The following is a 230,686-nucleotide window of genomic DNA, read 5'->3' as shown; positions in this document are numbered from 1 at the left end:
ACAGATTAACCCGCGAGCTTTATTGCAAGCTCAGCGACGTGCTTACCCTGGAAGCGCGCAATATCCAGTTCATTCTGTGACGGTTGTCGTTTTCCGTCGGCACCTGCCAGGGTGGTCGCGCCATAGGGCGTACCGCCGGTGATCTCGCTCATGTTGGTCAGTCCTGCACAGGAATAAGGCACACCCACGATGACCATCCCCTGATGCAGGAGTGTGCTGTGGAACGACGTAATAGTGGTTTCCTGACCACCATGTTGGGTTCCCGTCGAAGCAAAAACGCTGCCGATCTTCCCAACGAGAGCACCACTCATCCACAGTCCGCCGGTCTGGTCGAGAAACGTACGCATCTGTCCTGCCATATTGCCAAAGCGCGTCGGTGTGCCAAAGATGATGGCGTCGTAATTCGCCAGTTCGTCAGGTGTCGCGACCGGTGCCTTCTGGTCGAGTTTGACGCCGATGGCAGCTGCCTGTTCGGCCGGGATGGTTTCGGCGACACGCTTGAGCGTCACATCGGTGCCGGGTACGGATCGTGCGCCTTCGGCCACTGCGCCAGCCATCGTTTCGAGGTGACCGTACATTGAGTAATAGAGAACAAGTACCTTCGCCATGATTTTTTCCTCGGTTCAGAACCATTCGATCGGTTTGAAACACCTTGGATTACCCCGCCGCCGATGAACGACAGCGTAGGCATAGCGCCGGATGCCCCATGAGACTGCTGAGACTTTGACGGCGTGCTGACTAACACTAGCAGCTCAGTAGTTTGCCTGCCGTCAGACATGGCATGGCATGGCGCTTCTGAGCAGAATCGTAGCCATCGCCCTTTAAGCGTGATGTTCAATGCGATGCCATGTAACCGTCTGGCCTCCAATTGAGGCACCATGCCTTCGCTGACAACGCCTGTCTGGCACCTACATGGAAAACCTGCCCTGGCTGGACTGCGCTAAACGCTACGACCGCGCCCATACCTTTCACTATATGGACCCGCCGGCATCAACTACCCCCCGGACATCCGCCGGGTCTTTGAAGGCTTTGAGGAAGCGTGGGTCGCCGCTCCTCAAGAGTCTTGATTTAGGTTGACTGACTTCCTCAGGGCGTGAGGCGGCCCTCCGTGAGAGGCAGAAACCGGACTTTCTGTTTCCGCTCCTGTCACACCTTCGTCACACTCACTGTGCACAATGCGATCAGCCAAATGGATTTGGCCCATCTACAGAGAGCCCGGCCTGATGCCGGGCTTTTTCGTTTTCCAGCCCTACCGGCGCTTCTCATGGATGGCCTTGATATCCCCTCGTTCGTCCAGATACTGAATCGAACACCTGAACCTGCAGATACCTGACCGGATCCACCCGACATGTACGGGAAAGCGGCAAAAATGCTCCACAGCCGCAATATCGAGCCGACGTTTCGTCACCTGATCCAGGTTCTGCTCTTGGTTTGAGAGGCCGATCGGCTAATGCCAGTCAGTTAAGCAATTTCAGGCGCGACACCCTTTGTAGCAGCTGCCGAGCCCGCGAGGCTGCGTTCGGCTGCATAGCAGTCGTGAGTCCAGCTGACGCGGCCTGCCTGACGTACCGCAATGACTGATTTTACGACTGCTTCGCAGCCGAACGCAGCCTCGCGGGCTCGGCAGCTGCTACAGATCGCATTAGCGCTTAACTGATCGGCATTAGGCCGATCGGCCTCTTTTTTTCCTGCAGCAAGAGGTCGGGTCATGCGCCAAGGTATTCAGGAAGTGACCATGGGTGAGGTTTTACGCCAGGAACGGATGGTGTGAGTTGTTGCTGCTCAGTTTGCTGGAGCGGCATGCTTCACCGGTCAAATTCCCGAATCAGTAACTGCCCCGTCCGCGGATCGAACTGACGCACAAAGTGAACGTGCCTGGAACCGAAGGGCTGATTGCTGAACCCGGGCCCTCTTATCACCTCGAAGCTGTTCACCCGGTGGATCGGTATGAATTGCCGGTTGTGCATTGGTACGAAATGCCGGTTGTCCATTGGCACGAAGCGCTGGTTGAGTACTGGCACGAATTGCCGGGTTTGCATTGGTACGAAGTGCTGGTTGTGTATTGGCACGAAATGCCGGGTTTGCATTGGTACGAAGTGCTGGTTGTGTACTGACACGAAATGCCGGTTGTGCATTGGCACGAAATGCCGGTTTCCCGTATGAAACGAGCCCCTGTGGAAATTGTGGAATTGCCCGCATTGCTGTGGCTGCCCACTGACCAGAACGGCCGGATGAGGATTTAGACCGGGGCCGCCACTGCTGATTGCCTCCAGCGAGAGGTTGCTTGCCAGAAGCCCCGCGACCAAGAGCAGGAGTTGCTTGAAGATACGCATAGCGCCACCTCCGACGGTCCCCCCCACACTGAATTATAGTCGGCCATGGACCCCGGCCTGGCCTTGGCGCTGAAGTAGACATCTAGCCAAACGGCGGGTGAGCAGAAAGTAATAACCTTAAAAACCACCTTGATATTCATCGTGTTACAGAGCGAATGTCCTTATTTTTGGTTCTTCACGCAATCCCGGGAAACTGTAGGAGCCAGCCTGCTGGCGATGAACTCAAGTGCGCCGTGTTTATCCAGTTCACCCGCGTCATCGTTAACGAGCATCGCCAGCAAGCTGGCTCCTTGTATGTTGGGGCAACGCCTGCAGACCAGAACATGCAGAAGGTCCCGAACAACCACAGCCCCCTACTTCACCGCGGACGATGCGACCCTGGCTACAGGGGTGAAGGCGCATGTCCGGTTTGTGCTGAATTATCCAGGGCGGGGGGCGGAAAAATTGAGTCCGTCCGGCTGACCAGGGCCTGACCCGATAGCTCAGAGCCCCCCGGGCACCACCAGGGTCAACCAGGCAACACAGGGTCCCACCAGGGCAACCACCGCGCTGTAGATCAGCAGGCTGCGCAACACTTTTTCTCGCTCTTGCGGGGGGGTATTGGCAACCACCAGCGCACCATTAGTGGAGAACGGACTGGTGTCGACGATAGTGGTGGAAATGGCGATAGCCGCGACCACGCCGACCGCACTGATGTGGCCCTGGCTCAAGAATGGCACGGCCAGGGGAATGATCACCCCTAGCAATGCCGTGGACGAAGCGAAGGACGAGATAATTGCGGCAGTGAAGCACAGCAGCAAAGCGACCAGCAGCGGTTCACCCAAGCCGGAGATGCCATGGGCGACATAGTCGATGGTACCGATGGTCTGCATCACTCCGATGTAAGTGATGATCCCGGTGATCAGCAGAACAGTCGACCAGCTGACCTTGTCAATGGCCGCCTTCTGCGCCTTGGGCGCGAACATGGCCAGGACCACCGCGACCGTCATGGCCACCAACCCGATATTGAACTTGAACACTAATGCCGAGATCGCCAGGGCCAACAGCCCGACCAGCGTCGACAGCTTGGCCCCGTCCAGGCCGCTGAGGGCCTGTAGCGGCGCACCGGCACCCGTCAGGTCAGTACGATGATAAGCAGGGGACGCCGGCGTACCGCCGTGGCCAAGAATGGCCAGCGATGCACCAGCAGCATGCAACTCGGGACCGGGCAGGACCGCCACCAATGACAGGCGAGCGCTACGTAAACCACCGAAGACTACGAATACCACCATGGCAATCCCCAGGTTGAACAGCAGGCTGGCGATGAACAGAGTGAACGGTGCATAAGGCAGCCCGGAGGACGCAACGATCTGATTGGTTATGCCACCGAAAATACTCACAGGGGAGAAACTGCCGCCTTGAGCGCCGTGAATCACCATCAGTCCCATGAGCACCGGGTTGATGCGGTACTGCACGGCGAAGTTGAGAGCAATAGGCGCGAGGATCGCTGCCACCGCAGGGCTCAGCGCACCGAAACCGGTGAGCAGCGCCGCCACCACGAACATCACCCAGGGTATCCAGGCGACATGGCCACGCACCATCAACACTGCCCGTTCGATCAGCCAGTCGATGGTGCCGTTGTTCTGGGCGATGCCGAACAAATAGGTGACACCGACCAAAGTCAGGAACAGGTCACTGGGAAAGCCGGCGAAGATGGTCGCCGATGTCATGTCCATTATCACCGAACCGACGATAAAGGCCGCTGCGAACGCCAGCGCGCCCATGTTGATGGGCAACACGCTAGCGATGCCGAAAATGACCACCAGCACTAAAATTGACAGAATTTCATTATTCATTTCAATCTGACTCCCCGCATTCGGACGGTCCCGCAGGTACCGTCCTTGTTGTTATTTTTTCGGGATGTTTAGCAACCGACTCACGTCGGGCCGGGCGTGCGCCGAAACGAGGAAGCGTGCCTTGCCTGCGTAGCCGGTCGTACAAACACAGAAGCTTTCAATTCTGTCGTGCTAATTGCCATTGAATGCGGCTGGCCGGCGCTCGGCAAAGGCTGCCAGTCCTTCGCCAAAGTCAGCACTTTCGCAGGCTTGTCGGCGCAGTTCGGCAATCTGCTCCATCGCCTGCACCGGAATCGGTTGCAGGTCTTCGAGGATACGCAGCTGTTCCTTGACCGCCGCAACGGCCAGCGGTGCTTTGCTGGCGATGCCGTGTGCCAGTTCCAGCGCGGTCGCTTCCAGCACATCAGTGTCGACCAGTCGATTGACCAGACCAAACCGCTCTGCCCGCTGCGCATCGAGCTTCTGTGCAGTGAAAAACATCTCCTTCAACACATGAATCGGCAAGTTGTTGAAGAAGCGCAGCAATCCACTGGTGGTGTACGGCAATCCAATGTTCACTGGAGTCATGGCAAAGCTTGCGCTGCGGTCCGCGACGACCATGTCGCAGCTCATTACCAGATCCACCGCGCCGCCCCACACCGAGCCGGACACCAGGGCAATCACCACGCCGGGATAGGCGCGGATGCGGCGCAATACCTGTTCGAGCGGTTTGCCATAGGCAATCGGGTCGCGGTCGTGTTGCAGTTCGCGGATATCGTGGCCGGCACTCCACACGGATTGGCCGACTTCGCTGCCGAGGATCACCACCGGGATGCGTTGTGACGCCAGGGCGACGAGACTTTCGTCGAGCGCCGTCAGCAGCTGCGCGCTGAGTGCATTGCGCTGTGTGGGGTTGCTGAAGACCAGCCGCGCGATGCGTTCATCGACCCGGTTGACGGTCACGGTTATGGAAGAGGCTGGATTCATTGTGTAGCTCCTGTCGATTGCGCGCCGGTCATGTCATCGGAGTTCTGGAACACTATTTTCGCGGCGAGCAATGCGTTGATTGATGCAGTGTCGAAACCGGCTTCGCGCAATACTTCGACGGTGTGTTCGCCAAGCAGTGGCGGCGGGCGGCTGACAACGCTGTCAGTGTCGCAGAACACCGGGGTCACTACCTGACGCAGTGCACCAAGTGTCGGATGCGTGAGTGTCTCGGTCAGTTGGCTGTGCAGCACCTGCGGATCGTCGAAAACCTCATCGAGTGTGTTGATCGGGCCGGCGGGTAATCCTGCGTCGACGAACAGCGAGGTCCACTCGCGTTTGCTGCGGGTTTTCAAACGACTTTCCAGAATCTCTCTCAATTCATCACGACGTTCGACCCTCGCTTCATTGGTGGCGAAGCGCGGATCGTCCGGCAGCTCGGGCAAATCGAGCAGTGCGCACAAACGCCCCCACATGGGCGAGGTGATCGGCGCCAGATTGAGCGGGCCATCCTTTGTCTGGAATACGCCGTAAGGTGCAATCACCGAATGGGCGTTGCCGGTGCGGCGCGGCACATCCCCCAGGCTGAGGTAGCGTTGGCCGTGCACACTCAGCAACCCGACCAGACTGGCCAGCAGCGACGTGCTGACATGTTGGCCGCGCCCGGTGCGCTCACGCTCGAGCAGCGCGGCCAGCACCGCTGTCACCAACCACATGCCCGAAGTCAAATCGCCGATGGCGGTACCGGTGCGTGTCGGGTCGCCATCGACGAAACCGGTCAGGCTCATCAGCCCCGAGTAGCCTTGGGCGATCTGGTCGAAGCCCGGCCAACTGCTCATCGGCCCGTCGGCGCCAAAGGCGTTAATGCTGCCCATTACCAGTCGCGGATTGCGGGCGCTGAGCACCTCATAACCGAGGCCCATGCTTTCCAGCGTGCCAGGCTTGAAGTTCTCGATGACGACGTCGGCGTCATCGATCAGCTGCTGGATGGTGGTCAACCCTTCGGGATTGCGCAAGTCAATGCACACGCCGCGCTTGTTGCGGTTACACGATAAATAGTAGGTGCTCACGCCCCGGTCGAAAGGGCCCCAGGTGCGGCTCATATCGCCAGTCGGGCCGGGCTCGATCTTGATCACATCGGCACCGAGGTCTGCCAGCACCATGGTGCAGAACGGCCCCGACAGTGCGCGACTCAGGTCGACGATTTTCACGCCTTGCAAAGCTTGCATGGGATTCTCCATTGAAGGGTTGAATACGGGCCATTGCGCCAAGGCCTTTGAAGCGCTACTCGCCTTCGACGACCGTGAGCGCTTCGTGTTGTGAGACGAGTCTAGGCGCCGTATCTCATATCCTTCAAATATGATATTCCTCTAAACTCATCGGAAAATCATATGGCTTGGGAGGGTACACATGGACCTGCGCCAGTTGCGGTATTTCATCAAGGTGGTCGAGTGCGGGAACATCACCCGCGCCAGTGAAACGCTGCATATCGCGCAGCCAGCCATCAGCCAGCAGATGCGCAACCTGGAACAGGACATGGGCATGCAACTGCTCGAGCGCAGCGTGCATGGCGTTGTTCCCACGGCGGCCGGGCAAACGCTTTATCGGCATGCCATCGAACTGCTGCGCCAGGCCGACGGCACCCACGAACTGCTGCGCCAGGACGCCGAATTCCCGCAAGGCAAAGTCTCGGTCGGCATGCCGTCGAGTACGGCGCGTATGCTGGCAATTCCGCTCGCGCGCACGATTCGCAGCCGTTATCCGGGCATCAAGCTGGAATTGATCGATTCTCCGAGCGCCGAACTCGGACGTCTGATTACGGTAGGGCGAGTGGCACTGGCGGTGAATGTCGATGTGGTCGAAACCCGGGGCATGGCTTTCCGGCGGCTGTTAACCGAAACGCTGTACCTGGTGGCGTGGCCGGAATTTCCATTATCGGATGAACCGGTGTCGATTGAGGCATTGGCGAAGATGCCGCTGGTGCTGCCCTGTGCTCCGAACACCATTCGCAGTCGGGTCGAATTTGCACTGCAGGAATCCGGCCTGAAATGCGAGGTTGAATTCGAAGCCAATTCCACCGACCTGTTGTTCTCAGCCGTCAAGGCGCAGCTCGGTGTCACGATCCTGCCGTGGGCCGCGGCCCATGTTGAGCTTGTGCAACACAGGCTCAAGCTGGCCAGGATCGATCATCGACTGTTCAAGCGGGATCTTTCGCTGTGCTGGCATGACACGGTTGTAGAGAGCAATGCCGTGCAGAAGGTCAAGTCGACCATTTTCGAACTGTTCGAGGAATTCGAGCGGCAGCCGGGGTGGGCAGATGAACAGGTCAAAGAAAAGAACCTCCAAGACTACTGACGGGCTGCCTGGGTCGGTTGAAGCTCTTCGCGACAGGCAGTAATCGGCCACAAGCAGACACTTTTCAGCCCTGATGAAGTCGTTGACTCACAATACCCTGTGACTTGATGGAGCACAGATATTGCGCAAATTGTCTATCCTGAACTCGCACGCTGAACACTTGCATTGAAGAATATGAAATCCCCCTAGGCCGTAGCAATTAGCTTCCTTTAGCTCAACGTTAGGGTTCGGAGAGTCAGCAATGAGCAATCACAACATGCAAAATCAGACTACTCCAGAGAAACCTACCCACACACCCAATGACGGAAACGCAATTGTTTCTGAACCCGCTTACACCCCGAACGCAGTTCATTTAAAGGTCCGCTTACGAAATATTGCGTTGTCAGTCACCTTCCTAATCTATGGAACATTTGGAGTGGTCACCGACAATTTTATGATTCCCACCAAGCGTGGGGTATTAACACTGTATGGCTACCCAGCATGGATCATGTATGGAGCGCTGCTGTGTCTGGTGGCTAACCTGACTGCGGTGATCATTGATCATTACGACACGCGAAACAATGAAGGAAGATACAAGAAGCTTGAAGCGTTTGTGCGAAAATTTGGATGGACACTGTTTGGTCTTGCATTGATTCTACATCTCGTAAAACACGTCCAAGATTACGTATGTGAGGATAGAGTAATCCTACAAACGACCAGCGAAAAAGTTGGACTTACTGCAATCGCATACAATCGCTACTGCGCCTTGCATAACCCTCTCAATGACATCGAACCGCTACTACAAGTCTCTGTTATTCCTGCAGACTCTATTCTCCCGGTGAAGTTTAAAATTGCTGCAATAATGAATTTTACAGATATTGTTCGCATGTACTGGAATGGCAATAAGTTGACCCTTGAGTACCGCCCGCGTCTAGATAAAAAAGGCAAGAAAGCTCTTCCAGAAGTCTACAGTGACTCACCCGTTCCGGTTGAGCTTATTAACGTGAGCCCTAACCCGGTGGTGCAGGGGACGCGCCGCGATAAAGCTGCACAGAAACCCGGACCTTGAACGTTATTGAATGACCGCTTTTTTGCCGTTTTCTACCTGGTGCAACAGGCTTCTATGGGGCGCACGCTGCCCTTCGCGACAGGCACCGATCGGCCAGAAGCGGACTGAATGAGTTTCTCGATTCGCTCTGAAGGAAGAGCGCTCACTCATAAAACTTGCCAGCAAGCAAAATGGTTGCGCAACGCAGCCATACGTTTGATACCGGAGCGTTCGACAGAGAGCTGTTGCTACTGGCGGTCGCCCAAGCAGCAGTTGACTCAAGAAACGCATCTACAGTTCCATTTTCCCACCCCAAGGCGCCGGGTCCATAGGGGGGTGATGGCGTCGTCTCCTCTAACACACGCTCATTGGCAAAATCAGAACCAAGAGCCTCGATAAACCCAATGAACGATTGCTCATCGTTTACGCTTTCCAACAACTCATCAAGATCTACAGGCATAGGCATCCTTGCATCGGCGGATTGTCGAAAGAGTTCTGGCCGGCATGCTCCTATGCGGCTAGATGAACAGTCAACCTTTACTACCGCCAGCGTCCGCAATGGGTCGGATTCAGCCGGTCGTGGAAGGCAGAGATCGGCCAACTACAGTCTTTCCCGTTCTGTTTGCGCGAATCCTTGGAATTGGCCAACACGCCCTCATAACAATGGCTATACCCAACTCCTCCGAGAGGAACGACAGACCATGACCATTCAAACCGAAACTGCCATTCTCGCCGGAGGTTGCTTCTGGGGCATGCAGGATCTGCTGCGGCGCTATCCCGGTGTGCTGCACACGCGGGTCGGGTACACCGGCGGCGATGTGCCGAATGCCACCTACCGCAACCATGGCAACCACGCCGAAGCCATCGAGATCGTCTTCGACCCTGCCGTGATCAGCTACCGGCAGATCCTTGAGTTCTTCTTCCAGATACACGACCCCAGCACGCCCAACCGTCAGGGTAATGACCTGGGCCCCAGCTATCGTTCGGCGATCTACTACCTCAGCGAACAGCAACGCGACATTGCCGAGGACACCGCTGCCGATGTCGATGCTTCACACCTGTGGCCAGGACGGGTTGTCACCGAAATCGAACCGGCGGGACCTTTTTGGGAAGCGGAGCCGGAGCACCAGGATTACCTCGAGCGTATACCGAATGGCTACACATGCCACTTCATCCGCCCGAACTGGAAGCTCCCCAAACGCGCCTGAGAGTCGTGCTTGTGAAGCGCAGAGGTGACCACTTCTGGCCGGTTTCGGCCAGTCGTGGAAGGCAGAAATCGGCCACTAGCTGACAATCGCATTCACTTTTGTATCACCGCATGGACTGGCTGGGTGCTATCAGTGCAGTTACGGGTTGCGATATTTTCTCAGGCAGTCGCCGCAGCCCGGTTTGGTCGCCGGCCCCTCCCCCGGGCTTGCCGAGCCAGCCCGCCGGCCATACGATTCGACTATTCCTCAGGCGGATGAGTCATTGTGAAGCCGGTGATGCTCCTGACGCGCATCCTGGCGCCTGCCATCGCTCTGGCGCTGGCATCCCGCCGGCCTGCATGCCGACGACCCGTTCGCGCCGTTGCGCGACGCCATGGTGCGGGAGATCGCCAACATGTCGTCCGTCACCCGCGACGAAACCGGCAGGGTCGAGTTTGCCGCGCCGGTGATGGCCGCGATGGCCAAGGTGCCACGCCATAAGTTCGTCCCGCCCGACGAGGTGCCCTACGCCTACGAGAATCGCCCGCTGCCGATCGGCTACGGCCAGACCATCTCCCAGCCCTACATCGTCGCCCTGATGACCGACCTGACACAGGTCGGGCCCGGCGACGTGGTACTCGAGATCGGCACTGGCTCGGGTTACCAGGCGGCGATCCTCGCCGAGCTGGCGCAGGCGGTCTACACGATGGAGATCATCGAGCCGCTGGCGGTGCAGGCCGGGGAGCGCCTGGGCCGGCTGGGATATGCGAAGGTGCAGGCCCGGCTGGGCGATGGCTACCACGGCTGGCCAGAGCACGGGCCTTACGACGCCATCCTCGTCACCGCCGCCGCCAGCCATGTGCCGCCGCCACTGATCGCCCAGCTCAAGGCCGGCGGACGGATGGTAATCCCGGTTGGCGCGCCGTTCATGATCCAGTACCTGCTGCTGATCGAGAAGGCCGGCGATGGCAGTGTGTCCACCCGGCAGATGCTGCCTGTGCGCTTCGTGCCACTGGTCGGAGGCGGTTGAGCATGCATTCGCCGCCATTGCTCGCCCTGGCGCTGCTGTCTGCCTCCGCGCTCGGCTATGAGGTGCTGCTGCTGCGACTGCTTTCGATCATCCAGTGGCACCATTTCGCCTACATGATGATCAGCGTCGCGCTGCTCGGCTATGGCGCTGCCGGCACCGCCGTGGCGCTGGCGCGACCTGTGCTGGCGCCGCGCTTCCACAGCGTGTTCATCGGCGGCGCGGTGCTGTTCGGGCTGAGCGCCATCGCCTGCTTCAGCCTGGCCCAGCAGGTTCCGTTCAATCCCCTTGAGATCCTCTGGGACGCGCGGCAGTCGGCGCGCCTGCTGATGATCTACCTGCTGCTGTTCGTACCGTTCTTCTGCGCGGCGGTGTGCATCTGCCTGACCTTCACCTGCTTTCAGGAACAGATTCATCGGATCTACGCCTTCGACATTCTCGGCGCCGGCGTGGGCAGCCTGGCGATCGTCGCCGCGCTGTTCGCCCTGACGCCCGTCGATGCGCTGCGGCTGCTGGGCGGCACCGGCATCGCCGCCGGGGCGCTGGCCGGCATGGCTTGCACGGGGCATAGGCACTGGCTTGCGCCGTTGCTGCTGGCGGCGGCAGTCGCGGTCCCGGCCGGCGTGCCCGGGCGCTGGATCGCCCTGTCGCCCTCCGAGTACAAGGAACTGAGCCAGACGCTGCGTATAAAGGATGCGCGCGCAATCGCCCAGACCTGGAGTCCGCTGGGCCTGCTCACGGTCGTCGACAGCCCGACCATTCCCCTGCGCCACGCGCCGGGCCTGAGCCTCAACGCGACGCAGGAACCGCCCGCACAACTGGCCATCTTCACCGACGGCGACGGCCTTTCCGTGCTGAACCGCTATGACGGGCGCCGGGAGCCGCTCGCCTACCTGGACTACCTGACTTCAGCTCTGCCCTATCACCTGCTGCGGCAACCCCGCGTGCTGGTGCTGGGCAGCGGCGCCGGCGCCGATGTGCTGCAGGCGATCTACCACGGCGCCAGCGCGGTGGATGCCATCGAACTGAACCCGCAGGTGATCGATCTGGTCCAGCGCCGCTTCGCCGACTTCTCCGGCAAGCCGTACAGCGCGCCCAACGTCCGTGTGCTGATCGGCGAGGCGCGCGGCCTGGTGGCTTCGCGCAGCGAGCCTTACGACCTGATCCAGATCGCCCTGTTGGACTCCTTCGGCACCGCCTCGGGCGGCCTGCATGCACTGTCCGAGAACTACCTGTACACGGTGGATGCCTTCGCCGAATACCTGCGCCATCTCGCGCCCGGCGGCCTGTTGGCCATCACCCGCTGGGTCACCCTGCCGCCCCGCGATGTTCCCAGGCTACTGGCCACCGCAGCCGCGGCCATCGAGCGCGACGGACAGGCCAGCGCGGCGCGCCGCATCGTCATGATCCGCGGCTGGAAGACCGTGACGCTGCTGGTCAGCAACAGGGATTTCGACGACGCCGGCATTGCCGCGTTGCGGGAGTTCTGCCGGGCGCGCTCCTTCGACCTGGCCTACTACCCCGGGATGACCGTGGCCGAGGCGAACCGCTACAACCTGCTCGACCGGCCCTGGTTCTTCGAAGCGGCGCAGGCCCTGCTGTCCGGCGAACGCGCGGAGTTCCTGGCACGCTACAAGTTCGACGTGCGCCCGACCACGGATGACCGGCCGTATTTCTTCCACTTCTTCAAATGGAGCTCGCTGCCGGAACTGCTGGCGCTGAAGGAGCAGGGCGGCCTGTCAATGCTGGAGTGGGGCTATCCGGTGCTGATCGCCACACTGCTGCAGTCCAGCGTGGCCGCCGCGCTGCTGATCCTGGCGCCGCTATGGGTGGCGTGGCGGCGCCAGCGGCGCTCTCGGAGTGCGGCTTTGGTCAGGTTCGAACTTCGGGTCGTGTCCTACTTCGCCGCCATCGGCTTCGCCTTCATGTTCGTGGAAATCGCCTTCATCCAGAAGTTCACCCTTTTCCTCAGCCACCCGTTGTATTCGGTGGCGGTAACGCTCAGCGCGTTCCTGATCTTCGCTGGCCTCGGCAGCCGTTACTCCGGCCGGCGGCGGGGGGACATTGGAACGAGTGTGGGGCCCCGTCATCCGCTCGCGCGGCCAGTCCTGGCGATCTGCGCGATCGCCCTGCTCTACCTGATCGCCCTGCCCCCGTTGTTCCAGCTGCTGGCGCCGGTGCGGACCCTCGCCAGGTTCGGTATCTGCGCCGCGCTGGTAGCGCCGCTGGCGTTCGCCATGGGCATGCCGTTTCCGCTCGGACTCGGGCGCGTCTCCGCGCGCGCCGAAGCACTGGTGCCGATCGCCTGGGGCGTCAACGCCAGCGTATCGGTGGTAGCGGCCGTGCTGGCGACCCTGCTGGCGATCCACCTGGGCTTCACCGTGGTGTTGCTGCTGGCGTTGCTGCTGTATCTCGCGGCGGCGGTCGCATTTCCCTGATCGCGGCGGTTCGGAGCGAAACGTCAACAGACCCAGGTGAGACGAATGGCCTGTTGGAACGCCGCTTGCCGCAGTTCACACGTCTCGCCGTGTCGAGACGCGAGGGTGACGCCTTTCCTGCTTCGAAGCTAAACATTTGAAAATGTGGACGTGTGCGTCATGCCAAAGATGAGAGGTTCCGTGCCGCAAGCAATTGGTTTTGGCCGACGCAGTCGAGTCGTCAGAGGTGGCTTTCATCCCAAAGCTGCCGGTGGTGACCGGCAGAAACCGGCCAAAAACGGACGTTCAACCATAAGCGGCGATTTGAACTTGAAAGGTTTATGAAGAACTCGATCCACTGCTATTTAGCTCCATGTTGGCTCCCAAGTGCTATTCGACTTTCAAATCACCTGACCCTGGCAAGTGCGTCACCAGATCGGCACCCAACAACCGCGCAGGCGTGTAGGCCCCACCAGTCGGTCGCATCCATAACAGGTAGTCGACCACGGCCAACGCAGCGTCGACCGTCAAGCTGTAGACGTTTGCAGTGTGCACGCGCGCAACCTTGCGATCTCCACGAGCGTTACGGGCTTCGCCCCATACATAGGTGCCTTGATCTGCACGTTTTTCCTCATCCGGACCGACCACTGTCTTGCCGATGCGTGCCTTGAGCTGCCTCTGCACGAACGACAAACCCAGCAGCGGACGAATCAAATTGGCAAATCTGGCACCGCGAATCATGCCGGCAGAACCCGGTATGAACACTTCAATATTGACAATGCCGGTGGTGTGATAAGCCGTGGAAACGTCGCCCCAGGGAATGGTCATGGCCAGTTTCTCTCCGGCGCCGAAGTCGATACGACGGACCCGATATGCCAGCGGTACCGACACGATTTTCCCGTCGCGGCGTACCTTGCCGCCCTGCGCCATGCCTTCGATTGAAGTCTTGGCAGTGCCGGGCGAAAAGCTGGAGCGCGAATCAAACCCCAGCGCCAGATGCGTTGCATCCGGCAGCGCGTTTTTCAGTGCCGCGGCGACACAGTCAGTGGGGATCACATCAAAGCCGACGCCGGGGCAAATCACCACGCCCGCCGCACGCGCACGCTCATTCAGGGATTGGGCATGTTCGAATACGGCAATCTCGCCGGTGATGTCCAGATAGTGCGCATGGGCACGCAAGCAGGCCTCCATCATCGGTGCGGCGGTCGCTGAAAATGGTCCTGCGCAATGCAGGACCAAGCCATGCCCCTTGATCTGGGCAAGTAGCCGCGCCTCGTCATCCAGTCCGAACACCCGGGCTTCAAGGCCCAGTTCACGGGCCAGGACTTCGACCTTGTCGCGGCTGCGTCCTGCCAACACCGGTCTGAGTCCACGTTTGACGGCATCTCGAGCGATCAACTCGCCGGTATAACCGTTGGCGCCGTAAATCATCCATTTCATCTGCGTATCCGGGTTGTCTTGCTGACTCATGCGTTGCTCCTGACAGGATTGATGGCGAGCGTTGTTGCCTTGCTCAATCAGCGTCAGACGCTAGCGTTAAAGTCAGGTTGAGGGTCAAGCAAAAGTGTGCGAGTAGCCGCGGCATTTTTTTGCAGCAGCGGGGGTTGACCTTAAAGTGAGGTTTAAGGTCAGCATGCACGGACCCGCATGACTGTCGGACCCTGGATGATGTTGAAAACCTTTATTTCCTGTGCGTTGGTATTGATAGGCGGTGCATTCATGACTTTTGCAAATGCTGGGCCGGCCCCTTCCACGGTTGTTGCAAAAGATCGCCAGATACTGGTGATCATGACCAACCACGCCAGCTATCCCTCACGAACCGATAGCACGGGCTTGTGGCTGACCGAACTGACCCATTTCACCGATGTGGTGGAAGCGGCCGGCTACACGACGGTTTTTGCCAGCCCCAGGGGCGGCGCTGTGCCTCTGGACGAGCGTAGCCTCGGCTGGCTTTACATGGACAAGGCTGCCCGTGAGCATTTGCAGTCCCCTGCCTTTCGCGCTCGCCTGCAAAACACGATACCGATCGCCGAAGTCGATCCGTCCCGGTTCAGCGTCATCTACTTCACGGGAGGCCACGGTGTTATGTGGGATTTCCCCAATAACCCCGACCTGCGACGCATCGCCGAAACCATCTACAACCAGGGCGGCATTGTATCGGCCGTCTGCCATGGTGTAGCGGGACTCCTGGATCTGAAGGATGAACAAGGCCAGTTGATCATCAAGGGCAAAAACATCACCGGATTCTCTGACCGCGAAGAGCTGTTCTCGGGCATGAAGAGTCAGGTGCCCTTCTTCCTTGAGGACAGGTTGGTGAGCCAGGGTGCGCGTTACCGCAAGGGCTGGCTGCCGTTCACGTCATTTGCCATCACCGATGGGCGGCTGATGACCGGCCAGAACCCTCAATCACCCAAGGCCGTGGCTGAGGCCGTGATGGCCGTGCTCTCCGCCGGCAACGTAGCTCGCTGATCCATCAAGTACACCCATCACCTGGAGAAAGACCGATTGAAACTCGCAAGCGCCGTTTTAACAGGATTACTGTTCAACACTTTTGCCAACGCTGCGTTGGCGGGGACGCCTGAGATGCCCAGCCCGACCGACACAACCACAATCGATATCGCAGGCCACCAGGTGCCCGTCGTCAAGGGCGGCCTGTACGACCGTTTTCGCTCCAACCCTCCGTTGTCGGTGATTGCAGCAGAAGTACCGGGCGTTGATCTGAGCTGGTTCAAGGGATTGGAGAAGAATAAGGTCGACATTGGCTTTGAGTCGTACTCGCCAAACTTTTACTACCAGAACAGTCGCGTAACGGCTGTTTATACGGCGGATCTGGACCGGCTCCGGGCACTGATGCCACCCGAAGTACTGGCAACCGTGCAGCCGCTGCAAGTCTGGCCAGGTCGCGGCTTGATCGCGTTCACCGCGTACACCTATGAGCACTGCGATAACGACGCCTACAACGAGGTGGCCGTGTCGATCATCACCAACAAACCTGGCAAAGCCAATCTGGGTCCGTTCACGCTGATTGGCCAGTCGATGTCTGGAGATTTCTGGGGTTATGTGCTCAAGCTGCCGGTTAATACCGAGCTGGCGAGGGTGCGTGGTGTCGTCGGTTACAACCTGCCGAAATGGCTGACCGGCATTGACCGCAAAGAGGATGCACAATCGGTGGTGTATGACATTACCGACAGCCAGACCGGCAAACTGGACGTGTCCTTCATAGCGAAGAAGCTCGACGACCTGTCCCGCGATGTCGATATCGTCACCAGCAGTTTCACCAATCTCGATCACCAGGGCCAACTGGCCTATGGGTACGCTGTTTCCCGCCAGCTCAGCCATGGCTCCAGCCGGGACGCGGATTCGGCCACCCTCACGCTGGGCGACGGCAGTCTGTCGAACTACCTCCGCTCCCTGAAGCTGGGGAAAATGATGAAGTACGAATATGTGCCTGAGTTTCAGAGCGCGCTCTATGCGCCAAAACCACTTGCCACCCTGGTTGGCGAGCGCTGAAACCTGTTGCGCCTGTCAGGCCTCGGAAGCCTGACGGGCTGTTTTTTTCCTGGGAGACGCTGCATCACGGCGGCCTGAAGTGGATGTCACGCCCTCATCGCGCAGACGATGCAACAGCAATTGCGCATTGTCCGCACACGCCATGCCCTCGGGCTTACCCTCGATGCCCTTGATGACCAGCAGAAGTTGCACCTTGTTCTGGGCCAACCGCTGCTGCAGGACTTCGATTTCCTCAACCTTTTGCTTGAGGCCACTGAGCAACTCTTCGTGCTGCCAACCACTCGCATTCATCGGCATCAATTGGCGGATTTCTTCCAATGAAAAGCCCGCCGCCTGCGCGCCGGTGATGATCTCCAGAACCCACTGGGTGTCAGGCGCATAATCGCGATAACCATTGGCTTTACGCTCGACCGATTTGATCAGACCACTCGCCTCATAAAAGCGGATGCGTGACGGCGCCAACCCGCTGATTTTCGCCAGTTCGCCTATTCTCATATCCACCTCGATAAACCTATTGACCTTAAAGTTGACTTTAAACCTAAAGTCATCGGGCGACCAAGTAGCTCGGCTGCAATGGGTTGCTCAGCCGTCATGGAACTCAGGGGGCAAACGGAAACCAATCCAGAATCACGCCCTCTGAACCGCCTATTGGATGGGCTGCACTTTGTTCATTCAGGGCCTTGATCGAAACACGATTCGGTTTAGGCCTTCACTTCATTCAGGAGATGCGAACATGGGGTATGTCACTACGCGAGACGGTGTTGAGATCTTTTACAAAGACTGGGGGCCGCGCGATGCCCAGGTCATTTTTTTCCATCATGGATGGCCACTGAGCGCGGACGATTGGGACGCGCAAATGCTCTTTTTCCTGGCCAACGGCTACCGGGTTGTTGCACACGACCGACGTGGTCACGGGCGCTCCAGTCAGGTCTGGGACGGACACGACATGGATCACTATGCCGACGACGTCGCGGCCGTGGTTGATCACCTCGGTGTACAAGGCGCAGTCCATGTCGGCCACTCCACCGGCGGGGGTGAAGTCATTCATTACATTGCGCGCCACGGCGAAGACCGAGTGTCGAAGGCCGCCATCATCAGTGCCGTCCCACCGCTGATGGTCCAGACCCCGAGTAATCCTGGCGGCCTGCCCAAGTCAGTCTTCGACGACTTGCAGGCACAACTGAAGGCCAACCGCGCACAGTTCTACCACGACGTTCCAGCGGGGCCTTTTTACGGCTACAACCGCCCAGGTGCAAAATCGTCTGAGGGCATCATCTGGAACTGGTGGCGGCAAGGCATGATGGGTTGTGCAAAGGCACACTATGACGGGATCGTGGCTTTTTCTCAGACCGACTTCACCGAAGATTTGAAGAGCATCAAGATCCCCGTTCTGGTGATGCATGGTGATGATGACCAGATCGTGCCTTATGAAAATTCCGGGGTTCTGTCAGCCAAACTTCTGCAAAACAGTACGCTGAAAATTTACCCGGGCTTCCCGCATGGAATGCCTACAACCAACGCCGATACGATTAACGCCGATCTGCTGGCATTCGTGCGGAGCTAAACAATGGAGGGCGGGTAAACATCCCGCCCTTACCCTCTTCCAGGCCACTAGATCTACGCGTTCAGATTTAGCTGAATGCCCTCAAAACTGCGCTACCTGAATAACCGCTGTTGGCCGTTTTTGACTATCGCCACCGGCAGCAATGGGTCGGTTTCAGCCGGTCGTGGCAGGCAGAAATCGGCCAAAAGCAGACCATGGACACGCAGCTAATACTTCAGTAATGTGCAAAAAACATGCCGCTTCCCCCTTCTTGATGCTGCGTTTACAGACTCGATTTTTTGATTGCTCAAGGGATTACGCATGAAGATGGAAAGTTATGCGACATCGCATGTCGCAAAATTAATTGTCATGCCAAAAGCCGTACGGCACCTCAAAGTTGAATGATAGGAGCAATAAAGTGGAAATCAAGATTGATATATTGGATTCTCCAACGGAAAAGGATCAAGGAGTTCTGAATAATAGGTTTTCAGAATATCTTCGAATCCAATATCCAAATCTACCGCCAGAATCGGAAGATAAAACATTTATGGTGGTTGCACACGATGAAGTAGGCGACTACATCGGTGCAATAAGCTGTAATTGTTACTGGGATGGCTTAGAAATTGACACCTTTTGGGTTAAGGAATCTCATCGCGGTAAAAAAGTAGGCTCTATGCTATTGGAAAAAGCAGAAACGATTGGCGCCAACAATGGGGCAGTAGTTGCATTCTTAAAAACCGTTGATGCTAAACAGTTCTATGAGCGGCATGGGTATGAGATTTATGGTGTTCTTGAGGATCGACCAATCGGGACTAACCTGTATCATTTAAAGAAACGGCTAGTAAAACATGCATAACAACTGGTTCAAACCGTTCGCTTCGCTCACTGGCACGGGCTAAAGCCCGCCCCTTAACCAAATGCTGGTCAGCGTCCGCATTGGGTCGTTTGCCGTCACTCGGGTTCGACAACCATTCCGGATGGCTGCACTGTTTAGCCGACCCGATCTGATGTGACAAAACCTGTTCCAGCGCTGGGATTTTCTACTGTGTGCGGGGCTCGGATGGAATGAGGACGACCAGATCCGTATTACCTATGTCGACACCCGCTTGTGAAAATAAGGTAGTCACTTGCCCACGGTGATGCGTCTGGTGGTTGAAGAAATGCATGACCAAACCATAAAAGTTCTTGTCGGCGGGCACTCCCGTCATGCTTGTGTAATTGAGGGTGTGATCTAAATTCGCCTCTGTAATGGAGCAAGACCACTCGATAATGATCCTGTCGAGCCACACTCGATGTGCCGAAAGTTCTCGGATATTTGAGAATGTTAACTGGTCAAGGCTTTTGGGGGCAGGAAGCTGCCGAATCGGCTCCAGAGCCAAGTGGTTCGCCGGGTGCTCGGCAAATCGCTTGAGCCAGATAGTGTCCCCGGCCACTAAGTGGTTCAACGTCCCGAGAATAGAACCAAAGAATGCTTTTCTATTCACTGAAAGCTCTTCATCTGGCAGGCTTTTGGCTGCCTCATAAATCTTTGCGTTCATCCACTCGTTATAGGTCGCCATCAAGCAGATATGGCCGGTGCGGCTCATTGTGTTCATCCTTTTAGTGAATATTTGATCAGCGGTCCACGCTCATCTTGAAACCCCGTCTAGTACTGGGCTTCGTTGTGTTCAGTGTGGCGCAACAGAGTGGCCTCTCTTGCTTGGAGCATGCGTGTAGCCCGGCGAAAGGGGAATGGAAATGGTCGTGTCGAGTGGTGAGGGCATCAAAAAACTGCCTTAACTGCGTTATGGATTGATGAATAGTCTGTGGGTGTGCGTTGAATTGCGCTACCCCGATGTCCGCTTTTGGGCCGTTTTCTGCATGTCTCCACCGGCAGCTATGGGTCGATTTCCGTCAGTCGTGACAGGCAGAGATCGGCCAAAAGCAGCCGGTGGACGGAGCGATGGAAAAGAGTAGCTATGCTTGGTTTGCTGACGGAAATGATCGAGCCAAATGGGCTTCCGTTCTGTGAAGGCGTTATAACCTCACGTGAGGTGTCGAATATTTCTTGCGACTTTGGACCCAAGCCTTGCAGGAGTCCCCTCATTTCATGGCGAAGCTAATAGCCTTCACAGCGTTTCTACTGGTGGGGATTCCTCTCGAACAAGCCGCTGCCGGAAATGCAGCGCTGCGAATATTCTGGTCAGAAACCATTCCTGAAGGGAGAAACACGCAAGACGCTCTCGCTATTCGAGGAATCTCGCTCGACGCCAGCGGTTCAATAGTCGCGCTAGGAAATAAAGGGGTATCGCAATCGATTCTCTTGCGGCCCAGCGAAGCAGGTCCTGGATCTATCATTGAACTAGCAACTCAAGGGCAGGCCTTGCACATTGTGCAGGGCCCCGCTGAGACCCTTTGGCTTGCCGGTCTAACAAACAGGCGAATGTACGTCCCCGGCGGAACGATGGCAGATGCCTATCTCGGAAAGCTCGATCCACAGGGGCGAATCGTTGCGGAATACTCTTTTCACTCGTTCCGATTTCGCTTCATCAAGAGTGTGACCTCGCTCGATTCAGGCGAATTGGTCGTCGCGGGTAGTGACGGTGCTGAAAATTGGCTGGCGGCCGTATCGACTCAGGGCAGGCTGTTGTGGCAACGAAGGTTAGGACTCGGACAAGGGGTGGCGGTTTCAGCAGTAGGTGACCAAATCGTAGCGGCCACCATTGCGGGTAGGCGCGAGGACGACAACAAAAAATACTGGGACGATGTGAATGTCCTAAGTGTTGACCGCACGGGACACGTGATTGGCTGGCAAACGGTTAGAGCGAACATCAACAGCCATTTTGGATTACATTACGGAACGGTTGCGATGGTAAAGTCACGAACTGCGTTTTATGTACTATCGAGTTGGCACGATACTCAGAGCGTGAAGCCGCTGGAAATCACAAAACTCTCCCTCGACGGTTCTATCTCCTGGCGCAAGGAGCTTTCGCACTCAATATCGCAGGAGAGGAATAAAACCTGGAGATCCTGCGATCAAGGGCAGATGGCTCTTGAAAATGACGACCTCTTGGTCGTGTGTTCTATCGAAGCGCAGATTCTGGTTTTTCGGCTCGACGCAAAAAATGGTGATGTGACAGTTATGTCCGTACCATTACCCGAATGCCATGAAGGCCGGCCGGCTGCGCTCTTTCCGGTGCATAGACAGAATGGGGTGATCTGGATTTTTGGTTCCAGGCCGGACAGTAACGTCGGAAAAAGTTGCACGTGGCTTGGAGAGCTATCGCTTCCATGACGTTTATCTGCCTGGTTTTGTAGACACCTCGAAGCCTTAAAGTTAGGTCATCAGGAAGTTAACTGCCCCCCCGTCTCCCTGGACAAGGAGATGTCTGACGGGCAGCTATGGGTCGGTTTCAGCCGGTCGTGGAAGGCAGAACCGGCCACAAGCAATCGGCGGAAAGTGGCGAATAGGTGGTGTCCTGCTACCCTCTTTATCGTAGTCGGGCTTACGGTTATCCCTGTCAGATTACCCTCCGATAGATCTCGCGCTTACCGCGACAAGAAACGCGACATGGCATGTCGCCTAATAGAAGTTTGGTACCTATGAGCCAGAAATCAAAATTTAAATTTATCGATCTGGTTTATTTTACCGTCATGGTTTTTATACTCCTTGGCACATATATTTTTCTCCTAAAGTCTGGGTTTTCGGAAAGTGAATCTAAAAAGTATTCTCTTCTCATTCTAATTGCAGCATGCCTGCTGTATTTAGTGGCTCTGTATATAGCGATGAGAGTAAAAATCAAAATTGATGCGGTCAAATGGAGTAAGGAGTTTAATAATGCATCTGACGAAAGAAGAACGGAAATGTTAGAGCTTTCCGCCAATGAACTTGACAAAGAGTTTGATCGTGCTGTTAAGGCAGGCATTATTTCTGTTACTGAGTTGGAGGAAATTAAGAAAAAAGCGGAGGCAAGCCGTGGCGCGCCCTGAGCCTTCAAACTACGCGAGCTGGTACGCGATACTGAACCCCTCCTCCGGCGGCCTGAATCGCCCCTGATTAAATAGACTCTCGGGAGCGACCGCTTTTGGCCGGTTTCTGCCGGTTCCCACCGGCAGCTTCACGCCCTGAAAAAGTCGGTTTGCCCAAAACACTCGAATGTTGATGGGTGAAAACACCTCTTTTGCACGCTGCAACGCAAAATCCGAGCCCGGAATCCTCTGTTCAAAGTAAAGACTTCAATCTCAAGCGCATACTTTTCTGCCGTAGAAACCATGGCCGACTTTTTCAATAGAATCGGCCAGAAGTGGAAGCTCACAACTGCAAACAATAAGCCCACTCCTTACCAGATCACTGCCTGCTTTGCGTAGGGGCAGCGTTTGCAAGGAGCAAAAACGAGCCCAGCCAGTGGGCTCTTTTTTTTTGCAGGCAGTGTTTGAATTACCAACCCAGCTGCTTGTTGAACGACAGCGCATCATAGTAATCATGCTGTGTCGCGATCTTGCCGTCCTTCAACCGAATGAAACTGACGCCCTTGAAAGACAACGGCTTGTTGGTTGCTGGCGTTTCAGGTGCCCAGGCACCGGTATTGTTCCCATCGAACTGCCATTCAAAGGCAATGTTGTCGCCGTCGATGACCGGCTGGCCAACCATCTTCCACCTCAGATCGGGCACCGCATCGATAAAGAGTTTGATGACCTCGACCCTGGCCGTTTCCCTGCCGACTTTAGGAACCCCTACCGAGGCGTCCAGAAATTCCCCGTTCTCGGCAAAATATTGTGCCGCCGCGTCCGGGTCGTGTTTGTTCCACGCGCTCATGTAAGCGTTGATGACGTCTAGGGTGTTCTGTTTGTCCGCTGCAACCGAAAACTGGGCAAACAACAAAAAGGCAAGAATGCTGGCGATGCGTAGCGATATCCGATGCATGGTATTTCCTCTTCGATTATTGCTGTTGTGGGAGAGTCGGAAAACAGTTTTGCCCAGGCATGCAGCGACCTATCGCGGCACCGGCAGCTCAACCAGCGACCACTCGATCGACAGCGGTTTGAGCTTGTGTACTTTGGCGGCAGCAGAGCGGCTGGCCATGTTGCCGACGAACCAGTTCGCCGAATTGGCCTCGACCGAGGCTTCGCCCGTCAGCTTGGGGCGCGTGAACCAACGCATGCCCCGTAGTTGTAGAAGCTTTCGCTTTGCCGGTTGAAGTTCAGCATCATTGGGGCGACTTTTCCGCTCGAGGGGCGGTAGTACCACTCCAGGAACAGCTCTTGATCGGCGAGTTCCCCCCGGTTCCAGCACGACACCGGTCCCATTAATATAGTTGTTGTTTTCTGACAGGCGTTCTTCGATGGTCGGTTGTAAAAAAGCCAGGTCCTTCGACGTTGGTTTTTTGCCTTCGGCGCCAAGCGCGCTCCAGACCGTCACCACTTCTTCGGCCAGCGTATTGAGTTGCTCGATGGCCAGGCAAGCCCGCGAGGCGATGGCGTCAGATACGTTGTCGGTAGTGGCTGACCGAGGTTACTTCAAAAGCGAACAAATCCTGGCTTGTCACGATGCCGGCATCACCGTCTATGTGTCCAAGCCGATGACCTCTGGAGCCAAGGCTGACGGGCGTTTCAATAACGATGCCTTCATCTATGACGCGGCAAAAAACGAATACATTTGCCCCGCTGGCGAGGCGCTGATCTGGCACTACTCCTGCGTTGAAAAAGGCCTGAAGTTGCATCATTACTGGAGTTCGAACTGCCAGGGCTGCGCGTTGAAGTCGCAATGCACGCCGAGCACGGAACGACGAGTTCGACGCTGGGAACATGAAGACGTATTGGAGGATATGTCTACGATTCCTGGAAAACTCAGACTGACGCGGATGCAAGGCAATTCCGCCTGCCAACTTTCAACCTGATCGCCCCACCTGAGCGGGATCTTTATCAGATCTTTATTCCTCTGCCCCCAATCCTTTTAACAACTTTCCAAACGTCCGTTTAGGCTTTCCTCATAGCGGGAGGAAATGCCATGGACTTCATCTATCTGTTACTCGGTGCACTGTTCTTCATCAGCCTGGTCGGCCTGGCGCGCGGCTGTGCGGCGCTTAACAGGAGACGGTCATGACGGGCTTCTATCTGTTCGCCGGCATCATTGCGACCGGCTTGCTGGTTTACCTGATCGCGGCGCTGCTGTTTCCGGAGGACTTCCTATGACGACTCAAGCCTGGGTCCTCCTCGGGACCTTTCTGCTGGCGCTGGGTATTTTGGCCTGGCCCCTCGGGCATTGGTTGACCACCGTGATGGAGGGGCGGTTCACCCTCGGCTCGCGCATCGAGTCGCCGCTGTATCGCCTGGCCGGAGTGCAACCTGAAGCGCAAATGGGCTGGCTGCAATACGCCCTCGCCCTGATCCTTTTCAACGTGCTGGGGATGCTGGTGGTCTACGCGTTGCAACGGTTGCAAGGTGTTCTGCCGTTCAACCCACAGGGATTTGGCGCTGTGTCGCCCGACTCGTCGTTCAACACCGCCGCCAGTTTCGTCACCAATACCAACTGGCAAGCCTATAGCGGTGAGTCGACGATGAGCTACCTGACACAGATGCTCGCGCTGACGGTGCAGAATTTCTTGTCAGCCGCCACCGGCATTGTGGTGGCCGTCGCCCTGATCCGTGGGTTCGCCCGCCACAGTGCCACCAGCATCGGCAATGCCTGGACCGACCTCACCCGCATCACGTTGTGGGTGTTACTGCCGCTGTCATTGATCTTCGCGCTATTTCTCGTCAGCCAAGGTGCGATTCAGAATCTTGACCCCTACAAAGAAGTTACAACGATGGAGGTCATGCAGTACCAGGTCCCGGTACTCAATGACGCCGGACAGCCGACCCTCGATGCCCAAGGCAATCCGCTGACCAAGCCCGCCAGCACCGACAAACAGACCATCGCGATGGGACCCGTGGCCTCGCAAGAAGCGATCAAGATGCTGGGCACCAACGGTGGTGGATTCTTCAACGCCAACTCGGCACACCCCTTCGAGAATCCCACCGCCATCACCAATTTCTTGCAGATGCTTGCCATCTTCCTGATCCCGACCGCGCTGTGCTTCGTCTTCGGCCACATCGTTGGAGACATACGACAAGGTTGGGCCTTGCTGGCGACGATGACGATCATCTTCGTGATCGCGGTGGTGGCCGTCACTCATTACGAGCAACTGGGCAATCCACAGTTTTCAGCCCTGGGCATCGATACGGCGGCGGGCAACATGGAAGGCAAGGAACTGCGCTTCGGCATCAGCGCATCGAGCCTGTTTGCCGCAGTAACAACGGCGGCGTCCTGTGGCGCGGTGGTGGCGATGCACGATTCGTTTACGCCACTGGGCGGCGCGGTGCCACTGGTGCTGATGCAATTGGGCGAGGTGGTATTCGGCGGTACCGGTTCGGGTCTGTACGGCATGCTGGTATTCGCCATCCTGGCGGTATTTATCGCTGGGCTGATGATCGGCCGCACACCTGAATACCTGGGCAAGAAGATCGAAGCCTACGAGATGAAAATGGTCGCCATCGCGATCCTCGCGACACCGTTACTTGTGCTTTTCGGGACCGCCATTGCCGTCATGGCCGACGCCGGCCGGTTGGGAATTGCCAACCCTGGTGCCCATGGATTCTCGGAAATCCTCTACGCCTTCACCTCGGCGGCCAACAACAACGGCAGCGCATTTGCCGGCCTGTCGGCCAATACACCCTTCTACAACGTGATGCTGGCGATTGCCGCCTGGTTCGGCCGGTTCGGTGTGATTGTGCCGGTGCTCGCCGTGGCGGGCAGTCTCGCGGCGAAAAAACGCCTGGCCGTGACCGGCGGCACGATGCCCACCCACGGGGTGCTGTTCGTGGTGTTACTGATCGGCACGGTGTTGCTGGTCGGCTTGCTGAACTACGTACCGGCCCTGGCACTAGGTCCTGTCGTCGAACACTTCATATTGATCAAGTGAGACCACGAACATGACTCGCAAAGCGTTCTCCTTGTTCGATCCAAAACTGATAGGGCCGGCCATGGTCGAGTCTCTGCATAAGCTCAGCCCCAGGATCCAGTGGCGTAACCCGGTGATGTTCGTCGTCTACATCGGTGCGCTCATCACCACCGCCCTCTGGGTTCAGGCGCTGCGTGGCCAGGGCGAGGCCAGTGGCGGCTTTATCCTGGCCATTGCCTTATGGCTGTGGTTTACCGTGCTGTTCGCCAACTTCGCCGAAGCGTTGGCCGAAGGTCGCAGCAAGGCTCAGGCGGCGTCCCTGCGCTACCTGAAAAAGGAAACCTGGGCCAAGAAACTGCGCGAACCACACTACGGTGCCGAATGGCAATTGGCTCAGTCGAGTGATCTTCGTAAAGGCGATGTGGTGGTGGTTGAGTCCGGCGACCTCGCCGACTCGGTGATCCCCGCCGACGGCGAGGTAATCGAAGGCGCCGCCTCGGTGGACGAGTCCGCCATTACCGGCGAGTCGGCCCCGGTGATTCGCGAATGCGGTGGCGACTTCTCGGCCGTGACCGGCGGCACCCGGGTACTCTCGGACTGGATCGTCGTCCGCGTGACCGCCGACCCTGGCGAAACCTTCGTCGACCGCATGATCGCCATGGTCGAGAACGCCAAGCGGCAAAAGACTCCGAATGAAATCGCCTTGTCGATTTTGTTGGTCGCGCTGACGATTGTGTTCCTGGGAGTGACGGTAACGCTTCTGCCCTTCTCGCTGTTCGGGGTTGCGGTGGCCAAATCCGGGGCACCCGTCTCGATTACCGTCCTTATCTCGCTATTGGTCTGCCTGATTCCCACCACCATTGCCGGCCTGCTGTCGGCCGTGGGTGTGGCCGGCATGAGCCGCATGATGGAAGCCAACGTGATCGCCACCTCCGGGCGTGCTGTAGAAGCCGCCGGTGATGTGGATGTTCTGCTGCTCGACAAGACCGGCACCATCACCCTGGGCAACCGCCATGCTTCGGCGTTTTTACCGGCGCCGGGGATCAAGGAAGCGGAACTGGTCGACGTGGCGCAGCTCGCATCGCTGGCGGACGAAACACCCGAAGGCCGCAGCATTGTGGTGTTGGCCAAACAGCGGTTCAACCTGCGTGAACGGGACATTGCAGCGCTCGACGCGCATTTCGTGCACTTCTCGGCGCAAACCCGCATGAGCGGTGTCAACATGGGGGCCCGGCAACTGCGCAAGGGTGCAGGCGAAGCGATCCTGCGCCATGTCCAGAATTTGGGCGGGCACTTCCCGGATGCGGTGCAGACCATCGTCGACGACGTGTCTCGCCGAGGCAGCACTCCGTTGGTGGTGGCGGACAACGCCAGGGTATTGGGCGTTATTGAGCTCAAGGACATCGTCAAGGGCGGTATCAAGGAGCGCTTTGTCGAATTGCGCCGCATGGGCATCAAGACGGTGATGGTGACCGGCGACAACCGTGTCACCGCCGCCGCCATCGCGGCCGAAGCCGGTGTCGATGACTTTCTGGCCGAAGCCACCCCCGAACAAAAACTGGAGCTGATCCGCCGTTACCAGGCCGAAGGCCGACTGGTGGCCATGACCGGCGACGGCACCAATGACGCCCCGGCACTTGCCCAGGCGGATGTCGCCGTGGCCATGAATTCCGGCACTCAAGCCGCCAAGGAAGCCGGCAACATGGTGGACCTGGACAGCAACCCGACCAAGTTGATCGAGGTGGTGGAAACCGGCAAACAAATGCTGATGACCCGTGGCTCGCTGACCACCTTCTCGATTGCCAACGACATCGCCAAATACTTCGCCATCGTGCCGGCGGCGTTTGTCACCACCTACCCGCAGCTCGCGGCACTCAACATCATGGGCTTGAGCAGCCCGAACTCCGCGGTGCTGTCGGCCGTGATCTTCAACGCGTTGATCATCATTTTCCTGATTCCCCTGGCGCTCAAAGGCGTGAAATACCGCCCGGTCGGTGCAGCACTGTTATTGCGGCGCAACCTGTTGATCTATGGGCTGGGTGGGGTAATCGTTCCATTCATTGGCATCAAAATGATCGACATGGCGCTGGCCGCCGTCGGTCTGGTTTGAGGGAGCACTGTCATGGCAACTCTGCTGCGTCCGGCATTGACCCTGCTGATCGCCTTTTCACTGGTCACCGGCCTGGCCTATCCGCTGCTCACCACCGGTATCGCCAGGCTGGTTTTTCCTCAACAGGCCGCCGGCAGCCTGATCGAAAGAGATGGCAAAACCGTGGGCTCACTGTTGATCGGTCAGGGCTTCAGCGATCCGAAGTACTTCTGGAGCCGCCCTTCCGCTACCAGCCCCATGCCCTACAACCCGCTGGCCTCGGGTGGCTCTAACCAAGGGCCGCTGAACCCGGCGCTGATGGATGCGGTCAAGGGCAGGATCGAAGCCTTACGCGCGGCTGATCCCGGCAACACGGCCACGGTGCCCGCTGACCTGGTCTACAGTTCCGCCAGTGGTCTTGATCCGCATATCAGCATCGCGGCAGCGTTGTACCAGGCGGGCCGGATCTCTCGGGTGCGTAACCTGCCCATCGAGAAGGTTCAGCAGCTGATCAGCGAGTATTCTGAAGGCACGCTCCTGGGGTTTCTCGGCGAACCCCGGGTCAACGTCCTGGCCCTGAACCTGGCACTCGACGCCGCACATTGAGCGCTAACACACGGTGAGCCTGATGGCCGACCAACGTCCTGATCCGGACCAGCTACTGGCCCAGATTCGCGAAGAAGAAGCGCAGGCCAAACGCGGTCGGTTGAAGATTTTTTTCGGCGCCAGCGCCGGCGTCGGCAAGACCTACGCGATGCTGGCCGCTGCCCATACGGCAAAACTGCAAACCGCAAACGTACTGATCGGCGTGGTCGAGACCCACGGTCGTGCCGAAACCCTGGCGCTGACAGAGGGTCTTGAACAGCTGCCCCTCAAACAGGTCGTCGACAAAAACCGCACCGTGACCGAGTTCGACCTGGACGCCGCACTCGCGCACCACCCCGAATTGATCCTGATTGACGAACTGGCACACTCCAACGTGGTCGGCTCCCGACACCCCAAACGCTGGCAAGACGTGGAAGAGCTGCTCAGTGCCGGGATCGATGTCTGGTCAACCATGAACGTCCAGCACCTGGAAAGCCTGAACGACATTGTCGGCGGCATCACCGGCATTCGTGTCTGGGAGACCGTGCCCGACCATGTGTTCGACAACGCCGACGAGGTGGTCATCGTCGACCTGCCACCCGACGACCTGCTGCAGCGCTTGAAGGAAGGCAAGGTCTATCTGGCGCAACAGGCCGAACGCGCGGTGCAGAATTTCTTCCGCAAAGGCAACCTGATTGCCCTGCGGGAACTGGCGCTACGCCGTACCGCCGACCGTGTCGACAGCGACATGTTGCAGTACCGTCAAAGTAGCGCGGTCAAACCGGTCTGGGGCACCCGCGACTCGCTGCTCGCCTGTGTCGGCCCCCATGAGCAGGCTGAAAAGACCGTCCGTTCAACGGCTCGTTTGGCCGCTCAGCTCAATGTGCCCTGGCATGCCGTGTATGTCGAAACCCCGGCCTTGCAGCGCTTGCCCGACGCCAAGCGTCGTCGCGTGCTGGCGACCCTGAAACTGGCTCAGGAGATGGGCGCGCAGATCTCGACCCTGGCCGGCCAGGACATCGCTGAAGTACTGATCAAGTACGCTCGGCAGTACAACCTTTCAAAAGTCGTGCTGGGCCGGGACGAACGTCCACAGCGTCGATTCTGGCGGCGAGAACTGGCTGAGCGAATCGGCGAACTGGGCGCCGACCTTGACGTGATTCAAGTCTCGCTCCCGGCCAACCGACGCCCCCAGGCCGAAACGACGTCTGAAACCCGCGGTAGCCCAATAGCTTGGCGATCTTATGTCTGGAGCATGGCGGTCTGCGCGGTGACGACCCTGCTGGCCCTGCCCATGCTGCATGTGCTCGAACAGGCCAACATCGTCATGATCTTCCTGCTGGCCGTCGTCGCCGTGGCGGTTCGCTTTGGCCGCGGCCCGGCCATTCTGGCAGCCTTTGTCTGCGTGGCGTCTTTCGACTTTTTCTTTGTCGCGCCGCGTTTTTCGTTCGCCTTCGCCGATGTCCAGTACCTGGTGACCTTCAGCGTCATGCTCGTGGTCGCTCTGGTCATCGGGCAAATGACCGCCGGCCTGACTTATCAGGCACGGGTGGCACAACGGCGCGAAGACCGCATGCGAGCGCTGTACGACATGTCTCGCCTGTTGTCCGCCGCGCTGATGACCGAACAGGTCGCCGACATCAGCGCACGGTTTCTGTCTGCCGAATTTGGTGCCCGGTCTGCCTTGCTGGTCGCCGATGACAACAACAAGCTATTGCCTCCCATGGTCACAGGCGAGGCACCGCAGGTAGACGTTGCCATCGCCCAGTGGTCTTTCGACAAAACCGAACCGGCCGGCTACGGCACTGACACCCTGCCCGCCAGCTCCACGCTCTACTTGCCTTTGTCGGCACCCATGCGGGTACGCGGGGTGCTGGCGGTGCAACCAAGGGATACGACCCGGCTCGTGGTGCCGGAACAACGTCGCCTGCTCGACACCTGCGCATCATTGCTGGCTATTTCCCTCGAACGGATTCACTACATCAACGTGGCTCAGGATACGACGGTGCAAATGGAATCCGAGCGCTTGCGCAACTCGTTGCTTTCAGCAATCTCCCACGACCTGCGCACCCCACTCTCGGTGATGGTCGGGCTGGCTGAAGCGCTCAAACTGACCCGGCCGCCCCTGACCGGCGAAGCTGCCGAGATCGCCACAGCGGTGGGTGAGTCGGCGCTGCGCATGAATACCCTGGTCAACAACCTGCTGGACATGGCTCGCCTGGAATCGGGCAAAGTGGTGTTGAACCGTCAGTGGCAACCCATCGAAGAAGTGGTGGGCAGCGCCCTGCGGGCCATCCAGCCGATTCTGGGTCAGCGTTCGGTGCATGTGGCGCTGGACGATGACCTGCCCCCCGTACACATCGACGCGGTACTGATTGAACGTATCCTCATCAACTTGCTCGAAAACGCTGTTAAGTACACACCACAGAGCACCTCCATCGACCTGGGGGCCAGGGCCACACCGGACCAAATCGAGTTGTGGGTCGCCGATGAAGGCCCCGGGCTGCCCCATGGTCATGAAGATGACATCTTCAATAAATTCATGCGTGGCAAGAAGGAAAGCTCGATTCCGGGCGTGGGGTTGGGCCTGGCCATTTGCCGGGCCATTGCCCAGGTCCATGGAGGGACTATTCAGGGCGTCACGCGATCCACGGGTGGGGCTTGCTTCACGCTACGCCTGCCCCGTGAAGCCCCCCCAGACATCGAATCCTTTGCGCAGCAAGCTGACGAGGAGCAGCCATGACCGAATCAATGCCCCATGTTCTGATCATTGAAGACGAGAAGGAAATTCGCCGTTTCGTCCGCATGGCCTTGCAGGCTGAAGGCCTGGAAGTCATTGAAGCCGATACCTTTCACCGGGGCCTCATCGACGCGGGTACCCGCCGGCCTGACCTGATCGTGCTCGACCTGGGGCTTCCCGACGGAGACGGCATCGACCTGATCCGGGACGTACGGAGCTGGTCACCGGTGCCTATCATTGTGTTGTCTGCCCGTGGTGCGGAGTCTGACAAAATCCTGGCCCTGGACACGGGTGCCGACGATTATCTGGTGAAACCGTTTGGCACCGGAGAACTGCTGGCTCGCGTCCGCGCAATGCTACGCAGACACGTAAAGGATACCGAGAACCATACGGTCCTGGCCTTTGGCGACGTCCAGATTGATATGGAACGGCGTGTCGTGGAACGCTCCGGCGCCCCTCTGCATTTGACACCGCTGGAGTACCGCCTGCTGGTCCATCTTTGCTCACATCCGAACCGTGTCCTGACGCATCAGCAACTGCTCAAGGCGGTGTGGGGGCCATCGCACACAACCGATACGCCTTACCTTCGAGTCTTCATGGGGGGCCTGCGTAAAAAAGTCGAGGCAGACCCTTCCCAGCCGCGACATCTCATCACCGAAACCGGGGTTGGATATCGCTTCATTCCTTAAGCAAAGATTTACGAGGGTAAAGTCTTTAAAGTCACGATTTATGAGGCCCCATTAACACAATGCTTCTGTGCTGGAGGCAGCTGCACTCCGTTGCTGGACTGCTCGCGTGCGTAAAGCGTCACTGAGGCGCGCAGCTTATTGCCGCCGAAAGCACACATTTTATCGAACGCCTTGTGACTGACGGGAAGATGCTGGCAGTCGAGTGCCTGACGGTGCTGACTGTGATCGATGTCCGGGTCATGCAGGTAGACGAAGTCTTCATCGTATTCAGTGACAATGACCCAGTGCGGGGCTTTGGAGCGAGTCAGACGGTAGCTGCTGATCAACACCAAGGGCTGACCGCCGGCCTTCAGCGTGAGCGCCAGATCCAGCTGGTTGCTGTTGACATGCTCCACATCACTCTGCCGAAGTTCCGTGCAAAACTCTTCGTGTACCAGGCGAATCACCTCCTTTTTATGTTCGTCGCGCACCCCGTCGAGAAATAGCGGACCGGCGATACTCACTTGCAGGCGTACTCGAAACCCTCGTCGCCAGGCCGCCAATGCCAATCCTTGGGGACTGCACCCGCCGTGCCCCGAAGTCATGAACACCGTCGTGGCTTCACGCCAGATTTGCAGTTCGTCCCGGCGCTCGATCAGGCGATCGGGTTGCAATGCCCTCATGGCCATCAAGAGGCAAGCCGGGCCGCAGGTGAACTCAGTGGTTTGTTGGTAGTAAGGCACCTGGAATTCACGGCTTTCCCGATGTTGCAGAATGCGCTTCTCCAAACGCAACGCATGCGCATGGTCTTCGTAGTAGTTGTGAACCACAGCGAAGCGTCGGTAACCGTTACGCTCATAAAGACTGATAGCGACGGGATTATCCGGCCGCACTTCCAGTCGCAGGTAGGCGCAGTCGTGAGCGCGAGCGCTATCCTCCGCCTGATCCAATAGCTGTTTTCCAAGACCGAGGCCGCGACTGTGGGTGGCGATAGCGATTGAATACAGACGCGCCAGAGAGGTGCCACGGTGAAACAGGACCAGACAGTAGCCCATCAGTTGCCCCCCGTCTTGCGCAACGATCAGGCTGGCATGGGCTCGGCTGATCATCCACTGAAAACTGCGCAGAGTCAGTCGATCAGAGGTAAAGCATTGGTTCTCCAGCTCCAGCAGAGACTTCAGATCATCGTGTGTAGCATTGCGAAATAACAGACTCATAGCCCCACCGTAAAAGTTGCGTAACGAAACGAGACTTTTTAAAAGTATCGTGCTTAATAGATAAGGACTTGTTCTCCAACGGACCTTTTCATATGTCAGCGGTACAGGGTGGCTTGCGTGAAGTATCAGAGCAAAATCGATTAGCGGCAATATCAAACCTGACTTATTTACCGGAGGCATCAAGAAGATCCAGCCAGGTGATTATTATTGTTGAGCGAAAAGAAGACTGGACCTCTTACTTTCCCTCGGAGGATGTGATGAGTGCGCAGGAGTACCTGGAACAGCCTCTTGAGATCGAAGCGGGCAAGCGCGTTCAGGTTATTAATCTATGCCGAAGCTACAAGTATCTGGGGCACGGATACTACTGTTCACTACTGGCAGAAGCACGCGGCCATAAAGTTATTCCGTCCGTGCGCACTATCAGCGAACTTACCAAAAAATCGCTGTATGGCCTGGCGCTGGATGATCTGGGTAAAACCCTGGACAAAGCATTGAACAATCACATTTACAGTAATACCGAAGGATTCACGCTCACCCTGTACTTCGGTAAAACCAATCTTGAACCGCTACAGGACTTGGCACGGCAAATTTTTGAAATCTTCCCTTGCCCGATCCTCCTGGTAGAGTTCCGTAAAAGTAATAGTTGGCGCATCGATGGAATAAAGTCCGGTGTCTTGCAAAAGTTACGCGAAGATCAGGAAGATCAGTTTGCCAACTCGCTGGACAGCTTCAGCCGCAAGGTATGGCGAATGCCACGTTCACCACGCGTTGCCCGCTACGACCTGGCCATTTTGCATGACTCGCAAGAAGCGCTGCCGCCCTCCAATGCCAAGGCACTGGAGAATTTTATCCGGGTCGGCAAAGGCTTGGGTATTGATGTCGATCTGATCGAAAAGAAAGACTATTCACGAATCGCCGAGTATGACGCCCTGTTGATTCGCGAAACCACCAGCGTGGATAACCACACCTATCGCTTCGCCAAGAAGGCGGAAAGCGAAGGTCTGGTGGTGATGGACGATCCTGCTTCAATCCTGCGCTGTACCAACAAGGTGTACCTGACTGATCTACTGAAAAGCCATCAATTGGGTATGCCGGCAACCGAGATTCTCTACAAGGAAAGACCGGAAGACTTCGAGCGAGTGGGTGAACGCCTGGGCTTTCCGTTAGTGCTGAAAATTCCCGATGGCTGCTTTTCCCGGGGCGTAATCAAGGTTGAAAGCCAACAGGCACTGCTGGAAGCCACCTCTGAGCTATTCGAACACTCGGTGCTGTTGCTGGCTCAGGAGTTCTTTTACACCGAGTACGACTGGCGCATCGGCGTGCTCAACCGCAAGCCGATTTTCGCCTGCCAGTACTTCATGTCCAAAGGTCACTGGCAGATTTACAACCACAAAGCCAAGGGCCAGGACATTAATGGGGAATGCCGGACCCTGGCGGTCCACGAGGCACCACGAGCGGTGGTCGAACTCGCGGTGAAGACCGCCAACCTCATTGGTGATGGTTTGTACGGAGTCGACTTGAAGCAGTCCGGCGACAAGGTGGTGGTGATCGAGGTCAACGACAATCCGAACATGGATGCCGGCATCGAAGACGCTTACTTGCAGGACGATTTGTATTCACTTGTGCTGGAAGAATTCGTCCGGCGCCTGGAACTCAAACGTCGCGGCCAGGCGTGGTGAATGCTTGATCCGACACGCATCCCGCAAGACATGGGCTTGCTCAGTCGATAACGCCAGAGGTCAGATGTGATCAAGAGTTTTCAACTCGCCAATGGGGCACTGGTATCGGTTGAACACCTCGATGCCGATGTGATGTTGTTCAGCAATCCCGATATCGCAGAACGGGATCTACTGCGCAGCGATTTCAAACTGGACGATCACGCGTTGGCTTCGGCACTGGATCCTGACGAAGTCTCACGCATCGAATTCCACCCGGATAATCTGTTCTTGATCTGGAAGCGTCCGGAAAGTTACTCGGGCGGAGAAAGCCTGGCCTTCGAGGTCTCGTCGTTCGGCTTGCTGTTCTCTCAATCACGCTTGCTGGTAATCGCGACTGACGATTCCCAATTGAGTGGCCTGGGGGAGCGGCACCCCTTGCACACGCCGCAGGATGTGCTGCTGGACATACTGTTCAACAACCTCCACCACTACCTGGGTCACCTCAAGGTGATCAAGATGGTGGCTCGCGAGTTGCAGCAGAAGTTCAACGCCTCGATGGAGAATCGGCATCTGATCCAGATGTTTAATCTCAGCGAAAGCCTGATCTATTACATCAACGCAATTCACAGCAATGGCGCTGTCCTGACCCGGCTGCGCAATCATGCAGAAAAAGAGCACTTCAGCGTCGAGGCGATCGCGCTAATCGACGATTTGATCATCGAGAACACCCAGTGCAACAAACAGGCGGAAATCTACTCTCGGGTGTTTGCCGGCTTGATCGATGCACGGGGCAATTTGATGAACAACACCATGAACAACCTGCTACGCAAACTGACGCTGATCAATGTGGTCTTCCTGCCTCTCAACCTGATCGCCAGCATTGGTGGCATGTCCGAGTTCAGCATGATGACCTCGGCCGTCCCCTGGTGGGTTGCCTATCCGCTTTTTCTCACAGGAATGCTGGTTGCCGGGGGCCTGATGGTCGTCGCGCTCAAGCGTCTGACACGGGGTTCATCCAGCATCAATGGCCCGCATTGAACGCTTGAGGTGATGCACAAACAGCGTGTCAGCTTCGACCTTCCCGTACTGCCACCTCATGCCCCCCGGGATACTCGATGACTCTTTACATCTCAACCTGTGTGCCCAGCTCAATCACCCGATTCAACGGCAGTTTGAAGTACCTCAGGTTGCTATTGGCGTTCTTCAGCAAAAACGCGAACAGGCTTTCTCGCCAACGGGCCATACCGATGCGTTTGGTCGGGATCACCGTTTCTCGACTAAGGAAATAGGTCGTGCGCATCGGACTGAAGTCCAGCTCTGACAAGTGACAGAGACTCAAAGCCAAGGGAACGTCAGGCTCCTCGATAAAACCAAAGTGCAGACTGACCCGGAAGAACCCTTCACCGTAGGCTTCAACCTCGAACCGCCGTTCAGCACTCACACGAGGGCTGTCTTCAGACACCACGGTGAGCAATACGACTTGCTCATGCAAAACCTGGTTATGCAGCAGGTTGTGCAGCAGCGCATGAGGAACGGCATCGGCCCTGGCCGTTAGAAACACCGCCGTACCTTGCACCCGATGGGGAGGCTGCGTACGGATGCTATCGATGAATAGTGGTAGAGGTAGCGCGGTTTCATCCAGCCGCTCAACAACAATCTTCCTGCCCTGCTTCCAGGTCGTCATCAAAATGAACAAACCAATACCGGCAATCACCGGGAACGCACCGCCCTGAAAAATCTTCGGCGCATTGGCCGCGAAGTACAGACTGTCTACGAGCAAGAGTCCGAGCAACATTGGAATGGCCAGCCAGCGCGGCATTTTCCATAGGAGCAGGACGACTGCCGAGGACAAAATTGTTGTGATCAACATGGTCCCCGTCACCGCGACGCCATAGGCTGCGGCCAACGCACTGGACGACTCGAAACCGATAACCAACAGCACAACACCGACCATCAATGCCCAGTTAACCGTGCCGATGTAAATCTGTCCCTGCTCCTGACTGGAGGTGTGCTGGATAAACATCCGGGGGATATAACCCAGCTGAATGGCCTGGTGAGTCAGGGAAAAAGCACCGGAAATCACTGCTTGAGAAGCGATGATGGTGGCCAGTGTGGAGAGCGCGACCATCGGCAACAATGCCCAATCAGGCGCCAGCAAATAGAACGGGTTGCGCACAGCCTCCGGGTCTCCCAGGATCAAGGCGCCCTGGCCAAAGTAATTGAGCACCAAACCGGGCAGCACGAGCATGAACCACGCACGTGAGATCGGTTTGCGACCAAAGTGGCCCATGTCGGCATACAGAGCTTCAGCACCGGTCAATGCCAACACGACAGCGCCAAGAATCGCCACACCGACTCCCGGATGAACCACGAAGAACTGCACTGCCCAAACAGGATTGAGAGCTTGCAACACTTCCGGGCGCTGCAAAATACCGTAGACCCCAAGCGCACCCAACACCACAAACCACAGCACCATGACCGGACCAAACAGGATGCCGATTCGAGCCGTGCCATGTTTTTGTATCAAGAACAGCGCCACCAGCACGATCACTGATAAGGGCACAACCCAGTGCTCGATTCCGTCAAACGCCAGCTGTAGTCCTTCAACCGCAGAGAGCACCGAAATAGCCGGGGTGATCATGCTGTCCCCGTAAAAAAGTGCCGCACCAAACAGGCCAAGCAGCACCAGTACCTTGCTCATGTTTGGATAGGGAGCTGCCGCGCGACGGGCTAACGCCGTCAACGCCATGATGCCGCCTTCGCCCTGATTGTTGGCGCGCAGGATGAACAACACGTATTTGATCGAGACCACCCAGATCAGTGACCAAAAGATCAACGACAGAATGCCTAGCACCCCGTCGTGATTTACCTGAACTCCGTAGTGGCCGGAAAAGACTTCTTTCAGTGTGTAGAGGGGGCTGGTGCCAATATCCCCGTAAACCACTCCAACGGCGGCGACGAGCAAGCCGACTCCCGACGTTCTGGATGGGGAATCTACATGCACATTGGTCACATTTTCACTCAAGGGTCGCTTCTCTCAAATTGCGGGGAAGAAATTCACGCCATCCTTGGGCAATACAGTGCCAGCGTCATCAGGAGTGCCAACGCATGGACGGTCTAAAAATCGCGGCCAGTATCGTTGTGGACAAAACCGCCTACCGTAAAGAAAGCGTAAAAAAATAAACGGCGGCCCCAAAACATTCTGATGAATCCCCCTGATTTTGTGAAAATAAATGACCTGCAGCCTTGGGTCGGATACGACCCTTGGTGACAGGCAGAAACCGGTCAGAAGCGGGGGCACTAAGGAGCCATGGATGACCAGGTTCGCAAACCCTGAGATCATCTGGATGTAGTACTTTCATCAGGTCAACAGAACGGAAGCTGTTATGGAAGGTAACGCAGGCAAACGAGTTGTTGTAATTGGCGCAGGCATTGTGGGCGCGTCCTTGGCGTATCACCTGGCCGGCAAAGGCGCGAATGTCATCTTGGTCGAGGCTGAAGATATAGCGTCCGGCGTGACCGGAAGCTCATTCGCATGGATCAACACCTCACATAGCGGGCCCGATCCAATTGCGCAATTGCGTAGCGCCGCCACCCAGGAATACCGCCGCCTCCAAACCGAGCTGCCGGATCTGAAAGTACGATGGACAGGCTCCCTGTCTTACAGCGCGAGCCTGGATAGCGTGCTGCAAGCCTCAGGCAACCAGCCTTCGGCAACCCTGGTATCTCGCCCCCAGATACTCGGTCTAGAACCGAACCTCAAGAATCCCCCTCAGCATGCCTTGTATGAAGCCGAAGAAGGCGCGCTGGACGCAGTGGACGCAACTCACGCTTTGATCGCAGGAGCCCGGAATCATGGCGCGAAAGTGCTTACGCATACTCGGGTGCTTGGCTTTTCAACTCAGAACGCAAAGGTGACGGGAGTCGAAACCGTAACGGGCATCATCGATGCCGACATTGTCGTACTGGCAGCGGGGACAGGCATCACGAAGCTGACTGAGATGTTAAAGATGTCCCTGCCAATAGAGGCCTCTGCGGCAATACTCATCCGCTACAAGACACAACCCAATCTCGTGAACACCATTATCTCCAGCCCTCAAATGGAAGTAAGGCAAAGCACCGATGGTACGTTGCTGGCGGCGGAAGATTATTTGGGAGACTCCCTGGAAAACCAGCCAGTAGAGATAGCGCTACGAACTGCCCGGGCCATCCAGAACGAACTCTATGGGATTACTTCCATTGATCCGCAATTGGCTTGTGTCGGACTCAGGCCAATTCCTGTCGATGGCATCCCCATCATCGGCTATCTACCCGACATCGGCGCAGTGTACGTTTGCGCAATGCATCCTGGCGTCACTCTGGCGGCGATTGTGGGCCGTCTTGCCAGCGAGGAAATAGTCGACAACAAGGCATCCTCTGCCCTTGACTCGTGTCGTCCCGACCGATTTTTCCAGACATAAGATCACTTGTCTTTCTCGCAAGCCCACTTCTCGCGATCAACAGCTTGAGTTCGAAGCTGTACTTTTCCAGGCGAGCCCCTCAACGTGCCACCAGCGGAAATGAGTCGATTTCGTTCAGTCGTTACAGGCAGAAATCGGCCCTTCGGACTTGCCCCAAAAGCCCGGCTGCTGACCGGTCAATGCAGATAACGAAAACTATACATGGCACTCGGCAACTCAGCAGACCTGAAATTTGCGTAGGAGCGCAATTTTTGTCTCGAATCCAGCCACCTATTACGATCAAAAACGTTTTTACACAGCCTCGGCCGACTTCAGCCAGTCACGATAGGCAGAAAGCGGCCAAACGCGGTCACAGTGAGCCTTAAAGTGTTGTTCATTTCGAGCCCTTGTTGTGATTGAAGGCGTGAGGCGCGCCGGTCTCATCGTTAGGCAGAATCAAGGTGTGAAAAATTGAGATTAAGTTCAATATTGATGTTTTTGTCATTAAATTTTTGAGATCATTGAAAAGCCGTGATGTGACCCAACGAACGAGCTGAGATACAGGCCTAACTGGCCGCATTAAGGCGAAGAAGGCTCATGGCGTGAAGTTGTGCGTGTGCCAGTTTCCGACCGACGACGCTTGGCTTCAGAGTTGATCAGCGTTGTCATGAGAGCAATGGCCCAGGACTGAAGTGCGTAACTGCGTGGGGTCCGAGCCCAGGTCGAAGACGACCGAATCCCGTGCGAATCTTCAGCGCACCACCATGTTTTTAGTCTTCAGGAATCAACCGTGGCGCGTCCGCAGCCCCATCCGACCCCCGTCCTTCTTGACTTTGGCGAGTTCGAACTCGACGAGGCCAACGCTTGTTTGTTGCGTAATCGGGAAGCGGTGGCGTTGGCGCCGACCCCTTTTCTGTTGTTATGCGTGCTCGCACGCCAGCCGGGGTCGTTGGTATCCAAAGACGCCTTGCTGGACGCCGTGTGGGGGCATCGGTTTGTCAGCGATTCGGTTCTCAAGACGGCCATCAGTGATCTGCGCAAGGTGTTGGGCGATGACCCCAAGCACCCTCGCTTTATCGAGACGGTGTCGCGGCGCGGCTATCGCTTCATCGCCGTGCCCTCCTCTGCTTCTTCGATACCACCTACATCCCCGGCGGTTAAGGCGACCGGTACACGTCCGTCGCCTTCATTCATCGGTCGCATTGACGAGGTCACCAGGCTGCAACGAGCATGGGAGCGGGCCGGTGGCGGTCAGCGTGCCGTGGTTTGGCTTGCTGGAGAACCGGGGATCGGCAAGACCACGTTGATCGAATATTTCCTCGCCAGCCTTGGCGGCATTGCTTGCGCACGCGGCCATTGCGTGGAGCACTACGGCACCGGCGAACCGTACCTGCCGGTGTTGGAGGCGTTGGCCGATTTGTGCCGCAGCGACCCGAGCCTGCCGGCATTGTTGCGTGACGTGGCGCCGACTTGGCTGCTGCAACTGCCGTGGCTGAGTACCGCACAAGAGCGAGAAGCGTTGCGCCGCGAGTTGGCGGGCGTCGGTCCGGACCGCATGCTGCGGGAAATGGGCGAATTGCTGGACCGCTACACAGAGCAGCGCCCGCTGTTGCTGGTGACCGAAGACTTGCACTGGAGTGATCGGGCGACGGTCCAGCTTATCGACTACATCGCGAGACGACGTGGCCGAGCGCGCCTGATGTGGCTGTCCAGCTTTCGCCTTGCCGAAGTGGTGGCGCTTGACCATCCGCTCAGCTCATTGCGCCACGAACTGCGTCTGCAACGTTTGTGCGAGGAAGTGGTGCTCGACCCGTTTTCGGAAACTGAAATCGCCGACTATGTGGCACTGCGTTCAGCCTCACTGGCACGTGATGAAGCCTTCGTGCGCGCCCTGCACGAACGGACCGACGGTGTGCCATTGTTCGTTTCCTCAATCATCAGTGAAGTGATGGATGCAAAAGAAGACGAAACCACCATCGAAGCTCGACTGGCGGATCTGGCGGTTCCCGACAACCTGGCCGCCATCATTGATCACTACATCGCCAAGCTTGGTCCGGAGCAACGTACACTCCTCTGCGCGGCTGCGGTGTGCGGGGCCGACTTCCGGGTTGAGACGGTTTCGCTGGCCCTTGAGCGCAATCTCTCTTCGGTGATCGGTGCCTGTGAGGAGCTGATGCGTGAGCAGGTATGGCTCACACAATCGCGGGCTCCCGATGTTGACGATGCGGTAGAGCCGCCCTATTCGTTCCGACACGCCCTTTTTCGCCAGGTGCTGTACGACCGCACACCGCGTTCGTTGCGCATCGATCTCCATGGCCGGGTTGGCACCGCCCTCGAGCGCGAGCGCTCGGCCGGTGTGCCGGTTGCTGCCTCGGAACTGGCGATGCACTTCGACCGTGCCCGGCTGCCGATGATCGCGCTACGCTACTACGCCGAGGCCGCAGAAGCCGCGCTGCTGCACTTCAGCCCGGACTTGTGCATCAGCCTCACTGAACGCGCCCTACTCTTGCTTATGCAGGCACCCGAAGGGACGGAGCGCGATACGCTCGAAATTACCTTGGCCACGTTGCAGGGGGTTTCAGCTTTCTACATGTTCGGTGTGGGTAGCGAAGCCAAGGGCGCTTTCGAACGGGCGTACACGCTGCTCGCGGATGTACCCGAGCACCCTATGCGCGGTCGCCTGCTGCATGGATTCGGCTATCTGCTCGGGTTGCGCGGCGACTATTCACAGGCATTGGAAGTGGCAGAGCGTGCTGAAGCTCTTTCCTTGAACACAAACAATCAAGAACTCATGCTGGCAGCATGCATCGTTCAGGGCGAGGTGCACCATCTCCAGGGTCGCACGAAAACGACTCGCCACTGGTTAGAGCGCGGCCTAGCAATCGCTGAGCCGCTGGACATCGGGATAAACGAGATCTTTGCAGTTGACCCCCAGGTCATGCTGCACGGGATGCTGGCTATAGAGCTGGTGCGCTCGGGCCTGATTGAGCAAGGGCGAGCCCATATGCAGCGGGCACAAACCCGTGCCCATACACTTCGACAACCTATGACACGGCTGGCCGCAACCTGGCATGAGGTATTGATCGAGGTGCGATTAGGCAACCACGTGCGTGTGACTGTGTTGGCTGACGACATGCAGAAACTGGTTGATGAATATTCACTCGCACTTGGGCGCACCGCTTGCCGTTGGTGGCACGGCTGGGCCGACGCCCGCAACGGGGCGCCCCGCGACGGCTACCGGCAAATCCGTGAGGCCTATGAGGCCCACACCGGATTCGGAATGCGTTCCGGTTCCAGCGAAGTACTCGGCTACGCCGCTGAGGCGCTGCTACTGGCAGGCGATTACGACGCAGCGCACTTCCAATTGCAGGAAGCACTCCGGGTGGGAGAGGAACTGGGCGAACGCGTATACCTGCCGCAGCTGTTGTTGCTGGACGCGGCGATCGCGAGGGCACAGGGTCGCTCGGCAGCTAGTAACGCGGCGGTGCGTCATGCGATTGAGGAAGCACGCGACCAGGATGCATCGTGGCTGGAGTTGCTCGCAATGGTAGAGCTGTATGAGCGGTACGACACTACGGCTGAAGACCACCAGGCACTGGTGAGGCTGATTGACCAACTGTCCGAAACGCATGGGACTGAATTAGTAAAACGTGCGAGTCGGTTGATTGAAGCTGGTACGCGGTCTTGAAAGACGCTCCCGCGCAACATCCAGTTCATGGCGCGCCTGGTGCAGGGCCTCTGTGATTTTTTGGACATTCAGGGTGGGCATCTCAAAATGCGAAATGAGTCAGTCCAATATATACATCGCGCCGTTGGGCGCAGCAGTTACCCATAGACGGTCTTCTCTGACAGGTTACTCTCTCATTGCCCTGGCCAACGCCAACCAAGCCTCCGCCGCAGGCGACAAATGCGCGTTCTTGCGCCACGCCAACGCTATATGCCAATCAGTTTCCGGCTCATCCAGCGCCACCAGCCGAATCCCGCCGTGATAGTGCTTCTGCGCCAGCATCCTTGGCAAAAATGCCACACCCAGCCCTGCTGAAACCAGATCCACAATAAAATCGACCTGACCGCTACGTGCTGTCACCTTGGGTGTTATTCCCTTTCGATCGCACGCCACCTGAATCATGGTATTGAGTGCAAATCCCGCCTCGAAGAGGATAAAAGGCGTATTAGCCAAGTCTGCGATGTCGACGTTTTTGCGTTTGGCCAACGGGTGGTTCTCTGCCATAACGACCACCAATGGCTCGATGCGTACATCCTGATAATCGAACTCTTCGTTAAACGGCTTCATCTTTAATAGCGCAGCCAGGTCTACTTCTCCCGATTCCAGGCATTCACGCAATTTCGTCGCGCCGTGTTCAATGAGTTGGATTTCGATATCCGGATAGCGGGCTCGGTATTGAGTGAACATCCCGGCGAAGAGTGCACCGCTGCCCACGGGTGGAAGGCCGATGCGCAGTACGCCGCCTTTGAGGCCGCACAAGTCATTGATTTCGGCGATGAGATCGTTACGTTCGGCCAGCAGGACGAGGGCGCGGCGATAGACGATTGCGCCGGCGGCGGTCAGTTCGCTTCTGTGGCCGATGCGGTTCAACAATGGCGTGCCCAACTCCTCTTCCAGGGTTTTGACGGCCTTGCTAACGGAGGACTGGGTAAGGGAAACGACTTCAGCAGCCTGGGAGAAACCGCCTTGGCGCACGACCTCGACAAAGGTACGCAATGTTCGAAGATTCATGAGTATTCTACTTTCGACTGAAATCAAGTTGTAAAAGTTGTTTTTATCATAGTCGAAAATTCCTTATGTTGAAGCTCCAGCGAGCGCCTTGCGGCCTCGGTTCGTAGACTTCTTTGCAAAGGAAAACAGGCATGATTATTTCGTCGGCGTCTGATTACCGCTCAGCAGCTAAACGCAAGCTTCCACGCTTTCTATTCGATTACATTGATGGCGGTGCCTATGCAGAGCACACGCTACGAGCCAATAGTTCAGACTTGAGCGATATCAGTTTGCGTCAGCGCGTCCTCAAGAATGTCGAAAGCTTGAGTCTGAAAACCACGCTCTTTAATGAACCACTAAATATGCCGATTATCCTCAGCCCCGTAGGTCTGACCGGTATGTATGCTCGCCGAGGTGAGGTGCAAGCGGCCAAGGCCGCGGAGAAAACGGGGATTGCGTTCTGTTTGTCGACAGTGTCGGTGTGCTCCATTGAGGAAGTAGCGTCGCAGAGCGAGCAATCGATCTGGTTTCAACTGTATGTGCTTAAAGACCGTGGTTTTATGAAGAACGCACTGGAGCGTGCCAAGGCTGCCGGGGTCAAAACGCTGGTATTCACGGTCGATATGCCGACGCCTGGCGCCCGTTATCGCGATGCTCACTCAGGTATGTCTGGCCCTTACGCTGCGCCTCGGCGCATTTTACAGGCCATGACCAAGCCTGACTGGGCGTTGAATGTTGGCCTGCTCGGTCGCCCTCATGATCTGGGCAATATTTCCAAATATCTGGGCAAGGCGACCACGCTGGAAGACTACGTGGGCTGGCTGGCGAATAACTTCGACCCGTCCATAAGCTGGAAGGATCTGGAGTGGATTCGCGAGTTCTGGACAGGCCCGATGATCATTAAAGGCATTCTCGATCCTCAGGACGCCAAGGATGCGGTGAGCTTCGGTGCAGACGGCATTGTGGTATCCAATCACGGCGGTCGTCAGCTCGATGGCGTGCTCTCTACTGCCAAAGCGTTGCCATCGATTGCCCAGGCTGTTGGCAATGACCTGACAGTGTTGGTTGACTCCGGTATTCGCTCAGGACTTGATGTAGTGCGCATGCTCGCACTGGGCGCCAAAAGCGTGTTGCTAGGGCGTTCGACAGCTTACGCGTTGGCCGCTGACGGGCAGCGTGGTGTACAGAATATGCTGGAGATTTTTGCCCAGGAAATTCGTGTGGCCATGACGTTGACCGGGGTGACGTCGATTGAGCAAATCGACGCAAGCATCCTGCATCAAGCAACCGTTTGAACGCCGCTATGCAGCATAAATATCCACTGAAAGCTTTCCAGTCACTGCACAGACTGCACGATATCCCGGTGGGCGAGGCCGTATGCGGAGGTATTGTCTGTACCGTTCCGGCGTTGTTGGCGGCTTATCTGCATAACACTTTGTTTAGTTGGTCAGCGATTGCCGCGTTCTGGACCTACCTGTCACTGGTAACTGGAGGATTTTGGACGCGGCTGTTATTCGCTTTGTCATTCGGAATCGCGGGCGCCTTGGCTTCAGGGCTCGGCGCCTGGATCGTCACCTATCCGCCGGTTGTGATTGTGCTCGCCGCGATCACTGGTTTCGGTGGCGCCGTTGCCCATGGAGGCGGGATGCGAATCGGGTTGCCCGCCCTGTTGGCGGCGACAGCCTTCGCGGTTTCAACCGCTTTCTCCGGTAAAGACTTTGCACACGGCATGACCTACGCCACTTACTTTCTCTACGGCAATCTGTGGGCCACGGGCTTCGCTCTGCTGCTGTGGCGAATTGAAAAACCAGATACAACATCAGCAAAAGAGGCTGCACAAACAAGTTTCACGCTCACGCCTGACCTCACCCTCCACGGGGTGCGTGTCGGCTTGGCCGCAGCAATCTCGGTGGGGCTCGTCCAATACTTAAAGCTTGACCATGGCTACTGGATGACCTTAACGATCTTTTTCATCATGCAGCCCAACTTTTCCGAAACCTTAAAAACCTCGCTGGAACGGTTCGCATGTACCTTGCTCGGTAGCCTGGTGGCCGCAGCTCTGGGAGCGCTCATTCACTCGCTGCTGTTGTTGGCAGCGCTGATTCTGCCGCTCTCAATTGGCACGCTGGCGGGGCGATCCATTAGCTATAGAGCCTATATTCTGTTTCTGACACCGCACTTTATTTTAGTGGCAGAGCTAGGTCAGCCGTCCGCGTCGGAACTGGGTCTAAGCGCTCTTCGGGTCTTTAATAGCCTTGGTGGAGCGTTGTTGGCTGTCGGAGTTTCACTATTGGTTTATCCGTGGAGGGGCGGAACTGAACAGCCATCCTCTTGAGACCAATACCACAGCCTGGACAATTATCAGCAGTATCAGAGACTCGTGGATAATCCAGGGTTGGTCGCAAAGCCCCCCATATCCATCACACCACGACACATATATTCATTGTTTGCGGACCGCTCAAGCAGGCTTTTGTGGGGCTGAACGCTAGAAGACCGAAGTCTGACCTTTCGCTTACAACTTTTCCCACGGGGCGGCTTACGCTGGTATCGAACCTTCCTGAGCCCAGGTGCGATGAGCCTTAACCCTGAATCCAAATACCCAAGCCGCCGCGCATACGTCGTCAAGCTGCGCGGTGATGCTGAGCCCGGCGCCTTGATGGGACGCCTTGAAAACCTGGTCACCGGGCGTCAGCGCGAGTTCTCGTCTGGCAAAGAGTTACTGGAGTCGATCGACTCGGATCTGGTGTCAGCAACCGGTGAACCGTCGGTAGAAAACGGCGGCGAGTGATCCTTCCAGCATCAACATGAAGTGCGCATGGCGACCGAACCGCGACGGTTCGCTGACTACTTCGCGCACATAGGTCTCTACCCTGACGCAACCTCGAATCTACACGAGTCCACTCTAATGCCGCGCTTTTCTATCCACCATCTGTTGCCAGATTATACCGGTCGGACAACCTTTCAGCGCACTGAGCGCGCGACCGGATTCGCCATTGCTGCAACCCTTTGCACTGCGATCTCCCTCGCCCTCTCCGGTTGCTCCACGCCGGTCGTCAAGCCATCGGTCGACGTACCGAGCCACTTCGCCGCGAGTACGGCCTCCGAGATGGAACCCGAGGCGGCATGGTGGGAGGTTTACCACGATCCGTTGCTGACGGATCTGGTGCGCCGAGCCGCGCGGGAGAACCGCGACGTCAAGATTGCCGCCGAGCGTCTGCGTGCCGCGCGTGCCGGAGAAACGGTCAGCCAGTCCTGGCTGCTCCCGAGCGTCGGAACATCCGTCTCCGGCAGTGACCGCAGCAGCGGCTTCAACTCGGCCACGAAACAGGGTTATCCAGATATCAAAACCACCAGTGTGGGTCTGGACGTCTCGTGGGAACTCGACCTGAGCGGCCGTCTGCGAGCCGGCGCAGCGGCGGCAGACGCCGATGCGCTAGCCGCGGAACACAGCATGCGTGGAGTACGCCTGTTGGTGATGAGCGATGTCGTCAGCAACTACTTCACCCTGGTCGGTGCACAGCGCCAGGTCGCAACGCTGCGCGCAATTTCGGCAATGCAGGATGAGACGTTGCGTCTGGTCACCGCGCGGCAACAGGTGGGTCTGGCATCCGCCTTCGACGTCGAACGCGCGCAGACCGACGCTTTATCAGCGCGGGCACAGATTCCGCCACTGGAAACCCAAGTAGCAGTGGCACGTCACCGTATCGCGGTGCTGATCGCCGACCAGTCTTTCAACACCAGGAACATTCCGTCATCGAGTGGTGATTTGGTTGACGTGCCCCAGGCCAAGCCCGGCCAGCCCGCCGAATTACTGCAACGCCGACCTGACGTACTGGCGCTGATGGCACAGCTCGACGCCGCCAATGCGCGACGCCAGCAAGCGAAAGCTGAATGGTTCCCACAACTCTTTCTCGGCGCGTCCTTCGGCCGCCAGGGTCTCAACCTGAACGGTGCCGATATGGGCGCTGCGCGCTTCACCAACGTCGCGGGCTTGCTGGCGATGCCACTCTTCAACGCCGGGCGTACGCAAGCAATCAATGAAGCGGCTGAGAGTGCTCAACAAGAGGCGCTGCTACGCGCCGAAGACGGCATCGTACGGGCGCTCGAGGATGTGGAAAACGCCCTCGTCACGCTTGCGCAGGAACGCCGCCGTTCCGGGTCGCTGCAATTGGCCGCCGCGTCTGCGGAGACGGCACAGAATCGCGCCCAGTCGCTCTATAACCGTGGGCAGATCGACCTGTTGCCTCTGCTGGATTCGCAGCGTGCGCGCCTGAGTGCACGCCTGAGCGCCAACGAAAGCAACACCCGGCTGCTGCTCGACAGCGTGCAGCTCTACAAGGCACTGGGCGGGGGCTGGCAGGTGTTCGAACAACCCTCCAACCCAACCGCATCTGCCAAAGCCGACCGGCCACCACTTTCCTGAGTATCTGTAGCTTCCAAAGAGGAACCGTCTTGAAGAACTCCCTTACTGCGGCCGGCGCCTTGGCCGTCGCCGCTTTGCTTTGCGCGTGCAGCCCGGATCAACCGTCCGTGCCGGCCCCCAGAGCGGTACGTACCATTGAAATCAACTACGACAATGCCCGCGACGTCAGTCGCTACGTGGGCACCGTGCAGTCGCGGCATGAAGTCGAGCAATCCTTCCGTGTGGACGGCAAGGTGACCCAACGCAAGGTTGATGTGGGTCAGTTGGTACACGAAGGCGACATACTGGCTGTGCTGGACGACAGCGACTACCGCCTCGCGGAGGAAGCGTCGCAACAGCAGTGGGCTGCTGCCGTGGAGCTGACACGTCAGGCGGAATCCGATCGTCAGCGCCTGACTGCCCTGAAGGCTGATGGCTCGGTCAGTGCGGCCGACGATGAGCGTGCGCATACCAATGCTCAGACCACGCATGCGACCGCCGAGGCTGAAGCGCGAAAGCTTGAGCTCGCACGCAACCGGCTCAAGTACACCGTGTTGCGCGCCTCCCGTAGCGGCGTGGTCACGGCAGTACGCATCGAAGCGGGACAGGTCGTTGCGCAGGGTCAGCCAGTGATCTCGATTGCGAATCCGGACGAATCCGAGATCGTCATCGATGTGCCCGAGGATCAGATGTCCGCCTTCAAGGAGGCGCGTTTCAAAGCCTCGCTGGCCAGTGCGCCAAACGAAAACCTTGATGTCACCTTACGCGAACTTTCACCACAGGCTGCGGCGCAAACACGCACCTACCGTGCTCGACTCAAGCCAGCCAAGGCACTACCACTGGGTGCCACCGCAACGGTCACGGCCGAGCACGTGATGACCAATGTCTCGGTGGCAGCGGTGCCGGCGACGGCGCTGACGCAAAGCGGTGGCCAGCCGGCGCTGTGGGTGGTCACACCCGCAGGCAAGGATCCGGTAGGCACTGTCGAACTGCTGCCTGTGGCGGTATTGGGATATCGCAACGATGAGGTGCTCGTCTCCGGGCCGCAGGCCGGAGTATTGGTCGTCACCGCCGGGGTGCAGAAAATGGCATCCGGACTGAAGGTCGCGCTTCCCGACACGGCGATTGTTGATACGAACACCACGCAGCAGGCAGCCCGATGAACAATTTCAACCTCACCGACTGGGCGCTGCGCCATCGCGCCATCGTTCTGTTCATGCTCCTCATTGTCGCGGCGGCCGGTGCCTTCAGCTTCACGCGGCTCGGCCAGCTCGAAGATCCGAATTTTTCCGTGCCCTCCATGACCGCGATGGTCATCTGGCCGGGCGCTACCGCCCAGCAGTTGCAGGACCAGGTCCTCAACCGCATGGAGAAAAAATTCGAGCAGATCGACAACTTCGAGAAGGTGGTTACCTACGCGCGGCAAGGTTACGCCGGCATGACGCTCACCGTGCGCGGCGGCACCTCCAAGGCCGATCAGCGCGAGGCCTGGTACCAGGCGCGCAAGAAACTCAATGACCTGAGCCTGGAGATGCCCGACGGCGTAATCGGCCCGATCCTGAACGACGAGTACGGCGACGTGTATGGCCTGATGTACGCTGTCAAAGGCGACGGCATCGGCCACGCTGAGCTGTCGGACGCGGCCGAGGACATCAAGCGCCAGATGCTGAAGGTGCCGATGGTCAAGAAGATCGATCTTATCGGCAAGCAGGCCAAGCGCGTCTACGTCGAGTTCTCCCACGAGCGCCTGGCAGCGCTGGGCATTACACCGCTGGCCATCGCAGAAAGTCTCAAGAGTCAGAATGCGATGTTGCCCGCCGGCCAGATTGATACCCGCGGCGACCGCGTCATGGTGCGCGTGAGTGGCCAATTCACCAGCGAAGAGGCAATCCGCAACGTGCCCATCTCCGCGGGAGGCCGGCTGATCAAGCTCGGCGACATCGCGACCGTTACACGCGGCTTCGAGGATCCGCCGACCTACACGGTACGCCACAACGGCCAGCCGGTGCTAATGCTCGGCATCACAATGACCAGCGACGGCAACATCGTGGACCTCGGCAAGGCGATGGACACGGCAGTCGCCAAGATCCAGTCAGAACTTCCGCACGGTGTGGAGCTGGAACTGGTGGCTGACCAGCCAACCACGGTGAAGGATGCAATCCTGGACTTCGGGCGCGCGCTGGCCGAGGCGCTGATCATCGTGATTGCGGTAAGTCTGGCCAGCCTGGGCTGGCGCGCCGGCCTCGTGGTCGCGGCCACAGTGCCGCTGGTACTGGGTGGCGTAGCGCTGGTGATGCTGGCGATGGGCTGGAACCTCGAGCGCATCTCGCTCGGTTCACTGATTATCGCGTTGGGACTGCTGGTGGATGACGCCATCATCGCCATCGAGATGATGGTGGCGAAGATGGAAACCGGCATGGACCGCGTAAAAGCGGCCGCCTTTTCCTATCAGTCCACCGCCATGCCGCGCCTGACCGGCGCACTCATCACCGTCGTGGGCTTCCTGCCGATTGGCCTTTCAAAGTCCACCACCGGCGAGTATGCGGGTGGCATTTTCTGGATCGTCGGCGCCGCGGTGCTGTTCTCGTGGATCTGTTCCGGCATCTTCACCCCATACCTGGCGGTCAAGATGCTGCCCGATGACTTGGGCAAGCACCAGCACGGTAATCAGCACGACACAAAGTTCTACCGCAACCTGCGCCGCCTGATCGACGCCGCCATCGAGCACCGCTGGGTGGTCATTGGTGCGACGGTGGGCGCACTGGTGCTTGCCCTGGCTTGCATCAAGTTGGTGCCGCAGCAGTTCTTCCCCAACAGTTCGCGCCCTGAGCTGGTCATTGACCTGCGCGTTAAGGAAGGTTCCTCGTTCGCCGCGACCACCGAGCAGGTCAAGCACATGGAGGAGATCCTGGCGAAGGACAAAGACGTGCGCTTCTACACTGCCTACACCGGCGCCGGGGCACCGCGCTTCTATCTCTCGCTCAACCCCGAACTGCCGAACCCGGGTTTTGCCCAGTTCGTTGTAATGACCAAGGATCTGGATGCACGCGAGCGGGTACGTGCGCGGCTGGTGGCCTCGTCCGACCAACAATTCCCACAGGCGTGGGTGCGGGTGACCCGGCTCGAGTTGGGGCCACCTGTCGGCTACCCGGTGCAGTTCCGCGTGGTAGGCCCCGATACCCAGGTGGTGCGCAAGATCGCCCGCGACGTGGAAAAGGTGATTGCGTCCAACCCGAAGGTGCGCGACCTCCAGCTCGACTGGAACGACCCGGTGCGTACGCTGAAAGTGGAGCTTGATCAGGACAAGGCGAGCGCGCTTGGCCTCACGCCGGCCGACGTGTCACTGGCAACCCAGACCGTTATGAACGGCGCAACCCTGTCGCAGCTGCGCGAGCGCGAGGACCTGATCGACATCGTGGCCCGTGCCGTGCCAGAGGAGCGCTTGAATCTCGACACCCTGAAAAACATCAATCTTTATACACGCCAGGGAACCGTGGTGCCGCTGTCGCAAGTCGCACAGGTGCGCCCTGAACTGGAAGAGCCGGTACTGTGGCGCCGCAATCGCGATATGGCGATCACTGTACGTGCGGATGTGAAGGATGGAGAACAGGGTGTATCGGTGACGCAGGAAATCCAGCCGTTGCTTAAGGACATCGAAGCCAGGCTGCCGACCGGTTACCGCATCGATGTGGGCGGAGCGGTTGAGGAAAGTGACAAGGCCAACAAGGCGCTGCTGGCGGTGGCTCCATTGATGCTGATCACCATCCTGCTGTTACTCATGCTGCAACTGCAGAACTTCTCCCGCATGTGGATGGTGGTGCTGACGGCACCGCTGGGCCTGATCGGTGTGGTGCCGGCGCTGCTGGTGTTTCAGTCGCCGCTGGGCTTCGTCGCGATCCTGGGCATCATCGCTCTGGGTGGCATGATCATGCGCAACGCGGTGATCCTGATCGATCAAGTACAAATCGAGATCGCCGAGGGGCGCGACCCGTGGAACGCTGTGCTGGATGCCGCCATCCACCGAGCCCGTCCGGTGATGTTGACAGCGCTGGCCACCGTGCTTGCAATGATCCCGCTAACGCGCAGTGTGTTCTGGGGACCGATGGCAATTGCGATCATGGGCGGCCTTACCGTGGCGACGCTACTGACGATTTTCTTCGTCCCGGCATTGTACGCCGCATGGTTCAAGTTGGGTCGCCAGACGACCGCTGATACCCAACAGGTGAGGGGGAACACTGCGTTTGCTTCTGAGTGATGAGTCCATAGCGCCGTGCCCCTGAGCTCACCCTATTGGAGACGATTGTTCAGCGCGGTTTCTGAGAACAACCAAGGTCAGCCGTGAGGTCCTGCGAACGTTACTTTCTTTCGCCCCCCTCGCGGCTCACAGGAAAGGCTGAGAACCGGAGCTACTGACGACAGACTGCTATCGGGGGGGCTGGTCGCCGGCAACCAGTGCGTCGCCGGGACTTATGAGCACACGTAGTCGACCTGATGCCGCGCGATGCGTGAATTGCCCAGCTCGCCCCTCACCCGCAAATGTTCCGGGTGGGAGGCATAGGCATCCAGTGCTTCTTGCGAATCAAATTCGCTGTAGAGCACCACGTCGCATGCATAGTCGATTCGACTCAAATCCACGCCGACCTCAATTTTCAGAAGTCCTGGTATCAGTCCGGCGAGCCCTTCAAAACGCTCCTTGAGGAACAGGCAAGCTTGCCTGTGCCGTTCAGGCGTTTCACCCTCCAGGTTCCACATCACAATGTGCTTGATCATCGCTGTCTCCCTGCGGTGCCAGTCATGCCTGCCATATCAACCCTTGCTCTTTTGATACACGTCTACAAATACCGCCGCCAGCAACACAGCGCCTTTGATCATCTGCTGGTAATCGATGCCAATACCCATGATCGACATGCCATTGTTGAGCACTCCCATGATGAAAGCGCCGATCACCACACCGACTACCTTGCCTACCCCACCGGACGCTGAGGCGCCACCGATGAACACCGCAGCAATCACATCCAGCTCGAACCCGGTGCCACCCCGTGGTGTCGCGCTGTTGAGGCGAGCGACGAAAATCAGCCCGGCCACCGCCGCCAGCACGCCCATGTTGACGAAGGCGAAGAAGGTCACCCGCGAGGTGTTGATCCCCGACAGCTTGGCGGCCTTGAGATTGCCACCCACCGCGTAAATCCAGCGGCCGATAACGGTACGGTTCATGATGAAGGTGTACACGCCGATCAACACACTCATGATCACCAGCACCGTGGGGATGCCGCGGTATGTCGAGAGCAGGTAGCAGAAGTACACGATGAGTGCCGCGACCACGCCATTCTTCAGCGCGAACAGGGTCATGGGAGCGACACTGCCGCCGCTCTTGAGGGTGCGTTTGCGACTGCGATACTCGACCACCCAGAACGCCGCCGCGACCGCAATCCCCAGCAGCAACGAGGTAATGCGCAGGTTTTCACCGGCAAAGACATCCGGGATGAAGCCCGAACTGATCGCCGAAAAGGCTGGCGGAAACGGCCCGATCGACTGCCCCTGGGAAATCGCGATGGTGGCGCCGCGAAAGATCAACATGCCGGCCAGGGTGACAATGAACGAGGGCATGCCCCAGACCGCCACCCAGTAACCCTGCGCCGCGCCAATCAGCGCACCCGCCGCCAGGCAGATCACCGTTACGGTAAAGAAGTCCAGTCGATACTGGACCATCAGCACGGCGGCCAGCGCGCCGATCACGCCGACCACCGAACCGACCGAGAGGTCGATGTGGCCGCAGACGATCACCATTAGCATGCCCAGCGCCATGACCACGATGTAGCTGTTCTGCAACAACAGGTTCGTGAGGTTGAGCGGCTGCATCAGCGCCCCGCCGGTGGCCACCTGGAAGAACACCATGATGACAATCAACGATGCCAGCAGTCCGTATTCGCGCGCGCCGCGCTTGAATGACGTGAGCGCCGTTGGTTTGGATGTGAGAGGTACGCTGACTTCGCTCACTGGATCACCTCATTTTTCATGATTGCGTGCATGATTTTTTCCTGCGATGCCTCTGCGATCGGAAACTCGCCGACAAAGCGCCCTTCGTTCATCACATAAATCCGGTCACAGGTGCCCAGCAACTCGGGCATCTCCGAGGAGATCATGACAACGCCCCTACCCTCGCTGACCACCTGATTGACTACCCCGTAAATCTCGTACTTGGCCCCGACATCGATACCGCGGGTGGGCTCGTCGAGGATCAGCACCTTGGGATCGGAGAACAACCATTTGGCCAACACGACCTTTTGCTGGTTACCCCCCGAAAGCTTGTCCACCGACTGCAATACATCCGGGGTGCGAATGCGCAGACGCGCCTGGAAATCGACCGCCACCTTGCTCTCGGCCAATTCGTTCATTACCCAGCGTTTGGACACGGCCGTCAGATTGGCCATGCTGGTATTGCGGGTAATGCTTTCACCCAATATCAGTCCGGCGCCCTTGCGGTCTTCAGTGGCATAGGCCAAGCCTTGATCAATCGCTTTGCGTACGGTGCCGAGATCGACTTCACGCCCGTCAATGCGCGCCTTGCCACGGATGTTGGAACCGTAGGAGCGGCCAAACACGCTCATGGCAAACTCGGTACGGCCCGCGCCCATAAGCCCCGCGATGCCCACCACCTCACCACGACGCACGTGGAAGTTGATGTTGCGAATGCGGTCGCGCCCTGGACGCTCCGGATCGCCGACCGACCAGCCCTGCACTTCGAACAGTGTTTCGCCAATGTCGCAATTGCGTGCGGGATAGCGGTCCGACAGCTCGCGGCCCACCATCGAACGAATCACTCGGGCTTCATCAATCGGCTCGGCACGGCAGTCGATGACATCGACGGTGCTGCCGTCGCGAATCACCGTGATCTCATCAGCCACCCGACCAATCTCATTGAGCTTGTGCGAGATGATGATCGAAGTGATGCCACGCCCTTTGAGCTCGAGCATCAGCTTGAGCAAGGTGTCGCTGTCTTTTTCGTTGAGGCTCGCAGTCGGCTCGTCAAGAATCAGCAGACGTACGTCCTTGGCCAGCGCCTTGGCGATTTCCACCATCTGCTGCTGACCGATGCCGAGGTTGGCCACCAGGGTCTGCGGCCGCGCATCGAGGCCGACTCGGGCGAGTAACTCGCGGGCCCGCTGGTGCGCTTCATCCCAGTCGATTACGCCATGGCGCGCGATCTCGTTACCGAGGAACAGGTTCTCGGTGATCGACAACATAGGCACCAGTGCCAATTCCTGGTGAATGATGCAGATGCCCAGTGCCTCACTCTCGCGCAACCCCTGGAACGTACGCGGCGCACCATCGAAGACAATCTCGCCGGTGAAGCTGCCATGCGGGTAGACGCCGCTGAGGATCTTCATCAGGGTCGATTTGCCGGCGCCATTCTCACCACAGATCGCATGGATTTCGCCATCGCCGACCTTGAGGTTGACCCGGCTCAGCGCCTTCACCGGGCCGAAGCATTTCTGGATATCACGCATATCGAGAATTGTTTTTGTCATTTTTTCTCTCCTGCCAGCACACACCGATCTCGGGTTGCCTCAGCGCAACTGCTCAGACGTGTAGAACCTGGTGTCATCGACAAGGACTTTCTGCCAGTTGTTGCCATCGACCAGTTGCGGGGTCAGCAGCTGGGTCGGCACGATCATCGAGCCGTTGTCGTAGGACGTGGAGTCGTTGACCACGACGGTCTTGCCACTCAAGGTCGCGTCCATCATCTGCGCGGCGGCTTCGGCGAGGGCGCGGGTGTCCTTGAAAATGGTGGAGGTCTGGTCGCCGCGAATGATCGACTTGATGCTGGAAATCTCGGCATCCTGGCCGGTCACGATCGGCATGGCTGCCTTGCCCGTGCCATAGCCCACTCCGCGTAACGAAGACACCACGCCCGTAGCGATCTGATCGTTCATGGCCAGGACCGCATCCAAGTGGGCGGTGCCGTAGAAAGCGCTGAGCAGGTTATCCATGCGCGCCTGGGCCTGTGCGCCGTCCCAGTTTGGAGTGGCGACCTTTTCCATGGCTTGCTGTCCGCTGCGAATGACCAGCTTGCCGCTGTCGATGAAGGGCTTGAGCTGCGACATCACCCCGGCGTACACCACATGGGCATTGTTGTCGTCCGTGGAGCCGGCGAAGATCTCCAGGTTGAACGGGCCCTTGCCCTGATTGAGTTGCAGCTTGTCGACGATGGACTGTCCCTGCAGCACCCCGGTGCGGTAGTTGTCGAAAGTGACGTAATAATCAAAGTCTTTGGTGTTGCGGATCAGGCGATCATAGGAAATGACCTTGATGCCTTTTTCCTTGGCCTGCTTGAGCACATCGGCCATGGTCGTGCCATCGATCGGCGCGACGATCAGGCCCTTGATGCCCTTGACCATCATGTTTTCGATTTGCGACAGCTGGGTCGGCGCTTCGTACTGGGCATACTGCAAGTCGGTGTCGTAACCGAGCTTCTTCAACGAATCGACGATACTGCTACCGTCTGAGACCCATCGCGCTTCGGTTTTCGAGGGCATGGCAATGCCAATCGTGCCCTTGGTGCTGGTTTCATTTTTCGAGCAGGCACTGACGGCCAGGCCCAACAATACTGCCGCGGCAACCTTGATGATCTTGTGCATGGTGTCCTCTTCTTTTTGTTGTTGGCATTTCTCGGGGATGCAACTGCCCTTCCGGCTCTTTTTACAGAGCCGGCGGGGTCATTTCGCCTACGGAACTTTCGCCTACAGAACTACATGTCGCTATTGAGCCAGGATGACTTCCTGGCCGTTCAACTCAGCGGACTGGAACAACGCTTCGAGGATCACGTTGATGTTATGTGCCTGAGTGGCTGGCACTGTCGAAGCGCTACCGGTACGCAGCGAGTGGACGAAGGCAGCGGCCTCGCGATCGAAATACACCGGGTTACCGATTTCGGCGATTTCCGGGGAATAAACGGTTTTGCGCACCGCCCAGATCTCCGGAAAGCTGTTCTCGTTCCAGTGCGTCCAGCCTTGCTGATGACCGTTCTTGCCATCGTGGTAAAGCTTGTACGACGCCGGCATCGGCGTGGAATGCATCACCCCGTGAGTACCGTAGGCGGTAATGTCCCAACTCTCGGTCCAGGGCATCGGGTCCCAGGACATGAAATCGATGGTGATCAACTTATCATCGTAGTTGAGCACCGCGCCTACGGCGTCCTCGCGCGCAGAGTCACTCATCTGCCCGGCGAACTTGGTAATCCGCGCATTGACCGATTTGGGCATGCCGAAGTGCAGCAGCAAACGGTCGATGGTGTGGCAGCCGATCACATAAAAGGCGCCGCCACGGTCGCCCGGTTGTTTCATGTGGTTGGTGTCAGCCTCGTCGTGGGAGCAGCCGGCGTGAGCACGCACTTGCAGAACCTTGCCGATTTCACCGCTCTGCAGCACTTGCTGCATTTTTTCCACCGACGGTGCGTAGCGCCAGCAGTAACCCACCTGGAACAACCCGCCCGTGCGCTCGACCGCTTCGACGATACGGCTGGTGTCTATGGTGCCGCGGCCCGCCGGTTTCTCGCAAAGCACTGCCTTGCCGGCTTCCAGCGCTTCAATGGCCCAGTCGGCCATCAGGTAGCTCTTGGGGTGCACCAACACGACGTGCACATTCGGGTCGGCGAGAATTTCTTCCTTGCTGCGCGCCTGCAAACCCAGCGCATCGCAGAATGGGTCGAGCAACGGGCTGTCGTCGTAGGCGCCAAGGAACTGTGCGCCGGGGATGCGTTTGAACGCTTTGACGCGGCCCGACGTGTGCGGGTGGGTAATGCCCAGGCAGGCCACACCGATCGTGGCGCCATTCTCAAGCTTGTAGGACATGATGTTCTCCAGGTGTTCTTGTCCGAGATAGCCAATGACCGTTCAAGCTCAGAGCCTGACCGCACGCCCGGTCTTGACCGATTCGACTGCGGCATCAGCCAGCTTCAGGGCCTTGAGGCCATCCTGCACGGTAGTCGGCATCGGCGTGCCCTTCACTAGCGCTTCGATGTAGGCATCGAGTTCGGCTTTGTAGGCTTGCTGATAACGCTCGAGGAAGAAGTTCAGCAGCGGTTCGCGCGCATCGGTGACGTCCTGACTCCAGCGACGGATTGTCGTTGGACGCAGGTTATCCATCTGCAACATGCCTTTAGAGCCGAACACTTCGATGCGCTGGTCGTAGCCATAGACCGCCTGGCGGCAGTTGTTGATATGGCACTGTTTGCCCGATGCGGTTTGCATCTGCACCATCGCGGTGTCGTAGTCGTCGTATTTTTCCATCATGTGCGGATCGATCAAGCGGCTACCGATGGCGGTCAGCTCGACCGGCTCCTCGCCCAGCAGCCAGCGACCAATGTCCAGGTCATGGATGGTCATGTCGCGGAAGATCCCGCCCGAATGCTGGATGTAGTCTTCAGGCGCCAGGCCCGGGTCGCGACTGCTGATGATTACCTGACGCACTTCGCCGATATCGCCAGCGTCGATGGCGGCGCGCATTTCGGCGAAAGTGGTCTCGAAGCGGCGGTTGAATGCCAGCATCACTCGCCCGTTGAGGCGTTCCACTTCTTCCACCGCGGCCAGGCTCTTGGCCATGTCCAGGTCGATCGGTTTCTCGCATAGCACTGCTTTGCCCTGGCGCACGGCGCGCAGCATCAGGCTGATGTGGGTATGAGTCGGCGTGCCGATGACAATCGCCTGGACGTCATCGCGGTCGATGGCCGCTTCACAGTCGAGCATGGCGTCGGCACCGAATGCATCGGCCAACTCCTGTGCGGCATTGCCGAACGGATCAGCCACCACCACCAGCTTGGCGAACTTGCTCGCAGCGACGTTGGCTGCGTGGATCTTGCCGATGCGACCGGCGCCGAGAACTGCGATACCTACCATTATTTATCTCCTGGAAACACTATTGTTCGTTGTTGTAGACGAGCAAAAATTCAATGGGCTTCACGCATCAAGTCGGGAACTGGATCCGTTCGAATTGCGCGATGGTTGAGTCAAAGGCTCTCTTCGCGGCCACTTCGAGCGGCAACTTGCGCAGTTCAGCGGAGATCAATTCGACGCCCCAGGGTCCGTCGTAGCCGACGTTGACCACTTGCTGAATGAAGTCCGGCACGTCGAGTTGGCCTTCACCGCAGCATTTACGGTGGTGCGTGGAGTCGTTGAACAGCGTTTCGACGATGGCGTGGTTGGCGTCATCCAGCTCGATGGACTTGATCAGCTCCAGCGGAATCTTGGCGATTTCGTCGAAACTCATGCCGCCCCGCGCAACGTGCCAGGTGTCGACCAACAGGCCGCCGTTAGGGCGTACGCCTTCGGCCACGGCGATGGCGAGATCGATAGTGCGCACGCTGGAAAACGGCAGGAATTCGATCACCACATTGACGCCGAACGGTTGAGCGCGGTCGCACAGGAAGGCGAAGGTTTCACGCATGCGCGGTATATCGGGTGGCCCGTCTTCGAACAGGCCTGCGGCGACCTTGAGGCTGCGCGCGCCGAGTTCGCCGGCGACCTCCAGCAGTTCGTCGCGGATCCGGTCTGATGTAGCACGGCGTTCCCCATCCAGGTGCCAGTCAGTCAGGAATTCGACTTCCAGGTGCTTGATGCCATTGTCCTGGAAGATGTTGCGTACCGTAGAGATACCCAGTTTGGCGACGTTGTGCATGATGTCGGCGTGCACCAGGCCCATGCCTTTCCAGCCGGCTTTCGAAGCGGCCTGTGCACGGTCCTGCAGGGAAAACGGACTGATCTCGCTGGGCGCGCCGGGATACGTATCGCCAGCGAGGGTCCAGTAAGCGGCAAGCAGTTCAATGTTTTTGTTTGGCATGACGATCACTTATGAGTGAGTGGTTTGAAGACGGTCGCTAACAGTTTTTTGATCAGGCCGGGGTCAGGACGAAGTCCCAATTGACCGCCAGGAACGGCACTGGCAGGTCATAGCGTTCGGCGACAGCAGGATCGGTTTGGTTGGTGAATTCGGCGATCAGTTCTTTCTTCACGCCAAACACCGTGTCCTCGTGCAAGTACTGACAGTCGGGCGTGAAGATATGCGTGATGACCTGGTCGTAACCTTTGGCCGTCACGATGAAGTGCAAATGCGCCGCACGGTTCGGGTGCCGTCCCAAATCGCCCAACAACTTGCCTACGGGGCCATCGGCGGGAATCGGGTAATGGCGCGGTTTGACGGTACGGAACGCGTAGTAGCCATCTGCATCGGTGGTGAACAGCCCGCGCAGGTTGTAATCCGGTTGTACGCCTTTTTGCTGCACGTCGTAGAAACCGTCATCGTTGGTCTGCCAGATATCCAGGGTCGCGCCGGCTATTGGCCGGCCGGCTGTATCCAGCACGCGGCCGCTGACCAGCGTCGGTTCACCCTTGCCATCCAGGCAAATGTTCGCGCCGTTCTGGTAATGCGGGGCATTGGCGACGTAGAACGGACCCAGAATCGTGTTAGGCGTCGCGCCCTTGGGCCGCCTATGGTTGATCGCATCGACCAGCATGGTCGCGCCGAGCACATCCGACAGCAGGATGTACTCCTGGCGCCAGTCGGTGCACATTTGCCCGGTCTGGGTGAGGAATTCTATGGCCTTGAACCACTCCTCGTGCGTCGGCTCGATTTCCTTGATGGCTGCGTGCAAATGCTTGGTCAGTACCGTCATGACTTCAGCCAGGCGCGGATTGGCGTCGGCGCAGATTCGGGCATTGACGATTTCGGCAGAGTGTTCCTCTTCGAAAAGGCCGCCAATAGCGATGTCGGTATCCAGATGAGCAGTCATGGCTTGAGATCCTTGTTCGTTATTCTTGAAAGCCGGGTTCAATACGCTTGAGCTTGGCCAACAGCCCATTTACGACCGTTGAAGCGCTGCTTCATTTGCTGTTCGATTTCTTCCAGGGTCAGGCCCTTGGTTTCCGGCAACCACAACGTGCAGAAGATGATCGAGCCGATGTTCACCACCGCGAACAGGAAGAAGGTCATGCCGCCCATCACGCTCAACAAGACCGGGAAGAGGAAGGCGACGATGGCATTGAAAATCCAGAACACACTCACCGAGATGCCATTCATCAAACCGCGGGCGTGGGTCGGGAACAGTTCCGACATCAGCAGCCAGTACACCGGGCCGATGCACATCTGCATGAAGAACAGAAACACCAGCACGCCGGACAATGCCAGGTAGCTTTGCAGCAGTGAGTGCGGCATGAAATTGAGCACCACACCGAGGAAGATTTGCGCCAGTACCACAACCGTCAGCCCCAACAGCAGCATCGAACGCCGGCCCATGCGATTGATCACCCACATACCGATCAGGGTGGCGATCACCGAGATCACGCCATTACCGATGGTTGCGATCAGTGCGGCGTTGATGCCCATGCCGGTTTCCTTGAGGATCATCGGCGTGTAGTACATGAACGCATTGACGCCGGTGAACTGGATAACAAAGCCAAGACCGATTCCAATGGCGAGCAGCTTGAGCAGCCAAGGTTCGTTGAGCTTGCCCAGCACACCCCTATGTTCGCGCTCGACGTTGCATTGGGCGATGATTTCCTTCAGCTCGCGGTCCGCCTCGCGCTGGGTATCACGGATGCCGGCCAAGGTCGTCTTGGCTTCTGCGATACGACCTTTGCTGACCAACCAACGGGGTGAGGTCGGCACAAAATGCATCCCGACGTACAGCAGCACCGCCGGGATCAGCGCAATGGCTAGCATGTAGCGCCAGATGAACGGACTGTCGAACAGATGCGCCAGGCCGGCGCTGGTGATGTAGGCCAGGCACTGTCCGGAGACGATCATCAACTCGCTCTGGCAGACCAGCCGACCGCGGTGTTTAGGGGCCGCCAACTCGGCGATCAATACCGGAACGGTCGATGACGCGCCGCCGACGGCAATACCCAGAATGAAACGGGTGATGACCATGGTCCAGATATCAGGCGCTACAGCCGTACCCAGCGCGCCCAGTGCAAACAATATGGCCAGGGCCTTGAGTACACCGAGGCGACCATAGCGATCTGATAATTGACCCGCGAACAGTGCGCCGAAAGCGCCACCAAATATCAGTGAGGAAGCCACCAACCCTTCCGTCATGGGCGTCAAGCCAAGGCCACCTTGACTGGCATCAAGCGTCATGAACGGCAGCGCCCCGGAGATCACTCCGGTGTCGTAACCAAATCCCAGCGATCCCATGGTGGTGATGGCTGCGATACGCCAAAGAATCTTTGACGAAGCACTGGAGGCATTTTGATTGTTGGACATGAGGTCAACCTTATTGAAATTATTTGTACGCTCAGTGGAATTGAGACTACTGCCATTGAAACGGAAAAAAAATGCCTCTATGGCAAATGTGTTTTCCGCTGAGTGGAAAACTGTAGTCAGCCCCGCCACGGTTCGGATCCATTGATCGTGGCGGGCCATTGCCGGGCTAGAACTTCGCTTGCACCTTGAGACCGGCGATCACTGCAGCGTCGATTTCACGCACACCACCGGGGTATTTCACGTACTGCAGGTTGGGCCGTACGGTGAGCCAGTTGGTGACGTGGAACCCGTAATAGATCTCGCTGCTCACTTCGTTGTACTGCAGGGGCAGAAAGGCGGGATCCAGGTAATCAGCAATGCCGTTCTGTTCATTCTGCAAGCGTGCACGCTGGCGGAAGTCCGGGTTGGTGTGGACCTGCGCGATGCCCACGCCCAGATCATCTTTTGGCCGTCCATCAAACGGCCCCTTGTAGACGATGCCTGCCTGAATGAAATGATCGACCTGGCTGGTTTCTTTGTCGTGTGCGGTGAAGTTGGCAAATACCGAAAGTCCACGTTGGCTGTCGCCATCGCGGGCGGTCAATTGCTGCTGGGCGACGAACCAGTAACCGTGACGACTGGAGTGTTGTTTGAACTGATCGCCAGTGAGGGGTTGGAGGTTGCCATTTCGATCTTTCAGTACGTCATCGGCGTTGGCCGTGCTCTCGTAATAGCCCAGCCGATATTCTCCGGGCAATGCGTTGATCGTGGGGCTCCAGACCAACTCAACCGGGATCAGCGCGCCCTTGGTCCCGCTGCCACTGAGCTTGAAGCCGTTACCGGTTTCCAGGTAAGAGGGGTTCTGCTCGAAGACCCCGACCTGTGCATACCACTCGGGAGCGAACTGGTAGCGTGCGCGCAGGGCCCATTGGCTGACCGGCCAGTTGAACCAAATGTCGCCAATCCAGTTCGCCGCCTGGGCGCCACAGAACGGCGTGCTCTGGAAGTCGCACGGGAAGCTGTTGAAGTCCGAGCCCTCGTCAAAGCGGCCAAATTTCAGGTCCAGCGCCCCGTCCAGCCAGCCTTTGCTGAGCCACATTTGCGTCAGGCGCCAGGTTTGCCCGCGACCATAAACTTCCTGGCTCGAGGAGTAACCTCCCACTCGCGGATCAGCGATGCGATCGTTGGTCAGGTTGCGCCCATCACGTTCGGTGACGGTGAACTGGAATTGCGAATTTTCCCAACCGAGGATTTTCTGCATGTCGGCCTTGAAGCCCAATGCATATTGCTCGGTCCAGCGCGCCGTATGATCTTTGTCATAACCGCCGCGCATGTTGGCGGCCATTTCCCCGGTGTAACCCAGTTCGATATCAACACCCTGATCCAGCCAGTCACTGCGTACGCCATCCCAGTCACCGGTCATCCAGCGCGAATCGCTGGAAAAGGCTTCATTGGCGGCATTTGATAAATTGGGAACCAGTAGGCAAAAGCTGACCGCAACCGTGCACTTGGCAAAGTTTTTCATGGGCTTAACGTTTCCTTATTATTAGATTTATTTTTAAACGCGCAGGCGAACGCAGACGCCTTTATTGTCGTGTTGTCGAGCACTATTCAAACGGAAGGAACAACTTCTCTTTGAACAAGAGAAGCTCAACTGTTCAAGCGGAACGGAGCATAGTTTGCACTCGCCAAACTGAATACCATCAAAAAAATAAATGTGTATTCCGTCCAGCGAGAAACTGCTTTAACGCGTCCAGTAGTGTTCATACTCGTGCTCGGCAAAGTCCGCGAGCAGAAAATCGATGAACACGCGCAGCTTGGTCGGCATGTAGCGACGGCTTTGAAAAGCCATGTTGATGGTCAGGCGCGGCAAGTCCCAATCATCCAGTACCGGGATCAGGCGCCCCGCTACCAGGTCGGCATTAATGATGTACTTCGGTTGCACCAGGATGCCGCCATGGGCCAAGGCCGCCGCGCGGACAATCTGGCCGTCGTTGGTTTCCAGGATCGGGTCGACCTTGACCACCCGTTCTTCATCGCCTTTGGTAAAGCGCATGACCCGGGGCTGGTTGGCGTGGCTGTAAATCAACAGATCGTGATTGGCCAGATCGTCGATGGTCTTCGGCGTGCCCTTGCGCTGCAGGTAACCGGGTGAAGCGGCCAGCACCCGACGCGTTTCGGCAAGGCGGCGAATGGTGATGTTGGAATCCGGCTCGTATTCCTTGGTCCTGATCGCCAGATCGATGTCACTGTCGATAATGTCGTAATAGCGGTTTTCGCCCAGCACCTTGACCGTAATATGCGGGTACTTCTTGCGAAACGCCGGGATCAGCGGCGCGATATGCAGCATGCAAAACGAGATTGAAGAGGTAATCGTCAGCGTGCCGACTGGCTGCACCAGCGATTCGCTGAGCGAAGCCTCGGCTTCCTTCAACTCGCCGAGCAGGCTCTTGCAGCTCGCATAAAATTGATGACCGGAGTTGGTCAGGGCCAAACGCCGCGTGTTGCGGTCAATCAATCTGACATTCAGTCGTTGCTCCAACGCAACCAGGTGCCGGCTTGCAGCGGCATTCGACAGCCCGAGTATTTCCGCCGCCTTGGTCAGGGTGCCGACTTCCGCCGTCGTTACGAAAAGCTCCAGTTCGGTCAGCCGATCCATTCAGTGCTCCGTTTTTATTTTTTCATATATGAAATAAAGAATTTCGTAGGCGGCCTTTTTCAACGCTGTGCGGAACTATAACGTGCAGCGCTATGACCTGAAAAGAGCGGCCCAAGACGTATCTCGCCAATCGCAAGCGCGCTCGGGGCTTAAGAAAACCAAGGAGTCAAGATGCGAAATCTGGACGAAGCGACCATTACACAAGCCGTATTGGCGCGTAATAGCAGCACCGCTGATGCGCGTTTGTGCGAGGTAATGACCAGCCTCGTACAACATCTTCATGCCTTCGCTCGCGATATCAAACTGACGGAGGAAGAATGGCGAAGCGGCATCGATTTTCTCGAACAAGTGGGCAACGCCTGCTCGTCCGATCGCCAGGAGTTTGTGCTGCTGTCACACACGCTGGGCCTGTCGACCCTGGTGCTGGCTCAGAATGACAGGAAGCCGTCGGGTTGCACTCAGGCGACAGCCTTCGACGTGCCACAGATTCACAACTCCACGGTGTATGACCTGGGTGCCGACATCAGTGCCGGGGTCCACGGCGCCAAAGGGTACATGCGGGGCACCATTCGTGACGCCAAAGGCAATCCGGTGCCGTCCGCTACCGTTCAAGTCAGCCAGGCAGGTGGCGACTTGAATAATCCTGTGGCAAGCGACACCGAGCGCGCCTTGCTACAAGCCGACCCGCTCGGCCGATACTTTTTTTCCACCGTCGTGCCGCAAAGCCACCGCGTTCTCCATGACGGTCCTGTCGGCACGATGCTCACCGCGCTCAATCGCCACGCCTGGCGCCCGGCGCACTTGGAGTTCGTGATCAGTGCCCCCGGTTACAAACGGTTGGTCACCCAGGTTTTCCGCGAAGGTGATCCCTACCTTGATTCCGACGCTGTGTTCGGCGTGCGCTCGTCACTGATCACCCACTGGGCTCAGCAACCTCCCGGCGAAACTCCCGACGGGACTGTCAGCAGCGATCCGTTTTATACCCTGGAATTCGATTTCTTCCTGGCGAAGGCGTAGTCGTCGATTACCTGGCTAATTCCAATCTCGAGGACCCCATGAGCAACGAGCCGTCCATCACTGCGTTGATTTCAGCGCTGGAAGAACAACGTTATCAAGCGATGCAAAGTAATGACCTGGAGAGCATTCAGCGTTTACTTCATCCCGAACTCAGTTATGTCCACTCCAGTGGCAAAGTGGACAACCGCGACAGCTTCATGAAGAACTTGCGTGATGGACTTTCGATCTATCACCGCATTCAACACGTTGTTCATAAAGTCCATCAATCAGGAGACACCGCCATCGTCTTTGGCGAGATGGTTGCCGATATCACGTCCCATGGCGTGGCTAAAACAATCCAGAACCGAACGTTAAATGTCTGGCTGAGGACAGGAATGAATTGGCAATTGTTTGCCTATCAACCGACCCCTATCGCCACCCGTTCATCATCCCTAGCTGTCTGCGGAGAATAGACGTATGTCCACGTCCCCCTTTATTTATAACGGTCAACCGTCGCGCGTCATCTTCGGCCAAGGTTCGCTGCAACAGCTGGAAGCGGAAATCGATCGACTGGGCGCCAAACGGGCATTAGTCCTCTGCACGCCAGAACAACGCGCCCAAGCCGAACACATCGCCCAGCTGCTGGGCGATCGCGCGGCGGACATTTTCGACAAAGCCGTCATGCACGTGCCCATCGAAACGGCCCGTGAAGCTCGCGAGCTGGCACGCAAGCTAGGCGCCGATTGCGCGGTGGCCATTGGCGGCGGCTCAACCACAGGGCTCGGCAAGGCCATTGCGATGGACTCCGGGTTGCCTATCCTGGCGATCCCGACCACTTATGCCGGATCTGAGATGACGCCGGTTTTCGGCCTGACCGAAAACGGCCTCAAGCGCACCGGCAAAGATCCGCGCGTACTGCCAAAAACCGTGATCTACGACTCGCAGCTGACCGTCAGCCTGCCCGTCGACATGTCCATCACCAGCGGCATGAACGCCATTGCTCACGCCGCCGAAGGCTTGTATGCCCAGGATGGCAATCCGGTGATGTCGCTGATGGCCGAGGAAGGCATTCGGGCGCTCGCCGCCGGCATGAAAACCATCCGTCAAAACCCAAGCGATCTCGATGCCCGCGATGACTGCCTGTATGGCGCATGGCTCTGCGGTACGGTGCTCGGCAACGTCGGCATGGCGTTGCATCACAAGCTTTGCCATACCCTGGGTGGCAGTTTCAACTTGCCTCATGCACAAACCCATACCATCGTGCTGCCGCACGCTATTGCCTACAACCAGTCTGCCGCCCCGGCCCTGTCGCGCATTAGCCGGGCGCTGAACGTTGAGGATTGCAGCCCCGCGGCGGCATTGTTCGACCTGTCCAGTTCACTGGGCGCACCGACCCGGCTGAAGGACCTGGGCTTGAGCGAGGCGGACCTCGATCGTGCGACCGACATTGCCTTGTCCAACCCCTACTGGAACCCACGGCCGATTGAAGCAAAGGCCATCCGTCAGTTGCTGCAAGATGCATACGAAGGCGTTCGCCCGGCGTAAACAGGATGAGTCTGTAAGGCAGATTGAACGGCGTGACAATCTGCACTTGCGACGACGCAATCGGCCCGGCCTTCCACAGGCGATGAAATTGCAGGATATGCAGGAACACGTGGCGAGCATCGATCTGCAGGTTGTGATCGATGATCGCGGCGACTTTTTCCTCGGCCAGCAGTTGGCGGTTTTCCTCATCCAGGTCGTGGCCGATAAACACCTCAAGCGGCCGATCCAGTGCGGCGAACGCGTCGACAATCGCCCGCCTGCCCCCGCCCACACTGTAGAACGTCTTGAGATCGGGGTGCCTCGCCTGGGAACGCCGGCAGCCCGTACGTCAACGCAAGTTCCAAGGCCGGTTACAAGGGGTATAACTATCAGAACAAAAGGCGGGTCACCCAGAATAGGCCCTCCAAAGGCAGCGCCCGGGCAGGCGCCCCAGGCCTGATCGGCCGCCTGCGGCGCGGAGCGATTTGATGAGTTCCAGAGCATGGCGATGGGCTCGCAAGAGCCTTCTTGGCTGCATCGAGCTGGCTTTGCTGGCCGCTCCACTGTGCGCCAGCGCCATGTTCAAGTGCCAAGCCAGGGACGGAGCCATCAGCTACACCAGCCAAGCCATCGCCAGCGCCCGCTGCACTCGCCTGAATGGCATGGCGGGCGCCGGTGTCGGCGCCAAGGCAATGGCCCTGCCACGGCTTGTGCGGGAGGACGACCCAGGCGCGGTGCAGATTCGGGTGTTCACCTTCATCCATAAGGGTATTCGTCAATATGTGAGCCGGCGCCCCGTCGGGATCTCCGCACGGGTCGATGTCCTTGAGCTCTATTACATCAAGGACTGCTATCTGTGCATGGCGCCGAAGGATTTCAAGGTCGCCTCACTGCGCCTGGACACCCATTCCTATCGACGGGAGATCGAAGCCGCTTCGGGTCATTATGGTGTCGACAGGGCGCTGGTCCGCGCAGTGATACATGCCGAATCGGCGTTTCGCCCCAACGCCATTTCCGAAGCCGGCGCCCAGGGACTGATGCAGTTGATGCCCGCCACCGCCGAGCGCTTCGCCGTGGACGATCCATTCGACGCACGACAGAACATTCGTGGCGGCGTGCGCTACCTGGCCTGGCTGCTCAAGCGCTTCAATGGCAACCAGATGCTGGCATTGGCAGGTTACAACGCCGGCGAAGCGTCCGTGGTCGAGTACAACGGGGTGCCTCCCTACGCCGAGACGCAATCCTACGTTACCCTCGTGCAGTCCTTGACCGAACGCTATCGCAACCATCGCTAGTACCGTAGGGCGCATAACCCGGAATAGGTAATGTGCCGGGCGGGGAATGGCTCAATCGAACTTCCACGCTCACCGGTAGCTATCGACCTGATATAGATAGTCCGTCCCACCTTCACCGATACTGGTAAGTGTTGGCAGGTAGCTGTCAGCGAGCCGCTGCTATGCTGAGTCAAATCCCGTCAGCACGGCTCAACGGGCATGATTGCATGCTTTTTTGAAGGACGTGCTCACGTGTCTGCTGACGCAGCAGGCAAATGACATTGCCGAACTGCTGCCGCATAACATAAATGGACGCCTGATTAACATACGCAGGGATGGTAGGTTGACGTTTACAGACAGTACAACCCAAGGACTATCTCAGGACTACCTGGCATGGGCGATTCTTTCTGGAGCAAGTTCGGCCTCGAACTGATATTGATGACGTTCAGCGTATTTTTTTGCTATGCGATGCACCACACGCATGTGACCCATCAGCGCCGCAACAAAAAACAAATCGACGAAGCGTTTCACAAAGCCATGGCGCAGCACGGTATTGAAAATGTGGAAATCCTACAGGATCACACAACCTTAGGGGCCCGTGGCAAAGTCGGGAAAAGGCTGTTCGATGTCCACAGGACTCTTCACTGCCCGCCGGATCGCTGGTTTGTCTACATCCATGTCGAGGACACAAATCCAGTGTTTATGCCGATTTCAGAGCAGCGAGCAATGGCTTCCCTCAACAGCCAGGGGGGAATTGAATAGGCCGATGACGACGTTGGCTCCCTGTTCAGGAGGTGCCGAAAGTACACCTTGGCGAGCGGCAGCTTTGGACTGCAGCCCTTCGTGACGGGCAGAAATCGGCCAGAAGCGGTCCGTCACGACCGGCTAGTTAACCGCGCTATCCATCTTGATGGCTGGTGGGGTTTACGGTGAGCTTAAAGAGTACGAACGGAGCAACGATCATGGAATACGACGATAAACTGATTGAAGAAGCCGTGCTTGCCCTATTGGCAACCTTCAGTTTTGATAACGGCAATGCTTGGAAAGGGTTCGACTTCGAGACCATGAACCGATTACATGAACATGGTTTCATCAGTAATCCGGTGAGCAAGAATAAATCGATTTGGTTGACGGCTGAAGGACTGGAGCGAGGTCGGCAGATAGCCGACCGGTTGTTTGGGGTAAGAACTCAAGTGGAGCATGTATCCGACTCGGATATCTGACTTCATACCACGGCCATACGGTAGGTTGGGTTTATGGATCGCATACGTTCAAATCAGCGACACCGCTTTTTTGATCATCGCTGTAAAAATATCGTTTTCTTTACTGCCGGTTTTGAGAATACGAAATGCGTATTGACAAACCAAATAATCAAAATCGATATGATAATCGAGATTTTTTACATTAAAACCAGAAATAACTGGACGCTGGTAGGACAACCCACGCTCATCTTTTATAAAAAATGACCACTTGATTTTTTTCGCCGAACTAATCACAAACTCAGAAAGATACACTCCAATATCATTGCATACGGAATACAACTCAGGTGACGGAACAGAATTTTTTAGCGCGCGCTCTTCAAGCACAACCTCATAAAACCAGTCATGAAGAGACGTCAAGGAAGCCTCTGAAAAATTCAACTCGACCCCATCAACTGTCACCAGTCGAAATAACTCATCAAGTCGAGCAGGTATATTCGCCAGAAACCAATCATAGGAGGCACGAGCCTCCTCTCGCGGAAGCTCATGCAGTGGCCTATCAACCTTTGGATCAAAAATTACATATCCCATCTTCGCGCCGACTAGTGGTTAATCTTGATCTTTACGCCATCTTGACGCAGGAAGCTTTAGCGAGGAAGCCAACGATCATCAGTAGATTCTTGATCACAGCCATTTTCCCTATGAGCTATTTGATAGATGCCGAGCCTAGAGCGTAGGCTAGCTCGGTAGCAAGGAAATCCTCTAAAAAATCAAAAGCTGTGCAGCTATGAGGACTTTGTGGGTGAACCGTTGCGGAGGTAGTTGTAGACCGTGGAATTAAATGTAGACCAGAGCAGCTGCTACTGGCTTTTTTTGATTATCGCCACCGGCAGAAATGGGTTGTTTTCTGCCTCTCGCGATGGGCAGAAATCGGCCAAAAGCGTCCATCCATAATGCCCGTGGTTGACTGCGTCAGAGTGTTTAGATGCGCTATTGGAGCAAGCCATTGCTCACGTTGAAGTCGCAACGTATTCCCAGGGAGTGGATACCAAGTGCTGCGATCGCTGTATGACGTTTTGTTAGTCAATCTGTATCTAACGTTCTCCCTTTGACCGCCCTACTATCGTCCGCTACATCCAGGAGCATACGGTCCGCGCAGCGTGCAGGCACCCATGCTTCTGATCGCTGTATTGGGCTCGCTGATTTTCAGCTTCTCCCATACTGAACTGGGTCTGATCATTGGTCGCGGTCTGATCGGCTTGGTGTTGCCGGTTCGCTGATGAGTGCGATCAAGGCGTGCGCCATCCGACTGCCGGTTGATCGCCTACCGCTGAGTACGGCGTGCCTGTTATCGGCAGGCGGTCTGGGCGCCTTGATCAGCGCTACAGTTTTGGCGCTGTGGGTTCTTACAAGTCATTTCTCAACGACCATTCAAGGAAGATCGTATGAAAGCCGGGCACCTACTACTCGCAATCTCGATTACTGCCATATGGGGCGTGAATTTCTCGGTTATCAAACTGGGCCTCACCAGCGTTGACCCGCTGATTCTTGCTGGCATTCGCTTCACGCTTTGCGCACTTCCAGCAATTTTTTTCATTCCGAAACCTGATGTGCAGTGGCGCTACATCATTGGTTACGGTCTGGTCTTCGGTATCGGACTTTGGGGCGTCGTTAACCTTGGCATCAAGTCTGGTCTTTCAGCAGGCATCGCTTCGCTGGTGCTTCAATTCAGCGCGTTTTTCACCATCCTGCTGGGCTCATGGATATTCAAAGAAACGATTTCCCGCTTTCAGTACGCGGGCATGGGTCTCGCTCTGTGTGGTTTGCTGAGCATCATCTCCATCGTTGATGGGACAGTAACGACGGCCGGGCTGATCCTGGTACTCATGGGAGCGGTCGCCTGGAGTGCGGCCAACGTGATCAACAAAAAAGCCAAGACCACCCAAGTCTTCGCTTTCCTGGTGTGGTCCAGCGCGTTTTCGCCCATCCCTCTTTTCGCGCTTGATTACGCTGTTAACGGCTCCACGGGTTACAGCGCATTGGTGAATCAACTCGACTACCGCGCCGTCCTGTCGATCCTGTTCCAGGTATACCCCAATACACTGTTCGGCTACTGGGTATGGAATTCACTGCTGAAACGATATCCAGTGTCTACAGTCGCGCCATTGTCGTTATTGGTGCCGGTATTCGGACTGCTCGGTTCAGTCATGATTTTCAATGAGAGCCTGTCAGTCAACAAAATCGTTGCAGTCGTTCTCATCGTGTCGGGTCTTGGCGTCGGCTTATACGGACAGCGCGTCCTCAGTGCGGTGCTCAAGCGTTCTGACCGATGCCCATCGTGATGTAACAGCACGAGCTGGAGACCTTCTGGACACTGCTGAAGCCTAGGGTGACTTCCGTGCTCAAGCTTTAGCAAGAAGACACCATAGATTCATTCGATATGGATGACTGGCAGCTTTGGATCGGTTACAGCCGGTCGTGGCGGGCAGCAATCGGCCAAAAGCGGACCCTTCGTTTCGTTCTGCTATCGACCACCACTGCGACTCGAAGGCAGGCAGCTGTGAAGGGTGAGGGTTATTTCAGCCAACCATCAACCGTATATCTCTCATCTTGTTGCCGCTGACCGAAAGTTGACCTGAGTTCCCATCGAAGAATTCACTTTCTGATCATAGGACGTTGTTGTCTCTTCATCATCTTGATGAGCTTTTCCGTAGCCTTGTCGAGTGCCTTTTCTTTACCCAACGATAACAGCAAAACAGGGTACTGGCTGCGCCCACGATTTACCATTAGGCGCCCGAGAAACGCAGCGGCCCTGAGATTGTCTTTGAACTCCTGTCTTAGGCAACGCCTTAATCCCGATGTCAAAAGGTCAGCCAACTGAATTCCAAAATCGGTTTTTGAGTCAACGAACTGGAGGTCTTCCCTGATCAGTTTCTTAATGTCCAAAACGTTGCTCATATTGACATCAATGTTGTAGTGATCCTTGAGGTAGGTAGGTTTCTCCGCCTCTGAAAAATCGTACCTTGCCATGTGGCTGTAATCGAAGCCTTCGCCTATTGGCAGCGGGTCAGTGATGGACATGCTTTGTAGATAGGGTGGGCTAAGGTTTTCGAACACGTCTTCGAATTCAGTTTTTCTTTCCGGATCTTTCTGATCAACCCTCCATACGAACGACCCAAGAGATTCTGGGGCGTATTGGGCGTAGTAAGTCATGGTTTGCTTAACCACATAATGCATCAGCTTGATTTGACAAGTGAATTGGATGTAGAGCTGGTCCGAGAGTCTGAGCACCTGATTAGAGATGTTCTGGACATCGTCTCGTAAGGATTGGTGAACCAGCTTATCTATGTGCTCTACAAGCCTTTGGGCGGCCGTTCCCTTGTGAGCACCTACAGCTTCTGGCGTGTTGAGGTGGGCATCCGTGGCCATTGCATATAGCGTGCAATTCAACTCAGCGAGCCGGTTCAAAAGGCGAAAGTAGCTCATCTCATCGCCAACCTTGCCAAGCTTCAACTCGTCGTCCGGTGAAACTCCGTTCTCTACTTTGAATTGTTGAAGAACGCTTTCGGCCGCGCCCATCGCATCTTCCAAAATAACGACCGCACCCAGGGCGCTCCAAGCATTGTGGTTAGGCGTGTAGGTAAATGTTCCTGACTCATCGATAAAAATACGCATGCTATCCCCATCCGTGTGGCCGGGCAGACCGAAAAGTACGCGCTTGGGAGCTTCGGGTGCTCCACCTTCTACCGTTGAAGAGGTGGCATAAACGTTAGTCCAAAATTTGAATTGGACGAATCCTGTACTGAAATTGCAGGTACGTGCGTTAGCAGCTGACCTGTGGAGCAGTTGTTGGATTCGCTGGTAGAAAAGTTTCCAAAATCAATGACGGTAGGGTCTATCTTGTTCTTTTGACACGCTACATCGGAAGGTAGGGAATCCATGTCTGATTTTTTTCAAGAAACGCCTGCCGCCCTCAAATGGGCAGAAGAGGCTGAGCAGCGACACCAAGCGGGGAAATTCGGCGAAGTTGTGCGCGCGGTGATCTGGACGGATGCGCGTGGTTCAGATGGCCAACTGTTAGTTGCTGTCGATCCAGACAGATTGGTTGCCAAGATAAACAGCGATCCTTTCACCCTTCTTGAGAATCACGATCCCGGACGTCCAAAGGGACAACTGCTGGAAAGTGCATCGTTTGAAAGTCCTGACGGTCGAAAATTTGTTGCCGCAGTCCTGGGGTATTACGCAGGTGGAGACGTTCTGAGTTTTCTTGGCTTGGGCATAGATGTTGACGCATCCGTTCCGCCACCTCAGCAGCTTCCAAGATTGTTGGATGATGTGTGGATCGAGATCGCGACGGATGAAAGGGAGGTGGATGAAGATTGGTTGGATCAGGTTACGAATGACTCACCCGTTAGAATCGAGCGTTCTGAGCTGTCGCACAACGCAGCAGATTCTATACAAGAACTGATTAGAGTCGGTCTCCCCTACGTACTCCTTGTTTGGAACCCCTTCGTGACTGCGATAGCTACTGAGGCGGGTAAGGCTTCCTATGCGGGAATACATGCGTGGTTTCGGAAATTGCTTAGTCGAGTGGCCGACAGACGTAACCCTATACTCGATTTTCATTCATATCAGGACGGCTGTCAGATCTCATTTCTGTTCAGAGGTAAGGATGAGAAAAAGCTTCATGAAGCCATGGACGCATTGGCTGGTGCGGCGGTTCAGGCAGCTCGGTTAATTTCGAGGCTGAAGGCCCAAGGAAAGATAAGCCGGCAAATGGTCTATGAATTCGATAAAGAAGCGCTTCTATGGGCACCGTCGTTTGTTTTACTGAATGATGATCGGATCATCACTGATAACCTCGCACTTATTGCGATTGAAAATCTTCCCAAGGGGTTGAGCCTCGGTCTGACTCGAAGCAATTCACTGTGAAATAGAGTCGAAAATGCACAAGGTAGGGGGATTGCCTACAGCCTAAGTATTTCTTGGGCTGTAGCTTTTTTTCTGGGTCAAGATCATCACAGTAATTCAACCTCTCGATCTGATCTGATTGAGAAAATACGAAAAAACCCGTGTTTTTCTTGGTTTCAAGTGTAGGCCTCACACACCAGTTGCTGATCAGCTGCTATGGGTCGATTGCAAACGGCCACGACCTAAAATCTCAGGTTTCTCGGTGATGGATTGGACCGATTAGTTACAAGAATCGCTAAAATAAAGGCTTACAGAGACGACAACTCTATCTAGTAGCATTTCTGCACCTCCCCCTCAACTGACCTTTTTGTTGCTGCTAATCAGACTGATAACGGCAAGGCTGCCGCTTGTAGCGTCGTTTTTCGCTGAGCTGGATCGGTAGAGTCAGCATCAATCGGCTATTCTTATGGATCACTTGCTTTCCGACTATATTCGCCCAGGGTCCTAAAACATTAATTAATCGCGCCGAGGAAGGACAGTTGGAAAAAACTGCAATAGTATCTTTTAAAAAACCAGCAAAACTATGCCTTGATTGGCTAATTGAGTGCATGGGGTTCGAAGCATGGCTGCGCCGCAGGGAGAAACTAACAAGCAGCATTAGTTCCTTTGAACAAGCTATAAGCATAGATTCAGAACCGGTAGAGTGGAAATTATTTAACCCCCCAACGGCAGACAAGATCAGCTGGTATATGTTTTTAGTTGATATACTAGGGGTAGAAAAAACTTCCGACGACCCATTTGAATCCCATAGAATATACCCTGTCTTTGCTGCGATAGGCGATCAGCTTGAAAAGTTAAAACTTGTGCCAAATATGCATGGCGTCATCAAAAAGCTGCTCTCCTCGAAAAATAACAAACCCGACAACTTTTTATTCGAATTACTAGTAGCCTCGCACTACTTGAGAAACGGCTACGATGTCGCTTTTATTGAGGAGCAACCTACACTACAGACTCCTGACCTTCGGGTTTCGAAATTTGAAACCAGCATTTTTGTCGAGTGTAAAAGACTTGAAAAAATTACAGTTTATGCAGACAAAGAAAATAAAGCATGGGACGCTTTATGGAAAGTGCTCAGCATAGAGATGATTAAGGATCGAAACGACCACTGGATAGACATTACCTTCAAGATCCCCCCATCTAAAGTCAAACCATACAAAATCATAAAAGCCTTTCACGAACTAGCCAAGGTTTTTCGCCATACAAAAGTTACTTGCGAAACAGTTGAATTCAAGGCCACGCTCCACGCGATAGACATGCAAAATATTGAAAACCATTTCTCAGCGTACAGCGTCCGAGCTAATTCCCCACAAGTTCACGCACTAATATTTGGCGATGTAAACCCGAACGAGAAAAGATCCACTGCCACTATCCCAACAGATATTTCTAGACCTGGCCTTCCAGGAGCAGTGCTAAATATTTTTCTTGATGGGATAGCTAGATGTGCCGGCGCACAATGGCGGTGTACTAGTCCTGAATCCGTTGACAAACGCTCAAAGCATTTCAAAACAATCATAAAGGATGCGGCAAGTCAGATCCCAGCAAACTCCCTGGGGATAATTCACACCTTCTATGAAACCTCAGAGGGTGTCGACATAGAAATAGCAAGACGAGAAAAATTAATATCTGCGCTCACCGAACTTAAAATTGAAGACAAAACAATTCTTGTCGCACTAATTCACGGAGTAAAACACTATCCAAATATCAATGGTTTTGAATGGGCGGAAACCGTACAAGATTTTTCGGCCACTCCAGATATATTAGATTTGCTTTTTGAGCATTTTCTTCTTCTAGGCTTCAATCGAAAAGGCGCAATTAAAGATGAAACCCACTGGGAACAAGATGCCCTAATTCAAGAGCAGCTAAAAATAGATCAACCACAAGGATAAATTCATCTTTGAACCAGGACAACACAAAATGCCCATATTCCATAAGAGCGAAGTAGTACGCCTCCAACTAAAAACAGCAGTCGAGATATTCTTAGCAAAATTAAATTATTCCGCTGTGATAACATTAGCCGGTGCGTCTAGTGGCATCCTTGGACCTCTAGTTAGTAGGGCTGGCAAGGAAACCTTTGATGAATACGCCAGAAGAGTTTACGGCGAGCTATCCGGACAAATTCCAAAACGTCCAGCGTACTCCAAGCACATAACCCAAATACTTGGCATCATTGCTCATAAACATCTTGCAGGCGATGACACTGAATCCATTGAATTGGACCTAGAAAAACTAGCATGTGACGCATTGATACGCGCAATGGCAGATTACTCAAAATTGAATGGCCAATCTGAGCCATTCGTAATTGCATTTTTTCAATGGGTCTGGATGAATGTAGATGGAGCAAAAGTAATGAAAGACTATCTTTCCATACCTAAAAAGATGAGACCAAAATGACAGTAAAAAATTACTCTCGACTCGAGTTAGCATCCAGTCAGTTGGAGGCGGCTGTCAGCCTATTTATATCAGGTGGCGATCGTTTTTCAGTAATTACTCTCGCTGGAGCTGCTGACGTAATTTTATCCCGGTTGATACTCAATAAAGGCAAAGAAAATTTCACTGATGTAATTCTAAAAGCAGAATCAGACAAAGAACAAAAAACCCGAGAAGAGCTCGGACGAGAGGTGAATAATTTATTCTTCATCAACCAATTAAAACACATGGACCCTGACGATGATGGCTATATAGATCTTAACCCTGAAGAGTGCGCTATCGGAGCAATTCTCAAAGCACTGCCCAATTACATCATGCTTACGGAACAACGAAAAAACTTTGTAAAGTTATTTCTTCTTTGGGTAAAACTTAATCTTGACCCCAAAATATATAATGTTGACTGCGACCCAAATTGGGTTCCATCCTGCGATGGAAATTTAGTTTCAATTTAACGAAATGTACTTTGCAGCGCTTAATACCTCCCACCTAGAGGAGGCATCAATAATGCCAAGCATTGGACATTGCGTGCGCCTTTCTCTGATCGCTGCGTAAGGGCAGGAACTCCACTAAATGCTCTGCTTTATCATGAGTTAGAAGAACCATGCAGTATTGCACTTGATAATACTTGAGTCGTCCTGGATTTTGTAGATACATTCATTTATGACCGCTTCTGTTTTGCTGATGCGGAGTTAACGTCCACTTTTGGCCGATTTGTGCCTGTCGCGAAGGGCAGAAATCGGCCGATTCTGTTGAAAAAGTCGGTTCGCCAAAACAGCCTAGGTAATTTCACAGACTTGCCCACCCATTTGCATTCGACTTGACCAGTCATTTGCATCGGATTTGACCAGCATGCTTCGTGGCCATGACCGGCAGAGAACGACCCAAGTCGGGCAGTCGGCGGCGTAGTGACAGCGGCTTAACCGTTGATGGTGATCGTGCCCAAGGATCACCGGTTGAAAATGAGGCTATGCTGGAAAAAACATCGAATTTGTACATGCCGGACAGCCAGTTACGGTGAAAGTCGAAACATTCTTATTTTTGGTGGTGGAGAAAAGAATGGGTACTAATGCATCAAGTCTTTCTAGGGCTTCCTATAGAAGTTTTGCGATAATTAGTCTTTTTGGTTATTTCGCGTTTGCGGTTGTTATGTTGTGGTATCAGTCGTCGGCACAGGTTCCAAATAAGTTGAATGAATCGTCGGGTGTGCTTTCGGAGGAAAGGGTTAGAGGTAAGCTTATGACCAAAATCACCGATGGTGATAATGTGTATTGGTTCACCTGTGCTTCGAGTTTGAGAGGGTATTCGACATGCATCACGAAGCGAAAAAGTTCTGAACTATTGGGCCGGCATGCAAGTGTTTTCTGGTATGACCAAAAAATCTTTCCTGCAATAGAGCAGCGGAAATTGGTCGTATTGGTGGTGGAAGGGAAAGAAATTATCAGTAGGGCGATGTCCGAGGAGCGGCTGGCTGGGGGTAAGAAAAGTAGTTTCTGGGTGCTCGGTGTCGTTGGTCTTTTAGTGATCTGCGTTTCTGCTTTCTTTTTAAAGAAGGCAAGGAGGCGTTAAAGTGGATGCGAAAACTGTAGATGCTATTTCCAGTGTGCTGGCTTACCTAACTACTCCAGTGGGTTCGGCGCCAGTTATTAACGAGGATTGATTTTGGCATAGGATATCTACGATTAAGCTAAGGGGCGGCAGCACGCTGATCAGTTCCGACAACCATCCAAGCATAGCTGCTCATTTGCTGATCGCTCCGCTCACCGTCTGCTTTTGGCCGTTTACTGCCCGTCGCGAAGGGCTGCAACGCAAAGCAGGCCTTTGCTACAGCTACTCACTTGGAGTTGATCTGTAGCGTCATGCGCTACTCTCAGCAATTATTCAGTACTCCTCAAAAGGATTTCAGTAATGACTAACTTCATAGAGAGTGACTCCGTCGCTTGCTCGAACTGTTTCTCTGATCGTGGCCTCCAATTGGATGCGGAAAAAATCGGACAGGATAATACTAATCCGTGCCAAAACTGTGGTGCCACAGACTCCAAAAAGCTCCCATTGGCTGGTGTTGAGGTGCTGGCTCACCGTTATTTTGTCTGGGGCTCAATGTGTCGAGCACACTACGGTGCTGCCCCGCAGATCCAATTCAACGAACACCAGAAAACGTCCATTGAGGTGGCTCCCTGGCTAGTTTCAGATGTTCAACTCATTGAGCGACTTCTTGGTATTGGCTTTTTCCATTATGGCCCTCGTCTTTGGATGGTTGGCGAAATAGAACCACTCAAAGCTCTCCAATCGGAAGAGCATCGCCAAGATATCATTGATCAAATTTTGTTTGAGTACCCTGTAAGAGTGTTGGACACTGCAGAGTCTTTCTACCGTATCCGAGTAAACCCCTCTGCACCAGATGATGCTGACCAATACGATAGCGCCCCCCCTGAATATTCCGGGAAAGGACGTCTCGACTCAGCAGGTAATTCAATATTGTATGGGTCACCAGACCTCGAAGTTTGCGTCCATGAGTGTCGGGTTTCAGCAGAGGATGAAATCTTTGTGGCTACTCTGGCCCCCACAAGATCGTTGCGACTGCTTGATTTATCCGCATTACTTAAAGAAGATGTTACTGAATTTGAAAGTCTTGATATGTCTATTCACATGCTCTTCCTAGCGGGAAAGCATGCGTACGAAATAACTCAAGCTATCGCTGATGCCGCCCGAGTTGCTGGGTTCGATGGCATCGTTTACCCGTCGTACTTCAGTTTGTTACGTATAGGGCAAATGCCATTCCAAACGACATATGGTATCTCGCACCGTAGATTTCCGTCCATGCAAGAACATGAGCAGGCTAAATCAATTCCAAATCTGGCTTTGTTTGGGCGGCCGCTTGCAGATGGGAAAATTGCCGTATCATGCATCAATCGCCTCATCCTTAGTAGAGTTGTTTACGATTTTCATTTCGGACCAGCCGGAATATAGGGATGTGAGTCTTTCGGTTCTGCCTCCACCTCTATCGAAGGCAGATCAGCAGCCAATGAAACAGAATCGGGCCATCTTCGAGCCGAGTCTTCCATAACTTCGCACGCTTCGACGTATTGTTTAGATTTTTCAAAGCGCCGTGTAAAAACCCACAGCTTTTCTGCGCCACCAATAAATGAGATGGGAGCAGTCGAAAACAGGTCGTCGCATCCTTCTGGATAGATATGTGCGACAATTCCCTGCATGTAAAATCTATAATACAATGCTTTCCTAACACCTTCTTCAAAAGGAAACTCAATCTCTTGAATTGTAGGCGTGTGATTGTGAGTGAATCCGCGGCTATCCATTTGACTGAGAGTAATAGGATGGTAGTTAGCAGGGCTGGGGGCTTTACTTACTAGAAGCTCACCAAGTGCTTGTAAATTAACGCCTATATTCTCGAGGTGTGAAAATTCTTTTATTTTTGTAGTAAGAGATCTCCATAGCAAGCTGAGGAAGAATAGCCGCAACTTTTGGGTGTCAATATTTTCGATTATGCGAACACCGAGGCCGGTTTCTGCGTCAGGCTGAACTACATAGTCATGAGTAACAAGCTGTCTATCTTTTTTCCACCCACTCCAAACCAATTTATGCTTTCTAAGTTCCGCGATGCCATCTGTATCGATCTCGCTAAGTATCTGCTCACCAGCTCTAATTACAAGCTGATGATCATACCAACTTGTAAATCTACGAATTGGCCTGAATCCTCTGCCAGTTTCGATAAATCGCTCGCCTGGCACTTCTGTTCCGGTCAAGGCTTGGGGGATAAGATGGGATTTGGCAAAAGGGCCCTCTACCCCAAGAAGGGCACAAATTCCAGTTTTAGGGGCTGCTATTTTCTGCTTTTTCTTCTTGCGATCCTTGCTAGCCATTTCTACCACTAAAAGTTCGGATGAGGTGCTACTTCTGGTTGATTATAAGGAAATTTTAATCCTGTGCGACCCATCGAATTAATGTTAAACGCACGCTTCTCCTTTTTGTTAAAGCGGTCAATACACTCGTTGTGAGTGACTGCTATTGGGCGATTCTGTTGAAAAAGTCGGCTAGGGATTGCGCACCAAAAAAGTACGCATCCGAGATTGAAATCTTTACTTTTGGCAGAGGCTTCCGGACTCGGATTTCACCTAGCAGCGTACAAAAAAAGCGTTTTCACCAGTCAATGATCAGTCAGTTTGGGCAGACCGACTGTTTTCAACAGAATCGGCCGATTGTTGCCATTAACCCATCAGTGATTCCTGGGCGGGAGTGCGGGGGAATGCACTCGATTGGGTGAAAATTTGTAGCAACTAGATGAGCCGATTCCTTGATGGTGGGCTATAGCTTCAATGCGGGTGAGTAGTCAGGCGAAGTCCTGCCCGCGTAGGAACCTCACTGACGCCAAGTGCCGGCGTGCTAGCGCCAAACCACTTGGCGCTGCGGTCGCAACTTTTAAGGATCGAGCAATGAATATACGTTTGGTTTGCACCGCCGCCAGCGTTCTGTGGCTTGCAGAAGCTGCTGCTCAACCGGTCACAACCTGTACAGGAACGAGATTACCACTCGATTACCAGACGGCCATAGTTCTTCCGGACAACACCATGGTCCTGTGGGCCGCGTCTTCGGTTAACGTCGATGGCATGCGTAACGCCTATCACAAGGACAACATTGAGGGCGGAGGGCTAATTCACTTGTGCAATGGTGGACGACCTTACCCTGCAGGTAGAGCGTCCTACAATGCATCAGAGAGCAATGCAATCTGTCGCCAATTTTACAAAGACTATCTGGCCATAAAAAAAGCCGACTGGAAGTCTCCCTCGGTTGGTGCAATTCATTGGTTCGGAGTACTTGGTCAGGGCTCAGTGAAGATCGGCAAAAAGATGGTTACTGAAGTTGTGCCGGTGGAACAGGCAGACGGTAGCGGTTTTTTCGTATCCAAAACACATTTGGAAGACTCCGCGAACTACCCCCTGGTAGCGGATCAGCGACGTTACCTTGATGCTGAGACTGTACCGTTTGGCGTGGCTCCAAGCACAGAATCCGTGAGGAAGCTCGGTGTCAAAATGGGTACCTTTGGTGTGGCCTATTACCGAAGGAACCATAGGGTAGTTCCATTCATTGTCGGTGACAGCAATGGGAAAGTAGGTGAGGCGTCATTCGCTATGAGTAGGGAGCTGAAAGGTATGTCGCCGGCAACTGCCACGCGCAACAACATCTACGAGGGGGATATAAGAACCCAGGATGTTCTATGGGTCTTTTTTACCGACAATCACGGTGTGATGAAACCACCCTACACAGGTGAGGCTGTTCGACGTTCGGCTAAGGTGGCCTACGAGAGCTGGGGGGGTAAGGAGCGTCTTGATACTTGCACTCGAACGATTTCGGCCACTCGCTGAGCGTCAAAAGTAGGCTCATTGAGCATGTGAGTCGAAAGACAGTTCACTTGACTCACATGCTTGAGTCGCAAGGAAAGCGACTAGAACGATTTCACACACTCATCAAGCCTAGCCACCACGAGAGCTTCCTACTCTGGGGCGAGTAAGGGGCCAATGTTGTAGGAGGTCACCCCTTTGGCATTCTGGGCAGTGAGGTGCACACTGGCTACGATTTTTACGTCCCCATACTCCCTCACCTCTGCTCCATCATTAGCTGATTTCCAACCCATCTTGGCGAAAGCTTGATCGACTTACCCAGCAGATTAGCCGAGATGCTCGGTAAATTTACAAAAACGGGGGGGATCTGGATCTGCTGGTCGACCCGGCCAGAGGTAACCATCTTGAGCAGGGTGCTCGTTTCCTCTTGGTTGCCGGGTACCGCCCGCTCGATCGAGCTGACAACGTCGAACGGTGTGAAAGCAGAAATCTTTCCGAGAATCGTCGCGCTGCCTAGGGTGCCGGTCAGTAAAGGGTTGCAGGTCACGAAAATCTGGGGATTCTGTACGAGCAACGCCTCTAATGGACTAGGTGAAAGTTGCCCTGTGATGTGTATCGGGTCGAAGCTGATACTAAGACTCAAGCCATCTCCTTGCGAAGAATCTGCAGGGGCGATACGTCCGACGATGGTCGTGCGGGATCCAATCAGAGTGCCGTTTAGATGGAACGGAACAGTACCTGGTGCTGGGCAAACTAGGACGTGCCCAATGTCGTAGGGCTGGAAGTGAAGATCGCCGTTCATCTCTAGGCCGATTCTCGGAAGCATCTGGAGAGTCATAGTGGCGCTTTTGGGGTCGTAGTCTAGGGTAGGTTCGGTAATCGAAGCGTCGGCAAGTACTCGGGCCGAGCCACTGATTGAGCCGATTCCATCCAGCTTTTGGATGGCGCGAATCGCTTCATTGACGATGTTGCAGCCCAATTTTTCCAACTCGCGTAGGCTATTGCAGGCTGCCAGTTTGGTTTCCTCGGCTATGTCGCAGGCAGCCTTCTCAGCGGTCGCTTGGATATTGCACGCACCACGCTGCACTTCCTCCCGGACATTACAAAGTGCTTCAGATGCCTTGCAAACAGGGTCATCCCAGGATCCACCGAAGGGCAAGTCTCTTCTGCAGCCATAGTTGCATTGGTCGTACCGATTGCAACCACGTAACCGACAATCGTTTGTCCGTATGCATTCTTTATCAGCAGCGCAACCGGCTTGAAGGTCGCCAGTCAACCTTAGTTTGCCGCTGTCGTAGGGAAGGCTCTCGCTATCCACGCTTCCTGAAATGGAGATGTTATTCTCCTTTAGTGTCCGGTTTATCATGGAGGTAACCCAGCGCAGTGAGACGATACCCAGCAGCTCAGGCACCTGAGCATCAGGGAGCGAATAGGGAGGTAGGGTAGTCTCCCACCGAGCCTTAAAGGCCTGATCGACTGTTGAGGAAGGGATGTTTATAAAGATGCCAACATCACTTTTTTCAGTGGACAGAGGTGCCTTGGAGAACCGCTCAACAGCTTTGCTAATAGCGATGTTAGGTGTCGCATAGTCGTAGCTCACTAAATTGTTCTGGAGTTCAGGGGCTTCGATCACGAGCACCTTGATGCCTTCGGAGCTGATCCGAGGAATCAACAGCAGTGAACCAGATTTTGCTGGTGTCAGCTTTTCGGGATGTACCTTGATCTGTTCAGTCGACACCGCTACAGGTTCTAGTGCAGGTAAGGGCAGATCGATTGGTTTCTCAACTAGGGCGGAATTGATGTAAGGCAGTAGCTGGGTAACGACGTCGTTCACGGATTTTATAAATGGCTGGACAGAGATGGGGCCGCCGATATGCTCCAGGCGGTGCAGCGTGATGCCACCCACTACCAAGCGGTAGTAGAGCTTTCCATCCTGGGATGCCAGTACACCACCACCCTGTACTGTCCCCTCGTAGTTAAGATGCGCCCCTTTTATCGTCCCTTTGACCGGGAGGGTTACGGAGATGGTCTGCTCGCCGAGCTGCACCACCGGATCACCAAAATCCGCGTCCTCAGTATCTTTGAGTACTTCAACGAGACTCGTATGTATCCCTTCCAGCAGCGTCCCCGAATTCACCACCGCGCCAGCGGCAACATCCCCAAAGCTTTTGAGTGAAAACAGCGTTTGGGCCAATGCTGTTTGTTGAAGCTCCTCGAGCTTGATCGGTGTGAAGCTTGGCTTTAGCAGGCGTTCGAGCAATGCATCGGAAAGGAAGAGACCTGCATCGGTTCGCCGCTCCCCTGATCTGATCACCGCAGCCTTATTCCAGAATGCACTTCTGTAGGCCTCGAATGATGTCGAGGTTGGAGACAGTTTGGGCTTTGCGGCGGTGTTTGGAACATCCACTTGGCCTAATAGATGAACGCCTCCGTCATCCACCAATACAGCCATCGAGCCAAGGTGAACTGGAGGTATAACTACCGAGCGGCCGTCGGGAAGATGGATGGGAACTGGGGAGGTGGGTAGTCCGGTAGCTTTTTGGTCAATCTCATACGCGACTGGTTTGATCTGTCCATTGACGTTGGACATGTAGCGAGCGAGCAATCTGTTGATGGTTTGGGCAATCAGCCTGTCCGGCGTCCACCATTTGTCGAGCTTCAACTGTGTCAGTTCTGCACTCTCGAGGATGGGCTGAACTGATGCTATCTGACCGCTGATGTTTACAACGCTCCACCCCCTTAGCGTTGCTTTGAACGTTCCGCTGGGCTCAACCATCCTGCCTTCTATCTCGGCAGTAATCGTCAAGCCTTGCTCATCTGGGGCAACCGCCGCGGACAGGATTTTTAGTTCGCTTGAGTCGAACTGGCGAAGGCCTTGGGTAAATGCGTCATTGAGTGTTGTGGGCGGGATATTGAAGAGGAGCCCAGGACTTTGAATAGTAGCCAATTGAGCATCGGACGTTCTGACGGCCTCTTGTTTGGCTTCCGCGTGGGTTTTCGGTGGGAAATTGCTTTCAACCATCTCATCCGCTTGGCGGAGCAGGAGAGAACACCCTGTCTGAGTGATTAAAATTGTGAGAAGCGCAGTTACTGAAAGCAAGCGAACAAGACCAAACTTTTCACGCATCATGGTTATCCCTGCCATTTGTCAGACCGTTTCGGTGGCCGTCGCGGAGATACGCTTCAACAGAAGGGTAGTAGGCATTCGAGGGAATGGCAAAACGCCACTCATCAGAGAATGATCATCCAGACGTTCCATTGCTTTGGCTGGTTTACCCGGGAGTAACTGCAAGTCCCATGAGCCTCTTCAAGTAGTCGAGTGCCCGAATTTTTTCGGTATATCACCGGCAACTTCATCCAACTGCGCGTCACCCGACCGGTTCGTATCGATTGGGGCCTCAAACATTAGGGTATGGTAGTTGTATCGCGGACTGGCTTAACACCATCACTCCATCCAAAATCTCTATGCTTAACTGGTCGCCAGTCAAGCCCCATAGCTGACGGTGGTGACACGCAGAAATCGACTGTGGATTCAACCGGTCAAGCCCACGACGTTTTCATGAACAGTTAAAGCGGCTCGGCGGCCTCATAAAGCCCTTTGAATGGGGTACAAAAGACCTGTTTTTTATGCCGTAAGCGCTATCAAGTCAGCGGTTCCGATGATTTTCATGACTTGTTTCAGGTTGTAGGCGAACACGTTCAAGCTCTTCTCGGCGCTTAGCGGCCCTTCTCTGATGCCGACTCTAGACATAGAACGCTTTCGGAAACGATGGAAAAATACTCTGCTATCGTCAGAAAGGCACAAAGCCACAACCAAGGATGATATAGCATGAAAAAGCTAAGAGCATACTTAAGCCTTCTTGTACTCACATTTATATCTGGCTGCTCCAACCTGGGGGCAGAAGACACTAAATATGTTGGCTTTTCAGAAGCCCGCTATTATGACAATACAGCTAAAAAATTTAAAGACAGATTCTGGAGCGCATCTAACAACAAGTGCCTAGCCTCAGGAGACCAATTCGACATAAGGCTACAAAGCTTAAAAATAGACCAAAATTTTGAAGGGTTCATAGAAAAAATCACAAGTGACCCCGGAAACGAGCTAGGTGTATTTCTTACTATTAATAAAACCAAGCGCGACAGCGATTCCGTAGTTGCGAAAGCAGGTTCTATTCAGCCGGCACAAACTGGAACATTGACATCGCCTGTCGAGCGCAGACTCGTGTACATGACAGACTCAAGATTGAAAAATGTGGATATAAATTCAGCAAATTTATTGATTTATAGCGACCTGTACGACAATAGCGACTACAAAATAACCTTGGAAGTTGTAGAGTTCGATGCCGACAACATAAAACAATATGCATCAATAGCGAAAGAAATGATTAAGGCAGCTCAAGAATCAGGAATATCATACAACATACCCTTTTCATCACTCCTAACAAATATCGGGACGGCACTATTCAATCATGTTGCCAGAGACGACAAAATAATATCTTATGAAACCCAATTGCTAAGCTGCAGTTCCATAGCAGGCGGAGATAACTCAGTCTATTTTGAGCGTGGTGACTTGGCAGTAATTAGAGTATCTCAAAATGCGGGCTCTATAGATTGGGCTAATATAAGTTTCAATCCTGAAACCAAAAGAATTGACAAAAACTCCAATGTTCTTTTAAGCGTAATAAAGAGGCAGTAATTGCAAAAGCAAACCCTTTAGCAAGGAAAAATAAGTGATATGGAAGTGAACAAAAAGATTCAGATAAATACCATGCTCTATGCCGGGCTTTCGATCACGCACCCGCACGGGGCTAAAGATCGGATGTGGCGATACATCAGTCACAGAGCTATGGAGGAGTTGTGAGTGTTGAAGGGATGCGGTGACCTCAGATCGGGCTGAAGGACGACGAGGCCAATGACAACTGCCCAGTCCAATGCACCGGATTTGAACAGCACGCTCCTTGGTTATGACCGGCAGAAGACGACCCGAAGCTGTCATTGATGATTTGGTTGCATATCCCGGCTATATCAAGCTGGGGGCTGGCCAGGATTAAAGTTGTTAGAACGGATTCATGTATGCAAACAGATAAGTAGTCATCATTTATCTCTAAACAAAGAACGCCATGATTGTATTTTGATCTAAGAGCTTTTAATTCTCCCTGATATTTTTGGTCTACACTCGCCCCAGTGTCTCTTCATTAGGAGCAGAAACGAGCTATGTATGGGTGCGATTATTGCTGCAGACGAAGATACTGCTGCAGAGCGGTCACCCGAGGCAGTCGACACCTAACGAATTTAGCTAATTATGCCCGCTCCCTTTAATAAGGTAGCTGACTTTACAGAGCAACTCAGTCATGGGTAGATATCTAAATTTGAAAGATTATTGACTGTTTGTGTGTGGAGGGCGTTGGGACGACATTTGTCTGAAGGAATGAGGGAGTGGATATCGTTTTCACTGATGCTGGAATATTTTGGCTTTGAGGGGAGTGCACTATGCCCGAAAGTAAATCCGATAGTCCTAGTGGACGGCGTAGGATGTCCGAGATAATTTTTTGTGTTGGTTCTATCGTGTTTGCGTTTGTTGTCTTTTTCTATCAGTGGTCATCTCATGCTCCGAGTGAACTGAACAGGCTATCAGGCGTGCTTTCGGAGGAGAGGATCGGAAGAGACGTTATGACCAAAATTACTGATGGTGAAAACGTGTATTTGTTTACCTGTGCTTCTAGGCTTGGAGGGTACTCTAAGTGTATTACCACGGAGAGTTTTCCAAGGGTGGATGGAAAAGACGCAATTGTTTACTGGTACTACCAGCGTGTTTTTCCATTAGTGGAAAATCGAAAGTTGGTTGTTTTAGTGGTGGACGGTAAAGAAATTATCAGCAGAGCGGACTCTGAGTATAAGCTGGCGAGTAGTAAAAAAATAGATTTTTGGTTTTATGCGGTTTTTGGTGTTTTCGTACTTGGTATTTTTGTTTACTTCACACGGAAGGCGCGGAGGGGTTGAAGTGGATAAGGCAACTAAATAGCCGCCCTCGGAAAACACTAAACTACGAAACGCCCGCTGAACGATTTAGCCAATCTGTTGCGTCGACCGGTTGAATCCACAGCCGTTTTCTGCCCGTCGTGAGAGGCAGAAAACGACCCATAGCTGCCGGTCACGAAGGGCTACAATCGGCCAGGAACAGTCGTTCGGTAGTTGGGGGGGGTAAAGGGGGCGGATTTATTTACCTAGGCAGCGGAAAATAAATCCGTCCCCTTTTTGCTACGGAATTTCTAAGATTACGCCGCAGCCAAAGTCACCGGCACCGTCTTGCTCAAGAATTCCGGGCTTACTTCGTTAATTCGAACGCACATGACGCGAACTGATTCCTTTACCGGTGCTGGAGCGGTACGGAGTTGGCGGACTAGCTCCTGTCGGCTCGCATCGCCATTCATCAAGCGCATGAGAATGATGGATGCCCAACGTGGCGACGAAGTAAAAAGCGCTGGAAATACCGACAGCAGTGCCGACACATATGACGCATACGGAGCTACATCGAGTGATTCAGCCGCGTGAACAAGCGTAAACATCCCTTCATCATATTCAGCCTTGTCGGAAAGCATTGAGAGCAAATCTGCTGCTAAGTTCTTACCGCCTTCGGCCAGCATGGCGTCGACACGCGCGTCGATTACCGAGGGGCGTGCGCCCTCCGTTTCAATCTCGCGACGCAGTGCTTGAAGTTCGCTATCGTATTTTGCGTTCATCGTCTTCACTTCGCAAAAATGGTGGGGTAGTTAGTCTTATTCATCTGTATCAAGTCTTGCAGGGCAGCTCGGATTTCAGTAAGAGCTTCGTTGGCGCATGGAAATCCTGGCGATTAAGGGTGATCGCGTCCGCTTAAAAAACGCGGACACCATCGCCCTTAATGCTGGCGTTCGGAAGATGACTTGGCCGGACGCTTACTCATTGGTTATTGCTCCATCCACCGACCGCTTCTGGCCGATTGCTGCCTGTCACGACCGGTTGAATCCACAACCCATTGCAGACGTTCGCTAACGACTGCAAATGGTCGATACGAGCCAGAAGCCATCGAGGGCGTTGGATCAAAATCGGGTCTCAGGCGTACGCCGACGGAAGCCGGACTGCCACTTGCCCCCAGCATCTACTGATTTCTTTAACAATGCCGCTGTCACCCAATTTGTTCGTAGAGGCTTCACATACCGACAGACGCTCTAACAGCCATTCATCTGTCCATCCCGCCCATTCGCCAGCAATGGATTTGAGGTTTCCCTCAAGTGCCGGGAAAACCTCACCCCATAGGATGTTGTGAATTTCTTGGGGCGAATAGCCTGTATCCAAGACTACGCGAGCGACATAGTCAAAAGTTGAGTCGGTGATCTCGGTGTCGAGAAAAAATTTTGAAAGTGCTTGCCAGATCTTCAGACGGTTTGCGTCGACAGTTTTCATGTAATATCCCGAAGCTTGAATGGAGCCCAGCGGCCAAAAGGTATAGTAGCAGAAAGCATTCAGGGAGTTACTCGCCGTCAAGACCGCCCGCTTGCAACCCAAAGCGGTCATCGAGAAGAGACCGATAGGGATACGCTAAAACTCTGCCGGCCGATCAAGGTGTCGACGAAATCAAGGGCGATTCAGGTTGTTAGTCAGGATCGGCAAAAGCCCCGTTCAACGACCACCCTGGGATGTACAAAGCGTACTTATTATTTTTTTTCTTAGGTGGTCTTGTATGATCGTCAATCACAACCTCGTCGGCATGTATGGCCCTATGTTTATAGGTGCTTTCTACTCCAAGTCCAATAGTTCGCGAGTAAACAGTTTTTCCTAGAGAATCGATCTCTAATTTTGTTGGTCTGAAGGCGCTTGGGTAAATATGTTTGGCTGCTTGAGTCCGTTGTTCAATAACAGATTTTTTTGTCACTTCCAAATGCCGAATGAACTCCCTTTTAAAATATTCCTCCTCCACCCTAAGGATTTTTATAAGCCCTCGTCTTATCTCCAGGTAATCAGAATCTAAAGGCCTTGACATTCTGAGGTAGTGATAAATTTTCTCAAGCAGCCTCCACTGGTCTATATCTTTTTTCAAGCATGAAATGAACCATATATCCTTTTCGAGTTCAGAAAGCATCTTTGGTAACTTTCCGTCGAACAGACTTTCGTAGTGAACAGCACTGTCAATATCACTCTTATAGATTGCCTCATCCAGTTCGACAGTTTTCTCTATCAAGCGCTCAAGATGACTAGAAATTTTTTCGCCGGCGTGCTTTAAGTCCTTTATATTTTTATAATCTGCGGCCAGAAAACTTCTATTTGGCTTAGACCAGTTCCTGCACTTTTTTGATCCGATGCTCTCTGCAAACCTAATTACGGTATCCGGAAGCTCCATCCGTCCTACTCCCTCAGCCCAGAGTCACCCCCCTGAAGCATAGCAATCCGCTGCTACCCTGCTGATCGACGGGACCGATTTATTTCCGCCCAAGCGTCTAAAGCGCTGAAAATGGTGCAGAGCTGTCCCAGTCCGGTATTAGGCCAGCAAGCGGCGCAATGCCAATCACCAGAACCAGCGTGGCACTCGACTCACATGTTCGTGCCACTGACCCCCATGGTACGCGCCAGCCACGGCTCCTCGCCGAACACCACTCGCAAGTGGAACGCAACGGCAATGACAAGGGGGTAGATATACAGCCCAGACGCACGCCAAACGATACCGCCCAGCCAAGAAGGATCATTACGACCAAGCGAATCGGGGGTGGGCAGGTACTTTATCGCTTGCAGGGGTTCACAAGGCAATGACCGCTTCTGGCCGTTATCTGCCCTCTGCGGAAGGGCAGCTAAGGGTCGTTTTCTGCCTCTCGCGATGGGCAGAAAACGGCCAAAAGCGGACCTCAACGAGCAATACAAGAAGTAGCCGTCGCGCAGATCTTGTCCCCTTGCCAACCAGGCACCGTGCAGATACTGTCAGCTTATGAATCAGCTACGCATTGCCTCGACCACCACTACCACGATCGCCCGAAGCGGGTCGTGAGAGGTGTCGTGAGCCAATAACGCACGAACTTCAAAGGCCCGCCAGCGATGGATAGGGCCTTTTCTTTTGCCCTTGTGTCGCTGGTCAAAACGCAAGGAAAAGCACTATGTATGCACTGTTGATTCTCGATATGCAGGTTGGATTGTTTCATGGCCCGGAAAAACCATGGGCTGGCGAGGCGCTGCTGAACACGTTGAATAGCCTGTTGAATAAAGCCCGCAGGGCCGGCGCGCCAATTTTTCTTGCTCGCCACGTGGGGCCGCCTGGCTCGCCAATCGAACCTGGAAGCCCGTTGACGCAACTGGTGCAGGAACTATTGCTACAAGGCGACGAAGTGATTTTCAAAAAAAACCGACCTAACGCTTTCGCCATGACTGACCTGACCGATCGGCTAAAAGCTTGTGGATCTCAAGGCGTGGTTATTGCCGGAATGAAGACCCAGTATTGTGTCGACAGCACCTGCCGCGCCGCACGAGATCTTGGATTCGATGCAGTGCTGATCGCCGATGGTCATACCTGCACCGACACCCCTGCGTTGAAGGCCGAAAGTATTGTCGCTCATCACAATGCAACCCTGGCGGGCCCATTCTGTCGTGTCGTTCACGCTGAGGACTGGCATTTCTAACCAGCGTTGATAGATCGGCTCAAGATTGGGTCGATCTGTCCGCTTTGGATTGTGGATTGCAGCCCTTCACTACAGGCAGAAATCGGCTGATTTCTGCCTTTCACCACCGTCAGCTTTGGATCGATTTCAGCCCATCACGACAGACCACAAACGGCCAGAAGCGGTCACTCGATCCACGTCAGCCTCCAGCTCTGCTGGAAACTAGGAACGATTTCCACCCTGTTTCCGATGCTGTCCACCCAGTTCTCCCTGACAGGAACCCGACCCGGTCATTTCAACGGGTCATACGTGACCAATGTCTTCGGTTCCAGATACGCGCTCATCCCCCACCTGCCCATTTCGCGCCCAAGGCCTGAATGCTTGAATCCACCGAAGGGGGCACGCGGTTCGTGGGCCAGAGTGTTGATGAGCACACGTCCCGAATCGATCTGACGGGCGATATTCACACAGCGTTCGGGACTCTTTCCCAGCACCAGGGCGCTCAGCCCATAGTCCGTATCGTTGGCAATGCTGATCGCATCAGCGTCATCCTCATAGGGGATGATAGTCAGCACGGGGCCGAAGATTTCTTCACGCGCGATGCGCATCCGGTTGTTGGCATCAGTGAAGATCGTGGGCTTGACGAACCATCCGGCGTGCAAGCCTTCTGGGCGACCTTCGCCACCGGCCAGCACCCTTGCGCCTTCTTCCTGGCCGATACGGATGTAGCCCTGCACCCGTTCCCATTGTTTCTGGCTCACCATCGGGCCGATGTCGGTGTCGGCGTTGCGCGGATCGCCCGATTGAATCTGTGAGACGCCCTCCTTCGCCGCCCGCTCGAACTCTGCTAACCGTGTGCGCGGCACAAGGATGCGAGTGCCGGCGATGCAGGCCTGGCCGCTGTTGAGAAACCCTGCCTGTAGCACCAACGGCATGACCGCCTGGAAATCCGCATCGTCAAGCACCACGGTGGGCGACTTGCCGCCCAGTTCGAGCGTCACGCGCTTCATGGTGTCGGCGCCGGTTCTGACCAGATGCTGACCGACAGCGGACGAACCGGTGAACGAGATCTTGGCAACGTCGGGATGACGGGCGATTTCCTCGCCAACCACATCACCCCGTCCGTTGACGATGTTGAATACACCCGGTGGCAGCCCCGCTTCGTGCAACGCTCTGACCACGACCTGCGTCTGTAACGCGCTCATTTCGCTGGGCTTGATCACAGCGGTGCAGCCTGCCGCCAGCGCGGTGGCGAGCTTGTTGCAGATGAAGCCCGCATTGCTGTTCCAGGGCGTGATCAGACCGGTAACGCCCACGGGCGTCAGAATGACCCTGGCCATGCCGACCTGTTCCTCGAAATCGAACACCTCCAGTGCATCGATCGCTTGCGCAATCACATCAGCCGGATAAGTCGCCATCCAGCGCCCGCGAACCGAAGGCGCGCCGTATTCCACCAGGATGGCTTCCAGTAGCTCTTCCTCCCTTGCCGCCACGGCCTGGTGCATGCGTTGCAGTGCCGCAATGCGCTCCTCCCGACTGGTACGAGCCCAGGCCGGGAACGCAGCCTTGGCGGCTGCGATGGCACGCTGTGCGTCCAGTGCATCGCCCAGCCGAACCTGACCGATGACTTCCTCGGTGCTCGGGTTATGGAGGTCGAACCATTCCTGACCGTGCGGAATGACGAACTCGCCGTTGATATAGATGTGTTCAATGCGCTGCATGACGACTCCTCGTTCAAATGACTCGCCTGAATCGAGCCTCTGTGAAGCGAAGTCTAAGAAGGGTTCACTGTTCCGATAAGCTATCCTTTTGCTAATGAAGCATCCGCATTTTCAGGACAATCCATGCACAGAACAGGAATGACCGAGCTGGAAGTGGTTCTGGCCGTTGCGCGCCGCAACAGCTTTCGTGGCGCGGCACAGGAATTGGGCATGTCCACCACCGCCGTGAGCAGCGCGGTGGCCGGCCTGGAAGCTCGCCTGAAGGTGCGCCTTTTCAATCGCTCCACGCGCAGCGTTGCCCTCACCGATATCGGGCAACGCTATGTGGAGCGCATTGCCCCTGCACTGGCGCAGATCAAAAGTGCCGGCGAAGAAGCCAGCGTCGGCCCCGACGAACCCAGCGGCACACTGCGCATCAATGCACCGCATGGCGCGGCCTATCTGCTGCTGGAGCCGCTGTTCAAGCAGTACGCTCAGCGCTATCCCGAGGTGCGCATCGACATCGTCAGCGAATCAAGCATGGTCGACATCGTCGCCGGAGGCTTCGACGCCGGGATTCGCCTGGCAGAGTCCGTACCGCAAGACATGATTGCCGTGGCGCTGTCAGATGACATCCGGATGCTCGTGGTGGCAACGCCCGAGTATCTCGAACGCCATGGCGTGCCCAAGCACCCGCCAGACTTGCTCACCCACCAGAGCATCGGCATGCGCATGGCCCACGGTGGCCTCTACGGTTGGGAACTGGAGCGAGACGGCCAGAAGTTGCAGATGGATCTGCCGGTGCGCTTCGCGTTCAACGAGTTGCTGGCCATCAAACAGGCCGTGTTGTTGGGCCTTGGCATCGGTTTCATTTCCGAGTGGTTCATCCAGGAAGAACTGACAAGCGGCGCCCTCGTGCCGGTGCTGATGCCGTGGTGCCCGTCGTTTGGCGGGTTGAGGCTTTATTACTCGGGGCGCCGCTTCGTGCCGGCGCGATTGCGCGCATTGATTGATCTGGTGCACGAGTTGCGGCCCAATCTGGTTTGATAATGTTTCGACCCATCAAGAGCACTCGGTTGTTTCAGGTGGGATCGTTGTCGAGAAATACATAGAGCGCAGCTATCTTCCCATCGCGAACGATGATCACATCCCAGCCCGTGTAATCAGGTGACTCACCGCGCGGGCCAGAGCCCCAAGCCAGGCGCCCGGCATTGTGGAGCGCCTGCGGCTTACTGTGCGGGGTGTACACGAAGTGCGGGTGCATCGCGCGAAGATCTCCGGCAAATTTGTCCAGTGCGTCGTGCCCGACAAACACGCCCGGAGGCACATAGATCATGCAATCCTCTGTGTACAGCTCCTTGATGGCTTCACGACGACGGGAGGCATCGCCTTCACCAAAGATCTCTTGAAGATTGCGAAGCAGCAGTTCATTGATGCGAGCACTCATGATTCTTTTCCTTCGTCATTGACTGTTCAGTCGATTCTGGGGGAAGGCGTGGACCTCTCTCGCCTCCAGCGCCCTCAAGCAGCCGCTTTGCCCCAGGAGGTTGAGAGAGTGGACGTTGCGTTATTGGGCAAGCGCCAACGTCTTGTTGATGGCCGTAACGACTGCGGGTCGCGCCGAGACGTCTTCGTACCAGCGAGTCACGAACGGGAATTTGGCGAGAGATGCGCCGATTGCCTGGTGACGCCACACCCACCCGAAATGTGCGATATCGGCAATGCTGTACGTCTCGCCAGCCACATAAGGACGCTGCTCAAGATTGTGGTCAAGCACCCCCAGAACTCGATCGACTTCCGATAACGCACGCGCCTGGGCTTCAGCTTGCGGTGACGACTGCAGGTTGACCAGGAACGCCTGAAGGAACGCGGGACTCAGGCCGGACGCGTGGAAGAAGAGTTGTTCGAATACCTTGGCGCGATGAATGCCATCATTCGCAAGCAGTTGCCCGGTTTTTTCTGCGAGGTAGACCAGGATGGCGGCGGACTCGCCGAGCGCCACATCATCGACGCCTGGCTCGCAGGAGCGGTCAATAAGCACGGGCACTTTGGCGTTGGGATTCAAGGCTCGGAAGGCTTCGCTCTTCTGTTCCCCCTGACGCAAATTGACGGGGACGAGCCGGTAGTCCAGTCCCAACTCTTCCAGCGCGATGGAGACCTTGAGGCTATTAGGAGTGGCAAAGGCAAACACTTCAAGCATGGTCATATCCTCTTTCATTCAACAGACGAACCAGCCGCCCAGGCCAGTCGTCAGACTTGGACCTGCCCTCCATCGACGAAGAACTCCATAGCTGCGATGCAAGCCGCGTCGGAGGACGTTGGGTGAGACAAATTTATGGCCATGCGCTATTTTTCGAAATAGTAATGAATGAAAACCATCGTTGCAGGAATGTCATGTCGAAGCTGCCAGATTTCGAAGGGCTCGCGATGTTTGGGAAGGTCGCCGAAGAAGGTTCATTTGCGGCGGCGGCGAAAGCCATGGGTGTCTCGGTGGCTACGGTCTCGCGGGCCGTTACCCGCCTTGAAGAGCGGTTGGGAGGTCGATTGTTCAACCGTACCTCCCGCCGACTTGCGCTCACGGACTATGGCCGCTCGCTCGCCGATCGAGCGGCAAAAATCTACGCGGAGGCCGAAGATGCCGAGGATTTCGCACGTGAGACATCGAGTCGACCACGTGGCCTCGTAAAGCTCGCAGTGCCGCTCTCCTTTGGCGCGCGCTGGGTTGCCCCGTTGCTGCCCGAGTTCTTTCAGACCTATCCGGACATTTCCATCGATCTTCATTCTGCGGACGCGCAAGCTGACTTGATTGGCGAGGGCTTTGACGCCGCCCTGCGCATCGCTGTGATGGAAAATTCGTCACTCGTCGCACGCCTCATTGCACCGGTGCGCCGGTTCGTGGTGGCGTCCCCTGACTATCTGTCTCGCTACGGTCGCCCCCAGCACCCAAATGAGCTGGGTGCTCACCAGTGCCTGAGTTACATCAACAGGAATAGACGTGACATCTGGCGCTTTATGCACACAAAGAGCGCAGAGGAATGCACTGTCGTGCCCGTCGGCGGTTTGCGGGCAACGAGCGTGGAGGCATTGTTACCTACCGTCCTTGCCGGACTGGCCATCACGGAGATCCCCGAGTTCATCGCGACACAGTATTTGCGCGACATGCAGCTCGAGCCGCTGTTGACCGATTGGCGCTTGCCTGAAGGGGGGCTTTATTTCGTAACACCCACGACTCGTGCTCGGCCAGCGAAGGTAAGCGCCTTGGCCGATTTCTTCACCTCCAGACTCGCCGCCGTGCAATGGAGAGTCGAGACAGTCCTTGACCAGAAGCCACCAAACCGGCGCAGACGGTGAAGATTGCGACGCGGAAAAGCGGACGCAACGGACTCGATTTTCTCTCCATCATCGCCAACAGCAACCCCGGCGTGCCGCATAACAGCAAAGTTAAACCCAGTGAGGCCCGATTTAACCAACATGCGAAACTACATGCTTGCGCAGTTCCTGTGCGAAGTACTGAACAGCCGGATTACTCTGGTTTTTCCCCATTCTGAGTTCAATGGTGACGTTCCCGAGAGGGGGTAATCCAGCTACAACAGCATCGAGTATCTGCCAACTCGGCTGAATCAATGGTAACGAGGTCGCTGCAACCGCCAACCCACTCTCAACAGCGAGCTGAACACCGGTTACACCAGTACATTCGAAAGCTATCTCGTATTCTCTCTTGCTACTGCTCAGCGCCGTCAGGATCTGGCGGCGGTACCCACAACCGTGCGGGTACAGCGCCAGAGGTAACGTTTCGTCTGGTGACAGATGGTAGAACTCTCCAGCAACCCATTGAAGCTTATCGCTTCGAAGTATCTCGCCATTGCCGTCGCCATTTCTTTGCGTGACCAAGGCCAAATCCAAATCACCACCTTCGAGGCCAGTGAATAAATTTTGGCTGATGTCGTTGCGTATTTTGAGCCGTACGTTCGGGTAGCGCCGGGTGAAATGCTGGAGAACTGGTGGAAGGAATGCGCTCGCATAGTCATCGGGGATACCAAACCGCACAGTACCCAACACTTCCTCTTCGATGAACAGCGCCATGGCTTCATCACTTAAGGCCAGCATCTTATTAGCGTATTGCAGTAGAACCTCGCCATCCCGTGTCAGCTCAGCGGTCTGGTGCCCACGATCAATCAGCCTTTTGCCAACCAGTTCCTCCAGCTTTTTCAGCTGGATGCTAATCGCTGCCTGTGTCTTGTGCAGTCGCAATGCAGCAACCGAAAGGCTTTTGCACTCAACGATTACCTTGAAAGCATGAAGCAATGTCAGATCCAGGTGTCTCACCCTGCCTCCCACAAACAGTTGTACTGCCGCCGATAGAATGCCCCGGATGCTACGCGCACAGGACAGCCAGCTCAATCAGGAATGGCCAACGGATACGCTTCATTCATGTAAAGCAGACTATTCAATGCATTACGAGCGTATGTATTTCCGTGGAAATAACCTCTGCCTTAATAATTTCGAGTTCCGTATAACGATTTTTTAAGCCGAACTTAACTTTTATTAAATATCCACACAAATTGTAGTTGGGTAATCTGCTGCCAACCCCAATCAACTCTTTTAATAAAAAAACCATTCAGCGTCGGAGTTGCTCGACTGACATGCTGCGTGGCCCGCACCTTGCCCCTGATGAAGCACGCCTGCTCGATTGTGCTGGAGACCCCCTAATGAATGCAGAGTTTGACTATGTAGTAGCAGGTGCTGGATCTGCGGGATGTGTGCAAGCACGCCGACTTTCTGATGCGGGGTTTAAAGTACTGCTATTAGAAGTCGGCCCGTCCGACAAATCGTGGATCATTCGCATGCCAGCTGGGCTGCGCTCGGCGTTCAAACCTACCTCGCAATACAACTGGTGGTACTACACCGAAGAACAGCGCCACCTGAATAACCGCCGAATTCAGCAACCACGGGGGCGCCTTCTGGGCGGTTCGTCCTCGATCAACGGCATGACCTGGCTACGCGGGCACCCCTTGGATTACGACCGTTGGGAAGTTGAGGGCGCCACAGGGTGGAGTTGGGCCGACTGCGCACCGTATTTCAAGAAAATCGAGTCCAGCGTTATCGACAGTCGATACCGTGGCCATGACGGACCGATTCGCGCCCAGCGTCAGGAAAAGCTCAGCCCACTGAATGCAGCATTCCTCGAAGCAGGCCAGCAGGCGGGCTTCGCACTGACAGACGATGTCAATGGCTATCAGCAGGAAGGCGTCTCACGCTTCGAAATGAGCGTGCGAGACGGTGTTCGCAACAGCTCAGCCTACGGCTACTTGCACACTATGGGTGAACACCCTGATCTGACGATCTGGCTGGGTTGTGAAGTCCAGAAAATTATTCTGGAAGGCAAGCGAGCCGTCGGTTTTCGAGTGCTCCGTAACGGCAAGATGATCGACGTTCGTGCGCGAAAAGAATCCATTGTCAGCTGTGGGGTTTTCGGCTCCCCACAGCTGTTGATGTTGTCGGGAATCGGTCCAGCCGCGCATCTGAGAGAGCACGGCATAGTCTGTCAGGTTGATCTACCCGGGGTGGGTGAGAATTTGCAGGATCATCTTGAATGCCACATCCAGATCGAGACCAAGGAACCGGTATCACTTAACCGAGAGTTGCAACCCCATCGTATGCTGTGGGCAGGCATGCAGTGGTTCGGATTCAAAAAGGGTGTCGCTTCGGTTAACCAGTGCCATGTCGGGGCGTTCCTGAACAGCTCACCGACTACCCCGCACGCAGATATCCAGTTTCACTTCTTCCCGGTGTTCTTCGACAAAAACTGGATTCCTGTTTCCACAACCTACGGTTATCGGATCGGCGTCGGCCCAATGCGTCCAACCAGTCGCGGCAACATTCGTCTGCGTAGCGCAAAGGTATCTGATCCGCTGCGCATCGATCCGAATTACATGGCAACCGAGGAAGACTGGCGAGTCATGCGCGAGTCCATGCGCCTTGGTCTTGAATTCGCCGCTCAGCCAGCATTCAAGCGTTACAACTACCGCGAAGATACCCCCGGTACTCACATCCGTGGCGGCAAAGCTATGGACGAGTTTATTCGCGAAGACGCTGCTAGTGCGTATCACCCCTGCGGTACTTGCAAGATGGGTGGCTCCGACGACTCGACAGCGGTAGTGGACAGCCAGTTGCGAGTTCTTGGCGTGGAAAACCTGCGAGTCGTCGACGCCTCAGTATTCCCGTCCGTGCCCAGCGCGAACATCAACGCGGCGACGATCATGCTTTCAGAGAAGGCCAGCGACATTTTGTTGGGCAAACAGCCGCTGACGCCTGACTCACTGCCTTTTCATAGCCAGCTCTCTGTTCCCAAGGCCAGCAAAGATGTTGGCCTGGTGTCCTCAGGAAAAACAATATGACGAAGATCATCCAGCGCCAGGCTACAGCAGAAGAAAAGCAGCAATCCCAGCAATGGGAGCTATGGGAGAGCGGCGACACTGATCGCTTCGAATACGGCTACGACCGGGACGTTCAATTTGTGGTGCAAAGTGGCGAGGCCGTGATTCATAGCCCAACCAATCCACCCGTCTCGGTTGGTCCCGGTAATCACGTAACCATTCTAAAAGGTGTTGAGGGCCGTTGGGCTATCAGCTCTCCGATCACCAACCGTTACCAGTACATCTGAACGTCAAAAAGGACCAGAAAGAAGCACATAAACGAATGCAACTACTTGGTTGCGACCACAACGCTCGCCTCGAAGAACCCACTCCAGAAGTGACTTACAACAATTCGAGGCAGCACCCAATCATCTATCTGCCAAACCAATAACTCATAACATTGGAGATGCCCGATGATCACCCGAATGTCCTTCGCACAAAGAGCTGGCTGCTGGATGGCCAGCATCACACTACTCACCCTTGCGAGCATTGCTCATGCAGACGAAGCCAAGCCTATCACCATCGGTTGGGTGAATTGGGCCGATGCGGAAATTACCACCAAGCTGGCCACCACGATCCTGCAAGATCAGCTCAAGCAACCCGTCAAACTGGTGATGGCCGATATCGGTATTCAGTTCCAGGCAATGTCTGCTGGAAAAGTCGACATGATTCCGATGGCTTGGCTCACCTACAGCCATAAGCCTTTCTGGGACAAATACGGCGACAAGCTGGAAGACCTGGGCGTGCTTTATGAAGGGCGCCTCGGCCTAGTTGTTCCCACGAGCATTCCACAGAGCGAGCTGTCCAGCATTGAGGACTTGAACAAGCCGCAAGTGAGAGAAAAACTGGGCGGCAAGATTCTGACTTCCGAAGTGGGTAACGGACAGTACAAAACGGCTACCCGCGCTATCGCTGACTACAAACTTGAAGGCTACAAACTGGTGGCCTCTTCCGAAACCGGCATGCTCAACGAATTTGACCGTGTCACCAAGCGAGGCCAATGGGCGTTGCTCAATGCCTGGAGCCCGCACTGGATGTTCTCGACCTGGTCTCTGCGCTACCTGGACGACCCTAGAGAGGTCTACGGAAAAGCCGAGCAGATCCACGCCGTGGCCCGCAAAGGATTCACTCAGGACTTCCCTCAGGTGGCCTATTTCTTCGCACATTTCAGTATTCCGATGAAGGATCTGGAAAACATGATGAAACAGGCACGCGAATCGTCGGCTGACAAAGTGGTCGCTCAGTACTACGCAGACCACAAAGATACCTATCAGGCCATCCTCAAATCGGCGCCAGCTGTAGCGTCAGCCCAGCAGTAAGCCAGGCCAATCTCACGGGCCGTCCACAGGACGAGGTGCGGCCCGCATCCAACAGAATCACTGCCGTAGCCTGGCAACCTCTGCACAGGACACAGATGCACTCGCCGTGTGCTCGTGGCGCCGCGTTAGGACACAGCAATGAATAACTCATGTGCATCAATTGACGATGTCCCGCTTAATGAATTTCACCGCAAGTTAACTATTCAATCTGCGGGAGGTTCGTTCGTAGACGGATAGCCGCTTCGGGTGTCCGCTATGGGTCGAACTCTGCCGGTCAGGACAGGCAGAAACCGGCCAGTTTTGTTAATAAAACTCTCAATGGCATACCTCCGCCGTGCGGTATGCCAAGCTGCCATTTCTTCCGCTCGCATTCAGCCAGCGAAATCTCATCTTGTCATGTCGACGGTATCGCTTCGGCGTGCCTGGGCAAGGCGATAGAAATCAGAGCGGCCAGCATTACAAAGACCGTGGAAACCCACAGACAAGCCTCCAGCCCATAGGCCTGGTAAATCCAGCCGGACAGCACGGTGCCGAGCAGCCGCCCCAGCGCGTTGGACATGTAGTAGAAACCAACGTCCAGCGATACTCCGTCCTCTTTGGCATAGGAGACGATCAGGTAGCTGTGCAGGGATGAGTTCACCGCAAACAGCGCACCGAAGATCATCAACCCACCCAGGAGTACAGTCTGGGGCGACCAGCCCGCCGAGAGACCGAGGGCGATGGCCACCGGCAGGCCGGCCAGCAACGCCGCCCAAACGAAGGCCGCTCGCCCATCCGGGACATGGCCATGCTTCTTCCCGGTGATGTTCGGGGCGAGAGACTGGACGATGCCATAACCGATGACCCAAGCCGCCAGAAACCCACCCACCCACCAAAAGTCCCAGCCAAATACTTCACTCAGGTACACCGGCAAGGCGACGACAAACCACACATCGCGAGCGCCAAAGAGAAACAGCCGCGCCGCCGAGAGGATGTTGATCGCTCGGCTCTTGGAAAGCATCTCGCGGAACTTTGGCTTGGCCTTGGCTTTGCCCAGGTCCTGTTTCAGCAGGAGCAGGCTCGCAATCCAGACTAGCGCCAATACCGTTGCCATCAGTAGCACGGCCCCTCTGAACGTCAGCCATGCCAGCAAGGCGCCGCCCAGGAAGAAGCCCACACCCTTGAGGGCGTTTTTTGAGCCGGTGAGGATGGCTATCCACTGATAAAGCGTGCCCTGCCGTTGGTTGGGCACCAGGAGCTTGATCGAACTCTTGGCACTCATCTTGTTGAGGTCTTTGGCGATACCGGACAACGCCTGAGCGCCCATCACCCAAGGGATGGTCAGCCAGGCGGCTGGCACTGTGAGCATCAGCAAGGCAGCCACCTGGAGGCCCAGACCGATGTTCATCGTGCGATTCAAGCCCAGGCGAGCGCCGAGGTAGCCACCCACCAGGTTTGTGATGACGCCGAAGATCTCGTAAAACAGGAACAGCGCGGCAATTTGCAGCGGCGAGTAGCCCAATGTGTGGAAATGGAGCACCACCAACATGCGCAGCGCACCATCGGTGAGGGTAAAGGCCCAGTAATTGCCGGTGACCAGCAGATATTGCCGAACTTCCGGGGAAAGGGCTGACAACGCCTTCATGATCGCTCCTGTTAACCGGCCAAACCAACCAGCCTGGCCAGTTCGACAACACGATTGGCGTAACCCCACTCGTTGTCGTACCACGCGTAGATCTTCACTTGGGTGCCGTTCACCACCATGGTCGAGAGCGCATCGATGATCGAGGAGCGCGGATCGGTGCGGTAGTCGATCGAAACCAGCGGACGCTCCTCATAGCCGAGGATGTTTTTCAGCGGGCCGGCGGCCGCAGCTTTGAGCAGGGCATTGACCTCATCCACCGAGGTCTCACGCTCCACCTCGAACACGCAGTCGGTAAGAGAGGCATTGGCCAGCGGTACGCGAACGGCGTGGCCGTTCTGGCGGCCACGCAACTCTGGAAAAATCTCAGCAATCGCTGTCGCCGACCCCGTACTGGTCGGGATCAGGCTCATACCCGAAGCACGGGCTCGACGCAGGTCCTTGTGCGGCTGATCGAGAATACTTTGGGTATTGGTCAGGTCGTGGATCGTGGTGATAGAGCCATGGCGAATACCCAGGTTTTCGTGGATCACTTTGACCACTGGAGCCAGGCAATTGGTGGTGCAGGATGCAGCGGTAACAATACGGTGCTGCGCCGGATCGAACAGGTGCTGGTTGACGCCCATGACGATGTTCAGCGCCCCCTGTTCCTTCACCGGTGCACAAACCACCACGCGCTTCACACCTTGTTCCAGATACGCCTGAAGCACGTCAACGGTCTTCATTTTGCCACTGGCCTCGATGACCAGGTCGCAGCCGGACCAGTCAGTGTCGGCGATGGATTTGTTGGCAGTCACCCGCATGCGTCGACCGTCAATGACCACACAATCGCCATCGGCGCTGGCTTCGTTGTGCCAACGGCCGTGCACCGAGTCGAAATTGATCAGGTGCGCATGAGTGGAAGCGTCGCCAGAAGGGTCATTGATTTGCACGAATTCAAACTCGGGCCAGTGCCAGGCCGCGCGCAAGGCCAGACGACCGATTCGACCAAAACCGTTGATACCTACTCTGATGCTCATAGCGTTGTTCTCTTTCGTGTGCTGTCTTTGGAGGGGCAGGACTGGCCTGATCGAATTGACTGTTACGTTAGCAGCAGGCTGCCCTGCGCTCAGGGCGGCCGCCCATCTGATCAAGGCGCTTTTCGTCCTGGCTCAGCCAGTGTCGGTTGGCTTCGAGTGTCACCTGGAGTATGTCGACGACCCATTGTGGAAGTTCAGGGTGCACTCGATAGTAAATCCATTGATCTTGACGGCGATTTTCGAGCAGACCGCAGGCACGCAACTGAGCCAGGTGGCGTGAAATCTTGGATTGACTGTCATCCAGCGCCCAGATCAGTTCGCACACGCAAAGCTCGCCTTGGGCACAGAGCATCAGCATGATCCTGGCGCGGGTTTCATCACCCAGGCATTTGAAGACAGTGGCAGGCAGGAGGCTCATGGCATAGCTCGTATATTTGATAATTCGAATATACAGATATTGGTGAAATGAGAAAGCCCCCTGCGAGTGTCCAAACGCGGTGAGTTCCGTCAGACCGTGAACTGACTTGCCGTAGTGATACTGAATGCTTGGAGGGCACCTGAAGTGTTTGCTTTTGGCCGAATTTTGCCTGTCGCGAAGGGCTGAAGTCGGCCAATAGCAGCCGCTCCTGGCCAGAGACAGCAGCTTGAAGGAGTCTACGAATCTATGGTCGATTCAGGCTACGATGCTGAGCACTTGCGCCAGTACTGCGACAGTTAATCGGACGCAGCCTGTGATTTCGCTGCGGACCCTGAAGCGCAAACCCAAGCCTGTGCCAAGCTGCCCCGGAGCAATTAAATGCTTATCCACCCGCGTGGTCGCTGCGACCGTGCGCGGCGATGAACATGGCGACGGCCGACCGGCAATAGGATTCGATTTCGTTTTCGTCCTCTGCTCTCGCCTGATCGAAGCGGGCGATCATCAGTAGATCGGACCCTTTGAAGAGCGCGGCAAACAAGCGGGCGGCTTGGAGGGGATCGGGCACGTTGAGAAGCGCCTTCGCGTGAAGTTGGCGCAACAGGGCCTCGATGTCGGCGATGACATGGGCGGCGCCGGCTTCGTAGTGGCGCTTGCTCAGGGCGTTTTGACTCGTTTTATCGGCCATGACCATGGCTTCGATACTGCTGACGTCTGGTCTCAACAGCGTGCGCAGCAGTGATGTTCCCACCGCCATAAGTTGGTCTTCGACCGAACCTTCGGCACCTTCAAGCAGGGCCTGTGGTGCAAACGACTGCTGGCAGCCGGCCGCGATGGCTGCGCTGAACAGCGCCTCCTTGTTCTCGAAGCGCCTATAGATGCTGAGCTTGGATATCTTCGCCCGCTGGGCGACCTTGTCCAACGTCGTCGCTTGAAAACCCAATTCCACAAAAAGTTCGCTCGCGGCGTCGAGTATCGTTTGGGCAAGCGCCTCGTTGGTGGGCCGGCCGCGCCGGCCCTGTATGGTTTCGGTCATGATATTGGTACTTTACAGTATCTTAATTTAAGATATACGATACCATGCAGTATCTTAAGTGTGCAATCCAAAGGCTAGGTTACAACCTGCCCTCCAGCGGAGCCCATCACCATGAATGACGTCATCATCATCGGCGGGAGTTTTGCCGGTCTCGCCGCCGCTTTGCAGCTTGGCCGTGCCCGTCGCAAGGTTATCGTTCTCGATACCAGCCGGCCTCGTAACCGCTTTGCCGGACATTCGCATGGTCTGCTCGGTCACGATCACAAGCCGCCGCTGGACATCCTGGCCGCGGCGCGGCAGCAGTTGGCGCGCTATCCAACGGTCAGGCTGGTCAATGCCCGGGCGGAGAAAATTTCTGGCGTAATCGACGATTTCTGCGTTGTCACCGACGATCACGAAAGCCTAAGGGCCCGCCGCGTGATCCTGAGCTATGGCGTCGCCGACCAGATGCCTGATGTTCCAGGCTTTGCCGAGAGTTGGGGGACGTCCATCGTCCCCTGCCCCTATTGCGACGGCTTTGAAGCCGCCGGCCAGCATTGGGGCCTCGTGTGGTCCGGCCCGCAATCGCACAACCAGGTCAGGCTGTTCCTCGATTGGACCGACAGGTTGACTGTCTTTGCCGATGGTCACGACATTGCGCCTGATATCCAGGCCGATCTGGCGCACCGCAACATACCTGTCGTCGACGGGCGGATCGTCGAGATCGCCCATCACCAGGGGCATATCGCTACCGTCAATCTCGACACTGGCTCCACTGTCGCGGTCGACATCCTGTTTGCTCATCCGCGCAACAAGCCGTCCGCAAACCTGCATGAATCGCTGGGCCTTGCCACGATGGATACGCCCACCGGCGTCGTGCTCAAGGTCGACGAGCGCCGCCAAACCAGCACGCCCGGCATCTACGCCGCCGGCGATCTCACCACGCCCATATTGCCCTCGGTCACCCAGGCATCATCGCAGGGCGCGATGGCGGGTATTTTCGCCCAGCAGTCGATGCTGGCTTGAGCGCATAGAGAGGAGATGAACATGGCCGTCGAACCGGACAGCGCGGGGGTGCGCTTCCCTCCGCCCTTCATCTATCTGGGAGCGTTGCTGTTGGGGCTGGCGGCGGAGCGGTTCGTCGCCATGCGCTCTTTCGGCATCGACCGGTGGTTGCTGGTCGCGACGGGCGCGCTGCTGTTCGCTGCCGGCGCGGCGACGATGCTTGCGGCGGCGGGGCTGTTCCGGCGCCTGGGCACCCACGTTCCGCCGTCGCGACCAACGACCCTCATCGCAACGACCGGCCCTTATCGGTGGACCCGCAATCCCATGTATCTCGGCATGGCGCTTGTCTATTCCGGCATTGCGGTCGGCTTCGACGGAGCGATCGCCTTGGCTTTGCTTCCGTTGGTGCTGATCGTGATCCAGAGGCAGGTGATCGCTCGCGAGGAGCGCTATCTCGAAGCGAAGTTCGGCGACGACTACCGCCGCTACAAGGCCGAGGTTCGCCGCTGGCTCTGACTATTCCGCAGCTGCCGCCTGCGGGATCTTCTGATAACCAACACCGACTTTCTTGCCGCGGTTACTGAATGGGCCCTGATTCGTAGATTACCAAGGGCCGCTTTTGGCCGACTTCTGCCTGTCACCACCGGCAGCTATGGGTTAGTTGTTACAAGTCGGGATGGCTGCAATCGCCAAAGCCCGACCGGGTTGCCGAGGTTTTTGGGTAGTTGAGGGCTTCAAACCGTAACCTCAGCGTGGTCGAGCAGTGTTTTTCGACGCCGGCGTTCAAACCACAGATAGACCACGGGCGTGGTGTAGAGCGTCAGAATCTGCGACACCGCCAGGCCACCGACAATCGCAATACCCAATGGTTGCCGCAACTCGGAGCCGGCACCATGACCGAACGCCAGCGGCACCGCGCCCAACAAAGCTGCCAAAGAAGTCATGAGGATCGGTCGCAAACGCAACAGGCAGCCTTCGCGTACCGCCTCCCGGGGCGACAGGCCCCGCTGCTGGGCCTGCAACGTGAAATCGACGATCATGATCGCGTTCTTCTTGACGATACCGATCAGCAAAATGATGCCAATCATCCCCAGCACTGACAGGTCCTGACCGCAAAGCATCAATGCCAGCAGTGCGCCGAAACCGGCAGAAGGCAAGGTCGAGATAATGGTCAGCGGGTGAATCGCATTCTCGTACAGCACACCCAGCACAATGTAGACCGTGAGGATCGCCGCCAGAATCAGCCAGGGTTGTGACTTCAATGAGTCCTGGAAGGCCTGGGCGGTCCCCTGGAAACTGCCCTGCACAGTGTCTGGCATTGCCACGGCCAGGGACGCCTGATTGATCGCGGTGACCGCTTCACTCAAGGCATGGCCGGGCGCGAGGTCGAACGACAGGGTAATGGCCGGGAATACGCCTTGGTGGTTGATGATGATCGGCACTTGTTCGGTCTTGACGCTGGCCAGCAGGTTCAGCGGTACCAGGGTCCCGGAACTTGCACGGACAAACAAGTGCTCAAGGGTGGCGGTGGACGTTTGCCAGCTCGGATCGAGTTCCAGAATCACGTGGTTCTGATCGAGCTGGGTGAACATCGTCGCAATCTGCCGCTGACCGAAGGCGTCATACAGCACGTCGTCGATGGCCTGCACCGTTACGCCCAGGCGTGCGGCCGTGGGACGGTCGATCACCAGGGTCGATTGGGCGATGGCTTGTTGCTGGTCCGAAGTCACGTGCTGCAACTGCGGCAAGGTCTTGAGCTTGTCCAGCAGCACCCCGCTCCAGTGATCCAGTTCGACGCTGTCCGGGTCTTGCAGGGTGTACTGGTATTGAGTCTTGCTGGCCCGACCACCAATCTGGATGTCCTGGTTGGCCTGCATGAACACCTTGACCCCGGACAATGTATCGAGCGCCGGTTGCAGGCGACGGATGACGTCGGCGGCGCTGGCAGTGCGTTCGCTGAATGGCTTGAGGTTGATCATCACCTTGCCCTGGCTGACCGTCGGGTTCGGGCCGATCCAGAAGTACACCCGCGCGACCGCCGGGTCCTGGCCAATGATCTCGGCGGCGCGGTTGACCTGCGCACGCATCGCGCTGGGCGAAATGTCCGCCGCCGCTTCGGCCACACCCTGGATCAAGCCATTGTCCTGTTGCGGGAAGAAGCCCTTGGGAATGCCGACGTACAGCACTGCCGTCGCCGCCAAGGTGGCGATGGCCACCGCCAGGGTGATGCGTTGATGGTCAAGCACCCAGTCCAGGCTGCGGCGATATCCGTTGTGCAGGCTATCGAACACCCGCTCGCAGGCCTGGGCAAAGCGCCCTTCCTCTTGGTCTGCGTGGGGCTTGAGCAACCAGGCGCAAAGCATTGGTGTGATGGTCAACGAAACGATGCCGGACACGATGATCGCGACACTGACGGTCACCGCAAACTCACGCATCAATCGCCCGACAATGCCCGACATCAACAGGATCGGCAGGAACACCGCGATCAGCGACACCGTCATCGAGATGATGGTGAACGCCACTTCGCGCAAGCCGTCGACCGCCGATTGCAGGCGCGACTTGCCCATTTCCAGATGCCGGACAATGTTTTCCATGACCACGATGGCATCGTCCACCACGAATCCGACGGCAATCGCCAAGCCCATGATCGACAGGTTGTCGAGGCTGTAGCCCAACAGGTACATCACCCCGAACGTGGCCACCAGTGACAGCGGGATGGTCAGGCTGGGAATCAGCGTTGCCGTGGCTTTGCGCAGGAATGCAAATATCACCACAACTACCAGTGCAATCGACAGCAGCAAGGTGAACTGCATGTCGTTAACCGAGGCTTCGATGGTCTGGGTACGGTCACCCACCACCTGTACCTGCACGTCTCGCGGCAACGAGGCGGTCAGCTCGGGCAGCTTGGCCTTGATCGTGGCGATGGTCGACAGCAGGTTGAAACCCGGCTGTTTGTGGATGTCGACGATGACTGTGGGCTCGGTACCCAATTGCGCAGCTTGCTGGGTGTCCTCGGCACCGGCAATCACCCGGCCCAGGTCACCGAGCCTGATCGGCATGCCGTTCTTGTAGGCGATGACCTGATCGCGGTAATGCTGCGGGTCGAGCAATTGATCCGTCGCACCGAGGGTGATCGAACGGCTTTGGCCATCGAGGGTGCCCTTGGGCTGATCCAGGGTGCTGACGCCGATCACACTGCGCACATCCTCCAGGGTCAGGCCGCGAGCGGCCAGTGCATCGGGATCAATCTGCACCCGCACCGCCGGTTTCTGCTCTCCGTGAAAATCCACCAGGCCGACGCCGGGCATTTGGGACAAGCGCTGGGCAATGTAGTTGTCGGCATAGCGATCGAGCTCGGGCAACGTGCGCACCGGGGAGGTCACGGCCAGCGACATCACGGTACCTTCGGCGGGATTGACCTTGTTGAAGGTCGGTGCGCTGGACATGGTCTTGGGCAGGTTCGGTGTGGCGGTGTTGATCGCTGTTTGCACATCCTGCGCAGCACCGTCGATGTCCCGCGACAGGTCGAATTGCAGCACCACCTGGGTTTTGCCTGCCGCACTCGACGAGGTCATCGAGGTCACTTGCGGTACGGCGGCAAAGGCGCGCTCCAAGGGGGTCGCCACTGAAGACGCCATGGTTTCGGCGCTGGCCCCCGAGAGTTTGGCGGTGACCTGGATGGTCGGGAAATCCACCGTCGGCAGCGGTGCCACAGGTAGATGAAAGTAGGCAAAAGCGCCGAGCAGCATGACCCCGAGGGCCAACAGACTCAGTCCTACACGCCGTTGAATCAGTCCGGCCAGCGCATTCATTGGGCTGCCTCCGCCAGATCGACAGTGGCGTCGGTCTTGACCGGCGAGACCTTCAGACCCGGCGCGACGCGGGACTGGCCCTGCACCACCACGGTTTCACCGGCCGCCAGACCTTGGCGAATCCATTGTTTGCCATCGACCACGGTGGCGGCATCCACCAGGCGTGGTTGCACTCGCTGGTCGGCATCCACCACGTAGACGAAGTTGCCCTGACGCCCCAATTGCACAGCATCGGCCGGTACCACGGCCACGTCCTTGTGGGTTTGCACCAGCAACCGCGCGCTCACCAGTTCGCCCGGCCAGAGTTTAGCAGCGGCATTGTCGAACTGCGCCTTGAGCTGGATCTGACCGCTGGCGGCGGTCACCTGGCTGTCGATAAAACTCAATTGGCCACGGGCGATTTCCTGCTGGCCATCACGAGTCATCGCGACCACCTGCAATGCGCCTTTGGCATTCTCTTCGAGAATTTCCGCCAGATCGTCCTGGGACACGGCGAACGCCACGGAAATCGGGTTCATCTGAGTAATCGTCACCAGCCCGGTGGCTTCGGCGCCATGGGCGATGGAGCCGACATCCAGCAGGCGCTGGCCGGTGCGCCCGGTCAGCGGTGCCTTGACCTGGGTGAACTCCAGTTGCAGGCGCGCCGCATCCAATGCTGCTTGATCCGCCTGCAAAGTGGCTTGCTGCGCAGCCAGTTGTGCGCGGTAGGTGTCCACATCCTGGGTCGGACCGGCCTTGGCGGCGGCCAGTTTGCTGGCGCGATCAAGGTTGACCTTCAGATTGGCCAATTGCGCTTGATCCTTGGCCACCAAGGCCTGGGCCTGAGCGACCTGGGCTTGATACACCCGTGGGTCAATCACCGCCAGCAGACTGCCGGCGGTGACGGTCTGCCCTTCATTGAACAGGACTTTTTGCAATTCTCCGTCCACCCTCACCCGCACATTCACGCTGTTGAGCGCCTGCACATTGCCTATGGCGCTGATCCAGACGGGCAAGTCCTGGCGGCTGACTTGGGTCATCTGCACCGGCACGGCGCCAGTATCGGCCTTCACCGGCGCGGCATGGGCCTGCCTGATCCATTGAGAACCGCCGATGGCAGCGGCCAGCGAGAGCGCCATCAGCCCCCCGAAAATAACGCGACGACCTGGGTTCAAGGCATTCATGGGTGAGCCACCTGAGCAGAAGAATTGGAAGCGACGGTGTCAGTCGAAAAGTCCCCGCCCAGCGCCCGGAACAGGCCGACGGCGGCCTGCAAATGCTGGAGGCGTACTTGCAACAGCGTGTCTTCGGCCTGGTATTGGGTGCGTTCGACGATCAACAGGGTCTGGAAGTCGGTGGACCCGAGGCGGTAGCGGACCTGAGCCAGACGCGCCGCTTCCCGGGCCGAATCTACGGCCGACTGATTCAAGACGTAGCTCTTGTCGAGCTCGCGAGATGCACTGAGCTGGGTTTCAACGTCTTGCAGTGCTTCAATGATCGATTCACGGTAACTCGACGTCAGTTCCTGAACGTGAGCCTGATCGAAATGCAACTGCCCCTTGAGCTGGCCACCGGCAAACAGCGGTTGGCTGAGAGTGCCGATGGTGCTCCAGACCTGGCCGCCGGCGAGCGTATCGACGCCGCCCAGCAGGTCCAGAGACAGATTGGGCAGAAACGCCGCGCGGGCGACGCCTACGTCGAAGTTGGCGGATTTGAGCCGTGCTTCAGCGGCCTGGATGTCCGGGCGCTGACGCAGCAGGCCAATCGGCATGCCGGTTGCCGGTTGTGGCACTTGCAGGGTTTTCAAGCCATCACCCTGCAAGTGAAAGCCTTCGGGCTGTGCGCCCACCAAAACCGCCAATTGATACAGTGCCAGATCCCGTTGCTGACGCAGAGGCGGCACCGCTGCTTCAAAGGTCTGCAGGGCATTGCGCTGCTGCTCGACTTCAAGATTTGATACCGAACCCTGACTGGCCTGGACCTGTACCAGGTCCAGCACCTGCTTCGCATCGTCGGCAATGGATTGGGCCAGACGCATCCGATCTTCCAGAGACAGCACTTCGAAGTAGCGGTCGGCGATGCTCGCGCCCAGGCTCATGCGCAGCGTCAGCGCATCAAACACCGTCGCGTTGGCTAAAGCATCGGCGGAGTCAGCAGCCGCACGTTGTTTGCCCCAGAAGTCGATTTCATAAGTCGCTTCGGCAAACACGCTGCGTTTTTCCGTGGTGCCGTAATTGTTCTGGCGCTGGAAATTACCGCCCAAATTCAGCGCCAGATATTGCGCCGCGCCCGCCACTTGCGCCGAGGCACGGGCTTCATCGATCCGGCTGACCGCCGCTTTGAGGGTGTAGTTGGAGGCCAGGCCACGGGCGATCAAAGCGTCGAGCTCGGCGCTGTGAAACTCGCGCCACCACTGCCCGCCCTGGGCCGCCGGGCTGTCTGCCGGGCCATTGAACTGTTGCGCCAGGGGCAACTCGGGTTGCTTGTATTGCGGCACCATCGAGCAGCCGCCGAGCATAAGCGCGCCGAGCAAGGCCAACGAAACGGTTGAAAAACACGCACCGCGCCTGGAGCGCGCCGCCAAGGTTGAAACCGACATGGGCAAGCTATCCCCCGCTAATGCCTCTGTGGAGCGATCCACGAATGCAGCGAAGATAGCGAGGGGTGCCTGCCAGAGCGTTCGTCGGCAGATAAACTTTTGTTTAGCCTTGGCCGGGCGTCACCTGAAAGCTGTAGCCGGCACCGGGAATGGTCTTGATCAGCGAATAGTCGAAACCTTCATCGAGTTTGCGCCGCAAGCGATGGATATGTTTATCGATGACGTTGTCGTTGGGGTCGAAGGCGTAGTCCCAGGCGCTGTCGAGCAGCATGTCGCGGGTCACCACCTGCCCGCTGTGGCGCATGAGTTTCTCCAGCAGCAACGCCTCGCGATGCTGCAAGGCAATGACCCGGCCTTGACGCACCGCGGTGCGCGTGGCGCAGTCAAGTTGCAGTTCGCCGACTTCCAATTGTCGCGCTGGCCCCGTCGTTTGCTCGCGCCCGCGCAGCAAGGCGTCGAGCCGCGCCAACACTTCGACGAACGCGTAAGGCTTGGCCAGATAATCATCGCAACCGGCCTGCAGGCCTTCAACCTTGTCAGTGGTGGACGCCTGCGCACTGAGCATCAGGATCGGCACCCGCAACCGTTGCGCTCGCACGGCCTTGATCAGGCCAATACCGTCGAGACCGGGCAAACGGCGGTCGACGATCAGCACATCATGGATTTGTTCCAAGGCCATGCCCAGCCCACTGTTGCCATCGCTGGCGATATCGACGACGTGACCGCTTTCGCTCAACCCGCGTAGCAGGTACGCAGCGGTCTGGGCATCATCTTCAACCACAAGAATGCGCAAGGCACCGTCTCCAGAAATCCTACCTAAACTTTTATTTACCTGACGGGAACGTGGCACGGCCGCAGGCTTTGTCACACTATGCCACCTCTGCCCGATTATGTGAGCGGTTCAACTGCCATGACCCATGTTCTGGTCGTCGAGGACGACTTGCCTACCTGCCGCGAAATTGAAGCGGCGCTGTGTGACCACGGCTTCACCGTGAGCTGCGTCCACAACGGTCGTGAAGGTTTGCTCAAAGCCTTGAGTGAGCCGTTCGACCTGATCGTCCTGGACCGCATGCTGCCCGGCGGCCTCGATGGGCTCGGCGTGCTCACCGCCTTGCGCGCCGCGAGTGTCAGCACCCCGGTGTTGATCCTCAGCGCCTTGAGCGCGCTGGATGAACGGGTTCGCGGCCTGCGCGCGGGCGGTGATGATTATCTGACCAAGCCCTTCGAATTCATCGAGCTGACCGCGCGGCTGGAGGCCTTGAATCGCCGCCGCGCCGAACCGGTCGCCGAGGCTCGGGAAACACGTTTGCGCGTCGGCAATCTGGACGTCGATCTGCTAAGCCGCACGGTGCGACGTGGTGACCGGTTCATTGATCTGGTCCCCCGTGAGTACGCGCTGCTTGAGCACCTGATGCGCCATGCCGGGCAAGTGGTCACGCGCACCATGCTGTTCGAAGCGGTGTGGAACTACGCCTACGACGAGCGCACCAACGTCATCGAAGTCCACATGGGCCGCTTGCGGCGCAAGATTGACGGCGAAGATGAGCCGTCGATGATCCATACCATTCGTGGAGCCGGTTATGTCCTCCGTTCGCCTGAGTGAAATCCCGCGCACCATCAGTTTTCGCACCGGCCTGCTGTTTCTCGGGCTGTTCGGCTGTTCGTTCCTGGCGCTGTTCGGCTACGTCTATTGGCAAACGGCGTTCTACCTGAAAACCGAAGCCGATACCGCGCTGTATCGCCAGGTAGAAAACCGCAGTGCACAGGACCCGGAGTTGCAACTCAGGGAAATCCGCAATCACGCCGTGCAGGATACCGAAGCGCGCCTGCCCCATAGCCTGTTCGACGCACAAGGCCGGTTCATTGCCGGGGCCATCCAGCAGTTGCCACCCTTCTCCGCCTACGACAAACCTCAGGAGTTCGATTGGCGCAAGGCCAACGGTCACCAGCGCCCGATACGCTTCATTACCCATCGCCTGGCCGACGGCAAGACCTTGCTGGTGGCCCAGGACATCCACGACATACGCGAATTCGACGAACTGCTGATCAGGGCTCTGGTTTCCGGTGGTGTGCTGCTGCTGGTGGTCGGCTTGTTTGGTGCAGTGGCGCTGGGCTATTCGGCCCACCGGCGACTGGACAAGGTCAGTCGCTCGATCAAGGGCATTATCGAAGGCGACTTGACCGGCAGGCTGCCGATCCAGGGCACCAACGACGACATCGACCGCCTCGCCTCGGTGGTCAACGGCATGCTCGATGAACTGGAGCGCTTGATGAGCGAGGTCAAGGGCGTGTGCGATGACATTGCCCATGACCTACGCACCCCGCTGACCCGTCTGATCGCCGGCCTTGAGCGCACCCAGCGGCGCGGCCTGGATGAAGCTCAATACGCCGCCAGCATCGATGCGGCGTTGAACGAAGCCAAAGCCTTGCTGCTGACGTTCAAGGCCTTGCTGCGCATCTCGGAAATTGAAAACAGCGCCCGGCGCAGTCACTTCGCGTCGCTGGACCTCAACCTGATCAGTGCCGATGCCGCCGAGCTGTATGAGCCGCTGGCCGAGGAACGCGGCATCAGCCTCACGCTCAACGAAAGCCAGTCACCCGCGATCATTTCAGGGGACGCACAACTGCTATTCGATGCGATCTGCAACTTGCTGGACAATGCCATCAAATTTTGTCCCGATCATAGCCGCGTGAGTCTGTCGGTGATCGCTGATCACGGCACTGTCGGGATTCGCGTCGCGGACAACGGCCCCGGCATCGCTCAGGCGGAACGCGAAGCGGTGTTGCGCCGACTTTACCGTGCCGAATCGAGCCGGCACACCCCGGGCAATGGCCTGGGGTTGAGCATGGTCTCAGCCGTTGCGCGCTTACACGACTTGAAACTGACCGTCAGTGATGCGGTGCCTGGCTGTCGGATCGACCTGCTTGGCAAGCCGGCGTTGGCGGGCACATCTGCGTCCCCTGGCCTTATCTGATCAGCCTGAAACTGGGCCTGCCCCTGCGCTCGTTTTGATGGCAAGACGGGTGCAGAGAGCCGCGCACCGCAACAGGACTAAACCTGCCGCCGTATGTATCCCTTCTTGCCCCACAAGAAATCCCACCCCGCCAACAACCTGTCGAAAAGTTCATTTTGCGGAGAACAGGGCGAAAGGCCGTGAGCGTCAAGATGAGTCCAAGCCAACAAACAGTGTGTTGGCTCAACTCACTACTGGAGAACACTCATGAACAACCTTAAAGCCCTTTTGATTGTGACCTTGATGACTGCCTCTGTCGCCGCAATGGCCGAAGGCGGTGGCGATACCGTGATGGCCAAAATGGACGCGGCAAGGGCAACCGCCATGACCACGCTTCAACAGTCAGGGTCTGCCACGGCTACAGCCACTGCCAGCAACCAGAACACCTCCTCCGATGACGTCTCGCGCTCGAATTGACTGTGCATACGTCCTGTCGACGTTAAGAGCGTCTTGCGCAATATCGGTTAAATGATCGAGGTTTCACAAATTATGCCCCTTCCACTACCCACCACAGCCAACTTCAGCATTGTGTTGGTTAACTACAAAACACTTGATCTGACCAAGACCTGTCTCACGCTTTTGCAGGAGGCTCTGCGCGGGACAGGTGTTCCGGTAATTGTGGTGGATAATCACTCTGACGATGCGAGCAGCGAGTACTTGCGCACGCTGGACTGGATTGAACTGATAGAACGCAAGCACACAGCCCCCGAAGCGGGAAACATTGCTCATGGCCGCGCTCTGGATCTCGCTTTGGCACAGGTTGAAACCGACTATCTGTTTCTGTTGCACACCGACACCTTCATTTACGATCCGGCGGTGTTCGCCATGATGATCGACCAATGCAGCGGACAGCGCGAAGTGGCCGCCGTCGGATGCCTGGAGCAACTGGATCGGGGCGTCATTCGCTCGGCCTGGCGCCTGGCCTCACGTTTTTGCAAGCACTACGCCCGACGGAGTCTGTTGGCGCTCGGCGTTCAGGCAAGAGCGCCCAAGCCGTATCGAGAGGTCCACCTGAAGAGCTTTTGCACGTTGTGGAATGTGGCACTCATCAAACAACACGGCTTTCACTTTCAAATGGATAAACGCAATCCGGGGTATGAGCTGCAGGATCGAATGACTGCCCAGGGCTACCAGGTACGTTTCATTTCACCGCGAAAAATGTTCCGCTACCTGGATCACATTCAAAGCGGCACCGTATCGGCGATGGGCGGTTACGCGCGCAATCACCGCAGGGTCCGGATGTACGAGCAGATTACCCAAGGTAAAAAACCTGAGAGTCTGGTGAATGGATAAAACCGCATGTCGAAGACGTATGTACCTTTGGCAGCGCCTGCGCCGTTGCCTACCAAGGGTAGTCTGGTCTACTGACTTGTCGGATCCGCCAAATCCATATCCGACAGATAGCGGTCACCACCGGCAGCAGCAGATGTGGATTTCGCGTAGAAACACGATTTCCAGTCCGATTTTGAGTACCTGTCGCGCTCAAAACCGTTTTCACACAGCCCGGGTCGGTTGCTGCCTTTCTGACAGGCTGCAACCAGTTCCGCTCGTTCCGGCATTTCCGGTCGTGTTACTCAACCTGCCGCGTAATACCGTGCCGCCCGCCAGAGGTTTTTCGATTCCTCTGTCAGATGGCGCAAGCCACTACGGTCCAGCATGCGCTCCGACTCCTCTTGCACCGCGGCCAGCACAGCAGCCTCGTCGACGGTGTGTACGACGTAGTCTTCCATCAGGATCCTGCCATCGACGATGGTGGTACACACGTCCGCGCCGTTGGCGAAGCAAGTGATACGGTGGACCGGCATGTTCATCGGCATCAGGTGCGGTTTGAACAGGTCGATCAGAATGATGTCGGCTTTCTTGCCGACTTCCAGCGAGCCGATCTCGTGTTCCATCGACAGAGCCCTGGCAGCGTCGATAGTGACCATTTCCAGCACTTTGCCCTGCGGCAGGATGTCCGGGTCGCGGAAATGGCGGCGGTGGTAGTGCATGCACTGGAACATGTGGCGGAACATGTCGTAACCGCGGTCCGGGGCGGCGCCGTCGGAGCCGAGGGCGACGGTGACATTGGCCTCGATCAGTTCCGGTACCGGGCAACGACCCAGGATCGACATGATGGCGCTCGGGTTGTGCACGATCTTGGTCTGTGTCTCGTGGCACAGGGCGATGTCTTCCGGGGTCAGGTCAATGCAGTGCGACATGAAGAATGTCGGGCCGAGCAGGCCCAGTTCGCGGTGGGCCAGCGCCAGCGTACCGGCGCGGTGGCCATCCTGGGTGAACGTAAGGCCATAGCGGTGGGCCAGAGCCAGGTAATCCTGGGCTTGCTGGCGGAACAGAGGCGCCAGCTGCCGATGGCCGGGTTCGTATTGTGGCGCATACACCGGCAACGTGATGGCAATGCGCACCCGGCCGTCCCCCATGCCGTCGCAGCTCCTGGCGATTTCTTCGCAGACCTCGAACATGGTCTCGAAATTGACGTCGCGCCGAGTGGGTGGTTCGGTCGACCAGTCCAGGTAAGTGTGCGGCGCTGGAGGCCGCGACGGCCCGACGGCCACCACCGAGCGGGTACCGACTTCGGCGATAGCCTGGGCGTGGCGTTGCGCGTACACCGGGTCGTCGACCCGCATGATCGAATCGCCTCCGCCCAATAGCGACACGCCGGTGGTGGTGCCGCATTTGAGCCGTTCCAGCGCCGACAACCTGGCCTCGACCTCCCAGAACTCGACTCCGGAGGCCGAGGTGTAGATGGTCTGGCAAGCCTCCATCCAGGCATCGCCCTCCCCGCCGCCGATGGTTTTCAGCATGGCGTGGCCGGCATGGGCGTGGCTGTCGATCAAGCCGGGGAGCACCGCCTTGTTGCGTGCATCGATGACTTTTTCAGCAGTGAAGCGAGCCCGCAGCTCATCCGTGCGCCCCACCGCTACGATGCGGTTGCCGAGCACGGCCACGGCACCGTCGTTGATGACGCGCCGTTGCTCGTCCACGGTGATGACCACGCCGTGCTCGATCAACAGGTCTACTTTGTCGAGATTATTTTGAGTCACAGGCGGCTCCGCAGCAGGCTGCCGTTTTTCGCCACGACGACTCCGCGACTGATCACTGTCCGCGCCAGCGGACGCGCCACGACGGCTTCACTCAGTGTCTGCGCAGGCAACAACAACAAGTTGGCTGCCTGCCCCGTCGCCAATCCGTAATCAGTTCGCCCAAGTGCCCGGGCGCCATTGCCGGCAGCGGCTTCGAACGCCGTGCAGATTTCAGGGTCGGTTCTCATGCCACAGCGCAATGCGAGCAGCATCGCGCGTTCAAGCATGTCGCCATTGCCCATCGGGGTCCATGCGTCCCGAATGCCATCCGAACCGAGGCAGACGTTCACCCCCGCAGAGAGCAGTTCAGTAAAGGGTGGTATAGCGATATCGGATGGCGCCGTGGTCATTAGTGAAATCCGGTTGGCCGCCAGGCGTTCAGCCAACGGCAGCACCTGGGCCCAGCTTTTCATGCCCAGGCAAAAGGCATGGCTGATCATGACTCGCCCCTGACGCTGATAGCGCTCGGTGAAATCAATGATGCGAGCAATTTGCCAGAGCCCCAGCTCACCACCGTCATGCAGGTGGATATCGATACCGCGGTCAAACCTGTCCGCGAGCTCGAACAGAATCGTGAGGTGTGCAATGGGATCATTGTCTATGCCGCAGGGGTCCAACCCCCCTACTACCTCGACGCCCAGCTCCAGGGCTTCTCGCATCAATGCCTCGACCCCGGGGCGGTTGACCAGGCCAACCTGAGGGAAGGTGACGAACTCGATATCAACCAGGTCGGCGTAGCGCTCGCGCAGCTCCAGCATGGCTTGCACATGCTTGATACCCAATTCGGGATCGGCGTCCACATGACAGCGCAACATCAGCGAGCCGCGAGCGATGCATTGCTCCAGCAGGGCACCCGCCCGCTCTGCAATGGGTGATTCGAGCTCGCGCAGGATCTGCCGCTCATTGGCGATGCGCGCTTTAAGCGTCGGGCCTGCACTGTGGGGCCGCCATGGTTGGCCCCACAGGGTCTTGTCCAGATGGATGTGGCTTTCCACCAGCGACGGAACGAGTAACTGACCTTGCCCGTCAAGGTCAGGCTCAGCGACTGGATTGCCGCTGGCTGGCTGACGATCGCCGATACGACCGTCAACAATCTGTATGTCTTCAATTTCGCCGCCATAGGGGCGGACATTACGCAACCAGAACGATTGGATCATTGGAACCTCATCACTTTCGAACAAGCCCCTGTCGCCGGATAGCCAACAGGGGCACTGTTTACTGAATCACCAGAAGAGCTACTTCAAGTTGCCGGCAAGGAACTGCTTGAGGCGCTCACTTTTGGTGTGCTTGAACAGTTGCTCCGGGTGGCCTTCTTCCTCGATTTTGCCCTGGTGCAGGAAGATCACGTGGTTGGACACCTCGCGGGCAAAGGCCATCTCGTGCGTCACCACCACCATGGTCCGCCCCTCTTCGGCCAGGGCCTGCATCACCTTCAGCACCTCGCCGACCAGTTCGGGGTCGAGCGCCGAGGTCGGCTCGTCGAACAACATCACTTGCGGTTCCATCGCCAAGGCCCGGGCGATCGCCACACGCTGCTGCTGGCCGCCGGACAGGTGCGAGGGGTACTTTGCCTCCATGCTGGCCGGCAGGCCGACTTTGGCCAGGTACTTGCGTGCGCGGGCCACCGCCTCATCGCGGCTGAGGCCGAGCGCATGCATCGGCGCCTCGATAACGTTTTCCAGCACTGACATGTGCGCCCACAGGTTGAAGTGCTGAAACACCATGGACAGCTTGGTGCGCATGCTTTGCAGCTGCTTCTGGTTGGCCACGCGCAGCCCACCGTTCTTATCCTTCTCGGTGCGGATTTCCTCGGCGTTCACCGTAATTCGCCCGGCGCACGGCTGCTCGAGGAAGTTGATGCAACGCAAGAAGGTGCTCTTGCCGGAACCCGAGGAGCCGATGATGCTGATCACGTCGCCAGCCTTGGCCTTGATCGACACGCCCTTGAGCACCTCGTGGTTGCCATAGTTCTTGTACAGATCGTCTACGGTCAGTTTGTACATTGTTTTGACCCTGCGTATGCGGCCTTCAGGCGGCCTGGGGTTTCAGGAAGGCCAGCCAGCGGGTTTCACCGCGACGAAATAGCCAGACAAGCGACAGCGCAATCACCGCGTACAACAGTGCAGCGATGAAGAAAGCCTCGAACGACGCGTAGGTCGCCGAGTTGACGTCGCGGGCGACCTTCAGCAGGTCGGGTACCGTGGCGGTAAAGGCCACCGAGGTCGAATGCAGCATCATGATCACCTCGTTGCTGTAGTACGGCAGTGCACGACGCAGCGCAGAGGGCAGGATGATGCGGCGGTACAGGGTGAACCTGGACATGCCGAAGGCGCGGGCCGCCTCGACCTCGCCGTAGGGCACCGACCTGATCGCGCCCGCGAAGACTTCCGTGGTGTAGGCACAGGTATTGAGCGCGAACGCCAGCACCGTGCAGTTGAAGCCCTCGCGAAAGAACATGTCGAGGAACTCGTGCTCACGCACTACGCTCAGGCTGTAGACACCGGTGTAGATGATCAACAGTTGTATATAAAGCGGCGTGCCACGAAACACATAGGTGTAAAACCAGACCGGAATCCGGATAAACCGGTTTCTTGACACGCGAGCCACGGCCAGCGGCACCGACAGTACGAATCCGATCGCGATCGACAGCACCAGCAGCCACAAGGTGATTGCCAGGCCGGAAAAGTTGGCACCGTCCGACCACAAATACGCTTGCCAGTATTCCTGGATGATGTCGATCACAGTTGAGCCTCCCGAACGCCGACAGAGTAATGATGCTTAAGCCACATCAAGACGCCGTTCGAGACCGTGGTAATGACCAGGTAAATCAGCGCACCGATCACAGTGAAGTAAAACAGCTGCATGGAGCTCTTCCCGGCATCCTGGGTGGCCCTGACGATATCGGACAGACCGATGATGGACACCAGCGCGGTCGCCTTGATCATGACCTGCCAATTGTTGGCAATTCCAGGCAAGGCAAAACGCATCATTTGCGGGAACAGAATCCGATAGAACGCCTGCCATGGGCTCAGGCCATAAGCCATGGCTGCCTCTGTCTGGCCGCGCGGAACCGCCTGGAAAGCACCGCGAAAGGTTTCGGTAAAGTAGGCGCCGTAGATAAACCCCAGCGTCGCAACACCGGCAAGAAAGGGATCGATATCGATCTGATCAATTCCCAGCCCTTCGGTGACCTGATTGAGGACGATCTGAATGCTGTAGAACAGCAACAGCATGGTCACCAGATCCGGAACACTGCGTATCAGCGTGGTATAGAGGGTGGCGACATTGCGCAGCCACCGATTGCCTGACAACTTGGAACTGGCGCCTGCCAGACCAATCAGTACTGCGGTCAGCAGCGATAACATGGCCAGCTTCAGTGTCATCCAGGTGCCACTTGCGATCAGCGGCCCATAGTCTACCAAGGACATTGCATTCTCCTTGAGTTCGATAGTCCAGCCGATGCTGCCTATCTTGTTCAGTTGTGTTGTTCTTGTTTTTGAATGCTGACTGCCCGCAACTTGCAATCAATCAGTTGTACACATCAAAGGAGAAGTATTTATCGGAGATCGTCTGGTAAGTTCCGTCCTTGATGATCTCGGCAAGCGCACCATTGATCTGTTCGCGCAGTTCATTGTCTTCCTTGCGCAAACCAATGCCCGCACCCACGCCCAGGGTTTTCGGGTCGCGCAACTCCGGGCCGGCAAAGGCGAAATCACGTCCGTTCGCGGTTTTCAGAAAGCCCAGGTCGGCCTGGACCGACGACTGCAGCGCTGCATCCAGGCGGCCGGCCATCAGATCCTGGTAAACCATGTCCTGGTTCTGGTAAGTCATGACAGTGACGCCCTTGGGCGCCCAATAAGCCCGAGCATAGGTTTCCGACGTGGAGCCCTGCTCGATCCCTATCCGCTTGCCTTGAAGGGATTCGGGCGTTGGCAGGAGATCCGAGCCTTTTTTCGCAAGGAGACGCGGCAGGACATTACTGATCTTGTCGGAAAAGGCGATCTGCGCCTGACGTTTCTCGGTCACGCTCATGGAAGAAAGAATGCCGTCGAACTTCTTGGCTTTCAGCGCCGGGATGATGCCGTCGAAGGAGTTCTCGACCCATACACATTTGACCTTCAGCTTTTCGCAGATCGCGTTGCCAAGATCGATATCGAAGCCCACGAGCGTGCCATCGGGCGCCTTCGACTCGAACGGGGCGTAAGTGGGGTCAACGCCGAAGCGAATGACTTGCAAGTCTTTCGCGTATACGCCGCTGGCGGCCAAGGCGAGAACAACTGAAACTGCTAACTTCTTCATATCAATCTCCGTAGGCACAGTGGTACTGGGGTTTAAAAGTGGCCAGTTCTGTTTAGATTTTTTGTATTTTTTAACCTCGGTCACAACGCTTGCATGCTGTATCGGTAGCTCGCCGGGGAGAACTTGACTGTCAGCACCGCCATCGCGGCGAGCACCCCGATGTGCAACCACCAGCCAGTGATGAAACTCCCGCCGGAGTCGCGCAGCCAGCCGATCAACCAGGGAGCACTCGATGCGAGCAAGAAACCGATACCCTGAACGAAGGCCGCCAAGGTGCCGGCCGCTTGCGCGCCGGACAAGTGGTCGAGGCTGACAATCAGGCTGAGCGAAAAGAACCCGCCGAGGCCGAACCCTGCCAGTGCGACCCACAACCACGGCGCTGCGTTGGGGGCAAGCGCAAAGCCGGCGAAACCCGTGGCCTGCAGTGCTATCGTCAGCCACAAGGCAGCGCGCCGGTCAATGCTGCGGCGGGCGAGCATCGGCATCGCGAACGCCGCCGTCGCCTGGAACATCGCCAACCACGCGAGCAAATTGCCCGAGGCCTGCAGCCCCATGTTCTGCTGCTGGTAGAAGGACGGCAGCCAGGCCACCAGACTTGAGTAGCCGCTGTTGGTGAGTCCAAAGTAGGCGGCCAACTGCCACGCACGGCGATTGCTGAAGAAGCTGCCGGTTTTGACCGGTGCAGGTCCGCCAGCGGCTATCGGCAGAGTGCGTGGCGCGCACACCAGCCACAGCAAGAACACGGCAAGCGCTGGCAATGCCCAAATGGAGAGCCCTAGCCTCCAGCCGCCATACGGATTCAGCCAGGTGCTTGCCAGCGAGCCCAGCGCTCCGCCGCCGACCAATGCCGCCGAATAGAGCCCCATCACCATCGCTATCCGTTCAGGAAACCAGCGTTTGGCGACACCCGGTATCAGGGCCTGGATCACAGCCACGCCGGTGCCGGCGATTCCGGCGCCAATGATCAACTGCGCTCCGTCCTTGACCACGGCGCGTGACGCGCAACCGAGCATCAAGAGCAACAATGCGCCGGCCAGCGCCCGCCTTTCGCCGAAACGACGTGCGACACCGATGCCAATGAAGGCAATCAGGCCCATCAGCACGAAGGGCAAGGTGGTCAGCATCGCGGCGGCGCGAAAATCGAGGCCAATGTCGGCACGCACCAGGTCGAGCACCGGCCCTACCGAAGTCAGGAATGGACGCAAATTGAGGCCCAGTAGCACCAAAAGCACCAACGCGACCAGTGACACCTCACCCGCGCGCGACACACCCGTAACGATGCAAGCCGATCCGCGGTCAGTCATGGCGCACACTTCTTTCCCACCGCTCCCGCCTTTCCCGCCGGTGCGGGTGCAGACTCGGCTCCTGCATTAGCGTCACGTCACTGGTCATCACATTTACCTAGGGGGATTCTGGTCAACAGGCCGCATCAGCGGCTGTTCTTAAAGATTAAGAGCAGGTGCTATCATTCGGAAATGAAATGTTCGAATGACAATTAGTGGGAAAACAAATGACTTCAACGCTGATCGATCCGTTGCTGCTCAAGAGTTTCGTCGCGGTGGTAGAGAGCGGCAGCTTCACCCGCGCCGGTGAGCGCGTGCACCTGAGCCAGTCGACCATCAGCCAACAGTTGAAGCGACTCGAGGAGCAACTTGGCTGCGAGCTGGTCAACCGCAGCGGGCGCTACGTCGGCACCACCGAGGATGGCGAGCGCCTGCTCGGCTATGCGCGCCGGCTCCTGGGGTTGATGGAAGAGGTGGTGGAGGATTTACGCAAGGGCCACGCACAGGGCGAGGTGCACATCGGCGTGCCAGAAGACTTCGCGTCAGACTTGCTGACGCCGACGCTTGGCGCCTTCGCACGCGCGCACCCGGCGATAAGACTTGAGATAAGCAGTGGGCTCAGCAACACGCTATGGCAACAGTTTTGTGCAGGCGACTACGACTTGGTGCTGATCAAACAGCGCCCGGGGCAGTTTGTCGGGCACGCCGCCTGGCCCGAACCGCTCGCCTGGTTCGACAGCCTCAGCCAGCCGACTTACGAGCGCGACCCGTTGCCACTGGTGGTGTTTCCGGTCGGCGGCTTGTACCGCGATGAGATGATCCACGCGCTCGAGAGCGCCGGCCGACGCTGGCGCATCGGCTACAGCAGCGCGAGCCTCGCGAGCGTCCGTTCAGCCGTCGCCGATGGACTCGGCGTCAGCGTGCTCCCCTCGCGACTTGCACTGCCCGGCCACCGACGGTTGGGCGTGGCCGAGTCCTTCGCCGAGCTGGCAGCACTGGAAATCGCGCTGCACCTGCGGCCCGACGCACCACGCCGCGTGATCGATCTGGCCGAACAGCTGACAAGGCTATGCGCCCAGGTGACCGGTCACGTCGGCTGACGCGCCCAAAAAAGTCGATGCGTGGTCAGGGGATTGGAGAACGGCTAATGCACATGGCCGAAGAAGTCGCGCAGACGTGCTTCGAAGTTTGCTGCCAGCCCCGAATCGCCACCTATGCGGACTTACCTGGAATCAGTGAACTGAAGCCGCTGCCAACGAGGCTGCGGCTGTTCAAATGTTGAGGTGAGCGCCTGACCGGAGGGAGTTTCCCTGCCGGCCGACGATAGTGAAATGTCAATGACCCGCAGTAGTCATGGAGACAGGCATCTATCGCTTGCCCTTGATGCTGACTACGGAAAGATAGGCACCCCAAAGAACACCACATACGGCAAGTATCAGCTCCGGATTGAAAATGTTCTGATCGACCGGCGCCACCACGATTTCGCTATAAAGGCACAAGGCACCCGCGATCAACGCCAAAAAGTAACCGGTCCGGGTTCTAGTCCGGCGCAACAACAGAACCTTTTTCAGACCCTCGTCTTTCCATTCTTGAAGGGGCATGCTTTGGATCTCTTCCAGCACCACCACACCCCACAGCAACGCACACAACCAATAACCTATCATCATGATGTCCTCCAGTTAGAACATTGACTCAATATGAATGCAGCGCGCACTACGCGCTCAACTTGCGAATATCTATTCCAGAATCTTTTCTGACTCGTGCAATTTGCCCTGATACATAGCCTGAAGCAGGTGAGAAGGTTCGAGCGGCTGGTAACAGGGACTTGGCTAAACGCTCCAGCATGCGGCACATGGCGGCAAGTTCATGGACCTTGTCGTAGGAGGCGTAGGCTCCCGCTTTTGTAAAGTACTTCCAATGTCTCGGACCAGCGCGATTGCTGACCACGATGACTTTTGTCAGCGGATACTCGGCTGCAACCACACGCAATACTTCCATGCCATTACCGTCGCCGAGGTTGACGTCCAGCAAGACGACATCGGGTGGTTCACGCCGGATGGCGGCGATGGCGGTCGATGAACGGTGGAATGCCCCGGCAAGTGACAGGCCCGCAATCCGCGGTGACAGCGTGCGCCACAGCGCTCGCACGACGTTCGAGTCCTCAATGACAAACAGGCGCAAAGGGCCTGAGTCTCTGGTTGGTATCAGTGCAGTCAATGGTTCTGTGTTGGTGACCTGCATGACTTGACCTCTCTTTTTTGACATCGCAGTGCAAGACGCTGACAAAGACAACTTCATTCAGCGGACGAAATCTTGCAGAGAGCTCAGTATGCTCAAGTGGAACCGCCCCCACTATCGACGTTAGCAGGACTTCTTTGTGGCGATATCGGCCAAGAGCTTGTAGTGATTCCACTACAAGCAGGCTGAAACAGGCGACGCTTCGGCGAAGCCGGGCATGTGCTGCGCATCATTCCTGCACAGTTTGTTAAACCGCACCTGAAGTTCTATCAGAACGATTCAATAGTGAAGGATGCCGAAAACGATTGAGTACCTCGGTAGTGTCGAATGGCAGGGAATTCTAAGTTAACAGGCCGTTTTCGAGTGCATAGCGGGCCAGTTTCGCGTTGCTGTCCATCCCTGTTTTTTCCAGGATGCGTGCCCGGTAGGTCGTGACGGTACTCGGGCTCAAGTGCAGTATCTGAGCGATGCGGACAATTCTCTCGCCTGCAGCGAGGAGCTTCAGTACTTCAAGTTCCCGGTCGGATAGCGCTTCGTGGGGTGCCGCGTCGCCTCTGCCGATAGCGTTGACTAGTTTTTCTGCCAGTTCAGGACTGACGTGCTTGCCGCCTGAGGCCACCTTGCGAACTGCCGCAACCAGGGTGGCTGCGGAAATATCCTTGGTGAGGTATCCCGCTGCGCCGTGCTTGATTGCGCGTAACGCATAGGCCTCGACCGAATGCATGCTCAACATCAGAATGGCGAGCTTGGGTTTCTCTGCACGCATGAGCTTGAGGAGTTGCAGGCCGGTCTTGTCGGGCAGCTGAATATCCACCAGCGCCACGTCGAAGTCTTGCTCCCGGACCCGGAGCATTGCTTCTTGTGCCGTCTCTGCTTCACCCGTTACGTCGATCTCGCCGGCAGTCTCCAGCATGCGTCGCACGCCGTTGCGCACGATGCTGTGATCATCCACCAGCAAGACTCTGATTTTGTGGTCAGTCATCTGTATTTTCCATTCGCACCCGCAAGGCCCTGGCCGTATCGTGTCCCGATGTCCAGATGATGTTGAACCCGCCGGCACAGTGGCGCGCGCTCATGCATTCCCACCCTAACCCTGCGGCCAGTGGCCGGCAAGCCATGGAATCTGCCGCAGAGTTCTACGTTAGCAGGCAGGTAGCGCACTTGCACTTTTGCTTCAGGCGTTAGCGGCGCCTAAGCTCTCAGGTGGGTCTGCACGCCCATGGGTAATGCCTTGCGCGTGACATCTATTTTGACTGGACAGAGACATGGCCACAGTGACGACACCAATCGAAGTTTTCGACATGAAGACGTTGCTGGCAGCGCTGAAGGCGTTGCGCAAAGGTGACTTCACCAAGCGTATGCCGGAAGACTGGACCGGCATGCCGGGCAAGATCGCCGACACGCTCAACGAGATCATCGACATGGCAGCCGACACCACCACCGAATTCGAACGCGTGGCGCGACTGATCGGCAAGCAGGGCAAGGTCGATGAGCGTATCGAATTGCCGATGATGAAAGGCTCATGGCAAAAGATCGTCAACTCGAGCAATGCGCTCACCAGCGACCTCATCAGCCCGATGAACGAGATCATTCGCGTTGTCGGTTCGGTTGCCGAGGGTAATCTGAGCCAGCAAGTCCCGCCGGTACTCGACGGCCTGAAACTGCGGGGCCAGTTCCTCAAATCTGCCGAGATCGTCAACACCATGGTGACGCGACTGGGCTCCTTCGCTTCCGAGGTGACCCGCGTGGCGCGCGAAGTCGGCACTGAAGGGATTCTCGGTGGGCAGGCCAATGTCAAGGGCGTGTCCGGTACCTGGAAAGACCTGACCGACTCCGTCAACGACATGGCCGCCAATTTGACCACCCAGATGCGCAACATCGCTTACGTGACGACTGCTGTGGCCAAAGGCGATCTGGGCAAGACGATTACCGTCGAAGCCAAGGGTGAGATTCTCGAGCTGAAAAACACCATCAACACGATGGTCGGCCAGCTCTCCAGCTTCGCTGCGGAGGTGACCCGTGTGGCTCTGGAGGTCGGTACCGAAGGCAAGTTGGGCGGTCAGGCGGAAGTACGCGGCGTATCAGGCACCTGGCGCGACCTGACCGAATCGGTCAACGGCATGGCGGCCAACCTGACCACCCAGGTGCGCAACCTCGCACAGGTGACGACGGCGGTGGCGCGCGGCGACCTCGGCGAGAAAATTACCGTTGAAGCCAAGGGCGAGATTCTCGAACTGAAAAACACCATCAACACCATGGTCGACCAGCTCTCCAGCTTCGCCTCGGAGGTGACACGCGTCGCGCTGGAAGTCGGTACCGAAGGCAAACTGGGCGGACAGGCCGAAGTGACCGGCGTGTCTGGTACCTGGAAGGACTTGACCAATTCGGTCAACGGCATGGCGGCCAACCTGACCACCCAGGTGCGCAACATTGCCGACGTGACGACGGCGGTGGCCAACGGCGACCTGTCGCGCAAGATCACAGCCGAAGCCAAAGGTGAAATTCTGCAACTCAAGGAAACCATCAACACCATGGTGGACCAGCTCTCGACCTTTGCCGACGAAGTGACGCGCATGGCTCGCGAAGTGGGGACTGACGGCAAACTCGGCGGCCAGGCCAAGGTGACGGGCGTTGGTGGAACCTGGAAAGATTTGACCGACTCGGTCAACAGCATGGCAGCCAACCTGACCAATCAGGTGCGCAATATCGCCGACGTGACGACGGCGGTGGCCAAAGGCAACCTGGGGCGCAAGATTACCGTGGAAGCCAAGGGCGAAATCATGGAGCTGAAGAACACCATCAATACCATGGTGGACCAGCTCAACAGCTTTGCCGCCGAAGTGACGCGGGTGGCGCGCGAAGTCGGCACCGAAGGGAAGCTCGGGGGACAGGCACAGGTGCAAGGCGTGTCCGGTACCTGGAGGGATTTGACCGAAAACGTGAACTTCATGGCGGCCAACCTGACCAGCCAGGTGCGAGGCATCGCGAAAGTGGTGACTGCGGTAGCCAACGGCGACATGAAAAAGAAACTGACACTGGAAGCCAAGGGCGAGATCGCCGAACTGGCCGACACCATCAACGGTATGACCGATACGCTGGCGCTGTTCTCCGATCAGGTGACCTCGGTGGCGCGTGAAGTGGGCGTCGAGGGCAAGCTGGGCGGCCAGGCCAACGTGCCGGGTGCTGCCGGCACCTGGCGCGACCTGACCGACAACGTGAACGGTCTGGCGGCCAACCTGACCAATCAGGTGCGCGCAATTGCCGACGTGGCGACTGCCGTGACCAAGGGCGATCTGACTCGTTACGTGGAGGTGGAAGCAAAGGGTGAAGTGGCGGAATTGAAGGACAACGTCAACGAGATGATCCGCAACCTGCGGGAAACCACGCGGCAAAACGCGGAACAGGATTGGCTCAAGACCAATCTCGCGAAATTTACCCGCCTGCTGCAGGGCCAGCGCGATCTGGCGGCAGTCTCCAAGATGGTGCTGTCAGAACTGGCTCCGTTGATCAACGCCCAGCACGGTGTGTTCTACATGATGAACGAGAGCCCGCCCGATCCTGCGAAACTCAAACTGCTGTCGGCTTATGCGTACAAGGGAAACATCAATGTGAACGATGAATGGCGGCTCGGCGAGGGCCTGGTCGGGCAATGCGCTTACGAAAAGAAGCGCATCCTGCTGACCGATGTACCCGCAAATTACGTCGCGATTTCATCGGGACTGGGTGCGGCCGCCCCGCTGAATATCATCGTGTTGCCGATCCTGTTCGAGAACAAGGTCAAGGCCGTCGTCGAAATGGCTTCGTTCACGCGCTACAGCATCATTCATCAAACCTTCCTTGATCAGCTTGCTGAATCGATTGGTATCGTACTCAACACGATCGAAGCCAATATGCGTACCGAAGAACTGCTCAAGCAGTCGCAATCGCTGGCGCAGGAGCTGCAAAGACAACAAGAAGAATTGCGCCAGACCAACGAAGAACTGGAGGACAAGGCCGGACTGCTGGCGGAGCAGAAAGCCGAAGTCGAGCGCAAGAACCGCGAAGTCGAAATCACCAAGCTGTCGCTGGAGGAGAAAGCAGAGCAGCTGATGCTGACCTCGAAGTACAAGTCCGAATTCCTCTCCAGTATGTCCCATGAACTCAGAACGCCATTGAACAGCTTGCTGATCCTGGCCCAGCAGCTCAGCGACAACGCGCAACACAATCTCACGCCCAGGCAGGTCCAATATGCCAAGACCATCCGTAGCGCGGGCAAAGACCTGCTGGAGCTGATCGACGAGATTCTCTATCTGTCCAAGATCGAGTCGGGTACGGTCACACTGGATCTGAATGAAGCGCTGTTCGCCGATCTGCACGACCAGATCGAACGCACTTTCCGGCCAGTCGCCGAAAGCCGGGGCCTCACCTTCACGATTGAACTGGCGCCTACCCTGCCCCCCGCCATCTGGACCGACGAAAAGCGCCTGTTGCAGGTGGTGAAGAACCTCCTGTCCAATGCCTTCAAGTTCACTGAGCAAGGCAGCGTCAATATCAGCATCGCGCCCGCTATATCCGGGTGGAGCGTGGATCACAGCGAACTGAATCGCGCCGATACGGTGGTCGCCTTCGTGGTCACCGACACCGGTATTGGCGTATCTGCCGGCAAACAGAAGCTCATCTTCGAAGCGTTCCAACAAGCAGATACCGGAACCTCACGAAAATACGGCGGCACCGGCCTCGGCCTGTCGATCAGCCGCGAGCTCGCACACCGGCTGGGCGGTGAGCTGCGGTTGATCCCCGGTGAGATCGGCAAGGGCAGTACTTTCGCGCTGTACGTGCCCTTGCGTACACAGGATGCCCAGCGTCAGGCACCAGACGAATCAACGACAGAGGCAGTACCTGGCCAAGGCAAACGCGACCTGATGTCAGGCCCGTCTGCACAGATACTGGACGACCGCGAGTCTGTCCAGCCCGGGGACCAAGTGCTGCTGATGCTCGAGGGCGACGCCCGTTTCGCCGACATTCTGCTCGAGGCCGCGCGCAAGAAGGGGTTCAGGGCGATCGTCACGACCCGCGGCGCGGATGCACTGGAGCTCGTCGAGCGCTTCAAACCCGCCGCGATCACACTGGACCCGGGCCTGACAGACATCGATGGCTGGTTGCTACTCGAGCAGTTGAAGCGCAATTTCGCCACGCGTCACATCCCGGTCCAGATCATCTCGAGCGCTGACGACCGCACACGCGGGCTGCGCTATGGCGCTTTCGACTATCTGCTCAAGCCGGTCACAGCCGACGAAATTCAAAATGCGCTGGTCGGCATCGTGGCATTCGCACGACGCAAGACCAGGAGTCTGCTGCTCATCGACGGCGACGAAGGGAGCCGTGCCCGCATCCTCGATTTACTCGGTAACACCGACGTGAAGATCACAACGACCGACAGCGGCGCTGAAGCCTTGAAGAAACTGGCAAAGAAACGCTACGACTGCATGGCAATCAATCTCAAACTGCCCGACGCATCCGGTATCGGGTTTCTCGAGGCGCTGCTGGAAGACCACGCAATGCGTGAATTGCCGATCGTCGTCTATGGTGCAGAAACACTGACCAAGCCGGAACACGAGCGTTTCAGGGCACTGCTCGGCAAGGGCGTCATCAAGGCAGTTCAATCCCCCGAGCGCATACTCGACGAAACCGCGCTGTTTCTTCACCGCGTCGTAGCCGGGCTGCCGCAGACCCAGCGCAGGATGCTGGAAAAACTCTATGAGGGTTCGGACAGTCTCGAGGGTAAAAAGGCCCTGGTGGTCGACGATGACGTGCGCAATATTTTTGCCCTGACCAGCGTGCTTGAGTGCAACAAAATGCTGGTGGCCACGGCCGAAAACGGCCGAACCGCCATAGAACTGCTGCAGCAGCAGCCCGATACCGACATCGTCCTGATGGACATCATGATGCCCGAGATGGATGGCTTTGAAACCATGCGCCAGATCCGTACATTCAAGAGATTTGAAAACCTGCCCATGATTGCGCTGACGGCCAAGGCGATGATGGGTGACCGTGAAAAGTGCATCGAGGCAGGAGCATCGGACTACGTCAGCAAGCCGGTGGACACCGACCAGTTGCTGTCACTGATGCGCAAATGGCTCTATCGATGAGGCGCTAGCGCAAACCGAAGTGGCATAAATATGCAGCAGGAACCCCCGGTATTCAAAGAAAGAGCCCAGGTGCGGCATCCGCTCCCGCCTGATGGCGTGCCGGCATCAGTGTTGCTGGTGGATGACAATCCCGCCAAGCTGACGGCGCTCGCCGCGGTGATTGCCGACATGGGCCTCGATATTGCCACGGCGACTTCCGGGCGCGAGGCGCTGCGCCTGCTGTTGCAGCGCGACTTCGCAGTCATACTGCTCGACGTGAAAATGCCAGTGATGGACGGCTTTGAAACCGCGGCACTCATTCACGGCCGCCCGAAATCGTCCCATACGCCCATTATCTTCGTTACAGCTGAGGCCGATACGGATTCCGAGCGTTTCCGCGGTTATACGTCCGGCGCAGTGGATTACATCTTCTCGCCGATTGTGGCCGAGGTTCTTCGCGCCAAGATCCGGGTGTTTGTCGACCTGTTCTACCTGCAGCGCAAACTGACGATGCAAGCCGAAGAATTGCTGCAATCGAAGCTGCAGCTGCGTGAACTGGCCTCCTATCAGGAACACATCAAGGAAGAAGAGCGAAAGCGCATCGCACGCGATATCCATGACGAGCTGGGACAGAGTCTGCTGGCGTTGCGAATCGATGTCTCCATGTTGCAGGCGCGCACCAGCACCATGCACCCCAGGCTCAACGAAAAGGCCAGCGATGCTCTGAATCAACTCGATACAGCCATTCGCAGTGTCCGCAGTATCATCAATGACCTTAGGCCGCCCGTACTCGATCTGGGATTGCAAGCAGCGATCGAGTGGCAACTTGAAGAGTTCCGCCAGCGCAGCGCGATCGATTGCACGATATCGGTGAAAGAGCAAAATTTGCGTTGCGAACTGAATGAAAAATCCGCCACGACTCTGTTCCGCATCGTGCAGGAATCGCTGTCGAATATTGCCCGGCACGCACAAGCGACACAGGTGCATATCGAACTCTACAGGGACGGTCGCCGGCTTTACCTGCAGATCAAAGATAATGGTGTAGGCATGACGGATCGCAAAAAATTGAACTCGTTCGGGTTGGTGGGGATGAAGGAACGCATCAGCATGCTGGGCGGGGAATTCACCATCGACAGCGCACCGGACAAAGGAACGAAATTAACGATATCGCTGCCACTCGACTGACCCGGATAGCATCAACACGAGTACAACCATACTGTCCGTAGCCCTGCCATACTGTTCAGTATGACCAGTGCAACCTTCCGCTTCTACGAAGAGCTCAACGACTTCCTGCCGGCCGAACGGCGGCGGCAATCCTTCACCTGCGAGTGTGCGCGAGGGGCGACGGTCAAGCACATGATCGAGGCGCTCGGCGTACCGCATACCGAGGTCGAGCTGGTGTTGCTTAACGGCGAGTCGGCGGGCTTCGATCGGGTGATCCTCGACAGTGACCGGCTGGCGGTGTATCCCAAGTTCGAGGCGCTGGACATCAGCCCACTGCTAAAGGTTCGTGCGCAACCTTTACGGGTGTTGCGCTTCGTCGCTGATGCGCACCTGGGCGGGCTGGCCAGTCTGCTGCGCATGAGCGGCTTCGACACCCTCTTTGACAATGGCTTCGAGGATGGCGAGATCGCCGAGATCGCTGCGCAGCAAGGACGCATCGTACTGACCCGCGACCGCGAACTGCTCAAGCGGCGGATCATCAGCCACGGCTGTTATGTGCATGCCCTGAAACCGTCGCTGCAGCTGCGCGAATTGTACGAGCGCCTCGACCTGGCGCGTAGCGCGCGGCCATTCAGCCTGTGCCTTCATTGCAACCTGCCGCTGCACGAGATCAGCCCGGAACTGGCTCGGCCGCAAGTGCCGCCACGCATTGGCGTTATCTATTCGCACTTCCTGCGCTGCGACGCCTGCCAACGGATTTACTGGGAGGGTTCACACTGGCGCGGCATGTGTGCATTGCTGGCACCTCTGCTGAACCGATAGCCGCGCGCATCGGGCCGGCTGCGTTGCCAGGGATAACCGGCTTTTGCATCAGGCAGATAACGGCCAGAAGTGGACACTCGTAAACTCAACCGTGCACCAGGTAGGCCCCTGGCGGCACCCGATATCGCAGCTTCTTGCATTTGCCAGGTGCGGGCTGATGCCCCGGCGGGCGATCAGGAAACCAGATTCGGCATTTACCCGGAGGCGGCAAATGGCCGCGAGGGATCTCAACCTCACCGTACGCGGGCTCTGGCTCGATGGAAGCCATTTGCACTTCTCCTTCGGACCGAGGTCTGCCAGCCGTCGGTGAGTCCGATATCCGTTCTGCCTTTGCGCGAGCGAAGTTGCCAGCGTCGCGCCCGATGTCCGCAGTGGATTGTTCAGCAACGGCCATGTCTGCTTCGTGGCGCCTTTGGGCCTCCTCTTCCAGCCCCTTCTGTACTGCGACCAGATCTTCCTTGGCATTGGGTGGGGTATTCGAAGCCTGGGCCTGCTGCGCCGCCTGGATCAATTGGAAGTTACGGTTGCGTAATTCGACGTTGCGGCCAACCCGCATGTTCGAGCGCGCCGCCAAGGTTTCAGCCTGCTGGTATTGCCCCTGCTGAAGACGCAGCACACCGAGGTAATGCAGCGTCGCCGGATTGTTCGGCTGGATATGCAGGGCACGTTCCAGCGTGGCAGCGGCTTGGTCCAACTGGCCATTTTCATACTGCCGCGAGGCGGTTTCGATCAGGGTGGTTGATGCGCTGTTACTGTGCGAGGGTGCACTTCGCTCGGCAGCAACCGAACAAAGCGACGCGACGGCGCAGAACGCCAGGATGAGACCCGGTAGAAAACTCTTGGTTGGCATCAGGGGACGGACTCGACTGATCTCGGACGGCACTGCCGTAAAACAGACCACAGCGCTGCTCGGCATTTCCGATACAGGGCCGCTATTGACCTGGCCAGCCCCCTGAAGTTCCCGCTGCAACGGCCACCGCAACCGTAATGCTGTTCCACTGTAGGAGCGAGCTTGCTCGCGATGGTCGTTAACGATGCCGCGTGTTTACTGACTAAACGCAGCGCTCTTGAGTCCATCGTCGGAACGCCGCCCGGAGCAAGCTCGCTCCGGGTGGAATGACGAGAAAAATACCTCGCACAGACCCCATCGCGGATTCATCCGCGATGGGGTCTGCAACCGCGTAGCAGCGTGCAGCCAGCAGCAAAAGCATCATGTCGACAGGATAAAGTCCGTCTGATCGATACCTGCACTGTTAACACCGACCAGGCGAATAGAGTCCATTCCGATCCCGATCAGCGTGTCCGCCCCGTCAGCCGCAATGCTCACGTTGGCTGCGAACGTCTCGCTGCTGATCCCCAGCCCCGCAATATTGAGCAAGTCCTGCCCTCCGGCCGGATCGACGTCGAAGCCCTGGATCGAGTCATTGCCGAAGCCTGCAGCGGCAAACGCGAAGGTATCGTTGCCGAAGCCGCCGTTGAGCGTGTCGTTGCCCAGCCCGCCGAAGAACAGATCGTCACCCGCACCGCCGACCAGAATGTCGTCGGCCATGCCGCCCAGCATCGTGTGGTTTGCCGCCGCTGCATCGTAGGCCAGCTCACTGCCGCTGCCCTCGGCGTTCGCCTGCAAACCCGCCGCTGCGTATTGGCCATTGATCGCGACCTGCGCCACATGTGCACCGTCGTTCACGCTCAGCATGCCGCCAGTGCCTGTGTCATTGGCTGCATAGGTGATCTGCGTATTGGCGCCGAACGCAACATCGCCAAAGTCCAGCTTGTCGCCCGTGGTAAAACCGCTGACGCTGCCACTGAACGCCGTCGACACATCAAGCTTGAGCGTGCCTGCCGCGCCGCTGTCGAACGTCACATGCTGATCGGAGGCAGCACCGAACTCCAGCATCGCCGAACCACTGATAGTCGCGCTTCCCGCGCCACTGGCATCTCCGTGGACGGTGATGTTGCCATCGTTCGCCCACAGGCTACCGCTGTTGACGAGCGCGCTTTCAATCACCAATCCGCCGCTGCCGCTGGCTTGCAGCACGCCAGTGTTGGTGACGGCGTTGCTACCGGTATCGATCACCAGCGCATTGACGCCGTTGGCATGGATCAGGCCCGAGTTGACCAGCATCATCTGCCCCGCGCCCAACTGGCCGGCACCCGAGAGGGTGTTGTCGGCATTGGTGAGCACCGTGTCCGCGCTGCCACCAAAGATCACGTTGTGCGCGCTGTCGGACAGAACCACTTGCCCGCCACCGCTCAACGTCGCGCCACGGAACAGAATCTCGAGATCGGTCCCGCGGCCGGTGGAGCCGAGCGCTATGGTGCCGCTGTTGTCGATGCGGCCACCGAACGGCATGATCGCACCGTCGGCAATGGTGATGGTGCCCGTATTGGTCGTGACCGGGTCCACATCGAACAGCAGGTGGGCCCCGCTCAACGCCGCCGCATCCACACCGTTGACCGTGATCGTCTGGTCGGCACTGATGCTGAGCACGGCATTGCCGTTCGCGTCGTTGGCGATACTCACATCCGCAAAATCGTTGACGCCCGTGAAGCCGATCAAGTCAATTTTGTCCGCCGCCGCGTCGAAGCTGTAAATGATGTTGTTGCCGATCGGCTGGGCGAAAACAAAGGTGTCGGCACCGGACGAGCCGGTCAGGTTGTCGTCGGCGGACAAGGCGAAGATCGGTGCGCCTGGGGCATAGACTTCGACGTTGTTGAACACATAGGCGCTTGCCAGGCTGCCGTCGCTGTTGCTCCAGTGCATGTTGACATCAAGCACCAACGCACCGGCGAAGTCGCTTGGAGTTGTCACAGTCAATGCGCCGGGATCGCTGGTCTGCACGGTCCAGGTGCCGTCGCCGTTGTCGGTTCCTGCATTGAACGTCCATCCCGAGGGAACACCGCTGATGGCCACCGTTATTGGGCCGCTGATATTGGTCGACGGAACGTTGAGGGCTAGATTGATGGGTTCGCCAGCCACACCTGCCGGAAGGTTTGCACTGCTCCCGGCAGCACCAGGATTACCCGCCAGGTCGGTGTAGCTGTTCGCGGCAACGTCGACTTTTACGCTACCGTTCTGCGTTCTGGTCAGCGTCGCCGTGTAGGTATCGCCGTCAACCTGCGTGAAGTTACTCCAGGTTCCGCGGGGTGCTCCGCCCGATGTAGTCACCGTGACGTCAGACAGGTTGAACCCGCTCACAACTTCACTGAACTGGAATGTGACCGTCGACGTTGACGGGATAGGGATGATATCAGTCCCTAAGGCCGTCCCTGTCACTGTCACCGTTGGCGCCACAGTATCAACTGGTGTCTCAACGACGTTCTGCACGTTTACCGTAATGGTCTGCGTGTCGGTTCCGCCATTGCCGTCGGCCACCTGAACGTCCACAACGTAGGCGTTGTCGCCGTCGGTGCCACCGATATCCTGGGGATTCTCGTAATCCGGCGCCGAATTGAACGTCAGCACCCCACTCGAACTGATCGAGAACTTGCTGAAGTCCGTCCCGGCCGTATTCAGGATCGAGTAGCTCAGCGTCTGCGCAGGCAGATCAGCATCGGTCGCCACCACTGTCGTGACGGCCGTGGTGTTCTCCGCCACGTTGACCGAAGCCGTTGCACCACCACCGTTGGAGCTGATCACCGGGGAGTTATCGTTGACTCCCGTCACGGTTACCGCGATTGCCTGGTCGTCAAACAGCGTGCCGTCCGATGCCCGCACAATCACGTCATAGACGTTGTTCGCCCCCGAATCAGTCGGCGCTTCAAAGTTGGGTGCAGAGATAAAGCTCAGCACGCCTGTGCCTGAAACGATCGAAAACTTCGCGGCATCCGCTCCGCCGACGATGTTGTAGCTCAGCGTCTGCGCAGGCAGATCAGCATCGGTCGCCACCACTGTCGTGACCGCCGTGGTGTTCTCCGCCACATTGACCAAAGCCGTTGCACCGCCACCGTTGGAGGTGATCACCGGGGAGTTGTCGTTGACGCCCGTCACGGTTACCGCGATTGCCTGGTCGTCAAACAGCGTGCCGTCCGATGCCCGCACAATCACGTCATAGACGTTGTTCGCCCCCGAATCAGTCGGCGCTTCAAAGTTGGGTGCAGAGATAAAGCTCAGCACGCCTGTGCCTGAAACGATCGAGAACTTCGCGGCATCCGCTCCGCCGACGATGCTGTAGCCCAGCGTTTGTGCCGGCAGATCAACATCGGTCGCCGCCACTGTCGTGATCGCTGTGGTGTTCTCCGCCACATTGATCGAAGCCGTTGCACCACCACCGTTGGAAGTGATCGTCGGTGAGTCGTTGCTGCCGGCGATATGCACGGTGACCGACGTGAGGGTGCCGTCGGCACTGCTCACCGCGAAGGTGTCGGTGTAGGTGGTACCGGCGGCGAACTCGTTGTGGGCGGAGTTGGCGACGTAGGTCCAGGCACCGCCGGTGCCGATGGAGAACTGGCCGTAGCTGCCGGTGGTGTTGGTTTGGGCGACGAAGGTGGCGGCGCTGTCGACGTCGCTGATGGTCAGGGTGCCGGCGGTGGAAATGTCGACGGCAGCATTGGTCTCGGTGAGGTTGGCGATGTCGGCGGACAGCACGGCCGCATCGTTGGTGCCGAGGATATGCACGGTGACTGAAGTGAGGGTGCCGTCGGCACTGCTCACCGCGAAGGTGTCGGTGTAGGTGGTGCCGGCGGCGAACTCGTTGTGGGCAGAGTTGGCGACGTAGGTCCAGGCACCGCCGGTGCCGATGGAGAACTGGCCGTAGCTGCCGGCGGTGTTGGTTTGGGCGACGAAGGTTGCGGCGCTGTCGACGTCGCTGATGCTCAGGGTGCCGGCGGTGGTCAGCGCAGCATTGGTCTCGGTGAGGTTGGCGATGCCGGCGGACAGCACGGCGGCATCGTTGGTGCCGAGGATATGCACGGTGACCGACGTGAGGGTGCCATCGGCACTGCTCACCGCGAAGGTGTCGGTGTAGGTGGTACCGGCGGCGAACTCGTTGTGGGCGGAGTTGGCGACGTAGGTCCAGGCACCGCCGGTGCCGATGGAGAACTGGCCGTAGCTGCCGGCGGTGTTGGTTTGGGCGACGAAGGTTGCGGCGCTGTCGACGTCGCTGACGGTCAGGGTGCCGGCGGTGGAAATGTCGACGGCGGCATTGGTCTCGGTGAGGTTGGCGACGTCGGCGGACAGCACGGCCGCATCGTTGGTGCCGAGGATATGCACGGTGACCGAACTGAGGGTGCCGTCGGCACTGCTCACCGCGAAGGTGTCGGTGTAGGTGGTGCCGGCGGCGAACTCGTTGTGGGCGGAATTGGCAACGTAGGTCCAGGCACCGCCGGTGCCGATGGAGAACTGGCCGTAGCTGCCGGTGGTGTTGGTTTGGGCGACGAAGGTGGCGGCGCTGTCGACGTCGCTGATGCTCAGGGTGCCGGCGGTGGTCAGCGCAGCATTGGTCTCGGTGAGGTTGGCGATGCCGGCGGACAGCACGGCGGCATCGTTGGTGCCGAGGATATGCACGGTGACCGACGTGAGGGTGCCATCGGCACTGCTCACCGCGAAGGTGTCGGTGTAGGTGGTACCGGCGGCGAACTCGTTGTGGGCGGAGTTGGCGACGTAGGCCCAGGCACCGCCGGTGCCGATGGAGAACTGGCCGTAGCTGCCGGTGGTGTTGGTTTGGGCGACGAAGGTGGCGGCGCTGTCGACGTCGCTGATGGTCAGGGTGCCGGCGGTGGTCAGCGCAGCATTGGTCTCGGTGAGGTTGGCGATGTCGGCGGACAGCACGGCGGCATCGTTGGTGCCGAGGATCTGCACGGTGACCGAACTGAGGGTGCCGTCGGCACTGCTCACCGCGAAGGTGTCGGTGTAGGTGGTGCCGGCGGCGAACTCGTTGTGGGCGGAGTTGGCGACGTAGGTCCAGGCACCGCCGGTGCCGATGGAGAACTGGCCGTAGCTGCCGGCGGTGTTGGTTTGGGCGACGAAGGTGGCGGCGCTGTCGACGTCGCTGATGCTCAGGGTGCCGGCGGTGGTCAGCGCAGCATTGGTCTCGGTGAGGTTGGCGATGTCGGCGGACAACACCGCGGCATCGTTGGTGCCGAGGATCTGCACGGTGACCGAACTGAGGGTGCCGTCGGCACTGCTCACCGCGAAGGTGTCGGTGTAGGTGGTGCCGGCGACGAACTCGTTGTGGGCGGAGTTGGCGACGTAGGTCCAGGCACCGCTGGTGCCGATGGAGAACTGGCCGTAGCTGCCGGTGGTGTTGGTTTGGGCGACGAAGGTGGCGGCGCTGTCGACGTCGCTGATGCTCAGGGTGCCGGCGGTGGTCAGCGCAGCATTGGTCTCGGTGAGGTTGGCGATGCCGGCGGACAGCACGGCGGCATCGTTGGTGCCGAGGATATGCACGGTGACCGAACTGAGGGTGCCATCGGCACTGCTCACCGCGAAGGTGTCGGTGTAGGTGGTGCCGGCGGCGAACTCGTTGTGGGCGGAATTGGCGACGTAGGTCCAGGCACCGCCAGCGCCGACGGAGAACTGGCCATAGCTGCCGGCGGTGTTGGTTTGGGCGACGAAGGTGGCGGCGCTGTCGACGTCGCTGATGGTCAGGGTGCCAGCGGTGGTCAGCGCAGCATTGGTCTCGGTGAGGTTGGCGATGTCGGCGGACAGCACGGCCGCATCGTTGGTGCCGAGGATCTGCACGGTGACCGAACTGAGGGTACCGTCGGCACTGCTCACCGCGAAGGTGTCGGTGTAGGTGGTGCCGGCGGCGAACTCGTTGTGGGCGGAGTTGGCGACGTAGGTCCAGGCACCGCCGGCGCCGACGGAGAACTGGCCGTAGCTGCCGGCGGTGTTGGTTTGGGCGACGAAGGTTGCGGCGCTGTCGACGTCGCTGACGGTCAGGGTGCCAGCGGTGGAAATGTCGACGGCGGCATTGGTCTCGGTGAGGTTGGCGACGTCGGCGGACAGCACGGCCGCATCGTTGGTGCCGAGGATATGCACGGTGACCGAACTGAGGGTGCCGTCGGCACTGCTCACCGCGAAGGTGTCGGTGTAGGTGGTGCCGGCGGCGAACTCGTTGTGGGCGGAATTGGCAACGTAGGTCCAGGCACCGCCGGTGCCGATGGAGAACTGGCCGTAGCTGCCGGCAGTGTTGGTTTGGGCGACGAAGGTGGCGGCGCTGTCGACGTCGCTGACGGTCAGGGTGCCAGCGGTGGAAATGTCGACGGCGGCATTGGTCTCGGTGAGGTTGGCGACGTCGGCGGACAGCACGGCCGCATCGTTGGTGCCGAGGATATGCACGGTGACCGAACTGAGGGTGCCGTCGGCACTGCTCACCGCGAAGGTGTCGGTGTAGGTGGTGCCGGCGGCGAACTCGTTGTGGGCGGAATTGGCAACGTAGGTCCAGGCACCGCCGGCGCCGATGGAGAACTGGCCATAGCTGCCGGCGGTGTTGGTTTGGGCGACGAAGGTGGCGGCGCTGTCGACGTCGCTGATGGTCAGGGTGCCGGCGGTGGAAATGTCGACGGCGGCATTGGTCTCGGTGAGGTTGGCGATGTCGGCGGACAACACCGCGGCATCGTTGGTGCCGAGGATCTGCACGGTGACCGAACTGAGGGTGCCGTCGGCACTGCTCACCGCGAAGGTGTCGGTGTAGGTGGTGCCGGCGGCGAACTCGTTGTGGGCGGAATTGGCAACGTAGGTCCAGGCACCGCCGGCGCCGATGGAGAACTGGCCATAGCTGCCGGCGGTGTTGGTTTGGGCGACGAAGGTGGCGGCGCTGTCGACGTCGCTGATGGTCAGGGTGCCGGCGGTGGAAATGTCGACGGCGGCATTGGTCTCGGTGAGGTTGGCGATGTCGGCGGACAACACCGCGGCATCGTTGGTGCCGAGGATCTGCACGGTGACCGAACTGAGGGTGCCGTCGGCACTGCTCACCGCGAAGGTGTCGGTGTAGGTGGTACCGGCGGCGAACTCGTTGTGGGCGGAATTGGCGACGTAGGTCCAGGCACCGCCGGTGCCGATGGAGAACTGGCCGTAGCTGCCGGCGGTGTTGGTTTGGGCCTGGAAGCTTTCCGGGCTGTCGATATCGCTAATGGTCAGGCTGCCGCCGGTGGTCAGCGCAGCATTGGTTTCGCTCAACGTAACGCTGGCCGAGGACAGCACGGCCGCATCGTTGGTGCCGAGGATCTGCACGGTGACCGAACTGAGGGTACCGTCGGCACTGCTCACCGCGAAGGTGTCGGTGTAGGTGGTGCCGGCGGCGAACTCGTTGTGGGCGGAGTTGGCGACGTAGGTCCAGGCACCGCCGGCGCCGACGGAGAACTGGCCGTAGCTGCCGGCGGTGTTGGTTTGGGCGACGAAGGTTGCGGCGCTGTCGACGTCGCTGACGGTCAGGGTGCCAGCGGTGGAAATGTCGACGGCGGCATTGGTCTCGGTGAGGTTGGCGACGTCGGCGGACAGCACGGCCGCATCGTTGGTGCCGAGGATATGCACGGTGACCGAACTGAGGGTGCCGTCGGCACTGCTCACCGCGAAGGTGTCGGTGTAGGTGGTGCCGGCGGCGAACTCGTTGTGGGCGGAATTGGCAACGTAGGTCCAGGCACCGCCGGTGCCGATGGAGAACTGGCCGTAGCTGCCGGCAGTGTTGGTTTGGGCGACGAAGGTTGCGGCGCTGTCGACGTCGCTGACGGTCAGGGTGCCAGCGGTGGAAATGTCGACGGCGGCATTGGTCTCGGTGAGGTTGGCGATGTCGGCGGACAACACCGCGGCATCGTTGGTGCCGAGGATCTGCACGGTGACCGAACTGAGGGTGCCGTCGGCACTGCTCACCGCGAAGGTGTCGGTGTAGGTGGTGCCGGCGGCGAACTCGTTGTGGGCGGAATTGGCAACGTAGGTCCAGGCACCGCCGGCGCCGATGGAGAACTGGCCATAGCTGCCGGCGGTGTTGGTTTGGGCGACGAAGGTGGCGGCGCTGTCGACGTCGCTGATGGTCAGGGTGCCGGCGGTGGAAATGTCGACGGCGGCATTGGTCTCGGTGAGGTTGGCGATGTCGGCGGACAACACCGCGGCATCGTTGGTGCCGAGGATCTGCACGGTGACCGAACTGAGGGTGCCGTCGGCACTGCTCACCGCGAAGGTGTCGGTGTAGGTGGTACCGGCGGCGAACTCGTTGTGGGCGGAATTGGCGACGTAGGTCCAGGCACCGCCGGTGCCGATGGAGAACTGGCCGTAGCTGCCGGCGGTGTTGGTTTGGGCCTGGAAGCTTTCCGGGCTGTCGATATCGCTAATGGTCAGGCTGCCGCCGGTGGTCAGCGGAGCATTGGTTTCGCTCAACGTAACGCTGGCCGAGGACAGCACGGCGGCGTCGTTGCTGCCGGTGACGGTGATGGTCACCAGTTGGGTGTCCACGCCGCCGAGGCCATCGCTGACCTGCACGCTGAACACTTCGTTGTGAATCTCGCCCGCCTTCAGCGATTGCACCGCACTGGCAACGCCATCGGTGCCGTTGGCCAGGGTGTAGGTCCACTTGCCAGTGTTGTCCACGGCGATCGAGCCAAAGGTGCCGGTATCCGTACCCGCAATGCTCCAAGTGGCGCTGGCATCGTGATCGATGTCGGCCGAGCTGAACTGGCCGCTGACGCTGAGCTTGGTGTCTTCCTGCACCGCGCCGGCATCATTACCGGTCGCGAAACCGAGCACGGGTGCGTCATTGGTGCCGGTAATGGTGACGGTCACCAGTTGGGTGTCGACGCCGCCGAGGCCGTCGCTGACTTGCACCGTAAACACGTCATTGTGACTCTCGCCCGCCTTCAGCGACTGCACCGCACTGGCAACACCATCGGTGCCATTAGCCAGGGTGTAGGTCCACTTGCCAGCGTTATCCACGGCGATCGAGCCAAAGGTGCCGGTATTTGACCCGGCAATACTCCAAGTGGCGGTGGCATCGTGATCGATGTCGGCCGAGCTGAACTGGCCGCTGACGCTGAGCTTGGTGTCTTCCTGTACCGCGCCCGCATCATTGCCGGTCGCGAAATCGAGCACGGGCGCGTCGTTGCTGCCGGTAATGGTGATCGTCACGGCCTTGGTCACCGTCGCCCCGAAATCGTCGGTCAGCGTCACCGTGAACATTTCGCTCTTGGTCTGGCCTTCAGCCAGGTACTGCGCCGCGCTGTTGTTCAGCGTATAGGTCCAGCCCACGCTGCCCGCCGCGTCGTTCGTGCTCTCGTCGCTGACACTGGCCACCAGCGTACCCAGCGCATCGGATGGCGCGCTCACGCTGGCCACATGGGCGTGATCCGCCAGGTCCACGTCGCCGAAAGCGAAGCTGCCGCTGGCCAGCGTGGTGCCGTCTTCGGCCACTGCCCCGCTTTCAAGTTCTGCCGCCGCCACCGTCGGCCCGTCATTGCTGCCGGTAATGGTGATCGTCACGGCCTTGGTCACCGCCTCCCCGAAATCGTCGGTCAGCGTCACCGTGAACACTTCGGTCTTGGTCTGGCCTTCAGCCAGGTACTGCGCCGCGCTGTTGTTCAGCGTATAGGTCCAGCCCACGCTGCCCGCCGCGTCGTTCGTGCTCTCGTCGCTGACACTGGCCGCCAGCGTACCCAGCGCACCGGATGGCGCACTCACGCTGGCCACATGGGCGTGATCGGCCAGGTCCACGTCGCCGAAGGCGAAGCTGCCGCTGGCCAGCGTGGTGCCGTCTTCGGCCACCGCACCGCTTTCGACCTCTGCCGCCGTCACCGTTGGCGCATCGTTGGTACCGGTAATGGTGACGGTCACCAGCTGGGTGTCCTCGCCACCCAGGCCGTCGCTGACTTGCACCGTAAACACGTCATTGTGACTCTCGCCCGCCTTCAGTGACTGCACCGCACTGGCGACACCATCGGTGCCATTGGCCAGGGTGTAGGTCCACTTGCCGGTGTTGTCCACGGCGATCGAGCCGTAGGTACCGGTTGACGAGCCATTGATGCTCCAGGTCGCTGTGGCATCGTGATCGATGTCGGCCGAGCTGAACTGGCCGCTGACGCTGAGTTGGGTGTCTTCCTGCACCGCGCCGGCCTCGTTGCCGGTCGCGAAACCGAGCACCGGCGCGTCATTGGTGCCGGTAATGGTGACGGTCACCAGTTGGGTGTCCACGCCACCGAGGCCGTCGCTGACTTGCACCGTAAACACGTCATTGTGACTCTCGCCCGCCTTCAGCGACTGCACCGCACTGGCAACGCCATCGGTGCCGTTGGCCAGGGTGTAGGTCCACTTGCCAGCGTTGTCCACGGCGATCGAGCCGTAGGTCCCGGTTGACGAGCCATTGATGCTCCAGGTCGCCGTGGCATCGTGATCGATGTCGGCCGAGCTGAACTGGCCGCTGACGCTGAGCTTGGTGTCTTCCTGCACCGCGCCGGCCTCATTGCCGGTCGCGAAACCGAGCACTGGCGCGTCATTGGTGCCGGTGACGGTGATGGTCACCAGCTGGGTGTCCACGCCGCCGAGGCCATCGCTGACCTGCACGCTGAACACTTCGTTGTGAATCTCGCCCGCCTTCAGCGATTGCACCGCACTGGCAACGCCATCGGTGCCGTTGGCCAGGGTGTAGGTCCACTTGCCAGTGTTGTCCACGGCGATCGAGCCAAAGGTGCCGGTATCCGTACCCGCAATGCTCCAGGTCGCCGTGGCATCGTGATCGATGTCGGCCGAGCTGAACTGGCCGCTGACGCTGAGCTTGGTGTCTTCCTGCACCGCGCCGGCATCATTGCCCGTCGCGAAACCGAGCAAGGGTGCGTCATTGGTGCCGGTGACGGTGATGGTCACCAGCTGGGTGTCCACGCCACCGAGGCCGTCGCTGACTTGCACCGTAAACACGTCATTGTGACTCTCGCCCGCCTCCAGTGACTGCACCGTACTGGCGACACCATCGCTGCCATTGGCCAGGGTGTAGGTCCACTTGCCGGTGTTGTCCACGGCGATCGAGCCGTAGGTCCCGGTTGACGAGCCATTGATGCTCCAGGTCGCCGTGGCATCGTGATCGATGTCGGCCGAACTGAATTGGCCGCTGACGCTGAGCTTGGTGTCTTCCTGCACCGCGCCGGCATCGTTGCCCGTCGCGAAATCGAGCACCGGCGCATCGTTGCTGCCGGTGACGGTGACGGTCACCAGCTGGGTGTCCACGCCACCCAGGCCATCGCTGACCTGCACGCTGAACACTTCGTTGTGACTCTCGCCCGCCTTCAGCGCCTGCACCGCACTGGCGACACCATCGGTGCCATTGGCCAGGGTGTAGGTCCACTTGCCAGCGTTGTCCACGGCGATCGAGCCGTAGGTCCCGGTTGACGAGCCATTGATGCTCCAGGTCGCCGTGGCATCGTGATCGATGTCAGCCGAGCTGAACTGGCCGCTGACGCTGAGCTTGATGTCTTCCTGCACCGCGCCGGCCTCATTGCCGGTCGCGAAACCGAGCACTGGCGCGTCATTGGTGCCGGTAATGGTGACGGTCACCAGTTGGGTGTCGACGCCGCCGAGGCCGTCACTGACCTGCACGCTGAACACTTCATCGTGACTCTCGCCCGCCTTCAGCGACTGCACCGCACTGGCGACACCATCGGTGCCATTGGCCAGGGTGTAGGTCCACTTGCCAGCGTTGTCCACGGCGATCGAGCCAAAGGTGCCGGTATTTGACCCGGCAATACTCCAGGTCGCCGTGGCATCGTGATCGATGTCGGCCGAACTGAATTGGCCGCTGACGCTGAGCTTGGTGTCTTCCTGCACCGCGCCGGCATCGTTGCCCGTCGCGAAATCGAGCACCGGCGCATCGTTGCTGCCGGTGACGGTGACGGTCACCAGCTGGGTGTCCACGCCACCCAGGCCGTCGCTGACCTGCACCGTAAACACGTCATTGTGACTCTCGCCCGCCTTCAGCGCCTGCACCGCACTGGCGACACCATCGCTGCCATTGGCCAGGGTGTAGGTCCACTTGCCAGCGTTGTCCACGGCGATCGAGCCGTAGGTCCCGGTTGACGAGCCATTGATGCTCCAGGTCGCCGTGGCGTCGTGATCGATGTCAGCCGAGCTGAACTGGCCGCTGACGCTGAGCTTGATGTCTTCCTGCACCGCGCCGGCATCATTGCCGGTCGCGAAACCGAGCACTGGCGCGTCATTGGTGCCGGTAATGGTGACGGTCACCAGTTGGGTGTCGACGCCGCCGAGGCCGTCACTGACCTGCACGCTGAACACTTCATCGTGACTCTCGCCCGCCTTCAGCGCCTGCACCGCACTGGCGACACCATCGGTGCCATTGGCCAGGGTGTAGGTCCACTTGCCAGCGTTGTCCACGGCGATCGAGCCGTAGGTCCCGGTTGACGAGCCATTGATGCTCCAGGTCGCCGTGGCGTCGTGATCGATGTCGGCCGAGCTGAACTGGCCGCTGACGCTGAGCTTGGTATCCTCCTGCACCGCGCCGGCATCATTACCGGTCGCGAAACCGAGCACCGGTGCGTCATTGGTGCCAGTGACGGTGATGGTCACCAGCTGGGTGTCGACGCCACCGAGGCCGTCGCTGACTTGCACCGTAAACACGTCATCGTGACTCTCGCCCGCCTTCAGCGCCTGCACCGCACTGGCGACACCATCGGTGCCATTGGCCAGGGTGTAGGTCCACTTGCCAGCGTTATCCACGGCGATCGAGCCAAAGGTGCCGGTATTTGACCCGGCAATACTCCAACTGGCGGTGGCATCGTGATCGATGTCGGCCGAGCTGAACTGGCCGCTGACGCTGAGCTTGGTGTCTTCCTGCACCGCGCCGGCCTCGTTGCCCGTCGCGAAATCGAGCACGGGCGCGTCATTGGTGCCGGTGACGGTGATGGTCACCAGCTGGGTGTCGACGCCACCCAGGCCGTCGCTGACTTTCACCGTAAACACGTCATTGTGACTCTCGCCCGCCTTCAGCGACTGCACCGCACTGGCGACACCATCGGTGCCGTTGGCCAGGGTGTAGGTCCACTTGCCAGCGTTGTCCACGGCGATCGAGCCGTAGGTCCCGGTTGACGAGCCATTGATGCTCCAGGTCGCCGTGGCGTCGTGATCGATGTCAGCCGAGCTGAACTGGCCGCTGACGCTGAGCTTGATGTCTTCCTGCACCGCGCCGGCATCATTGCCGGTCGCGAAACCGAGCACTGGCGCGTCATTGGTGCCGGTAATGGTGACGGTCACCAGTTGGGTGTCGACGCCGCCGAGGCCGTCACTGACCTGCACGCTGAACACTTCATCGTGACTCTCGCCCGCCTTCAGCGCCTGCACCGCACTGGCGACACCATCGGTGCCATTGGCCAGGGTGTAGGTCCACTTGCCAGCGTTGTCCACGGCGATCGAGCCGTAGGTCCCGGTTGACGAGCCATTGATGCTCCAGGTCGCCGTGGCGTCGTGATCGATGTCGGCCGAGCTGAACTGGCCGCTGACGCTGAGCTTGGTATCCTCCTGCACCGCGCCGGCATCATTGCCGGTCGCGAAACCGAGCACTGGCGCGTCATTGGTGCCGGTGACGGTGACGGTCACCAGCTGGGTGTCCACGCCACCCAGGCCATCGCTGACCTGCACGCTGAACACTTCGTTGTGACTCTCGCCCGCCTTTAGCGCCTGCACCGCACTGGCGACACCATCGGTGCCATTGGCCAGGGTGTAGGTCCACTTGCCGGTGTTGTCCACGGCGATCGAGCCGTAGGTGCCGGTTGACGAGCCATTGATGCTCCAGGTCGCCGTGGCATCGTGATCGATGTCGGACGAGCTGAACTGGCCAGTCACGCTGAGCTTGGTATCTTCCTGTACCGCGCCCGCATCGTTGCCCGTTTCAAAACCGAGCACGGGCGCGTCATTGCTGCCGGTAATGGTAATCGTCACGCCCTTGGTCACCGTCGCCCCGAAATCGTCGGTCAGCGTCACCGTGAACATTTCGATCTTGGTCTGGCCCGCGGCCAGGTACTGCGCCGCGCTGTTGTTCAGCGTATAGGTCCAGCCCACGCTGCCCGCCGCGTCGCCCGTACTCTCGTCGCTGACACTGGCCACCAGCGTACCCAGCGCACCGGACGGTGCACTCACGCTGGCCACATGGGCGTGATCGGCCAGGTCCACGTCGCCGAAAGCGAAGCTGCCGCTGGCCACCGTGGTGCCGTCTTCGGCCACCGCCCCGCTTTCGACTTCTGCCGCCGTCACCGTCGGCGCGTCGTTGCTGCCAGTAATGGTGATCGTCACGGCCTTGGTCACCGTCGCCCCGAAGTCGTCGGTCAGAGTCACCGTGAACATTTCGGTCCTGGTCTGGCCTTCAGCCAGGTACTGCGCCGCGCTGTTGTTCAGCGTATAGGTCCAGCCCACGCTGCCCGCCGCGTCACCCGTACTCTCGTCGCTGACAGTGGCCACCAGCGTACCCAGCGCACCGGACGGTGCACTCACGCTGGCCACATGGGCGTGATCGGCCAGGTCCACGTCGCCGAAGGCGAAGCTGCCGCTGGCCACCGTGGTGCCGTCTTCGGTCACTGCACCGCTTTCGACCTCTGCCGCCGTCACCGTCGGCGCGTCGTTGCTGCCGGTAATGGTAATCGTCACGCCCTTGGTCACCGTCGCCCCGAAGTCGTCGGTCAGCGTCACCGTGAACACTTCACTCTTGGTCTGGCCCGCGGCCAGGTACTGCGCCGCGCTGTTGTTCAGCGTATAGGTCCAGCCCACGCTGCCCGCCGCGTCGCCCGTACTCTCGTCGCTGACACTGGCCACCAGCGTACCCAGCGCACCGGACGGTGCACTCACGCTGACCATATGCGCGTGATCCGCCAGGTCCACGTCGCCGAAGGCGAAGCTGCCGCTGGCCACTTTGGTGCCGTCTTCGGCCACCGCCCCGCTTTCAAGTTCTGCCGCCGCCACCGTCGGCCCGTCATTGGTGCCGGTAATAGTGATGGTCACATTCTGCGTTACCGACGAACCATGACCATCGCTGATGGTGACCAGGTAGGTTTCGGTTACTGTCTGTCCCTGAGCCAGGTACTGCGCCGCCGCATTGTTCAGGTTGTATGTCCATTGCACCGAGCCGTTGGCCGCGTTCGCGGCTTCGCTTACCGACGAGAGCACAAACGTACCAAGATGAGTAGCGTTGCCCAGCGCCGGCGCGAACGTCGCAATGTGCGTGTCACTCAGGTCGACGTCGTTAAAGGCAATCGTGCCGCTGGCCGTCAGCGAGTCGGTCGTACTCGCAGTGGTGGCGGCGTCTTCAGTCACCGTGCCGGCCTGCGCGCCGAGGCTGATCGTCACACCATCGTTCACGCCCGAAAACTGTACTGTCGCGGTGGCCCAACTGAGCGTTCCGTTGCCGAGACGAATCGCATAGGTAAAGCTGTCCGTCAGGAGCTCGCCAGTAGCAAGCGCCTGGAGTTGTGCCTTGAAAGCATCTGAAAAAGTAGCGGCGTCGTAGCCGACCTTACCGTCCGAAGTGATCCAGATCTTTGCACCATTCAAACTGGTGTCAGAACTCGTCGCCTCAGCCCTCGCCGTATCCTGGGTCAGGAGGTCGGCCGGAGCATAAACCTTGGTGGCAGTAGAAAGACTGTCCGCGTTGTCGAGTGACCAGAGTGTCTTCGCGTTGCCGCCGAGGTCATTGGACATGACGTCCCAATACACGACCCCCAGCAGATTTTCAGTGGTGGTGAAGACGTCATCCTTCGCCTGCGGCGTGTTGGAAAACGAGGTAACGGTTCCGCCGCCGGTAGTTGTGGTGCTAGCCATGTCTTTCTCCCATGAATGTCACTCTGAGCAAAAAAACCGCTGTGGACCGCTAACAGCCACGAGCCGATTCTTCCTCAACCTGCGAATAATTCACTCCACCGGTACCAGCCGGCTGGCCAGCAGCTTCACGCCCACCCCGGCCCTGCCACCCAGCGGCTCAATGCGCACGATTTGTCCCTGCGCCTTGAACTTCATGGGGCCGCCGGGAGTGTCGAGCTCGATCTCGAAGTCAATCAAGCTACCCACCTGCTGCTCGCTATCGGTTTCGAAATACAAACCGGAGGCGCTGATGTCACGGGTGACACCGTTGCCCCCGCCGATCAGTTGCAGCGACAGGGTGACTTGTTCACGGGGCTCAATTCGGTGTGCGTCTTTCATGACTGCAGTCTAAAAACGGCTTCTGTTTTTTACATGAGTGCGCTATCCCTTTTTTTCTGGGAGTCAATCACCCTTTAAAACAGTGTTTTACGGGACAAATGTCATGGGAGGGGGTGCCTGAAGCGCTATAGAAAAAGCTAGGGGCTGCAACGATTGCTATCATGATCAGCTAACACAACCCGCCTAAAGAGGCAGCGAGCCGCATGCCAATTCAAGTCCTGTTAGTAGCTCTACCGCTCGTGGCCTGGGGCCTTGAGCGTCTGGTGGAAAGCGCTCAACCGAGGTTGATGCTGGCGGGTTCGGTGGCGTCGGTGGCGCAATACCTGCTTTCGCTGCACCTATACACACCAGATGTGGTGGTACTGGACCTGGACAGCGAGGACTGTATCGAGTCGCTGGCCGACTTGCACCGCCAGACCAAAGCCAAGATTCTGGTAGTGACAGGGTCGAGCGACGTGACACTGCATGACAGTGCGGTGCTGGCGGGCGCACGTGGCGTGGTGGATAAGCGGGAGTCGGCATCCGCCTCAACATTGCTCAAAGCCATAGAAAAAGTGCATGAAGGCGAACTCTGGATTGACCGCAATGCGACCAGCCGTATCTTCCTTGAACTGGCGCGCAAGAAAGCCGAGCGCGATATGGACCCGGAGCAAGAAAAAATCGCCAAGCTGACGCGTCGCGAGCAGCAAACCATTGCATCGCTGGCCAGCGACCCCTCAGCGCCTGGCAAGTTGGTGGCCGAGAAGCTGCACATCAGCGAGCACACGCTGCGCAACCATTTAACATCGATCTATAGCAAGCTGGGCCTGACGAACCGCGTAGATCTGTACGCCTACGCACACAAGCATGGGCTTTCCACTGGCGACTGAGGACTGCGGGCCGCCGCCGATGGTGGCGTCAGCTCTCAGCGCAAATGATTGAGTCCTGACTGGATTCAGCAGCCAGTTTCAATCGGTCCGCTTTACTAATGTATTTTGACTTGTTTTTCGGTGCCAATTTGGCACTGGCCTTTTTGGCGTGAGCCTTTAACAGCTGATTTATTTTTTTACGACGATTCATATTTTTCTACCCCTTTTGCAAGTTCTTGAATGATATCAGCTTAAAGTACCGGGCCAGCTCCCTGTGGTGCGCACTTGGTGCATAACGCTGGAAACAGGCGGTGAATCGCCCCTGGTTTGCTCGAAGCCTCCAAATGACAATGTTATGCAATGCATTCCCGCGAGAAATAAAGATCACGCATTTTGTTGTCGATTTCACAGCGTCTGGTTCGACTATCTATCAGGGAATGGTCTCAAGGCATCGCAGACTTCCCTGTCTAAACTCTTTCAGCAAGATGAATCAGGAGAAGAACATGCGCACACTCACCGTTGCCGCGTTCGTGAGTCTGGACGGCGTCATGCAAGCGCCCGGCGGGCCTGAAGAGGATTCCAGTGGCGGATTCCGGTTCGGTGGCTGGATAGTGCCCTACGCCGACCAAACCACCGGCCAGGCCATACAGGACCTGTTCTCCCAACCGTTCGAGTTGCTGCTGGGGCGTCGTACCTACGACATCTTCGCCTCCTATTGGCCGCACATTCGGGCCGATTCAACCCACCACACCATCGCTGACCTGTTCAACAGCGTACCCAAGCATGTGGCCACGCATCGCGCCGACTCGCTGGACTGGCAGAACAGCCATGCGCTGGAGGGCAACCTGGTCGATGCGATCAGCGCGCTCAAGCGTCAGGACGGTCCTCAGCTACTGACCCAAGGCAGCGGCGATCTGGTGCGCCAACTGCTTGCCGCCGGCCTGGTGGATGAATTGCGGCTGATGATTCATCCCATCCTGCTGGGGCGCGGCAAGCGCCTGTTCGGCGACAACGCACAAGCGTCGGCCTTCACCTTGCAGAACTCGATCAGCTCGCCCGGGGGTGTGCTGATCGCCCGTTACCTGCGTAGCGGCGAGGTACGCACAGGCACGTTCGAAGGCGTCAGCCAGCAATAGCTCAGGTGAAATTAAGCTTGGGCTAAGGTTGCCTCTTTAAGCTCGACGCATTTGGGCCGTCGAGCATTTCGAAGATGGGTAGTGTCGATACAAGCGCCAAACCGCCATTCAGCATCGTTCTGGTGAATTACAAAACCCTTGATTTGACCAGGATCTGCCTGGACCTTTTGCGCGAGCCGGTACGAAAAGCCGGCATTGCGGTCTGGGTGGTGGATAACGGTTCGGCGGACGCCAGCGTCGAGTATTTGCGCTCACTCGACTGGATCAATCTGATCGAACGCAATGCCCCCACCAAAGAGCCGGGCCACATCGCCCATGGCAAAGCGCTGGACTTGGCACTGGCCAGGGTCAATACCGACTATCTGTTCCTGATGCACACCGACACGTTCGTCTTCGATGCCGATGTCTTTGCGATGATGCTGGACCACTGCACAAAGGATCGAAAAGTCATCGCGGTCGGTTGCACGGAGCAACTCAACCGCGGACTGCCAAGGACCGTGTGGCGCTTCACTTCACGCCTGCTCAAGCACCATTACCGGCGCCTGAAGCAATCCCTTGGCCTGCGATCAAAAGACCCGAAGCCCTACAAGGAAACCCACTTGAAAAGCTTTTGCACGTTATGGAATTGCGGGTTGATGAAGCAGCAGGGTCTGCATTTTCAGATCGACGATCGTGTGCCCGGTTATGAACTGCAAGACCGGGTGATCGGGCTTGGCTACAAAGTCGTGTTTCTTTCGCCGGGCAAAATCTTCAAGTACCTGGACCACGTCCAGGCCGGCACCGTCGCCGCTGCGGGCGGATATGGCCAGAATCATCGGCGGACCAAAATGTACCAGGACATTCTCAAGCGCTTCAGTGCAGACAAGACTTCGATGTCTTGAACAAACTGCACTCACAAAAAAGCCCCGAATAATGTGGGAGCGAGCTTGGTCCGGGCGGCGCTCCGACGATGGCGGCCTGTCAGGCACCTTCTGTGTGACTGTGCAACCGCCATCGTCGGAGCGCCGCCCGGACCAAGCTCGCTCCCACAAGGCTCGCGGCCCGCTCATTGATTCATGATGAACGTCGCCAGGCTTTTCAGGTCGTCCGAACTTAACTGCGCGAACGGTGGCATGGGCACATCCCCCCACTTTCCGCTACCGCCGTGCTGAATGCTGGACATTACCCGGGCCAGTGCCTGCGGGTCATTGGCATACCTGGTTGCCACATCGTGATAGGCCGGGCCGACGACCTTATGATCGACCGAGTGACAGGACAGGCAGGCGTTGTCCTGGAGCAAGGCCGAGGCGACTTTGGCTACCGACACTGTCGGGGGCTGGCCCGCCGACGGGTTCGAGGCCGCCTGAACATCGGCATCGCTCGCCAGGGCACTGCCGTAGGTCACCGCCAGGTAGGCGCCGATCACATTCACCTCCTGGTCGCTGATCGGAGCGCCGTACACGTGCTGCATCTTGCTCGCTTCGGCGGTCCACTGCGCCAGGCTCATGCCCGGCGGCTGGAAGTTGATGTAGTCGGCCGAATGGCAGATGGAACACTTCTGCTGGGCCAATGGATAGCCAGGCAACGCACTGGACTTGAACGCGGCCGTTTCGGGCGGCAACGTGATCGACAGTGGCGCGGCGCTAGCCATGCTGGCCAGACAAACCTGAGCCGCGCACAGCAAGGTGGTCATGAATTTCATGAGTTTCATGCAGCCCTCCTCAGGCGACGGTCACGTGGCTGGTTTCGACGACATGGCGGCGGTAGCCACCGGGGTTCCAGTCGGCTTGCAGCGGTTGCGTCTCGCCCGCACTGTTGCTGGCTCGCACCATCAACTGCGTGGCGCCCTTGCTGGTAAAGCTGATCGACAGTGTCCACTCACGGAAGGAGTAGCGACCAAGGTCCTGCCCAAGCCTGGCTTCGCGCCAGGTTTTTCCGCCGTCGACCGACACCTCCACCTTGTTGACCCCAGCGCCGCCGTCGAACGCAATACCCTTGAGCACCACGTTTTTGTTCAGTGGCAATACATCGCCGTGCTTAACACTGGTGATGAAACTGCGCACCGGCAATCTGGAAATCGGCCGGGTTTTCGCCGCCGTGGTGCCGGGGGCGATGCAGAAGCAATCGTTATCCGGAACCCGGTAACCCTTGGCCATGAAGAAACCGTCGTAGGTATGGTCGAGGACTTCGATCTCACTCAGGTGCTTGACCCAGTACGTGCCGAAATAGCCCGGCACCACCAGACGAATCGGGTAACCGTTGAGAAATGGCAGGTCGGTGCCATTCATCGACCAGGCGATCATCGGCTCGCCGTCCATGGCATGACTGATGTCCAGCGCCTTGATGAACTCCGGCGTGCTCGGCAGCACCGGTTTATCGAGCCCACGGAAGGTCACTTGCGCGGCACCGGCTTTCACCCCTGCCTTTTCCAGTACAGCCTTGAGCGGTACCCCCAGCCACCGCGCATTGCCCATGGAGCCATTGCCCAACTGAGCCCCGAACACCCGCGGCATCGAGAAGCCACGGCTGTTGCCCGAACACTGATTGACGGCCACCACTTCTACCGGTTCGGCGAGGGCCTTGAGCTCGGCAAGGGAAAGCGACAGCAGCGTGTCGACCGAGCCCTTGATCGTCAGGCGGTAGCTGTCGGGATCGATGCTGGTCGGGAAATTGGCCAGGTGGTAACGCACGAAAAAGGCGTCATTGGGCGTGATCGGCCCTTCGTTGAAGACAGGGAACGGCGTCTCCAGATGCGGCGGTCGCGTGGTCACCAGGGTCAACGGGCGTTTTTGCGGATATTGCACCAGCGGGCGCGGGCCAGCGGCAAAGGTCACTTCCTCGGCGGCCTCACCGGCCACCCCGGTTTCGTCGGCAGCCCTGGCCAGGCTTGCCAACGGCGAAGCCGCCAAAGCCAACGTGAAAGCATCGCGTAAAACCCGCCGGCGGGTCGGCTGGCTGTTGCCTACAAAACTGAACTTCATTCTGCGTTCTCTATGTTTGTTTTATCGAGATGCAACTGACTGTAGGAGCGAGCCTGCTCGCGATGGTCATTAACGATTACGCGTATTTACTGGATAAACGCAGCGCACTTGAGTCCATCGCGAGCAAGCTCGCTCCTACAATTTCCCGCCAGGGCGGAGAGGTATCAGGCTTACGGTTTCGCCTTACCGAGGTCGGTAAACAAACCAGTATCCTCAGGGCCAAACTGTCTGCTTCTCATTGAGCGTCAGCGACTTGACAATTGATGACAGTCCCCCGTGAAGGCCGGCGTAGACACTCCGGGTTCAAAGCGTTGCCTGTGCCATCGCCCACAAAAAAGCCCACTGACCGTCGCCGGTTCAGTGGGCTTTTTTTGATCCGGCGTCTAGTTACAGAGCCATATCACTCGCAGCATTAGCCTTCGGTGCCTTAACAGCAGTGTCGACAGTCACTGGCTTCACAGCCGGTGCGATCACCGCAGGTGGCGGAGTCAGTTCCAGCACCTTGGCGGTGTAGGCCCACTCTTCAGCAACCTTCTCAGGGCTGTTGTTCAGCTGGGTGCCGTAGCTCGGCACGATCTGGTGCAGTTTTGCCTGCCACTCAGGTGTCGCGACCTTGTCCTTGAACACTTTCTGCAGCACGGTCAGCATGATCGGTGCGGCGGTCGATGCGCCTGGGGAGGCGCCCAGCAGGCCGGCGATGCTGCCGTCTTGCGAAGCGACGATCTCGGTGCCCAGTTTCAGCACGCCACCGGCGGCTTCATCACGCTTGATGATCTGCACGCGCTGGCCGGCTTGCCACAGGCGCCAGTCTTCAGCCTTGGCGTTAGGGAAGTATTCTTTCAGGGCGCTCATGCGGTCTTCGTCAGACAGCATCAGCTGGCCTGCAAGGTACTCGACCAGCGGGTATTCCTTGATGCCGACCTTGGTCATTGGCCACACGTTGTGCGTGGTGGTGGTGGTCAGCAGGTCCAGGTACGAGCCTTCCTTGAGGAACTTGGTGCTGAAGGTCGCGAACGGGCCAAACAGGATCACGCGCTTGCCGTCCAGCACGCGGGTGTCCAGGTGCGGAACCGACATCGGCGGTGCGCCCACCGAAGCCTTGCCGTAGGCCTTGGCCAGGTGTTGCTCGGCGATGGTCGGGTTCTCGGTCACCAGGAACGAGCCGCCCACCGGGAAGCCTGCGTATTCCTTGGCTTCAGGAATGCCGGACTTCTGCAGCAGGTGCAGGGCACCGCCGCCGGCGCCGATGAACACGAACTTGGCGTCGGTTTCGGTTTTGCTGCCGTCTTTCAGGTTTTTGTAGCTGACGCGCCAGCTGCCGTCTTCGTTCCGGGTGATGTCCTGCACTTCGCTGGACAGCTTCAAGTCGAATTTCGGCGTGGTTTGCAGGTGCGCAACGAACTGACGGGTGATTTCGCCGAAGTTCATGTCGGTGCCGAGCGGGCTCCAGGTGGCCGCGATCTTCTGGTTCGGGTCACGCCCTTCCATCATCAGCGGCACCCACTGCTTGATCACAGCCGGGTCTTCGGAGTACTGCATGCCAGCGAACAGCGGGCTCGCTTGCAGGGCTTCGTAGCGTTTTTTCAGGAACTTGATGTTGTCATCGCCCCACACGAAGCTCATGTGCGGAGTGAAGTTGATGAACGAACGCGGGTTCTTCAGCACGCCTTGCTGAACCTGCCAGGCCCAGAACTGACGGGAGATCTGGAAGGCTTCGTTGATTTCAACGGCTTTCGGGATCGAAACCTTGCCGTTCTCGTCTTCCGGGGTGTAGTTCAGTTCGGCCAGGGCGGAGTGACCGGTACCGGCGTTGTTCCAGCCGTTGGAGCTTTCCTGGGCGACGCCATCGAGGCGCTCGACCATTTCCATCGACATGCCAGGTTCCAGCTCATTGAGCCACACACCCAGGGTCGCGCTCATGATGCCGCCGCCAATCAGCAGCACATCGACTTTCTTTGCCTCTTGCGCGTAGACCGAAGTCATCCCCATCGCCAAAGCCAGCCCCAGCAGGGCCGTGTTCACTTTCTTAAACATCTGTAGCACCTATGATAAAACGCCATCCGCCCTTCCATCCTCATGCGCACAGCCCCATGTTTCTCGGCAGTCACGGGTGCGGCACTCAAGGATTGCAGGGTGGGCACACAAGGCCGACGAACCGCATCGACCCCAGTTTAATGTCCCTTCTGAACTGACTTTTTATCTTTATTGGCTTCAGCTACTTGAGCGACAGTGATTCCGTCGGCACGTCTTGCGGACATGCAAACTGAATAGGTCAAACCAAGTTGGCGCGCAGAATATCACGACAAGGCTTACCCGCGCGTCTGTTCCCGACCGGTTAGTCCGGGCCCGGGCGCCGGGCCTTCTATACTCATCCTGTTTTTCACCATGAGTGCGTGAGGAACAGCCATGAGCGATAGGAGCAGTCATGAGCGACAAAGACGATCTGCGCAAGTACTCCTCTCAAGTGATCGACGGCGTGGAGGCCGCACCGGCACGCGCCATGTTGCGGGCCGTGGGCTTTACCGATGCAGACTTCCAGAAACCGCAGATCGGCATCGCCTCGACCTGGGCCATGGTCACGCCCTGCAATATGCACATCGACAAGCTGGCGCTTGAAGCCGAAAAAGGCGCGAATGCCGCGGGCGCCAAGGGCGTGATCTTCAACACCATCACCATTTCCGACGGCATCGCCAACGGCACCGAAGGCATGAAGTATTCGCTGGTGTCCCGCGAGGTGATCGCCGACTCCATTGAAGTGGTCACCGGTTGCGAGGGATTTGATGGCCTGGTGACCATCGGCGGCTGCGACAAGAACATGCCGGGCTGCCTGATCGGCATGGCACGGCTGAATCGCCCGTCGATCTTTGTCTATGGCGGCACCATCCAGCCGGGGGCCGGCCACACCGACATCATTTCCGTGTTCGAGGCCGTGGGCCAACACGCGCGGGGCGATATCAGCGAGATCCAGGTCAAGCAGATTGAAGAGGTGGCGATTCCCGGCCCCGGTTCCTGCGGCGGCATGTACACCGCCAACACCATGGCCTCGGCCATTGAAGCATTGGGCATGAGCCTGCCCGGTTCCAGCTCCCAGGACGCCATTGGCGGCGACAAGGCCTCGGACAGCTTCCGTGCCGGACAGCAGGTCATGGAGCTGCTCAAGCTCGACCTCAAACCTCGCGACATCATGACCCGCAAAGCCTTCGAGAATGCCATTCGCGTGGTGATCGCCCTCGCCGGCTCGACCAACGCCGTGCTGCATTTGCTGGCCATGGCCAACGCAGTGGATGTCGAGTTGACCCTGGATGACTTCGTCGAGCTGGGCAAGATGTCCCCGGTGGTCGCCGACCTGCGCCCCAGCGGCAAGTACATGATGAGCGAGCTGGTAGCCATCGGCGGCATTCAACCGCTGATGAAGCGCATGCTGGATGCCGGCATGCTGCACGGCGATGTGCTGACCGTCACCGGCCAGACCCTGGCGGAAAACCTGGCAACCGTGCCCGACTACCCGGCCGGCCAGGACGTGATCCGGCCTTTCGACCAGCCGATCAAGAAGGACTCCCACCTCGTCATCCTGCGCGGCAACCTCTCGCCCACCGGTGCCGTGGCCAAGATCACCGGCAAGGAAGGCCTGCGCTTTGAAGGCACGGCACGGGTCTATCACGGCGAGGAAGGTGCGCTGGCCGGCATTCTCAATGGCGAAGTCCAGCCCGGCGAAGTGATCGTGATCCGCTACGAAGGGCCCAAGGGCGGCCCGGGCATGCGCGAAATGCTGTCACCGACGTCGGCGGTCATGGGCAAGGGCCTGGGCAAGGAAGTGGCGCTGATCACCGACGGGCGTTTTTCCGGTGGCTCACACGGTTTCGTGGTCGGTCATATCACGCCGGAGGCCTTTGAAGGCGGGCCGATTGCGCTGGTCGAGAATGGCGACAGGATCATCATCGATGCCGAAACCCGGCAGATCACGGTGGATGTCTCCGATGCCGTGCTGGCCGAGCGCAAGTCGCGTTGGGTGCGCCCGGAATCGAAATACAAGCGCGGGGTGTTGGCCAAGTATGCGAAGACCGTGTCCAGTGCTTCGGAGGGGGCTGTGACGGATAAGTATCTGTAGGGCCTCGGTCCGGAGGTGTCTGATCCAATGCCATCGCGAGCAGGCTCGCTCCCACAATGGATCTTCGGCAAGTGGAGATCAACTGTGGGAGCGAGCTTGCTCGCGATGGCGTCCTGTCAGGCAACCTCTACCTCACAGTCGAAACCGATCCAACGACCGCGACAACTCCCCCGCCAGGCTCGACAGTTCATCCGCGGTCGAAGCCACCTGCCCGATCACCCAGCAGTTGTCACCGCTTGTTTTTGCGCCTTGCCGAGCAAAGACACCAGCAACAGGCTGGCAAACGCTCCGGCGACCGCGATGGCCATGTCCTTTTGCGAGTCCCAGGGATCGTTTTGTGCACCGACGAAGGCATTTGCCGTGTCATTGCCCAGGAAGGCACCGCCGATCCATTCCACCAGTTCGTACACGGCGGATGTCGACAGCATGATGTTCAGGGTCACGAAAAACAGCCAGAACCGACGCAGCGGAGTCAGGCGCCACAGGACTTCGCGCACCGGATAAGCCAGTAGCAGCCCATAGCTCAAATGCACCAGTCGGTCGTAGTGATTGCGGTGCACACCTGACGCCCGGTCGAAACTGAAGCCCAACCACGCCGAAGACCATTGATCGTAAGGCACCAGGGAATAGGTGTAGTGGGCGCCCAGTTCATGAACGCACAGAAACGCAAACACCAGCGTGATGGACGTCGCAGACAAGCGAAACCAGCGAGAAACCGCCACCAACGTCCCCACCAGCAACAGTACCAGCAGGTTTTCCAGCGCCCAGTCCACCCGGCTGCGGGGTGAAAAACCCGACACCACGACAATCAGCAGAAACACCATCAGCAACGTCAGGTCGTGCCGTAAACGCGAGTGAGGCTGCATGGCTGAATACCTCGAAGTCAGGACATCGCCCTTTTAACTTCGAGGCAAGGTCGCCAGGCAAGTTCGCTTTTTTCCACCATCGCATGATAGGTTGTACGATAACTGACGAATTATCGTGCAGTCGTCTCGCTATCCCTACAACAACAAGGAAACACCCATGAAAAAAGCAAAAGTACTGATTGGTTTTCTGTGCCTGTTCAGCGGCTACGTCGCCGCCACCCCGGTTGCCGCGGACAAGGACGTGGCCCAGGCTGTCGACCACCTGACCCAGGCCATGTTGCACAAGGACATTGCGGAACTGAACGCCTTGACCGCCGACAACCTGACCTACGGGCATTCCAGCGGCAAGATTCAGGACAAGACGGCCTTCATCGCCGACATCGAAACCGGCAAAAGCGCCTTCAAGACGCTTGAGATGCAGAACCAGACCATTACCGTCTCAGGTGATGTCGCGCTGGTCCGCCACCACTTCTCGGCGCAAGCGCTGAAAGGCACTGAAGTGGTGCCAACCGAAATCGAAAACTTCCAGATCTGGCAAAAGCAGGACGGTAAATGGCTGTTGGTGGGACGGCAGGCATTCAAGTTCTGATGCGTTCGTAAGGCAACCGCAAATACTGTGGGAGCGGCGGTGCGGCGATCCGACTTGCTCGCTCCCACAGGGGGATTTGCGGTGGTCAGTTGCTCTTCCACTCCCTGGGGCTGAGCCCGGTTTTGCGCCGAAACGCCCGGGCCAGCGCCGAGGGGCTTTCGTAGCCGACTTCCTCGGCGATCAGCGCAATCGGCCGGCCCTCGCGCAGGCGTTTCTGCGCCAGACTGATGCGCCAGCTCACCAGATAATCCACCGGCGTCTGCCCGACCACCCGGCGAAAGTGTTCGGCGAAGCTGGCCCGCGACATGTTGGCGGCGACCGAGAGTTCGGCCACGGTCCAGGCCTTGGCCGGGGTTTGATGCATCAGGCTCAGGGGGCGCGACAGGCGCGCATCGGCGAGGCCGGCCATCATTCCCGGTTGCTGGCCCGTGGTGCTCAATATGTGCCGCAATAACAGAATCACCAAGAGTTCGAACAGGCGATCCATCACCGCTTCGCGCCCGCATGTACCGTCAAATGCCTCATTGAACAGCCATTCCAGGGTCCCGGCCAAGGTCGGGATTTCGTCGAGCTTGAGCACCAGGTAATCCGGCAGCGCCGCCGCCAGGGCATTGCCCGCACCGCCGTCGAAATCCAGGGTCGCGCACACCAGTTGAGTGCCGGTCCCTTCAGCAGCGAACAGGCGATGCCGATAGGGCCGGGGGAAAAAGATCAGGCTCGGCTCGGTCAGTTGCAGGTCCGGCTGATCGCCCATCTTGAGCAGCAACTCGCCCGCCTGGAGCAGGTGCAGGTGACCGCTGGCCTGTTGGCCGTCGTAGGCGGCGGTGCCGCAGAACGTACCGCTATGGAAAGTGCCGGCATTGACGCCGAAGTGTGTGAGCAACGTGGACAAGCGATCCATGACAGACTCCCGCAAGCAGTTCTGGACGATCTGTCGCATATCCTCGACGATTTGCACCCAACAAGCCAGAACCAATCCCTAACATCAGCTCCGTACCCAGCGCATACCGCGCTTCACACTACGGAGTATCACCATGACCCGCATTGCCCCGATCAGCCTGGAACACGCCACCGACGCCACCCGCCCGCTGCTGGAAGGCGTGCAGAAGAAAATCGGCTTTCTGCCCAATGTCTTCAAAGTATTGGCACACGCCCCGGCGGTGCTGGCCTCATACCTGCAAAATTCGGCGGCACTGGGCAAGACGTCCCTGAGTGCTACGGAAAAAGAAGCGGTATCCCTCGCCACGTCGCAGGTCAATGGCTGCGACTACTGCCTCGCCGCTCACACGCTGTTTGCCAGCAAAGCCGGGCTATCGGGCCAGGACATCCTCAGCGCCCGTCAGGGTGAACTCAACGCCTATGCCACCCTCGCCCGTCAGGTCACCGAGAGCCGTGGCCACCTGACCGTCGAGCAGATCACCGCAGCCCGTACTGCCGGCATCGACGACGGCAAGATCATCGAAGTGATCGCCCTCGTGGCTTCGCAAACGCTGACCAACTACCTGAACAACACAGCGCTGACCGACATCGACTTCCCGGCCATCGACGCCTGAATGACTTGAATGACGGAGTACCCACCATGAACACCGTGACCTTGTACACCACTGACACCTGCCCATACTGCCGCAACGCCAAGGCATTGCTCGCCAGCAAAGGCGCCGTAATGGAAGAAATCAACATCCAGCGCAAGCCCGAAAAGTTCGAGGAAATGCTCAGCCGCAGCAACCGCCGCAGCGTGCCGCAGATTTTCATCGGCGACACGCACATCGGCGGCTTCGACGACCTGGCCAAACTGGACCGTCAGGGCGGGTTGATGTCGATGCTGGCCTGAGTCAGTCAGGTATTGGTTTTCAGCTTGGTCCACAAGCGCGTGCTGAGGCGTGCAATGGCCGCGGGCAAGTCCTCAACGGTAAACAGCTTGTCCATCACGGTTTTCGGCGGATAGATCGCCAGGTCCTGCTTCACCGCCGGATCGACGAAGGCATCCGCCGCACTGTTGGGGTTGGCGTAATGGATGCTGTTGCTGATGTTGGCAATTACCTTCGGCTCCAACAGGTAGTTCATGTAGGCGTAGCCGTTCTTCTCATGCGGTGCGCTCTTGGGCATGACCACCATGTCCAGCCACAACGTGGAACCTTCCTCCGGGATCGAGTAGGCAATATCGATCCCGTTCTTGGCTTCCCTGGCGCTGGCGGCGGCCTGCACGATATCGCCGTTGAAACCGATCACCGCGCAGACGTTGCCATTGGCCAGGTCGCTGATGTACTTGGATGCGTGGAAGTACTGAACGTATGGGCGGATCTTCAGCAACGCCTGCTCGGCTTTCTTGTAGTCGGCCGGTTCGTGGCTGTGGGGTGGCAGGCCCAGGTAATTGAGAGTGATCGGCAGGATCTGCGTCGGGTTGTCGATGATCGCCACACCGCACTCGCTGAGTTTCTTGATGTTGTTCTCGTCGAAAAACAGGCTCCAGGAACGGGTGACATCGGTGTTGCCGAAAATCGCCTTGATCTTCTCCACGTTGTAGCCGATGCCCGCCGTGCCCCACATGTAGGGGTAGCCGTACTGGTTGCCCGGATCATTGACCTCAAGCTTCTTCATCAGCGCCGGGTCGAGGTTTTTCCAGTTGGGCAGCTGGCTCTTGTCGAGTTTCTGGATGGCACCGGCCTTGATCAGGCGCGACAGGAAGTGGTTCGACGGGCTGACCACGTCATACCCGGTGTTGCCGGTCATCAGCTTCGATTCCAGCACTTCGTTGCTGTCGTGAATGTCGTAGGTCGCCTTGATCCCGGTGTCCTTGGTGAAACTGGCCAGGGTGTCGTCGGCGATGTAGCCGTTCCAGTTGGAAATGTTGACGGTTTCGTCGGCATGGGTGGCGGCGGAAAACGTCGAGATCAGGGCCACAAGGGAAAGCGTATTGACGCGCATGTTGAATCACCTTCGATGGGAAGTGCTTTTGTTCTTGTTGTGAAATGGGTGTTTTCAGATTTCGCTTTTGGCCCGGACCGTTTCCACGCGCATACGCAGCATGGCACCGATGTCGAGCAACGGCTTGGGCGGCAGCCAGCCGGGTTGCGCCCGGGCGATGACCGATTGCAGCAACGGTGAATCACCGCCCGACGCCAGTTCCGCCAGCAAGCGGCCCCACAGCGTGCCCCGCGCCACTCCGGAGCCATTGCACCCGGCCACGGCAAACACGCCCTCCTCGACTTTGCCGAAATACGGCTGCCCGGAGCGCGAAGCGCTGAGATGGCCGGTCCAGGTGTATTCAATGTCCCGCTCGCCGAGCATCGGGAAACGCCGTTGCAACCCCAGCACATGGTGCTGGCGGCGGGCCGATAATTCGTCCAGGGACAAATCCCGGGAGCGGTATTCCGCGGTGTTGCGGATCATCACCCGGCGATCCGGGGTCAGGCGCACCGTGGCACCAAGCGGTCGGGTAGACAGCACGCCCCAGGGCGCTGGCGCTCCGAGCGCTTGAAACTCTTGATCGCTGAGTGGCCGCGTGAGGCTGGCGCTGAGTTCCATCGCGAAGGTGCCGCTGTCATCGATACCCGAGCGAGGGATAAAGGCGTTCAGACAGACCAATATTTGTTTTGCCTCTACGCAGCCGTTTTGGCCCCGGGCGCGAATTCGGCCGTTGCCCAGGCGCTCAAGACCTGTGATATCGGTGTTCTCGTAGACCGTCACTTGCTGCGGCAAGGCATCGAGCAAGCCCCTCACGTACTTCGCCGGTTGCAGCAGCGCATTGCCGTTACCGCACCAGATCGCGGCGCGGTAGTGCCGGGTGCCGAGTTTCTCCTTCAGCGCCTCGCCTTGCAGAAACTGCGCGCTGGCGCCAACGGCACGCAGGGTCTGCAACTTGGCCTCGACGTGGGTCAGCTTGCGTGGATCGCTGACGGCAAAGAAATAGCCCGATTCCCTGAAGTCGCATTCGATGCCATGGCGGGCAATCTGCTTGCGGACTTCGTCGGCAGCTGCGCGGCCGATTGACGTATCCACTTGATACCCGGCGAACCCGGCGCAGCCCGACAACTCGCCAACGGCGGGATGCTCATGGGCCACCACAAAACCGGAATTGCGCGCCGAAGCGCCTTGCGCAGCCCGCTGCCGGTCGACGACCACGATGCGCGCCCGGGGATGCATTTGCGCCAGGGCGTGGGCGGCACTCAGCCCGGTGATGCCGGCACCGATCACCAGCCAATCGGCTTGCTGCGTGCCTTTGAGCGGCTCGCGCAAGGGTGAACTCCCCGCTTGCGCAATCCAGCCACAGATATTTTCCATGCGTCACCTCAGGTTCTTGTTCTGCGAACCGTCTCGTTCCAAAGCAGCAGTGCATGCATGATTCGCATGAGCGCTTTGCGGCGACGGTCACCATGACTAGAATCTAAAGGGCCCATACAAAGACAACCAACGTTATTAAATCATCGAGGCATTCTGAAAACGCATGGATAAGATTCGCCACGTGCCCTCGCTACAGGGCTTGCAAGCTTTGGTCGAAGTCGCCGGGTCAGGCAGCTTCACGCAAGCGGCGCAAAAGCTCTGCCTGACCCAGAGCGCCGTGAGCCGACAAATCCAGCAACTGGAGAGCCACTTTGGCATGCCGCTGTTTGTCAGGAGCAGCCGCAGCATTCAACTGACCGCGGAGGGCGAACAGGTACTGGCCAGCGCCCGCAGCATCCTCGAACAGTTGCGGACCCTCGAAGACCGACTCGCGCCGCAAAAACGCCCGTTCCGCATTCGCATGCACGTGTCACTGGCGGTGCGCTGGTTGCTGCCCAAACTGAGCGACTTCTACCGGCATCACCCGGACGTATCCCTGGCAATTGAAACCGTGGCCACCGAAGTGGTTGAACCGGCCAGTGACAGTGACGCCTATATCCTTTACCTGCCCGAGCCGTCCGGCGCCGCGGATTGCCTGACCCTGTTCGAAGAAGCGTTGGTGCCCGTGTGCGCACCAGGCCTGGGCACCCCGGCCCGGCCATTGGCTTCGCTGGAGGATCTGTCGGGGTTCGCATTGCTGCATCGCTCAAGCGATCAGCATGACTGGCAGGACTGGTTGTCCGCCAACGGCGGCAAGTCGTTGAACGACTATCGGCACATCCCCTTCAACCTCGACGAACTGGCACTCGATGCCGCCGCGCGGGGGCTGGGGGTGGCGATGACCGACATGACCCTGGCGGGCGAGTCGATCCAGCGCGGCGAACTGGTGATTCCGTTCGGCGAACCGTTGAAGACCCGGGGGATTTACTCGCTGTGCCTGCAACCCTCGGCGGCATCGCATCCGGCCTGTGCGCCGGTGATGCAGTGGTTCACCGCGCAAACCACTGCATGACCCTGTGGGAGCGGCGGTGCGGCGATCCGACTTGCTCGCGAAAGCGTCGGGTCAGTTGACATTTATTTCGCTGACACACCGTTTTCGCGAGCAAGCCCGCTCCCACAGGGTTAGTGGGTGTACGCAGTACTCGTGAACGACCGAAATTACTGTGGGAGCGGGCTTGCCCGCGAAGGCGTCGGGTCAGTTGATATTTACTTCGCTGACACACCGCTTTCGCGAGCAAGCCCGCTCCCACAGGGGGGCCTCAATCATCCTCATGCAACTTGATGCCGCGTTTATGCAACACATAGGGCACCACCAGCACCAGCAGCGTCAGGGCGAGGAAAAACGCCGAGATCGGTTGCGTGACGAACACCGTCCAGTCGCCCTGACCGATGGACAAGGCGTTGCGCAGTTGTTTCTCAGCCATCGGCCCCAGCAACATGCCGACGATCACCGGGGCGACGGGGAAGTCGAACCGCCGCATCAACACCCCGCCCCAGCCAATCGCCAACATCAGCAGCAGATCGAAGGATGAGTGGCGCATGCCGTACACGCCGATGGTGGCGAATACCAGGATGCCGGCGTTCAGGTACGGCCGGGGGATTTGCAACAGCTTGACCCACAGGCCCACCAGCGGCAGGTTCAACACCAGCAGAATAACGTTGCCGATATACAGCGAGGCCACCAGCGTCCAGACCAGCTCAGCGGAGGTTTCGAACAGCATCGGCCCCGGTTGCAGGTTGTAGTTCTGGAACGCCGCCAACAGGATCGCGGCGGTGGCGGACGTCGGGATGCCCAGGGTCAGCAACGGCACCAGGGACCCGGTCGCGCTGGCGTTGTTGGCCGCTTCCGGGCCGGCGACGCCCTCGATGGCACCCTCGCCCTTGTTGGCGGAAAACTCCTTGGGGTACTTGCTGAGCTTGCGCTCGGTGGAATAGGACAGAAAGGTCGGGATCTCGGCGCCACCGGCCGGAATCGAGCCAAACGGAAAACCGATCAGCGTGCCCCGAAGCCACGCGGGCACCGAGCGTTTCCAGTCGGCGCGGGTCATCCACAACGAGGTCAGGCGATGCCGGCCTTCGTTTGATTCCGCTTGATAGAGCAAGCTGTACAAGGCCTCGCCCACCGCGAACAGGCCGACCGCCACCAGCACCACCTCGATACCGTCCACCAGTTCGGGAACGCCCAACGTGTAGCGGGCAATACCCGAGGTCGAATCCAGTCCGATCAAACCGATGGTCAACCCGACGCCCAGCGAAGCGAACCCGCGCAGCATCGAAGCGCCGAGCACGGCCGACACGGTGGTGAACGACAACACCAGGATCGCGAAGTACTCGGTCGGGCCGAAATTCAGTGCCAGCCTGGCCACGATGGGCGCGAACAACGTCAGCAATATCGTCGCGATGGTGCCGGCCACGAAGGAGCCTATCGCCGCCGTTGCCAGCGCAGGTCCGGCCCGGCCGTTGCGGGCCATGAGGTTGCCTTCCAGGGCCGTGACCATGGAAGACGATTCGCCGGGCGTGTTAAGCAGGATAGAGGTGGTGGAGCCACCGAACTGCGCGCCGTAATAGATACCGGCGAACATGATCAAGGCGCCAGTGGGGTCGACTTTGGCAGTGATCGGCAACAACAGGGCCACCGTCAGCGCCGGACCGATCCCCGGCAACACGCCGATGGCGGTGCCGAGCAGGCAGCCGATGAAACCCCACATCAGATTGATCGGCGTCAGTGCCGAAGAAAAACCCATCGCCAGGCTTGAAAGAATGTCCACGGTGTCGAGCTCCCTTCAAATCCAGACGTTGATCAGCGGCGGCAGGGAAACCCCCAGGCCGGCGTTGAACAGCCAGTAGATCGGCAGGGTCAAGGCAATGCCGATGGCCAGGTCCCGCAAGGGATGACGGCTGCCAAAACCCCGCGCCGAACAGGCAAACAGCAACCCGGCGGCCAGCACAAAACCGATCAGGTTGATCAGCACCGCCACCCCGACAAGCCCCGCGGTCACCCAGGCCGCACCGGCTGTTCCACCGGACACCATGGCGGCATCGTTATCCAGCTCGCGAAAGCCGCCACTGATGGCCTGATACCCCAGCAGCAGCCCCACGGCCCCCAGAAACGCCGCCACGACATAGGGATAAACGTACGCCGGGAGGATGACGAACCCCATTTCCGGTGGAAAACGGTAGGCGCCCATCGCCAACATGACGCTGATGGCGATCAGGCCGATGCCGACCGCCAATTGCGTCGGTACCACTGCGCGCAGTGTGGCCATCTCAAATCAGCCCGACCTTGACCAGCATGGCGCGCAACCGCACGTGTTCTTCCTCGACGAATTTGCCGAACTCATCGCCGGTCAGCACGCTGGGCGTCCAGGCGTTGGTCTGGATGTTGTCCTGCCAGACTTTGCTGTTGCTGGCGGCCACGACCGCGTCGATCACCTCTTTACGCTGCTGCGGGGTGAGGCCCGCTGCACCGTAAACGCCGCGCCAGTTGCCGATCGTCACGTCATAGCCGCTCTCCTTGAGGGTCGGTGCTTCAATGCCGGGAACGCGCTCCGGCGCGCCGATGGCCAGGACACGGAACTGGCCGCTCTTGATGTATTGGCCGAGCTCGGCGTAACCGCCGGTGATCACCTTGAGCTGCCCGCCCAGCGCCTGGGCAACCACCTCGCCACCCCCGCCAAAGGCCACGTAGTTGACCTTGTTGACCGGCACATCCAGCTTGCCCGCCAGCTCGGCGATGCCGATGTGATCCACCGAGCCCTTGGAGCCGCCGCCCCAGGTGATGCTCGTCGGATTGGCCTTGAAGGCCTTGATCAGGTCATCGAGGGTCTTGTATTCAGACTCCTTGCGCACGGCGATCACGTTGTACTCGGTGAACAGCCGGGCAATGGGCGTCACATCCTTCAGGCTGATCTGCGGTTTGTTCTGTTCGATGCCCGCGACCATGATCGCCCCGACCACCAACAGCGCATTCGGATCGCCCTTGGTGCTGTTGGCAAATTGCGCCAGGCCCAGGGTCCCGCCCGCACCGCCCTTGTTCTCGAAGGTCACGGCCTTGGCCGTATTGGCTTCGACCATGGCCTTGCCCAGCACCCGGGCAGTCTGGTCATAACCACCGCCCACTGAACCCGGGGCCATGAATTTCACGGTATCCAGCGCGAAGGCCGGTGCGACAAGCACGGCAGCGGTCAAACCGGCGGCCATGCAGCGACTGAAACGACGGATCAAAGCGGACATGGGCATCTCCTGATTGCATTGTTTTTATAGGTGCCGTTTGCCCATCGAGGTGTTCGATGAGCATGGGCCTGCGAACAAGCTTAGGCCATGGATCCGCGGGTTGATCTGTTTTGCTGAAACCACCCGCCAACAACACCGCAACCCCCTGTGGGAGCCCCCTGTGGGAGCGAGCTTGCTCGCGATAGCGGTGTGTCAGACACGAAAATGTCGACTGACACTCCGTCATCGCGAGCAAGCTCGCTCCCACAGGGGGGGTGCGGTGTTGCGGGCGGCGTTTCATTACAACTTTGTCATCAAGTTGTTGGTCGGCTGTCCGGATCGCTTCGTTAGCCTGAACTCACTGTCAGGCCAACCACCGGCAGCCACCCTGCCCTTGTAGAGAGAGATTCGTCATGAAAATGTTGATCGCGGGTTTTGCCGCCCTGCTCGTCACCGGTTCGGCGTTTGCCGCCACCCAGCCCACCTCGCCGGTCATCCACGACAAAGACGGTTTTTATGTGCCGGTGGATGTGGCCAAAGTGCTGTCCATGACCGACCTTTCCGGCAAGTGCGGTATCGTTCCGGCGCAGTTCAACTACCTCGACCATCAGGGTCGCGAGCACCAGCTGGACTATCGGGTCCAGGGCGTAGGTTGTATTGGCGAGAATTGACCGGATGCCTGTATTCACGACTGGCCGGGCTACACTTGCGCCACTGGCTTGCCCCTGTAGCCCGACCGAATCAGGCAGATTTCCATGAATATCCTCGTAGTCGAAGACGAACCCAAGGCCGGTAATTACCTGCTCAACGGCCTGCAAGAGCTCGGATACACCGTGAGCCTGGCGCGGGACGGCGTCGATGGCCTGCACCTGGCCCTGGAACACGATTTCGACGTGATCGTGCTGGACGTGATGATGCCGAAGATGGATGGCTGGGAAGTCCTGCGCCGCTTGCGCAAGGAAGCCGATACGCCGGTGCTGTTCCTCACCGCCCGGGATGACATCGCCGACCGCATCAAAGGCCTCGAACTGGGCGCCGACGATTACCTGATCAAACCCTTCTCCTTCGCCGAACTGGTGGCGCGCCTGCGCACCCTGACCCGACGCGGTCCTACCCGGGAAGATGAACACCTGCACGTCGACGACCTGCAGATCGATGTGCTCAAGCGTCGCGTCAGCCGCGCCGGCAACCGCATCACCCTGACCAACAAGGAATTTGCCCTGTTGCACCTGTTCGCCACGCATCAGGGCGAAGTGCTGTCACGCTCGATGATCGCCTCGCGGGTCTGGGACATGAATTTCGACAGCGACACCAACGTCGTCGATGTCGCCGTGCGCCGCCTGCGCCTGAAAATCGATGATCCGTTCCCGCTCAAGTTGATCCACAGCGTGCGCGGCATCGGCTACCGCTTCGACACTCAGCCCTGAATGCCCCCATGAATGCGATGACGCCGCTGCAATCCGCCACCCGCCTCAGCCACTCCCTGACCCTGCGCCTGGCGCTGGTGTTTGCCCTGCTGGCGTTTGTCTCGCTGGCGCTGCTTGGCGTGGCGCTGTACCGCGACCTGGAACGCGAGTTGATCCGGCGCGACGACATTGCCCTGATCACCCGCATCGACCAGTTGCGTACCTTCCTCAACGACAGCAACACCCTGGACCTGATCAAGGCCAAACCGGCGCTGTTCCAGAACATGATGGGCAACCGCGAGGCCCTGCTGAGCATCGGCACCCCAGGCCAACCGCCGTTGCTGGTGGTCAACCCGGGCAACCTGAAGATGCCGGTGCTGACCCCGGTAGCCATGGATCATCGGCTGACCCTGGACGACGTGCAGCATTTGCCTAACGTCAATGGCGTGCCGTTTTCCGCCTTGGCGGCGACCATCGACTCGGGTGATCTGGGCAGCCTGCAAGTGGTGACCGGGCGCCTGATGACCGAGCGCACCGCCGTGCTCGCCGACTACCGGCTCAACGTCTACCTGTTCGCCAGTGTCGCGGCGATTCTGCTGGCGCTGTCCGGTTATGTGCTGGTGCATCGCGGCCTGTTGCCCGTGCGGCGCCTGGCCCGCCACACCCAGAGCATCGACGTCGGCAACCTCAACGAACGCCTCGACAGCCAGGGCGCGCCGCTGGAACTGTTGCCGATGATCGACGCCTTCAACGCCATGCTCGACCGCCTGGACAAAGGCTTCATACAACTGGGCCAGGTGTCGACCGACATGGCCCACGAGCTGCGCACGCCGATCAACAACCTGCTCGGCGAAACCCAGGTGGCCTTGCAACAGAACCGCAGCACCGACGCCTATCAGCAGCTGTTGGCCTCGAATGTCGAAGAACTCGAGCGCCTGGCGCGCATGCTCGACAACATGCTGTTCCTGGCCCGCACCGATCCGCGCAGTGCCTTGCGCCAGCGTCAGGAACTGGATGCCGCCGACGAAATGCAACGCATGGCCGATTATTTCGAAGGCCCGGCGACCGACGTCGGCATCTGCATCAATGCCCGGGGCAGCGGATTGATCTGGGCCGAGCCGATGCTGTTGCGTCGGGCATTGGCCAACCTGTGCGCCAACGCCATCAAATACGGCGCCCCGCATTCCGAGCTGTGCATCCACGCCAACCCGACCGCCGACGGCATCCAGGTGCAAGTGCGCAACCACGGCCCGACCATCGCGCCCCAGCATCTGCCACGGTTGTTCGAACGTTTCTACCGGGTCGACGAATCCCGCGAACGCTCGGCCCAATCCAATGGCCTGGGCCTGTCGATCGTGGCGACGATCATGCAATTGCACAACGGTGCCTGCAACGTCAGCAGTGCCGACGGCATCACCTGCTTCGAACTGTTTTTCCCGGCGCGGCAACAGCATGAGTAACGCCTGAGCGCAAACCACCCGGGGCACTTGCGGCAAAACAATGCTCAAGGATGCGTGTCATGACCTAACCTCATTGGCTAAGTGACTAACAACCCGTCGAGCACGCCGATGTTCAATGTATTGAAGTCAATGATTTACGTCGCCTTCGCGCTTCTGGCGGCGAGCCCGGGATGGCTGTTGGCGGCGCCCATGGCCGACGCCCTTGCTCCCTCCACCACAACCCCGGTCATCAGCATCTCCGACAGCGATCTACTGGGGTTGCAAAACCAGCTGAACAGCCTCAAGCAGCAGGTTTCCCAGGCCAGCAATTACACTCAACTGGAAAGCTCACAGGGCCTGGTCCAGGTACTCATCCAGGATATTGATCGCCAGTCCACATCGCTGTTGCCCGGACAGGAGCAGTTGCAGGCACAACTCAATGTGTTGGGGCCAGTGCCACACGACGAGAACGCATTGGTGACGTCGGCCATTACTGCCCAACGAGACGCCCTCGGCGAGCAAAAAAACAGGATTGATAGCCAAATCAAAACCCTGGCCGCACTGAAAACAAGTGCCTCCGAGCTGATCACCCAGATTGCCAGTATTCGCCGCACCCTGCTGGAGGCGGAGGTAACCCAGCAGACCAACAGCATCTTGAACCCGCGTTTCTGGTCGCCGTTGTTCGATTTTCCTGCCGATGACCGCCGACGTTTCAGCAGCGTCATCCAGCAACTCGAGGCCACGCACCGGGCCGCCTGGCAACCCGGACAACGCATGTTCACGGCCACCCTGCTAATGCTGGCGCTGGCCATATGGACCGTGGGTCGACCGCTCGCCAACCGGGGTCTGGCGTGGCTGTGCCTTCATCGAATGCCTGAAGGTCGGTTACGACGCAGCTCCCTTGCGCTGGCCTCGGTAATGGCAACGGTGCTGACCGCCGGCGCGGCCCTTCAACTGCTGCATTTTGCCGCGACCCGCCAACTGCCCTACACCCCGCTGCTGGCCGAACTGACGCAATACCTGGAAAAGCTTGCCTATACCTGCGTGCTGATCACAGGATTGAGCCGCGCGTTGCTGTCGACCCAACATCCTTCATGGCGCCTGCCCGATATTTCCGATCCGGTAGCGCTGGCGATGGCGCCCTATTCCAGGCTGCTGGCAAGCCTGTTGCTGGTGCTGGTGACACTGGTGCAGTTGAGCAATGTCACCGGCATGAGCGCCGAAGTGGTGCTGTTCGGTCGGGGTATCGTGGCGTTGGTCGCTGCTCTGGTGATCGGCGCGCTCCTGTTGCGCGTCAGCAAGACTCGCCAGGAAATGATAGCGGCCGGAGAAGTCCCCGAAGGCGTCACCACTTTCGCCGGCCTGATTTATACCTTTGCCGGCGTTGCCGTGGTGGTGTCCCTGTTCGCCCTGCTGATCGGCTACGTGACGATGGCCCGGTTCATCACCTACGAAATGGTCTGGATATTCATCATCTTCGCCGGTTTCTACCTGCTCACACAGGTCTACCAAGACACTTGCGACTACCTTTTTTCGCCCAGGCAACCTGCCGGCAAGGCCATCAAGCAGCTACTGGGCATCGGTAATCCACGCCTGGAGCAGATCTGCACCGTGCTGTCCGGGGCTGGCCGCGCCGTCCTCCTGCTGATCGGTGTCATTGCCTTGTTTGTCGGCGGTGTGGGTACGACGCTCGGTCAACTGGCCACCAACACCGTGGCCATACTCGGCGGCGAAGGGCTGCGCAAACTGAACATCGTCCCGGACAACCTGGTGAATGCCATCCTGGCCCTGGTGATCGGCATCTACCTGATCCGCTCATTGCGGCGCTGGCTGGATAGCGAGTTCCTGCCGAAAACCGAGATGGACCCCGGCATGTGCGCCTCGCTGAGCACCCTGTTTGCCAACATCGGTTACGTGTCCGTCGTCCTGCTCACGCTGTCGTCGCTGGGAATCAAGTGGACCAACCTGGCCTGGATCGTCAGTGCCCTGTCGGTAGGTATCGGCTTTGGCCTTCAGGAGATCGTGAAGAATTTCATCTCCGGCCTGATCCTGCTGACCGAACGCCCGGTAAAAGTCGGCGACCTGATCAGCATCAGTGGCGTGGAAGGTGACATTCGCCGGATCAACGTGCGGGCCACGGAAATACAACTGGCCGACCGCTCGATCATGATCGTGCCCAACTCCCACCTGATTTCGCAGAACCTGCGCAACGTCACCCTCGGCGGTAGCGCCCAGGGCGTAGTGATACTCGAACTGATGTTTCCGCTGGACATCGACCCGGAGCAAGTACAAAACCTGCTGTACGACACCTTCACCGAACACGAATCCATTCTGGATAAGCCAGTGCCATTTTTGCGCTTCAGTCAGCTGAAACCTGAAGGCATCACGTTGACCATCACCGGTTATGTCGGCAGCCCACGCATGGTGGGCGCGATCAAAAGCGAGCTGCTGTTTGAAATTCTCAAGCGGCTGGGGGCCGCCGGCATTGAACTGGCGAAACCGCCACCCGCAGCATGATGTGGGAGCGAGCCTGCTCGCGATGGTCGCCAACGATAACGCGAACTAACTGACAGACCGCATTATCTTGACGTTTTTCGCGAGCAAGTCGGATCGCCGCACCGTCGCTCCTACAGGTTGATCAATGGGCGATACACACCGACTTGAGCTCGGTGTAGGCCTCGATCACCGCACGACCGAATTCACGGCCCATGCCCGATTGCTTGACGCCACCGAACGGCATCGCCGGGTCGAGCAGCACGTGGGCGTTGACCCACACGGTACCGGCTTCGATGCGTGGCACCAGGTTCATGGCTTTGCCCAGGTCGTTGGTCCACAGGCTCGCGGCCAGGCCGTAGCGGTTGTCGTTGGCCAGTTCGATCACGGCGTCTTCGTCGTCGAACGGCATCACGCCCAGCACCGGGCCGAACACTTCTTCGCGGGCCACGGCCATGCTGTGGTCGATGTCCGCCAGGATAGTCGGCTGCACGAAGAAGCCGTCGCCCTCCAGCAACTCACCGCCAGTGACCACCCGCGCACCTTCCTGGCGGGCCAGTTCGATGTGCTTGAGCACGCTCTGTTGTTGCTTGCGCGACACCAGCGGGTTGATCGCCGCGTCGCCGTTCATGCCCGCGCCAATCGGCATCGCCGAGACGACGGCGGCCAGGGCCTCGACGAATCTGTCGTGGATCGAGCGGTGCACATAGAAGCGCGATGCCGCGGCGCAGACCTGGCCGTTGTTCAGCAAGCCACCGAGGATCGCGCCTTGCACGGCTTTGTCGATGTCGGCATCGGCGAGCACGATCATCGGGTTCTTGCCGCCCAGTTCCAGGGAGAAGCGCGTCATGTTTTCCATGCACGCCACGCCGACGCTCTTGCCCACGGCGGTGGAACCGGTGAACGACACCTTGCTCACCAGTGGATGCGAGGTCAGCACACCGCCGACCGAGGCACCGCCACCGGTGACCACATTGAACACGCCGGCCGGGATGCCCGCTTCCAGCGCCAGCTCGGCCAGGCGCATGGCGGTCAACGGGGTTTCCATCGCCGGCTTGATGATGACGGTGCAACCAGTGGCCAGGGCCGGCATCAGCTTCCAGGCGGCGATCAGCAGCGGGAAGTTCCACGGCACGATGCCGACCACCACGCCCACCGGCTCACGCTTGGTGAACGCGGTGAATTTGGCGCCTGGTGGCAGCGGGATCGACACGTCGAAGGTCTGCCCTTCGATCTTGGTCGCCCAGCCGGACATGTAGCGCATGAATTCCACGGTGGCGTTCAGGTCCAGCGCGCGGGCCATGTTGATCGACTTGCCCTGGCTCAGGGTTTCCAGCTGGGCCAGTTCTTCGGCGTGTTCTTCGACCAGGCGGGTGAAGTTCAGCAGGATGCGCTCACGGTCGGCCGGGCGCAGGCTCGACCATACGCCGGATTTGAACGCCTTGTGCGACGACTGTACGGCGCGCTCGACGATGTCCGGCGGCGCATCCAGGGTTTCGCACAGGGTTTGCCCAGTGGCCGGGTTGACCACCGCGATGCTGTCGCCTTCGGCAAACACCCACTGGCCGTCAATGAAGCAGCCGTGACGGCGCTCGAGGAATGCAGCCACCTGGGGCAGGATTTCAACGTTGCTCATAATTCACCTTTATTCAGACAAGTTGTTCAGGCGCAAATGCGGCCTGATCAGTGTTGTTCTTTGAGGAAGCACGCGACCGCCTGGCGGTCGTCGGCGGAAGCCAGGCCCATGTACGGCATGTAGGTGCCCGGCACGAAGGCTTGGGGCTGGGTGATCAATTGCGTGATGTTCTCGGCTTGCCAGCTGACGTCTTTGTCGCGCATGGCCTGGGAGTAGCTGAAGCCCGGCAGCGAGCCGGATTTGCGCCCGTACACGCCGAAAAGATTCGGCCCCATCATCCCGGTCGTACCCTTGGTCACCGCGTGACAGACGCTGCACTCAGTGGCAAACACTTCGGCACCACGATGGGTATCCGTGGCGCACTCGGCGGCAGACACCGCCTGAACCAGGGTGAAGGACAGCAAGCCGATGAGGGGCAAACGCAGCGAAGTGAACATAAGAAAACGCCCTTGAAAATCCACGCGCTCGCCAGCAGGCGAACGCCAACACCAAAAAATGCCGAGGCCAGGGTGCTTCGGCAGCTTGGCAGGGATTGTCGGTGGTCGCCGGCCGGCAGGTTTTGCCCTGCGTGCCAGTTATGTTGGCGGGGCTGCCAAACCGGACAATCTGGCATGCACAACCAACTAATTGGCAAACAGGGAAAAGGGCAAACGAAAGCCGCGACTTAGTATCCGGGCAGACCGCAAACCTGCGCTCAAGAACAAGAACGGATGCCACACCATGCTCAAGTCCCCCTTGCTTCGTCTCTCGACGCTCGCGCTGATGATCAGCGCCGGCCAGGCCAATGCCTATGAGCTGTACGCCGATGATGACAGCCATCTGAACGCCACCCTCGAAGCCGCGTTCGGCATTTTCCACAGCCAGGAAAACTACGCCCTGTCCGGCCGTCTCGACGAAGGTTCCTCGTCGTGGCGCGAGGGCTACATCAAATACGGTTTGAGTTTCGACAAGGGCCTGGGCGGTGCGGGCACGGCTTACGGCGCGGGCAACCTGCTCAGCTCCGGCACCTGGGGCGACGGCGATGCCGCCGGTTTCAGCGATGGCTCCGAACGCACCACCAAGTTCGAAGACGCCTACCTCGGCTGGCGTTCGGCTGATCTGTTCAGCGCGTTGGGCAAGGACGGTGTGGACCTGTCCTTCGGCCGCCAGAACATCGTGGTCGGTGATGGCTTCCTGATCGACGGCGACGCCCTGAACATGGGCAAGGGCCTGGCCGACGGCGAGTTCAACCGTGGCGGCGCCTACTACCTGGCCGCTCGCAAAGCCTTCGACGAAACCGCCGTATTGCGTCTGGGTGGCAAGGAAGGCTGGCGCAGCGACCTGATGTGGCTCAAGTCCGACAACCGCGCCCAGGCCAAGACCGAAATGTACGTCGGCACCCTGGAACACGTGGCCGAGGCCGGCACGGTGGGCCTGACCTACATCAAGACCACCGACATCGACGAACAGTACGCCTCGCCGATCCAGCTCGAACGCGATGGCATGAAGACCTACAGCCTGCGCGCCGCGGGCAATGCCGGGGTGAAAGACCTGTTCCTGTCCGGTGAATACGCCAAGCAAGACAAACCGCACGCCGCCACCGAAGACGCCTGGTACCTGGAAGCCGGCTGGACCTTCTCCGACGCGATCTGGACCCCGAACGTCAGCTACCGCTACAGCCGCTTCTCGGAAGGCTACGACACCTTGTTCTACGGCATGAGCCGTGGTTATGGCACCTGGTTCCAGGGTGAAGTGGCGGGCAACTACGCCGGGCCGTTCAACAGCAACTCGCGGATTCAGAACGTCGGGCTGAAAGTCTCGCCGCTGGAAAACCTGAACCTGGGGGCGCTGTACTTCAACTTCGACACCATCGACCGCAGCCTGGGCAATACCGACGGCCACGAAGTCGACCTGTATGCCGAATGGCACGTCAACGACCACCTGACCGTGATGCCGCTGGTGGGCATCTACCAGCCGGACAAGAGCGCCGAAAACGGCGGCACGCAACTGGGCAACAACGACCGGAACGTCTACGCCCAACTGCTGTTCGTCACTGGTTTCTAACCTCGGTCGTGGGCAATGGCAGCGTCATTGCCCACGTGGAAAAAGGTATTTCCAATGCACAAGAAACTCCTGACGATCCAGAGCAAGATCGCCCTCCTTGCCGGGCTCTGCCTGTTGCTGGTCGTCGGCTTGTTGATGGGGTTGTCGCTCTATCAGACCCACAAAAGCAGCCAGCAGGTTGCGCAAGCCAGCGGTGACATGCTCGCCAATGCGGCCAGGGAACACATGCAGGCCCTGGGCAAAGTGCAGGCCATGCAAGTGCAACGCACCTTCATGCAGACCCACGAATACGGCCAGGGGTTATCGCGCAACCTGTTGTACCTGCGACAGTTGCAACAACAGGGCAGCCTGACCCGCCAGCAACTGCGCAGTGAGCTGAGTACCCAGCTTCACCAGGCCCTGATCGACAAGCCCGACCTGCTCGGGCTTTATGTCATTTTCGAACCCGGTGGACTCGACGGCGACGACGCCGATTTCGCCCACCAGGCAGACATTGGCAGCAACGAAACCGGGCGCTTCGCCCTGTATTGGGTGCAGAGCAAACCCGGCGAACTGCAAGCGGTGATCGGCGACGAAGGCCTGCTTGCCAACACCGAGCCGGGGCCGAGCGGTGCGCCCTACAACGCCTTCTATACCTGCGCCCGCGACACCCGTCAGGCCTGTGTGCTCGAGCCCTACTTCGACGAGGCATCCGGCAGCCGCAAACTGGTGACCAGCGTGGCCTTCCCGCTGCTGGAAAACGGCAAGGTGATCGCCGTGGTCGGGCTCGACATCAACCTCGCCGCCCTGCAACAGAACAGCCAGGCCAGCGCCCGTCAGTTGTTCGAGGGCAACGGTCAGATCAGCATCGTCAGCCCACGCGGGGTGATCTCCGCCAACAGCCAGGACGTCAGCCGCCTCGGCCAGCCGATGGACAGCGCCGAGGTGATGGACGCCTTGCGCCAGGGCGAACCCAAAGTGTTTGTCGACGCCCGGCAGATCAAGGTGCTAGAGCCGCTGTCACCGATTGTCGGCGCCGCGCCATGGGGCGTGCTGGTCGGCGTGCCGCAAGATGTCTTGCTGGCGCCGGTGACCACCTTGCAAAAGGAACTCGATGCCCAAGGCGTGCAAAGCACCGCGCTGGAATTGCTCCTCGGTTGCGGTTCGGCCCTGCTCGGCCTGCTGTTGATCGGGTACACGGCGCTGCGCATTACCCGGCCGCTGCAAGTGCTGACCCGCGTGATGGAGGATATCTCCCTCGGCGAAGGCGACCTGACCCGGCGCCTGCAGGTGCAATCGCGGGATGAAATCGGTCAACTGGCGACCGCCTTCAACCGCTTTATCGAACGCATCCACCAGTCGATGCGCGAGGTGTCCTCGGCGGCCCTCGGCGTCAATGAAGGGGCGCGGCGCGTGCTGAATGCATCGAACGCTTCGCTGAGCAATTTCGACGATCAATCCACCCGCACCAGTAGCGTGGCGGCGGCGATCAACCAGTTGGGCGCGGCCGCCCAGGAGATCGCCCACAACGCCAGCGATGCCTCGCACCAGGCGTCCGGTGCCCGGCAACAGGCCGAGGACGGACGTCAGGTGGTGCAACGCACGATCGAGGTGATGAGCGAACTGTCGGGCAAGATCAGTGCCTCGTGCGCCAACATCGAAGTGCTCAACGACAAGACCGTGAACATCGGGCAGATCCTCGAAGTGATCAAGGGCATCTCTCAGCAGACCAACCTGCTGGCGCTCAACGCGGCCATTGAAGCGGCGCGGGCCGGTGAAGCGGGCCGTGGTTTCGCGGTAGTGGCGGACGAAGTGCGCAGCCTGGCCGGCCGCACCCAGACCTCGGCACTGGAGATCCAGCAGATGATCGAGGAGCTGCAAGTGGGCGCACGCGAATCAGTCACCACCATGACCGAGAGCCAGCACCACAGCGAAGAAAGCGTCACCATCGCCAACCTCGCCGGCTCCCGCCTGGGCAGCGTGACCCAGCGCATCGGCGAGATCGACAACGTCAACCAGTCCGTGGCCGCCGCCACGGAAGAACAGACGGCGGTGGTCGAAGCCCTTAACGTCGACATCACCCGGATCAACAGCCTGAACCAGCAAGGGGTGGAGAACCTGCAAGCGACGTTGCGCGCTTGTACCGAGCTGGAACAACAGGCCGGGCGGTTGAATCAGTTGGTGGGGAGTTTTCGCATCTGAGATTTGGGTTGCCTGACACTCCGCCATCGCGGGCAAGCCCGCTCCCACACTGGATTTTTGGCGTACTCATTTCTTGTGTTCACTGAAGATCCCTGTGGGAGCGGGCTTGCCCGCGAAGAGGCCAGCACATCCAACATCATCGTTGACTGACACTCCGCCATCGCGGGCAAGCTCGCTCCCACATTTGAATCTCTGCCATACATAAATCTTGAGTCCACCAGAGATCCCTGTGGGAGCGGGCTTGCCCGCGAAGAGGCCAGCACATCCAACATCATCATCGACTGACACTCCGCCATCGCGGGCAAGCCCGCTCCCACATTTGGATTTCTGCCATACACAAATCTTGTGTTAACCAAAGATCCCTGTGGGAGCGGGCTTGCCCGCGATGAGGCCAGCACATCCAACATCATCGTTGACTGACACTCCGCCATCGCGGGCAAGCCCGCTCCCACATTTGAATCTCTGCCATACACAAATCTTGTGCTCACCAGAGATCCTTGTGGGAGCGGGCTTGCCCGCGATGAGGCCAGCACATCCAACATCATCATCGACTGACACTCCGCCATCGCGAGCAAGCTCGCTCCCACATTTGAATCTCTGCCATACACAAATCTTGTGTTCACCAGAGATCCTTGTGGGAGCGGGCTTGCCCGCGAAGAGGCCAGCACAGCCAACATCCTTGCCGACTGATACTCCGCCTTCGCGAGCAAGCCCGCTCCCACATTTGGATTTCTGCCATACACAACATTTGCGCACACCGCCACTCCCACATCTGGCACCCACAAACAACGACATGGCACACACGCACACCTGCCGCGCCACACCCCCGGCGTAGTATCGAAGCCGACCTCTGGGGCACAACCCGCTCCAATGTGCCCTGCAATGCAACGCTGAACCCTTCCATTTCTCACTAAAACAATAAATCGGCCTTCGGGTCGCGGGAGATTTCTGTGCTCAAGAAAAGTGCGCTGGGCTGGCCAAAGATTGCCGGCCTCGGAATTGCGTTGGTGGTGGCCGGGCAGTTTTCCGGCTGGAACTTCGGGCTGGCGGCCGGTGGCTGGCTGAACATGCTGATCGCCACGTTGCTGATGGCGCTGCTCTGTGGCGGCCTGGCCTTGTGCGTGGCGGAACTGTCCACGGCGTTGCCGAGTGCCGGCGGCGTGTTCGTGTATGCGCAAAGTGCGTTCGGGCCGTTCGTGGGTTATCTGGTCGGCGTCGCCTGTGCCTTGGCGCTGACCATCGGCACCGGGGCGGCAGCGACGTTCATTTGCGCCTATACCGAATCGATTTTCGGCCTCGGTGGCTGGCCGGTGAAGATCGCCCTGTTCGCGGTGATCATCGGCATCCACATGCGCGGCGTCGGTGAGGCCATGGGCCTGACCTTCATTGCCGGTGTGATCGCCGTGGTCGCCCTGCTCACCTTTGGTGTGGCCATGGCGCCCCATGTCGAACTGGCCAACTTGCTGAAACTGCCCGCCAACGTCGCCCCCCCCGTGAGCCTCGGCGGCATCTTCGCCTGCGTACCGTTCGCGATCTGGTTGTTCATCACTGTCGAGCAAACCGGTTCGGCAGCCGAAGAAGCGCACAACCCCGGTCGTACCATGCCACGGGGCATTCTGGCGGCGATCGGCACCTTGCTGGTGACGGCGCTGGTGGTGCTGGTCTGCGCACCCGGTGCCGGTGGCGTCGAGCTGGTCGGTTCGGCAGGCGATCCGCTGTACGCCGCGATGTCCAGCAGCAGCGCCTTCGGTGACGGCTCGTGGCTGGCCAAGGTGATTGGCTGCGGCGCGGTGTTCGGCCTGATCGCTACCTTCTTTTCACTGACGTTCGCCGCGTCCCGGCAGTTGTTCGCCATGGCCCGCGACGGCCTGTTCCCGCAATGGCTGGGCAAGACCGGCAAACGCGGCACGCCCTGGCCGGCGCTGTTGCTGATCGGCGCCATCGGCCTGCCGCTGTCCGAAGTGGACCCGGCCACGGTGATGCTCGCGGTCGTGCTGCTGCTCAACGTTGGCTACCTGTTCATCTTCGCCGCGTACCTGCGCATCAAAACCAGCCAGCCTGACCTGCCACGGCCCTTCACCTTACTCGGCGGCAAACTAGTTGCGTGGCTGGGCCTGGCCCTGACGCTGGTGGTGATCGCCGCCTGCTTCCAGCTCGACCTGCTGATGCTGATCGCCCTCGCCGTGACCTTCAGCCTGTGCATTTTCAACTACCTGCTGCGCAACCGTCGCACCACCGCTATCGAGGTTCCGGACCATGCCTGAAGACACTCTGCTGCAACGCCGCCATCGCGTACTGGGCAGCGCCTCACCGCTGTTCTATGACAAGCCCTTGCACCTGGTGCGTGGCGAAGGCGTCTGGTTGTTCGACGTCGACGGTCGTCGCTACCTCGACGTCTACAACAACGTGCCCTGCGTCGGTCACTGCAACCCTCACGTGACCGAGGCCATGCACCGCCAGGCCACTACGCTGAACATCCACACCCGCTACCTCGACGAGCAAGTGGTGCGCTACGCCGAACGCCTGACCGCGACGTTCGGCGAGTCGCTGGACACCGCGATGTTCACCTGCACCGGCAGCGAGGCCAATGAGCTGGCGCTGCGTCTGGCACGCTTTGCCAGTGGCGGCACCGGCATCATCGTCAGTGACTACAACTACCACGGCAACTCGGCGTCGCTGGCGCAAGTCACCACCGCCCTGCCCTCGCCGGAACCCTTTGCCGCCCATGCCCGCGCCGTGCCGATTCCGTGCCTGTACCGGGCACCGGCCGGCACCAACGAGGCACAACTGGCCGAGCAATACGCGGCCAACATCGCCGCCGCGATTGCCTCGATGCAAGCCCAGGGCATTCGCCCGGCCGCGTTGCTGATCGACACCCTGTTCGCCAACGAAGGCCTGCCACGGGTGCCGGCCAGCTTCGTCAACAAGGCCGCTGCGTTGATCCGCGCCGCCGGCGGTTTGTTCATCGCCGACGAAGTGCAGTCCGGCTTCGGCCGTACCGGTGACCACCTGTGGGGGCATCAGGCCCACGGCGTAGTGCCGGACATCGTCACCCTCGGCAAACCCATGGGTAACGGCTATCCACTGGCCGGCTTGATCACCCACAAGGCCCTGGTCGAATCCTTCGGTCGCCATGCGATGTACTTCAACACCTTCGGTGGCTCGCCCGTGGCGGCAGCGGTCGGCATGGCGGTACTGGACGTGATCGAGCAACAGCAACTGCTGAAAAACGCGCAAGACGTCGGCGCTTACGTGCAACAACGCCTGCAAGCGCTGGCCGCGAGGCACTCGATCATCGGCGACGTGCGCGGCAAGGGCCTGTTCTTCGCCATGGAACTGGTGCGCGACCACGCCAGCAAGGAACCGGCCGGCCTGGAGGCGCGCAAGGTGGTCAACGACATGCGCGAGAACGGCGTGCTGATCAGCAAGATCGGCGCCGGCGACAACATTCTGAAGCTACGGCCGCCGCTGGTGTTCGGCCGCGATCACGCCGACCTGTTTGTCGACACCCTGGACCACGCCCTGAGCACGATTTGAGGCCCTGCCATGACTGAATTCCACACCCTGCCACACGACCAGCAAGTGGCCCGCCTGCACGAACTGGCGCGCCATGCCCTGCAACAGTGGGACGGCGAGTTCGCCGACATTAAACTGGTGAAGTTTCGCGAGAACGCGGTGTTCTCCGCCCACCGCCACGATGGTCAGCGGGTCGCCTTGCGCATCCACCGCAATGGCTATCACTGCGAAGCCGCGCTGCGCTCCGAGCTGCAATGGATGGAGGCACTGGCCGGCGCCGGCATCACCGTGCCGCAAATCATCCGTGCGCAGAATCAAAGCCATCTGGTCGAAGTCACCCATCAAGCCATCGGCGAGCCGCGCCACATCGACATGCTCGCCTGGCTGCCCGGCGCCACCGCCGGCACCTCGGAGAACGGGGTACAGGCCGATACCGAAGTCGATTTTCTGTTCCGTGAGGCCGGCGCGATTGCCGCGCGCATTCACTTGCATTCGGCGCACTGGCAGCAGCCGGACGAGTTTGTCCGGCACGCCTGGGATGAAGAAGGCCTGATCGGCGCCAACCCGTTCTGGGGGCGCTTCTGGAAGCTGGAACAACTCAGCGATGAGCAGCGAGACCTGCTGCAACAGGCCCGGCGCACGGCGCGCAAGGACTTGCGTCAGTACGGTCGGCACCTGGGCAACTTCGGCATGATCCACGCCGATCTGGTGCCCGAGAACCTGCTGATCGAAGGCCCGCGCCTGCGCCTGATCGACTTCGACGATGCCGGGTTTGGCTGGCACATGTTCGAGTTGGCTACCGCGCTGTACTTCTGCCTGGATGACCCGCGCTACGAGCAGATCAAGGCCGCGCTGCTCGATGGCTACCACGCGGTCAAGCCGCTGACCGAGGCGGATCGCAAGACCCTGGCGCTGTTCCTGATGCTGCGCGGCACCACGTACCTGGGCTGGATTCACACCCGCCAGGGCACGCCGACAGCGATTGAAATGGCGCCGATGTTGATTGAGCGGGCTTGTTTGTTGGCTCGGGAATATTTGCAGGTCTGATACACCGCTATCGCGGGCAAGCCCGCTCCCACAGTGGATTTTTGGCGTACTCACTTCTTGTGTTCACTGAAGATCCCATGTGGGAGCGGGCTTGCCCGCGAAGAGGCCATCACTTCCAACATCAATGTTGACTGACACACCGCTTTCGCGGGCAAGTCGGATCGCCGCACCGCCGCTCCCACAGTGTTCAGTGGTTAGCCAGGCCGATCGACCTGATCCAAAGCCCGATTCACCGCCAACTCCCCCAGCATGATCACTTGCGCGATGCCCAGCAGGGTGTTGCGGTGCGTGCCTTCCAGGAAGCCCGCCAGGTCATTGGCCATGACACTCGCCGAGGCCAGCGATTCACAGGCGTGGGCCAGCAGGGTTTCGGTGTCGATTTGCGGGTTGATGGTGAACATCGAGGAGGGTTTGTGCGGGGTGGCCATGATGTGCAGGGCCGGGTCGGGACAAGCGTCGTCTTGCGGTGGATCAGGGGTAACCTTCAACATCGTTCGGTCTCCAGAACTGGAGCCGTCACCGATTCGCTGCTAAACGAATGTAGGGTGGCGGCTGTACGCAGGTTAGCAGACCGGGGAGACACGAAACCGGCGCGCCCGAGGGCGCCCTGCGCACAGCTGCCATCAAGTGCAGGGATGGGGAATACCTGACTGTGTGGACTGCCAATGCGCCTCGTGTCACCACGGGCTGCTAAACCCGATCACTGGAAATCAGTGACGCGAATCAAGTTACCGATGGACCTCAAGGCGCACAAGCCGGCGGATTCTGGCGTAGCTGTAGGCAATGCCGCAAGGTGTTGTAGCTTGCAGGAAGTTACTCCTACAGCCGTTAAACAAGCATTCCAAACTGGCACCGCCATCGCGAGCAAGCTCGCTCCCACAGGGACTTTCAGCGAACGCAACATCTGTGTTCGACTCAAATCCACTGTGGGAGCGAGCTTGCTCGCGATTGAACGATAACGCGGTCTATCAGCAATGCGCCCCGGCATGCTCAAGGCGATGGAACAACCGGTTGAAATACACCAGGCTGTCACGCGGTTCGCGCACCCCGACCTTCGTCAGCTCCACAAACATCACCGAGTGCGACCCCACTTCCTTGCACTCGCTGATGCGCCCTTCCAACTGCACCAGGGCATCGCGCAGCACCGGCACGTCGGCCGCGCCGTCGTCCCACAGGTCCCAGGCGAAGCGCTCGGCCATCGGCACCTGGGTCATGCCGGCGAAGTGTCGGGCCAGTTCTTCCTGTTCGCCACACAGCACGTTGACGCACAAGTGGCCGTTGGTGCGGAACACGTCGTGGGTGGCGCTGTTGCGGTTGACGCACACCAGCACGGTGGGCGGCGAGTCGGTCACCGAGCACACGGCGCTGGCGGTGATGCCGCAGCGCCCGCCGGGGCCGTTGGTGGTGATGATGTTCACCGCCGCAGGCAACTGCGCCATGGCGTTGCGAAAGTCGATTTGCTGCTGGCTCAGGTCGGCCATGTCGATGCCCCTTCCTTCAGGAGGACCGCCATCTTGCGGCCCGTAGGTGATGGAACAAGACTAAGGCTGCCGGCGCGGCACAACCATTCTGACGATCCCCATGGCGGGGTTGGGTTTCCGCTAGTCGACTAGGTGGTTTCTTTATCGCAAGGGCCGGCCACAGTGGGTATGCTGCTTACTGGCTCCAGAAAGACGAGCCGATGCGTGCCGCGCGTTCGCGTGCGAAAACAATAATTAGAAAACTTTCGTGGCAGCCCCCGATGGAAACCCGCAAACCGATTGTTTATATCGTTGACGACGACAAGGACCTGCGCACTTCGCTGGCCTGGTTGCTGGAGTCGGTCAGCGTGCAGGCGCAGTGTTTTGCCGGCGCCGAAGAGTTCCTCAGCCAGTACGACCCCAGACAGCCCGCCTGCCTGGTGCTCGACGTGCGCATGCCGGAGACCAGCGGTTTCCAGTTGCAGGAAATCCTCAACCAGCGTGGCAGTACCTTGCCGACCATCTTCGTCTCGGCCCATGGCGACATTCCGATGTCGGTCACTGCGATGAAGAACGGCGCGCTGGACTTCGTCGAGAAGCCCTACAACCCGCAACAGATGATCGACCGCATCCAGGCCGCGCTGAAGACCGCCGTGCACGCCCAGGCCGATCAGCAACAGCGTCAGAACCTGCAGGGCAAACTGGCGTTGCTGACCAGCCGTGAACGGGAAGTGCTGATGCTGGTGATCGATGGCAAGGCCAGCAAGGTGATCGCACGGGAGCTGAACATCAGCGTGAAGACCGTTGACGTGCACCGCACCAAGATCAAGGAAAAGATGGGCGTGACCAGCATCGCCATGCTGGTGCGCGAGGTGCTGCATTTGCCGGTGGATGAGCCGGTGCGGCATTGAGCATTTTGTATTCGCCGTCGGGCCTCATCGCGAGCAAGCTCGCTCCCACAGATTGATCCCGGCCGTACACAGATCTTGTGTTCACCGCAGATCCACTGTGGGAGCGAGCTTGCTCGCGATGAGGCCGGCACATCCGAAATTGAAGGCGACTGACACGACGCCATCGCGAGCAAGCTCGCTCCCACATTTTTTGATCCCGGTCGTACACAGGCTTTGTGTTCACCGCAGATCTACTGTGGGAGCGAGCTTGCTCGCGATGAGGCCGGCACATCCGAATTTGAAGGCGACTGACACGACGCCATCGCGAGCAAGCTCGCTCCCACATTTTTTGATCCCGGTCGTACACAGATTTTGTGTTCACCGCAGATCTACTGTGGGAACGAGCTTGCTCGCGATGAGGCCGGCACATCCGAATTTGAAGGCGACTGACACGACGCCATCGCGAGCAAGCTCGCTCCCACATTTTTTGATCCCGGTCGTACACAGATTTTGTGTTCACCAGAGATCTACTGTGGGAGCGAGCTTGCTCGCGATGAGGCCGGCACATCCGAAATTGAAGGCGACTGACACGACGCCATCGCGAGCAAGCTCGCTCCCACATTTTTTGATCCCGGTCGTACACAGGCTTTGTGTTCACTGGAGATCCACTGTGGGAGCGGGCTTGCCCGCGATGAGGCCGGCACATCCGAAATTAAAGGCGACTGACACGACGCCATCGCGAGCAAGCTCGCTCCCACATTTTTTGATCCCGGCCGTACACAGGCTTTGTGTTCACCGCAGATCTACTGTGGGAGCGAGCTTGCTCGCGATGAGGCCGGTACATCCGAAATTGAAGGCGACTGACACGACGCCATCGCGCGCAAGCTCGCTCCCACATTTTTTGATCCCGGTCGTACACAGGCTTTGTGTTCACTGGAGATCCACTGTGGGAGCGGGCTTGCCCGCGATGAGGCCGGCACATCCGAAATTGAAGGCGACTGACACGACGCCATCGCGAGCAAGCTCGCTCCCACATTTTTTGATCCCGGTCGTACACAGATTTTGTGTTCACTGGAGATCCACTGTGGGAGCGGGCTTGCCCGCGATGAGGCCGGTACATTCAACATTGATGGTGGGTGTCAGGTGTGGCTATAGCGCTTGCGATAAGCACCCGGTGACACGCCGAAGCGCGATTTGAAGGCCGACGAGAAGTAGCTCGAATCCGAGAAGCCCCACGCATAACACAGCGCCGACAGCTTCTGCTCGACATCGGCGCGGCGCAGGTTTTCGGCGCAGAAGTCCAGGCGACGATGCTTGATGTACTGTGCCACCACCAGCCCGCGCTTGGAGAACATCCGGTACAGGCCGCGCACGGAAATCCCGACTTCACGGGCGATCAACTCGGGGCACAGTTCCTCGTCGCTCAGATGTGCGTCGATGAACGCGATGATCTTGCGGAACTGTCGCTCATGGGGATCGGCAGCGCTGTCCCGGGCGCTGATACCCGGCAACAACAAACTGGCCAGGGCATCGAGCACGGCCTCGCTTTCCTGCATGTCCAGCCCTTCCTGCTGGCGAGTCTCCAGCACCAGCCTGTTGGCCATCGCCGCCAGGGGGTTGCTGGCCGCGATGCGCGTGGCGCAGTTGACGGCATTGAAGTGTGAACCACGTTCCACGACCTGGCGCGGAAGAATCAGCGATAGCTGTCGGCAATCGTCGTGGTAGGTCATGTCGCTCGGACGGCTGGCGTCGATCAGCGCGATGTCGCCACAACCCAGTTGCGCGCGGTTGTCGTCCTGCTCCAGCTGTGAACTGCCACGCATCTGGAACACTGCGTAGTAGTGGCCGTCGTTGCTGGTGCTGACGTCCTTGCTGGTGCGATACAAATGCACGTGCGCCATGTCGACCACACTGAGGTTGATCGCACCGCTACGAAATTCCGCCAGTTCGCCGTAGAAATCAGTGTCCAGCGCCCGCGCGTCGAAACGCCCACAGGCCTGGTTCACCTGGCTCAACCAACTTTCGAACGCCTCGTTGCGCACCGTCGATGCTGTAATCATGTCCGCAAAGCCTCACGTTTTTGTTGTTATTTTTCGACCGCTTCATCGAGCGGTTCGTCAAAACCGTTGTTTCTGTAGCCATCGCCTCCCTCGACGGCCGCCGGGCGCCCATTCAACAGGCTCCGGCGCATGCTTTCCAGCCTTCCCGAGGCTTAAATGTCCAATACCAGACGAGCGGAAAGCGCCCGTGATACACAGGCGCAGATCTGCTTGTTGGACGCCTTTTCCTTGTTCGACAGGCAGTTGTCGCGGTGCTCCGGTACGCCGTCCAGCACCTCGACGATGCAGGTGCCGCAAATGCCTTCGCGGCATTCGGTGTCGATGTCGCAACCGTGGGCCTGCAGCACGTCGACCAGACTGGCGTCGGCCGGCACGTGCAGCACCACGCCGGAACTGGCCAGTTCCACTTCGAACGTGCCGGTCGGGGCGCTGTTGGCCGCCGGGTCCGCCGCGAAGTGTTCGAGGTGAATGGCCTCATCCGGGCGACTGCGCGAAGCCACTGCCACCACTGTGTTCATGAAGGGTGCCGGGCCGCAGGTGTAGACGTGGGCGGCGCTGCCGGCACGCTCCAGGCATTCACTCAACGCTGCGTCGAGATCCGCGGGTTCCACACCGTAGTGAAATTCCACAGATTCAGCAAAATTAGTCGCCAACAGCTCGGTAAACGCGGCGTACTGCGCCGAACGGGCGAAATAATGCAGGCGATACGGCTGGCCACTTTCCGCCAATTTGTAGGCCATGCTCAGCAGCGGCGTGACACCGATACCGGCGGCGAACAACAGGTGTTCACAGGCACTTTCATCGAGACGGAACAGGTTGCGCGGCGCGCCCATTTCCAGCTCCATGCCCTCCTCGACCTGCTCGTGCAACGCCAGCGAACCGCCGCGCGACTGCGCTTCTTTCTTCACCGCCACCAGGTACGCACGGCGATCCTGCGGCGGGCTGCACAGCGAATACTGGCGGGTCACCCCGGTCGGCCCGGTCAGGTCGACGTGGGCACCCGGTTCATAGGTGTCGAGCGGCTGGCCGTCACTGCGCACGAGGCGAAAGGAGCGGATATCCAGCGCTTCGTCGACGATCCTTTCGATCTTCACCTTCATCATTGCATCACCTGAATACACTTGGTTGGGTTTAACACTACGGCCAGGTCCAGACCTTGTAGGAGCGAGCTTGCTCGCGATGGACTTTCAGTTACATCGGTGTCGACTGACACACCATCGCGAGCAAGCTCGCTCCTACAAGGATCATTTTCCGGCCATGAAGTCAGCGCATGAACAAGCCGCCGTTGATGTCCCAGCACGCGCCCGTTACGGAGGCGGCGTTGTCGGCGATCAGCAGCAACACACTGTCGGCGATGTACGACGGATCGCCGAGGGTGCCGGCCGGGATCATTTTCAGGATCTGCTCCAGACGCTCCGGCGCCACGGTTTCGCGCACCACCGGCAAGTCCAGCGGACCCGGCGAGATGCTGTTGACCGTCACCCCTTGCGGCGCCAGTTCACGGGCGAAAACCTTGGTCAGGGTCGCCACGCCGCCCTTGGCCGCCGCGTAGTGCGCGCCGGTGGCGGTGCCGCCGTTCTGCCCGGCAAGCGACGCGATGTTGACGATGCGCCCGAAGCCACGCTCGGCAAAGTGCGCGCCGAACACCTGGCAGGCCACGAAGGTGCCGCGCAGGTTGATCGCCATCGACTCGTCGAACTCTTCTGGCGTGATGTCCATCAGCGCCGCGACTTTCGACACGCCGGCGTTGTTCACCAGAATATCGGTGCCGCCCCACTGCTCAACGAGCAGATCGCGAGCACGCTGGAAGTCGGCCTTGCTACGCACATCCAGCTCGATGGCCATGGCGCTGGCGCCGCTGCCATCGAGTTCCAAAGCCAGTTGCTGCACGCCGTCGAGGCGCACATCCGCCAGGGCGACGCGATAACCTGCCGCGTGCAGACGGCGAGCGATGCTCTCGCCCAGCCCGCGCGAGGCACCCGTTACGAGGGCTACTCGACTCATGTTGGTGCCCTCACAAAAGGAAGCCGAGCGCGCTCAGGCTGTCGGTGGAGTTGATCAGGCGCACCACCTTGCGTTCCAGGGTCGGCACGCCGTCGGTGAAGCGGATGCGGTGGTTCAGGTCGGCCACGAATGGCGTGTGCACGCCGCGCTTGTAGGCGTATAGCAACTGCGCGGAATTCACTTCGACGATGTCACCGGCCGCTTCCACCAGACGGAAACGCGAGACGGTGCGAATGGTTTTCGCCGCGTCCACCGCCGACGGCGAGAAGCCGGCGCTCAGGCGTTCGATGCGCAGGGCACGCATGCGCGCATCGTCGTAGGCGTAGTTGAGGGTCGCTTCGAAATCTTCGGTGTCCGGGTCGATCGGCACGATGTACTTGCCGCTGTCGCTCCACAGGGTCGCCCATTCGCCATAGTTCTTGTGGTCGAGCAGTTCGGCTTCGCGCCAGATGAATTCGATGGCCTGGGCCAAGGGACCTGCAAAACCGTTCAGGGTGTCGTGATTGCTCATTGGCTCATCATCCTTTTCCACATGTCGTAGGCACCGCGCATGCCGCCTTCGTCGGTGGCGTGGCTGACCTTGTCGCCGTTTTCAGCGGTGATTTCGCGGTTCAGGCCGCGGTTGACCAGGATCGGCGCGTCTACGCCGGCATACGAGCCGCGCTGTACGCGGTCCCAGGCTTCGGCATCGTCGGGGCTGCCGAAACCGAACGGGCCCTGGAAGTGTTCGTGGATGCGCATGCGTTCGCGGTTGGCGATTTCCGGGCCCCCGTCCATGCCGAGGGCCACGTGACGGATCTCGGTTTCGGTGACCGACACCGGACGCAGCACGCGGAAGAACGACATCGACATCGCCACGTTGGGGAACAGGTTCAGGTTGAAACCGGCGCCGTGCAGCGAACGCACGATGCGACGAACCTGATCGGCCGGCAGGGTTTTCGACAGTTCTTCAGTGACGTGGGCGAAGCGTTCCTGCAACTGTTCGGTGCCGTCGTCGTGATCCAGGTCAACGTGCTCCGGCACCATCACCATCACGCTGTGGCCGTTGCCCAGGGAGTGCGTCACGGCTTGTTCGTCGGTCATGAACGAGAGCATTTCCGAGGTTTCTTCGTCCACCGACGACATGAACGACTTGTGCACGATCGGGAAGTGATAACCGTCGGTGGTGTTTTCCAGCTGGATCTTCCAGTTGCCCTTGAAGCTGAACTTGTGTTCACCCTGGGTCTTGATCGGGTAGCCGGCGCCCTGCTTCATGAACAGGTCCATCCAGTGCCTGGCGCCGCCGAGGAAGTCTTCCAGCGGTTCGATCTCGTCGTTGTAGCTGGCGAAGACCATGCCGGCGTAGCTTTCGACGCGCAGGCTGGTCAGCGGCAGTTCGGACTTTTCCAGGATGCCTTCGTAACCGTCCGGATACGGCAACGCCCGCAGCTTGCCGTCCAGGCCATAGGACCAGCTGTGGTACGGGCAGGTGAACCCGGTGGCGTTGCCCTTGTGCTTCTCGCACACGGTGGCGCCACGATGCCGGCAACGGTTTTCCAGCACGTTGATGGTGTTCTTCTTGTCGCGTACGACGATCACCGGGCGACGGCCGATGGTGGCGGTCTTGAAGTCGCCGCTGTTACGCACCTCGCTTTCGTGGGCCACCCACACCCAGGTGCGGTAGAAAATCTTTTCCAGCTCGGCTTCGAACAGCGCCGGGTCGTTGTACAGCGAGACGTCGACGCGGTCGTGACTGACCAGGTCTTCGGGGCTTTTCGACGTAGCGATCAGCCGGTATTCATGAGTGCTCATGCGGTTCTCCTCATGGCTTCTTTTTAGATTTGGGTTGTAGAGGCTTGAAGTTGCGCACCAAAGGCGCAGACTCGTTCGTCCTGACCTTTGCGGCCAACGATTTGCAGGCCGACTTTCAATCCGCCGCAATCGAGTTCCACCGGCACCGTCAGCGCCGGGTGCCCGCTGAGGTTGAAAGGCCGAACCAGTGGGGTCATGCCGGCCACGGCCTTGCTGCCGGCGCGGGCTTCGCTGAGGGTCGGCGGCAAGGTCGGCAGCGTCGGCAACAGCAACACGGCAAAGTCTTCCAGCGCCGCATCCACCTGTTGCGTGAAGCGCGTGCGCACGGCCTCTGCCTCTGCGAGCTCTTCACGAGTAGTACGGCTGGCCGCCAGCAGACGGGTCTCGACGTCGGCGCCGATCAGGCCCTTGCCGGTCAGGTGGCCGAACGCCGCCCAGTTTTCAAAATTGATCACGGTCAGGCCGGCGGCAAACGCCGCTTCGAATTCGCTCAGGTACAGGTGGCTGCGACGCCAGCCGGCACGGTCGGCAGCGGCACCGAGACTGGCTTGCAGGTGCGCGTCACAGGCCACGTCGAGGAAGCCGACTTTCGCGCCGTCTGCGGGCAGTCCCTGCACGTCAAAGCCTGGGCAAATCACCTGCATGGCGGCGATCAGGTCGTCCATGGACCTGGCGAACGGCCCGACGCAATCGAGGCTGGACTCCAGCGGATGTGCACCAATGCGGCTGACACGGCCATAGGTCGGCTTGAGCCCGGCGATACCGCAGCACGCCGCCGGCACCCGTACCGAACCTCCGGTGTCGGTGCCGATGGCGATGTCTGCCAGGCCGGCGGCGACTGCCGAGGCCGAGCCGCTGGAGGAACCGCCCGGCACCCGGTCCGGCGCCTGCGGGTTCACCGGTGTGCCGGTCCAGTCGTTGATGCCGGTGACGCCGAAGGCCAGTTCATGCAGGTTGGTCTTGCCGACGATCTGCCAGCCGGCGTCGAGGATCGCGTCGACCACTTCGGCATTTTTCGTTGCAGCGGGTGCATCGGCGAAGGCACGGCTGCCCGAGCGGGTCGGGTGGCCGGCGATGTCGATGGAGTCCTTGATGGCGACGCGTTTGCCGTTGCCACCGAGGAGGAATTCGCTGATGAAAGTACTCATGTGCCCGCTCCCAAGGTGAAGAGCTCCGTATTGAACAGCCGCTGCGTGCGGAAATGGGCGATCAGCCAGGTGCCGTCGACGCAGCGGAAATCGATGTTCAGGCGCGTGCCGAACAGCTCGCTGCGACCGTCGTCGTAGGTGGAAATCTGCTGCATGATCCACTGCCCTTGCGCCGTGCTGCCGTCGACGCCGATCGACTCGCTGGTGAGGTAGTGCAGGTTCAGGCGAAAGTGCTCGGACGGCGGTAAATAGCTGCCGACAAAAGCTGCCACGGCATCACGCCCATGGTGCTGGCCGAAGGTCTGCACGGTCTGGCTGCCGACGCCTTCCCAGATCGCATCGATGCAGAACAGCTCAGCCAATTCGCTGACATGGGTAAGCGCCCTCGGCACATCGCACAGGTCCATGTAGCGCGCCATCAGGCGGCGCACCGCGCTTTCCCCTTCGAGCGTCTGAAGACGCTGCAGCAAGGCCTCGTTCATGGCTTACACCCTGGCCGCGTCAGGGATGGTCAGCGGGCGACCGATGCGCGCTTCGACCCTGGCGTAGCGCCACAGGCTGTACTCGCCGACCGGCGTGGTGCGGAACAGGTTGCAGGCGTCGATCACCGACTGGTGGCAGTCGACGTCGGCCATGATGTACACGGTCCAGGGCGAGGTGGTGGACGGGCCGACCATCAAACGGTCGTCGTCCATGGCACCGAGCACAGTGATGCCGGGCATGGCGCCGAGGGAGCCCATCATCTGGCTGAAGCCCTTCCACACACTCAGGCCTTCGCCGGTGGGCAGGTCGAAAAAGTTCTGGGTGATGCCGATGCAGAAGACGACGCGCAACGGTTCCTGGGTAGCTTGGGACATGGTGTTGATCCTTGAAAGAGTAATGAAAAATCAGATGTAGCCCGGGAACGGCGGCACGCCGAGGAACACCGAGCCGGCGCCGTCGTACAGCCCTTCGCTGAGGAAGGCGTGCTGGGTCACCACCATCGAGTCGCGCAGATAGCGTTGCAGCGGATGACGCAGGTAAATGGCGGTGGTCCCGGCCAGGCTGTAGGCGCTCTGCACCACCTCGGCCCCCGCCTGGGAGACATGGATCGCCGACAGGCGCAGCAGGCTGGTCTGCTCCGGCGTGACCGGGTTGCCGGCCAGGATCGAGTTCCACACCTGTTCGGTGGCGTTGTAGAAGAACCCTCGCGCGGCCATCAGCTTGGCTTCGGCCTTGGCGATCTCGATGCGCACGTAAGCGCGGTCGGCCATTTTCGGTGCACCGGTAATGCCGCCGGCGCCGGCCATGCGGCTGATTTCGTCCAGCGCTGCACGGGCCAGGCCGAGGTTGACCACGGCCAGCACTTGCGCGGCGTAGGCGATCGACGGGTAGCGGAACAGCGGTTCGTCGATGGTTGCGGCACCGCCACGGATGAAGGTCCAGCGGTCCTCGACGAATTTGTCGGTGACGCGCAGGTCATGGCTGCCGGTGCCCTTGAGGCCGACAACGTCCCAGTTCTCGACGATCTCGACCTGGCTGGCCGGGAACACCGCCGTGCGCGGCTTGCCGCCCGCCGCACTGGCACCGATGCCGACACCCAGCAGGTCTGCGCCTTTGCTGCCGCTGGCGAACTTCCAGGTGCCGTTGACCTGCCAGCCGCCTTCCACCGCTTCGGCTGGCTGCAGCGGGAACAACCCGCCGGCGAACACCAGGTCAGGGCTTTCGGCGTAGATTTCAGCCAGGGTTTCCGGCGGCAAGGCCGCCAGATAGACACCGGCGCTGCCGAAGCTGGCGACCCAGCCCGCCGAGCCGTCGGCTTCGGAGATGCGTTCGATCATGTGCAGGAACAGCGCCGGCGCCAGGGCGTCGCCGCCGAAGCATTTCGGCGTGGCGGCGCGATAGATGCCCACCTGCTTGAAGCGCTCGATCATGTCCCGAGGCACGTGGGAGCCGGCGTCGAATTCTTCGCGGCGTTGGCGAACCTCATCCAGCACCTGCTCAAATAGCTGACTCTCGACCATTGGCACGACCGGGCCGGACACAGGGTCTTGTTGCGCGACAGCTGAACGCAGCATGGGCTAGTTCTCCGCTTTGATTATTGTTAGTGAGGCTGAACCGGTACCTGTAGGAGCGAGCCTGCTCGCGAAAAACGTCCGGACAACGCGGTCATTCAGACGGGACGCGTTATCGTTGACGTCCATCGCGAGCAGGCTCGCTCCTACAAGGGGCGGGTCGTTGCCTTTGCATTGGGGTCCAGTGTAAAAACCGCACCCGGCCGCAACTATTGGGGCGTGCAGCCTCCTCGCTAAAGAAAACCCCTAGATCCACGCCGGTTACCTCTGAGCGCATCGCGCTGTGCGAGCAGGTATAAAACGCCATACTGCAAATCTCTGCCGCCAGGGGCCGTGCGATGTACCTGCCAAAACCGAACGACTTTTTTGCCCTGATCGAAGCCATGCCGCTGTGCATCATTCTTCATGACGCGCACACCAAGGAGATTCTCTGGGCCAACGCCGCTGCCCTGGCGGCGCTGGGCTTTACCCTGGAGGAACTGACGCCGCTCAAGGCCCCGGACATGACCCGCGATGCGCCGAAGTACCGACGTTCGGTAGGCTTGCGCTGGCTCGAAGGCGCCGCGCGCACCGGGCAGCGCGCCATTGAGTGGTGCTATCGCTCCAAGCAAGGGGTGGAGATTCTTTCCGAGGCGGTGGCGACCCTGGTGCACCTGGACGGTCGCGATGTGCTGATGGTGCAGTTCCGCGACATCTCCAAAGAGGACAAGGTCAAGCGCGACCTCAAGCGTTTCGAAAGCCGGCTCAAGGCCTTTATGCAGGATCTGGCCGAAGGCGTGGCGGTGCTCGGCCCCGAGGGCGACATCCGCTTTATCAGCGACTCCGGCGCGCACCTGCTCAACAGCGAAGTGCACAAGCTGATGGGCAAGAACTTCCTGGCCTGGTGCGACGACGCATCCGGCCAGCGCCTGCTGCAACAACTTGCCCATGAAACGCCGGAGCACGCGCCGTTCAACGTGCATTACAAGGTGCAGCGCCGGGATGGCGAGTGGCGTTGGCATGACGCAACCTGCCGCTACATCGAAATTGAAGATGATCTGGTCGGCCATCTGCTGCTGTTCCGCGATGTCACCGAGCAGGTCCAGGCCGAGGAAGCGCGGCGGGTCAGCGAGCAGAAGCTCGAGTACCTGGCGCGCTACAACGCCATGGGCGAAATGGCCGTGGCCATCGCCCACGAACTGAGCCAACCCTTGGCCGCCACCCGCAACTTCATTGAAGGCACGATGATTCGCCTGGGCAACGCCGGCGAAACCGATCAAGACGTTGCCTGGGGTTTGCAAAACGCGGTGCGGCAAATCGAGCATGCCTCGGTGATCATCAAGAGCGTGCGCGACTACGTGGTCAAGCTGGAGCAATCGCAAGAGCGGGTCGACCTTAATGAGCTGCTGCGCGAAACCCGCTACTTCATCAGCCTGCGCGCCGACCCGAGCCTGGTGCGCGTGGAAATCATCGCCTCGCCCGAACCGCTGATGGTGAGTTGCGAGAAGGTGCTGATCGGCCAGGTGATCCTCAACCTGGCCTTCAACGCCATCGAAGAAATGGCCGACCTGCCCGCCGAACGGCGCGTGTTGCGTATCCATGCCAGCCGCGACAACGAGGTGGCGCTGGTGCGCATCGAAGACTGCGGCCGTGGCATTCAGGCCCAGGCGCAAGAGAAGCTGTTCGACGGATTTTTCTCCTCCAAGGTCAGCGGCAACGGCATTGGCCTGGCGCTGTGCAAGAACATCATCGGCCGCCACCGGGGCGATATCTGGGCGCAAAACCTGGCGCCGTGCGGCGCGGTGTTCAGCTTTTCCCTTCCTCTCGTCATTCCCGCCTGAAATACACCACTACTGTGGCCTGACAGACACAAACCCTGTGGCCTTACACAATCCCTGTGGCGAGGGGGCTTGCCCCTCGCCACAATGATTTCACTGGCAATTTCAGCGCGCATGAAGAGGGTTTCACGACACTGGCACAGACACACAAACACTTGGCAGGCAGGGCAATTCTCCTGATCGCGGGGCACGGCAGAATCAAAGGGTAAAAATCTGCCAAAGCACCCGCGATCCGCGTTACCAACAATTCAGGAAGTTCCCCTTATGCGAACAAACAGGATCTCCGTACAGTCAGCGCTTGGCCTGAGCCTGCTTGTACTCGGTTTGAACAGTGCCCGCGCGGACCTGCCCGCCGGTACGATTGGCCAGACCGTTCTGGCGTTTCCACCCGAAGCTCACCGCGCGTTTGTCATCGACGTCGAGTTCGACAGTTTCGTCGCTGGCCGCGTGACCGTGGTCGACCCGGACCAGAAGCGCATCCTCGGCATGGTGCCGACCGGTTTTGCCGCGCCGTCGACCCTCAGCCATGACAAGAAGACCCTCTACAGTGCGGACATCTGGTATTCGCGCGGCACCCGCGGTACCCGTACCGATGTGCTGACCGCGTGGGACAGCTCGACCCTGTCGCCGGCCTGGGAAGTGCTGATCCCGAACAAGCGCGCCGAATCGCTGACCCAGCGTTACTCGCTCAAGCCGAGTGGCGACGACAAGTTCGTCTATGTCTACAACTTCACGCCGTCGACCTCGGTCACTGTGGTCGATACCCAGGCCAAGGCCGTTGCCACCGAAATCGCCATTCCCGGTTGCGTGCTCAACTACCCGATCGGCAACCGCCGCTTCGCCTCGCTGTGCGGCGACGGCAGCCTGCAAGTGGTGACTCTCAACGATCAGGGCCAGGAAACCGCGCGCAGCCGCACGCCGTTCTTTGATCCGAACGCGGAAAAACTGGTAGAGCGCGCGGTCAACGTCGGCGACACCTACTACTTCACCACCACGACCGGCACCGTGCGTCCGGTGGATTTCGCAGGTAGCGCGCCGAAGATCCTGCCGTCCTGGTCGCTGGTTACCGACGAAGACAAGAAGGCCGGTTGGGCACCGGGTGGCTGGCAGTTGATGGCCGTGGCGCCGAAGCTGGACCGCCTGTATGTGCTGATGCACGACGCCCACGAAGCCATGAAGTGGGAAGACCCGAGCCCGTTGATCTGGGCGTTCGACCTCAAGACCCACAAGAAAGTAGCGACCCTGGAAGCCCCGGTTCCGGTGTGGAGCATGCAGGCCACCGGTGACGACAAGCCGCTGTTGCTCGGTGCCGATGTGGAAGGCGGTTTGCAGATTTTCGATCTGAAGACCAACAAGCTTACCGGCAGCATGCCGAAAGTCGCGAAGACCGCGACTCAGGTCCTGAGCTACTAAGAGGTTCGGCCATGCACACAGATCCGATCTTCATCATTGCCAGCGCCATCGCCATCGCGGTGTTGCTGGCCAGCGCCGCGACCCACAAGTTGCGCGCGCCGACCCGCTTCGCCCGGCAACTGGCGGACTACCAACTGCTGCCCCAGGCGCTGGTGCGCCCGACGGCACGGCTGGTGCCGCTGCTGGAACTGGCCATCGCCTTTGCCCTGCTGGTGCCGGTCAGCCGTGGTTACGCCGCAATAAGCGCGGCGAGCCTGTTGGCGCTGTACGCCGCCGCCATCGGCATCAACCTGTGGCGCGGTCGCGCGGACATCGACTGCGGTTGCGCCGGTCCCGACCAGGCACAACCGCTGCGCCCGGTCCTTCTGGCGCGCAACAGCGCACTGGTGCTGCTTGCGCTGGTGGCCAGCGTGGCGCCGGTCGCCCGCGACCTCAACCTGTTCGATGGCTTCGTGACCCTGGCCGCCGCCGCGGTCGCATTGCTCATCTACGCCGCGGCCGATGGCTTGCTGGCGAATTCCCCTCTTCTGCTCAAATTGATTGGTAGGTAATCGAAATGGAAGGCTTGATTGTTTCCAACGTTCTGCTCTGGGTGCTGCTGGTGACCGTGGCGTTTGTCGTCATGGGCCTGGTGCGGCAGATTGGCGTGCTGCACGGGCGTCTGGCCCCGGCCGGCGCGCTGATGGTCGACAAAGGCGTGGCGGTCAATGAGCCCGCACCACAGATCACTGCCAGCGATCGTCACGGTCGCCCGGTGAACTTCGGTTATGCCGGTGAAAAATCGCAATTGCTGTTCTTCCTCTCGCCGACCTGCCCGATCTGCAAGTCATTGCTGCCGGCGATCAAATCCATCGCCAGGGAGCAAGCCGGCAGTCTGGACGTGGTGTTCGTCAGCGATGGCGACATGGACGCCCAGCAAGCGCTGATCCGTGAACACAAACTCGAAGACGCCACCTACGTGGTCGGCCCGGAAGTGGGCATGACCTACCAGATCGGCAAGCTGCCGTACGCCGCGCTGATCGACAAGGCCGGAACCCTGCGCGCCAAGGGCCTGGTCAACTCCCGCGAGCACCTGGACAGCCTGTTCGAAGTCGAGCACCTCAAGCACGCCACGTTGCAGCAGTACCTCAATGCCCAACCCCACACCCACGACCACAGCCACGGCCATAGCCACTGATTAGGCAGGGAGACCTTTATGAAACTGCTGGATCTGTTGTTCGAGCGCTCTACCCGCCGTGTGGCCGACACCACCTCGCGCCGCAAATTGCTGTCGCGCATGGGCTCGCTGATGGTGGCCGGTGCCGCCCTGCCCTTGCTGCTGCCGCTGGACCGTACCGGCAAGGCCCTGGCCGCGGAGCCGGCGCAGGCTGGCGACCCGGGTGATCCGAACAGCTGCGACTACTGGCGCTACTGCTCCATCGACGGTTTTCTGTGCAGCTGCTGCGGCGGATCGGTGACCTCCTGCCCGCCAGGCACCGAAGCCTCGCAAGTGACCTGGATCGGCACCTGCCGCAACCCGGCCGATGGCAAGGACTACATCATTTCGTACAACGACTGCTGCGGTAAGCAAAGCTGCGCCCAGTGCGCCTGTACCCGTAACGACAGTGAAGAACCGGCTTACCGCCCGTTCAACAACAACGATGTGAACTGGTGCCTGGCCGCCAAATCGCACATCTACCACTGCACTGTTTCGGTGATCCGCGGCGTCGCCGTCTAAACGCGCACTTTGCGCCGGCTGCTCGCGCAATCGGCGTTTTTTTCCTGTGGCTGCTTTTGTTTTTTTACTGCTTTGTGTGTGTGTGTGTGTACCTGTGGGAGCGAGCTTGCTCGCGAAGAACGTCAACGATAACGCGGGCTATCTGGTTCAACGCGTCGCCCTTGAGTTCTTCGCGAGCGAGCTCGCTCCTACATAGGGGTACCAAACCGGTCATCAGCGGAGGTTTGTTTTATGCGTAGGTTGATATTGCTCGGAGTCGTCTGCGCCCTGAGCGCCCCGCTCGCGTTCGCCCGGGCTATTCCCGACCCGGCGCAGAGCCATGCGCCGGGCAACGAAGAGGTTCAAAAACCGATTGCCCAGGCCGGATACGGCGTGGGAGTCAACTATCAGCTGCAATGCGCCGGTTGCCACCTGGGCGACGGCACGGGTTCCGCCGCCAACGACACGCCACGGATGAAAGGCTTTGTCGGCAACTTCCTGAAGGTACCGGGCGGCCGCGAATTCCTCGTGCGGGTGCCGGGCATGTCGCAGTCGGCGCTGAACAACGCGCAACTGGCGGACTTGCTCAACTGGCTGATGCGTAAAGACGGCATGGCGGGCGAAAGCCTGCCGGCCGACTATCAGCCTTACACCGCCGAAGAAGTCACGGCGCTGCGTGCCCAGACCATGCTCAACCTGCCCGGCACCCGCAGCGAGTTGATCAAGGCCATGCGCGCCCAGGGCATCGCGATCGATGACGGGATGACCGCTGGAACGATGGACTCGCCGACGGCGAATCAGTAACGTAACCGGTGCTGCTTTCGAACCCCACCAAAGCGAAAAGGGAGTTTGCATCGTGACCGAAGAGACAAAACCCAAAGGACCGGCTTCGTACTTCCCGTCAATCGAGAAGACGTATGGGCAGCCGATCAGCCATTGGCTGGACCTGCTTAAAACCCTCAGCGACAAGAAACACATGGAAATGGTGGCCTGGCTCAAAACCGAACATGGCATGGGGCATGGCCACGCCAACGCGTTGGTTGCCTATCATTTGGCAACTGCCACCTAGCGCCGGACAACGCCATGCCCGCCCCCGAATCCACCCTCCTCGACAGCTGGCACCACAATGCCCCGGCCTGGATCGACGCCATCCGCACGGGCGCCATCGAAAGCCGTCTGAAGGTCACCGACCAGGCCATCCTGCTGGCGGTGCTGGGGCGCCAGCCCGAACGCGTACTCGATCTGGGATGCGGCGAAGGCTGGCTATTGCGTGCGCTGGCGGAACGGGGCATTGACGCGGTAGGTGTGGATGGCGACGCGACGCTGGTCGAGGCGGCGCGCGCGGCAGGTTCGTCGCCGGTGCATGTGGCGAGCTATGAAGCATTGGTAGAAGCGAAAGTCGACATCGGCCGAGACTACAACCTGATCTGCGCCAATTTTGCCCTGCTGCATCAGGACATCATCCCTCTGCTCGCCGCCATGAACGCCCTGCTCACCCCTGGCGGCACGCTGGTGATCCAGACGCTGCATCCGTGGACGGCTGCGGCAGGTGACTATCAGGATGGTTGGCGGGAAGAGACCTTCGCCGGGTTCAAGGGGCAGTGGCAGCCCATGCCGTGGTATTTCCGAACCTTGTCCAGTTGGTTCAATGCGCTGGACATGGCCGGTTTTGCACTGGCCGGCCTGCAGGAGCCGCAGCACCCGCAAAGCCCTGTGCCACAGTCGTTACTGTTGGTGGCCGAACCGCGGCGCTAACACGATAGTGATCTGGCAGTCACGTTGTTGGTGACCGTGATGCCGTCATCGCGAGCAAGCTCGCTCCCACAGGTGACGGTGGCGCACGCCAATGCTTGCCACACCATAAAACACAGGTAGGAGCGAGCCTGCTCGCGATAGCGGTCTGGCGGTCACTTGGTTGGTGGCTGTGATGCCGTCATCGCGAGCAAGCTCGCTCCTACAGGTGTTGGTGGCGCACAGCAATGCTTGCCACGGCGCAAAACAAAGGTAGGAGCGAGCTTGCTCGCGATAGCGGCCTGGCAGTCGCTTGGTTGGTGGCTGTGATGCCGTCATCGCGAGCAAGCTCGCTCCCACAGGTGTTGGTGGCGCACGCCAATACTTGCCACACCATAAAACAAAGGTAGGAGCGAGCCTGCTCGCGATAGCGGTCTGGCGGTCACTTTGTTGGTGGCTGTGATGCCGTCATCGCGAGCAAGCTCGCTCCCACAGGTGTTGGTGGCGCACGCCAATGCTTGTCACACCATAAAACAGAGGTGGGAGCGAGCTTGCTCGCGATAGCGGTCTGGCGGTCTGGCGGTCACTTTGTTGGTGGCTGACGTGCCGTCATCGCGAGCAAGCTCGCTCCCACAAGTTTCAATGGCGCACTCAGTAAAGCGTCAGGCCCATTCTTTACGCAGTTGACGCGCAGCGTTGACCATGTGCACCAGCGCCGCTTCGGTTTCTGGCCAGCCGCGGGTCTTCAGGCCGCAGTCCGGGTTGACCCACAGGCGGTCGGCGGGGATGCGCTTGGCCGCTTTGCGCAGCAGGTTGGCCATTTCCGAGGAGTCCGGCACCCGTGGCGAGTGGATGTCGTACACGCCAGGGCCGATTTCGTTCGGGTAGGCGAAGGCTTCGAACGCGTCCAGCAGTTCCATGTCCGAGCGCGAGGTTTCGATGGTGATCACGTCGGCATCCATGGCGGCAATGGACTCGATTACGTCGTTGAACTCGCTGTAGCACATGTGGGTGTGGATCTGGGTTTCGTCGCGCACACCGGACGCGCACAGGCGGAACACTTCGGTCGCCCAGTCCAGGTAGTGCTGCCACTGCGCCTGGCGCAACGGCAAGCCTTCGCGGAACGCGGCTTCGTCGATCTGCACGATCTGGATGCCGGCGGCTTCCAGGTCCACGACCTCATCGCGAATCGCCAGGGCCAGTTGACGAGCCTGCACTTCGCGGCTGACGTCTTCGCGCGGGAACGACCACATCAGCATGGTCACGGGCCCGGTCAGCATGCCCTTCATCACTTTGTCGGTGAGGCCTTGGGCGTAGCTGATCCACTCGACGGTCATGGCTTTCGGGCGGCTCAGGTCGCCGAAGATCACCGCTGGTTTCACGCAGCGCGAACCGTAGCTCTGGACCCAGCCGAAACGGGTGAACACATAGCCGTCGAGTTGCTCGGCGAAGTACTCGACCATGTCGTTACGCTCGGCTTCACCGTGCACCAACACGTCCAGGCCCAGGTGTTCCTGTACTTGCACGGCGTGACGAATCTCGCTGTGCATCGCCTCGGTGTATTCGGCTTCGGTCAGCTTGCCTTGTTTGAACGACTGGCGCGCCAGGCGAATCGACGCGGTTTGCGGGAACGAACCGATGGTGGTGGTCGGGAACAGTGGCAGGTTCAGGCCTGCGCGCTGCTTGGCGATACGCTGGGCAAACAGCGACTGACGCTGGCTGTCCTGGGCGGTGATCGCCGCAACCCGTGCCTGCACGGCTGGCTTGTGAATGCGAGGCGAAGCAGCACGGCTAGCCTGCACGGCGCGGCTTTGAGTCAGCGCTGCAAGCACCTTCGGCGCTTCCGGCTCGTTGACCGCCCGGGCCAGCACCGCGACTTCTTCACACTTCTGCACGGCAAACGCCAGCCAGCTTTTCAGTTCGGCATCGAGCTTGTCTTCACGACCCAGGTCGACCGGGCTGTGCAGCAGCGAGCAGGATGGCGCGACCCACAGGCGATCACCCAGACGCTCGTGAGCGTGTTGCAGGGTGGCCAGGGCATTTTCCAGGTCGCAGCGCCAGACGTTACGGCCGTTGACTATGCCCAGCGACAGAACCTTGTAGGCCGGCAGGCGATCGAGGATGGTCGGGAACTGCTCAGGCGCACGCACCAGATCGATGTGCAAACCGTCCACCGGCAGATTGGCGGCCAGGCCCAGGTTCTCTTCCAGACCGCCGAAGTAAGTGGCGACCAGCTTCTTCAGCGGATCGCGCTGAATCAGGTTGTAGGCGCGTTCGAAGGCATTTTTCCATTCTTGCGGCAGATCGAGCACCAGGATCGGCTCGTCGATTTGCACCCACTCAACGCCTTGTGCGGCGAGACGCTGGAAGATCTGGCCGTACAGCGGCAGCAGGCGCTCGAGCAGTTCGAGCTTGTCGAACCCGGCGCCCTTGGCCTTGCCCAGCCACAGGTACGTCAGCGGGCCGATGATGACGGGCTTGACGTTGTGACCCAACGCGCGGGCTTCTTCGACTTCTTCGAACAGTTGATCCCAGCCGAGCTGGAACTGCTGGTCGGCACTGAACTCAGGGACGAGGTAGTGATAGTTGGTGTCGAACCACTTGGTCATTTCCTGGGCGTGCGCGCCGCCGCAGCAGCTGTCGCTGACACCGCGAGCCATGCCGAACAGGGTTTGCAGGCTGGCCTTGCCATCGTGCGGGCGGAAACGCTCCGGGATCACACCGAACATCAACGAGTGGGTCAGGACCTGGTCGTACCAGGCAAAGTCGCCGACCGGCAACAGTTCGATTCCGGCCTTTTTCTGCAAGTCCCAGTGGGTCTTGCGCAGGTCACGGCCAACGGCACGCAGACCGGCTTCGTCCAGCTCGCCCTTCCAGAACGCCTCTTGGGCCTTTTTCAGTTCGCGGTCGCGGCCGATGCGCGGAAATCCAAGGGAATGGGCAACAGCCATGTCAAATAACTCCAATGCGTTTGATGGGAGCCATTGTCGACAGTTACCCACGAGTGAGACAAACTCATTTTATTATTGATGATCACAAGTTCTTCTCATGATCGAAGGCGCTGCGCAACCGGCGCTGGATGGTCACCTGGCTCAACGCCCTCGCCCCCGAAGTTCAACCTGCACCTGAAAAAACCACTGGCGTGTGCGTAAGCCGGGCGTCGATGGCATCATCACTCGCTAAGAAGGTTTCGATGCCCGCCCCCCCTCTGATCGGCCAAGGAATAGTCCCGATGCGTATCAAAACACTGCTGGTCTGTGCCATGGCGTTCTACCCGGACGCCACAGCGCAGACCGCCGGGATCAACCCATGACGGCCATTTTTCGGCCGCGTCCGACCTTGATCTTTTTGCTGCTGTTGCTGGTGCTGGTGTTCTGGCTGTCCCTGGCCCTCGGGCCGGTCAGCCTGCCGCTGGGCAATACCTTGCAGGCCGGGATGCGTCTGCTGGGGTTGCCGCTGGACGGTGGTGACACGCAACAGGCGGAGCTGATCCTGGGGCAGATTCGCCTGCCGCGCAGTCTGCTCGGCATCGCCGTGGGTTCGGTACTGGCGTTGTCCGGCGTGGCGATGCAGGGGTTGTTCCGCAACCCCTTGGCCGATCCGGGTCTGGTTGGCGTCTCGGGTGGTGCTGCGCTCGGTGCCGCCCTTGCCATCGTCGGCGGCAGCCTGCTCGGTGGCTTGCCGCCGGCGATCGAACCTTATCTGCTGTCGGTCAGCGCCTTCGCCGGTGGCTTGATCGTGACGGCAGTGGTGTATCGCTTCGGTCGCCGCGACGGGCAAACCGACGTTGCCACCATGCTGTTGGCGGGTGTGGCGATGACGGCCATGGCCGGTGCCGGGGTCGGGCTGTTCACCTACCTGGCCGATGATGCGACCTTGCGCACCCTGACGTTCTGGAACCTGGGCAGCCTCAACGGTGCCAGCTACCCGCGCCTGTGGCCGTTGCTGATCGTCACCCTGGGTGTGGCGCTGTGGTTGCCACGTCGCGCGGCGGCACTCAATGCCATGCTGCTGGGCGAATCGGAGGCCCGTCACCTGGGCTTCGACATCGAGCGCATCAAACTTGAACTGGTGTTGTGCACGGCGCTCGGCGTCGGCGCGGCCGTCGCGGCGGCCGGCCTGATCGGCTTTATCGGCCTGGTGGTGCCGCATCTGATGCGCCTGCTGGTCGGCCCGGATCACCGGGTGTTGCTGCCTGCTTCGTTACTGGCCGGTGCCAGCCTGTTGTTGCTGGCGGATCTGGTGGCGCGCTTGTTGTTGGCGCCGGCCGAATTGCCGATCGGCATCGTGACCGCACTGATCGGCGCACCGTTCTTTCTTTATCTGCTGGTGCGAGGGCGTTCCTGATGCTGCGGGCAAACAACTTGCTGGTACGTCGTGGCAACCGCACGGTACTGGCGAACATCGATATCGAGTTGCACCCGGGTGAAGTGCTCGGCGTGCTGGGACCGAACGGCGCCGGCAAAAGCACCCTGCTCGCCGCCTTGTGCGGCGAACTGCCAGCCAGCGAAGGCACGGTCAGCCTCGATGAGCGTCCACTCGCCGACTGGCCGGGCCAGGAGCGAGCCAGGCGCCTGGCTGTGCTGCCGCAGAGCTCGAGCCTGAACTTTGCGTTCTCGGTCAATGAAGTCGTGGGCATGGGGCGCCTGCCTCACGCCAGCGGCCGCGTGCGCGATGCCGAAATCGTCGCCGAGGCGCTTTCAGCGGCCGATGCGCTTCATCTTGCCGGACGCAGTTATCTGGCGCTGTCCGGCGGCGAACGCCAGCGCGTGCATCTGGCGCGGGTGCTCGCTCAACTCTGGCCGGGTGCCGAAGGGCAAACCCTGCTGCTCGACGAACCGACATCAATGCTCGATCCGCTGCACCAGCACACGATTTTGCAAGCCGTGCGCGACTTCGCCGAGCACGGTGCAGCGGTGCTGGTGATTCTGCATGACCTCAATCTGGCTGCACGTTACTGCGATCAACTACTGTTGTTGCAACAAGGCCTGCCCCACGCCTACGGCCCACCGCCAGAGGTGCTGACCGTCGAGGCGCTGGCGGCGGTGTATGGCCTGGAGGTGCTGATTCACCAGCACCCGGAACGCGGCCACCCGTTGATCATCGCGCGCTGATACGCCCCCTCTTCTGTCATCGAGGGGGTACCTATCCAGAAAGGAAAACCGATGCGCTTTCTGTTGCTCTGTGCGTTCAGCCTGTTGGCTGCCTGCCAAACCACTCATCAGGTCACACCGACTCCGGCGCCCATCGCCCCGCAAGGCCGTGATCACACCGACCTCGGGGTCATCCGCGAACTGGCTACCGGTCGCACGCTGACACCGCAGGAACTGGTCGAACGCCTGGCCGTTGCGCCGCGCGTTCTGGTCGGTGAACAGCACGACAACCCGGACCACCACGCCCTGCAGTTGTGGTTGCTGCGCGAGCTGGCGACGCAACGCCCGCAAGGCAGTTTGTTGATGGAAATGCTCAACCCCGATCAACAGGCCAGGGTCGATGCCGCGCAAGCCGCGACCCGCACTGGCCAGCCACCGGCCGATGTGTTCAAGGCGCTGGCCTGGCAGGCCAATTGGGACTGGAGCGTCTATGGTGCACTCGTCACTTACGCGCTGCGACAACCGTATCCGCTGCTGGCGGCGAATCTGGACCGCGCGCAGATCATGCAGGTCTACAAACAGCGCCCGGTTTTGAAAGGCGAAGCGTCCACCACTGAACAGGTGCAGGCGACCTTGCTGGAGGACATTCGCGAGTCCCATTGCGGCCTGCTGCCCGAAGCGCAGATGCCGGCAATGCTCGCCGTGCAGCAACAACGTGACCGACGCATGGCCGAACGCCTGATGGCCGCGCTGACGCCAGCGATGCTGCTGGCCGGTGCCTTTCACGTGCGCAAGGACCTGGGGGTGCCACTGCACCTGAAGGACCTGGGTGCCGGTGAAGGAAATGCGGTGCTGATCCTGGCCGAAGCGGGCAAGACCGTGACCGCCGACAGTGCGGATTACGCGTGGTACACGGCGGCGCAGCCGGAACAGGATTTTTGCGCGCAGCTGCATCGTTAAGCTTAAGCGAAACATTGTGGCGAGGGGGCTTGCCCCCGTTGGACTACGAAGTAGTCCCAAATACAGGCAATGCGGTTTGTCAGGTAAACCGCATGCATCTGATTGGCGACCGCTTCGCGGCCGAACGGGGGCAAGCTCCCTCGCCACAAAAGCCCCCTCGCCACAGGTGTCGGCTTGCCTTCAACCTCCGGCGCGACACTATGTCACGCCTCAGCACCGGTCCAATGGTCGTATCCGCCCCTCCAGCACCGACACAGTTTGTTAACATCCACCCGATTTTTTCGTCTGTACAGTCACCACGCTGTCAGTTTCAGCCTGTTCAACAGGATGCTTTTTTCCATGAGTACTTTGTATACCCGCCGAACTGTCCTGCAAGGCATGGGCCTGTTGAGCCTGGGCCTGCTCGCCGGTTGCGACGACAGCAGCAAGCTGTCGTTCAAGTACGGCAAAGACCTCAGCGACAAGATCATGGGGCGCAACTTCAAGCTCAAGGACGCTCAGGGCGAAACCAGGATGCTGGGCAGCTATCGCGGCCTGATGCCGATGGTGTTCTTCGGTTTTACCCAATGCCCGGCCGTGTGCCCGACCACCCTGGCGCGTGCCGCGCAGGCCAAGAAGCTGATGGGTCGCGATGGCGAAAGGCTGCAAGTGGTCTTCATCACCCTGGACCCTGAGCGCGACACACCCGAAATGCTCGACAAGTACGTCAAGGCATTCGACCCGAGTTTCGAAGCGCTGTATGGCACGCTGGAAGAAACCGCCGCCACCGCCAAGGAGTTCGGCGTGTTCTTTGAAAAGGTCCCGAGCGGCGATACCTATACCCTCTCCCATACCGCGACCAGTTTTGTCTTCGACTCCCGGGGCAATCTGCGCCTGGGACTGTCCACGTCCCTGACAGCCAAAGAGTGCGCAGAAGACCTGCTCACCGTGATGGAGATTTGCTGAAATGAATGCCCCGCAGGCTAAAACGCGTTTCGCACAGCATTGCAAGCAACTGGCACTGGGCTTGTCCCTGATCGGCCTGGCCTTTCAGGTATCGGCACAAACCCGGGTCGACGACGCCTGGGTCCGCGCCACCGTAGCCGGCCAGCCGTCGAGCGGTGCCTTCATGACCGTCACCGCGAGCAGCGACAGCAAACTGCTGAGCGTGCAAACACCAGTGGCAGGGCTGGTGCAGATTCATGCAATGAGCATGAAAGACGACGTGATGAAAATGCAGCAGGTGGACGCCGTGGTACTGCCGGCCGGAAAAGCGGTGAGCCTGGATCCCAATGGCTACCACATCATGCTCATGAACCTGACGGGCCAGATCAAGGAAGGCGACAAGGTGCCGCTGACCCTGACCGTCGAAGACGCCAAGGGCGAGAAAGAGTCGATTCAGGTTGAAGCCGTGGCCAAGGCGATTGGCACCATGGATCACAGCTCGATGATGCATGATCACAGCAAGATGAATTGATTTCCCCGTCAGTTAAAACACAGATCCTGTGGGAGCGAGCTTGCTCGCGAAGAGGCCGGCACATTCGACATCGATGTCGCCTGACACTCCGCCATCGCGAGCTCGCTCCCACAGTTTTGATCTTCAGTGAAAGTGAGTCCCCCCGGTCGGCCACAATACCTGTGGGAGCGAGCTTGCTCGCGAAGGGGCCGGCACATCCAACAGAGATGTTGACTGACCCACCGCCATCGCGAGCAAGCTCGCTCCCACAGGAGTTGCCCAAAAAATATCCCTTGGAAATCCACCGTCGCCGACAATTTCAACGTGCGCGGCTCGCCCTGGGTCAGGTAAATGTTGGCGGCGAGCCTTTCAGGTCTTGGCGACAACCCATGTCATTCGCCAAGACCTTTTCATGTCAACTCAAACGAGCTTGAGCACCACGTTGATGTTGTTGCGCGTGGCTTTCGAGTACGGGCAGTACTGGTGCCCGGTGTCGACGATTTTTTGCGCGGTTTCACGATCCAGCCCTGGCAGGCTGACATTGAGCCGCGCCTGCAGCAGGTAGCCGCCTTCATTGGTGCCCAGGTCGACTTCGGCGTCAACGGCCACATCCTTGGGCAACGCCACTTTCATTTCCCTGGCCGCCACTTGCATGGCGCCGATGAAACAGGCTGACCAACCGGCAGAGAACAGTTGCTCGGGGTTAGTACCGCCACCGCCCGCACCTGGCGACGACAGCTTCACGTCGAGGATCCCGTCGGAGCTGCGGGAAGCGCCGTCACGCCCGCCCGTGGTGTGGGTTTTGGCGGTGTACAACACTTTATCGATCTGGTTCATGGTGACCTCCTGATTGAGTTGTAAGAAACCGGTTTAACGCCCCGTCCTCACGGGGATGGTCAATCAATATAGACGTCACAAGCCCACACGGAGGTCGAGCCGACCGGTGCCCGCTTTCTCTTTACTTTCGCGCCAACTTGTACCTGACACAGTCCTCATAAAAGCTCTGCCGTACAGCAGTCGGCTTCAATCGCGACGGACTGTCATAAGTTTGTTCTGTAATGCCAAGTGCCATCATGCGCATCCAGGATTTGGCGAACTTGTAGACCTGGATTTTCTGGCGGGCAGCATACAGTGAAACGCCCGAGAGCTTGAGTTCCTGCGCCCTTGCAGCAGTGCCCGCCCCCCAACTGCACATGTACTTATCATTGCTGGCCAGTTCTTTGGCTTGAGCCGAATGAGCTATACCCGCAACAACTAGCGGAATTAACGCGATCCATATCTTGCGCATCTTGACCTATTTAAGCGGTTGAAAATGAACTAATTTTGCTGAGGATTTTTAAACTTGGGGGCCAGCATCGTGCCTTTTCTGCAAATTAATGCAAAAAAGAAATGGATAACGCCATTTCTTGCGAGTTTTCAATCCTTTGCTATAGCTAAGACTCTCAATCGCCAACTAAGTGAGGCAATGGAATGTCAGTCGCAAAGAAAATGAGTGTGGGGCAACTGACAATGTTGACCGCCGTCAACATGTTGGGGTCAGGTATTGTGCTACTACCAACAAAACTGGCGGAAGTCGGTGCAATTTCGATCCTTTCCTGGCTGGTGACGGCCACTGGCTCACTCGCTCTGGCCTACGCCTTTGCGCGATGCGGGATGCTCAGCCGCAAGACCGGCGGCATGGGCGGTTATGCCGAATACACGTTCGGTAAGGCGGGTAACTACATCACCAACTACACCTACGGTCTGTCGCTGTTGATCGCCAACGTGGCGATCAGTATTACCGCGGTCGGCTATATCCAGGTGTTGTTCGGGATAAAACTCGATTCCCTTCAAGTAGGTCTGGCGACTATTGCCCTGTTGTGGATCACCACCTTCGCCAACTTTGGCGGCGCGCGCATTACTGGCCGCATTGGCGCGATCACGGTCTGGGGTGTGATTGCACCGGTGGTGCTGGTATCCACGGTGGGCTGGTTCTGGTTCGACAGCAGCGTTTACGCTGCTGGCTGGAATCCCCACGACAAGGGCTGGTTCGAAGCGGCCGGTGCCTCGGTGGCGATTACACTGTGGGCCTTCCTCGGGCTGGAATCGGCTTGCGCCAACACCGACGCGGTGGAAAACCCTGAGCGCAACGTACCGATCGCGGTGCTGGGCGGCACCCTGGGTGCGGCGGTGATCTACATCGTCTCCACCAACGTCATCTTCGGTATCGTCGGCAACGAAGAACTGGTCGCGTCCACCGCGCCGTTCGGCCTGGTGTTCGCCAAGATGTTCACCCCAATGGTCGGCGACATCGTGATGGCGGCCATGGTGCTCGCCTGCATCGGTTCGCTGCTGGGTTGGCAGTTCACGATTGCCCAGGTGTACAAAAGCTCGGCCGACACCGGTTACTTCCTGTCGATCTTCGCCAAGGCCAACAAGGCGGGTACGCCGATTGTCGGCATGCTGGTACTGCTCGCCGCACAGACCGCACTGGCCCTGCTCACCATCAGCCCCGACCTGAGCAAGCAGTTCGACACCCTGGTCAACCTCGCGGTGGTGACCAACCTGGTGCCTTACATCCTGTCCATGGCCGCGCTGATGACCATGCAGAAAGTCTCCAACGTGCCGGAAGGCAAGGCACTGGTGACCAACGTCATTGCCCTGATCGCGGCGGCCTACAGCTACCTGGCGCTGTACAGCTCCGGTGAGCAGGCCCTGATGCTGGGCGGCGTGGCCACGATCGTTGGTTACACCCTGTTCGGTTTCGTCAACAACCGTCTGATCCGTCTCGAAGCTCTCAACAACAGCGTACCGACGCAAACCGTCAGCGCGCGGCACCTCACTGCCGAGCCAGTGCCGGTGAACAATCTGAGTAAAACCACTATGGAGGTTCAAGCATGACGGAATATAAACACTCGCTGGGCATGCTGGCGCTACTGGTCAGCAGCCCGCCAGACAAGCGAACGGTGTTTGGCCGCGCCCTGGATCAACTGGTCCACGACGTAGAGGGACGTGGTGTCAGCGTACTGGCCTCGGAAAGCCTCACCGATGCCGCCTCGATCCTGCGTTCGGACCCCGCCATTCAATGCGTGCTCATCCGTTGGGAAATGGACACCAGCGAAGGCCACGCCGACTGCACCAAATTGCTGGTCAAGCTGCGCGAGCGCAACACCCGGGTGCCGGTGTTCCTGATCAGCGACCGCACCACCGCGTCGAGCATTCCGTTGCTGGTCATGCAACACGCCGACGACTTCATCTGGCTGCCCGAGGACACCTCCCGCTTCCTCAGCGGGCGCATCCTGGCGGCCATCGAACGCTATCGCCAGGCCGCCCTGCCGCCGATGTTCGGCGCGCTGGTGAAGTTTGCCCGCAACTATGAATACTCGTGGCACACCCCCGGCCATGCCGGCGGCACGGCGTTCCTGAAGAGCACCGCGGGCCGGGCCTTCTACGAGTTCTTCGGCGAGAACCTGCTGCGTTCCGACCTGTCGATCTCGGTTGGCGAACTCGGTTCGCTGCTCGATCACAGCGGCCCTATCGGCCAGGGTGAACGCTATGCCGCCAAGGTCTTCGGCGCCCACCGCACTTACTACGTGACCAACGGCTCGTCGATGTCCAACCGCGTCATCCTCATGGCCAGCGTCACGCGCAACCAGATCGCCCTGTGCGACCGCAATTGCCACAAGTCCGCCGAGCATGCGATGACCCTGTCCGGGGCGATTCCGACCTACCTGGTGCCGACCCGCAACCGCTACGGCATCATCGGCCCGATCCTGCCGAAGGCGTGAAAACCGCCATCGCCAACAACCCGCTGGTCAAGCAAGGCATCGACCCGACGCCGGTGCACGCCATTATCACCAACTCCACTTACGACGGCCTGACCTACAACGTCACCCGCGTCGAAGAGCTGCTGGGTGAAAGCGTCGACCGCCTGCACTTCGACGAAGCCTGGTACGGTTATGCGCGCTTCAACCCGCTATACAGCGGACGCCATGCCATGCACGGCAACCCGGCCGATCACGACAAGTCCAAGCCGACCGTGTTCGCCACCCAGTCGACCCATAAGTTGCTGGCCGCCCTGTCCCAGGCCTCGATGATCCACGTGCGCGACGGCCGTAACCCGATCGAGCATGCACGCTTCAACGAGTCGTACATGATGCACGCCTCCACGTCGCCGAACTACGCGATCATGGCGTCCTGCGACGTCAGCTCGGCAATGATGGAAGCGCCGAGCGGACAGATCCTCACCAACGAGTCGATCGAAGAAGCGATCAGCTTCCGCCAGGTTCTCTCGCGCATGCATAACGAAATGCTGAGCAAGGACGACTGGCTCTTCACCTGCTGGCAACCACCGACCGTACAGGTTGGCGCAGCGACCGTGCCGTTCCATGAAGTCGACCCGGCTACGCTTAAAACCGATCCGAACTGCTGGGTCCTGCACCCGAACGCGGTATGGCACGGCTTCGGCGACATCGAAGATGGCTACTGCATGCTCGACCCGATCAAGGTCTCGGTGCTCAGCCCGGGCATGGGCGACGACGGCAACCTGCTCGCCAATGGCATCCCCGCCTGCGTAGTCACCGCGTACCTGGGGCGCCAGGGTATCGTGGTGGAGAAAACCACCGACTTCACCATCCTGTTCCTGTTCTCCATCGGTATCACCAAAGGCAAGTGGGGCACGTTGCTCAACGCCCTGCTCGACTTCAAGCGCGACTACGACGACAACGCCGAGCTGGAGCTGTGCCTGCCCGACCTGTACAACGCCAACCAGCAACGCTATGCCGGCATGGGCCTCAAGGATCTGGCCGACGAAATCTTCGCCGCCATGAAGAAACACAAGACCACCGCCAACATGTCCCAGGCCTTCGGCACCCTGCCAAAAGCCGAATTCAGCCCGGTGGAGGCCTACGAAAAACTGGTGCGCAACGACATCGAACTGGTGACCCTCAACGAAGCTGCCGGGCGCCTCGCCGCCACCGGTATCGTGCCGTATCCACCTGGCATCCCGTTGCTTATGCCGGGTGAGAACGCAGGGCCTGCGGACGGTCCGTTGCTGGCGTACCTCAAGGCGCTGGAAGCGTTCGACAGATCCTTCCCCGGCTTCACCCATGACACCCACGGGATCGAAGTCGAGGACGGCGTTTATCGGATGCTGGTACTGAAGTGAGTTAGCCAGGTTCACCGCAACCTCTGTAGGAGCGAGCTTGCTCGCGAAGGTGTGTCAGTCGACATCGACTTAGCTGACACTCCATCGCGAGCAAGCTCGCTCCTACAATGGATCGCACGCGCCCCCCAAAAAATCCCTATGGGCAAACTCAATCACGGCGCTCTATGATTGATCCCCATGACCACCACCGCTCCAATTCGCTCACCCTGCCCGCCCGGCGCATGCGACTGCGGGCGTGACCCGTTGCTGGAAACACCGGGGGCGGACCTGCGCATTCTGTTTCTGACCCGCAACGAAGAAAAACGCCTGATCGAACGCCTGGAGAACCTGCAGAGCCTGAGCGATCTGGAGCACCTGCAACGGCGCATGTTCGAACAGTTGGGCATTCGCGTGGACATCGCCCCCGGCTTCAACGAAGTGCGCACCATGCGTGGCATCGGCATCCAGATCGGCGAACTGCCGGGGCTGTGCCGCAAGACCCGCGCCAATATCCCAGCCGCCATTCGCCGGGCCATGGAGAAGCGACCGGAGATTGCCTACGAGCTGCTCAATGCCAACGACCTGTTGCGTGACGCCTGATGAAGCCCATTCTCGATTTCCCCCTCACCGACAAGATTCTCACCTCGTTCGCACTGGCCATCGGTGCCGACCTGCAGGGCTACCGCAACCACATTTACCGGGTGCTGAATTTCCATACCGCCCTCAACGGTACCGAAGGCCTGCCCTCTGAGGCCGTACAAATCGCGGCGGCGTTTCATGACCTGGGCATCTGGACCGATGACACCCTTGACTACCTGCCCCCGTCCATTGCCCTGGCCACTGAGTACCTGGACAGCCAGCAACGACCGGAACTGAAGGATGAAGTCAGCGCGTTGATACTTGAACATCACAAGCTGCGCCGCTATCGTGGCGCCTACGCCAACAGCGTCGAACCCTTCCGTCAGGCCGATCTGGTGGATGTGTCCCTGGGACTGGTCCGTTTCGGCTTGCCCCGCCCCTTCATCAAAACCGTGCAGTCGGCCTTTCCCGATCATGGTTTTCACTCGATGCTGGTGAGGCTTTCAGCAAAGCAATTCGTCCGCTCGCCGCTGCGGCCGCTGCCCATGTTTCGCTGGTGAAACAGGCGTCTTTTACCCCCTCGAAAATGCACCGGAACAGGATCAGCGGTCGTACATGAATCGCGGGGCACTGCTATGCCTTCCTTGGGAGATTTTGCCGCAAGCCAGCAGGACGGAGCTGGAAACCCAAGCGTGGCCACGGCCCCGGCGCCAGCCAGGTACGCGCAGAACACAGGTGCCAGTGCGCAACAGGAGGTGGCCGATGTTATTCATCGTCAGTTGGACAATCAGCCCTGACAACCGTGATGCCGCAATCGCACGTTTTCTCAAGACCGGTGGCGCGCCGCCCGCAGGCGTCACCATGCACGGACGCTGGCACGCCGTAGGGAGTTCGGCCGGCTTCGGTATTGCCGAGGCGAGTGATTTGGTGCCGATTCAAAAGTGGGTGCTGGAGTGGAATGACCTGATGAGCATGGACGTGCACGCCGCATTGACCGATGAGCAAATCGCACCATTGCTGGCCGCCACTGCCGGCCGGTAATGACGATGAAGGCGGCGAGTATCGCTCGCCGCCCGATTCGACCGGCGCCTTTGCCGGTACGCCATTTCGGTGCAAGTGCCTGAAACGCTGACTTCCTGACTATTCAATACTGGATATTTCGCAATTCAAACCTACGCTCTTCGCGGGGGTTATGAATTTCAACGGCGGCTGGGGGCGCGTCTCTATGTACTAACGCAAGTACGCAGGAGCTCGACATGAACCGGACAACCTTATCCTCGATCTTCGCCATCCCCCTGTTGCTGCATGCAATGGCATTTCCTGGCCTGACCCTGGCCGCAGACAAAGCCCCCAACATCCTGGTGATCATGGGCGACGATATCGGCTGGTCGAATATCGGCGTCTACAATCAGGGCATGATGGCGGGCAGAACGCCCAATCTCGACCAACTCGCGAATGAAGGCATGCGTTTTACCGACTACTACGCCGAAGCCAGCTGCACCGCCGGACGCGCCAACTTCATCACCGGCGAACTGCCGATTCGTACTGGCATGACTACTGTCGGCCAGGCGGGCTCGCCTGTGGGTATTCCCGCCGAAGCCGTCACCATCGCGACCACCCTCAAGGCCATGGGGTATGCCACCGGCCAGTTCGGCAAAAACCACTTGGGCGACCTGAATCAGTTCCTGCCCACCGTCCACGGTTTTGACGAATTCTTCGGCTACCTCTATCACCTCGACGCCATGGAAGACCCGGCGCACCCCAATTATCCGAAGGAACTGCTGGAAAGCGTCGGCCCACGCAACATGGTCCACAGCTGGGCCACCACCACCGATGACGCCACCGTGATGCCGCGCTGGGGCAAGGTCGGCAAGCAGAAAATCGAAGACGCCGGCACGCTCTATCCGGACCGGATGAAAACCGTCGACGACGAGATTCGCGACAAGGCCTTCTCTTTCATCGACAAGGCCAAACAGGACAACAAACCGTTCTTCGTCTGGCTCAACCCGACCCGCATGCACATCGTCACGCACCTGTCCGACAAGTACCAGGCCATGCGCAACTCGGAGAATGGCTGGTCGGAACAGGAAGCCGGCATGGCGCAGCTCGATGACATCGTCGGCGATGTCCTGGCGAAGCTGAAAAAAGACGGTATGGACGACAACACTATCGTGATTTTCACCACCGACAACGGCGCGGAAAACTTCACCTGGCCCGATGGCGGCGCGACGCCGTTCGCCATGGGCAAAGGCACGGTCATGGAAGGCGGCTTCCGGGTACCGGCGATCATTCGCTGGCCGGGCAAAGTACCGGCCAACCAGGTCGCCAACGGCATCATGTCCGGCATGGACTGGTTCCCGACCCTGGTCGCGGCGGCGGGCAACCCGAACATCAAGGCAGAGCTGCTCAAAGGCAAACAATTGGGCGACACCACCTACAAAGTTCACCTGGACGGCTATGATCAAACTCCAATGATCACCGGAAAAGGTCCGTCGAACCGGCATGAAATCTTCTACTTTGGAGAGAGCGCCCTGGGTGCGATCCGCATCGATGACTTCAAGTACCGCTTCATCGATCAGCCCGGAGGCTGGCTGGGGGCCAAGGTCACGCTGGACGTGCCGATCCTGACTAACCTGCGCCTCGACCCGTTCGAACGCGCTGGATGGCCGGAGAACATGGCGGCCAATGGTTCGCTGGAGTATTTCGAGTGGTTCAAATTCCAGTTCTGGCGTTTTGTGTTTGTGCAGCAACAAGTGGTCAAACTGGCCGAATCAGCCGTGGAGTTTCCGCCGATGCAGAAAGGTGCAAGCTTCAATCTTGAAGCGGTCAAGGCCAAGATCGAAGCGGCCCGGGCCGCCATGGCCAAGTAAACAGCCGAAACCGTGGGTGGCCGGCACAAGTCACCCACATTAAAAATGGACATTTGCCGAGGTTGTTACATGCGCACAAGCACACTGGCCCTACCTGCCTGTACATTACTTGCACTGTGCTGCCAGCCAGCCTGGGCCGGCGGCATCCTGCTCTATGAAGTCGGTACCGATAACGCCGGCCTGGCCAACGCCGGTGCCGCGGCCCGCGCGCAAGGCCCTTCGACCATCGCCAGCAACCCCGCCGGCATGAGCTACCTGCCAGGCACACAAATCACCGCCGGCTTGCAGGTTCTATACGGCGATTTGAGCTTCGACCGCGACGCCGGCACCAGCGTCCAGGGCACTGGCAGCGGCAATGCCCTCGATCCGATTCCCGGTGGCAGCTTTTTCATCAGCCATGAACTGGACGAGCACTGGAGCGTCGGTTTCGGCCAGTACGGTGACTTCGGCCTGGCGGTCAATTACGACAACGATTGGTCAGGCCGCTACTTCGCGCAGAACTCCAGCCTGCTCGGCCTGTCGCTGGTACCGAGCGTGGCTTATCGCTTCAACGAGCAGTGGTCGGTTGGCCTGGGCATCAAGGCCATGTACGGCATGTTGAAGGCAGACACTGCCATCGACCGCTCCCCTTTCGGCTTCACTGACCGCTCTGACGGCCAATTCAAGTACAGGGACAACACCTGGGGCTATGGCGCCAACGTGGGCGTGATCTACGCCCCGCAACCCGGCACGCGCATCGGCCTGACCTACACCAGCCAGGTTGATCTGGACTTCGAGGACCGGCTCGATGTGAAGGGCGATGGACGTCTGCTCGAGCGCGTCAACAACACCAACACCGAACTCGACATGAAGGTGCCGCAAACCGTAACCCTGAGCCTGTTCCAGCAACTGGACCGGCAATGGGCGCTGCTGGCCTCGGCCAACTGGCAGGACTGGTCCGAGTTCGGCGACATCGCCGTGGAGGTCGACACCACGGCGTCTGGAGCGCAATCGACTACGGTCGACGCCGGCTTCAAGGACACCTGGCACCTCTCCCTGGGCGCGCAATACCAGGCCACCGAGCAGTGGTTGTGGAACTTCGGCGTGGCCTACGACAGCAGCGCCGTCTCGGACAGCAATCGCAGCGTGGTCGTGCCGATGAATGAATCCTGGCGCATTGCGACAGGAGCCACCTATGCTCTGAACAAGGACACCGATGTCAACGTCAGTTGGGCCATGGTCTGGCTAGGCGACATGCCGGTTGACCAGGCAAAAACCGTATCGGGCAATCGAATTTCCGGTCAATTCGACAGTGCCTGGATTCAAGCCTTGGCCGGGAATATGACCTGGCGCTTCTGATGTCTTGTAAACGTAAGAACGACGATTTCATCCAAGGAGTACACACCACTATGAATCTGTCCCGAAAACTGCTCGTCGGCGCCGCGCTGGCCGGTCTGTTACTAGGCGGTTGCACCTCGAAAGTCACTGAGAAAACGCAATATTCAGGCTTCCTGTCCAACTACAACAACCTGCAGGAAGTCCAGACGCCGAGCGGCGGAACCGCGATGCGCTGGGTCAGCCCTTCGTGGAACGCGAATGCGTATGACACCGTGGTGTTCAACAAACTGGAGCTCTACCCTGCCCCCAAACCCAATGAGCGAGTCAACCAGCAGACGCTGGCCGACATTCAGAACTACATGACCAACAAGGCCAAGACCACACTGGGCCAGAAGTACCGTGTAGTGTCCAATTCCTCCTCCGCACCGGCGGGTTCCCGGTCCCTGATCATGCGTGCGGCGATTACCGGGGTCAGCGCCGAAAACGAAGGCATGAAGTGGTATGAAGTGGTCCCCATCGCAGCCGTAGTCGGGGCAACACAGGCCGCCACCGGTCACCGTGACCAGGAAACCATTCTGTTCATCGAAGCCGAGTTCATCGACGCGAAGAGCAACCAGACCGTGGCCAAAGTGGTACGCAAGGTGTTTGGCACCGCCCTGGAAAATGAGAGCCAGAAGGTTACCGCCAAGGACTTCAAGGCGGCGATCGACAAAATGGGTACCGACTTCCAGGCGTTCCTGAAGTAACACGCTCTTGTGGCGAGGGCGCTTGCTCCCTCGCCACATGGAGTCCGGCCTGAGCTGTTTTTTCATCCCGACCCGCCGGCGCATCCCGGTGGTGATCACCTGCCGAGACTTGTACCGCTCCACCCACGGGGGGGCGTTACGTTTCTGCCGCCGACGCCAATTCAGGCACCGCCCCTGGCCTGCTGCTCCAGATGCAATTGCAGCTGCGGCTCGATCTGCAACGCCGCTGCCAGTTCATCCAGATAATTACGCTCGGCGTCCTGCTGGTCATCCACCAGCAGGACGCTGGCCAGGTACATCTCCGAGGCCATGGCAGAGTCGGTGGCCGACTGCGCGACTTCATTGGCGTCCAGTGGCTTGGCGACCTCGTCGTCCAGCCATTGCTGCAGCTGCGGATCGTCGGTGTGACGGCCGATTTCAGTGCTGATCATCTGCTTCTCGGCGTCATCGATCCGGCCATCGGCCTTGGCCGCGGCTATCAACGCCCGCAGGATCGCATGGCTGTGCTCCTCGGCCTCAGGGCCAGCCAGCAAGTCCACCGTGCGCGGCGCCTCTTGCGGTGCCGACGCCTGACTGCGCTGCCAGGCCTGGTATGCCTGGAACGCCATCATGCCGAGGGACGCCAGCGCTGCGTAACTGGTACCGCTACCGGATCGGCTTTGTGGTGCACCACCCATCGGCGAACCGCCGCCGAGCAAACCACCGAGCAACCCGCCCAACCCTGCGCCACCGCCACCAGCACCACCGCCCAACAAGCCGCCGAGCAATCCACCCAGGTCGCCGAGCCCGCCCTGGGCCGACGCGCCAGCGCTGCCCTGTTGCGCCATCGAGCCCTGACCGGCGCGCAATAATTGTTCGAGCAGATCGCTGGTATTCATGACGCTTGTCCTCTTTTGCAGGGGGTTCATCCAGTCAGGCAACGATAGCCCCCGACGGCGAATGTGCCAGCACCGTTGGGCTGACGCGCCCTCGCTACCGCGGATTTATCCGGGGTATTTTTTGCCGGCGCAGCTAAGATTCATAGGTGGTGAACCTTCTTCCCGGATACCCGGTCGATACCTGCAACCCGACCCGGTTTGCCACCGCCCCTGTACGCGGGGTGATAACTGGCTTGCTTCATTTACTGGAGAACGCCCCTGTGATTTCAACCCTGTACATCGCCAGACTCAAAGCATGGGGCGCCCATGGCTTTACGGCCACCGGCGTGGTCACCGCTTTCCTGGCCACCCTGTCGCTGCTGGATAACCAGCCGACCCATTGCCTGCTGTGGCTGGGTGTCGCCCTGATCGTCGACGGGCTGGACGGTGCACTGGCGCGCAAGGTCAATGTGCAGTCGGTGCTGCCGAGCTTCGATGGCTCGATCCTCGACCTGGTGATCGACTACCTGACGTATGTGTTTATCCCGGCACTGTTCATCTATCGCTACATCCCGTTGCCGGACTACACCTTGCTGCTGAGCGTGTCGCTGATCCTGGTGTCGTCGCTGTTCTGCTTCTGCAACGTCAACATGAAGAGCAAAGACAACTACTTCCAGGGTTTCCCCGCCGCCTGGAACGTGGTTGCCCTGTGCCTGTACATCATCGCCCCGTCACCGTGGATCACTTTCGTCACGGTCATTGGCCTGGCCCTGCTGACCGTGACCCGGATGAAATTCCTGCATCCGTTCCGCGTGCGCCGGTTCATGCCGATCAACATTGCGGTGACGGCCATCTGGTTGCTGTGCAGCTTGTCGTTGGTGCTCAACCACCCGCTGATCAACCCGTTGGTGATGGGGCTGTGGCTGCTGATGTCGGCGTACTTCCTGGGCATTTGCTTGTGGCGTACGGCACTCGAGTGGCTCGACGAATCGCGGCTCAAGTAGCCATGGCGGTCCATATCGTTCAACTCGGATCACCCCGTCGCCCCGACGAAGGGTTACGCCTGGGCACGGTACGCCGCCCTCCCCGTGGCGTACCGAAAGCCGAATTCGCCCGTCGGGATTTTTATGATGTCTGGCAGCCGCTGCTATCGCCCAGTGCGCAATTGGTGGCCGAAGCCAAGGCCGCGCAAGATGCCAGGGCCTGGGAAGTGTTCCGGCGCAAATTCAAGGCCGAGATGAACCAGCCCGCTGCCAGTCAGATGCTTGACCTGCTGGCCGCACTGTCCCATCAGACGTCCCTGGCCGTGGGATGTTATTGCGAGGATGAAGCGCATTGTCATCGGTCGGTGTTGCGCGAGTTGCTGGAGGCGCGGGGGGCGAAGGTTATTTAGCTTGTCTGAACACTGCCCCCTTGTAGGAGCGAGCTTGCTCGCGATGGACTCGAAAACACCGCGTGCATCCAGAAATCACGCGTAATCGTTATCGACCATCGCGAGCAAGCTCGCTCCTACAAGGGGTTATGCATGGCCCTTCAACGTCGCGTTATCACCACCTCCAGGTATTCACTCGGCACCACCAGCGATTTGTCGCCCGCCCGGTTCATCCGGTTGATCAGCTCGGTCAGGTCGGTCAGGTCGGTCTCCAGGGCCTTGGCGCCATCTGCGGGCGCGAGGATGAAGCGCATTGTCATCGGTCGGTGTTGCGTGAGTTGCTGGAGGCGCGGGGGGCCGAAGTGATTTAGATGCCAAGACCACCACACAATCCCTGTGGGAGCGAGCTTGCTCGCGATAGCGGTGTATCAGACACAGCACTTGTGACTGGACGACCGCCATCGCGAGCAAGCTCGCTCCCACAGAGTTTTGCATTGTTACCAATCAACGCCGCGTGATCACTACCTCCAGGTATTCACTCGGCACCACCAGCGATTTGTCGCCCGCCCGGTTCATCCGGTTGATCAGCTCGGTCAGGTCGGTCTCCAGGGCCTTGGCGCCATCTGCGGGCGCGAGGATGAAGCGCATTGTCATCGGTCGGTGTTGCGTGAGTTGCTGGAGGCGCGGGGGGCCGAAGTGATTTAGATGCCAAGACCACCACACAATCCCTGTGGGAGCGAGCTTGCTCGCGATAGCGGTGTATCAGACACAGCACTTGTGACTGGACGACCGCCATCGCGAGCAAGCTCGCTCCCACAGAGTTTTGCATTGTTACCAATCAACGCCGCGTGATCACTACCTCCAGGTATTCACTCGGCACCACCAGCGATTTGTCGCCCGCCCGGTTCATCCGGTTGATCAGCTCGGTCAGGTCGGTCTCCAGGGCCTTGGCGCCATCTGCGGGCGCGAGGATGAAGCGCATTGTCATCGGTCGGTGTTGCGTGAGTTGCTGGAGGCGCGGGGGGCCGAAGTGATTTAGATGCCAAGACCACCACACAATCCCTGTGGGAGCGAGCTTGCTCGCGATAGCGGTGTATCAGACACAGCACTTGTGACTGGACGACCGCCATCGCGAGCAAGCTCGCTCCCACAGGGTTTTGCATTGCTACCAATCAACGCCGCGTTATCACCACCTCCAGGTATTCACTCGGCACCACCAGCGATTTGTCGCCCGCCCGGTTCATCCGGTTGATCAGCTCGGTCAGGTCGGTCTCCAGGGCCTTGGCGCCATCTGCGGGCGCGAGGATGAAGCGCATTGTCATCGGTCGGTGTTGCGCGAGTTGCTGGAGGCGCGGGGGGCCGAAGTGATTTAGATGCCAAGACCACCACACAATCCCTGTGGGAGCGAGCTTGCTCGCGATAGCGGTGTATCAGACACAGCACTTGTGACTGGACGACCGCCATCGCGAGCAAGCTCGCTCCCACAGGGTTTTGCATTGCTACCAATCAACGCCGTGTGATCACCACCTTCAGGTATTCACTCGGCACCACCAGCGACTTGTCGCCCGCCCGGTTCATCCGGTTGATCAGCTCGGTCAGGTCGGTCTCCAGGGCCTTGGCGCCATCTGCGGGCGCGAGGATGAAGCGCATTGTCATCGGTCGGTGTTGCGTGAGTTGCTGGAGGCGCGGGGGGCCGAAGTGATTTAGATGCCAAGACCACCACACAATCCCTGTGGGAGCGAGCTTGCTCGCGATAGCGGTGTATCAGACACAGCACTTGTGACTGGACGATCGCCATCGCGAGCAAGCTCGCTCCCACAGGGTTTTGCATTGTTACCAATCAACGCCGCGTGATCACTACCTCCAGGTATTCACTCGGCACCACCAGCGACTTGTCGCCCGCCCGGTTCATCCGGTTGATCAGCTCGGTCAGGTCGGTCTCCAGGGCCTTGGCGCCATCTGCGGACAGCGCAGCGAAGGCTTTGTGTACCGGTCCGTACCAGTCGCGGAAGGTGTCGATGAAATGCGCCGCCGAGCGATAGCGGAAATTGAACGTGCGGCGCGTCACCTGGAGCAGGAATTCACGCTCGTCGAAATGCTCGTGCAGCCAGGCTTCGTTGCCCCAGCGTGAGGGCGGATTTGCACCTGGAGGGGGCGGCAGGTGCTGGCCCAGAGTCTTGAACATCTGGCCGACGAAGCCTTCAGGCGTCCAGTTGGCCAGGCCGATCCGCCCACCCGGGCGGCAGACTCGCGCCAACTCTGCGGCGGCCTTGGGCTGGTCCGGCGCGAACATCACGCCGAAGGTCGACAGTACGGCGTCGTAACTCGCATCGGCGAACGGCAAGGCTTCGGCATCGGCAACCTGGAAGGTGACGTTAAGGCGCTCTGCCTGGGCCCGCTCTTCGCCGCGCTCCAGCAAGGCAGCGACATAGTCGGTGGAGGTCACCTGGCAACCACGGCGCGCCGCAGCGAGGGTCGCGTTGCCGTTGCCGGCGGCAACATCGAGCACGCGTTCATCGCACAACAGGTCGCAGGCTTCGGCCAGTTGCTCGCCGACGATCTGCAGGGTGGTACCGATTACGGCGTAGTCACCGCTGGCCCACGAGGCCATCTGGCGGTTTTTCAAGGCTGTCAGATCAATGGGTGTACTCATGGAGACTATCTCTGGGTTGAAACACGAATCGGGTCCGGTCGCGGTTACTCCGCCGTCGTCGGATCGATGATGTTCATGACCTGGGAAATGCGGTTGGCGGGAAAACCACTGATCCTGGCGTGCTCCTGGATCTGCGCCTCGCTCGGCGAGATGTACACGCAATAGAGCTTGTCGCCGGTGACATAACTCTGCAGCCACTGCACCTCCGGCAATTCACGCAACGCCCGGCAGGACTTTTGCGAAGCGGCTTTCAAATCCCTTTCCGACAGAGCTCCGGCGCCCTGGATCTCACGTTCAATGACGAACTTCGGCATGGCAACCTCTCTTTTCTTGTTGTGGGTGGCAGGGCCGGCACAGACCCTGTGAACCAACTATCGTCCTGACGGGCGCTGGCGTCCTGCCCGATCGTCGCCCAAGCCTGCCCGATCGTCCGGAGATTCCAAGTTGCGCGCCGAGACGTTCACAATCAGGAACCCTCCCACGGGGAAACCGCTATGGACGCTCTGTCACAGACCCTGCGCGTCGTGCACCTGGTCGGCGCGATCTTTATCAATGCCCGGTTCACCGCGCCCTGGTGCTACCAGTCGCCCAGCGCCGATACAGCGGCGCCGTTTCTGGAGCCCGATGCGGAACGGGTGGTGATCTTCCACTTGATCACCGAAGGCGAGTGTTACGTGGAACTGGGCGATGACCCGCCGCTGCTCCTGAGTGCTGGCGACGTGGTGATCTTCCCCCAGGGTGACGCCCATCGCATGTGCTCCCGACCGGGGTTGCCCCCTGCCAGCGGTGCGCGACTGGATGCGGTGCTGGCACGACGACCCCGGCAACTGAGCTACGGCGGAGGTGGCGCGGTCACCCGCCTGGTGTGTGGCTACCTGGCGTGCGACACGCGCCTGGCGGGCATATTGCTCAAGGGATTGCCCGCTGTGGTGCGGGTCAATGTGCGCGGTTCGAACGCCGGTATCTGGCTGGAATCTTCCGTGCGCTACGCCCTCGCCGAAGCCCGCTCGCCCCGCCCCGGCGGCGAAGGGGTATTGGCCAAACTGGCCGAAGTGCTGTTCATCGAGGTGTTGCGCCTGTACATGAACGAACAGGGCGAAGGGCGCACGGGCTGGCTGGCCGGTGTGCGCGACCGGATTGTCGGCGCTGCCCTCAACGCCTTGCACAAAAGACCCTGCCACGCCTGGACACTGGACGAACTGGCACGCACCGCCAGCACGTCGAGATCGGTGTTGGCCGAACGCTTCCAGCAACTGGTAGGGATGTCGCCGATGCAGTACTTGACGCAATGGCGCATGTTGCTGGCCGCTAATCTGTTACGCAGCAGCAACAGTTCATTGACGCGGATCGCCGAAGAAGTCGGTTACCAGACCGATACCGCCTTCAGCCGGGCCTTCCGTCGCGAGTTCGGTGCGCCGCCGGCGGCGTGGCGGCGCGGTCAGGCGACCTCGAATCACTTGAGCAGTCGCTGAACCGGCAGGGGCGACAGCACCGCCCAGGCCCGCTACTCTCGCTACCCAGCGACTGAACTCTGAAAGGACTCATCACATGGCACCCCGCCTGGACTGGCTTGCTCGACATATGCAGCACAGCAATACATTCGCTTCGTGGATCCACCGGCAGTTCCACTACGAATACGCCGGACAGCCCCTGTCCGACTGGCAACGGGAATTCGCCGAAGGCCAAGACAACGGCGACTGGAAGTGCCTGATCGCCCTCGACCACGACGAACTGTTGGGCGGTGCAGCGCTGGCCAAGGCTGACCTGACCCATCGCCCGAATCTGGGGCCCTGGCTCGCTTGTGTGTTCATCACTCCCGAGGCACGCGGCAAGGGCTTGGCGGAGCGTTTGATCCAAGGGATTTGCGCACAAGCCAAAGCCAACGGCGAGAAGAGGATCTAC

General features: G+C 58.7%; 186 protein-coding genes and 19 pseudogenes (1 of these 205 running past the window's edge). 113 read left to right on the top strand and 92 right to left on the bottom strand.

Going from position 1 to position 230,686, the window contains the following annotated elements; all coding sequences use genetic code 11:
• Nucleotides 1–5: 5 nt before the first annotated feature.
• Complete coding sequence (wrbA, locus tag ACEN8Z_RS14730) at nt 6–608, bottom strand: NAD(P)H:quinone oxidoreductase (RefSeq protein ID WP_442099351.1); 603 nt, start codon at nt 606–608, stop codon at nt 6–8.
• A 283-nt stretch (nt 609–891) separates the two neighbouring features.
• On the opposite strand from wrbA, the pseudogene ACEN8Z_RS14725 reads away from it, so the two are divergent.
• From ACEN8Z_RS14725 to ACEN8Z_RS14715, 3 genes and pseudogenes are all read left to right on the top strand, one after another.
• Nucleotides 892–987 (top strand): annotated as a pseudogene (locus ACEN8Z_RS14725) (DNA adenine methylase); the annotation flags it as partial.
• A gap of 878 nt (nt 988–1,865) precedes the next feature.
• On the top strand, nt 1,866–2,114 hold the full coding sequence (locus ACEN8Z_RS14720) for a hypothetical protein (RefSeq protein WP_495594646.1): 249 nt from the start codon (nt 1,866–1,868) through the stop codon (nt 2,112–2,114).
• Between the two features lie 509 nt (nt 2,115–2,623).
• Nucleotides 2,624–2,795, top strand: a pseudogene (locus tag ACEN8Z_RS14715) (amidohydrolase); the annotation flags it as partial.
• A 20-nt stretch (nt 2,796–2,815) separates the two neighbouring features.
• On the opposite strand, the gene ACEN8Z_RS14710 reads toward ACEN8Z_RS14715, so the two are convergent.
• The 3 genes from ACEN8Z_RS14710 to ACEN8Z_RS14700 all read right to left on the bottom strand — a co-directional run bounded on the left by ACEN8Z_RS14710 (nt 2,816) and on the right by ACEN8Z_RS14700 (nt 6,360).
• A complete protein-coding gene (locus tag ACEN8Z_RS14710; protein ID WP_495594645.1) occupies nt 2,816–4,168 on the bottom strand; it encodes an SLC13 family permease in 1,353 nt (450 codons plus the stop codon).
• Nucleotides 4,169–4,339: 171 nt separating this feature from the next.
• The gene (scpB, locus tag ACEN8Z_RS14705; RefSeq protein ID WP_116265340.1) at nt 4,340–5,134 is read right to left on the bottom strand and encodes a methylmalonyl-CoA decarboxylase; all 795 of its coding nucleotides are present in this window, start codon (nt 5,132–5,134) and stop codon (nt 4,340–4,342) included.
• Nucleotides 5,131–6,360 carry a CaiB/BaiF CoA transferase family protein gene (locus ACEN8Z_RS14700; protein ID WP_495594644.1) on the bottom strand — a complete coding sequence of 410 codons (1,230 nt, stop codon included), beginning with the start codon at nt 6,358–6,360 and terminating at the stop codon, nt 5,131–5,133. The genes scpB and ACEN8Z_RS14700 overlap by 4 nt, the downstream gene beginning before the upstream one ends.
• A gap of 181 nt (nt 6,361–6,541) precedes the next feature.
• Between ACEN8Z_RS14700 and ACEN8Z_RS14695 the strand changes: the two genes are divergently transcribed.
• Complete coding sequence (locus ACEN8Z_RS14695) at nt 6,542–7,486, top strand: LysR substrate-binding domain-containing protein (RefSeq protein WP_495594643.1); 945 nt, start codon at nt 6,542–6,544, stop codon at nt 7,484–7,486.
• Nucleotides 7,487–7,727: 241 nt separating this feature from the next.
• On the top strand, nt 7,728–8,534 hold the full coding sequence (locus ACEN8Z_RS14690) for a hypothetical protein (protein WP_495594642.1): 807 nt from the start codon (nt 7,728–7,730) through the stop codon (nt 8,532–8,534).
• A gap of 142 nt (nt 8,535–8,676) precedes the next feature.
• Here ACEN8Z_RS14690 and ACEN8Z_RS14685 read toward each other — a convergent pair whose 3' ends face one another.
• Nucleotides 8,677–8,973 carry a DUF7660 family protein gene (locus ACEN8Z_RS14685; RefSeq protein WP_495594641.1) on the bottom strand — a complete coding sequence of 99 codons (297 nt, stop codon included), beginning with the start codon at nt 8,971–8,973 and terminating at the stop codon, nt 8,677–8,679.
• 241 nt (nt 8,974–9,214) lie between these two features.
• Between ACEN8Z_RS14685 and msrA the strand changes: the two genes are divergently transcribed.
• From msrA to ACEN8Z_RS14670, 3 genes are all read left to right on the top strand, one after another.
• A complete protein-coding gene (gene msrA / locus ACEN8Z_RS14680) occupies nt 9,215–9,721 on the top strand; it encodes a peptide-methionine (S)-S-oxide reductase MsrA (RefSeq protein ID WP_495594640.1) in 507 nt (168 codons plus the stop codon).
• A gap of 394 nt (nt 9,722–10,115) precedes the next feature.
• On the top strand, nt 10,116–10,730 hold the full coding sequence (locus tag ACEN8Z_RS14675; protein WP_495594639.1) for a protein-L-isoaspartate(D-aspartate) O-methyltransferase: 615 nt from the start codon (nt 10,116–10,118) through the stop codon (nt 10,728–10,730).
• A 2-nt stretch (nt 10,731–10,732) separates the two neighbouring features.
• Complete coding sequence (locus ACEN8Z_RS14670) at nt 10,733–13,165, top strand: SAM-dependent methyltransferase (RefSeq protein WP_495594638.1); 2,433 nt, start codon at nt 10,733–10,735, stop codon at nt 13,163–13,165.
• 369 nt (nt 13,166–13,534) lie between these two features.
• On the opposite strand, the gene ACEN8Z_RS14665 is transcribed toward ACEN8Z_RS14670, so the two are convergent.
• Nucleotides 13,535–14,614 (bottom strand): saccharopine dehydrogenase family protein, encoded by a 1,080-nt coding sequence (locus tag ACEN8Z_RS14665; protein WP_495594637.1) that lies wholly within the window; start codon nt 14,612–14,614, stop codon nt 13,535–13,537.
• A 195-nt stretch (nt 14,615–14,809) separates the two neighbouring features.
• Between ACEN8Z_RS14665 and ACEN8Z_RS14660 the strand changes: the two genes are divergently transcribed.
• Together ACEN8Z_RS14660 and ACEN8Z_RS14655 are read left to right on the top strand one after the other, a co-directional pair.
• Nucleotides 14,810–15,613 carry a type 1 glutamine amidotransferase domain-containing protein gene (locus ACEN8Z_RS14660; protein ID WP_495598129.1) on the top strand — a complete coding sequence of 268 codons (804 nt, stop codon included), beginning with the start codon at nt 14,810–14,812 and terminating at the stop codon, nt 15,611–15,613.
• Nucleotides 15,614–15,727: 114 nt separating this feature from the next.
• Nucleotides 15,728–16,654, top strand: coding sequence for an acetoacetate decarboxylase (ADC) (locus ACEN8Z_RS14655; RefSeq protein WP_495594636.1), 927 nt, complete (start codon nt 15,728–15,730; stop codon nt 16,652–16,654).
• 15 nt (nt 16,655–16,669) lie between these two features.
• Here the strand turns inward: ACEN8Z_RS14655 and ACEN8Z_RS14650 are convergent, their stop codons facing one another.
• Entirely contained in the window at nt 16,670–17,149 is a 480-nt protein-coding gene (locus tag ACEN8Z_RS14650) for a MerR family transcriptional regulator (RefSeq protein ID WP_495594635.1), read from the bottom strand.
• A gap of 238 nt (nt 17,150–17,387) precedes the next feature.
• Here ACEN8Z_RS14650 and ACEN8Z_RS14645 point away from each other — a divergent pair, with 238 nt between their 5' ends.
• On the top strand, nt 17,388–18,218 hold the full coding sequence (locus ACEN8Z_RS14645; protein WP_495594634.1) for an alpha/beta fold hydrolase: 831 nt from the start codon (nt 17,388–17,390) through the stop codon (nt 18,216–18,218).
• Nucleotides 18,219–18,615: 397 nt separating this feature from the next.
• A complete protein-coding gene (locus tag ACEN8Z_RS14640) occupies nt 18,616–19,053 on the top strand; it encodes a GNAT family N-acetyltransferase (RefSeq protein ID WP_495594633.1) in 438 nt (145 codons plus the stop codon).
• Between the two features lie 184 nt (nt 19,054–19,237).
• Here the strand turns inward: ACEN8Z_RS14640 and ACEN8Z_RS14635 are convergent, their stop codons facing one another.
• On the bottom strand, nt 19,238–19,783 hold the full coding sequence (locus tag ACEN8Z_RS14635) for a DinB family protein (RefSeq protein ID WP_495594632.1): 546 nt from the start codon (nt 19,781–19,783) through the stop codon (nt 19,238–19,240).
• A gap of 503 nt (nt 19,784–20,286) precedes the next feature.
• Between ACEN8Z_RS14635 and ACEN8Z_RS14630 the strand changes: the two genes are divergently transcribed.
• The gene (locus ACEN8Z_RS14630) at nt 20,287–21,471 is read left to right on the top strand and encodes a hypothetical protein (protein ID WP_495594631.1); all 1,185 of its coding nucleotides are present in this window, start codon (nt 20,287–20,289) and stop codon (nt 21,469–21,471) included.
• A 308-nt stretch (nt 21,472–21,779) separates the two neighbouring features.
• Complete coding sequence (locus ACEN8Z_RS14625) at nt 21,780–22,166, top strand: hypothetical protein (RefSeq protein ID WP_495594630.1); 387 nt, start codon at nt 21,780–21,782, stop codon at nt 22,164–22,166.
• Nucleotides 22,167–22,614: 448 nt separating this feature from the next.
• On the opposite strand, the gene ACEN8Z_RS14620 is transcribed toward ACEN8Z_RS14625, so the two are convergent.
• Both ACEN8Z_RS14620 and ACEN8Z_RS14615 read right to left on the bottom strand, forming a co-directional pair.
• On the bottom strand, nt 22,615–23,100 hold the full coding sequence (locus tag ACEN8Z_RS14620; RefSeq protein ID WP_007992653.1) for an ester cyclase: 486 nt from the start codon (nt 23,098–23,100) through the stop codon (nt 22,615–22,617).
• A gap of 69 nt (nt 23,101–23,169) precedes the next feature.
• On the bottom strand, nt 23,170–23,595 hold the full coding sequence (locus ACEN8Z_RS14615; RefSeq protein WP_495598205.1) for a hypothetical protein: 426 nt from the start codon (nt 23,593–23,595) through the stop codon (nt 23,170–23,172).
• Between the two features lie 28 nt (nt 23,596–23,623).
• Here ACEN8Z_RS14615 and ACEN8Z_RS14610 point away from each other — a divergent pair.
• From ACEN8Z_RS14610 to kdpE, 7 genes and pseudogenes are all read left to right on the top strand, one after another.
• Nucleotides 23,624–24,004, top strand: a pseudogene (locus ACEN8Z_RS14610) (IS5/IS1182 family transposase); the annotation flags it as partial.
• A 271-nt stretch (nt 24,005–24,275) separates the two neighbouring features.
• Nucleotides 24,276–24,368 (top strand): K(+)-transporting ATPase subunit F, encoded by a 93-nt coding sequence (gene kdpF / locus ACEN8Z_RS14605; RefSeq protein ID WP_007992657.1) that lies wholly within the window; start codon nt 24,276–24,278, stop codon nt 24,366–24,368.
• The gene (gene kdpA, locus ACEN8Z_RS14600; RefSeq protein ID WP_495594629.1) at nt 24,365–26,137 is read left to right on the top strand and encodes a potassium-transporting ATPase subunit KdpA; all 1,773 of its coding nucleotides are present in this window, start codon (nt 24,365–24,367) and stop codon (nt 26,135–26,137) included. The genes kdpF and kdpA overlap by 4 nt, the downstream gene beginning before the upstream one ends.
• 10 nt (nt 26,138–26,147) lie before the next feature.
• The gene (gene kdpB / locus ACEN8Z_RS14595) at nt 26,148–28,226 is read left to right on the top strand and encodes a potassium-transporting ATPase subunit KdpB (protein ID WP_495594628.1); all 2,079 of its coding nucleotides are present in this window, start codon (nt 26,148–26,150) and stop codon (nt 28,224–28,226) included.
• 12 nt (nt 28,227–28,238) lie between these two features.
• On the top strand, nt 28,239–28,811 hold the full coding sequence (kdpC, locus tag ACEN8Z_RS14590) for a potassium-transporting ATPase subunit KdpC (RefSeq protein WP_495594627.1): 573 nt from the start codon (nt 28,239–28,241) through the stop codon (nt 28,809–28,811).
• A gap of 22 nt (nt 28,812–28,833) precedes the next feature.
• A complete protein-coding gene (gene kdpD, locus ACEN8Z_RS14585) occupies nt 28,834–31,533 on the top strand; it encodes a two-component system sensor histidine kinase KdpD (RefSeq protein ID WP_495594626.1) in 2,700 nt (899 codons plus the stop codon).
• Nucleotides 31,530–32,219 carry a two-component system response regulator KdpE gene (gene kdpE / locus ACEN8Z_RS14580; RefSeq protein WP_007992662.1) on the top strand — a complete coding sequence of 230 codons (690 nt, stop codon included), beginning with the start codon at nt 31,530–31,532 and terminating at the stop codon, nt 32,217–32,219. The genes kdpD and kdpE overlap by 4 nt, the downstream gene beginning before the upstream one ends.
• A 38-nt stretch (nt 32,220–32,257) precedes the next feature.
• Here kdpE and rimI read toward each other — a convergent pair whose 3' ends face one another.
• Complete coding sequence (gene rimI / locus ACEN8Z_RS14575; RefSeq protein WP_495594625.1) at nt 32,258–33,415, bottom strand: ribosomal protein S18-alanine N-acetyltransferase; 1,158 nt, start codon at nt 33,413–33,415, stop codon at nt 32,258–32,260.
• A gap of 92 nt (nt 33,416–33,507) precedes the next feature.
• On the opposite strand from rimI, the gene ACEN8Z_RS14570 reads away from it, so the two are divergent.
• Both ACEN8Z_RS14570 and ACEN8Z_RS14565 read left to right on the top strand, forming a co-directional pair.
• Nucleotides 33,508–35,094 (top strand): RimK family ATP-grasp domain-containing protein, encoded by a 1,587-nt coding sequence (locus tag ACEN8Z_RS14570; RefSeq protein WP_495594624.1) that lies wholly within the window; start codon nt 33,508–33,510, stop codon nt 35,092–35,094.
• A gap of 66 nt (nt 35,095–35,160) precedes the next feature.
• Nucleotides 35,161–36,111: a magnesium transporter CorA family protein gene (locus ACEN8Z_RS14565; RefSeq protein WP_495594623.1), complete on the top strand. Its 951-nt coding sequence runs from the start codon at nt 35,161–35,163 to the stop codon at nt 36,109–36,111.
• Nucleotides 36,112–36,196: 85 nt separating this feature from the next.
• On the opposite strand, the gene ACEN8Z_RS14560 is transcribed toward ACEN8Z_RS14565, so the two are convergent.
• Nucleotides 36,197–38,098 (bottom strand): potassium transporter Kup, encoded by a 1,902-nt coding sequence (locus tag ACEN8Z_RS14560; protein ID WP_495594622.1) that lies wholly within the window; start codon nt 38,096–38,098, stop codon nt 36,197–36,199.
• Between the two features lie 349 nt (nt 38,099–38,447).
• On the opposite strand from ACEN8Z_RS14560, the pseudogene ACEN8Z_RS14555 reads away from it, so the two are divergent.
• Both ACEN8Z_RS14555 and ACEN8Z_RS14550 read left to right on the top strand, forming a co-directional pair.
• Nucleotides 38,448–39,533, top strand: a pseudogene (locus ACEN8Z_RS14555) (NAD(P)/FAD-dependent oxidoreductase); the annotation flags it as partial.
• Nucleotides 39,534–40,302: 769 nt separating this feature from the next.
• Nucleotides 40,303–43,200: an AAA family ATPase gene (locus ACEN8Z_RS14550; protein WP_495594621.1), complete on the top strand. Its 2,898-nt coding sequence runs from the start codon at nt 40,303–40,305 to the stop codon at nt 43,198–43,200.
• Between the two features lie 165 nt (nt 43,201–43,365).
• Here the strand turns inward: ACEN8Z_RS14550 and ACEN8Z_RS14545 are convergent, their stop codons facing one another.
• Nucleotides 43,366–44,250 (bottom strand): LysR family transcriptional regulator, encoded by an 885-nt coding sequence (locus ACEN8Z_RS14545; RefSeq protein WP_495594620.1) that lies wholly within the window; start codon nt 44,248–44,250, stop codon nt 43,366–43,368.
• Between the two features lie 131 nt (nt 44,251–44,381).
• Between ACEN8Z_RS14545 and lldD the strand changes: the two genes are divergently transcribed.
• The 6 genes from lldD (at nt 44,382) to ACEN8Z_RS14515 (ending at nt 52,886) form a co-directional block, all read left to right on the top strand.
• Nucleotides 44,382–45,524, top strand: coding sequence for an FMN-dependent L-lactate dehydrogenase LldD (gene lldD / locus ACEN8Z_RS14540; RefSeq protein ID WP_495594619.1), 1,143 nt, complete (start codon nt 44,382–44,384; stop codon nt 45,522–45,524).
• 8 nt (nt 45,525–45,532) lie between these two features.
• The gene (locus ACEN8Z_RS14535; protein WP_495594618.1) at nt 45,533–46,564 is read left to right on the top strand and encodes an FUSC family protein; all 1,032 of its coding nucleotides are present in this window, start codon (nt 45,533–45,535) and stop codon (nt 46,562–46,564) included.
• 237 nt (nt 46,565–46,801) lie between these two features.
• Nucleotides 46,802–47,017, top strand: coding sequence for a hypothetical protein (locus ACEN8Z_RS14530; protein WP_495594617.1), 216 nt, complete (start codon nt 46,802–46,804; stop codon nt 47,015–47,017).
• A gap of 117 nt (nt 47,018–47,134) precedes the next feature.
• A complete protein-coding gene (locus ACEN8Z_RS14525) occupies nt 47,135–48,652 on the top strand; it encodes a TolC family protein (protein WP_495594616.1) in 1,518 nt (505 codons plus the stop codon).
• Between the two features lie 29 nt (nt 48,653–48,681).
• Nucleotides 48,682–49,794: an efflux RND transporter periplasmic adaptor subunit gene (locus ACEN8Z_RS14520; protein ID WP_495594615.1), complete on the top strand. Its 1,113-nt coding sequence runs from the start codon at nt 48,682–48,684 to the stop codon at nt 49,792–49,794.
• Complete coding sequence (locus ACEN8Z_RS14515) at nt 49,791–52,886, top strand: efflux RND transporter permease subunit (protein WP_495594614.1); 3,096 nt, start codon at nt 49,791–49,793, stop codon at nt 52,884–52,886. The genes ACEN8Z_RS14520 and ACEN8Z_RS14515 overlap by 4 nt, the downstream gene beginning before the upstream one ends.
• A 212-nt stretch (nt 52,887–53,098) precedes the next feature.
• Here ACEN8Z_RS14515 and ACEN8Z_RS14510 read toward each other — a convergent pair whose 3' ends face one another.
• The 11 genes from ACEN8Z_RS14510 to ACEN8Z_RS14460 all read right to left on the bottom strand — a co-directional run bounded on the left by ACEN8Z_RS14510 (nt 53,099) and on the right by ACEN8Z_RS14460 (nt 65,525).
• A complete protein-coding gene (locus ACEN8Z_RS14510) occupies nt 53,099–53,401 on the bottom strand; it encodes a Dabb family protein (protein ID WP_495594613.1) in 303 nt (100 codons plus the stop codon).
• A 36-nt stretch (nt 53,402–53,437) separates the two neighbouring features.
• Nucleotides 53,438–54,628, bottom strand: coding sequence for a multiple monosaccharide ABC transporter permease (gene mmsB, locus ACEN8Z_RS14505; RefSeq protein ID WP_495594612.1), 1,191 nt, complete (start codon nt 54,626–54,628; stop codon nt 53,438–53,440).
• Nucleotides 54,625–56,160 carry a multiple monosaccharide ABC transporter ATP-binding protein gene (gene mmsA, locus ACEN8Z_RS14500; RefSeq protein ID WP_495594611.1) on the bottom strand — a complete coding sequence of 512 codons (1,536 nt, stop codon included), beginning with the start codon at nt 56,158–56,160 and terminating at the stop codon, nt 54,625–54,627. Before mmsA ends, mmsB begins: the two co-directional genes overlap by 4 nt.
• A gap of 39 nt (nt 56,161–56,199) precedes the next feature.
• On the bottom strand, nt 56,200–57,270 hold the full coding sequence (gene chvE, locus ACEN8Z_RS14495) for a multiple monosaccharide ABC transporter substrate-binding protein (protein ID WP_495594610.1): 1,071 nt from the start codon (nt 57,268–57,270) through the stop codon (nt 56,200–56,202).
• A gap of 120 nt (nt 57,271–57,390) precedes the next feature.
• Nucleotides 57,391–58,482 carry a Gfo/Idh/MocA family protein gene (locus tag ACEN8Z_RS14490; protein WP_495594609.1) on the bottom strand — a complete coding sequence of 364 codons (1,092 nt, stop codon included), beginning with the start codon at nt 58,480–58,482 and terminating at the stop codon, nt 57,391–57,393.
• A gap of 48 nt (nt 58,483–58,530) precedes the next feature.
• A complete protein-coding gene (iolG, locus tag ACEN8Z_RS14485; protein ID WP_495594608.1) occupies nt 58,531–59,526 on the bottom strand; it encodes an inositol 2-dehydrogenase in 996 nt (331 codons plus the stop codon).
• Between the two features lie 67 nt (nt 59,527–59,593).
• Nucleotides 59,594–60,466 (bottom strand): sugar phosphate isomerase/epimerase family protein, encoded by an 873-nt coding sequence (locus ACEN8Z_RS14480; protein WP_495594607.1) that lies wholly within the window; start codon nt 60,464–60,466, stop codon nt 59,594–59,596.
• 52 nt (nt 60,467–60,518) lie between these two features.
• Nucleotides 60,519–61,415 (bottom strand): intradiol ring-cleavage dioxygenase, encoded by an 897-nt coding sequence (locus tag ACEN8Z_RS14475; RefSeq protein ID WP_495594606.1) that lies wholly within the window; start codon nt 61,413–61,415, stop codon nt 60,519–60,521.
• 38 nt (nt 61,416–61,453) lie between these two features.
• Nucleotides 61,454–62,887, bottom strand: a complete 1,434-nt coding sequence (locus ACEN8Z_RS14470) for a sugar porter family MFS transporter (protein WP_495594605.1) — start codon at nt 62,885–62,887, stop codon at nt 61,454–61,456.
• Between the two features lie 166 nt (nt 62,888–63,053).
• Nucleotides 63,054–64,391, bottom strand: coding sequence for a carbohydrate porin (locus ACEN8Z_RS14465; protein ID WP_495594604.1), 1,338 nt, complete (start codon nt 64,389–64,391; stop codon nt 63,054–63,056).
• A 219-nt stretch (nt 64,392–64,610) separates the two neighbouring features.
• Entirely contained in the window at nt 64,611–65,525 is a 915-nt protein-coding gene (locus ACEN8Z_RS14460) for a LysR family transcriptional regulator (RefSeq protein WP_495594603.1), read from the bottom strand.
• Between the two features lie 171 nt (nt 65,526–65,696).
• Between ACEN8Z_RS14460 and ACEN8Z_RS14455 the strand changes: the two genes are divergently transcribed.
• The 3 genes from ACEN8Z_RS14455 to ACEN8Z_RS14445 are packed head-to-tail and all read left to right on the top strand — an operon-like array spanning nt 65,697 to nt 68,066.
• The gene (locus ACEN8Z_RS14455) at nt 65,697–66,542 is read left to right on the top strand and encodes a dioxygenase (protein ID WP_495594602.1); all 846 of its coding nucleotides are present in this window, start codon (nt 65,697–65,699) and stop codon (nt 66,540–66,542) included.
• A 38-nt stretch (nt 66,543–66,580) separates the two neighbouring features.
• Entirely contained in the window at nt 66,581–66,994 is a 414-nt protein-coding gene (locus ACEN8Z_RS14450) for a nuclear transport factor 2 family protein (RefSeq protein WP_495594601.1), read from the top strand.
• A 4-nt stretch (nt 66,995–66,998) separates the two neighbouring features.
• Nucleotides 66,999–68,066, top strand: a complete 1,068-nt coding sequence (locus tag ACEN8Z_RS14445; RefSeq protein ID WP_495594600.1) for a maleylacetate reductase — start codon at nt 66,999–67,001, stop codon at nt 68,064–68,066.
• A gap of 16 nt (nt 68,067–68,082) precedes the next feature.
• On the opposite strand, the pseudogene ACEN8Z_RS14440 reads toward ACEN8Z_RS14445, so the two are convergent.
• Nucleotides 68,083–68,394: pseudogene (locus ACEN8Z_RS14440) on the bottom strand (LacI family DNA-binding transcriptional regulator); the annotation flags it as partial.
• A gap of 139 nt (nt 68,395–68,533) precedes the next feature.
• On the opposite strand from ACEN8Z_RS14440, the gene ACEN8Z_RS14435 reads away from it, so the two are divergent.
• The 3 genes from ACEN8Z_RS14435 (at nt 68,534) to ACEN8Z_RS14425 (ending at nt 70,542) form a co-directional block, all read left to right on the top strand.
• Nucleotides 68,534–69,340: a lytic transglycosylase domain-containing protein gene (locus tag ACEN8Z_RS14435; RefSeq protein WP_495594599.1), complete on the top strand. Its 807-nt coding sequence runs from the start codon at nt 68,534–68,536 to the stop codon at nt 69,338–69,340.
• 372 nt (nt 69,341–69,712) lie between these two features.
• A complete protein-coding gene (locus ACEN8Z_RS14430; RefSeq protein ID WP_495594598.1) occupies nt 69,713–70,081 on the top strand; it encodes a hypothetical protein in 369 nt (122 codons plus the stop codon).
• Nucleotides 70,082–70,281: 200 nt separating this feature from the next.
• Nucleotides 70,282–70,542: a DUF6429 family protein gene (locus ACEN8Z_RS14425; protein WP_495594597.1), complete on the top strand. Its 261-nt coding sequence runs from the start codon at nt 70,282–70,284 to the stop codon at nt 70,540–70,542.
• A gap of 48 nt (nt 70,543–70,590) precedes the next feature.
• Here ACEN8Z_RS14425 and ACEN8Z_RS14420 read toward each other — a convergent pair whose 3' ends face one another.
• Complete coding sequence (locus ACEN8Z_RS14420; protein ID WP_495594596.1) at nt 70,591–71,109, bottom strand: hypothetical protein; 519 nt, start codon at nt 71,107–71,109, stop codon at nt 70,591–70,593.
• Nucleotides 71,110–71,663: 554 nt separating this feature from the next.
• On the opposite strand from ACEN8Z_RS14420, the pseudogene ACEN8Z_RS14415 reads away from it, so the two are divergent.
• A pseudogene (locus ACEN8Z_RS14415) lies at nt 71,664–71,911 on the top strand (MFS transporter); the annotation flags it as partial.
• 52 nt (nt 71,912–71,963) lie between these two features.
• Nucleotides 71,964–72,860, top strand: a complete 897-nt coding sequence (locus ACEN8Z_RS14410; protein ID WP_495594595.1) for an EamA family transporter — start codon at nt 71,964–71,966, stop codon at nt 72,858–72,860.
• Nucleotides 72,861–73,173: 313 nt separating this feature from the next.
• Here the strand turns inward: ACEN8Z_RS14410 and ACEN8Z_RS14405 are convergent, their stop codons facing one another.
• Nucleotides 73,174–74,193 (bottom strand): DUF3800 domain-containing protein, encoded by a 1,020-nt coding sequence (locus ACEN8Z_RS14405; RefSeq protein ID WP_495594594.1) that lies wholly within the window; start codon nt 74,191–74,193, stop codon nt 73,174–73,176.
• A gap of 264 nt (nt 74,194–74,457) precedes the next feature.
• Between ACEN8Z_RS14405 and ACEN8Z_RS14400 the strand changes: the two genes are divergently transcribed.
• The 6 genes from ACEN8Z_RS14400 to ACEN8Z_RS14375 all read left to right on the top strand — a co-directional run bounded on the left by ACEN8Z_RS14400 (nt 74,458) and on the right by ACEN8Z_RS14375 (nt 80,883).
• Complete coding sequence (locus tag ACEN8Z_RS14400; protein WP_495594593.1) at nt 74,458–75,450, top strand: hypothetical protein; 993 nt, start codon at nt 74,458–74,460, stop codon at nt 75,448–75,450.
• 518 nt (nt 75,451–75,968) lie between these two features.
• Nucleotides 75,969–77,375 (top strand): hypothetical protein, encoded by a 1,407-nt coding sequence (locus ACEN8Z_RS14395; protein ID WP_495594592.1) that lies wholly within the window; start codon nt 75,969–75,971, stop codon nt 77,373–77,375.
• A gap of 28 nt (nt 77,376–77,403) precedes the next feature.
• The gene (locus ACEN8Z_RS14390) at nt 77,404–77,880 is read left to right on the top strand and encodes a hypothetical protein (protein ID WP_495594591.1); all 477 of its coding nucleotides are present in this window, start codon (nt 77,404–77,406) and stop codon (nt 77,878–77,880) included.
• On the top strand, nt 77,877–78,368 hold the full coding sequence (locus ACEN8Z_RS14385) for a hypothetical protein (protein ID WP_495594590.1): 492 nt from the start codon (nt 77,877–77,879) through the stop codon (nt 78,366–78,368). The genes ACEN8Z_RS14390 and ACEN8Z_RS14385 overlap by 4 nt, the downstream gene beginning before the upstream one ends.
• 604 nt (nt 78,369–78,972) lie before the next feature.
• Nucleotides 78,973–79,482, top strand: coding sequence for a hypothetical protein (locus ACEN8Z_RS14380; RefSeq protein ID WP_442098788.1), 510 nt, complete (start codon nt 78,973–78,975; stop codon nt 79,480–79,482).
• Between the two features lie 339 nt (nt 79,483–79,821).
• A complete protein-coding gene (locus tag ACEN8Z_RS14375; protein WP_495594589.1) occupies nt 79,822–80,883 on the top strand; it encodes an RES family NAD+ phosphorylase in 1,062 nt (353 codons plus the stop codon).
• Here the strand turns inward: ACEN8Z_RS14375 and ACEN8Z_RS14370 are convergent.
• Nucleotides 80,859–81,794, bottom strand: coding sequence for a hypothetical protein (locus tag ACEN8Z_RS14370; protein ID WP_495594588.1), 936 nt, complete (start codon nt 81,792–81,794; stop codon nt 80,859–80,861). The two genes, ACEN8Z_RS14375 and ACEN8Z_RS14370, sit on opposite strands and share 25 nt — an antisense overlap.
• A gap of 570 nt (nt 81,795–82,364) precedes the next feature.
• On the opposite strand from ACEN8Z_RS14370, the gene ACEN8Z_RS14365 reads away from it, so the two are divergent.
• Complete coding sequence (locus ACEN8Z_RS14365) at nt 82,365–83,294, top strand: hypothetical protein (protein ID WP_495594587.1); 930 nt, start codon at nt 82,365–82,367, stop codon at nt 83,292–83,294.
• Nucleotides 83,295–83,526: 232 nt separating this feature from the next.
• On the opposite strand, the gene ACEN8Z_RS14360 is transcribed toward ACEN8Z_RS14365, so the two are convergent.
• The gene (locus ACEN8Z_RS14360) at nt 83,527–86,400 is read right to left on the bottom strand and encodes a hypothetical protein (protein WP_495594586.1); all 2,874 of its coding nucleotides are present in this window, start codon (nt 86,398–86,400) and stop codon (nt 83,527–83,529) included.
• 699 nt (nt 86,401–87,099) lie between these two features.
• Here ACEN8Z_RS14360 and ACEN8Z_RS14355 point away from each other — a divergent pair.
• On the top strand, nt 87,100–87,966 hold the full coding sequence (locus tag ACEN8Z_RS14355; RefSeq protein WP_495594585.1) for a hypothetical protein: 867 nt from the start codon (nt 87,100–87,102) through the stop codon (nt 87,964–87,966).
• Between the two features lie 974 nt (nt 87,967–88,940).
• Nucleotides 88,941–89,270 (top strand): hypothetical protein, encoded by a 330-nt coding sequence (locus tag ACEN8Z_RS14350; protein WP_495594584.1) that lies wholly within the window; start codon nt 88,941–88,943, stop codon nt 89,268–89,270.
• A 275-nt stretch (nt 89,271–89,545) separates the two neighbouring features.
• On the opposite strand, the gene ACEN8Z_RS14345 is transcribed toward ACEN8Z_RS14350, so the two are convergent.
• From ACEN8Z_RS14345 to ACEN8Z_RS14335, 3 genes are all read right to left on the bottom strand, one after another.
• Nucleotides 89,546–90,010 carry an Imm30 family immunity protein gene (locus ACEN8Z_RS14345; protein ID WP_310062834.1) on the bottom strand — a complete coding sequence of 155 codons (465 nt, stop codon included), beginning with the start codon at nt 90,008–90,010 and terminating at the stop codon, nt 89,546–89,548.
• Between the two features lie 352 nt (nt 90,011–90,362).
• A complete protein-coding gene (locus ACEN8Z_RS14340) occupies nt 90,363–90,713 on the bottom strand; it encodes a DUF7079 family protein (protein ID WP_495594583.1) in 351 nt (116 codons plus the stop codon).
• A 190-nt stretch (nt 90,714–90,903) separates the two neighbouring features.
• On the bottom strand, nt 90,904–91,647 hold the full coding sequence (locus tag ACEN8Z_RS14335) for a hypothetical protein (protein ID WP_495594582.1): 744 nt from the start codon (nt 91,645–91,647) through the stop codon (nt 90,904–90,906).
• A 745-nt stretch (nt 91,648–92,392) separates the two neighbouring features.
• Between ACEN8Z_RS14335 and ACEN8Z_RS14330 the strand changes: the two genes are divergently transcribed.
• Nucleotides 92,393–92,911, top strand: coding sequence for an isochorismatase family protein (locus ACEN8Z_RS14330; RefSeq protein WP_495594581.1), 519 nt, complete (start codon nt 92,393–92,395; stop codon nt 92,909–92,911).
• A gap of 269 nt (nt 92,912–93,180) precedes the next feature.
• Here the strand turns inward: ACEN8Z_RS14330 and ACEN8Z_RS14325 are convergent, their stop codons facing one another.
• Entirely contained in the window at nt 93,181–94,611 is a 1,431-nt protein-coding gene (locus tag ACEN8Z_RS14325) for an aldehyde dehydrogenase family protein (protein WP_495594580.1), read from the bottom strand.
• Between the two features lie 123 nt (nt 94,612–94,734).
• Between ACEN8Z_RS14325 and ACEN8Z_RS14320 the strand changes: the two genes are divergently transcribed.
• Entirely contained in the window at nt 94,735–95,637 is a 903-nt protein-coding gene (locus ACEN8Z_RS14320) for a LysR family transcriptional regulator (protein ID WP_495594579.1), read from the top strand.
• 34 nt (nt 95,638–95,671) lie between these two features.
• Here the strand turns inward: ACEN8Z_RS14320 and ACEN8Z_RS14315 are convergent, their stop codons facing one another.
• The gene (locus ACEN8Z_RS14315; RefSeq protein ID WP_495594578.1) at nt 95,672–96,037 is read right to left on the bottom strand and encodes a nuclear transport factor 2 family protein; all 366 of its coding nucleotides are present in this window, start codon (nt 96,035–96,037) and stop codon (nt 95,672–95,674) included.
• A gap of 120 nt (nt 96,038–96,157) precedes the next feature.
• On the bottom strand, nt 96,158–96,790 hold the full coding sequence (locus tag ACEN8Z_RS14310; RefSeq protein WP_495594577.1) for a glutathione S-transferase family protein: 633 nt from the start codon (nt 96,788–96,790) through the stop codon (nt 96,158–96,160).
• 194 nt (nt 96,791–96,984) lie between these two features.
• On the opposite strand from ACEN8Z_RS14310, the gene ACEN8Z_RS14305 reads away from it, so the two are divergent.
• The gene (locus ACEN8Z_RS14305) at nt 96,985–97,941 is read left to right on the top strand and encodes a LysR family transcriptional regulator (RefSeq protein ID WP_495594576.1); all 957 of its coding nucleotides are present in this window, start codon (nt 96,985–96,987) and stop codon (nt 97,939–97,941) included.
• A 111-nt stretch (nt 97,942–98,052) separates the two neighbouring features.
• On the opposite strand, the gene ACEN8Z_RS14300 is transcribed toward ACEN8Z_RS14305, so the two are convergent.
• A complete protein-coding gene (locus ACEN8Z_RS14300; protein WP_495594575.1) occupies nt 98,053–98,895 on the bottom strand; it encodes a LysR substrate-binding domain-containing protein in 843 nt (280 codons plus the stop codon).
• Between the two features lie 263 nt (nt 98,896–99,158).
• On the opposite strand from ACEN8Z_RS14300, the gene ACEN8Z_RS14295 reads away from it, so the two are divergent.
• The 3 genes from ACEN8Z_RS14295 (at nt 99,159) to ACEN8Z_RS14285 (ending at nt 102,325) form a co-directional block, all read left to right on the top strand.
• On the top strand, nt 99,159–100,988 hold the full coding sequence (locus ACEN8Z_RS14295; protein WP_495594574.1) for a choline dehydrogenase: 1,830 nt from the start codon (nt 99,159–99,161) through the stop codon (nt 100,986–100,988).
• A complete protein-coding gene (locus tag ACEN8Z_RS14290) occupies nt 100,985–101,254 on the top strand; it encodes a hypothetical protein (protein ID WP_495594573.1) in 270 nt (89 codons plus the stop codon). Before ACEN8Z_RS14295 ends, ACEN8Z_RS14290 begins: the two co-directional genes overlap by 4 nt.
• 165 nt (nt 101,255–101,419) lie before the next feature.
• The gene (locus ACEN8Z_RS14285; protein WP_495598073.1) at nt 101,420–102,325 is read left to right on the top strand and encodes a glycine betaine ABC transporter substrate-binding protein; all 906 of its coding nucleotides are present in this window, start codon (nt 101,420–101,422) and stop codon (nt 102,323–102,325) included.
• Between the two features lie 394 nt (nt 102,326–102,719).
• Here the strand turns inward: ACEN8Z_RS14285 and arsJ are convergent, their stop codons facing one another.
• The 4 genes from arsJ to ACEN8Z_RS14265 all read right to left on the bottom strand — a co-directional run bounded on the left by arsJ (nt 102,720) and on the right by ACEN8Z_RS14265 (nt 106,416).
• Complete coding sequence (gene arsJ, locus ACEN8Z_RS14280; protein WP_495598072.1) at nt 102,720–103,949, bottom strand: organoarsenical effux MFS transporter ArsJ; 1,230 nt, start codon at nt 103,947–103,949, stop codon at nt 102,720–102,722.
• Between the two features lie 11 nt (nt 103,950–103,960).
• Nucleotides 103,961–104,965, bottom strand: a complete 1,005-nt coding sequence (locus ACEN8Z_RS14275; protein ID WP_495598071.1) for an ArsJ-associated glyceraldehyde-3-phosphate dehydrogenase — start codon at nt 104,963–104,965, stop codon at nt 103,961–103,963.
• Nucleotides 104,966–105,032: 67 nt separating this feature from the next.
• On the bottom strand, nt 105,033–105,383 hold the full coding sequence (locus ACEN8Z_RS14270; RefSeq protein WP_007995266.1) for a metalloregulator ArsR/SmtB family transcription factor: 351 nt from the start codon (nt 105,381–105,383) through the stop codon (nt 105,033–105,035).
• A 382-nt stretch (nt 105,384–105,765) separates the two neighbouring features.
• The gene (locus tag ACEN8Z_RS14265; RefSeq protein ID WP_058158555.1) at nt 105,766–106,416 is read right to left on the bottom strand and encodes a TetR/AcrR family transcriptional regulator; all 651 of its coding nucleotides are present in this window, start codon (nt 106,414–106,416) and stop codon (nt 105,766–105,768) included.
• 111 nt (nt 106,417–106,527) lie between these two features.
• Between ACEN8Z_RS14265 and ACEN8Z_RS14260 the strand changes: the two genes are divergently transcribed.
• Both ACEN8Z_RS14260 and ACEN8Z_RS14255 read left to right on the top strand, forming a co-directional pair.
• Nucleotides 106,528–107,421 carry an NAD(P)/FAD-dependent oxidoreductase gene (locus ACEN8Z_RS14260; protein WP_495598070.1) on the top strand — a complete coding sequence of 298 codons (894 nt, stop codon included), beginning with the start codon at nt 106,528–106,530 and terminating at the stop codon, nt 107,419–107,421.
• A gap of 21 nt (nt 107,422–107,442) precedes the next feature.
• On the top strand, nt 107,443–107,916 hold the full coding sequence (locus ACEN8Z_RS14255; RefSeq protein ID WP_126045660.1) for a methyltransferase family protein: 474 nt from the start codon (nt 107,443–107,445) through the stop codon (nt 107,914–107,916).
• Nucleotides 107,917–108,134: 218 nt separating this feature from the next.
• Here ACEN8Z_RS14255 and ACEN8Z_RS14250 read toward each other — a convergent pair whose 3' ends face one another.
• The 4 genes from ACEN8Z_RS14250 to ACEN8Z_RS14235 form a co-directional block, all read right to left on the bottom strand.
• Nucleotides 108,135–111,212, bottom strand: coding sequence for an efflux RND transporter permease subunit (locus tag ACEN8Z_RS14250; RefSeq protein ID WP_495598069.1), 3,078 nt, complete (start codon nt 111,210–111,212; stop codon nt 108,135–108,137).
• Nucleotides 111,209–112,375, bottom strand: a complete 1,167-nt coding sequence (locus ACEN8Z_RS14245) for an efflux RND transporter periplasmic adaptor subunit (protein WP_495598068.1) — start codon at nt 112,373–112,375, stop codon at nt 111,209–111,211. Before ACEN8Z_RS14245 ends, ACEN8Z_RS14250 begins: the two co-directional genes overlap by 4 nt.
• Nucleotides 112,372–113,790 carry an efflux transporter outer membrane subunit gene (locus ACEN8Z_RS14240; protein ID WP_495598067.1) on the bottom strand — a complete coding sequence of 473 codons (1,419 nt, stop codon included), beginning with the start codon at nt 113,788–113,790 and terminating at the stop codon, nt 112,372–112,374. Before ACEN8Z_RS14240 ends, ACEN8Z_RS14245 begins: the two co-directional genes overlap by 4 nt.
• 103 nt (nt 113,791–113,893) lie before the next feature.
• Nucleotides 113,894–114,583, bottom strand: coding sequence for a response regulator transcription factor (locus ACEN8Z_RS14235; protein WP_495598066.1), 690 nt, complete (start codon nt 114,581–114,583; stop codon nt 113,894–113,896).
• A gap of 117 nt (nt 114,584–114,700) precedes the next feature.
• Here ACEN8Z_RS14235 and ACEN8Z_RS14230 point away from each other — a divergent pair, with 117 nt between their 5' ends.
• From ACEN8Z_RS14230 to ACEN8Z_RS14215, 4 genes are all read left to right on the top strand, one after another.
• Nucleotides 114,701–115,393 carry a response regulator transcription factor gene (locus ACEN8Z_RS14230; RefSeq protein ID WP_495598065.1) on the top strand — a complete coding sequence of 231 codons (693 nt, stop codon included), beginning with the start codon at nt 114,701–114,703 and terminating at the stop codon, nt 115,391–115,393.
• Entirely contained in the window at nt 115,371–116,765 is a 1,395-nt protein-coding gene (locus tag ACEN8Z_RS14225; RefSeq protein ID WP_495598064.1) for a sensor histidine kinase, read from the top strand. Before ACEN8Z_RS14230 ends, ACEN8Z_RS14225 begins: the two co-directional genes overlap by 23 nt.
• 246 nt (nt 116,766–117,011) lie before the next feature.
• Entirely contained in the window at nt 117,012–117,221 is a 210-nt protein-coding gene (locus tag ACEN8Z_RS14220) for a co-regulatory protein PtrA N-terminal domain-containing protein (protein ID WP_495598063.1), read from the top strand.
• Nucleotides 117,222–117,293: 72 nt separating this feature from the next.
• Nucleotides 117,294–118,097, top strand: a complete 804-nt coding sequence (locus tag ACEN8Z_RS14215; protein ID WP_495598062.1) for a glycosyltransferase — start codon at nt 117,294–117,296, stop codon at nt 118,095–118,097.
• A gap of 281 nt (nt 118,098–118,378) precedes the next feature.
• Here ACEN8Z_RS14215 and ACEN8Z_RS14210 read toward each other — a convergent pair whose 3' ends face one another.
• From ACEN8Z_RS14210 to ACEN8Z_RS14180, 7 genes are all read right to left on the bottom strand, one after another.
• Complete coding sequence (locus ACEN8Z_RS14210; protein ID WP_495598061.1) at nt 118,379–119,848, bottom strand: amidohydrolase family protein; 1,470 nt, start codon at nt 119,846–119,848, stop codon at nt 118,379–118,381.
• A complete protein-coding gene (locus ACEN8Z_RS14205) occupies nt 119,845–121,044 on the bottom strand; it encodes an amidohydrolase family protein (RefSeq protein WP_495598060.1) in 1,200 nt (399 codons plus the stop codon). Before ACEN8Z_RS14205 ends, ACEN8Z_RS14210 begins: the two co-directional genes overlap by 4 nt.
• A 78-nt stretch (nt 121,045–121,122) precedes the next feature.
• A complete protein-coding gene (locus tag ACEN8Z_RS14200) occupies nt 121,123–121,890 on the bottom strand; it encodes an ABC transporter ATP-binding protein (protein ID WP_495598059.1) in 768 nt (255 codons plus the stop codon).
• A gap of 25 nt (nt 121,891–121,915) precedes the next feature.
• A complete protein-coding gene (locus ACEN8Z_RS14195) occupies nt 121,916–122,629 on the bottom strand; it encodes an ABC transporter permease (protein WP_495598058.1) in 714 nt (237 codons plus the stop codon).
• On the bottom strand, nt 122,626–123,315 hold the full coding sequence (locus ACEN8Z_RS14190) for an ABC transporter permease (RefSeq protein ID WP_495598057.1): 690 nt from the start codon (nt 123,313–123,315) through the stop codon (nt 122,626–122,628). The genes ACEN8Z_RS14195 and ACEN8Z_RS14190 overlap by 4 nt, the downstream gene beginning before the upstream one ends.
• A 100-nt stretch (nt 123,316–123,415) precedes the next feature.
• Nucleotides 123,416–124,186 carry an ABC transporter substrate-binding protein gene (locus tag ACEN8Z_RS14185; RefSeq protein WP_495598056.1) on the bottom strand — a complete coding sequence of 257 codons (771 nt, stop codon included), beginning with the start codon at nt 124,184–124,186 and terminating at the stop codon, nt 123,416–123,418.
• Nucleotides 124,187–124,266: 80 nt separating this feature from the next.
• Nucleotides 124,267–125,490 (bottom strand): cyanate transporter, encoded by a 1,224-nt coding sequence (locus ACEN8Z_RS14180; RefSeq protein ID WP_495598055.1) that lies wholly within the window; start codon nt 125,488–125,490, stop codon nt 124,267–124,269.
• A gap of 206 nt (nt 125,491–125,696) precedes the next feature.
• Here ACEN8Z_RS14180 and ACEN8Z_RS14175 point away from each other — a divergent pair, with 206 nt between their 5' ends.
• A complete protein-coding gene (locus tag ACEN8Z_RS14175) occupies nt 125,697–126,569 on the top strand; it encodes a LysR substrate-binding domain-containing protein (protein ID WP_495598054.1) in 873 nt (290 codons plus the stop codon).
• Nucleotides 126,570–126,836: 267 nt separating this feature from the next.
• Here ACEN8Z_RS14175 and ACEN8Z_RS14170 read toward each other — a convergent pair whose 3' ends face one another.
• The 3 genes from ACEN8Z_RS14170 to ACEN8Z_RS14160 form a co-directional block, all read right to left on the bottom strand.
• Nucleotides 126,837–127,136, bottom strand: coding sequence for a hypothetical protein (locus ACEN8Z_RS14170; protein ID WP_495598053.1), 300 nt, complete (start codon nt 127,134–127,136; stop codon nt 126,837–126,839).
• A gap of 46 nt (nt 127,137–127,182) precedes the next feature.
• Nucleotides 127,183–127,710 carry a response regulator gene (locus ACEN8Z_RS14165; protein ID WP_495598052.1) on the bottom strand — a complete coding sequence of 176 codons (528 nt, stop codon included), beginning with the start codon at nt 127,708–127,710 and terminating at the stop codon, nt 127,183–127,185.
• A gap of 337 nt (nt 127,711–128,047) precedes the next feature.
• On the bottom strand, nt 128,048–128,689 hold the full coding sequence (locus tag ACEN8Z_RS14160) for a response regulator (protein WP_495598051.1): 642 nt from the start codon (nt 128,687–128,689) through the stop codon (nt 128,048–128,050).
• Between the two features lie 283 nt (nt 128,690–128,972).
• Here ACEN8Z_RS14160 and ACEN8Z_RS14155 point away from each other — a divergent pair, with 283 nt between their 5' ends.
• From ACEN8Z_RS14155 to ACEN8Z_RS14145, 3 genes are read left to right on the top strand one after another with little or no spacing between them, the layout of a single operon-like run.
• Nucleotides 128,973–133,835, top strand: a complete 4,863-nt coding sequence (locus tag ACEN8Z_RS14155; RefSeq protein ID WP_495598050.1) for a HAMP domain-containing protein — start codon at nt 128,973–128,975, stop codon at nt 133,833–133,835.
• A gap of 30 nt (nt 133,836–133,865) precedes the next feature.
• Entirely contained in the window at nt 133,866–134,999 is a 1,134-nt protein-coding gene (locus ACEN8Z_RS14150) for an ATP-binding response regulator (protein WP_007998776.1), read from the top strand.
• A gap of 60 nt (nt 135,000–135,059) precedes the next feature.
• Complete coding sequence (locus tag ACEN8Z_RS14145; protein ID WP_495598049.1) at nt 135,060–135,800, top strand: Mut7-C RNAse domain-containing protein; 741 nt, start codon at nt 135,060–135,062, stop codon at nt 135,798–135,800.
• 85 nt (nt 135,801–135,885) lie between these two features.
• Here ACEN8Z_RS14145 and ACEN8Z_RS14140 read toward each other — a convergent pair whose 3' ends face one another.
• From ACEN8Z_RS14140 to ACEN8Z_RS14130, 3 genes are all read right to left on the bottom strand, one after another.
• Nucleotides 135,886–136,650: a tetratricopeptide repeat protein gene (locus ACEN8Z_RS14140; protein ID WP_495598048.1), complete on the bottom strand. Its 765-nt coding sequence runs from the start codon at nt 136,648–136,650 to the stop codon at nt 135,886–135,888.
• 360 nt (nt 136,651–137,010) lie between these two features.
• A complete protein-coding gene (locus ACEN8Z_RS14135; RefSeq protein ID WP_495598047.1) occupies nt 137,011–152,535 on the bottom strand; it encodes a VCBS domain-containing protein in 15,525 nt (5,174 codons plus the stop codon).
• A 90-nt stretch (nt 152,536–152,625) separates the two neighbouring features.
• Nucleotides 152,626–152,913 (bottom strand): PilZ domain-containing protein, encoded by a 288-nt coding sequence (locus ACEN8Z_RS14130; RefSeq protein ID WP_277529551.1) that lies wholly within the window; start codon nt 152,911–152,913, stop codon nt 152,626–152,628.
• A 203-nt stretch (nt 152,914–153,116) separates the two neighbouring features.
• Here ACEN8Z_RS14130 and ACEN8Z_RS14125 point away from each other — a divergent pair, with 203 nt between their 5' ends.
• Nucleotides 153,117–153,782: a LuxR C-terminal-related transcriptional regulator gene (locus tag ACEN8Z_RS14125; RefSeq protein ID WP_007998632.1), complete on the top strand. Its 666-nt coding sequence runs from the start codon at nt 153,117–153,119 to the stop codon at nt 153,780–153,782.
• 28 nt (nt 153,783–153,810) lie between these two features.
• On the opposite strand, the gene ACEN8Z_RS14120 is transcribed toward ACEN8Z_RS14125, so the two are convergent.
• The gene (locus ACEN8Z_RS14120) at nt 153,811–153,972 is read right to left on the bottom strand and encodes a DUF2986 domain-containing protein (protein WP_277529555.1); all 162 of its coding nucleotides are present in this window, start codon (nt 153,970–153,972) and stop codon (nt 153,811–153,813) included.
• Nucleotides 153,973–154,264: 292 nt separating this feature from the next.
• Between ACEN8Z_RS14120 and ACEN8Z_RS14115 the strand changes: the two genes are divergently transcribed.
• Entirely contained in the window at nt 154,265–154,897 is a 633-nt protein-coding gene (locus ACEN8Z_RS14115; RefSeq protein WP_495598046.1) for a dihydrofolate reductase family protein, read from the top strand.
• A 74-nt stretch (nt 154,898–154,971) separates the two neighbouring features.
• Nucleotides 154,972–155,778, top strand: a complete 807-nt coding sequence (locus tag ACEN8Z_RS14110; protein ID WP_495598045.1) for a glycosyltransferase family 2 protein — start codon at nt 154,972–154,974, stop codon at nt 155,776–155,778.
• Between the two features lie 164 nt (nt 155,779–155,942).
• Here the strand turns inward: ACEN8Z_RS14110 and sorB are convergent, their stop codons facing one another.
• From sorB to mqo, 3 genes are all read right to left on the bottom strand, one after another.
• On the bottom strand, nt 155,943–156,587 hold the full coding sequence (gene sorB / locus ACEN8Z_RS14105; protein ID WP_495598044.1) for a SorB family sulfite dehydrogenase c-type cytochrome subunit: 645 nt from the start codon (nt 156,585–156,587) through the stop codon (nt 155,943–155,945).
• Between the two features lie 10 nt (nt 156,588–156,597).
• Complete coding sequence (gene sorA / locus ACEN8Z_RS14100) at nt 156,598–157,857, bottom strand: SorA family sulfite dehydrogenase catalytic subunit (RefSeq protein WP_495598043.1); 1,260 nt, start codon at nt 157,855–157,857, stop codon at nt 156,598–156,600.
• Nucleotides 157,858–158,244: 387 nt separating this feature from the next.
• The gene (gene mqo, locus ACEN8Z_RS14095) at nt 158,245–159,891 is read right to left on the bottom strand and encodes a malate dehydrogenase (quinone) (RefSeq protein WP_495598042.1); all 1,647 of its coding nucleotides are present in this window, start codon (nt 159,889–159,891) and stop codon (nt 158,245–158,247) included.
• A gap of 391 nt (nt 159,892–160,282) precedes the next feature.
• Here mqo and ilvD point away from each other — a divergent pair, with 391 nt between their 5' ends.
• Nucleotides 160,283–161,965, top strand: coding sequence for a dihydroxy-acid dehydratase (gene ilvD / locus ACEN8Z_RS14090; RefSeq protein WP_495598041.1), 1,683 nt, complete (start codon nt 160,283–160,285; stop codon nt 161,963–161,965).
• A gap of 215 nt (nt 161,966–162,180) precedes the next feature.
• Here the strand turns inward: ilvD and ACEN8Z_RS14085 are convergent, their stop codons facing one another.
• Complete coding sequence (locus ACEN8Z_RS14085) at nt 162,181–162,831, bottom strand: DUF2238 domain-containing protein (RefSeq protein ID WP_495598040.1); 651 nt, start codon at nt 162,829–162,831, stop codon at nt 162,181–162,183.
• 157 nt (nt 162,832–162,988) lie between these two features.
• Between ACEN8Z_RS14085 and ACEN8Z_RS14080 the strand changes: the two genes are divergently transcribed.
• Complete coding sequence (locus ACEN8Z_RS14080) at nt 162,989–163,420, top strand: nuclear transport factor 2 family protein (protein ID WP_495598039.1); 432 nt, start codon at nt 162,989–162,991, stop codon at nt 163,418–163,420.
• An 85-nt stretch (nt 163,421–163,505) separates the two neighbouring features.
• On the opposite strand, the gene ACEN8Z_RS14075 is transcribed toward ACEN8Z_RS14080, so the two are convergent.
• Nucleotides 163,506–164,321 (bottom strand): helix-turn-helix domain-containing protein, encoded by an 816-nt coding sequence (locus ACEN8Z_RS14075; RefSeq protein ID WP_495598038.1) that lies wholly within the window; start codon nt 164,319–164,321, stop codon nt 163,506–163,508.
• Nucleotides 164,322–164,454: 133 nt separating this feature from the next.
• On the opposite strand from ACEN8Z_RS14075, the gene ACEN8Z_RS14070 reads away from it, so the two are divergent.
• Nucleotides 164,455–164,973, top strand: a complete 519-nt coding sequence (locus tag ACEN8Z_RS14070) for a carboxymuconolactone decarboxylase family protein (RefSeq protein ID WP_495598037.1) — start codon at nt 164,455–164,457, stop codon at nt 164,971–164,973.
• Between the two features lie 26 nt (nt 164,974–164,999).
• On the top strand, nt 165,000–165,251 hold the full coding sequence (grxC, locus tag ACEN8Z_RS14065; RefSeq protein ID WP_007998610.1) for a glutaredoxin 3: 252 nt from the start codon (nt 165,000–165,002) through the stop codon (nt 165,249–165,251).
• A 5-nt stretch (nt 165,252–165,256) separates the two neighbouring features.
• On the opposite strand, the gene ACEN8Z_RS14060 is transcribed toward grxC, so the two are convergent.
• On the bottom strand, nt 165,257–166,345 hold the full coding sequence (locus tag ACEN8Z_RS14060; RefSeq protein ID WP_495598036.1) for a polyamine ABC transporter substrate-binding protein: 1,089 nt from the start codon (nt 166,343–166,345) through the stop codon (nt 165,257–165,259).
• A gap of 54 nt (nt 166,346–166,399) precedes the next feature.
• Nucleotides 166,400–167,701 (bottom strand): NAD(P)/FAD-dependent oxidoreductase, encoded by a 1,302-nt coding sequence (locus tag ACEN8Z_RS14055; protein WP_495598035.1) that lies wholly within the window; start codon nt 167,699–167,701, stop codon nt 166,400–166,402.
• A gap of 163 nt (nt 167,702–167,864) precedes the next feature.
• Between ACEN8Z_RS14055 and ACEN8Z_RS14050 the strand changes: the two genes are divergently transcribed.
• Nucleotides 167,865–168,752 (top strand): LysR substrate-binding domain-containing protein, encoded by an 888-nt coding sequence (locus ACEN8Z_RS14050; protein WP_495598034.1) that lies wholly within the window; start codon nt 167,865–167,867, stop codon nt 168,750–168,752.
• A gap of 247 nt (nt 168,753–168,999) precedes the next feature.
• On the opposite strand, the gene ACEN8Z_RS14045 is transcribed toward ACEN8Z_RS14050, so the two are convergent.
• From ACEN8Z_RS14045 to ACEN8Z_RS14035, 3 genes are read right to left on the bottom strand one after another with little or no spacing between them, the layout of a single operon-like run.
• Nucleotides 169,000–170,508: a tripartite tricarboxylate transporter permease gene (locus ACEN8Z_RS14045; protein WP_495598033.1), complete on the bottom strand. Its 1,509-nt coding sequence runs from the start codon at nt 170,506–170,508 to the stop codon at nt 169,000–169,002.
• 15 nt (nt 170,509–170,523) lie between these two features.
• Entirely contained in the window at nt 170,524–171,006 is a 483-nt protein-coding gene (locus tag ACEN8Z_RS14040; RefSeq protein WP_495598032.1) for a tripartite tricarboxylate transporter TctB family protein, read from the bottom strand.
• 1 nt (nt 171,007) lies between these two features.
• Nucleotides 171,008–171,973, bottom strand: a complete 966-nt coding sequence (locus tag ACEN8Z_RS14035; RefSeq protein WP_495598031.1) for a Bug family tripartite tricarboxylate transporter substrate binding protein — start codon at nt 171,971–171,973, stop codon at nt 171,008–171,010.
• Between the two features lie 392 nt (nt 171,974–172,365).
• On the opposite strand from ACEN8Z_RS14035, the gene ACEN8Z_RS14030 reads away from it, so the two are divergent.
• From ACEN8Z_RS14030 to ACEN8Z_RS14015, 4 genes are all read left to right on the top strand, one after another.
• Nucleotides 172,366–172,623, top strand: a complete 258-nt coding sequence (locus ACEN8Z_RS14030; RefSeq protein WP_495598030.1) for a DUF2790 domain-containing protein — start codon at nt 172,366–172,368, stop codon at nt 172,621–172,623.
• A gap of 84 nt (nt 172,624–172,707) precedes the next feature.
• Complete coding sequence (locus ACEN8Z_RS14025) at nt 172,708–173,379, top strand: heavy metal response regulator transcription factor (protein ID WP_008001318.1); 672 nt, start codon at nt 172,708–172,710, stop codon at nt 173,377–173,379.
• Between the two features lie 8 nt (nt 173,380–173,387).
• A complete protein-coding gene (locus ACEN8Z_RS14020; protein WP_495598029.1) occupies nt 173,388–174,818 on the top strand; it encodes a heavy metal sensor histidine kinase in 1,431 nt (476 codons plus the stop codon).
• Between the two features lie 108 nt (nt 174,819–174,926).
• On the top strand, nt 174,927–177,314 hold the full coding sequence (locus tag ACEN8Z_RS14015) for a DUF3772 domain-containing protein (RefSeq protein WP_495598028.1): 2,388 nt from the start codon (nt 174,927–174,929) through the stop codon (nt 177,312–177,314).
• A 121-nt stretch (nt 177,315–177,435) separates the two neighbouring features.
• Here the strand turns inward: ACEN8Z_RS14015 and ACEN8Z_RS14010 are convergent, their stop codons facing one another.
• Both ACEN8Z_RS14010 and ACEN8Z_RS14005 read right to left on the bottom strand, forming a co-directional pair.
• Nucleotides 177,436–178,926, bottom strand: a complete 1,491-nt coding sequence (locus tag ACEN8Z_RS14010) for an aldehyde dehydrogenase family protein (RefSeq protein ID WP_495598027.1) — start codon at nt 178,924–178,926, stop codon at nt 177,436–177,438.
• 47 nt (nt 178,927–178,973) lie between these two features.
• The gene (locus tag ACEN8Z_RS14005; RefSeq protein ID WP_495598026.1) at nt 178,974–179,363 is read right to left on the bottom strand and encodes a c-type cytochrome; all 390 of its coding nucleotides are present in this window, start codon (nt 179,361–179,363) and stop codon (nt 178,974–178,976) included.
• Between the two features lie 283 nt (nt 179,364–179,646).
• On the opposite strand from ACEN8Z_RS14005, the gene ACEN8Z_RS14000 reads away from it, so the two are divergent.
• The 6 genes and pseudogenes from ACEN8Z_RS14000 (at nt 179,647) to ACEN8Z_RS13975 (ending at nt 187,713) form a co-directional block, all read left to right on the top strand.
• Nucleotides 179,647–180,969: an alginate export family protein gene (locus ACEN8Z_RS14000; protein WP_495598025.1), complete on the top strand. Its 1,323-nt coding sequence runs from the start codon at nt 179,647–179,649 to the stop codon at nt 180,967–180,969.
• A gap of 15 nt (nt 180,970–180,984) precedes the next feature.
• Nucleotides 180,985–181,752: pseudogene (locus ACEN8Z_RS13995) on the top strand (cache domain-containing protein); the annotation flags it as partial.
• Between the two features lie 372 nt (nt 181,753–182,124).
• Nucleotides 182,125–183,150 (top strand): annotated as a pseudogene (locus ACEN8Z_RS13990) (methyl-accepting chemotaxis protein); the annotation flags it as partial.
• Nucleotides 183,151–184,100: 950 nt separating this feature from the next.
• On the top strand, nt 184,101–185,414 hold the full coding sequence (locus tag ACEN8Z_RS13985) for an amino acid permease (protein WP_495598024.1): 1,314 nt from the start codon (nt 184,101–184,103) through the stop codon (nt 185,412–185,414).
• Nucleotides 185,407–186,687 (top strand): aspartate aminotransferase family protein, encoded by a 1,281-nt coding sequence (locus ACEN8Z_RS13980; RefSeq protein ID WP_495598023.1) that lies wholly within the window; start codon nt 185,407–185,409, stop codon nt 186,685–186,687. Before ACEN8Z_RS13985 ends, ACEN8Z_RS13980 begins: the two co-directional genes overlap by 8 nt.
• 9 nt (nt 186,688–186,696) lie before the next feature.
• The gene (locus ACEN8Z_RS13975; protein ID WP_495598022.1) at nt 186,697–187,713 is read left to right on the top strand and encodes a phosphotransferase enzyme family protein; all 1,017 of its coding nucleotides are present in this window, start codon (nt 186,697–186,699) and stop codon (nt 187,711–187,713) included.
• A 194-nt stretch (nt 187,714–187,907) separates the two neighbouring features.
• On the opposite strand, the gene ACEN8Z_RS13970 is transcribed toward ACEN8Z_RS13975, so the two are convergent.
• Both ACEN8Z_RS13970 and hpaC read right to left on the bottom strand, forming a co-directional pair.
• Nucleotides 187,908–188,204, bottom strand: coding sequence for a DUF6124 family protein (locus ACEN8Z_RS13970; RefSeq protein ID WP_495598021.1), 297 nt, complete (start codon nt 188,202–188,204; stop codon nt 187,908–187,910).
• 477 nt (nt 188,205–188,681) lie between these two features.
• The gene (hpaC, locus tag ACEN8Z_RS13965; RefSeq protein WP_008002569.1) at nt 188,682–189,194 is read right to left on the bottom strand and encodes a 4-hydroxyphenylacetate 3-monooxygenase, reductase component; all 513 of its coding nucleotides are present in this window, start codon (nt 189,192–189,194) and stop codon (nt 188,682–188,684) included.
• Nucleotides 189,195–189,454: 260 nt separating this feature from the next.
• Between hpaC and ACEN8Z_RS13960 the strand changes: the two genes are divergently transcribed.
• Nucleotides 189,455–190,084, top strand: a complete 630-nt coding sequence (locus ACEN8Z_RS13960; RefSeq protein ID WP_007978139.1) for a response regulator transcription factor — start codon at nt 189,455–189,457, stop codon at nt 190,082–190,084.
• A gap of 1,118 nt (nt 190,085–191,202) precedes the next feature.
• On the opposite strand, the gene feaR is transcribed toward ACEN8Z_RS13960, so the two are convergent.
• The 9 genes from feaR to ACEN8Z_RS13915 all read right to left on the bottom strand — a co-directional run bounded on the left by feaR (nt 191,203) and on the right by ACEN8Z_RS13915 (nt 199,123).
• Nucleotides 191,203–192,123: a transcriptional regulator FeaR gene (feaR, locus tag ACEN8Z_RS13955; protein WP_495598020.1), complete on the bottom strand. Its 921-nt coding sequence runs from the start codon at nt 192,121–192,123 to the stop codon at nt 191,203–191,205.
• Between the two features lie 152 nt (nt 192,124–192,275).
• Nucleotides 192,276–193,226 (bottom strand): PDR/VanB family oxidoreductase, encoded by a 951-nt coding sequence (locus ACEN8Z_RS13950; RefSeq protein WP_495598019.1) that lies wholly within the window; start codon nt 193,224–193,226, stop codon nt 192,276–192,278.
• 160 nt (nt 193,227–193,386) lie between these two features.
• Nucleotides 193,387–194,127: an SDR family NAD(P)-dependent oxidoreductase gene (locus tag ACEN8Z_RS13945; RefSeq protein ID WP_495598018.1), complete on the bottom strand. Its 741-nt coding sequence runs from the start codon at nt 194,125–194,127 to the stop codon at nt 193,387–193,389.
• 10 nt (nt 194,128–194,137) lie between these two features.
• Nucleotides 194,138–194,638, bottom strand: a complete 501-nt coding sequence (locus tag ACEN8Z_RS13940; protein ID WP_495598017.1) for an aromatic-ring-hydroxylating dioxygenase subunit beta — start codon at nt 194,636–194,638, stop codon at nt 194,138–194,140.
• Nucleotides 194,635–195,918, bottom strand: coding sequence for an aromatic ring-hydroxylating oxygenase subunit alpha (locus ACEN8Z_RS13935; protein ID WP_102701674.1), 1,284 nt, complete (start codon nt 195,916–195,918; stop codon nt 194,635–194,637). Before ACEN8Z_RS13935 ends, ACEN8Z_RS13940 begins: the two co-directional genes overlap by 4 nt.
• A 23-nt stretch (nt 195,919–195,941) precedes the next feature.
• Complete coding sequence (locus ACEN8Z_RS13930) at nt 195,942–197,066, bottom strand: amidase (protein WP_495598016.1); 1,125 nt, start codon at nt 197,064–197,066, stop codon at nt 195,942–195,944.
• Complete coding sequence (locus tag ACEN8Z_RS13925) at nt 197,063–197,548, bottom strand: nuclear transport factor 2 family protein (protein WP_495598015.1); 486 nt, start codon at nt 197,546–197,548, stop codon at nt 197,063–197,065. Before ACEN8Z_RS13925 ends, ACEN8Z_RS13930 begins: the two co-directional genes overlap by 4 nt.
• Before the next feature lie 3 nt (nt 197,549–197,551).
• Nucleotides 197,552–197,923: a hypothetical protein gene (locus ACEN8Z_RS13920; RefSeq protein WP_008002590.1), complete on the bottom strand. Its 372-nt coding sequence runs from the start codon at nt 197,921–197,923 to the stop codon at nt 197,552–197,554.
• A 30-nt stretch (nt 197,924–197,953) separates the two neighbouring features.
• Complete coding sequence (locus ACEN8Z_RS13915; RefSeq protein ID WP_495598014.1) at nt 197,954–199,123, bottom strand: acyl-CoA dehydrogenase family protein; 1,170 nt, start codon at nt 199,121–199,123, stop codon at nt 197,954–197,956.
• Nucleotides 199,124–199,458: 335 nt separating this feature from the next.
• On the opposite strand from ACEN8Z_RS13915, the gene ACEN8Z_RS13910 reads away from it, so the two are divergent.
• From ACEN8Z_RS13910 to ACEN8Z_RS13875, 8 genes are all read left to right on the top strand, one after another.
• Nucleotides 199,459–200,940: a PAS domain-containing sensor histidine kinase gene (locus tag ACEN8Z_RS13910; RefSeq protein WP_495598013.1), complete on the top strand. Its 1,482-nt coding sequence runs from the start codon at nt 199,459–199,461 to the stop codon at nt 200,938–200,940.
• Between the two features lie 261 nt (nt 200,941–201,201).
• Nucleotides 201,202–202,350 carry an amine dehydrogenase large subunit gene (locus tag ACEN8Z_RS13905; protein ID WP_495598012.1) on the top strand — a complete coding sequence of 383 codons (1,149 nt, stop codon included), beginning with the start codon at nt 201,202–201,204 and terminating at the stop codon, nt 202,348–202,350.
• Between the two features lie 11 nt (nt 202,351–202,361).
• The gene (locus ACEN8Z_RS13900) at nt 202,362–202,901 is read left to right on the top strand and encodes a MauE/DoxX family redox-associated membrane protein (RefSeq protein WP_495598011.1); all 540 of its coding nucleotides are present in this window, start codon (nt 202,362–202,364) and stop codon (nt 202,899–202,901) included.
• Nucleotides 202,902–202,906: 5 nt separating this feature from the next.
• Nucleotides 202,907–203,527 carry a methylamine dehydrogenase accessory protein MauD gene (mauD, locus tag ACEN8Z_RS13895; RefSeq protein ID WP_495598010.1) on the top strand — a complete coding sequence of 207 codons (621 nt, stop codon included), beginning with the start codon at nt 202,907–202,909 and terminating at the stop codon, nt 203,525–203,527.
• Nucleotides 203,528–203,545: 18 nt separating this feature from the next.
• Nucleotides 203,546–204,067, top strand: coding sequence for a methylamine dehydrogenase light chain (locus ACEN8Z_RS13890; RefSeq protein ID WP_495598009.1), 522 nt, complete (start codon nt 203,546–203,548; stop codon nt 204,065–204,067).
• Nucleotides 204,068–204,298: 231 nt separating this feature from the next.
• Nucleotides 204,299–204,850: a cytochrome C gene (locus ACEN8Z_RS13885; protein WP_495598008.1), complete on the top strand. Its 552-nt coding sequence runs from the start codon at nt 204,299–204,301 to the stop codon at nt 204,848–204,850.
• A 52-nt stretch (nt 204,851–204,902) separates the two neighbouring features.
• Entirely contained in the window at nt 204,903–205,115 is a 213-nt protein-coding gene (locus ACEN8Z_RS13880; protein ID WP_495598007.1) for a DUF4287 domain-containing protein, read from the top strand.
• Nucleotides 205,116–205,129: 14 nt separating this feature from the next.
• Complete coding sequence (locus ACEN8Z_RS13875) at nt 205,130–205,801, top strand: class I SAM-dependent methyltransferase (protein ID WP_495598006.1); 672 nt, start codon at nt 205,130–205,132, stop codon at nt 205,799–205,801.
• Nucleotides 205,802–206,439: 638 nt separating this feature from the next.
• Here the strand turns inward: ACEN8Z_RS13875 and metE are convergent.
• A complete protein-coding gene (gene metE, locus ACEN8Z_RS13870) occupies nt 206,440–208,728 on the bottom strand; it encodes a 5-methyltetrahydropteroyltriglutamate--homocysteine S-methyltransferase (protein WP_495598005.1) in 2,289 nt (762 codons plus the stop codon).
• Nucleotides 208,729–209,140: 412 nt separating this feature from the next.
• Between metE and ACEN8Z_RS13865 the strand changes: the two genes are divergently transcribed.
• The 5 genes from ACEN8Z_RS13865 to ACEN8Z_RS13845 all read left to right on the top strand — a co-directional run bounded on the left by ACEN8Z_RS13865 (nt 209,141) and on the right by ACEN8Z_RS13845 (nt 213,286).
• A complete protein-coding gene (locus ACEN8Z_RS13865) occupies nt 209,141–210,124 on the top strand; it encodes a FecCD family ABC transporter permease (protein ID WP_495598128.1) in 984 nt (327 codons plus the stop codon).
• Complete coding sequence (locus ACEN8Z_RS13860; protein ID WP_495598004.1) at nt 210,124–210,891, top strand: heme ABC transporter ATP-binding protein; 768 nt, start codon at nt 210,124–210,126, stop codon at nt 210,889–210,891. Before ACEN8Z_RS13865 ends, ACEN8Z_RS13860 begins: the two co-directional genes overlap by 1 nt.
• A gap of 51 nt (nt 210,892–210,942) precedes the next feature.
• Nucleotides 210,943–211,830 (top strand): ChaN family lipoprotein, encoded by an 888-nt coding sequence (locus ACEN8Z_RS13855; RefSeq protein WP_495598003.1) that lies wholly within the window; start codon nt 210,943–210,945, stop codon nt 211,828–211,830.
• A 339-nt stretch (nt 211,831–212,169) separates the two neighbouring features.
• Nucleotides 212,170–212,775: an SCO family protein gene (locus ACEN8Z_RS13850; RefSeq protein ID WP_008002620.1), complete on the top strand. Its 606-nt coding sequence runs from the start codon at nt 212,170–212,172 to the stop codon at nt 212,773–212,775.
• Nucleotide 212,776: 1 nt separating this feature from the next.
• The gene (locus ACEN8Z_RS13845) at nt 212,777–213,286 is read left to right on the top strand and encodes a copper chaperone PCu(A)C (RefSeq protein ID WP_495598002.1); all 510 of its coding nucleotides are present in this window, start codon (nt 212,777–212,779) and stop codon (nt 213,284–213,286) included.
• Between the two features lie 399 nt (nt 213,287–213,685).
• Here the strand turns inward: ACEN8Z_RS13845 and ACEN8Z_RS13840 are convergent, their stop codons facing one another.
• Both ACEN8Z_RS13840 and ACEN8Z_RS13835 read right to left on the bottom strand, forming a co-directional pair.
• On the bottom strand, nt 213,686–214,102 hold the full coding sequence (locus ACEN8Z_RS13840) for an organic hydroperoxide resistance protein (protein ID WP_007991821.1): 417 nt from the start codon (nt 214,100–214,102) through the stop codon (nt 213,686–213,688).
• Between the two features lie 121 nt (nt 214,103–214,223).
• Complete coding sequence (locus ACEN8Z_RS13835) at nt 214,224–214,553, bottom strand: hypothetical protein (protein WP_008002624.1); 330 nt, start codon at nt 214,551–214,553, stop codon at nt 214,224–214,226.
• Between the two features lie 182 nt (nt 214,554–214,735).
• Between ACEN8Z_RS13835 and potE the strand changes: the two genes are divergently transcribed.
• From potE to ACEN8Z_RS13795, 8 genes and pseudogenes are all read left to right on the top strand, one after another.
• Nucleotides 214,736–216,145, top strand: coding sequence for a putrescine-ornithine antiporter (gene potE / locus ACEN8Z_RS13830; RefSeq protein WP_495598001.1), 1,410 nt, complete (start codon nt 214,736–214,738; stop codon nt 216,143–216,145).
• Nucleotides 216,142–218,411: pseudogene (locus ACEN8Z_RS13825) on the top strand (Orn/Lys/Arg family decarboxylase). The gene potE and the pseudogene ACEN8Z_RS13825 overlap by 4 nt, the downstream one beginning before the upstream one ends.
• A 177-nt stretch (nt 218,412–218,588) precedes the next feature.
• Nucleotides 218,589–218,990, top strand: coding sequence for a hypothetical protein (locus ACEN8Z_RS13820; protein WP_495598000.1), 402 nt, complete (start codon nt 218,589–218,591; stop codon nt 218,988–218,990).
• A complete protein-coding gene (locus ACEN8Z_RS13815) occupies nt 218,990–219,529 on the top strand; it encodes an HD domain-containing protein (protein ID WP_495597999.1) in 540 nt (179 codons plus the stop codon). Before ACEN8Z_RS13820 ends, ACEN8Z_RS13815 begins: the two co-directional genes overlap by 1 nt.
• Before the next feature lie 202 nt (nt 219,530–219,731).
• On the top strand, nt 219,732–220,010 hold the full coding sequence (locus tag ACEN8Z_RS13810; RefSeq protein ID WP_008002635.1) for a DUF3303 domain-containing protein: 279 nt from the start codon (nt 219,732–219,734) through the stop codon (nt 220,008–220,010).
• Nucleotides 220,011–220,225: 215 nt separating this feature from the next.
• Nucleotides 220,226–221,839, top strand: coding sequence for an arylsulfatase (locus ACEN8Z_RS13805; RefSeq protein WP_495597998.1), 1,614 nt, complete (start codon nt 220,226–220,228; stop codon nt 221,837–221,839).
• Nucleotides 221,840–221,908: 69 nt separating this feature from the next.
• Entirely contained in the window at nt 221,909–223,177 is a 1,269-nt protein-coding gene (locus ACEN8Z_RS13800; protein WP_495597997.1) for an OmpP1/FadL family transporter, read from the top strand.
• Nucleotides 223,178–223,227: 50 nt separating this feature from the next.
• Nucleotides 223,228–223,902, top strand: a complete 675-nt coding sequence (locus tag ACEN8Z_RS13795; RefSeq protein WP_495597996.1) for a DUF3313 domain-containing protein — start codon at nt 223,228–223,230, stop codon at nt 223,900–223,902.
• A 161-nt stretch (nt 223,903–224,063) separates the two neighbouring features.
• On the opposite strand, the gene ACEN8Z_RS13790 is transcribed toward ACEN8Z_RS13795, so the two are convergent.
• Nucleotides 224,064–224,780 carry a tellurite resistance TerB family protein gene (locus ACEN8Z_RS13790; RefSeq protein WP_495597995.1) on the bottom strand — a complete coding sequence of 239 codons (717 nt, stop codon included), beginning with the start codon at nt 224,778–224,780 and terminating at the stop codon, nt 224,064–224,066.
• A gap of 260 nt (nt 224,781–225,040) precedes the next feature.
• Here ACEN8Z_RS13790 and pcsA point away from each other — a divergent pair, with 260 nt between their 5' ends.
• Nucleotides 225,041–225,763 (top strand): phosphatidylcholine synthase, encoded by a 723-nt coding sequence (pcsA, locus tag ACEN8Z_RS13785; RefSeq protein ID WP_495597994.1) that lies wholly within the window; start codon nt 225,041–225,043, stop codon nt 225,761–225,763.
• A 2-nt stretch (nt 225,764–225,765) separates the two neighbouring features.
• Complete coding sequence (locus tag ACEN8Z_RS13780; RefSeq protein WP_108231858.1) at nt 225,766–226,152, top strand: DUF488 family protein, N3 subclade; 387 nt, start codon at nt 225,766–225,768, stop codon at nt 226,150–226,152.
• 140 nt (nt 226,153–226,292) lie between these two features.
• On the opposite strand, the pseudogene ACEN8Z_RS13775 reads toward ACEN8Z_RS13780, so the two are convergent.
• A pseudogene (locus ACEN8Z_RS13775) lies at nt 226,293–226,418 on the bottom strand (SAM-dependent methyltransferase); the annotation flags it as partial.
• Between the two features lie 12 nt (nt 226,419–226,430).
• On the opposite strand from ACEN8Z_RS13775, the pseudogene ACEN8Z_RS13770 reads away from it, so the two are divergent.
• Nucleotides 226,431–226,502, top strand: a pseudogene (locus tag ACEN8Z_RS13770) (DUF488 domain-containing protein); the annotation flags it as partial.
• Nucleotides 226,503–226,635: 133 nt separating this feature from the next.
• Here the strand turns inward: ACEN8Z_RS13770 and ACEN8Z_RS13765 are convergent.
• Nucleotides 226,636–226,752, bottom strand: a pseudogene (locus ACEN8Z_RS13765) (SAM-dependent methyltransferase); the annotation flags it as partial.
• A gap of 3 nt (nt 226,753–226,755) precedes the next feature.
• Here ACEN8Z_RS13765 and ACEN8Z_RS13760 point away from each other — a divergent pair.
• Nucleotides 226,756–226,836: pseudogene (locus ACEN8Z_RS13760) on the top strand (DUF488 domain-containing protein); the annotation flags it as partial.
• Between the two features lie 133 nt (nt 226,837–226,969).
• On the opposite strand, the pseudogene ACEN8Z_RS13755 reads toward ACEN8Z_RS13760, so the two are convergent.
• Nucleotides 226,970–227,086: pseudogene (locus ACEN8Z_RS13755) on the bottom strand (SAM-dependent methyltransferase); the annotation flags it as partial.
• A gap of 3 nt (nt 227,087–227,089) precedes the next feature.
• Here ACEN8Z_RS13755 and ACEN8Z_RS13750 point away from each other — a divergent pair.
• A pseudogene (locus ACEN8Z_RS13750) lies at nt 227,090–227,170 on the top strand (DUF488 domain-containing protein); the annotation flags it as partial.
• Nucleotides 227,171–227,303: 133 nt separating this feature from the next.
• On the opposite strand, the pseudogene ACEN8Z_RS13745 reads toward ACEN8Z_RS13750, so the two are convergent.
• Nucleotides 227,304–227,420 (bottom strand): annotated as a pseudogene (locus ACEN8Z_RS13745) (SAM-dependent methyltransferase); the annotation flags it as partial.
• Nucleotides 227,421–227,423: 3 nt separating this feature from the next.
• On the opposite strand from ACEN8Z_RS13745, the pseudogene ACEN8Z_RS13740 reads away from it, so the two are divergent.
• Nucleotides 227,424–227,504, top strand: a pseudogene (locus ACEN8Z_RS13740) (DUF488 domain-containing protein); the annotation flags it as partial.
• Nucleotides 227,505–227,637: 133 nt separating this feature from the next.
• On the opposite strand, the pseudogene ACEN8Z_RS13735 reads toward ACEN8Z_RS13740, so the two are convergent.
• A pseudogene (locus ACEN8Z_RS13735) lies at nt 227,638–227,754 on the bottom strand (SAM-dependent methyltransferase); the annotation flags it as partial.
• Nucleotides 227,755–227,757: 3 nt separating this feature from the next.
• Here ACEN8Z_RS13735 and ACEN8Z_RS13730 point away from each other — a divergent pair.
• A pseudogene (locus tag ACEN8Z_RS13730) lies at nt 227,758–227,838 on the top strand (DUF488 domain-containing protein); the annotation flags it as partial.
• Nucleotides 227,839–227,971: 133 nt separating this feature from the next.
• On the opposite strand, the gene ACEN8Z_RS13725 reads toward ACEN8Z_RS13730, so the two are convergent.
• Both ACEN8Z_RS13725 and ACEN8Z_RS13720 read right to left on the bottom strand, forming a co-directional pair.
• A complete protein-coding gene (locus ACEN8Z_RS13725) occupies nt 227,972–228,784 on the bottom strand; it encodes a class I SAM-dependent methyltransferase (RefSeq protein ID WP_495597993.1) in 813 nt (270 codons plus the stop codon).
• A gap of 44 nt (nt 228,785–228,828) precedes the next feature.
• A complete protein-coding gene (locus ACEN8Z_RS13720; protein ID WP_007995963.1) occupies nt 228,829–229,098 on the bottom strand; it encodes a DUF4242 domain-containing protein in 270 nt (89 codons plus the stop codon).
• Nucleotides 229,099–229,278: 180 nt separating this feature from the next.
• On the opposite strand from ACEN8Z_RS13720, the gene ACEN8Z_RS13715 reads away from it, so the two are divergent.
• Both ACEN8Z_RS13715 and ACEN8Z_RS13710 read left to right on the top strand, forming a co-directional pair.
• The gene (locus ACEN8Z_RS13715) at nt 229,279–230,256 is read left to right on the top strand and encodes an AraC family transcriptional regulator (RefSeq protein WP_495597992.1); all 978 of its coding nucleotides are present in this window, start codon (nt 229,279–229,281) and stop codon (nt 230,254–230,256) included.
• 76 nt (nt 230,257–230,332) lie between these two features.
• On the top strand, nt 230,333–230,686 hold the 5' portion of the coding sequence (locus ACEN8Z_RS13710) for a GNAT family N-acetyltransferase (RefSeq protein WP_495597991.1). The gene runs 108 nt beyond the window's last position; only the first 354 of its 462 coding nucleotides appear in the window; its start codon is at nt 230,333–230,335; its stop codon lies beyond the right edge, outside the window.

Source organism: Pseudomonas sp. Pseusp10 (assembly GCF_059492225.1).
The sequence above is the reverse complement of the archived record's forward strand: the minus strand, read 5'-3'. Positions and strand labels throughout refer to the sequence as shown.

Excerpts from the sequence above, each read along its gene's own strand:
- wrbA (WP_442099351.1), bottom strand. The coding sequence starts at position 608 with ATGGCGAAGGTACTTGTTCTCTATTACTCAATGTACGGTCACCTCGAA.
- ACEN8Z_RS14710 (WP_495594645.1), bottom strand. The coding sequence starts at position 4,168 with ATGAATAATGAAATTCTGTCAATTTTAGTGCTGGTGGTCATTTTCGGC.
- scpB (WP_116265340.1), bottom strand. The coding sequence starts at position 5,134 with ATGAATCCAGCCTCTTCCATAACCGTGACCGTCAACCGGGTCGATGAA.
- ACEN8Z_RS14700 (WP_495594644.1), bottom strand. The coding sequence starts at position 6,360 with ATGCAAGCTTTGCAAGGCGTGAAAATCGTCGACCTGAGTCGCGCACTG.
- ACEN8Z_RS14695 (WP_495594643.1), top strand. The coding sequence starts at position 6,542 with ATGGACCTGCGCCAGTTGCGGTATTTCATCAAGGTGGTCGAGTGCGGG.
- ACEN8Z_RS14690 (WP_495594642.1), top strand. The coding sequence starts at position 7,728 with ATGAGCAATCACAACATGCAAAATCAGACTACTCCAGAGAAACCTACC.
- ACEN8Z_RS14685 (WP_495594641.1), bottom strand. The coding sequence starts at position 8,973 with ATGCCTGTAGATCTTGATGAGTTGTTGGAAAGCGTAAACGATGAGCAA.
- msrA (WP_495594640.1), top strand. The coding sequence starts at position 9,215 with ATGACCATTCAAACCGAAACTGCCATTCTCGCCGGAGGTTGCTTCTGG.
- ACEN8Z_RS14675 (WP_495594639.1), top strand. The coding sequence starts at position 10,116 with ATGTCGTCCGTCACCCGCGACGAAACCGGCAGGGTCGAGTTTGCCGCG.
- ACEN8Z_RS14670 (WP_495594638.1), top strand. The coding sequence starts at position 10,733 with ATGCATTCGCCGCCATTGCTCGCCCTGGCGCTGCTGTCTGCCTCCGCG.
- ACEN8Z_RS14665 (WP_495594637.1), bottom strand. The coding sequence starts at position 14,614 with ATGAGTCAGCAAGACAACCCGGATACGCAGATGAAATGGATGATTTAC.
- ACEN8Z_RS14660 (WP_495598129.1), top strand. The coding sequence starts at position 14,810 with ATGATGTTGAAAACCTTTATTTCCTGTGCGTTGGTATTGATAGGCGGT.
- ACEN8Z_RS14655 (WP_495594636.1), top strand. The coding sequence starts at position 15,728 with ATGCCCAGCCCGACCGACACAACCACAATCGATATCGCAGGCCACCAG.
- ACEN8Z_RS14650 (WP_495594635.1), bottom strand. The coding sequence starts at position 17,149 with ATGAGAATAGGCGAACTGGCGAAAATCAGCGGGTTGGCGCCGTCACGC.
- ACEN8Z_RS14645 (WP_495594634.1), top strand. The coding sequence starts at position 17,388 with ATGGGGTATGTCACTACGCGAGACGGTGTTGAGATCTTTTACAAAGAC.
- ACEN8Z_RS14635 (WP_495594632.1), bottom strand. The coding sequence starts at position 19,783 with ATGAGCCGCACCGGCCATATCTGCTTGATGGCGACCTATAACGAGTGG.
- ACEN8Z_RS14630 (WP_495594631.1), top strand. The coding sequence starts at position 20,287 with ATGGCGAAGCTAATAGCCTTCACAGCGTTTCTACTGGTGGGGATTCCT.
- ACEN8Z_RS14625 (WP_495594630.1), top strand. The coding sequence starts at position 21,780 with ATGAGCCAGAAATCAAAATTTAAATTTATCGATCTGGTTTATTTTACC.
- ACEN8Z_RS14620 (WP_007992653.1), bottom strand. The coding sequence starts at position 23,100 with ATGCATCGGATATCGCTACGCATCGCCAGCATTCTTGCCTTTTTGTTG.
- kdpF (WP_007992657.1), top strand. The coding sequence starts at position 24,276 with ATGACGGGCTTCTATCTGTTCGCCGGCATCATTGCGACCGGCTTGCTG.
- kdpA (WP_495594629.1), top strand. The coding sequence starts at position 24,365 with ATGACGACTCAAGCCTGGGTCCTCCTCGGGACCTTTCTGCTGGCGCTG.
- kdpB (WP_495594628.1), top strand. The coding sequence starts at position 26,148 with ATGACTCGCAAAGCGTTCTCCTTGTTCGATCCAAAACTGATAGGGCCG.
- kdpC (WP_495594627.1), top strand. The coding sequence starts at position 28,239 with ATGGCAACTCTGCTGCGTCCGGCATTGACCCTGCTGATCGCCTTTTCA.
- kdpD (WP_495594626.1), top strand. The coding sequence starts at position 28,834 with ATGGCCGACCAACGTCCTGATCCGGACCAGCTACTGGCCCAGATTCGC.
- kdpE (WP_007992662.1), top strand. The coding sequence starts at position 31,530 with ATGACCGAATCAATGCCCCATGTTCTGATCATTGAAGACGAGAAGGAA.
- rimI (WP_495594625.1), bottom strand. The coding sequence starts at position 33,415 with ATGAGTCTGTTATTTCGCAATGCTACACACGATGATCTGAAGTCTCTG.
- ACEN8Z_RS14570 (WP_495594624.1), top strand. The coding sequence starts at position 33,508 with ATGTCAGCGGTACAGGGTGGCTTGCGTGAAGTATCAGAGCAAAATCGA.
- ACEN8Z_RS14545 (WP_495594620.1), bottom strand. The coding sequence starts at position 44,250 with ATGAATCTTCGAACATTGCGTACCTTTGTCGAGGTCGTGCGCCAAGGC.
- lldD (WP_495594619.1), top strand. The coding sequence starts at position 44,382 with ATGATTATTTCGTCGGCGTCTGATTACCGCTCAGCAGCTAAACGCAAG.
- ACEN8Z_RS14535 (WP_495594618.1), top strand. The coding sequence starts at position 45,533 with ATGCAGCATAAATATCCACTGAAAGCTTTCCAGTCACTGCACAGACTG.
- ACEN8Z_RS14530 (WP_495594617.1), top strand. The coding sequence starts at position 46,802 with ATGAGCCTTAACCCTGAATCCAAATACCCAAGCCGCCGCGCATACGTC.
- ACEN8Z_RS14525 (WP_495594616.1), top strand. The coding sequence starts at position 47,135 with ATGCCGCGCTTTTCTATCCACCATCTGTTGCCAGATTATACCGGTCGG.
- ACEN8Z_RS14515 (WP_495594614.1), top strand. The coding sequence starts at position 49,791 with ATGAACAATTTCAACCTCACCGACTGGGCGCTGCGCCATCGCGCCATC.
- ACEN8Z_RS14510 (WP_495594613.1), bottom strand. The coding sequence starts at position 53,401 with ATGATCAAGCACATTGTGATGTGGAACCTGGAGGGTGAAACGCCTGAA.
- mmsA (WP_495594611.1), bottom strand. The coding sequence starts at position 56,160 with ATGACAAAAACAATTCTCGATATGCGTGATATCCAGAAATGCTTCGGC.
- chvE (WP_495594610.1), bottom strand. The coding sequence starts at position 57,270 with ATGCACAAGATCATCAAGGTTGCCGCGGCAGTATTGTTGGGCCTGGCC.
- ACEN8Z_RS14490 (WP_495594609.1), bottom strand. The coding sequence starts at position 58,482 with ATGTCCTACAAGCTTGAGAATGGCGCCACGATCGGTGTGGCCTGCCTG.
- iolG (WP_495594608.1), bottom strand. The coding sequence starts at position 59,526 with ATGGTAGGTATCGCAGTTCTCGGCGCCGGTCGCATCGGCAAGATCCAC.
- ACEN8Z_RS14480 (WP_495594607.1), bottom strand. The coding sequence starts at position 60,466 with ATGCCAAACAAAAACATTGAACTGCTTGCCGCTTACTGGACCCTCGCT.
- ACEN8Z_RS14475 (WP_495594606.1), bottom strand. The coding sequence starts at position 61,415 with ATGACTGCTCATCTGGATACCGACATCGCTATTGGCGGCCTTTTCGAA.
- ACEN8Z_RS14470 (WP_495594605.1), bottom strand. The coding sequence starts at position 62,887 with ATGTCCAACAATCAAAATGCCTCCAGTGCTTCGTCAAAGATTCTTTGG.
- ACEN8Z_RS14465 (WP_495594604.1), bottom strand. The coding sequence starts at position 64,391 with ATGAAAAACTTTGCCAAGTGCACGGTTGCGGTCAGCTTTTGCCTACTG.
- ACEN8Z_RS14460 (WP_495594603.1), bottom strand. The coding sequence starts at position 65,525 with ATGGATCGGCTGACCGAACTGGAGCTTTTCGTAACGACGGCGGAAGTC.
- ACEN8Z_RS14455 (WP_495594602.1), top strand. The coding sequence starts at position 65,697 with ATGCGAAATCTGGACGAAGCGACCATTACACAAGCCGTATTGGCGCGT.
- ACEN8Z_RS14450 (WP_495594601.1), top strand. The coding sequence starts at position 66,581 with ATGAGCAACGAGCCGTCCATCACTGCGTTGATTTCAGCGCTGGAAGAA.
- ACEN8Z_RS14445 (WP_495594600.1), top strand. The coding sequence starts at position 66,999 with ATGTCCACGTCCCCCTTTATTTATAACGGTCAACCGTCGCGCGTCATC.
- ACEN8Z_RS14435 (WP_495594599.1), top strand. The coding sequence starts at position 68,534 with ATGAGTTCCAGAGCATGGCGATGGGCTCGCAAGAGCCTTCTTGGCTGC.
- ACEN8Z_RS14430 (WP_495594598.1), top strand. The coding sequence starts at position 69,713 with ATGGGCGATTCTTTCTGGAGCAAGTTCGGCCTCGAACTGATATTGATG.
- ACEN8Z_RS14425 (WP_495594597.1), top strand. The coding sequence starts at position 70,282 with ATGGAATACGACGATAAACTGATTGAAGAAGCCGTGCTTGCCCTATTG.
- ACEN8Z_RS14420 (WP_495594596.1), bottom strand. The coding sequence starts at position 71,109 with ATGGGATATGTAATTTTTGATCCAAAGGTTGATAGGCCACTGCATGAG.
- ACEN8Z_RS14410 (WP_495594595.1), top strand. The coding sequence starts at position 71,964 with ATGAAAGCCGGGCACCTACTACTCGCAATCTCGATTACTGCCATATGG.
- ACEN8Z_RS14405 (WP_495594594.1), bottom strand. The coding sequence starts at position 74,193 with ATGCGTATTTTTATCGATGAGTCAGGAACATTTACCTACACGCCTAAC.
- ACEN8Z_RS14400 (WP_495594593.1), top strand. The coding sequence starts at position 74,458 with ATGTCTGATTTTTTTCAAGAAACGCCTGCCGCCCTCAAATGGGCAGAA.
- ACEN8Z_RS14390 (WP_495594591.1), top strand. The coding sequence starts at position 77,404 with ATGCCCATATTCCATAAGAGCGAAGTAGTACGCCTCCAACTAAAAACA.
- ACEN8Z_RS14385 (WP_495594590.1), top strand. The coding sequence starts at position 77,877 with ATGACAGTAAAAAATTACTCTCGACTCGAGTTAGCATCCAGTCAGTTG.
- ACEN8Z_RS14380 (WP_442098788.1), top strand. The coding sequence starts at position 78,973 with ATGGGTACTAATGCATCAAGTCTTTCTAGGGCTTCCTATAGAAGTTTT.
- ACEN8Z_RS14375 (WP_495594589.1), top strand. The coding sequence starts at position 79,822 with ATGACTAACTTCATAGAGAGTGACTCCGTCGCTTGCTCGAACTGTTTC.
- ACEN8Z_RS14370 (WP_495594588.1), bottom strand. The coding sequence starts at position 81,794 with ATGGCTAGCAAGGATCGCAAGAAGAAAAAGCAGAAAATAGCAGCCCCT.
- ACEN8Z_RS14365 (WP_495594587.1), top strand. The coding sequence starts at position 82,365 with ATGAATATACGTTTGGTTTGCACCGCCGCCAGCGTTCTGTGGCTTGCA.
- ACEN8Z_RS14360 (WP_495594586.1), bottom strand. The coding sequence starts at position 86,400 with ATGATGCGTGAAAAGTTTGGTCTTGTTCGCTTGCTTTCAGTAACTGCG.
- ACEN8Z_RS14355 (WP_495594585.1), top strand. The coding sequence starts at position 87,100 with ATGAAAAAGCTAAGAGCATACTTAAGCCTTCTTGTACTCACATTTATA.
- ACEN8Z_RS14350 (WP_495594584.1), top strand. The coding sequence starts at position 88,941 with ATGACCAAAATTACTGATGGTGAAAACGTGTATTTGTTTACCTGTGCT.
- ACEN8Z_RS14345 (WP_310062834.1), bottom strand. The coding sequence starts at position 90,010 with ATGAACGCAAAATACGATAGCGAACTTCAAGCACTGCGTCGCGAGATT.
- ACEN8Z_RS14340 (WP_495594583.1), bottom strand. The coding sequence starts at position 90,713 with ATGAAAACTGTCGACGCAAACCGTCTGAAGATCTGGCAAGCACTTTCA.
- ACEN8Z_RS14335 (WP_495594582.1), bottom strand. The coding sequence starts at position 91,647 with ATGGAGCTTCCGGATACCGTAATTAGGTTTGCAGAGAGCATCGGATCA.
- ACEN8Z_RS14330 (WP_495594581.1), top strand. The coding sequence starts at position 92,393 with ATGTATGCACTGTTGATTCTCGATATGCAGGTTGGATTGTTTCATGGC.
- ACEN8Z_RS14325 (WP_495594580.1), bottom strand. The coding sequence starts at position 94,611 with ATGCAGCGCATTGAACACATCTATATCAACGGCGAGTTCGTCATTCCG.
- ACEN8Z_RS14320 (WP_495594579.1), top strand. The coding sequence starts at position 94,735 with ATGCACAGAACAGGAATGACCGAGCTGGAAGTGGTTCTGGCCGTTGCG.
- ACEN8Z_RS14315 (WP_495594578.1), bottom strand. The coding sequence starts at position 96,037 with ATGAGTGCTCGCATCAATGAACTGCTGCTTCGCAATCTTCAAGAGATC.
- ACEN8Z_RS14310 (WP_495594577.1), bottom strand. The coding sequence starts at position 96,790 with ATGCTTGAAGTGTTTGCCTTTGCCACTCCTAATAGCCTCAAGGTCTCC.
- ACEN8Z_RS14305 (WP_495594576.1), top strand. The coding sequence starts at position 96,985 with ATGTCGAAGCTGCCAGATTTCGAAGGGCTCGCGATGTTTGGGAAGGTC.
- ACEN8Z_RS14290 (WP_495594573.1), top strand. The coding sequence starts at position 100,985 with ATGACGAAGATCATCCAGCGCCAGGCTACAGCAGAAGAAAAGCAGCAA.
- ACEN8Z_RS14285 (WP_495598073.1), top strand. The coding sequence starts at position 101,420 with ATGATCACCCGAATGTCCTTCGCACAAAGAGCTGGCTGCTGGATGGCC.
- arsJ (WP_495598072.1), bottom strand. The coding sequence starts at position 103,949 with ATGAAGGCGTTGTCAGCCCTTTCCCCGGAAGTTCGGCAATATCTGCTG.
- ACEN8Z_RS14275 (WP_495598071.1), bottom strand. The coding sequence starts at position 104,965 with ATGAGCATCAGAGTAGGTATCAACGGTTTTGGTCGAATCGGTCGTCTG.
- ACEN8Z_RS14270 (WP_007995266.1), bottom strand. The coding sequence starts at position 105,383 with ATGAGCCTCCTGCCTGCCACTGTCTTCAAATGCCTGGGTGATGAAACC.
- ACEN8Z_RS14265 (WP_058158555.1), bottom strand. The coding sequence starts at position 106,416 with ATGACCGAAACCATACAGGGCCGGCGCGGCCGGCCCACCAACGAGGCG.
- ACEN8Z_RS14260 (WP_495598070.1), top strand. The coding sequence starts at position 106,528 with ATGAATGACGTCATCATCATCGGCGGGAGTTTTGCCGGTCTCGCCGCC.
- ACEN8Z_RS14255 (WP_126045660.1), top strand. The coding sequence starts at position 107,443 with ATGGCCGTCGAACCGGACAGCGCGGGGGTGCGCTTCCCTCCGCCCTTC.
- ACEN8Z_RS14250 (WP_495598069.1), bottom strand. The coding sequence starts at position 111,212 with ATGAATGCGCTGGCCGGACTGATTCAACGGCGTGTAGGACTGAGTCTG.
- ACEN8Z_RS14245 (WP_495598068.1), bottom strand. The coding sequence starts at position 112,375 with ATGAATGCCTTGAACCCAGGTCGTCGCGTTATTTTCGGGGGGCTGATG.
- ACEN8Z_RS14240 (WP_495598067.1), bottom strand. The coding sequence starts at position 113,790 with ATGTCGGTTTCAACCTTGGCGGCGCGCTCCAGGCGCGGTGCGTGTTTT.
- ACEN8Z_RS14230 (WP_495598065.1), top strand. The coding sequence starts at position 114,701 with ATGACCCATGTTCTGGTCGTCGAGGACGACTTGCCTACCTGCCGCGAA.
- ACEN8Z_RS14225 (WP_495598064.1), top strand. The coding sequence starts at position 115,371 with ATGTCCTCCGTTCGCCTGAGTGAAATCCCGCGCACCATCAGTTTTCGC.
- ACEN8Z_RS14220 (WP_495598063.1), top strand. The coding sequence starts at position 117,012 with ATGAACAACCTTAAAGCCCTTTTGATTGTGACCTTGATGACTGCCTCT.
- ACEN8Z_RS14215 (WP_495598062.1), top strand. The coding sequence starts at position 117,294 with ATGCCCCTTCCACTACCCACCACAGCCAACTTCAGCATTGTGTTGGTT.
- ACEN8Z_RS14205 (WP_495598060.1), bottom strand. The coding sequence starts at position 121,044 with ATGATCCAATCGTTCTGGTTGCGTAATGTCCGCCCCTATGGCGGCGAA.
- ACEN8Z_RS14200 (WP_495598059.1), bottom strand. The coding sequence starts at position 121,890 with ATGTACAAACTGACCGTAGACGATCTGTACAAGAACTATGGCAACCAC.
- ACEN8Z_RS14190 (WP_495598057.1), bottom strand. The coding sequence starts at position 123,315 with ATGTCCTTGGTAGACTATGGGCCGCTGATCGCAAGTGGCACCTGGATG.
- ACEN8Z_RS14185 (WP_495598056.1), bottom strand. The coding sequence starts at position 124,186 with ATGAAGAAGTTAGCAGTTTCAGTTGTTCTCGCCTTGGCCGCCAGCGGC.
- ACEN8Z_RS14180 (WP_495598055.1), bottom strand. The coding sequence starts at position 125,490 with ATGACTGACCGCGGATCGGCTTGCATCGTTACGGGTGTGTCGCGCGCG.
- ACEN8Z_RS14175 (WP_495598054.1), top strand. The coding sequence starts at position 125,697 with ATGACTTCAACGCTGATCGATCCGTTGCTGCTCAAGAGTTTCGTCGCG.
- ACEN8Z_RS14170 (WP_495598053.1), bottom strand. The coding sequence starts at position 127,136 with ATGATGATAGGTTATTGGTTGTGTGCGTTGCTGTGGGGTGTGGTGGTG.
- ACEN8Z_RS14165 (WP_495598052.1), bottom strand. The coding sequence starts at position 127,710 with ATGCAGGTCACCAACACAGAACCATTGACTGCACTGATACCAACCAGA.
- ACEN8Z_RS14160 (WP_495598051.1), bottom strand. The coding sequence starts at position 128,689 with ATGACTGACCACAAAATCAGAGTCTTGCTGGTGGATGATCACAGCATC.
- ACEN8Z_RS14155 (WP_495598050.1), top strand. The coding sequence starts at position 128,973 with ATGGCCACAGTGACGACACCAATCGAAGTTTTCGACATGAAGACGTTG.
- ACEN8Z_RS14150 (WP_007998776.1), top strand. The coding sequence starts at position 133,866 with ATGCAGCAGGAACCCCCGGTATTCAAAGAAAGAGCCCAGGTGCGGCAT.
- ACEN8Z_RS14145 (WP_495598049.1), top strand. The coding sequence starts at position 135,060 with ATGACCAGTGCAACCTTCCGCTTCTACGAAGAGCTCAACGACTTCCTG.
- ACEN8Z_RS14140 (WP_495598048.1), bottom strand. The coding sequence starts at position 136,650 with ATGCCAACCAAGAGTTTTCTACCGGGTCTCATCCTGGCGTTCTGCGCC.
- ACEN8Z_RS14135 (WP_495598047.1), bottom strand. The coding sequence starts at position 152,535 with ATGGCTAGCACCACAACTACCGGCGGCGGAACCGTTACCTCGTTTTCC.
- ACEN8Z_RS14130 (WP_277529551.1), bottom strand. The coding sequence starts at position 152,913 with ATGAAAGACGCACACCGAATTGAGCCCCGTGAACAAGTCACCCTGTCG.
- ACEN8Z_RS14125 (WP_007998632.1), top strand. The coding sequence starts at position 153,117 with ATGCCAATTCAAGTCCTGTTAGTAGCTCTACCGCTCGTGGCCTGGGGC.
- ACEN8Z_RS14120 (WP_277529555.1), bottom strand. The coding sequence starts at position 153,972 with ATGAATCGTCGTAAAAAAATAAATCAGCTGTTAAAGGCTCACGCCAAA.
- ACEN8Z_RS14115 (WP_495598046.1), top strand. The coding sequence starts at position 154,265 with ATGCGCACACTCACCGTTGCCGCGTTCGTGAGTCTGGACGGCGTCATG.
- ACEN8Z_RS14110 (WP_495598045.1), top strand. The coding sequence starts at position 154,972 with ATGGGTAGTGTCGATACAAGCGCCAAACCGCCATTCAGCATCGTTCTG.
- sorB (WP_495598044.1), bottom strand. The coding sequence starts at position 156,587 with ATGAAACTCATGAAATTCATGACCACCTTGCTGTGCGCGGCTCAGGTT.
- sorA (WP_495598043.1), bottom strand. The coding sequence starts at position 157,857 with ATGAAGTTCAGTTTTGTAGGCAACAGCCAGCCGACCCGCCGGCGGGTT.
- mqo (WP_495598042.1), bottom strand. The coding sequence starts at position 159,891 with ATGTTTAAGAAAGTGAACACGGCCCTGCTGGGGCTGGCTTTGGCGATG.
- ilvD (WP_495598041.1), top strand. The coding sequence starts at position 160,283 with ATGAGCGACAAAGACGATCTGCGCAAGTACTCCTCTCAAGTGATCGAC.
- ACEN8Z_RS14085 (WP_495598040.1), bottom strand. The coding sequence starts at position 162,831 with ATGCAGCCTCACTCGCGTTTACGGCACGACCTGACGTTGCTGATGGTG.
- ACEN8Z_RS14080 (WP_495598039.1), top strand. The coding sequence starts at position 162,989 with ATGAAAAAAGCAAAAGTACTGATTGGTTTTCTGTGCCTGTTCAGCGGC.
- ACEN8Z_RS14075 (WP_495598038.1), bottom strand. The coding sequence starts at position 164,321 with ATGGATCGCTTGTCCACGTTGCTCACACACTTCGGCGTCAATGCCGGC.
- ACEN8Z_RS14070 (WP_495598037.1), top strand. The coding sequence starts at position 164,455 with ATGACCCGCATTGCCCCGATCAGCCTGGAACACGCCACCGACGCCACC.
- grxC (WP_007998610.1), top strand. The coding sequence starts at position 165,000 with ATGAACACCGTGACCTTGTACACCACTGACACCTGCCCATACTGCCGC.
- ACEN8Z_RS14060 (WP_495598036.1), bottom strand. The coding sequence starts at position 166,345 with ATGCGCGTCAATACGCTTTCCCTTGTGGCCCTGATCTCGACGTTTTCC.
- ACEN8Z_RS14055 (WP_495598035.1), bottom strand. The coding sequence starts at position 167,701 with ATGGAAAATATCTGTGGCTGGATTGCGCAAGCGGGGAGTTCACCCTTG.
- ACEN8Z_RS14050 (WP_495598034.1), top strand. The coding sequence starts at position 167,865 with ATGGATAAGATTCGCCACGTGCCCTCGCTACAGGGCTTGCAAGCTTTG.
- ACEN8Z_RS14040 (WP_495598032.1), bottom strand. The coding sequence starts at position 171,006 with ATGGCCACACTGCGCGCAGTGGTACCGACGCAATTGGCGGTCGGCATC.
- ACEN8Z_RS14035 (WP_495598031.1), bottom strand. The coding sequence starts at position 171,973 with ATGTCCGCTTTGATCCGTCGTTTCAGTCGCTGCATGGCCGCCGGTTTG.
- ACEN8Z_RS14030 (WP_495598030.1), top strand. The coding sequence starts at position 172,366 with ATGAAAATGTTGATCGCGGGTTTTGCCGCCCTGCTCGTCACCGGTTCG.
- ACEN8Z_RS14025 (WP_008001318.1), top strand. The coding sequence starts at position 172,708 with ATGAATATCCTCGTAGTCGAAGACGAACCCAAGGCCGGTAATTACCTG.
- ACEN8Z_RS14020 (WP_495598029.1), top strand. The coding sequence starts at position 173,388 with ATGAATGCGATGACGCCGCTGCAATCCGCCACCCGCCTCAGCCACTCC.
- ACEN8Z_RS14015 (WP_495598028.1), top strand. The coding sequence starts at position 174,927 with ATGTTCAATGTATTGAAGTCAATGATTTACGTCGCCTTCGCGCTTCTG.
- ACEN8Z_RS14010 (WP_495598027.1), bottom strand. The coding sequence starts at position 178,926 with ATGAGCAACGTTGAAATCCTGCCCCAGGTGGCTGCATTCCTCGAGCGC.
- ACEN8Z_RS14005 (WP_495598026.1), bottom strand. The coding sequence starts at position 179,363 with ATGTTCACTTCGCTGCGTTTGCCCCTCATCGGCTTGCTGTCCTTCACC.
- ACEN8Z_RS14000 (WP_495598025.1), top strand. The coding sequence starts at position 179,647 with ATGCTCAAGTCCCCCTTGCTTCGTCTCTCGACGCTCGCGCTGATGATC.
- ACEN8Z_RS13980 (WP_495598023.1), top strand. The coding sequence starts at position 185,407 with ATGCCTGAAGACACTCTGCTGCAACGCCGCCATCGCGTACTGGGCAGC.
- ACEN8Z_RS13975 (WP_495598022.1), top strand. The coding sequence starts at position 186,697 with ATGACTGAATTCCACACCCTGCCACACGACCAGCAAGTGGCCCGCCTG.
- ACEN8Z_RS13970 (WP_495598021.1), bottom strand. The coding sequence starts at position 188,204 with ATGTTGAAGGTTACCCCTGATCCACCGCAAGACGACGCTTGTCCCGAC.
- hpaC (WP_008002569.1), bottom strand. The coding sequence starts at position 189,194 with ATGGCCGACCTGAGCCAGCAGCAAATCGACTTTCGCAACGCCATGGCG.
- ACEN8Z_RS13960 (WP_007978139.1), top strand. The coding sequence starts at position 189,455 with ATGGAAACCCGCAAACCGATTGTTTATATCGTTGACGACGACAAGGAC.
- feaR (WP_495598020.1), bottom strand. The coding sequence starts at position 192,123 with ATGATTACAGCATCGACGGTGCGCAACGAGGCGTTCGAAAGTTGGTTG.
- ACEN8Z_RS13950 (WP_495598019.1), bottom strand. The coding sequence starts at position 193,226 with ATGATGAAGGTGAAGATCGAAAGGATCGTCGACGAAGCGCTGGATATC.
- ACEN8Z_RS13945 (WP_495598018.1), bottom strand. The coding sequence starts at position 194,127 with ATGAGTCGAGTAGCCCTCGTAACGGGTGCCTCGCGCGGGCTGGGCGAG.
- ACEN8Z_RS13940 (WP_495598017.1), bottom strand. The coding sequence starts at position 194,638 with ATGAGCAATCACGACACCCTGAACGGTTTTGCAGGTCCCTTGGCCCAG.
- ACEN8Z_RS13935 (WP_102701674.1), bottom strand. The coding sequence starts at position 195,918 with ATGAGCACTCATGAATACCGGCTGATCGCTACGTCGAAAAGCCCCGAA.
- ACEN8Z_RS13930 (WP_495598016.1), bottom strand. The coding sequence starts at position 197,066 with ATGAGTACTTTCATCAGCGAATTCCTCCTCGGTGGCAACGGCAAACGC.
- ACEN8Z_RS13925 (WP_495598015.1), bottom strand. The coding sequence starts at position 197,548 with ATGAACGAGGCCTTGCTGCAGCGTCTTCAGACGCTCGAAGGGGAAAGC.
- ACEN8Z_RS13920 (WP_008002590.1), bottom strand. The coding sequence starts at position 197,923 with ATGTCCCAAGCTACCCAGGAACCGTTGCGCGTCGTCTTCTGCATCGGC.
- ACEN8Z_RS13915 (WP_495598014.1), bottom strand. The coding sequence starts at position 199,123 with ATGCTGCGTTCAGCTGTCGCGCAACAAGACCCTGTGTCCGGCCCGGTC.
- ACEN8Z_RS13910 (WP_495598013.1), top strand. The coding sequence starts at position 199,459 with ATGTACCTGCCAAAACCGAACGACTTTTTTGCCCTGATCGAAGCCATG.
- ACEN8Z_RS13905 (WP_495598012.1), top strand. The coding sequence starts at position 201,202 with ATGCGAACAAACAGGATCTCCGTACAGTCAGCGCTTGGCCTGAGCCTG.
- ACEN8Z_RS13900 (WP_495598011.1), top strand. The coding sequence starts at position 202,362 with ATGCACACAGATCCGATCTTCATCATTGCCAGCGCCATCGCCATCGCG.
- mauD (WP_495598010.1), top strand. The coding sequence starts at position 202,907 with ATGGAAGGCTTGATTGTTTCCAACGTTCTGCTCTGGGTGCTGCTGGTG.
- ACEN8Z_RS13890 (WP_495598009.1), top strand. The coding sequence starts at position 203,546 with ATGAAACTGCTGGATCTGTTGTTCGAGCGCTCTACCCGCCGTGTGGCC.
- ACEN8Z_RS13885 (WP_495598008.1), top strand. The coding sequence starts at position 204,299 with ATGCGTAGGTTGATATTGCTCGGAGTCGTCTGCGCCCTGAGCGCCCCG.
- ACEN8Z_RS13875 (WP_495598006.1), top strand. The coding sequence starts at position 205,130 with ATGCCCGCCCCCGAATCCACCCTCCTCGACAGCTGGCACCACAATGCC.
- metE (WP_495598005.1), bottom strand. The coding sequence starts at position 208,728 with ATGGCTGTTGCCCATTCCCTTGGATTTCCGCGCATCGGCCGCGACCGC.
- ACEN8Z_RS13860 (WP_495598004.1), top strand. The coding sequence starts at position 210,124 with ATGCTGCGGGCAAACAACTTGCTGGTACGTCGTGGCAACCGCACGGTA.
- ACEN8Z_RS13855 (WP_495598003.1), top strand. The coding sequence starts at position 210,943 with ATGCGCTTTCTGTTGCTCTGTGCGTTCAGCCTGTTGGCTGCCTGCCAA.
- ACEN8Z_RS13850 (WP_008002620.1), top strand. The coding sequence starts at position 212,170 with ATGAGTACTTTGTATACCCGCCGAACTGTCCTGCAAGGCATGGGCCTG.
- ACEN8Z_RS13845 (WP_495598002.1), top strand. The coding sequence starts at position 212,777 with ATGAATGCCCCGCAGGCTAAAACGCGTTTCGCACAGCATTGCAAGCAA.
- ACEN8Z_RS13840 (WP_007991821.1), bottom strand. The coding sequence starts at position 214,102 with ATGAACCAGATCGATAAAGTGTTGTACACCGCCAAAACCCACACCACG.
- ACEN8Z_RS13835 (WP_008002624.1), bottom strand. The coding sequence starts at position 214,553 with ATGCGCAAGATATGGATCGCGTTAATTCCGCTAGTTGTTGCGGGTATA.
- potE (WP_495598001.1), top strand. The coding sequence starts at position 214,736 with ATGTCAGTCGCAAAGAAAATGAGTGTGGGGCAACTGACAATGTTGACC.
- ACEN8Z_RS13820 (WP_495598000.1), top strand. The coding sequence starts at position 218,589 with ATGACCACCACCGCTCCAATTCGCTCACCCTGCCCGCCCGGCGCATGC.
- ACEN8Z_RS13815 (WP_495597999.1), top strand. The coding sequence starts at position 218,990 with ATGAAGCCCATTCTCGATTTCCCCCTCACCGACAAGATTCTCACCTCG.
- ACEN8Z_RS13810 (WP_008002635.1), top strand. The coding sequence starts at position 219,732 with ATGTTATTCATCGTCAGTTGGACAATCAGCCCTGACAACCGTGATGCC.
- ACEN8Z_RS13805 (WP_495597998.1), top strand. The coding sequence starts at position 220,226 with ATGAACCGGACAACCTTATCCTCGATCTTCGCCATCCCCCTGTTGCTG.
- ACEN8Z_RS13800 (WP_495597997.1), top strand. The coding sequence starts at position 221,909 with ATGCGCACAAGCACACTGGCCCTACCTGCCTGTACATTACTTGCACTG.
- ACEN8Z_RS13795 (WP_495597996.1), top strand. The coding sequence starts at position 223,228 with ATGAATCTGTCCCGAAAACTGCTCGTCGGCGCCGCGCTGGCCGGTCTG.
- ACEN8Z_RS13790 (WP_495597995.1), bottom strand. The coding sequence starts at position 224,780 with ATGAATACCAGCGATCTGCTCGAACAATTATTGCGCGCCGGTCAGGGC.
- ACEN8Z_RS13780 (WP_108231858.1), top strand. The coding sequence starts at position 225,766 with ATGGCGGTCCATATCGTTCAACTCGGATCACCCCGTCGCCCCGACGAA.
- ACEN8Z_RS13725 (WP_495597993.1), bottom strand. The coding sequence starts at position 228,784 with ATGAGTACACCCATTGATCTGACAGCCTTGAAAAACCGCCAGATGGCC.
- ACEN8Z_RS13720 (WP_007995963.1), bottom strand. The coding sequence starts at position 229,098 with ATGCCGAAGTTCGTCATTGAACGTGAGATCCAGGGCGCCGGAGCTCTG.
- ACEN8Z_RS13715 (WP_495597992.1), top strand. The coding sequence starts at position 229,279 with ATGGACGCTCTGTCACAGACCCTGCGCGTCGTGCACCTGGTCGGCGCG.